This window comes from Micromonospora humidisoli, assembly GCF_016900955.1.
In the GTDB taxonomy this organism is placed as follows: domain Bacteria; phylum Actinomycetota; class Actinomycetes; order Mycobacteriales; family Micromonosporaceae; genus Micromonospora; species Micromonospora wenchangensis.
Window position 1 is genome coordinate 1 of record NZ_JAFEUO010000005.1, and the last position, 228,762, is coordinate 228,762.

A 228,762-nucleotide genomic window follows, 5' to 3' on the forward strand; every position below is an offset into this window, starting at 1 on the left:
ACCCGGAAGCTAAGCCCTCCAGCGCCGATGGTACTGCACTCGGGAGGGTGTGGGAGAGTAGGACACCGCCGGACAATCTTTCGGTCGAGGCCGGCCCCGTCACGGGGCCGGCCTCGACTGCTGCCTGCGCCCATTACCCGGGACCTGTCGGACGTCCGGCAGGTCCCGATTCACCCCTGTCGTCGGCTGATGCATTTCGGCCATTTTCCCGCCGTCCGGAAACGGGTCGTCATTCCGACAGTCACGCCTGGTTCGGGCTGCATTTGGGAAAATATGACGGATGGACGAACTGACGAACGGGAAACAGTCATCGTCGGGTCCGGGCCGGGCGGCAGAAAGCGATGAACCGACGATCCGTGTCGTGGTGGTGGGGCCTCCGGGACTATTGCGTACCGCCCTCGCGGCGATCCTGGCCGCCGCCCCCGGGTTCGAATTGGCCGGGGAGAGCGATCCCGACCACCACCTGACGGACGGAGTCGTCACCCGACGTCCCAACGTCGTCCTGGTCGACCTCGACGCGATCGAGGATCCGGCCGTACTCGCCGGACGGTGGCATGCCCGGCTGCCGGAATGCGCGGTGGTGGTGCTGACCTCCCGGCGGACCGCCCGGGCGCTGCGCCGTGCCCTCGGGGCGCGGGCCCGGGGGATCATCGCCAAGGACGTCCCGCCCCAGGAACTCCTGGACCAGCTTCGGCTCATCGCCGAGGGACAGCGGATGATCGACCCGGTGACCGCCCTGGCCGCGTTGGACGCCGCCGTCAACCCCCTCAACGACCGGGAACGTGAGGTGACGGCCGCTGCCGCCCGGGGCATGTCGACCAAGGAGATCGCCGGTCATCTGCACCTGGCGCCGGGCACCGTCCGCAACCACCTGTCCACCGTGCTCCGCAAGACCGGGGCCCGCAACCGGTGGGAAGCGGTCCAGCGGGCCCAGGACGCCGGCTGGATCTGACCACCCGTGAGAAGGGGTGTCGGACCAGTTACGGATTGAATAAGATTCCGAACCGTGCGTCATCGGACGCATGCATTTTGTCAACACGGGTGTGATCTCGGGAGTCGCTTATGGTTCGCACACTGCTCGCCCTCCAGGGCGGACTGCTCCGGGGCGCCCTCGCCCAACTGCTCGCCGCCGAACACGACATCGAGATCGTGGGCGAGGTGGACAGCCCGCACCAGCTGCGGGCGGCGGTCCGGGCCGAACGCCCCGACGTGGCAGTGGTCGAATTCGACATGTTGACCGTGACGGAACTGGTCCGGCTGGCCACCCTGGGCGTCCCGGAATCCGTCGTCGGCGACACCCCGGCCGCCGGCGACGAGTCCACCGCCACCGTCCCGGGTCCCCGCCCGCCGACGGAACCGATCACCGTACCCGTGGGTGCCCTGCTGGTCCTCGTCGAACAGCGCCGGGCCGGCCGACTCGGGCCGGTGCTCGCCGAGCACGGCCACCGGATCGGCTTCCTCAGCCGCGACGTGCCACCCGGCCGGATCGTCGACGGGGTGCGTCAGCTCGCCGAGGGACGGGTCGTGCTCGACCCCGACCTGGTGGTCGCGGCCCTTGAGGTCGCCGACAGCCCGTTGACCAACCGGGAACGGGAAGTGCTCGACGTGGTCGCCGAGGGGCATCCCGTCCAGGAGATCGCCGAACGGCTGGTGCTGTCGGCCGGCACGGTACGCAACCACCTGTCGCGGATCATGGCGAAGACCGGCGCGCGGACCCGCTGGGAGGCGGTGCGGATCGCCCGCGACTCCGGCTGGCTGTGACCGGCACCGGCCCCGACACCATGCCCGGCACCGGCACCCGGCCGGTGACACCTACGTCCGGGCCGCCGCCGACGTCCCGTCCGATGCCGTCCAGCAGGTGGCGGTGTCCGACGGTTCGGTCTCGCCGTAGCCGACCAGGGCACGGTAGGCCGGTGAACGCTCCAACAGCCCCTGGTGGGTGTCCAGCAGTGCGGTCCGCCCGTCGAGCAGCAGGACCCGCCGCGCCCGCAGCGCCGAACTGACCCGGTGGGCGATCACCACCAGCGTGCCGGGCCGGGCGGCGAAAGCCGTCTCCAGCCGGGCCTCGGTGGCCGGATCCAGGTGACAGGTCGCCTCGTCGAGGATGGTCAACGGGGCGGGGGAGAGCCAGGCCCGCAGCAACGCCACCTGCTGCCGTTCCCCGGCCGACAGGTCCGCCGGGCGCAGCGTCGCGTCGTACCCGCCGAGCCGGGTCAGCAGCCCGGTGAGCCCCAGCCGGGCCGCCGCCCGGTCCAGCTCGTCGTCCGGCACGCCGGGGGCCAGGTAGCCGAGGTTGTCGCGGAGCGTGCCGGTGAAGACGTACGCCTCCTGGGGGATCAGCACCCGCCGCTCGGCCAGTGCGCCGGGCGTCGCCCCGGTCACCGGCGACCCGCCGACGTGGACGGTGCCCGACTGGGGGTGCAGCACCCCGGCGATCAACCCCGCCAGGGTCGACTTGCCGATCCCGCTGGCCCCGACGATCACCAGGTGGTCCCCGACGGGCACCTCGAGGTCGAGCCCGTCGAGCACCGGGTCGGCGTGCGGGCCGTACCGGAAGGTCACCCCACGCAGCGACAACGCTGCCCCGGTGTGCTGCGGCGTGGGACGGGGCAGCAGCGACCCGGCCGGGCCGGCATCGGCCGGCGCGGCGGTACGCAGCAGCCGGTCCAGGGTGACGGCGAACCGGAGACCACCGGCGGCGACCCCCTGCACCAGGCTGTGCAGGGCCGGCTGCACCCCCCGCGTGACGTAGACGAGCGCGCCCAGCAGCGCGCCCGGCCCCAGCCCCTGACGGACCAGCCACGGCGCGGCCAGCAGCAGCACCGGCACCGGCAGCCAGCCACCCAGCGCGAGGCTCAGGCTGCGGGTCGCCGCCATGGTGGCCAGCCGGCGCTCCACCCGGGCCTGCGCGTCGACGGCCCCGCCGACCCAGCCGGTGACCTGGTCGCGGGCCCCGCTGGCGGTGACGTCGCGGTGGCCGCTCACCGCGGTCACCACGGCCCGGCCAAGCTGCTCGTCGGCCAGCACGTACTCCCGCTGCCGGGCCACCATCACCGGCAGCGCCACGGCGAACAGGCCGAGACCGGCCAGCACCGGCACCGCGACCAGCAGCGCCACCGGGGCTGCCAGCGAGAACAGGCCGAGCACGGCGGCGCCGAGGGCGAACAGGAAGCCCCGCACCACCATCAGCAGCCCGGCGTAGGTGTCCCGGACCAGTTCCACCTGGTGGGTGAGCCGGGCCACCGCCGCGTCGTCGGCCCGTCCGCCGGCCGCGCCGGCCACCGCGCCGCGCACCACCCGGCGCAGCAGGTCGTCGCGGAACGGCTCCACCACCGCCCCGAGCAGCGCGTACGACCGGTTGGTGCCGGCCGCGCCGACCAGCACGGCCAACCCCAGCAGGGCCAGCCAGGCCAGTCCGACGCCGGGCCGACCGGCGAGGAAGCCGCTGTCCACGGCCCGCGCGGTGAACAGCCCGGACAGGGCGGCCGGCAGCACCTCGGCGGCCGACCAGCCGGCCAACCGCCACAGCTGCGTCCGCCGGTCCCGCAGCGCGGCCCGGGTCACGCCGACGACAGTGGTCACGACCGGAACACCTCCCGGTAGTCGGGGTCGGCCCACAACGCCCGGTGCGGGCCGACGGCACGTATCCGCCCGTCGGCCACCCACGCGACCAGGTCCGCCCGGGCGGCTATGCCGAGCCGGTGGCTGACCACCATCCGGGTACGCCGGTCACCCGGCCCGGTCAGCGCCCGGGTCACCTGGTACTCGGTGGCGGTGTCCAGGCTGGACGTGGCGTCGTCGAGGATCAGCAGCCGTTCGGCGCGCAACGCGCGGGCCAGCCCGAGCCGTTGCCGTTCGCCACCGGACATGGCGACCTCGGCCAGCGGGGTGCGGTACCGGTCGGGCAGCCGTTCGACGAAGTCGTGGATGGCGGCGGCGCGGGCCAGCGGCACCGGGTCCGCACCGGCCCCGACGGCGGCACCGACCGTGTCGCCGACCAGCACCGGACGTTCGAACCCGTAGCCGATCGCGGCGTGCAGGGCGGCCGGGGTCAGCTCCGGAAGCGGCACACCGTCCAGGAGCACCACCCCGTCGTCCGGGTCGCGCAGCCGCCCGGCGACGGCGGCGAGCAGTGACTTGCCCGCACCGGAGGCACCGACGACGGCCAGCAGCGTGCCGCCGGGCACCCGAAGGTCCACCCGGTCGAGCAGGGCCCGGCCGTCGGCGTCGCGGACGGTGACGCCGCGCAGTTCCAGGGTGCCCGGCCCGGACGCCAGGGGCCGGTCGCCGTACGGGCGGGCGGGTTCGGTGAGCACGTCGGCGGCCCGGCGGCAGCCGGCGCGTACCCGCACGGCGGTGTTGAGGGCGGCGACCACGGTGCCGAGACCCGCGCCGAGGGCGGCGTACTGGATGGCGGCCAGTAGCTCCCCGGGGGTCAACCGACCGGCGGTCAGCGACACCCCACCGACGGCGACGATCGCGACCTGGAGCAGCGGGTTGAGCACCGCGCCCCGGGTCGCCGCGCCGGCGAGCACCGTCCAGGTCCGCGCCCCGTGCCGGTGCAGCGCGGGCAGGGGGGTCAGCACCCGGTCGACCTCCCGTTCGCCGGTGCCGGCGGCGGCGATGGTGCGCGCCCCGGCCAGGGCCTCCACCAGTCGCCCGGCGAGGTCGCCCTGGGCCTGCTGGTAGCCGGCGACGGCGGCGGAGGCGTCGGCGACGAAGCCGCGCAGCAGCAGGCCGAGCAGGAGCAGCCCGGTGACGAAGGTGACGCCGAGCCACGGGTCGATCAGGGTGAGCGCCACCAGGCTGCCCACCGGCGGCAGCGCCACGGTGGCGGCCGTGACCAGCGTCGGGGCGGCCTGACCGGCGTCGGCGACCTGCCCCACCACGCGGCCGGCGAGGTCACCCACCGGCCGGCGGGCGGCGGTCTGCGGGGCGAGGGCGAACAGGTGCCGGACCAGGGTGTGCCGCAGGTGGGCCACCGACCGGGCAGTGGCCGCGCCGGTGCCGTAGTCCCGCACGACGCCGACGACGACCAGCAGGGCGATCAGCCCGACGACGGCGGCCAGCCAGCGGTCGGGGGAGTCCTTCGGCGCGGTGCCGACGGCGGCGTCGACGGCCCGGCCCAGCACGGCCGGCAGGGCCAGTTCGGCGACCGTGCCGGCCACGGTGACCACGGCCAGCGTCGGGGTCCACCAGCCGGCCGCGCGGACGGCCCGCAGCAGGAGCCGGTCGGTCGGTGTCATCGCGTCCCCTCCCACGCCGCGCGGCCCCGGACCGGCGGGTGCCGGTCCGGGGCCATGCGATACCGGTCGATCAGTTGCAGGTGGTGACGCTCAGCGAGCTGTCGCCGCAGAGCAGGAGGCTGGCCTGGCTGCCGCCGCCGGTGCGCTCGGTGGCCGGCAGTTCCATCGCCTGGAGGTCGAGCAGAGCCATGGTCTTACCTCTTTCTGTCGGTGTTCGGTGCGGATGTGCCTGGTGTGAATCCGGTGGGGTCGTCGGGTCGACGACCGTCGGTTCAGTTGCAGGTGGTGACGCTCAGCGAGCTGTCGCCGCAGAGCAGCAGACTCGCCCGGCTGCCACCGCCGGTACGCTCGGCGGCCGGCAGCTCCATCCCCTGAAGGTCGAGCAGGGCCATGTCTTTCCTCCTTTCCACAGTCGTCGGGTCGGGTTGCCCCGGGGTGACCCCCGGGGAGCGGGTGGGCCGTCAGTCGGCCGGGGTGGGGTCGCCGGTCGACGCCAGCAGCGGTAGCCGGACCGGATCGGTGGGTCGGCTGGCGGCCACGGCGGCCAGCACGCCGGCGGTGCCGGTGGCCAGGTCCATGGAGAGCCGCAGCAGCTGGTCGCCGGGGAAGGCGGTGCCCCCGGCGTACGGCAGGGCGTGCCAACCCAGCAGGCGGGCCTGGGTACGGGCCACGTCGTACTCGCCCCGGCCGGCCAGGTAGGCCACGATGCCGGCGCGTCCGGCGAACAGCCCGGACTGGGCATAGAACGGGAAGTCGGCGCAGCGGCGGATCGCGTCGGCCTGCTCGCGCAGTGCCTCGTCGGGCCGGTGGCGCAGGTACCTGTCGAGCACCAGCCCCACCCCGACGCTGCCCTCCGCGAGGTACGGCATGGTCCGCCAGCCCTCGTTGACCTCCAGGTGCCCGTCGTCGCGGCGTACGCACCGGCGCAGGTCCTGCCGCAGCGCGATGGCGGCGTGGTCGAGCAGCCGCTCGTCGGGTTCCCGTTCGTGCCGGTCCAGCAGCATCAGGGCCGCGCCGGCCCCGCCGCGCAGCAGCCCGGCGTACGGGTGCCGGCCGCCGCTGACCTCGGCCACCGAGTCGACGTCGCCGAGCCGGTCGACGACCAGGTCGACGGCCCGTCGGGCGGCGGCCTCGTAGCGGTCCTCGCCGGTCAGCGTGGCGAAGTGGGTCAGGTTCAACGCGATGCCGGGCAGGCCGCCCACCAGGTCGTTGCCGAGTTCCGTCCACGGTTCGTCGAGGCAGCGGTCGAGCAGCCGGCGGGCCTCGTCGCGGTGGCCGAGCAGGTCCAGTACGTACGCCACCCCGTGCAGCCCGTCGAAGAAGCCGAGGCGGCTGCCGGAGGCGGGTTGCCGGACCCGGTCGATCAGCCAGCGGACGTGGTCGGGGTCGACGGGGACGCCGGTGGCGTGCAGCGCCCAGAGCACCCCGGCCGCGCCGTGGGCGAGGTTCAGCCCGCCGTCGTTGCCGCTGAACTGCCTGATGTCGCCGGGGAAGAGCCGGTCGTCGCGGTGCGGCGTGGCGCTGGCGGTGATCGCCCGGACCAGCCGGTCACGCAGGCCGGGCCAGTCGTCCGGGTCGACCCGCACCAGGTCCGGGTCCGGCCGGTGTGCGGTCGGGGTCGCCGTGCCGGGCGGGTCGGCGGCCGGTGGGCCGCCGACGATGACCGCGACGGTCTCGTCGAGCACCGCCCGGTCGACCGGGAAGTGCTCGGCCACCACGTCGGCCAGGTGCGCCGCCTTCTGCGGGGCCAACCGCAGCATCGCGGTCAGCGGCAGGAACAGGGCGAGTCGCAGGCAGGCCAGGGCGTACCGGTCGACGTCGGGGCCGACCCGGTCGCGGGGCGCGGCGAACGCCTGGTTGCGCAGCGCCGGGCGGCCGGCCTCGGCGGCCGGCGCGGCGACCTCGAAGTCGATCAGGGTGACCGTGCCGTCGTCGCCGACCATGATGTTGAACATGTGCAGGTCGCCGTAGACGATGCCGTGCGCGTGGATGGCCTCGACCGCCTCGGCGACCTGCCGGTGCACGTCCAGCGCCCAGCGGGTGTAGTCGGCGCGGTCGGCGTCCGGGTGCACCAGCGGGTAGCGCTGCACGACCACCTGGTTGAGCGGGCGGCCGTCGACGAACTCCAGCGCCAGGAACTCGTGCCCGCCGAAGCTGAACTCGTCGTGCACCCGCACCAGGTGCGGGACGTCGGCGAGTTGGCGCAGCACGCTGGCCTCCCGGTGCAGCCGGGTCACCGCGTCCGCACCGGTGGCGTCCAGGCCGGCGTACGGGCGGGCCTCCTTCAGCACCACCCGGGTGTCGGTCCGGGTGTCCCGGGCCTCGTACAGGCCGCCGCCGTTGGAGAAGTGGATGACCTTCTCGATCCGGTAGGGCAGTTCGGTGGTGCTGGCGGCGTTGCGGGCGGCCAGGTGCGGGGCGAGGAAGTCGGGCAGGGTCACCCAGTCGGGCAGGTGGAACACCGGGTCGCGGCGGTCGGGCACCAGGGTCCCGGTGGCATCGGCGATGGCCGGCACCACCTGACCCTCGGGCGACAGGCAGTAGCGGGCGGCGAAACCGCCGTAGCGCAGGTAGACCGGGCCGTCGCCGTAGCGCAGGTCGCTGAGGATGTAGGGGCCCTGCTCGCCGTCGAGCAGCGCCGCCAACTCCTTGGCGGTCAGTTCCAGTTCGGCGTCGTCACGGGGGTAGACGGTGACGAACTTGCCGCTGCCGCCCCGGCGGGCGTACTTGCTGTTGCGCATCAGCAGCATCCGGGGGCCGCGCAGGTGCTTGAACGGGATGCCGCGCGGCTGGCAGTAGTCCATCACCTGGGTGAGCACCCGTTCGGCGTTGTCCAGTCGGGCCGAGACGTGGATCTTCCAGCCCTGGGCGGGCAGCGTGCCGCCGACCGGGGCGTGGATCAGCCAGTCGTCCTTGACCTCGCACTCCCAGCCGGCGGGCTGCGGGCGGTCGGTGGCGTAGCCGATGCCGGTGGCGGTGGCGCTCGCGCTGGACAACGAGTCGTAGAAGAGCGGGTCGACCGCGCAGTACGCGTCGTATCGGTCGTCCATCTCGGCTGCCTCCCATCCCCTGATCGGTTGATGTCAATCCTGCGATCGGCGGGCCGTCGCGCACAGTGCGATGCGTCATCGACCGACGGTGAGATTCCGGCCGGAAACTCGTGACAATGGCGGAGTTTGAAATCGCGAATACGGCATCACCTGCGGATCGGCCCGGACGTCGGCCCCGGCCCGCGCGACCGCCGGGCCACCTGTGGGAAGCCATGACAGAACCGCCGGTCGGCCGGGTCCGTGGTGGACCCGGCCGACCGGCGGAACGGGAAACGCGACCTACCGGCGGTCGGTGTACGGGTGCCGGGCCAGGCCGGCGTGCACCATCGTGGTCAGGGTGACGATGTCGTAGACCGGCACCCCGAGCCGGGCCTGGATCAGGTGCGCGAACGGCACCAGGTCGGTGCACTCGATGACCACCGCCCCCAGGTCCGGGCCGGCCAGGGCGTCCGCCCGGGCCACCACCTCGGCGGCCAACCGGTCGACGTCGAGGGCGTCGCGCCGGCCCTCCAGCATCACCTCACGGAACTCCGGCGCGTCGGCCATCCCGGCCACCCGGATCGGCACGTCCTGCGCGCCGACCGCGGCCAGGTGCCGCCGGGTCAGCGCCGCCGCGTCGGCGGTCAACACCCCGACCGTCCGGCCCGGACCGAGCATCCGGTGCACCATCGGCAGCTGGAGCAGGCTCGACGAGTGCAACGGCACGTCCACGGCGGCGGCCAGCTCCGCCTGGAACAGCACCAGGAAACCGCACGCCCCGGTGATCGCGGCGACCCCGGCGCCCTGCAGGTCCCGGGCGGCCGTGACGAACGGCGTGAGCAGGGTCGGATCGGCCTCGCGGACCAGCCGTTGCGGGGTGGCCCCCTCGACGACCCGGTACACCACCGGGAAGTCGAACGTCGCCGGGTTGCGGATGTGGCCGGGGATCTTGTCGAAGCTGGTCTGCAGGCAGAGCACCCCGATCGCCGGGGCGCTCACCGGTGCCCCCGCCGGTGCCGGTCCACCGCGAACGTCGCCAGGGGCACGTCCGGCGTCGCCCCCGTGACGAGCTGGGCGAGCAGCCGCCCGCCGGCCGGGGCGAGCCCCATCCCGATGTGCCCGTGCCCGGTCGCGACGCTGACGTTGCGGTACGACCCGAGCCGGCCGATCAACGGCAGGCTGTCCGGGGTGCACGGCCGCAGCCCGCTCCACACCTGCACCCGGCCCCCGGTGTCGCACCCCGGCAGGTACGACCGCACGGTGCGCCGGATGCCGTCCACCCGACGCGGGGACACGCTGGTGTCCAGGCCGGTCAGCTCCAGCGTCCCGGCCAGCCGTATCCGGTCGCCCAACGGCATGACGGCCACCTTCCCCTCACTGAGCAGAACCGGCAGGGTCGGGGTGGCCGGGCCCGCGTCGACGGTCACCGCGTACCCCTTGGCGGGTTGCAGCAGCAGGCCGACGCCCAACTGCCTGGCGCACGCCACCGACCACACCCCGGCGGCGAGCACCACCTCACCTGGGCGCAGGTCGCCCCGGCTGGTGCGCACGGCGCGGACCCGGCGGTCGACGGTGTCGAAGCCGCGTACCTCGGTGTCGGTGAGGATCTCCACCCCGGCGGCCCGCAACAGCCGGGCGAACGCGACCAGGAACGCCGGGATGCGCAGCGCGGCACCCTCCTCGTTGAGCAGCGCCCCGGCGACGGCGAACTCGACGCCCGGTTGCAGCCGGGCCAGCTCCGCCCGGTCCACGGTGCGCAGCGGCACCCCCCGGGCCACCGCCGCCGGCAGCGACGCCCGCGCCTGCGCGTACCCCTGCGGCGTACGGCAGGCCAGCAGCATGCCGCGGGCGGTGAGGGTGCCGGCCAGCTCGTCGTGTGCGCAGACCTCCCGCAGGATGGCCAGGCTGCGCTGCTTGAGGTCGAGCAGCACCTCGAAGCCGGCGCGGGCCTGCCGCTGCGTGCAGTTGCGGCGGAAGTGCCACAACCAGGTCAGCAGCTCCCGGTCGAGCCGGGGCCGGACGTGGAACGGGCTGTCCGGGTGCAGCAGCCAGCGCAGCCCCTTCGCCGGCACCCCCGGCTCGGCCAGCGGGGCGGCCCCCTGGGTGCCGACGAAACCGGTGTTGCCCGACGAACAGGCGGCCGGGTCGCCGACCTCACCCCGGTCCACCACGGTCACGCTCAGCCCGGCCCGGCGCAGGAACCAGGCGCAGAACAGCCCGGCCACGCCCGCGCCGACGACCAGGACGTCGGGATCGGACCGTGCGGGTACGTCGTGCGGCGCGGGCGTCGTCGCCATCCCGGCCCCCGCTACAGGGTGACGACGAAGAAGCAGGTGGGCAGGTTGACCACGACCCGTTCCCAGATCTCGGCGCACAGCGCCCGCCCCGGTTCGGCGAAGGTGCCCGGCGGCGGCTCGGCGAACCGGATGGTCGACCGGCCGGCGTCGAACAGCACCGCGCCGTGGCCGAAGTCGCCGACGATCGCGGTGCCCGGGTCGACCAGCCGGGTCCGGACGATGAAGACGCCGTTGTCCTCCACGTCGCGCAGCAGGTGTCCCTCGCCGAGCAGCCGGTAGTAGTCGGCCGGGTTGATGATCAGGCCGTCGGCGGTGCTGCCCATCTGCTCCACCTCGTTGCAGGCGGCCAGGATGGTCGACGCGAACGGCGCGGGGTCGGTGAGCCGGCCGAGCTGCGGCATGTTCAGCAACCCGCCCTCGCCGCGCAGGATGGTGTGGTTCTCGGCGGTGGCCAGCCGCACCACCAGGCGGTAGTCGATGAACTGGGCGAAACCCACCGGGTCGGCCCACAGTTCGTCGGGCACCTGCACCCAGGCCCGGGTGGTCAGCAGTTCCGGGATGGGGGAGCGGTGGAAGTGGTTGGCGGCCTCCCGGCGCAGGTCCGCACCGTCCACCACCGGGTCGCCGGGGCGCGGTGGGCTCTCGTGCCAGTAGAACTCCTGCGGCTCCCGGGACAGGTCGACCACCTTGAGCATGTTCCGCGACGGGTAGCGGGGCTTGCGCCGGGAGCTGGTCAGCGAGTCGGTGATGGTGACGTCGTAGTCGACGCCGGTGTCGAAACCGTCCTTGGCGAACGCTTCGACGAACAACCCGCCTGGCGACATCTGGGTCCTGCGTTCGGCGACGACCTCGGCGATCGTCCGCTTGACGGCGTCGGTGCGCTGCATGACTGCCCTCCTGGTCTGAAGCTGGTACGCGGGTCGGTCAGGCCGGCTTGCGGGCGACGAACATGCCCCAGCCGAACTCGCCCCGGTCGATCGCCGCCTGGATCTCGTCGCAGGAGGCGGCGAAGCCGAGGATCCATTGCCGGGCCGCCTCGTCGTCGCTCCCGGCGGCCCGCTGCCGGGCGGTCTCCCCGAGCACCCGGTACGTCTGCCGGATGTGGCTGTCGAGGCTGCGGGCGACGGTCACCTCGAACCCGGCCGCCGTCAACGCCTCCCGGTAGCCGTCGAGGGAGTAGCCGCTGCTCCACCGCACCCGGTCGTAGACGTGCCGGCGGGCCGCCTCGCCGACCTCGGCGACGGGTTGCAGGAAGTCGGTGACGGCCAACGTTCCGCCGGGGGTGAGCACCCGGAACATCTCCGCGTGGCTGCGCGCCTTGTCCGGCACCAGGAACAGCGCGTCCTGGCTGACCACGTGGGTGAAGCTGCCGTCGGCGTACGGCATGGCGGTGGCCGAGCCGTGCCGGAAGGCGACCGGCAGGCCACCCCCGCGTTCGGTCAGTTTGGTCTGGGCGAAGCGGACCCGTTCGATGCTCAGGTCCAGCCCCTCACCCCGGCAGCCGGTGCGCCCGGCCAGCCGCAGCAGGAAGTTGCCGCAGCCGCAGCCGACGTCCAGCACCGTCGAGGACGCGTCGATGCCGGCCTCGGCGGCGAGGATGTCCGACGTCCGGTCGGCCGCCGCCGGGTAGTCGGTGTCGTCGGCGTCGGCGAAGTAGCCGGTGTGCAGCACCCCCTCGCTGTCCCAGAAGCTGAGGTACGTCTGGGTGGTCTGGTCGAAGAACTCGGAGACGTCCCGTTCGGTGAACTGGCTGGTCGTGGACATGCGGGCACTCCTTCGTGCGCGGGTCGGGGCGTCGGGCCGGCCGGAGCCGGGCAGGCGGTGGTCGGGGAGGGCGGTGGTCAGGCGTAGGTGTTCCGGCCGACGCCGGTCAGGTGGGGCAGCTCCGGGCCGGTCGCGGCGGCCCCGCCGTCGATCAGGTGCACCCCGGCGGTGACGAAGGAGGCCCGCTCGCTGGCCAGGAAGGCGGCCACCGCGGCCACCTCGTCCGGCCGGGCCAGCCGGCCCACCGCGCTGTGGTGGCCCATCGCCGCCAGCCGGGCCTCCACGTCACCGTCGGTGGCGAGCCGGGCGGCGGCCCGTTCCATCGGCGGGGTCCGCACCCCGCCCGGGGCGAGCACGTTGACGGTGATGCCGTCGCGGCCCACGTCGACGGCGAGGCCCTGGGCGAAGCGGACCAGCGCCGCCCGGGTCACCCCGGAGAGCACCAGCGGCCCGATCGGCACACAGGCGGTCTCGGAGGCGACGAACAGCAGCCGTCCCCAGCCGGCGGCCCGCAGGTGCGGCAGCGCGGCGGTGGCCAGCGCCACCGCCGGCAGCAGCACCCGGTCCACGGCGGCCCGGTAGTCGTCGACGGCGAAACCGCTGGCGGTGCCGACCGGCGGGCTGCCACCGCCGGCCACCAGCACGTGCACCCCGCCCAGGTCGGCGGCGACCGCGTCGACCCAGTCGCGGGCCGCGTCGGGGTCGGTGAGGTCGACGCTGGTGGCGCTGACCCGACCGGTCGCCACCTGCGCCACCTCCCGTTGCGCGGCAGCCAGCCGGTGCGGGTCGCGTCCGCAGATCGCCACCTGGGCGCCCTCGGCGGCGAACTCCTTCGCGCAGGCCAACCCGATGCCGCTGGTGCCACCCGCGACCAGGGCCACCCGCCCCTTCAGCCCGAGATCCACGCCCGTTACCTCCCGTTGTCCGATGTGCTGCCGACCGTCGCCGGGGCGGGGCCGGGGGAGCGGTAGCCGTACCGGCCGAACAGCGGCCAGGCCAGCGCCGTCGCGGCCCACCGCCGGCCGGGGGACAGGGTGCGCCGCCAGCCGTCGTCGGAGTCCCGGATGAGCGTCGGCCCGGTGCGGAACCGGTCCGGGTTGCCGGTGACCGTGTGGTTGGTGTGCAGGTGCACGGTGCGGCCCTGCACCGGGTTGCCGGCCGGGTCGGCGGCACAGCACCGCAGCAACGCGTCAACGGTGCCGGCCGGGTCGGCGGTGAACTGCTCGTAGCGCAGAAACATCGACCGGTCCGGGTACCGGCGGGTGATCGCGGCGGCGGCCCGGTTGAAGCCGTGCCAGTAGCCGGTGCTGCGGGCGGCGGACATCGCATAGACGTACTGTTTCGGCTCCCGCCACGAGTGCGCCACCGCCCGGGGGTCGCGGACCAGGTGCACGTAGTACGGCCGGACGCCGGGCAGGTGTGCCAGCAGCGCGGCCTCGCCGGGGATCTTCGTGGTGTCCACGATCACCCGTGCCCCGGTCCGCTCGGCGATGCCGTGGTAGACCCGGCCCATCAGGTCGGCGTGCGCGCGGATCTCGTCGTCGTACAGGCCGCGGCGCAGCACCCGCCAGGTGTGCCGGGTACGCACCCGGGACCACTGCCGCCGGATCACCGTCGCGGCGTGCGCGTCCGGGGACGTCCCGGCGGGGCGGCCGATCGGCAGCACCGTCGACCAGATCGGGCAGCCGGTCAACGCCTCGCCGCAGCCGCACCGGTCGTTGACCCCCCGGCCGGTGGCGTTCTTCCACAGGAAGTGCAGCTCACCGACGTGGAAGAACCCGGGCACCTCGTTGAGGACGTTGCCGATGATGGTGCTGCCGTTGCGGCACCAGCCGGTGATGCACAGGACGGTCAACGGCTCGCTCATCCGGCGGGTACCTCCGTGGGTGTGGTGGGGCGGCCGATGCGTACCGCCAGGGCCGCCGCGACCAGCGCGCAGGCCGCGCCGACGGTGAAGACCGCCGGGTAGCCGAAGCCGGCGGCGACCAGGCCGGTGACCGGCCCCCACACCGCGAGCCCCAGATCCCAGAACGAGGTGTACGCGCCGATCGCCGTGCCCTGCCGGGCCGGGTCGGTCCGGTTCATCACCATCAGCGCCAGCGACGGGTGCAGCAGCGAGAAGCCGACCCCCATGACCACGCTGCCGGCCACCGCGACCGGCAGGTTCGGGGCGACCGCGACGACGGCCAGCCCGACCGCCTCACCGACCCCGCACCAGGCCGCCACCCGGCGTGGGCCGAGCCGGTCGGGCAGGTGCCCGATGACCAGCCGGGTGCCGGCGTAGACGGCGCTGAAACAGCTCAGCACCACCACCCCGTGCCCGATGTCGCGGGCGTCGAGGTGCAGCACCACGAACGCGGCGAGCCCGGCGTAACCGGCGGCCCCGAAGGTCAGCGCGATCCCGGGCAGCAGCGCCGGGCGCAGCAGCAGGCCGCCGCCACCGCCCGTCGGGGCGGTCCGGGGTGGCGTCGGCACCACGGCGACCAGTCCGGCGGCGAGCAGCGGCGCGGCGGCGCTGAGCACCCACACCGCGGTGAAGGAGACCTGTTGCAGGGTCGCCCCGAGGAACGTGCCGGCGGAGATGCCGCCCCACATGCTTACCCCGTACAGGCCGATGAGCTGGCCGCGTCGGTGGTGGGGGGCGAGCGCGACCGTCCACACCGCACCGGCGGTGAACAGGGCGGCCTCACCGGCACCGAGCAGCAGCCGTACGGCGACCAGCGCGGGCACGCCCAACGGCAGCAGGTAGAGCAGGCCCCCGGCGGCGACGACCAGCGCCCCGGTCAGCATCACCGTGCGGTGGCCGTACCGGTCGGCCAGCGCGCCGGCGACCGGGCGGACCAGCAGCGCGGTCACCGCCGTCACGGTGACCACCAGGCCGACGGTGAAGTCCCCGGCGTCGTGCCGGTCGCGCAGGAACGCCGGGAGCACCGGGATGACCGCGGTGAGCCCCAGGTAGCCGGCGAAGAGACCACCGAAGATGCCCACCATCGCCAGCCGGGGGACGGTGGTGTCCCGGGTCGGGGCGGTGGTCATGCCCGCACCGACTCCACCCCGACCGCCGCCGGTGCTGCGGCGGCCACCTTGCGGACCGCGCGGATCAACTGGTCGCAGTCGTCGGGGGTCAGGCTGGACGACAGTGGCACGTCGACCGTCTCGGCGAGTAGCCGGGCGGTTCGTGGCAGGGTGGCCCGGATCCGTGCCGGGTCGCGGTCGTCGTACATGAACCGCCAGTTCCAGAAGGCGCGCACGTTGAGGTCGTCGTCCGCGCCGATGTTGCGGGCGTCGATGCCCTCGGCGCGCAGGGCGCGGGCGAACCAGCCGGCGTCCCCGCCGGGCACCCGGAACACGAACGCCTCACCGAGGTACGCCCCGGGCGCGACCGGGTTGCGGACCGCGATCCCCGGCAGGTCGGCCAGTGCGCCGCTGACCTGGGCGTAGTTGCGGTGGAACAGGGCCAGTCGCTGCGGCAGCCGGGTCAGCTCGGCGCGCAGCAGGGCGGCCCGGATCTCGTCCATCCGCAGGCTGAGCAGGGGCAGGTCCAACCCGTCGACGGGTGGCTCGGTGCCGGGGAAGTGCCGCCGCAGCCGCCCCTCGTACGCCCCGGACAGCGCCACCGCCCGGCCGAACAGGGTGCTGTCGTCGGTGACCAGGAAGCCGCCCTCACCGCAGTTGAGCGCCTTGTCGGACTGGGTGCTGAACGCCCCGGCCACGCCGAACGTGCCGAGCTTGCGGCCGTGCAGTTCGGCGCCGAGCGCGGGCACCGCGTCCTCGATCAGCGGTACGCCCATCTCGGCGGCGAAGGCGGCCAGCGCGGCGACGTCGGCGGCGAAACCGCGCATGTGCACCACGAGGATCGCCTTGATCTCCGGTCGCCAGCGGCGGCGCAGGTCGTCGAGGTCCATCCGCAGGTCGTCGTCCACCTCGACCAGGAATGGTCGGCACCCGGCCAGCACGATGGCGCTCGGGGTGGCGACGAAAGTGAATCCCGGGCAGGCCACCAATGAGCCGGGCGGAACGGCGGCACCCATGATCGCCAGGGCGAGCGCGGCGGTGCCACTGGATACGGCGAGGGCGTGCCGGGTACCGAAATAGCGGCACAGTTCCGCCTCGAACTGCCCGCACTCTGTTTCCGACTCGTTGCGGTGGTCGTAGCGGAAATAGAGGTGGCTGCGGATAGCGCGCATCGCCGCTTCCTCGTCGTCGGAGCAGACGTGCACAGCGCCTTTGTCGTAGGTGGGCCAGGGGGTGCGGCGGATCGGTGCGCCACCGTGCAGGGCAAGCCGTTCATGCAGCTCAGCGCCGTTCGACGCCGGCCGGGGCCGGGTCGGCGCGGGATCTTCGTCGTTCCCGTTCACCGGTGTGCTCCTGACTGCCTGCGGCAGTTTTCCCGACTGGTTCGACAGGGAATTGCGCACGGGGCATCCGCCTCGCGGGCAACCGCGTCGAAAAGCCGGAACAACTACCAGATCCGACATTTTTGCGGGCCGGGAATCCGGTGAACAACATGATTGCCCTCGGGGTGCGGGCCGTCAACCATGTGCCGGGAATGAGCGTCGACTTAACACCCGTTGAGGTCAGTCGGCGATGACCGTGGTGGCACACAGTGACCACTGCGAATGGCGAATGTCGGGCATTCCGCCGGGTCGGATCGTCCCGGCCTGCCGTTATGCGCTGCCGGCCGGGGCGCGGCCTCCTACCGTGCGTGTGGGCGGCGCGGCTCGGAGCCGTGACTGCGCCGGACGGGTGCCCCGCCCCGAGCCGGAGGACGGGTCGGCTCCTGCGGCCGGGGCCCGGCCGTCGCGCCCGGACCCCGTCTCCCGCTAACTCCGGGGTGCGAGAACCTGGACCGGGGTGGGACTGGGCTCGGTACCGCCGTCCCCGAGTTGGCCCTGGCCGTTGGCACCCCCGGCGACCACCGTGTAGTCAGGCTGCAGCGCCAGGCTGTGGTAGTCGCCGGCGGCGATGTCCCGGATCCCGTACAGGAACCGCTCGCAGGGGGCGGTCTGGCCCACCGCGCACACCTGCCCCGGGACGGGTCGGCCGGTGAACGTGCCGTCGCCGAGCTGACCTGTGAAGTTGTCGCCCCAGGCCAGGACGCCACCGCTACTCAGCTGCGCCATGCTGTGGGCCGGGCCGGCGACGATGTCGCGGATTCCGTACAGGAACCGTTGGCAGGGGGCGGTCTGGCCCACCGCGCACACCCGCACCGGGACGGGTCGGCCGGTGAACGTGCCGTCGCCGAGCTGACCTGTGAAGTTGTCGCCCCAGGTGACGGGGCCGCCGTCACCCAACAGCGCCATGCTGTCGGCGACGTTGGCAGCCACCGATCTCGCCGCGTACAGGAAGCGGGTGCAGGGTGCGACCTGTCCCACCGCGCACACCCGCACCGGAGTGGCGCGGAGGACTGTGGTGCCGTCACCCAGCTGCCCGAGCTGGTTCCAGCCCCAGGCGAGGGCCAGCGCGTTGTCGGCCACCGCCACCGTGTGGACCCAGCCGCCGGCGATGGACCTGACTCCGCTGAGGAACTTCGTGCACGGTGCGACCTGCCCCACCGCGCAGACCCGTACGGGAGTGAGGCGGGTGTAGATGGTGCCGTCGCCGAGCTCGCCGAAGGAGTTGTAGCCCCAGGCGACGGCGGAGGTGTCGTCCAGCACCGCCAGACTGTGGGACGCGCCGGCGGCGATGGACCTGACCCCGGTCAGGAACCTGGTGCAGGGTGCGACCTGCCTCACCGCGCACACCCGTACCGGGGTGGGGTGGTTGTTATGGGTGCCGTCACCGAGATCCCCCCAGTTCTCGCCCCAGGCGACGACGGTGCGGTCCCTGAGCAGGGCGAGGTTGTGATTGCTGCCGGCGGCGATGGCGATCACGCCGGTGAGGAAACTGGTGCAGGGAGCGCCCTGTCCCACCGCGCACACCCGCACCGGGGTGGTGCGGTCGACGGTGGTGCCGTCGCCCAGCTGCCCGGACTGGTTCCCGCCCCAGGCGACGACGGTGCCGTCCGAGCGCAGCGCGAGGCTGTGGCTCTCACCGGCACCGATGGCGGTCACGGCACCGAGTTTCGCCGGTGACCGCCCCGTTCCGGCGTAGGCCGGCACCGTGGCGGTGACGGCACGTTCGCCGGGTGCGCCGTCGGCGTGTGCGGCGGACGCGTCACCGATCGCCGCCACCATCGCGAGTAATGCGACCCCGACGGCGAGGGCCGATCGTCGGCAGTGGACCGTCGTCATGGCGACGGTGGGGTGTGACGACCCCTCGGATGGCCGGCCGCTCATTCTTCTCTCCCTCCGAGGGTCGCATGGACTTGCGCCGACCTGATCAGGAGGGGCCGTCAGGTGGGGGCGGGGCTTCGCCGTTTACGGGAACTGAATGACCCTCGGGGAAAGCGTCGTCGGGGTGCGGGAACGTGATCGCCGTTCACCTTGTCGTCGGTAGATTTCCGGGCGGGTTCAGCGGAAATATATACCGCTGCCGAATGATCAGAAAATAGGCGTATCGAATGAGTAATCTGCTCACCATTCTTCGGTGTCGCCGTCGGGGTGGCAGCCCAGGGCACGAATGGGCGTACTGCCGCGGTGCCCGGCGGGGCGGGCCGGTGGCTGCGCCGCCGGGTGGCTCGGCCTGTCCGGCCGGTGGCAGCCACCGGCCGCCGCGCGTGCGGGGTGATCGGCCGGGGCGTTCGGAAACAGGTGACCGTCAGACGGTGTAGAGGACCTTCACGCCGCTGATGGTGGTCGCCGAGACGGCGGTGCCGCGGACATTGGAGTTCAGGTTGCGCCACCCGTTGTTGCTGGCCGCCTCGTGCACCATTCCGCCGATCACGGTGTAGATGATCTTTACGCCGTTGTGGTTGATGGCGGCCAGGGCGTCGGGGCTGACCCCGGAGATGCCGGAGTTGAGGTTGCGCCAGCCGTTGATGCTGTTCGCCTCGTGCACCCAGCCGCCCACGACCGTGTAGATGTACTTGACGCCGTCCATGCTGATCACGGCGAGGGCGTTGTTGCTGACGCCGGAGATGCCGGTCCACAGGTTGCGCCAGCCGTTGTTGCTGGCCGCCTCGTGCACCAGGCCCCCGACCACGGTGTAGATGATCTTCACGCCGTTGTGGTTGATGGCGGCCAGGGCGTCGGGGCTGACCCCGGAGATGCCGGTGTTCAGGTTCTTCCAGCCGTTGGCGCTGGACGCCTCGTGCACCCAGCCGCCGACCACGGTGTAGATGTACTTGACGCCGTCCACGTTGATCACGGCGAGGGCGTTGTTGCTGACGCCGGAGATGCCGGTCCACAGGTTGCGCCAGCCGGTGTCGCTGGAGGCCTCGTACACCAGGCCGTTGTTGACCGTGTAGAGCAGCTTGTTGCCGCCCATGACCATGGACGCGGTGGCCGATCCGGTGATGCTGTTGACCGGCAGCATCTGCCAGCCGCTGTGGCTGCCCGACTCGTACACCTGACGGTTGGCGGCCTGGCCGCAGTTCTGGCTGGTCATGTTCCGGGCCGGCGAGGTGGGCCCGGAGACGTAGAGCGGGCCGGTCGACGGGCTGCCGTCGGAGGTGATGCCGGAGGGCACCCCGTTGAAGTACGCCTCGGTCTTGACGCCGTCGCGTACCTGCTCGTAGTGCAGGTGCGGGCCGGTGGAGTTGCCGGTGCTGCCGACCCGGCCGAGCTGCTGGCCGGTCGACACCCACTGTCCGGCGGCGACCATCGGGGTCTCGATCATGTGCAGGTAGAGCGTCCGCCACCCGCCACCGTGCTCGATGACCACGTACCAGCCGCCACCGCTGCCCCAGCCGGCGAACGAGACGGTGCCGCTGTAGGAGGCGAGGACCGGCCGGCCGTTGCTGGCCCCGCCGGTGAAGGTCAGGTCGATGTCGTAGTCGTCGTGACCGTAGTAGGTGGCCATCCGCCAGGTCTCGCCGCAGGGCACCGGCATCTGGAAGTTCGGCCGGGGGCCGGCGGCCCGGGCCGGGGTGGCCACGACGGCGGCGGCACCCGCGAGCGCGAGCACCATGACGCCGGCGGTCGCGAGCGTCAGCCGGGCGGAGGCGAGGAGTCGGGTGAGTGGACCCGTCATGCGCGGTTTCCTCCAAAGTGGAGCAAAGGGTTGAAGGATGTCGATCCTACGGTTCCGCACCCGGCCAGAGGGCCCGCGCCGCTCAGCCGGTGGCGACCGAGACGGCGACCGCCACCATGATCACGGCGATCGTCGCGTCGACGGCCCGCCACGCCGCCGGGCGGGCGAGCAGCGGCCCCAACCGGCGCGCGCCGAGGCCCAACCCGGTGAACCAGGCCAGGCTCGCCGTCACCGCGCCGGCACCGAACGCCCACCGGTTCGGGTCCTGGTGGGCGACCGTGCCGAGCAGCACCACCGTGTCGAGGTAGACGTGCGGGTTGAGGAACGTGAACGCCAGGCAGGCCAGCAGCGTCGCCCGCAACGTGGCCGGGGGACGGTCGACCGGGCTGAGGGCGGTGGGGCGCAGGGCGCGGCGGGCGGCCAGCAGCGCGTACCCGAGCAGGAACGCGACGCCGCCCCAGCGGACGGCGACCAGGACGGCCGGCGTCGCGGTCAGCGCCGCCCCCAGGCCGGCGATGCCGGCGGTCATCAGGGTGGCGTCGGCGGCCACGCAGACCGCCACCACCGGCAGTACGTGCTCCCGGCGCAAACCCTGGCGCAGCACGAAGGCGTTCTGCGCCCCGATGGCGACGATCAACGCGAGGGAGAAGCCGAAACCGGCGAGCACGGAACCCATGACGGCCACGCTAGGACGGCGGCCTCCTGCACTCCAGCTAAAGATTCTGCACGACCGTTAGAATCGCTTATGCCACTCGACCCGGTCCAGTTGGCGACGTTCCAGGCCGTCGTCACCCACGGCAGCTTCGACGCCGCCGCGCGGGCGATGAACGTCACCCCGTCGGCGGTCAGCCAACGCATCAAGGCCCTCGAACAGGCCGTCGGGCAGGTGCTCGTCCGCCGGACCCGGCCGTGTGTGCCGACCGCCGCCGGCACCCCGCTGGTCCGCCTCGGCGGGCAGGTGGCGCTGTTGGAACAGGAGGCCCTCGACGCCGCGCGCGGCACGCTGGGCGACGGCACCCGCACCCGGGTCGCCGTCGTGGTCAACGCCGACTCCCTCGCCGGCTGGTTCCTGCCGGCCCTGACCGCCGTGCCCGACGTCCTGGTCGACCTGCACACCGACGACGAGGGGCACACCGCCCGGCTGCTGCGCGACGGCACCGTGATGGCGGCGGTCACCACCGAACGCGTCGCCGTGCAGGGCTGCCGGGTGCTGCGCCTCGGCGCGATGCGCTACCTCGCCGTCGCCACCCCCGCCCTGCACGCCGCGAGCTTCGCCGACCGCGCCCCGGCCGCCGCGTTCCCGACCGCGACCATGATCCGCTTCGACCGCAAGGACACCCTGCAACACCGCTTCGCCCGTACGCTCACCCGCCGCGACGTCGACCCGCCGACACACTTCGTGCCCGGGACGGCCGCCTTCACCGAGGCGATCCGGCTCGGCCTCGGCTGGGGCCTGCTCCCTGAGGCCGTCGCCCGCCCCGAACTGGCCACCGGACGCCTCGTCGAACTGGCCGCCGGCCGGCACCTCGACGTGCCGCTGTACTGGCAGTACTGGCGACTGGAGTCGACGGCGCTGGCGGCCTTGACGGTGGCGGTCCGGGCCGCCGCCGGCACCGCGCTGCGCTGACCCGTGCCACCCCACGGCGTGCCCAGCTCGACCCGACCGGGGGCGCGGCGGTTCGCCCGCTCAGCCGGGCACCGACCCGGCGACGAAAGTCCTGCGGTACACCTGCGGTGACACTCCACTGAGCCGCTTGAACTGCACCCGGAAGTGCGCCGGTGAGGCGAAACCGACCAGGTGGGCGATCCGGTCGACCCCGTGGTCGGTGCGTTCCAGCAGCTCCTGAGCCCGGCGGATACGCACGGTCGCGACCCACTGCATCGGGGTGAGGCCGGTCTCCTGGTGGAAACGGCGGTTGAGCGTCCGCACGCTGAGCCCGGCCCGGGCGGCCACGTCGGCCAGGGTCAGCCGCTCGTTCGCGTGCGACTCCCACCATTGCAGCACCGGGCCGAGGCCCGCCCCGCCGGGGTCCGCGCCCGGGTGCACGATGAACTGCGCCTGCCCGCCGTCGCGGTGCAGCGGGGCCACGGCCTGCCGGGACGCGTCGGCGGCGACCGCAGCCCCGTGGTCACGGCGGACCAGGTGCAGGCACATGTCCACGCCCGCCGTCGCTCCGGCGGAGGTGACGAACTGGCCGGCGTCGACGTACAGCACCGCCGGGTCCACCCGGACGGCCGGGAACATCGCCTGGAACAGTTCGGCGGCGGCCCAGTGCGTGGTGGCCCGTCGACCGTCGAGCAACCCGGCGGCGGCCAGGGTGAACGCGCCCACGCAGATCGAGGCGATCCGGACGCCGGCGGCAGCAGCCGCCCGCAGCGCGTCCAGCACCGCGCCGGGCACCGGCGCGGCCGGGTCGTAGCGGCCCGGCACGATGACGGTGTCGGCGTCGGTGAGCGCGTCGAGGCCGTGGTCGACGGCCAGCCGCAGCGGGCCGGCGTCGACCACCGGCTCGCCGCCGCAGACCAGCACCCGGTAGCCGGCCCGGCCGCCCGGCAACCGCACCCGGCCCAGCACCTCGATCGGGGTGGCCAGGTCGAACGCGATGGTGCCCGGCAGCGCGAGGACCAGCACGGTGTGCACGACGGCACCTCCCCGGGATCGTCGGCGGACGGCAAGAAACAGTCGGACGATGGCAATCGTGCCACTGGCCGGTTCAGGCGGTGCGGTCGAGGATCGGTGGCATGTTGGTACAGATCGTGTTGTTCGACGGATTCGACCCGCTCGACGTCATCGCGCCCTTCGAGGTCCTCGCCGCCGGCGGCGACACCGTCGGCGACGCCCTGGCGGTGGAACTCGTCTCGGCGCAGGGCCCGAGGGAGGTGGTCAGCGGCACCCGTGGCCTGACGCTGCGGGCGACCGCGCCGCTGGACCCGACCCGGCCGGGCTACGTCGTGGTGCCCGGTGCCAGCGGGCCCACCACCGGCGACCCCGACGAGGGCGTGGCGACCATCCCCGTGCTGCTGGCCCGGTTCGCCGACTCGGCGGCCGTACCGCTGCTGCGCGCCGCCCTCGACAACCCCGACGTGACGGTGGCGGCCGTCTGCGGCGGGTCGCTCGCCCTGGCCATGGCCGGCCTGATCGAGGGCCGCCACGCGGTGACCCACCACCTCGGCATGGACGTGCTCGACGCCACCGGCGTACACGCGGTGCCGGCCCGGGTCGTCGACGACGGCGACCTCGTCACCGCGGGCGGCGTCACCTCCGGCCTGGACCTCGGGCTGCACATCCTGGAACGGGAGTTCGGCCCCCGGGTCGCGCACGCCGTGGAGACCCTCTTCGAGTACGAGCGACGCGGCACCGTGTGGCGTGCCGCCGGCCACCTTCCCGTGACGGTCTGAGGAGAAACGGTGGCACATCCCGTCATCGGCACCTGGGACGTCAGCCTGAAGACCCCCATCGGCACGCTGCGCGCCACCTACGTCTTCCACGACACCGGCGGGGTGCCCGCCGGCACCGCGTCGACGGCGGCGGAGACCGTGACGCTGACGGCGGTGACCTGCGCCGGCCCCAGGGTGACCTGGCGACAGTCGGTGACCCGGCCGATGCGCCTGCACCTCGACTTCGACGTGGTGGTGGACGGCGACACCCTGGCCGGTCACTCCCGCGCGGGGCGGCTGCCCCGCACGGTGGTCACCGGCACCCGCCGTCCATCCGGCCAGGTCACCCGACCCGCCGGGTAGTCGTCCGCACCGGGTGCTCGGTGCGGATGTGCGAGACGTACGTCGGGACGCTCGCCTGGCTGATCACCGGCGGCGCGACGATCGTCGCCCGCCCGCATCCTCTCAGGACCGTCGAGTATCTGACAGCATCACCTCGCCCTTCAGGGCCAAGGTACGTTTCGGACCTTGGTGGCTGGCAGCTTGATCGTCCACCATGTACGGTCATGCGTCCGCCACTCGTGGGGTCGATCCGACAGTCATCGAGCCTGGTAGATGGCATGGTGGTGAGGGGGCAGGATGGTGCGGGAGAGGATCGGCGGCTACGAGATCGTCGCGCCCCTCGGATCGGGCGGCATGGGCGACGTGTTCTTCGCGGTGTCGCCTACTGCGGAGCGGGTCGCGGTAAAGGTCATCAAACAGCACCTCATCGAGGCACCAACGGTCCGGGAACGGTTCGCCGCCGAGGTGGACAGCCTGAAGCTGGTCTACGGTTCCCGGGTCGCCCGGCTGGAGGGTGCCGACCCGTACGCTCAGCCGGCCTGGCTGGCCGTCGAGTACGTCCCGGGTGCCACGCTGCGTCAGCACGTCGACGCGCGGGGGCCGTTGCCGTTGCCGCTGGCCGCCCTGGCCGGCGCGATGCTCGCCGAGGGCCTCGACAAGGTGCACCAGGTCAAGCTGCTGCACCGCGATCTCAAACCGCAGAACATCATTCTGGGGCCGGACGGGCCGAAGCTGATCGACTTCGGTCTGGCGATCCTGATCGAACGCCATGCCTATCTGACCGAGCCGGGCGCCCTGGCCGGCACCCCCGCCTACATGTCACCCGAGCAGGTCAAGGGCGAGCGGGAGCTCACCGAGGCGGTGGACATCTACGGGCTGGCCGCGACGCTGGTCTTCGCGCTCACCGGCCACGGGCTCTATCCCTCGGCCAACTCGTGGAACCTGCTGCTGCGAATCAGCGAGCCGGATGACCTACCCGATCTGTCCGGTGTGCCGGGCGAGCTGGCCCAGCTGTTCGGCACGATGCTCGCCTTCGACCCCACCGCCCGTCCCGGGCTGCACGACGTCCGCACCCGGCTGTTGGCGGTCGCCACCGCCACGAGCGGCCGGAGCATCCACGCCCTGCGGCGGGAGCTGGCCGCGCTCACCTACGACGGGGAAACCGAGCTGCTCGTCCCACCGGACCTGGACGACCCGAAGCAGGACCCGGAGGGTAGCCCGCTCGTCGAAGGCGACACCGGCACCACGCCGGAATCGACCCTGACCACAGCCGACCCCGACCGACCCGCCGGTCGATCGGACGTCACCTGGCTGGTCGACAAGATCCGCCGTCAGTACGCCCGCCGGGCGACCCTGTAGGAAGGCTCCACCCCGATGACCACCCCCCAGGCCACCACCTTCGCCCCGGGTTCCCGCATCGTCGTGCGGGACGAGGAGTGGCTGGTCCGCAGCGTCAGGACCGGCACCGCGGACGGCACGATGGTGAAGGCCGTCGGCGTGTCCGAGTTCGTGCAGGACATCGAGGCGACCTTCTTCACCGCGCTCGAAGACATCACCCCGTTGGTGCCCGAGGACACGGTGCTCGTCCAGGACGCCTCGTCGCGGTTCCGGCAGAGCCGGCTCTTCCTGGAGGCGGTGCTACGGCGTACGCCGTTGCCGCGTACCGAGCGGGGGTTGGCGCTGGCCGACCGGTTCCTGTTGGACCCGCTGCCCTACCAGCAACGGCCCGTCGAGCTGGCGTTGTCCGGGCTGCGGCCCCGGATCCTGCTCGCTGACGTGGTGGGGTTGGGCAAGACGCTGGAGATCGGGCTGATCCTCGCCGAGTTGATCCGCCGGGGCCGGGGCGACCGCATCCTGGTGGTGTCACCGCAGCAGGTTCTGGAACAGTTCCAGCGGGAACTGTGGACCCGGTTCGCGATCCCGTTGGTCCGGCTCGACTCGACAGGCATCCAGCGGATCCAGCAGGAGATCCCCGCCGGGCGCAATCCGTTCACCTACTTCAAGCGGGCCATCATCTCGGTGGACACCCTCAAGGACGCCGGCCAGTTCGGGCACCACCTGGAGGCCACCACCTGGGACGCCGTGGTCATCGACGAATCGCACAACCTGATCAACAAGGGCACCCAGCGCAACGAGCTGGCCCGTCGGCTGGCCGCCAAGACCGACGCGTTGCTGCTGGCCAGCGCCACTCCGCACAACGGCGACAAGGAGTCCTTCGCCCGGTTGATCTCGTTGCTCGACCCGGCGGCGATCGCCAACGAGAAGGACTACCAGGCCAGCGACATCGCGCACCTCTACCTGCGCCGCACCAAGATCAGCCCGGAGGTGCGCGACCAGATCGGCGACAAGTGGGCCGACCGGGGACCGTCGCAGGCCCTGCACTGCCCGGCGAGCCCGATCGAGGAGCGGATCTTCGACGAGCTGACCGACGTGTGGTTGGCCGGCAGGTGGACCGACAAGGCGATCACCGGTCAGGACCGGCTCTTTCCGTACACGCTGTTGAAGTCGTTCCTGTCGTCGCACCGGGCGCTGCACGAGACGGTGACCAACCGGCGGAAGAAGGCCACCGGCACCGAGCGGGCGGCGCTGGACCGGCTCGCGGAGCTGACCACGGCGATGACCGACCAGGACTCCAGCAAGCTGCGCCGGCTGGTCGACGCGCTGCGGGAGATCGGGGTCGGCCGGGGCAGTGACACCCGGGCGGTGGTCTTCTCCGAACGGGTACCGACCATCACATGGCTCGCCGACGTCGTCCCCGGGATGCTCGGCCTCAAGCCGACCGCCATCCGGGTGCTGCACGGCGGGGTGGCCGACAAGGACGAGCAGCGGATCCTGCAGGAGTTCGAGCTCGCCGGCAGCGAGGTCCGGCTGCTGCTCACCGGGGACGTCGCCTCCGAGGGAGTCAACCTGCACCGGCAGTGCCACCACCTGTTCCACTACGACATCCCGTGGAGTCTGATCCGCATCGAGCAGCGCAACGGTCGGGTCGACCGCTACGGGCAGCAGCACCAGCCGCAGTTCCGGGCGCTGATCCTCACCTCCGCCCGCCCGGACGCCAAGGACGACCGGACGGTCGCCGAGAAGCTGCTGCGGCGGGAGGAGACCGCCCACCGCAGCCTCGGCAGCGTGGAGGCGGTCACCGGCCGGTACGACCCCAAGGCCGAGGAGGACCGCCTGGTCCGGGACCTGCTCGCCGGAAAGACGGTGGACGAGTCCTACGACGCCGCACACGCCGAGATCGACGTGATGGCCGACCTGTTCGGCGAGGTAGGCACGGCCCCCGAGGCGGCGGACATCCCCCGCGCCCGGGTGCCGAAGCTGTTCGACTCGACCCGGGACTTCGTCGACGCGGCTCTCGCCGAGATCTACGACGACCGCCCCGAGGACCACCTCGACCTGCGCCGCGAGGACGAACTGTTCACCTTCCTCGCCCCCGACGACCTGGTGCACCGGCTCACCGACCTGCCCCGCTCCTACCTGCGTGCCCACCGCGAGGGCGAGGACCTGCGGTTGAAGGTCACCTTCGACCGCCCGCTGGCCCAACGCAAGCTCGACCAGGCCCGGCAGAGCAGGACCCCGACCTGGCCGGAGATCGCCTTCCTCAGCGACGTGCACCCGATGGTCGACTGGCTGGTCGACAAGGTGCTGATCCGGTTGGGCCGCCAGCAGGCCCCGGTGCTCACCGCCGACGTCGCCGCACCGACGTTCCTGATCCAGGGCGTCTACGCCAACCGCCTCGGCCAACCCACCGTCGTGCAGTGGATGGCGGTGACCGACCTGCCCGCGTCGCCGACGATCCGACCGATGGACGAGGTGTTGCGCGAGGCCAACGTCGGCCCGACGATGGTCAACCGCGCCGAGGCCATCGCGGTCGACCCGTTGCAGGCGCTGCTGCCGGCGGCCGTCCGCGCCGCCCGGCAGCACCTCGAGGGCAAGCGCGCCGACTGGGCCGAGGCGAACGCCGAACCGCTGCGCCGGCACCGTCGGCAGTTGGAGACCTTCGAGCAGACCAGCCTGCTCGACGAGTTGCCCGGCGTGCACCGGGAGAAACGTCGCCGCCGTATCGACACCACCGTCAAGGAGCAGCACGACCTGCTTGACCGGCTGGAAACCACCGGCGATCCGCTGCTGCGGGTGCTCGCCGTCCTCGTACCGTCGCAGGGGAGTGCCGCATGAGTTTCGAGTCGCTGACCAACCGCGGCGAGTACCTCTCCGCGCACTACCTCGCCGAGATCCTGCCCAGCACCCTCAAGGGCGGGCTGCTCAAGAAGTGGGCCGAGGACGAGAAGTCCGGGCGGGTCACCCCGCGCGCCGGGCTGCGCGGCATCCGCCGGCAGTTCTTCGACGCCAAGACCGAGCTGACCGACGTCGACCTGTTCGACCCGGAGCGGCTGCGTAAACACCACCACGAGGTGCTCAAGGCCCTCGGGTTCGACCCGCAGCCGCAGACCATCACCGTCGAACGCTCCGGCCAGGAGCACGAGGTGGTGGTGGCGCACGCCGAGTTGACCACTGCGCACGGCATCGTCGCGCTGGACTGCGGGTGGGCGGTCGACACCGAGGCCGCGCAGGACCCGGACGACGCCGGCCGGCTGCTCGACCCGCTCACCCTGTCGGGCACCGAGACCATTGCCACGGGTGCGAAGCTCGCGTCGCTGCTGTTCGCCGCCGACAGCCCGAAGCCCCGGTACGTGCTGATCCTCAGCGGTGGTGTGCTCACCCTCGCCGACCGTACCGCCTGGGGTGAGGGCCGTTACCTGGCGGTCAGCCTCGACACCGCGTACGCCCGCAACGACGAGCGGGAGCTCGACGTCGTCGCCGCGTTGTTCGGCGCGGATTCGCTGCGCCCGCCCGCCGAGGGCGGCACCGAACCCCTCGCCGAGCTGGTCGCCGGCTCCCGGCAGCACGCCGTCGGGGTGTCCAGCGAACTCCGCGAGGGCCTGAAGGTCTCCGTCGAACTCATCGCCAACGAGGTGCTGGACCAGATCCGCCGGGCCGGCTTCCCGCCGCAGGACGTGATGGACCTCGACGAGCTGGCCAGGGAACTCGGCCGGGAGGCGCTGCGGTACCTCTACCGGATCCTGTTCCTGCTCTATGCCGAGGCCCGGCCGGAGCTGGGGGTGCTGCCGGTCAACGATCCGCAGTACGTCGAGGGGTACAGCCTGGCCCGCCTCGGTGACCTGGTGTCCCGCCGGTTGGCCCCCTCCGGCGAGGGCGGCTACCACCTCTACGAGTCGCTGGACCTGCTGTTCCGCATGGTCAACGACGGGCACCGGCCGCGCGGCGGTGTGGTGGTCGACGACCAGGCCAGCGAGGGGGAGGGGCTGCGGTTCGAGCCGATGAAGTCGGACCTGTTCCTGCCGGAGCGGACCAGGCTCATCGGCCGGCTGATCCCCGAGCCGGGCAGTGACCCCGACGACGACCACGGCCCGAAGATCGACACCCGGCTGCGCAACAAGGTCCTCTACGAGGTGCTGCGCCGGCTGATGCTCACCCGGGGCGGCAAGCGGCGGCGCGGCGGTTTCATCTCGTACGCGCAGCTCGGCATCAACCAGCTCGGCGCGGTCTACGAGGGGCTGATGTCGTACTCCGGGTTCGTCGCCACCGAGCAGCTCTACGAGGTCGCCAAGAACGGCGACCCGAAGGACGGCTCGTGGATGATCCCGGCATCCAAGCATGACGACTACGACGACGACGTCTTCGTCTACAAGGAGGACCCGTACACGGGGGTGCGGAGCCAGGTCCGCTACCAGCCCGGCCAGTTCGTCTACCGGCTCGCCGGCCGGGACCGGCAGACCAGCGCCTCCTACTACACGCCGCAGTCGTTGACCGAGGTCACCGTCCAGCTCGCCCTGAAATACCGGCTCGACCAGGACGGCACCGTCACCCCGGCCCGGGAGCTGCTGGACTGGACGATCTGTGAGCCGGCGCTCGGCTCCGGTGCGTTCCTCAACGAGGCGATCAACCAGGTCGCCGCCGAATACCTGCGCCGCCGCGCCCGCGAGTTGCAGGTCGACCTGGAACCAGAGCAATACCACCTCGAACTCCAGCGGGTGAAGGCCTACATCGCGCTGCACAACAGCTATGGCGTCGACCTCAACCGCACCGCCGTCGAGCTGGCCGACGTGTCGCTCTGGCTCAACGTCATGCACGCCGGCCTGCAAGCGCCATGGTTCGGCCTGCACCTGCAACGCGGCAACTCGCTCATCGGCTGCGGGCGCAAGACCTACACCCCGGCGCAGCTCGCCGACAAGTCGTGGCTGACCACCGCACCGGCCGAGAAACCCTTCCGGGACGGCCCGATCGACCCCGACACCATCCACCACTTCCTGCTCCCCGCCGACGGCTGGGGCGCGGTCGCGGGCGAGAAGGAGGCCCGCGAGTTGGCGCCGGCCGAAACCGCCAAACTCAAAGCCTGGCGGACGGCGATGAAGCGCATGCCGTCCGCCAAGGGCAAGAACTCGCAGGTCAAGCGTTTGCAGGGGCTGGCCCGGCGGGTGGAGTTCCTGTGGGGACTGGTGCAGCAGCGCCTCGACATCTCCGAGCGGGAGATCCGCCGGCACATCCCGGTGTGGGGGGCCGACGACCTGCCGCCGGTCACCGAGGCGGTGCCCCGGGACGAGATCCTGGCCGACCTGACCGCGCCCGGCACGCCGTACTGGCGGCTCAAGACGCTGATGGACGTCTGGTGCGCGCTCTGGTTCTGGCCGCTGGACAAGGTCGGCCTCCTCGACGGCACCGACCCCGCCTACCCGTCCGCGCCCGTCCAGGTCACCCACGTCAAGGACGAGCCGTCGTACGACGACCAGGTGGTCTATGAGACGGCGGACTTCTTCGGCAACGTACAGCCGCAGCAGACGATGCTGCCGACTAAGGCAACCGGCACCCGGCGGATGACGGTGGCCGAACACCTCCGCCAACAGGTCCCACTAACCAACCTGGACGAGTGGCTGACGTTCGCCGAAGCGCTGATCGGCCGCAAGGACGCCGACGCCGCTACCGCAGCCTTCTACGGCCGCAGCCTCACCAGCCTCGCCGAGATAAGCGACCTCGAACAGAAACTAGACGGCGTCATCGGCGTCGACTCCCCCTGGAAGCTCTCCGATCGCTTTCCCTGGCTCCTCATTACCGAATGCGTTGCCGAGGAGCAGGGCTTCTTTCACTGGGAACTTACCTTCGTCCAAGCGTTCACAAGAGGCGGTTTCGACCTGCAAGTAGGTAATCCGCCCTGGGTTAGACCAGATTGGAAAGAAGATGAAGTTCTAGCAGAGAATGACCCATGGTTCCGACTTGCAGAACGGGCTCCTATGGAGGAGTGGCGAAGTCGAAAGAAGGAATCACTCGAATCGGATTTCGTTAAGCTAGGTTTTTTGGGAGAGTTGACTGGCAACTCTGCTACAGCAGATTTTCTAGCGCATGGGACGGTTTATCCGTTAATTTCAGGTACTCGCCCTAATCTTTATCGCGCAATGATGTGCCAGGTTTGGGCGCACCTCGGGGTGATTGGAATTGCTGGGCTGGTCCACCCTGACACCCATTTCGCAGGTGCGAAGGAAGCGGCTCTGCGAGAAACTTCTTACCATCATCTTCGGGTTCACGCCGGGTTTGTTAATGGCGCAAACTGGGCATTTGCCGATGCGAACAGAAATATCGAGTTCGGTTTGCATATCTACGGTCGGCGAAAGTCGATTGGGTTCAGTCACCTAAGTCGTCTATACGCTGCCTCGGTCTTGATCGAGTCACTTAACCATTCCGGCGAAGGTCCGATCCCTAGCCAGCGCTACGGTGGGTCGTGGGACAATCGGCCGCACAAGGCTAGAGTTCTATACGTAGATGAGGGGGTCTTGCAGGTTTGGCAGCGTCTCCGAGGTGCTGGTGACGACGAGCCGCCCTGCCGATCGCCATTACTCCAACCTATCACCGTGGCGGAGGAAAGGGCTATCGCCGCGTTGTCTCTGGTAGAACGTCGGATGGGATCTGAGAGCTATTTCGTTAGCCGTGGATACGATGAGGCGAATGCCAAGAAGGAGGGTATGATCAGCTGGGAACCAGGAGCATCGCTCGGCCTCGACGGGATTGTTTTTCAGGGTCCGCACTTTGGTATCGCAACTCCTTTCGCTAAGGAGCCGAAGGTTCCTTACAGGAATAACCACGACTGGGTTTTGGTCAATTTATCTGCTATGTCGTCCCACTTCGTCCCAGCCGCTAACTATGTGCTCTCTGCTGATGAGCTAGAAAGTCGCAAAGGTCAGGATGTGTGGAGCGGCAGCCGCTACTCCGACTACTATCGATTGGCCTGGCGGCGAATGATTGCCTTCAACATGGAGAGATCGCTATTCGCATCGCTCCTTCCACCTGGACCGACGCACGTCCATGCGGTACAAAGCCTTGCATTTCCTACTAACAAGTCTACCTCTTTAGCTGCTGGTTTCTTCGCAGCTCTACCGCTTGACTACCTGCTTCGGATTACTGGCCGGTCGGATCTGACAGCGTTGGACTGTCGCACAATGCCTCTGGCGCGAGAAGATCATCCTCTGGCTGCTAGTCTTCTACTAAGGACACTTAGGCTCAACTGTCTGACCGCTGCCTTTGAAGCCTTGTGGGGCGAGTTGTACGATCCGCTCTGGATGGAAGAGCAATGGGTGAGTGGCCCGCTGGAGAAACAAGCTCTCGGCCGAGTCAAGCCAGAATGGCATCCTGGGACGCCTCTTAGAACAGAGTGTGAGCGGCGGCTGGCGCTAGTGGAAATCGACGCTCTTGTAGCGGTCTGGCTCGGAATTGGAATTGAAGAACTATTGGCAATGCTGCGCTCTCGATATTTCACGCTAGTTGAGCGAGAAGAGCAGATGTGGTTCGACCGATCTGGACGCAAGTTGGCGGCGGACTCCTATACGTTCGGGTTCGGGCAGGAGCGGCAGCATTATGAGCAACTGATGGCACATATTGAGACCCCTGATAAAAATCCGGTGCCGGTGGGGTATATGGGCCCCTTCTATAAGGCGGATCGTGAAAGTGAGTATCGGCTAGCGCATTCTGTTTTCAGCGAACGGCTCCGGGTAGCGGTTGATGCGGGGTGGTGGGAGGGGTAAGGCGTTGATCTATGGCGCGCGCCCCGATTCTGACATGAGTCGTCGACAAGAGAGCTCGACGCGGTTAATTCGTTTGGATCCCTGATCGTTACTATCTGAGCCACTGTGGCGATTTCTCTCTGTTGTGGCGAGCATTGGAGCTGCTGTTGCCGCCTCCTTCGTTGACGACAGAAGGAGATTTGTGATAGTTGCTAGACGATCGATATGGAAGATCCAGACTATCTCTAGCGTATCCAGTGGCAGTTTAGGTCGAATTTCCGAACCGTGATAGCGGACGTCTGCCTATCGATTTTGCGGGAATTTGCTCATTCTGGTGCTGATACTCTCATGCCTCTCTGCCTCAAGAGTGCGCGCTTGCTTTAGTTCTTCATCTATGCGTTGATTCCTGCAGACCTAAGCTGACTGAATCCCGATAGTCGGGCAGCTGAGATAGTCGCGGTTGGTCTTGGGGAGCCTATGCTTCCGCATCGTGAAGGTCCGGCCGGTGGTCTTTGATCCACCGCTCGACGTCTTCTGCCCGCCAGATGCGTCCGACCGACAGGACGGCCGCCGGATCGGGAAACGACTTCGAGTTGGTGATCTGGTAGGCGCGTGTGCGGGAGACGCCAAGCATCTCCTGCACCTCTTGGCTCGCTACCAGCCGGAGCTTTCCCACAGGATCAACGCTAGGAGCACCCGAACTGAACATGTGCTTCCTGAGCGATAGCACTGTGCAGATGCTTATAAGCGTGTAAGCTGTGCACCTGTTCACTCACTGGGTGGTCCGAGACAGGGGAGGGGTCATGAGTCGGCGGTGGAAGTGGTTCTTGCGGGTGGGGCGGGCAGGCGTTGACCTGGTGGGGAGGGCCGTATCGGAGAGGGGTGGGTCGGGGCGTTCGCTGCCTCCGGGCGGGCTGGTGGGCGTACCCGATGAGCCTGGGGCCTCGCGGGGTGGCGGTGTGGTGCGGTCCGGGCGGGGCGTTCGGCGGGTGGGGGTGGCGCGGAACCAGCGGGCGGGCCGTTAAGCGCTGCTGCCGTCGGGTGGGTGCCACGGGCGGCGGGGGAGCGGGCCGGGTGAAGGGCGGCGGGCCGTTGGTTGACGATGGGTCGTCGGTGCCGCGTCGGCACCTCGGGCGGGTGTTGGGACAGTTGCGGGCCGAGGCGGGGATGACGGTGGACGGCGCGGCGGAGGTGTTGCAGTTCAGCCGGCGCAAGCTGTGGCAGATCGAGGCGGGTCGGTCCGCCGTGAGCCGTAGCGACGTGCGGGTCATGTGCGAGCGTTACGCTGCGCGGCCCGAGCTGACCGCCGCGCTGGTCACCCTCGCCGGGCAGACGCAGGCGAAGGGCTGGTGGCATGCGTACGGCGATCCGCTGCCCCGCTGGTGCGAGCCGTACGTCAGCCTGGCCGCCGAGGCCCGCCGCCTCCGCGAGTACGCCGACGGGATGATCCCCGTGCTGCTACAGACCCGGGAGTACGCGACGGCCGTCTGCCGGCAACGGGCCGATCTCACCGAGGCGGACCGGGACCGCCTGATCGAGGTACGCCTGCGGCGGCAGCGCGTGCTGCGGCGGCTGCCGGCGGCACCGCGGTTGGAGGTGGTGCTGGCCGAGGCGGTGCTGCTGCGTGCCGTCGGGGATCCGGGGGTGATGGTCGCGCAGTTGCGGCACCTGGTGGAGGCGAGTCACCTACCGCAGGTGTCGCTGCGGGTGGTGCCACTCGCCGTGGGGAGCTACCGGGCCGCCCTGGCTGGCCCGTTCATGCTGCTCGACTTCCCGCCGGTGAGCCGGGTGGAGCCCGACCCGCCGGTGGTCTACCGCGAGTTCTTGACCGGGGCGCTCTATCTTGACCGGGAGTCGGAGGCGGCCGAGTACGAGCAGGCGTGGGCGGGTCTGGACGCGGTGGCCCTGGGCCACGACGAGTCCCGCCGGCTGATCGAGACGATCAGCGCCGAGGTCCACCAGGGCGGAGCCGCGTCAGGGGTCAGACGATGCTGAACCGGGGGTTCGACTGATCCGGGCGAGCATAGTCTGAAGTGGACAGCCCGCGACGGGTCATGTTGGTCCACGGTCGGGCCGGCAATCGTGTCCGGTCGGACCAACCACCCGTACCGCTCTCGCATCTAGGGTTGTCGACACTACCCGTTGGGATCTGCGTCAGGTGGGCGCAGCGATGCGGCCTCTGCCACGGCGCGGGGCCGCCGCCGGAACCGCGGGCGACGGGGGTCGGATGGCGATCGGTATGGAGCGCAAGGTCATCAAGGTCGTGCAACAGGCGTTGTCGCAGGGGCCGATGCCGCAGGAGGATCTGCTGACGGCGCTGCGGCAGGCGGGGCTGCGTACCGACAGCACGGGTCTCTTCATCGTGTGCGCCACACACGGACTCGCTGACCTCCAGGACGACGTCTGGGTGCCGCGTGGGTGGGCCTCCCCGGTGACCGGAAGGGCGGAGGCAACTCCCCGCCGACGCCCGCCGCGCCCGCCGGCCGCCCAGCGGGCAGCCGCCGAGGTGCGTCAACTCGCGTCCTCCATCGGCATTTCGATGGACGAGCCGACCCCGCCGGCCGGGCCGGTGCCCGCCGACTGGCCACAGATCGCCGCGCAGGCCGGGCGGGCATTACAGGAGGAACTCCGCGCCGTCACCGACCGGCGGACCCTGCAGGACGTGCCGGTCAGCGGTGGCTCCGTGGTCGCGGAGTCAGCTGCCCAGCGCCTCATGCGGTTCGAGGCTGAGGGTGACCTCGGAGTGTCCGAGGGAACCCAGGCGACACTGGTAGTCGAGGGTACGCCGATCGACGTCGAAGTGGTGTCGGTCTTCGGTAACGTGGTGACCCTGTCGGTGCCGCCCGGCGCGATCCTGCCGGAGGAGGCCGTGCTGCGCTGCGACCTTTCCTGGCTGCTTTCTTTCCAGAGCAAGCGCCTTCGTGAGTTGGCCAACGGCGGGCCGGGCTTCCACGCCGAGGCCGCCGCCGCGCTGTTGACGGCCGGCCGGGCCGCCGCGCCGGACGACCTGCCGGCCGTTGCTGTCGACCACCTCAATGCCGGCCAGCGGTACGCCGTGCAACTCGCCCTCACCCCCGGTGTCACCTGGCTCTGGGGACCACCGGGCACGGGAAAGACCACCACCATCGGCACCCTCGTGGCGGAACTCTGCATACGTGGGCTGCGGGTCCTGCTCACCGCCCCCACCAACGCCGCCGTCGACGTCGCGGTTCAGGCGGTCCTCAAACAGATTCCCGAGCTCGCCGGTGGTGGCCTGGTCCGGCTGGGCCAGCCCTCCGACACCTCCCTCATCGGTCGCGCTGACGGGCATGTCCTGATCGATGAGATCGCCGCGAAGCGCGGTGAGGTTCTGGCCCGGATGCGGGTCCGCGAGGGGCAGCGGACCCGCGACCTGCGGCAGCGACTCAACGCCCTGCAACGGCGGCACGCGAGCCTCACCGAAGAGGAACAGGACGAGCGGCTGACCTTGGAGTGGGACCTGGCCGAGGCGACCGCGACGGTACGGGAACTCGACGAGTCCCTGCACCACGTACGGCGGCAGGTCTGCCGGGAGGCGGAGGTGGTGGCCGCCACCTCGCACCAGGTGGTGCTGAAGACGCTGCGCGAGCTGACCTTCGACGTGGTGATCCTCGACGAGGCGAGCATGACGACGACGGCGCTGGCGATGCTGGTCGCGGGCGCGGGCAGCGGCCACACCGTCGTCGCGGGCGACTTCCGGCAACTGCCGCCGGTCGTCGTCGCCGACACCCCCGCCGCGCAGGACTGGCTGCGGAAGAGCCCGTTCGAGAAGGCCGGCGTGGACGTCGTGGTGGGCGAAGGACCGTCCCGCTGTCGACTCGCGGCGCTTACCGAGCAGTACCGCATGCGGCAGGACATCAACCATGTGGTGAGCGAGGCGTTCTACCCCGAGAGCCCGCTCGTCACCGCGCCGACGGTGCCCGCCAGGCCACGACGGAGCAGGGCGGAGTGGGCCGCCGGTGAGCTCGTCCTGCTCGACACCTCACGGCTCGGCGCGCGGACAGCGCGCAAACAGGGCATGTTCTCCCGGTACAACCTGATGCACGCGCAACTCGTCGCCGGGCTCGTTGCCGTTCCGGACGCCGACGTGTCCAGCCTCGGTGTCATCTCGCCCTTCGCGGCGCAGGCCAGCCTCCTGCAGTCGCTGCTGCCCGAATCCGAGCGGGGAGACTGGGCCGCCTCGACGGTGCACCGGTTCCAGGGCGGTGAGCGGGACGTCGTCGTCTACGACAGCGTCGACACCGGCTTCGGCGTACGCCCGCTGCACCGATGGTTCACCGAGGGTGAGCCCGGCGGCGACGGCGCCCGGCTGCTGAACGTGGCGGCCAGCCGTGCTCGCGACCATCTGGTGGTCGTTGCCGCGCTGGACCAGTTGCACCGGCACCGCACCACCCGGGACGCGGTCTGGCGGTTCTTCACCAAGCTGCTGGAGCGCGGGCGGATCGTCACCCCGGACGCGGCGCTACACCACGGGTCGGTCACCCGACGGATCACCGGAGACGTCACCGGCCCACTGGGCGACGACCTAGCGAAGGCCACCTCGGTCGAGATGTGGCTGCCCCGGGCACCACTGGTCCGGTTGCACCCGCTGATCCCGGCCCTGAAGATGATCGCCGAGCAGGACGTCGACACCGAACCGGTGACGGTCTGGGTCGAACCGGACCCGGACGGGTACCTGTCGGCGGAGGCGATGGAAGCCCGACGTGGCGGCGTGAACATTCGCCCGTGCACGCCGATCCTGGAATCCGGCGCTGTCATCGACGACGTGGTCTGGACCTCGACCGGATCCCTGCTCGGTCCCGAGCCCGGTGTGGTGCTGCGCACCCGGCACGCGGCCTTCGCCGACGCGGTACGACGGGCGCAGCGGCGACGCCCTGGCGTCGCACCCGGCAGCGGGCAACTCGGCGACGACTGCGGTCGCTGTGCCCGTACCCTGGTCCGGTTCGAGGTGGGCCGACGTGGTCTGCCGACCGTCGGTTACCGCTGTCCGCGCTGCGACAGCTCGTCCCGGTCCGGGCATCGCCCGCGACCCGGCCTCCGTGACGGTCTCGACCTCGCCCTGGACCGGCATCGATAGGTGTCGCTCATCCGGCTCCGTCGAGGACCCGGACGACGAGGACGGTCCCGTCGGTGCCGTACGAGTAGACCCCACCGTCGGCCGGCGCTGCCGGGGGTCTCTGGAGGAAGGTCGGGGCGTCCCGCAGGTAGGCGCTGACCCGGCCGTCGGTCAGCTCGCGGTAGAGGTGGCTCTCCACACCACGGAACACCTCAAGCACCCGGCCCCGGCTCAGGGGCGCGTGGTGCCGGGTCCCCTCCGCCGAGATCCCGTTCGGCAGGGCAAGCGTCGCCGCGCTGCTCGTCGCCCATGCCGGGTCCAGGTCGAACAGGCCCGGCTGGGATGTGGCCTCCTCCGTTCCGCGCTGCCGTGGGGTGGCGTACTCACTGGCAGCGGAGCTGTTCCCCGCGAAGAGCAGCGCGGTGGCCGCCACGGCGCGGGTCAGGATCTGGGTGAACCAGCCACGCTCCGGCTCAGGTATGTCGAAGACCTGGGGTGCGCCGGGCGGCAAGTCGTCGGCCGCGTCGGTTCCGGTGCCGGTCGCCCCGGCCGGCGACGGGGGGAGGGTTGGGGATCTGCGCTGCCTGGGTGTCATCCGGGGTGGCCGTGCGCGGTCGCCAGGACCTGTCCTCGGGGCGGGTGCTCAACAGGCCGTCCAGCTCCGCGTCGTCGCCGGACCACAGCTCGTCGTCCCCGGGCGGATCGAGCACGTACGCGGTGATCCCGGCCTGGGTGAGGTGCGAGGCGACCATGAGGGACGGCGGATGCCTGCCACCCACCGACAGCGCCTCCACCTGGACGGCGGCGCGGGCGAGCTGGCCGTGGATGAAACTCGGCTGCTGGTGGGTGCCCTTGCACTCCAGGATTACGATCTTCATCCGCCGGCGGGTCTTGGTGGCGTGGTGCCCGAGCAGAATGTAATCCGGTCGCTTCTTGGTCGGCGAGACGGACTCCACCGCACCGCCCCCCTCCACGAAACCGGCCTTCAACGCCACCTCCGCGTCGACCGCGTGGAACGTCCACCCCCGGAACTGGCGGCGGAGCACGTGCTTGGCGACGACGAGGGCCAAGCCGATGCCCAACTGCTCGGACTGGGTCACCTTGTGGTGGTAGACGACCTCGTTGGCGTCGGGTGTCAGGGCGAGAAGCCCCCGGTTGGTCCTGGTCAGCGTGGCGCAGTAGCGCACGGCGGCCCAGTGCCGGGCCACCTGCGACAGCGGCGACGTGGTCAGCAGGGTGGTGGCCACGCCCAACTCGTGCAGCACCCGCGCCGGGCTGGTCCGCAGCCCGCCGCTGCCGACGTCCACCGGGAGCAACTGCTTGTGATACCAGTACGCCTCGCGGTTCTTGGCGTGGGTCTGGGCATACCGCAGCACGTCGGTGACGAGCTGCTCGGAGGACTCCAGCGCCAGCAGGGACTGGTGGCTCAGCGCCCGTACGAGGGAATCGATCTCCACACCCACCCCCGGTACCGGCGCACCGCACGCCAAGCACCCAGAGTGATCGAACTATGCCCCTGCGTCAATAGCGTGAGGCTTGGTTCCGCACGTTCGCTGTCGCGTCGCCTCCGTAGTCGAGTGGGAGACGGTGTGCTGTCAACCGCGGTACCGACGAATCAGGTCGAGGAAGTTCCGCAGCTTGCGCACGTCCGTGGGTTTGACCGGATCGGGATTGAAGTGCATCACGTTGTTACGAACCCGACGCAGCCGGTCGAGACGCTGGATAAAGATCGTCCGGTCGAGCGGCCACCCGAGCTGCTTCCAGCAGTCCGGATCGTTGAGCACCGCCTGGTATTGACCCACGGACATCGAGTCGAACGACTTGAACGACATGCCGGCCGACCGGCATGCCTGCTTGACGGTCTCATCGTCGAACGTGTTCTGCAGGAGTTGCCGCAACTCTTGGTCGATCTCGCCGATCAGGAAGAAGGGGGTCGCGGTCTCGTCGTACTTCCGCACCACGTCGGCGGCGGTGATGATTCCGGTGATCTCTTCCTGGTCGTCTCTGACGAAGATGAAACCATCCCGCTGGAGGGTGCCAAGCACGTCGAGAAGCCGGACGTGGTAGTCGAAGACCCGGGTGGCTGCACGACGATCGATCGCGTCGCTGAAGGTGGCGTTCGCGTCACGGTGCTTGGCAGCGGCGATCGACTCCCAACTGACCGCACCGTGGAGTGTGTGCGGGTCGGCCAGCACCGCGATCTGGGAGAAGTCGTCCACCTGCATTGCCGTGATCGCCTCTTCGAACGAGGCGGTAGGGGGAACCCAGGTCAATGACATCTCGTCGGGCAGTAGGTTGCCCAGCGTCAGCCCGACGTCGATGCTCTCCTCGTCACTGGCGGACGGCACCAACTCGCTGCTGTCGACCCCGGGCTCGACCACGGTGGCTGCGTCGTCTCCCTCGGGCAGCCCCACGATCCGGATCGTCCTGTCCAGGCCCACGGTGCGGAAGTCGGGAACGGTGGTCAGGCCGTGGTTGGCCAGGTCCGCGTCGATCTGCACACTTGCCGTCCGGTCGCGGTCCTCGACGCCCCAGTGCTTGATGAACTCGCGGACAGTCAAGGTGCGAGGCCGACCCGCCTCGGCGTCTGCTCGCGCCTCCTCCAGCAGGGTGAAGCGGTGTCGTGCCGCCTGAGTCTCCTCATGTGGACCGGCGTGGTCCGCTTCCACCTCTTCGGCGACGTCCTTGAGGAGCTTTACCCGCAGTTGGTGCAGTGTCTGTCCGTTCGGCTGGACCCGCCATACCGCCCACCCGGGCACCGCGACGAGACCGGAAGCCTCCACAGCCGCCCGGGACGGGGTGCCGAACTCCCGTCCGTCCGGAAGGCGGAGCTGGCCCCGGGGAGTGACGGTCGCGCTGTACGCGGGTTCGCCGATTTTCTGCTGGTACCGCAGCTCGGTGCCAGGAGTGAGTAGCCCGGCGTCGAGCAGGTCGGATATCCGGACGCGGCGTCCGTTGATGAGGAGCTCTCGACGGCGCTGTCGGGACGGGTCGTTCGTCATGCTGTCGCCTTCATCGGATGAGGTGGGTTCGTGCGGGACGACGGGGGAGTCATGATCCTCGACCTCGTCGCTGTCATCGGACCTGTGTGTGTCGGGTACCAGGATCGGCTCTACGCGCAGGGAACTGCTTGCGGCCGTGAGGGCACGTTCGCCCGCCGATGTCTTGGTGAGCTCACCGGCGCCCATCTTCCAGCCGAGGATGGAGAGCTCATTGGCTCCACGACCGACTGCGGTGTCCTCATAGCTGTCGACTATCCGTACTGTCACCCGGTCTGCGTACTCGTGCACCCGGGGTGCCAGCAGCATCAGCTTGGCCTTCCGGCCGGATGGGCGATCATAGCGGTCATAGCCGGGTGGTGCGGCGGTGAGATCGCCCCGACGCCAAGCGTTGATCATGTCGGCGATGGCCGGATAGTCGGTTACGACGGTCACCCGATACCTCGGCATGAGCCGGCGCAGAGCCCAGAAGAGTGCCCTTGTCTCCGCCGCCAACTCCCCATCGCCGTCGAAACGGCGATGGGTCGTGGTCGCCCCGAAGCCGAAGTGGCCGTCGTCGGCGAGGTAACCCCAACCCCGAGGGTGTTCATTGCTGCTCGGGTGCAACTGGTACCAGCCCACGACGGCCACTTCGACCGCACTGTCGGTGGGAACGACGCCTTGTCGTAGCTGCGCTTCCTGTATCCAGCGATCGCGGCGGATCGATTGCATCGCACCGCGCTTCGCCTCCTGCGGCGTGGCCAATCGCAAGGAGTCGGGGTGATCGCAGATCCGCCGTGCCTTCAAGGTGCGCCAAGGCTCGGGATGTATCCACTCACCGTCGCGTGAGACGCAGATGACGCCGCAGTGGCGGCAGATGTGCTCGCCGGTGGCTTCTGGTTCTGCCACGGAGGATTCGCCCCGTCCCTCGGTTTCAGGTCGTCGCAGCCTAGGCGATGATCGACATCGGGCAGTGTCGCGAACCCGACTCTAAATCCACAAAGGAGACGACGGTAGCCAGCCACTGTGGATGCTGACGTAGCATGCCTCGGGTGATCCGCTCATGAGGCCGACCATCGCCGCCGATACCCTGCGTCGGACCCTCACCCAGTACCTCACCACCACCTTCGGCCTCACCGAGGATGGCGTACGCCAAGGTTTGGACGGATTTTTCTCCCACTCCGAGCAGGGCATCTTCCGGGGGCCGTACCTGCGGATCCGCACCCCCTTCCGCCCGGCGGTGGGGGAGTGGAAAGCATGCCTGGACTGGGCGCCGGCCGACTTCACCCCCTACCTGCACCAGGCGAACGCGTTCGCCCGGCTGTCGACGAAAAACCGGACGGCCGAGCCGACCCTGATCACCACCGGCACCGGCTCCGGCAAGACGGAGTCGTTCCTGATCCCGGTGCTCGACCACTGCCGGCGGCAGAAGCAGCAGGGCCGGGCCGGGATCAAGGCGATCCTGCTCTACCCGATGAACGCCCTCGCGACCGACCAGACCCAGCGGATCAACGAGCTACTCACCGATCCGGCGCTCAACGGGGTCACCGCCGGCCTCTACATCGGCGACGTCGCGGCCATCGAATACGCGCACGTGTTCACCAAACGCTCCGAGATGCGGCGCACCCCGCCGGACATCCTGATCACCAACTACAAGATGCTGGACCTGCTGCTGCAACGCCACGACGACCTGCCGCTGTGGGAGGCCGCCGAGCCGGCGTACGTGGTGCTGGACGAGTTCCACACCTACGACGGCGCGCAGGGCACCGACGTGGCGATGCTGCTGCGCCGGCTCGCCGCCGCGCTCGGCCTCGCCGAGCCGGATCGGCCGCTCGGACCCATCTGCCCGGTCGCCACCTCCGCCACCCTCGGCGAGGGTGGCGGCCAGGACGGCCGAACCGCGATCCGGGAGGTCGCCGAGCAGGTCTTCGGCGTCGCCTTCGACGCCGGATCGCTGGTGGGGGAGGACCGCTACGAGGCGGGCGAGTTCGTCGCCCGGCAGGACTTCAGCCTGCCGCTGCCCACCCCCGAGCAGCTGGCGGCGATCGACGACCGCGACCCCCCGCGGATGCTGGCCGAGGTCGCCGAGCTGATCGTCGGGGAGCGCTGCCTGGACGACCCGCCGCGCCTCGGCGCACTGCTGCGGCAGCATCCGCTGACCAAGGCGGTGCTCGACTCCCTCCAGGCCCGCCCGTGCACCCTCGACGAGATCATCGACGTGCTGCCCCGGAAGAACGCCACCGGCTGGGGCAGCGTGATGAAGACCCGGCCCGAGATCACCGCGAAGGCCCTCGCTCGGTTCGTCGGCCTGCTCTCCGTCGCACAGAACCCGCAAGCGCCCGGCCGACCCCTGCTCAACATCGAAACCCACCTGTGGGTACGCGCCGTCTCCCGGCTGCTGCGCGGCACCTCCCACCGGGCCACCTTCGGCTGGTACGGCGAAGCGCCACGCGAGTTGGACCCGTACGCCGCCGACGCCGACCTGGTCGTGGCCGACAACCGGTACCCCCGGCTGCCGGCGGTCTACTGCCGGCACTGCGGCAGATCCGGCTGGATGGCGCTGTCGCCGGAGAAGGATCCCCAGGAACTGGAGACCGACCCGGACAAGATCTACCGGGCCAGCGTCGGTCGGGACAAGCGCCGGATCCGCGCCCTGATCGCCGCCACCGACGACGAGGTACGCCAGCGCGTCCGGGGCCTGCTGGTCCTGGAATACGGCCGATGGGTGCGCCCCTTCGACGAGCACCGGGACCGGGAGATCAGCGACGACGAGATCGCCGTGCTGGGCGACATCGTCGACACCGACGGTGCCGAGAAGGACCGCTGCCCGTCCTGTGAACTCGACCACGGCATCCGCTTCCTCGGTGCCGGTCTGGCCACCCTCGCCTCGGTGGCGATCACCCAGCTCTTCACCGGTGGTGAGCTCGACGAGGCCGAGAAGAAGACCCTGCTCTTCAACGACTCGGTGCAGGACGCCGCCCACCGGGCCGGTTTCGTCGCCAACCGGTCCTACTCGTTCTCGCTGCGCTCGCTGCTCGCCAGCCGACTCGTCGCCGGAGAGTCGATCGGGCTCGACGACCTCGTCGCCCGGATGATCGAGGCCGCGGCGCAGCCGGAGATCCTCTGCACCGTCGTACCGCCGGACCTGCAGGACCAGCCGGGGGTCGACAGCCTGCTCGCCGGCGAGCACAACGGCAGCCGGGACACCTGGGAGCTGATCAGCGAACGGCTCGTCTTCGCCACCGTGATGGAGACCGGTCTGCGTTCCCGTCAGGGCCGCACCCTGGAGCTGACCCGCAGCGTCGCCGTCGAGGTGGCCCTCGACGATCCGGCCCGCGCCGCCGCGATCTGCCGGGACGTGCACCTGACAGTCCCGGCCGGCATCCTCGGCACACCGCCCGACGACGCCCGTTACCTCGCCTTCCTGCGCGGTCTACTGGAACGGCTGCGTACCCGGGGTGCGATCTACCACGAGTGGCTGGTGCCGTACCTCAAGCGGGGCGGCACCCGGTGGCAGGTCTGGGGCGGCCGGCCGGCGGGGATGCCCGCCTTCCCGAAGGGCCTCTCCGCGCCCGCGTTCCTGCTCGCGACGCCGAAGTCCCGCTCCGAGTTCGACGTGGTCACCGCGCGCGGCAACTGGTACCAGGACTGGACGTCCCGCTGCCTCGGCCTGGACCTCGGCGACGCCGCCGGGTTCCTCGCCAGGCTGCTGCCGGCCCTCGCCGCCGCCGACATCGTCGCCGTGGGCGACACCGACGACGGCAACACGGTGTACGGCCTGATGCCCGGCCACCTGCGGGTCACCCGACTCGACGACGCCTCCGCCACGTCGGCCGGGGTCGGCTGCGACACCTGCCACTGGCAGCAGACCGAGCACCCCGACCGGGTCGCCGACTGGCTCGACCAGCCGTGCCGCCAGTACCGCTGTCGCGGTCGACTCCGGGCCGCTCCCGACGACACCGCCCCCGACGACTACTACCGCCGCCTCTACCTGGACAGCCCGGTGTTCCGGGTGGTCACCGGAGAACACACCGGCATGCTCACCCGGGCCCAGCGGGAGACGGTGGAGAGGCAGTTCCGCGACGGCGAGCGCTACACCGACCCGAACGTGCTGTCCTGCACGCCCACCCTGGAGATGGGCATCGACATCGGCGCCCTCTCGGCGGTGGTGTTGGCGTCCCTGCCACACGGCCCGGCCAACTACGTCCAGCGGGCCGGTCGCGCCGGCCGTAAGAGTGGTAACGCGTTGGTGCTGACCCTGGTCGGACGATCCGAGCGGGACCGCTACTACCTCACCGATCCGCGCGACATGATCGCCGGGCAGATCGTCCCGCCCGGCTGCTTCCTGTCCGCCGTGGAGATCCTGCGCCGCCAGTACCTCGCCCACCTGATCGACCTGGCCGCCCGGGGTCGGCTGGCCGGTGTGCTGCCGATGCCCCGCCGGGCGCACGTGCTGTTCGGGCCGACCGGTTGGCTGACCGCCCTCGCCGAAGCGGGTCGCCGCGACGGTGGCCGGCTGGTGGGCGAGTTCCTGAGACTCTTCGGTGACAAAGTCCTGCCGGCCGCTGTCGACCAGCTGCGCGAGTTCGCGGTGGACGGCATCGTCCACCGGGTCAAGGAAGCCGACGAGGTGTGGGAGTCCCGGCTGGACGACCTGCGACGCCGGTTGCGGGAACTCGCCGCCGCCCGGGGGACGCTGGTGTCCAGCGACCCCGACCACGCCCGCGAGATCAAGATGCTGAAGGCGGAAGAGAACGCGGTCCGTCGCCGGTTGCGTGATGTCAGCGCCGCAGCGGCCCACGGCACCCTGGTCGAGTTCGGGCTGTTGCCGAACTATGCGCTCGTGGACACCCGCACCGACCTGGAAGCCACCCTGACCTGGGAGGACAAGTCCAACGGCGACCGTCGGTTCCACAGCGAACTGCGCGAGTACGCCCGCCCCGCCCGGCAGGCGCTGGTCGAGATCGCCCCCGGCAACAGCTACTACGTCCGGGGCTACCAGCACGAGGTCTCGGGGCTCGACGTCGGCCCGGCCGACCGGCCCGCGTACGAGCAGTGGCGGGTCTGCGCCCAGTGCGGCTATGTCCGGACCCACCTGGCCAAGGAGGACACCAGCGCCTGCCCGCGCTGCACCGACCCGGGCATCGCCGACCACGGGCGGCTCTTCCAGGTCCTCCAGCCGACCCGGGTGCTCAGTCGCGACCGGCGCGACGACGCGCGCATCCGCGACGACAGCGACGACCGGGCGCGGCGCTTCTACGCCACCGCCGTCGCCGTCGACATCGACCCAGCCAGGGTCGACTCCTCCTGGCGGCATGCCCGGGACACCTTCGGTGTCGACTACAGTCGGCACGCGGTGATCCGCCACTTCAACCTCGGCGCGCAGCGCTACGACCGGACCGCCGAATTCTTCGCCGGTGACGAGGTGCGGATCAACCGGTTCCACACCTGCACCTCCTGCGGCGGTACCACGGTCGACGGCGCACCGGCGGTGGGGCAGCAACTCGCCGCGCAGGCATCCGGATCGACAGTGGTGCAGGGTGCCGAGCACCACCGGCCGTGGTGCCCGTACCGACGCTCGCCAGCCGGGCCGGACACCCACGTGGATTTGATCCTGGCGCACCAGTTGGAGACCGAGGCGCTACGCATCCTGATCCCGGCGGCGACGGCCGTGGTGGCGGAACGCGTCGTTTCCTTCGCCGCCGCCGTGCGCCTCGGCATCGCCGCCCAGTACGGCGGCGACCCGGCACACCTGCAGGTCGTGTCGTCCACCATGCCTGACGGGCAGAGCGACGGCACCCGCAACTTCGTTGTCGTCTACGACACCCAGCCGCAGGGCACCGGATACCTGCATCGGCTCGCCCGGTCCGAGGAGTTCCGCCGCATCCTCGAACTGGCCCGCACCCGGATCGCCGACTGCGTCTGCCGGCACGAGGGCCGGGACGTCTGCCACCGCTGTCTGCTGCGGTACGCCCGCAACGAGGAATTCGCGCTGATGAGCCGCGACGAGGCGTTGGGCATGCTGGACCGGCTCCTCGACACGTGGACCGTCAAGGAGGGCACCCGCACCGACGAGATCTCGCTCATCCACCAGGTGGAGAGCGAGCTGGAAATGCGATTCCTCACCAAACTCCTGGCCCTCGGCGACGCGCCGGGGTCGGGTCTGCGCATCGAGCGGCGCACCGACCACGACGGTGCCCGCATCGCCGATCTGCGGTTCGTCAGCGCCGACGGGCACAACGTCACGCACTGGCAGATGAAGTTGCAGAACACCGTCAAGGGGACCCGGCCCGACGTGCACTTCAAGCGCCTGGACGGCTCGTCGCCCGAGGTGGCCGTCTATCTCGACGGCTTCAAGTACCACGCCACCGCCCAGCACAACCGGCTCGCCGACGACGCCGAGAAACGGGCCCGGCTGCGCGCCCACGGATATCTCGTCTTCGCCGCCACCTGGGACGACGTCAAGACCTGGGGCAACCTGGACGGGCCGGGACGCTGGACCCCGTACGGCGGCGTCTGCAAGCAGGCGGCCAGGGAGAACTACCGTAAGTTCCTCCCCGGCGCCGACCCGGACGAGCTTGAGGGGACCGTCTGGGTCAACCCTGTCGAACAGCTGATGCGGTTCCTCGCCGAACCGGATCTCATCCGCTGGCAGCGCCGGGCCGAAGCCGCCGCGTCGGGTCTCCTCAAACAAGCCCGGGAGAACACCGCCACCGACTCCGGCGGGGTGCCGCAGCGGGTGCTGGCCGCCCTGCGCGGGGAGCCCCTGCCGGGACCGAACGCCCGACACATCATGATCGCGCGGGCCCGGGACAACGCCGACTGCCCGGTGACCCTCGTCATCGACGGTCGCGGCAAGCCGCTGCCCACCTGGACCGCCCTGACCCTCGTCGACGACCGTCCCGGCGCGATCGCCGACCCGGTACACAAGGAACGCTGGGCCGGCTGGCTCACCTGGGGCAACGTGATCCAGTTCCTGACCAACGGCGGCGGGGACGCCGGCCAGCTCGCCGTGTCCGCCCTCGACGCCTTCGAGCCGGCCTCGCTGGCGGTCACCGAAGGCACCGGTCTCACCCTGGCCCGACGCGCGCTGCCGCTCGACGAGGAGACAGCGACGTGGCTCGGCGTCACCACTGAGCCGCCCGCCGACATGGCGACGCTCGACGAGGAATCACCGTGGCGCGACGTCCTGCGCCTCCTGGACCCGGACGAGAACACCCTCGACCAGCTGGTGCGGCAGCTCGCCCAACAGGACCTGCCCGCGCCGGTCGTCGGCTACGAGCTGGGCGACCAGGGGTGGCCCGCCGAGCTCGCATGGCCCGACCAGCGCATCGCCGTGGTGCTCACCGGGCGGGATGACGACCCGGAGACCGAGGGCCGCGACCGGGCGTACGCCGAGGCGGGCTGGCATGCCCGCACCGCGCGGGAGTGGGCAGTGGACGAGCTGACGGCACAGATCAGGGCGACGGGCGGGGGAGAACATCGATGAACAACGGGGCAACCCTGCGCATGCTGGACCGCGCCGACAAGGAGGTCATGAAGCTCACCCGAGCCGATATCGGCGCGGTCTACGAGTTCATGCACAAGTTCCGCCACAACCCGGAGAATCCCGGACTGAACCTGAAGGCGCTCAACGGCGACTCCCGGCTGATGTCCGCCCGGGTCAACAAGGACTACCGTGCGCTGCTGCTGCACATCGTCGAACGGGACTACCTGCTCGTCGCTGTCAAGCACCGGGGCGAGGTGTACGACGATCTCAGCCGGTACGCGTACCGGATCAACCGGATCACCGGCGGCATCGAGGTCGTCGACCTGGGACCGGTGGGTGACAGCATCATCGGGCGGGTCGTACCACCCGAGACGGAGACCGCGCCGCAGCCGCTCTTCGCTGCGTACACCGACCGGCAACTGCTGGAGCTCGGCGTCTCCGAGCCGCTGTTGCCGCAGATCCGCGACCTCACCGCCGAGGCGGAACTGCTGGAGTTGCTCGACCGGGCCCCCCAGCTCACCACCGACGTGCTCTTCGCACTCTTCGACGGCACCCCCTATGACGAGGTCCTCCGGCAGGTCACCGATCCGGTACGCGCCGACGACCGGATCGACCCGGACGACTTCGAGACGGCGGTGGAACGCCCGGCCACGCAGGTGACCTCCGACGACGAGGCGTTGCAGGCAATGCTGGGTGAGGCGTTCGAGCGGTGGCAGATCTTCCTGCACCCCACCCAGCGGAAACTGGTGGAGCGTCCGTACCGGGGGCCGGCCAGGGTCGGCGGCGGGCCGGGCACGGGGAAGACCATCGTCGCCCTGCACCGGGTCGCCCACCTGGCCCGGCAGCTGCCCCCCGGCGCGGACAAGCCGATCCTGCTCACCACCTTCAACCGCAACCTCGCCGCTGACCTGCGTACCCGGCTGATGGCGCTGGGTGGCCAGGAGCTGGTGTCCCGGGTGGACATCATCAACATCGACCGGCTCGCCAGCCGGGTCGTCGCCGAGGCTAAATCCGGCGGCGGCCGTCGGGTGGTCGACGACAACCAGGTGCCCGACCTGTGGGCCGACTTCCTCGTCGAGACCGGCGAAACCGGATGGGACGCGGAGTTCCTCGCCGCCGAGTGGACGCAGGTCATCCTGGGCCAGGTGCTCACCTCCCGTACCGACTACTTCAAGGCCCGCCGGCCCCAACGTGGTCGCAGCCTCACCCGGGTCGAGCGGGACCAGGTCTGGCAGCTGACCGAACGCTTCACCAACTGGTTGGAGAGCCGGGGGGTGTGGACCTGGCGTCAGGTCGCGCAGCGGGCGGCCCGTCTGGAGATGGACCGGACCGCGGCTCACCCCGGCAGCCTCTCCAGCGAATCCTCCGGGGGGTTCTACCGGCCCCGTTACCGTCACGTCGTAGTCGACGAGGCACAGGATCTCAGCGCCGCACACTGGAAGATGCTGCGGGCGATGGTCGCGCCCGGCCCGGACGACATGTTCCTGACCGGCGACACCCACCAGCGCATCTATGACAACCACGTCACCCTGGGCAGCCTCGGCGTCCACATCCGGGGCCGTTCGTCCCGGCTCACCCTGAGCTACCGCACCACCCGGCAGATCCTGGCGGACGCTCTGGAGATCATGACCGGGGAGGTGTACGACGATCTCGACGGCGGCGAGGAGGACCTGGCGGGATACCGGTCGCTGCTCCGAGGCAGCCGGCCGACATTCCGTGGTGCGACGACCTGGGCACAGGAACGGGACCTCGTCGTCGAGCAGCTGCGCGACTGGGGACGCCCGACCGACGGCTCTGTGGCCGTCTGCGTACCCACCCGGGAGATGGCGACGGAGGTGATCGCGAGCCTGGAGGCCGACGGGCTGCCGGTGGTGGAGATCGGCCCGGACGGCCCGAAGGAGCCCGACGGCGTCCACGTCGGCACGATGCACCGGTTCAAGGGCCTGGAGTATCAGCGAATGATCATCGCCGGTGTGGCGGATGGCCTCGTGCCCCGCCAGATGATCAACCGGTTCCGGGACACCGACCCCAAGCGTTACCAGCGTGAGCGCCAACGCGACAGATCGTTGCTCTTCGTCGCCGCCACCCGCCCGCGCGACGAACTGGCGGTGTTCTGGCATGGCACGCCCAGCCCCTTCCTCACCAGTCGTCTCGTGCAACGCCACCAACCGTGAGCACCGGCGGGCCATCCGGAGCAGTCAACTGCCCCATGGCAGTGTCCCGCCCGACGTCGACCGTGCCTCCACCCAACCCTCTGGGATCTGCAGCTTCAGGAAGGATGACGGCATGAGGACCTTCCTGACCCCGGAGCAGATCGCCCACCGGACCCGGCGTGCGGTCGACGCGGCCGTCCACGCCGGACGCGCCCGTGGGCTCGACGTGACCGACGCCCGCGTGCTCTACGAAGCCTTCTCCGTGGTCGTGCACCTCGCGCCGTCGCCGGTCGTGGCCCGGGTGCCCACCGTCCTGCCCGCTTATGCGGACCTCGACAGTGTGGCCGGTCGGCAGCGGGCGGAATTGGACGTGACGGCATGGCTCACCGAGCGGGGCGTCCCGGTCATCCCGCCCAGCCCTCTCGTGCCCCGCGAACCCGTCCGACACGACGGGTTCTCGATGACGTTCTGGCAGCTGATCGAGCTGGCCCCGGCCGGGGAACCCGACTACGTGGCGAACTGTGGCCTCGTACCCGAACTGCACGCCGCGCTGCGCGACTACCCTGGTGAACTGTCGTTCCTGTCCGCCGCCGAACCGCAGTTCGTCGAGGACGGTCTCGTCGCGCTCGACGGTCAGCCCGACCTGATCGACCCGGCCGACCTGGACCGCGCCCGCCGGGAATGGCAGGTGCTGGCGCCACTCGTACGCTCCCGCGAGCTGTTCGAGAAGACGTTCCCCGGGGTCGACCTGCAACCGGTCCACGGCGACTCCCCGGTCGTCAACATGGTCGCCGGGGTCGACGGGTACCGCTACGCCGACTTCGAGATGGTGACGCTGGGGCCCGTCGAGTGGGACGTCGTCGGCGTCGGCCCGGAGGGGGAAGCCGCCTACCGGAGTGCGGCGCAGCTCCGAAACATGCGGGACCTCGACGAGGGGGTGCTGCGGTTCGTCACGGCGGTGGGGATGCTGCGGGGCGTCGCCTGTCTCGCCCTGGCCCCCCAATTGCCGATGCTGGCGGACGCCCTCGGCGGCATGCTCGACCAGTGGCGGTCGACACCGTTCGCCGGAGGGCTCGGCTAGCGGGGGCGACGAGCCCAGCGCAATCGTGCTGCTCGCCGCCTTGTTCGTGGCCTGGTCGGAACCTCAGCCGCCTACGCTGCGACTCGCGGTAACGGCTGCGCGACCGCGCCTGGGCCGACGCCCGCCATAGCCCGAGGACAGGAACTTCGCAGCGCCGTACCCGTGGTATCTGGTACGGCGCTGCTGACGGCCGACGGTGCGGGCGTCGCTGTCAGCCGAGATCGTGTTCCGCCGGATCGGTGTTGAGGACCCAGGCGAGCGGCATGGTGGCTCGGAGGGTGTATTGGTCGCCGTCCAGACGGTGCATCGTCACCGTCTGCGCCTGGTCCTGATCGACCATCCAGTACTGGGGAATTCGTGCGGCGGCGTACTCGCTGCGCTTCGTCACGGTGTCCACCCCCTCGGAACCTGGTGAGACGATCTCGATGACGAGCAGTACGTCGGCCACCGGAAGCCAGACCCCGTCGGCCTGTTCCTTGCTCCACACCACCAGGTCCGGAATACGTCCACCGACGCCGCCGTGCCGTCCCGGAATGCGCAACCCGACCGCTTGGGCGACCCGGTCCGCCGGTACGCCGCCCTGAGCGAGCCACAGCATCAGCCGGGTTGCGATGATGGCATGGGCGTATCCCGGCGGCGGCATGATCGAGAGGACTCCCTCGGGACTGATCTCGTACCGGTGGTGTTCGTCCGCAGCCATCATCGCGGTGAGATCGTCGAGCGTCACGACAGGGGGCATATGTCTGCCGACCGCCTCCGAACTCATGGCACACATCGTACCGGTCAGTGAGCCGGGCACCCGGCAGGCCGCGCCTCATCGTCGGAGGTCATGCGACGTGTGGGGGCGACGGCCGGTGGTAGCCGAGGAGCCGCATCGCCTCCTTGCCTGCCGCGCGAAGATCCTCGATCGGCAGTTCAGGAACGAGATAGTTGTTTCTACGTATGGTGGCGAGGAATGCCTCGGGAAGGCGTACGTGGTAGGTCGTCACGTAGAACCGCAGGTCGTCGCGCCAGAGCCACTCGCCGTCCGTCATGACGGAGGCGCCGCCCACCAGGTGCCGGTCACTACCGAGGACGTCTACCTCCGCGCCCATCACGTCGATCAGGCCATGACCGTCGCGGAGATACCGCACCACACCCTCGACATCGGGCAGCGGGCCTGGGGCCAGGTGGGTGCGGATGCTCTCGGCATAGACCTCGGCTGGGTCCGGACCGAGTTCACGGAAGAAGCCCACTGTCTTCATCGACGGCCTTCCGGTCGCGGGTCGAAGGTTCTCCAGACTCCACCGGCCTCGATGACAGGTGGCTCCGGTTCCGCCGCCCATCGTTCCGTGCCCACTCTCCTTGTCGGCGCGATCACGGTCACGCCAAGCTCGTCAGCGACCTGCTGCCCGAGCGGGACGCCGCTTGTCACACTGGAATCAATCGTGCCCGAGTAACAGGACACCAGGCGTACGGGGCCCCCGTCATAGGCCGGATTCTCTCTGATTGCCGTAGCGATCTGTACCGCGCTGGTCGGGTTCCCGTCCATGTCCGCCCCCTCGGCCGAGACCTTACCGGGGAGGAAGTAGCCCTTGTCCGTGCCGTGGACGACCACATCGTGGTGCCCGTCGAGAGGCAGAACCTTTTCGCTGTTCCGCATCGTGCGTGCGTCGTACCCGACGGTCGTGGAGTGGTTGGTGTGGTAGACCGGATCACCGGCGGGGAGATGGGAAGCTGGCTGTTCCTCCGGGGGTCTCGGCCGGGAGCGTGGGTCAGCCCAGTCACGGCGTGAGCCCATCCGATCAGTCGGTCCGATCCGAGCGAGTCGGTTGAGGGTCTGCTTGAGTTTCTCGATGAGGCCGCCGAGGCGGCGTAGTTCCGGCAGCAACCGCCGCAGGCTCGCCAGCAGCCCGCGCAGCAGCCGGGCGATCCGGGCCGCCCACGATCCCACCAGCGTGGTCACCTGCTCCACCACCCACGGCGTGGCGAGCCCGCCGGTGGCGAGCAGTTCGCCCGCGTACACGATGAGGCGGGAGACGCAGGCGGCGATGGCGTCGCGGACGAGGAGCCGGACGGCGGCGACGAGGCCGGCGGCACCCTCGGTGGCGGCGGCGAGGGTGTCGGCGCCCTCGGCGAGGCCGGTGATCGCCCGGTGCTGCTCGGCGGCCCAGGCCCGGTAGGCGGTGGCGGCGCTGCCGGCCCAGTCGGCTACCTCGGTACGCGCCGCGTGGGTCAGTTCGGCGGCGTCCTGCCGGAGGGCTGCGGCGACGCTGCGCCAGGTCTGGGCGTGGGCGGTGATCTGTGCGGGGTCGCCGGCCAGCCAGTCCAGGGCTTCGCTGAGCGGCCTGACGTGTTCGATGAGCCAGGCGATGCCGTACTGGAGCAGGGCGCCGACCGGGTCGGAGACCAGGGCGAGGGCGTCCAGGCCGGCGCTGACCACGCCGAGGCTGCCGTCGATCCAGCTGCCGGCGCGGACGCCCTGGGCGATGAGTTCGATGTCCTCGCAGATCCAGATCCCGGCCCACGCGCTGGGGCCGGCGTCCGAGGCGGTGGCGACCAGCGGGTTGCCGGTCACCGGCCGTCCCGTATCCGGTCGAGGTGTCGGGCGGCCCGGCTGTCCGTGGCCCGGTAGCCCACGGCGCTGGACCGCAGCTTGGCGGCGGTGTCCCGGACCGATCCGGCAGCGGTGCCGACGCCGTCGACCAGGGTCTGCTGGAGGCCGTCGAGCAGCGCCGGCATGATCGCGCAGAGCTGCCCGTACGCGTCGGCGTCGAGCCGGACGTGCCGGCCGGCCCCTTGGGCGGTGTCGAGGCTGTCGGCGCAGCGGTCGAGGTGGGCGGCGTGCCGGTTCAGGTCGTCCGGGTCGACCCGGATGTGGTCACCGCCGGGCATCCGGCGTGCCGGCCCCGGTGTCGAGTCGCCGCCGGTGGGACTCGATGATCGCCCGGGTGGCCGGGTCGTCGACGCCGAGGGCCCGGGTGGTGGCCTCGGTGAGCTGCCGCAGCAGGTCGGTGCGGGCGGCCCGGGTGGTCGCCATGATCTGCCGGGCGGTGTGGGCGGCGGAGCGCTGCCGGGTCTGTTCGTCGAGCCGCAGGTCGACCAGCAGGCCGGTGGAGTCGACGGTGACCTCGATGGTGCGGTCGGAGCTGCGGGCGGTGCCGGTCAACGCCTGTGCGCTGACCGACAGGGCCCGTGCCCGCTCCGCCTGCCCGACGAGCGAGGACTCCCACTCGTCGAGCCGGCGTGCGGCAGCGTCCAGTGCCGACTCGTCCGCCCACATCCGACCCTCCCCAGGGGACAGTGGCCCCGACGCCACCTCGCCCGGTGGCGTCGGCCCGCCGTGGTCGACCGACCCGACGTCACCGACACGGTATCAACCGGTTACGCGCGGCAGTGTCCCGTCGGTGGGAGCCTGGCGTCCGGCGGTGCCGCTGTCCGCCCCTGATTGCTCCGATCAGGGCCGGGGGTTGCCGGGCGGCCCCCGAGCGTCCATTATGCTCACAGCGCGTACTGGCAACGATGCCCTCGGTAGTCGCGCACCCTGTGAGTGAAGGGAATCCCGCGTGAACTGGATCGCCCGGACGGGCCTGCCGCTGCGGCGGCGGGGCCCGGGAACGACCACCCCCCTGCGCGCCGTCCTGGCCGCCCTCGCCGTCCTGCTCGCGGGGGTGGCCGCCACGGTCACCGTCGCCACGCCGGCCAGCGCCGCGACCACGACGATCTGCAAGAGTTCCCCGATCCCCGCCGGCTACGTGATCGTGGCGGAGGGGTCGTCCGCGTCCTGCCCGTACAGCTTCCCCAACACGTGGACCATCACCACGCCGTCGACCACCTCGACCACCGTCGTGTGCAAGGTCTCCACCATCCCGCCCGGCTACGTGATCCTGGCGGAGGGGTCGTCGGCGTCCTGTCCCTACAGCTTCCCCAACACGTGGACCATCAAGATCCCGCCGACCGGCTCGGCGAGCGTGATGTGCAAGGCGTCCACCCTGCCGTCCGGTTTCGTGATCGTCGCGCAGGGCTCGTCGGCGTCCTGTCCCTACAGCTTCCCCAACACCTGGACCATCACCACCCCGTCCACCACGGGCATCACCACCATCTGCTCGGCCTCGCCGATCCCCGCCGGTTATGTCGTGGTCGGCACCGGCTCGTCGGCGTCCTGCCCGTACAGCTTCCCGAACACCAAGAACATCAGGCTGCCCTGACGGGCGGGCTCGGGCCGTGGCTCCGGATGGGGCCGTGGCCCAGCTCACCGCCGCCGCCGTGCCCGGACGTCGCGTCGGCCCGGCCCGGGTGCGTAGAGTTCCCGGGTCGGGCCGGCGGTCGGCCCCGGACGCGAGGGCGGGACGATAGCGGACATGACGGTGGACAACGTCGGACAACCGGTCCCCGACGCCGGCGCCCCCGGTGTCGACCAGGGCGACCTCGCGGCCGCGCTGCGGGTCTTCGCGGCGCTGGAGTCGCTGCCCAGTGACCACCCGGACGTGGTACGGGTGCAGCGGGCCACCGCCCGGCTGTTCAAGATGGTGAAGCAGCGGCGACGCGAGGAGCGGCGGGACGCCGTCCTGGCGCACGACCGGGCGGTGACGGCCGCCACCGCCACCGGCGCCCCGGGGCGGATCGACGACGAGACCAAGGGCATCCCGCTGGCCTCGCCCACCGCCGGGGACACCGCCGGGACGCTGATCAACCCGCGCGGCTGCTACATCTGCAAGACCCGGTACCGCCAGGTGGACGCGTTCTACCACCAGCTCTGCCCCGACTGCGCCACCCTCAACCGGGAACGCCGCGACGCCCGGTGCGACCTGACCGGGCGGCGGGCGCTGCTCACCGGGGGCCGCGCCAAGATCGGCATGTACATCGCGCTGCGCCTGCTGCGCGACGGCGCGCACACCACGATCACCACCCGGTTCCCGCACGACGCGGTCCGCCGGTTCACCGCCATGCCGGACAGCGCCGACTGGCTGCACCGGCTGCGCGTGGTCGGCATCGACCTGCGCGATCCCGCCCAGGTGGTGGCGCTGGCCGACTCGGTCGCCGCGCAGGGTCCGCTGGACATCCTGATCAACAACGCCGCGCAGACCGTACGCCGTACCCCAGGCGCGTACGCCCACCTGGTCGCCGCCGAGTCGGCGGCGCTGCCCGAGGGGCCGCTGCCGGAACTGCTCACCTTCACCGGCGGCCGGGGCGTCACCCTGGCGCTGCCCGAGGGCACCCTGCCGACGCCCACCATCGCCCCGCACGCCCTCACCGCGCTGGCGTTGACCGGCCGGTCCGCGACGCCGGAGCGGATCGCCGCCGCCACCGCCGTCGACGCCGGTGGGCTCGCCCCCGACCTCGGGGACACCAACAGTTGGGTGCAGCGGGTGCACGAGGTCGACCCGGTCGAGCTGCTCGAGGTGCAGCTGTGCAACGTGACTGCCCCGTTCGTGCTGGTCAGCCGGCTGCGGCCGGCGTTGGCCGCCGCACCGACCGGGCGGGCGTACGTGGTGAACGTGTCAGCGATGGAGGGGCAGTTCGCCCGGGGCTACAAGGGTGCGGGGCACCCGCACACCAACATGGCCAAGGCGGCGCTGAACATGCTCACCCGCACCAGCGCCGAGGACATGCGCGCCGACGGCATCCTGATGACCAGCGTCGACACCGGGTGGATCACCGACGAGCGCCCGCACCCGACGAAGATGCGCTTGGCCGACGAGGGGTTCCACGCCCCGTTGGACCTGGTCGACGGAGCCGCCCGGGTGTACGACCCGATCGTGCGTGGCGAACGGGGCGAGGAACTGTACGGCTGCTTCCTCAAGGACTACGCGCCCTGCGCCTGGTGAACGGCGCGGTGCGGCCGGTGCGGTCAGGCCACCCGGGGGACCGGCAGCACGCCCCGGTGGGCGGTGCCCGAGATGTCGCCGGTCTGGTCGACGGCCGGTGACCGGGGCGCGACCCGGGCGGTGGCCGGCCCGGTGGCGGGCGGCCCGGCCGCGGGCGGTACGGACGGCAGCACCGTGGTCGGGGTGAGCGACGACTCCACCTCGGCGAGCACGGCACGCAGCCGGGACACGTCGTCGACGGCCATCCGGAACGACCCCCGGCAGGTGGTGCCGCTCCACAGGGACAGCACCACCGCGCCCCGCTCCGGGTGGTAGCTGACCCGCATCGTCCGTTCGTCGCCCCGCACGTCGGTGAACAGGTCACCGAAGCTGGGCATCGGCAGTACCTCTCCCATCGACCCAGCATGCCCGAGCCGACGGCGACCGGGAAGCCCCGACGGATCAGTCGGGCAATCGGGGCATCTCCAGGCCGGGGCGACGGCCGAGCAAGGTGGCCCGGGTCAGCGCCGCCGCGCCGAACCGGTCCCGGACGGCGTCGACGGCGGTGTCCAGCCCGATCTTCCGGTCGGGGGTGAACGGCAGTTCGGGCTGCACCGGGGCGTCGTCGAGGTTGCCCACCGCCACCCCGAGCAGCGTGATCCCCCGTTGGGCCAGCTCGGGCTGGGCGGCCCGCAGCAGCGACCGGGCGACGCTCAGCAGCGACGCCGTACGGTCGGTGGCCCGGCGCAGGGTCCGCGACCGGGTGGCCGCGGTGTAGTCGGCGAACCGCAGCCGCAGGGTCACCGTCCGGCCGGCCCGGCCGGCGGCCCGCATCCGGCGGGCCACCCGGTCGACCAGCCCGGCCAGCGTCGCGTCGACGTCGGCGGGGGAGTGCGGCCCGGACCCCAGGGCGTGCTGCGCGCCCATCGACGATCGGCGGCGGCCCACCTGTACCGGCCGTGGGTCGCGGTTGTGGGCCAGCGCGTGCAGGTGCCGGCCCGCACCCGCGCCGAGCAGCGAATCCAGGGCCGGGACGTCGAGGTGGGCCACCTGCCCGACGGTGTGCAGACCCCGGGCGCGCAGCTTCGCCGCGGTGACCGGGCCGACCCCCCAGAGCCGCTCCACCGGCAGCGGGTGCAGGAACGCCAGCTCACCGTCGGGTGTCACCTCCAGCAGCCCGTCCGGTTTGGCGACCCCGCTGGCGACCTTGGCGAGGAACTTGGTCCGGGCCACCCCGACGGTGATCGGCAGCCCGACCTGTTCGCGGACCGTCCGGCGCAGCCGGGCGGCGATCTGCACGGGTGGCCCGCTGAGCCGGCGCAGCCCGCCCACGTCGAGGAACGCCTCGTCGACGGAGAGCCCCTCCACCCAGGGAGTGGTGTCCCGGAAGATGGCGAACACGGCCCGGCTCGCCGCCGTGTACGCGGCCATCCTCGGCGGCACCACGACCGCCGTGGGGCACAGCCGCCGGGCCTGCCGGGCACCCATCGCGCTCTGCACCCCGCAGGCCTTCGCCTCGTAGCTTGCCGCCAGCACCACCCCGCCGCCGACGATCACCGGTCGGCCGCGCAGGCAGGGGTCGTCGCGCTGCTCGACCGAGGCGTAGAAGGCGTCCAGGTCGGCGTGCAGGATGCTGGCTCCGGTCGACACCCGGACCATGCTCGCACACATGTTCGAAAAATTGTGCTGAGCTGCCTGAACCGGGGTCAGCGCCGGGCGGTGGCGGAGGGCGGGGCGCTGCCGCCCCGGGGCGCCTCCCCGGCCATCAGCCGGGTGATCTCCGCCCGGTCGGCCGCCGACGGCAACCCCCACTGCGGCTGGTAGCCGTAGACCTCCCGCAGCGGCCGGGCCGAGGTCCGGCCGTCGAGGATCTCGACCGCGTCGGTGTCGATCAGCCCCGGGTGCTCGACCCCGCACGCCTCGGCCACCTTGACCAGGTCCCGGCGCAGGGTGCCGATGTAGTTGGCCGCCCGTACCGACTTGCGCGCCGGGTCCAGGCCCCGGGCCAGCCAGGCGTTCTGGGTGGCCACGCCGGTGGGACAGGTGTCGGTGTGGCACTTCTGCGCCTGGATGCAGCCGATCGCCAGCATCGCCTCCCGGCCCACGTTGACCAGGTCGCAGCCGAGCGCGAACGCCACCACGGCATTGTCCGGCAGGCCCAGTTTGCCCGCGCCGACGAACACGGTCTGCTCGTGCAGCCCCCGCTCGGCGAAGGTGCGGTAGACCCGGGCAAAGCCCTGCTGGAACGGCAGCGACACCGAGTCGGTGAAGATCAGCGGGGCGGCGCCGGTGCCGCCTTCGCCGCCGTCGACGGTGACGAAGTCGACGCCCCGGCCGGTGTCGCGCATCAGCGTGGTCAGCTCCTCCCAGAACCCCAGGTCGCCGACGGCGGACTTGATGCCGACCGGCAGCCCGGTCTCGGCGGCCAGCAACTCCACCCAGTCCAGCAGGCTGTCGCAGTCGGAGAACTCGGCGTGCCGCGACGGGCTCACGCAGTCCTGCCCGGGGGTGATGCCCCGGGTGGCGGCGATCTCGGCGGACACCTTCGCCCCGGGCAGCAGCCCGCCCAGGCTGGGTTTCGCGCCCTGGCTGAGCTTGATCTCCAGGGCGCGCACCGGTGCCCCGGCGACCAGGTCGCGCAGCCGGGCGAGGTCGAACCGGCCCCGGGCGTCGCGGCAGCCGAAGTACGCCGTGCCGAGCTGGAAGACCAGCTCGCCGCCGTGGCGGTGGTACGGCGACAGCCCGCCCTCGCCGGTGTTCTGCAGGCAGCCGGCCAGCGCCGCCCCCTGGTTGAGGGCGGACACCGCGTTGCCGGACAGCGAGCCGAAGCTCATCCCGGAGATGTTGACCACCGACCCGGGACGGAACGCCTTCGCCCGTCCGCGTGGCCCACCGAGCACCTTGGCCGCCGGCAGCCGTACGTCGTGCCCGGCGGTCGGAACCGACGACGGTACGGTCCGGGCGAACGTGCGGTGTTTGATGATCGGGTAGCCGGGGCTGCGTTCGATGTCGTTGTCGGTGCCGAACCCGAAGTAGTTGTTCTCCTGCTTGGCCGAGGCGTAGATCCACCGCCGTTGGTCCCGGGTGAACGGCCGTTCCTCGTCGTTGCCGGCGACGATGTACTGGCGCAGCTCCGGCCCGATCGCCTCCAGCAGGTACCGGGCCCGCCCGACCAGCGGGAAGTTGCGCAGCAGCGCATGGTCACGTTGCAGGACGTCGCGGGCGGCGAGGCCGGCGACGGCGGCGGCGATCACGGGTGCGGTGCGGCGGGCCCACGTCATGCCGGCCACATTCTCCGCTGCCGCCGCCGCCCAAACGCCCCTGGCCGCGTGGCGGGTGGTCAGCGCCGCAGCGACTGCCGCACGATGCCGCCGACCAGCGCGCACCAGGTGTCGGTGGAGACCCGGCCGGTGCGGGGCAGGCCGTGCAGCGCCTGGAGGTCCTGCACGGCGCGGCGGGTGGCCCGGTCGTAGCTGCCGGTGACGGTGACCTCGGCGTAGCCCTTCCAGTTCAGGATGAACTGCACCGCCTGCACCGGCAGGCCGGTGGCGTCGCGGTCCAGTTCCGGCGCGAGGGTCTCCCAGGTGGGGGCGGTCAGGGTGGCGTCGACGTCGACCGGGATGCCGTTGCGGGCCTGCCAGTCGCCGACCGCGGCGACGGTGGCGGCGTCGAACGTGCCGCTCGGGGTGACCGGATAGCCCCGGTGGGCGAGCAGGTACTGGGCGACCTGGACGCCGGGGGCGTTGACGAAGCGCCACAGGTCGGGCCAGCGGCGGGCCGGCACGTCGGTCAGCCGGGTGCCGAGCCGGCGGAAGACCTCCCGGCGCACTGCCGGAAAGAGGCGGTAGAACTGCGCGCCGGGGCACTGGGTGACGCGGAAGTCCCAGTGGCCGAAGATGTCGTGGGCGTGCAGGCCGTACTGCCGGCAGATGGTGGTGCAGAGCCGGACCAGGGAGTCGAGCAGCGCCTGCGGCGGGGTGTCGGTGACGTAGGTGCCCTCGTTCTCGATGCCGATGGCCCGGCCGTTCTCGCCGGGGCAGTGCGCCGAGACCATCTGCCGGTCGCCGGCCCGCAGCCGTTCCAGGCTGCCGTGCCGTCCCTCCAGGACGTACCCGCCCCGGCTGATGGTGAAGTGCTGGCCGGTGTCGGACCAGCCGTTGCCGTCCATGTGCAGGTCCTGGCAGTCGTGGGCCAGGGTGACCGCCTGCTCGCGGGAGTAGTCGGTGACGTTCGGGAAGGCCATGTGGTGCACGATGATCTTGTTGGTGGGGATGGTGCTGACCGACAGTGGGTCGGCCGGCGGGCGGGCGTCCCACCCGTCGCAGCCGATGATCCAGTCCAGGTCCGCGCCGGGGGCGGCGGCCCGGGCGGCGTCGGGCAGGGCCAGGTCGGACCCGACGACCGCGACGGTGGCCGCGCCGAGGCCGGCCCGCAGCAGCGTACGACGGTCGAGAGCGGGGCGTACGACGGACATGGCATCTCCTCGGCGGCCGGCGACGGCGCTGGCGCGGACGTGAAAACTAGCTCCAGCGATTTCGCGTGAGATGGAGGATATTGCCACCTCGGCGGTCGGCGCTAGAGGGCGTCATCGATCGATTCTGCCCATCGTGGCGGTGTGCCGGGCAGAACTGTCCGAATTTCCTGCCGTCGGGGGCGGTCCCGGGTCGGCCGCTCAGTCGGCGGCGGCGAAGCCGTCCAGGGCGGCCAGCAGGTGCCGCCGGGTCTGCGCCGTGCCGAAGTGCCCCGCCCCCTCGACCACGTGCAGGCGCGAATCCGGCCAGGCCCGGTGCAGCTCCCAGGCGGTGGCCAGCGGGCTGCCCAGGTCGACCCGGCCGTGGATCAGCACCCCCGGGATGCCGGCGAGCCGGTCGGCCCGCCGGATCAGCTCACCCTCGGCCAGCCAGGCCCCCTGCGAGAAGTAGTGCGCGCAGATCCGCACCATCGCGGTCCGCTCGGCCGACGGGCGGTCGCCGTACGGGTTGCCCACCCCCTCGGCGGAGACCACCGCGTCCTCCCAGGCACACCAGTCCAGCACGGCACGCTCGCGCACCGCCGGGTCCGGGTCCGCCAGCAGCCGGGCGTACGCGCCGACCACGTCGTCGTCCGGGCCGACGCCGCCGCCGGCGAGGAAGCGTTCCCACTCGCGCGGGAAGTACCGCCCGACGCCCCGGTAGAGCCAGTCGATCTCCGACCGGCGGGTGGTGGTGACCGCCGCGATCACGATCGCCGACACCCGTCGGGGGTGCCGCTGCGCGTACGCCAGCAGCAGCGTCGAGCCCCACGACCCGCCGTGGAGCAGCCACCTGTCGACGCCCAGGTGCGCACGCAGCCGCTCCATGTCGGCGACCAGGTGCGCGGTGGTGTTGTGCCGCAGGTCGGTGGCCGGGTCGGCGGCGTGCGGGGTGCTGCGCCCGCAGTTGCGCTGGTCGAACAGGACCACCCGGTAACGGGCCGGGTCGAAGTACCGCCGGGCCAACGGGCCGCAGCCCGAGCCCGGTCCACCGTGGACGACCAGCGCGGGCCGGCCGGCCGGGTTGCCGCAGACCTCCCAGTAGACCTTGTTGCCGTCGCCGACGTCGAGCATGCCCTGGTCGTACGGCTCGATCGGCGGGTAACGCTCGTCCATCGGTGGGCCTCCCCGGGCGATATACAACAGCACTGTTACATTACGGCATGCCCGACGACGCGTCCGACCCCGCACTGCTCGGCACCCGGCTGCGGCACCTGCTGGAACTGCTCGACGGCGACGTCGCCGCCTGCTACGCCGACCTCGGGCTGCCCGGCTTCCGGCCCCGCTACACCCCGGTGCTGATGGCGCTGGACCGCCTCGGCCCGGCGTCGATCCGTACCCTGGCCCAGGCGACCGGGGTGACCCACTCCGCGGCCAGCCAGACCGTCGCCCGGATGGCGGCCGACGGGCTGGTCACCCTCGCCCCCGGTGTCGATGCCCGGCACCGCGTCGTCACCCCCACCGACCGGGCCCGGGACCTGCTTCCCGTCCTGCATGCCGAGTACGCCGTCACCGCTGCCGCCGCCCGCCGGTTCGAGGCGGAACTGCCCTACCCGCTGAGCCGCCTCGTCGACGAGGCCCTGGCCGCGCTGCGGCGACGGTCGATGCGGCAACGCGTCGCCGACGTCGCCCCGCAGTTCGCCGGCCCGACCGGCCACGACCCGGGGTCACCGGCCGGCGGCCCCGACCGGTGACCGGAACCAATCTCCGGAGCCGGACGTCCGGCCGCGCGGAAACAACCGTTGCGCCGATGGACCGCAGCTCGACCCGGGTAAGAATGATCAGTGTGGCCCTGACCTGTGACCAGTCCCGGCGGACCGGAGAGGCCGGCGGGTGACCGGCGACTGGCGGTTGTCCGGCTACACCCCGGTACGGCAGCTCGGCACCGGCGCGTCCGGGCGGGTGCTGCTCGCCACCCACGACGCCACCGGCACCCCGGTCGCCATCCGCTACCTCACCCCGTCCCTCGGCGACGACCCCGCCTTCCGGCTGGCCTTCCGGGAACAGGCGCGGCTGCTGGTCGACGTGGACGACCCGCACGTCTGCCGGCTCTTCGAGTACGCCGAGTCGCACTCCGCCGCCGCGATCGTCGCCGAGCTGGTCAACGGGGTGACACTGCGCCACCTGCTGCGCGCGCACGGCCCGGTCCCGCCGGAGGCCGCGCTCTGCGTCCTCAAGGGCTCGCTCGCCGGCCTCGCCGCCGCGCACGCCCGGGGCGTGGTGCACGGCGACCACCGGCCGGAGAACGTCCTGGTCACCCCGGACGGGCGGTGCAAGCTCACCGACCTCGCCATCGTCCTGCCCACCGCCATCGGCCGCCGGCTGGCCCCCGAACAGTGGACCGGGGCCCCGGCCGAGCCGGCCGGCGACATCTACGCCGCGACCGCCACGTTCGTCGAGTGCCTCACCGGGCGACCCCCCTACGACGGGCGGGACCAGGCCACCCTGCGCGCCCAGCACAGCGCCGCGCCGATCCCGGACGTCCCGACCCCGGCACCCGTGCACGACCTGCTGCGGCACGGGCTGGCCTGGTGCCCCGCCGACCGTACCCAGCCCGCCGAGATCTTCCTCGCCGAGCTGGAACACACCGCCGCCCGCTCGTACGGCGGGGAGTGGGAGGAGCGTGGCCGGCGTCAGCTCGCCCAGCGGGTCGCGCTGCTCGCCGCGTCCCTCCCGCTACCCGACGGGGGCCCCGGAGCCGGTGACCCGGTCGACGCCCCCGACGCGGGGCCGGACCCGACCCGGCGCGGCGGCCCGCGTAGCGTCCTGGTCGGGGTGGGCCTGACCGCCACCCTGCTGGTCGGTGTCGTCGCGCTGGGCGTCGCCGCCGGCCGGTCCGGTCCGCTCACCCTCGCCGACGGCACCGCCGGGCCGGGAGCGACCGCCGCCGCCACCCGCAGCCCCGCGCCGCTGGCCGCCGCGCCGGCGATCACCGTCGTGCCCGCCGAGCCGAGACCCACCCCCACCCCGGCGGCGAGCACCACCGGCGCGTCGCCCAGCACCGCCCCGACCCGGTCCGCCGCCGCGACCACCACCCGGGTACGCACCCCGAGCCCTGCGCCGCCGACGACGCCGAACGTCCCGCTCCTGCCGCCGGACGTGTCGCCGCCGACGGTGTCCACACCCGACGTCAGCCCGATCACCGTGGCGCCGCAGGGCTGCCCCGACGCGGTCACCGCGACCACGGTCACCGCGACGGTGGTCGACGACCGGGCCGCCGGCGACCTGCTGCGGGTGGTCTTCCGGTACACCCTCGACGGTGTCACCCGGACCGTCGGCATGGACCAGACCGCGCCTGACGTCTTCCAGGGTGCCCTCGGTGACCTGCCGACGCCCCCGGCGCTGACCCGGATCCCGGTCCAGGTCGTCGCCGTCGACGACGCCGGCAACGCCTCGGCGCCCACCGGCGCGGTGGTGGTGTCGCTGTTGCCCGCCTGCACGTCGAGCTGACCGGGACGGCCCCGCGCCGGGATGCCCGGCCGGACCGCCGGGTTTCCGTCGACCGGGTCGGGGGTAGCTTCGGGGGCCGACCGAGCTGACGGTGGAGGACCACGGATGACAGACAAGTTCAGCGATGCGGTGGGCGACGCCCTGCGGGCGGTGATGCTCTTCCTGCCCAAGGCGGTCGCCTTCGTGGCGATCCTGGTGGCCGGCTGGCTGATGGCCAAGGCCGTCCGCAGGATCGTCGACAAGGTGCTGGAGCGGGTGCACTTCGACCGGGCCGTCGAACGGGGCGGGATCAAGACGGCGCTGGCCCGTTCCCGCTACGACGCCAGCGACATCGTCGCCAAGCTCGCCTACTACGGGGTGCTGCTGGTGACGCTCCAACTCGCCTTCGGTATCTGGGGTCCCAACCCGATCTCCGACCTCATCGCCGGGGTGATCGCCTGGCTGCCCCGGGCGTTCGTCGCGATCGTCATCGTGGTCGTCGCCGCCGCGATCGCCAACGCGGTCAAGGACATCATCAGCAGCGCGCTCGGCGGGCTGTCCTACGGCCGGGTGCTGGCCAACATCGCCTCGGTGTTCATCCTCGGCCTGGGCGTGATCGCCGCACTCAACCAGATCGGCGTGGCCACCGCGGTCACCACGCCGGTGCTGGTCGCCGTGCTCGCCACCGTCGGCGGCATCCTCGTCGTCGGGGTCGGCGGTGGACTGATCCGCCCGATGCAGGCCCGCTGGGAGTCCTGGCTGACCCGTGCCGAGCAGGAGTCGCGCACCATCGCCAGCCACGCCCGCGCCTACCAGGCCGGCCGGCGTGACGTCGAGGCCCGGCTGGACCCGTACGCGGAGGCCGAACGCACCCAGCCGGTCCCCACCGCCACGCCCACCCCGCCCGCGCCGGTTTCCACCACGCCGCCTGCGGCGGTGGACGACGACGCCGAGCGTACCCAGGTGGTGACCCGCCCCGACGACGTCGAGGCGACCCAGGTCGTGCCACGCCAGGCCGGACCGGCCGACGGTCCCGCCACCGACAGCGAGGCCACCATGGTCATCCCGCCGGTGGACCCGGAGATCCCCCGCCGCTGACCGTGCCGCGCGACGGGGCGGACGCCGGAGCAGGCTCCGCCCCCGTCGGCAGGCGGACCCCGCGCCGGGGCCGCGCCACCGGCCGCAGCCGGCTAGCATCGGGCGCATGACCTGGCGATGGTGATCCGGCACTGAGGGCCGAAACCGTGGACCGCCACGGACGCCGTACCTTCCGCGTCCGTCACGTCCCGGGAAAGGCCCTGATGAACCCCCTCTCCGTGCGGGTGCCCGACACCCGTGTCCGCAGGCTGTCCGCCACGCTCTACGGCTACCTGTTCCTCAGCGATCTCGTCCTGCTCTACCCGGTGTACGTCCTGCTGTTCAGCGACACCGGGCTCACCGTCGGGCAGATCTCCGCGCTCTTCGTGATCTGGTCGGTGACCGCGATCGTGCTGGAGGTCCCCTCCGGGGCCTGGGCCGACGCGGTCTCCCGACGTCTGCTGCTCTGCCTCGCGCCGCTGCTCACCGGGGGCTGCTTCGCCCTGTGGGTGCTGGCCGGGTCGTGGTGGGCGTTCGCGCTCGGTTTCGTCCTCTGGGGAGCCGGCGGCGTGCTCGGCTCCGGTGCCCTGGAGGCGTTGGTCTACACCGAACTCGACAGGCTCGGCGCGGCAGCCCGCTACGCCCGCACGATGGGTCGGGGCCGGACCGCCGGCATGCTCGGGGTGCTCGCCTCGCTGGGCCTGGCCGGCCCGGTCCTCACCGCCGGCGGGTACCGGGCCGTCGGTGCGGCGAGCGTGCTGTCCGCCGTCCTCGCCGCGGCCGTCGCCACCCGCTTCCCGCGACACCGACCCGCCCCGCCACCGTCCGCCGTGTCGTGCGACGAGGTCGGGCCGGGCTGGTGGGCGAGCCTGCGCGCCGGCCTCGTCGAGACCCGCGCCGATCGACGGGTACGGGCGGCCGTGCTACTCGTCCCGGTGGTGACGGCGGTCGGAGGCACCCTCGACGAGTACACCCCGCTGCTGGCCCGCGACACCGGCGTCGCGGCGTCCACGGTGCCGCTGCTGCTCCTGCCGGTCTGGATCGGGATGACCGTCGGCGGCCTGCTCGCCCCGGCGGCCCAACGCCTGACCGACCGCGGCTACGCGGCGCTGCTCGCGCTGGCCGCCGTCGCCCTGGCCGCCGGGGCCGCCGTCCGGCATCCGGGGGGCTTCCTGCTGCTCGGGGTGGCGTTCTGCGCGCTGCAACTCGCCACCGTGCTCGCCGACGCCCGCCTCCAGCACCGGATCACCGGTCCGGGACGGGCCACCGTCACCTCGGTTGCGGGCATGGGCACCGACCTGGCCATGGTCGTGGTCTACGCCGGGTACGCGCTGGTCGCCGCGAGCGGCGGGCACCCGGTGGCGTTCGTCGCGGCGGCCGTGCCGTACCTGCTGGTGGCCGGGGGTTTGGCGGTGTCGGGCCGGGCCGGGGAGCGGCCGACGACGCCGGTGACGCGGTGAACCGCCCCCGGCCGGGAGCGGGCGCCGGCGGCGGTGCCGCGATCAGTCCGGTAGCGCGTCCAGGTAGACCCAGGTGCCGTCCTCGCGGACGAACCGGCTGTGCTCCGCCATCGTGCCCGGCTGCCCTGCCTCGCGGTAGTGGGCGCGGAACGTCACCGTGCCCGTGGTGTCCAGCAGGCCGCCGCGCGTGCTGTCGACGATCTCCAGCCGGGTCCACCGGGTGCCCGGATCGAGGTGCAGCCGGCGTGGCCGGGTCGTGGAGTGCCAGCTGCGCAGCAGGTAGTCGGCATCACCGACGACGAAGGCGCTGAACCGGGAGCGCATCAACGCCTGCGCCGTGGGGGCCGTGCCCTCGCCGGCGTGCAGCGGCCCGCAGCACTCGTCGTACGGCAGGCCGGTGCCGCAGGGGCAGGGCCGTTGCGATGCGTGTTTCGCCACCCGCCCATCCTGCCGTAACCGTCGCACGGGCCGACCCGGGGTCGGCCCGTGCGGGTACGGCGGTCAGGAGGCGTAGCCGCGGCTGGCGATCCAGTCGCCGAGGTCGTCGACGTCGATGCGGTAGGAGGCGGTGTCCGGGTTGGCGGAGTCGGCGATGGTGACGGTCCGCCCGCCGTCGTGGTAGCCGGTGACGCTGATGTAGTGGCCGCCCTCGAAGGAGTGGGTGTTGCCGTCGGTGTCGGTGGCGGTGCCGGCGATGTTGGCGACCACGGCGCGGCCGTCGTCGACGGCGCGGACGATGTCGGCGCGCAGCCTGTCGGTCTGCTTGTCGTCGGCCTTGCTGCTGCGGATCTCGGTGCTGCGGTACGCGTCGCGGCCGGTCTCCCGGTTGAGCACCGGGGTGATGTCGTTGATGCTGTCGGTGCCATCCTCGGTGGTGCCCATGTGCTTGGCCATGGTGTCCACGTCGATGTTCTTGCCCTGGACGCTCAGCGCGTTACGGGCGGCGGCCGGGCCGCAGTAGTAGAAGTTCGGCTGCGCCTCGTAGTCGACCTTCAGCTCGCGCTCGCCGGCCGGCCGGCGGTCGGCCTGGAGGGCGGCGGGACGGTCGGTCCCGGCGACGTGGGCGGCGATCGCGGGGCCGGCGACGCCACCGGCGGTGGCGGCCAGGCCGGCGACGGTCAGGGCGGTCTTGCGCAGGATGTCGGTACGCATGGGGATGCTCCTCTGCGTCGGGGGTGCGGTGGACGCGCTCGGGGGAGAGCGCGTCGCGGAAGTCAGAAGGGAAGCGCGCGGCGGTCGGGGGGACCTGCTCGGGCGTCCGGGGGAGGTGTAACCAACCCGGTGGCGACCGCATTCCGTGGTCGGTGTTCCGGGGCCTGCTCCCCACGGGGAGCGGCGGTGGTATGCCAGGTACAACGCCCCGGCCCTGGCGACGATTCCGCCGTGGGGGTGGCCCCGGCCACGCGACACCGGTCCCGGAGGCGACATGTCGGCGGCGACCGGGCGCCCGGCCGGCCCGCCCACCGGACACCGACGGCGACGTCGCCCCGTACCGGGCGGCGGGCCGCGCCGGCGGACGGTGGCGACCGGCGCGAACCCGACATTCCGCGCGCACGGTGAGTGCCCGGGACGAACGTCCGTCCTCGCCCCGTAGGCGGCGGCGGTCCATCGCTAGCCTGGGCGGTCATGAACGTCGCACAGCGGGACAGCCGGCGGCACCGGTGAGCCCCACCCAGCGCCTCCTCGACCCCGACCAGGTCCGTCGGTACGTCGCGGCCTCCCTCGGGCCCGCCGTCCGGGTCACCGGCTGCGGTCCGCTCAGCGGCGGCGGGTTCGCCGCCGTCTGGTGGGTCCGGCTCGACGACGGGCGTGCCGTGGTGCTCAAGGTGGGGCCGCCCCCGTCGGTGCCGCTGCTGCGCTACGAACGCGACCTGATCGCCGCCGAGGCACGCTACCTGCGGCTGGTGGCGGCGCACGCGCCGGCCGTGCCCGTGCCACCGCTGCTGCACCACGGCAGTGACCCGACCCTCGGGGACTGGCTGCTCACCGGCCACCTCCCCGGGCGGATGCTGTACACCCTCGTCGCCGACGGCGTGCCGGTCGACGAAGTCTGGACGGGGTTGGGCACGGCGTTCGCCGCCCTGCACCGGGTGACCGGCGACCGGTACGGCTACGACGGCGGTCGGGCCGCCGGCCCGACCTGGCGGTCGGCGTACACCGCGATGGTGGACGACCTGCTCGCCGACGCGGCGGACTGGGCGGTGCCGCTGCCGCTGCCGGCCGACCGGCTGCGGGCCCTGGTCGCCAGGCACGCCGGGGTGCTGGACGTGGTGCGCCGTCCGGCGCTGCTGCACTTCGACGGCTGGGCGGGCAACGTCCTCGCCGTGCCGGACCCGGACGGCGGGCACCGGCTCGGCGGGCTGGTCGACGGTGAGCGTTTCCTGTATGGCGACCCGCTGCTGGACCTGGTGTCGCCGCTGCTGTTCCGCCGCGCCGAGGACACCCCCGACGACCCGTTCCTGCGCGGCTACCGCACGGCCGGGGCGCGGGTGGCGCTGGCCGAGCCGGGGGTACGCCGCCGGCTCGGCCTCTACCGGCTCTACCTCTACCTGCTGATGACGGTGGAGGCGCCCAGCCGGGAGATCACCGTGGACACCGAACCCGACCGGTTCCGGATCCTGGCGCGGCTGCTCGACGAGGAACTGTCCGCCCTGGACGGGCCCTGACCGGACGGCGGGTCAGAGCCAGCCGGAGCGGCGGAACAGCCGGTGCAGGGTGAACGCCGCCGTCGCCATCAGCGCCAGCGCGGCCGGGTAGCCGTACCGCCAGGACAGTTCGGGCATCCGGGCGAAGTTCATCCCGTAGACCCCGGCGACCGCGGTCTGGGTGGCGGCGATCGCCGCCCACGCCGCGATCTTGCGCATGTCGTTGTTCTGGTCGACGGCGAGTTGGGCCAGCCGGGACTGCAGGAGCGAGTTGAGCAGCTCGTCGTAGGTGGTGATCCGGTCGACCGCCCGGGTGAGCCGGCCCTCCACGTCGACGTACCACCGGCGCAGCCCCGCCGGTAGGCCGCCGTCGGGCCCGGTGACCAGGGCACGCAGCGGCTCCTGGAGCGGCAGGACCGCCCGCTTGAACTCGACCAGTTCCCGTTTGAGCTGGTAGATCTGCTGGATGTCGGCGGCGTGGTCGGGGGCGAAGACGGTCTCCTCGACGCGTTCCAGGTCCCGTTCGAGGTGGGCGGCGACCTCCAGGTAGAGGTCGACCATCCGGGCGGTCACCGCGTACGCCACCGCCCACGGGCCCTCGGCGAGCAGCGACGGGCGGCCCTCGATCGCGCGGCGGACCGGCGCGAGGGCACCTGACGCGCCATGCCGGACGGTGACCACGAACCGGTCGCCCAGCAGCACCATCACGTCGCCGGTGTCCACCACGTCGGAGGTCGCGGTCAGCTCACCCTGGGCGACGTAGGCGGCGGTGCGCAGCACCAGCAGGGTGACCGGGCCGTGCCGCTGCACGGTGGGGCGGTGCCCGTCGGCCAGCGCCTGCGCCACGGTCAGCTCGTCGAGGCCGAAGACCTGCCCGACGGCGGCGAGCACCGCCGCGCCCGGGTCGTGCAGGCCCAGCCAGACGAAGGCGTTGCGGCCGCGCCGGGTGCGGGCGTACGCGTCGGCGTAGTGCGGCCGGCCGGCCTCCCGGCGGCCGTTGACGTAGACCGCGCAGTCGACCACGGCGTCCGGGTTGGACCGGCGGGCCGGCCTGCCGGGGGTGTCCCCGGGGCGTCGGCGCAGCCGGCCGACCAGGGTGCCGAGCCGGGGCCCGAGCAGGGTCGTCAGCGCTCGCCGCTCCACCGGACACCTCCGCCTCGCCGCCCGTCCGCCGGCCCACCGTAGTGGGTCGGCGCGACACCGGGCGGGGCGGGTCAGCCGACGGCGGTGGCCCGCACGACGACGTTGTCGGAGTAGTCGCGGGACCGTTCGTCGAACCGCCCGCCGCAGGTGACCAGGCGCAGCGTCGGTCCCGGTCCGCCCGGCCCGTAGACCAGCGCGGTGGGGAAGTTCCGCTTCGGGTACGCCCCGACGCCGTCGACCGCGAACCGCACCACCCGCCCGTCGGCGCGGGTGATCCGGACGGTGTCCCCGGGGCGCAGCCGTCCCAGGTCGAAGAAGACCGCCGGCCCGTCGCGGGTGTCGACGTGCCCGACGACGACGGCGTTGCCCGCCTCGCCGGGGCTGGCCCCGGGCCGGTACCAGCCGGCGACGGTGGGCCGGTCCAGCGGCGGCACCTCGAGGGTGCCGTTCGGGTCGCCGGCCACCGGCACCAGGTCGGCGTGTACGCCGATGGCGGGGATGTCGATGCGGACCGGGGTGGAGCGGGGCAGGGCCGGGACCGGGGAGCGGCTGGTGTTGCCGCCGCTGACGTCGATGCTCGGCTGGGGTGGTCCGACCGGTCCGAGGGTCAGCCCGGCGGCGATCAGGGCGATCCCGGCGGTGCCGCTGAGGGTGACCGCGGTGACGGCGGCGCGGGTCCGGCCCGCCCACTCGCGTACGCCCATCGCCCGTCCTCCCCGACGTCCGATGTGGTCGGGGTGCCCGTACCGGTTCGGTGCGGGCACCCGTCCCCAGGGATGGTGTGGCGCGTCGTCGACCGACGCCTGTGGTGTGGTCAGGCGGCGGTGCCCGCCGCCGCCCGGCGTCGGCGGCGCAGCAGCACGGTGGTGCCGAGCGCGGCGGCCCCGGCGAGGGCTCCTCCGGCGGCCAGCAGGCCGGTGTTGCCGGTGCCGCCGCCGGCCCCGGCGGGTGCCGCGCCGATCGGCGTGACGGTGAAGGTGGCGCTGCCGGCGGAGCTGCCGTCGCCGCAGGTGGCGGCCACGGTGTAGGTGCCGAGGGTGAACCCGGCGGTGAAGAGTTCGGCGCTCAGCCCACCGCCGGCTGCGGCGGTGGTGGAGCGGACGTTCTGGTCCCGGTCCGGGCCGGTGACGTGGAAGATCACGTCACCGGACTTCGGGTTACAGGTCGCCGCGGTGAGCACGACCGTCCCGCCGACCGGCGTGGTGGCCGGCGACACCGTGGTGTCCGCGAGTGCGGCGGTCGGGAGCAGGAGCGTGCCGAGGCCCACGCCGAGCGCCGTGGATACGAGAACCTTCTGTGCCTTCATACGCGTCTTCCCTCACTTTTCGTCCGCTGTCTGCGTGGGACGTCGTTCGGGTGGCCAACTCCGTAACTAGCACCGGTGTGCCCAACACTAGGAGGGATGGGCCCTCCTACCGGGGTAAATGAGAAATCTTCGTTGCCGTCACGTGTTTTCCCGTCCGCCGGAGAGCGGCGGAATTGCCGGGACACCGCGGACAGCCGCGCCCACCTCACAACCCAGCCTCCTAGGATGCTCTAGGGGTAGTGACCAGCACGCCACGCGCACAGTCGACGAACCCGCCGACCTGTGCGCAGGGGTCAGCGGCGGCGGGCCTGGAGGGTGTAGGTCTGGGGGAGCCGCCACGGGCGTTCGGTCAGCCGCCACTCGCCGTGCTCGTCGCGGGTCTGCCGCCCCGGCAGCGCGTCCCAGGGGGCGCTGTCGTGCTCGTGCAGCATGGTCAGCTCCAACCCGGCGTCGAGCAGGGCGGTGACCACCTCGCCGAGCCCGTGGTTCCACTCATGGGTGGTGTTGTGGGTGAAGGTGGCCTCGGTGCTCACGTAGGTGCCGCCCTCGTCCCACACCAGCGGTTCGGCGCGCTCGAAGTACGGGTGCTCGACCGCCAGCACGCCGTCCGGGCGGGTCTCGTCCAGGGCCCACAGCATCGGGTGCCCCTCGCGCAGGAACAGCCGCCCGCCCGGACGCAGCAGGGCGGCGACCACGCCCGCCCAGCGGCGGATGTCCGGCAGCCAGCACAACGCGCCGACCCCGGTGTAGACCAGGTCGAAGCCGCCGACGCCGAGCACGTCGGGCGCGTCGTACACGTCGGCCTGGACGAAGTCGACGGCCGCGCCGGTGCGCCCGGCCAGCGACCGGGCCTCAGCCAGCGACGCGCCGGAGAAGTCCAGGCCGGTCATCCGTGCGCCGAGCCGGTGCAGCGACACGGTGTCGGTGCCGATGTGGCACTGCAGGTGCACGCCGCGCAGCCCGGCCACGTCACCGAGGCGGGGCAGGTCGAACCGGACCACCTCGCTGAGGTGGGCCGGGTCGGCGGCGAACCGCTCCACGGCGTAGTCCGGGGAGGCGGCGTGGGCGGCGGCGCGGTCGTCCCAGCTGGCCCGGTTGAGGGTGCGGTAGTCGGTGCCGGGCGTCTGCCGGCCCGGCTCGTCGTCGTCGGTCACCGGCTGACGGTGGCAGATGCGGCAGGTCGGCTCAACGGCAATTCGGGGGCCGGTCTCGTCCGGGCCCGGTGGACGGCGGTGGGTGTCAGCGCTGCCTGGTAGGTTGCCGGCCCGTGACGGGGGAGGGACTGGACGCCCGGTTCGGCAGGCTCTGGGCGGCGACCACGCTGTCGGCGCTGGGCAGCGGTATGGCCACGGTGGCGGCCCCGCTGTACGCGGCGGCCCGCAGTGACGATCCGCTGGTGGTCGCCGCCGCTGCGGGCGCGGCCTGGCTGCCCTGGCTGCTGTTCGCCCTGCCCGGCGGGGTCCTGGCCGACCGGCTGGACCGGCGGCGGTTGATGGTCGTCATCGACTGGGTGCGGGTGGTCGCCCTGCTGGCGCTGGGCGTGGCGATGCTGGCCGGACGGGCCGGGATTCCACTGCTGTACGCCGTGCTGTTCGTGGCGAACACCGGTGAGATCGTGTTCCGGTCGGCCAGCCAGGCGATGCTGCCGACGATCGTGCCCACGGCCCGGCTGGAACGGGCCAACGGCTGGCTCGGCGGCGGCACCACGGTGGCCCAGAGAATGCTGGCGGGCCCGCTCGGCGGGTTCCTGTTCGTCCTCGCCGAGAGCCTCCCGTTCCTCGCCAACGCCGGCACGTACGCGCTCAGCGCGGTGCTCATCGCCCTGATCGGCGGGTCGTTCCGGGGCGGCGGGGACGCCGTCCCGACGGGGACCCGGTCGGTGCGGGCGGAGATCGGCGCGGGCTTCCGGTTCCTGATCGGCCAGCGGCTGCTGCGGGTGATGGCCGTGCTGATCGGCCTGCTCAACCTCACCCTGACGGCCGCGATGGCGGTCCTGGTGCTGGTGGCGACCGAACGTCTCGGCCTGGACTCCGTCGGCTACGGGCTGCTGTTCACCAGCCTGTCGGCCGGCGGGCTGCTCGGCGCGGTGGTCGGTGACCGGCTCATCGCCCGGGTCGGTGCCACCTGGACGGTACGGGTCGGGTTGCTGGTCGAGGCGGGGCTGCACCTGGCGTTGGCCGCCTCGACCAGTGCCTGGCTCGTCGGGTCCGCGCTGTTCGCGTTCGGGGTGCACGGGGCGCTGTGGGGGATCGTGTTCCACTCGCTGCGGCAGCGGCTGACCCCGTCCGAGCTGCGTGGCCGGGTCGGTGCGACGACGCTGTTCGTCGCGGCCGGCGGCAACTGCGCGGGCGCGCTGCTCGGCGGGGTGGTGGCCGGCAGGTTCGGGCTGACCGCGCCCTACTGGACGGGGTTCGTGGTGGCCCTCGTCGTCGCGGTGGCGACCTGGCGGGTGTTCGACCGTGCCGCCGTGGCCGCCGCCTACGCCGGTACGCCGTCCCGGTCGGCCGCCGCACCCGGTGCGGTCACCGGGTGAGTCGGGCGGGGAGCCCATCCGCACGCCGTCAGGCGGGGACGGGCAGCACGGTCCGCTCGGCGGCGCTGCGGTGCGCCAGCTCGATCAGTTCCACCGTGCGTACCGCGTCCCGGGGGTCCACCGGTAGTGGTCCGTCGCCGCGTAACGCAGCCTCGACCTGGGCGTAGAAGTCCTGGTAGCGGCCCGGTTCGGTGGGTGTCGGGCGGAGGTCGTCGCCCGCACCGAGCAGGCCGTACCGGTCGGGGGTGACCTCGCCCCAGCCGGGTGCGTCGGGCCGGCCGCCGTGGCGCAGCGCGTCCTCCTGCCCGTCGAGGCCGTGGCAGGTGTATCCGGCTCGGTCGCCGAGTACCCGCAGCCGGGGGCCGAGTTGGGCGGTGACCGCGCTCATCCACAGGTGGGAGCGGACTCCGCCGACGTGGGTGAGCGCCACGAACGCGTCGTCGTCGACCTGCGCGCCGGGGCGACGCCGGTCCACCTCGGCGTAGACGGTGTCGACCGGGCCGAACAACTGCACGGCCTGGTCGACGAGGTGCGCGCCGAGGTCGTAGAGGACCCCACCGGCGTCGGCGGGGCTGCCGCCCTCCCGCCAGCCGGCCCGGATCTGCGGCCGCCAGCGTTCGAACCGGGACTCGAACCGGGTCACCCGACCCAGCGCGCCGTCCTCGACCAGCCGTCGTACGGTGCGGAAGTCGCCGTCCCACCGGCGGTTCTGGAACACGGTCAGCGGCACGCCCCGGCGGTCCGCCTCGTCGACCAGGGCGCGGGCGTCGGCGGCGGTGGCGGCGAGTGGCTTGTCCACCACGATGGGCAGCCCGGCGGCGAGCGCCGCCCGGGTGTGGGTGACGTGGGAGCTGTTCGGGGTGGCCACCACCACCAGGTCGAGGGTGTCCGGGTCGGCCCACAACGCCCCGGCGTCGTCGACGACCCGGGCGTCGGGGTGCTCGTCGGCGACCTGCTGCCGGCGCTGCGGGTCGGCGGTGACGACGGCGGCCAGCCGCAGCCCGCCGGTGGCGGCGATCAGCGGGGCGTGGAACACCCGGCCGGCGACGCCGTAGCCGAGCAGCCCGACCCGCAGGGGGTGCCGCGTGCGGTCCGTCATGTTGGTTCCCCGATCGTCGCCGCCGGTCGTCCGGTCCCACCGAACCTACGCGCCGGTGGGTGCGGGGCCGGTGTCAGGCCGGCGTCGGGTCGGTCACCCAGCCGGCGACCAGCACCAGGCCGGTGGGGCGGTGCACGGCGAGGAAGCCGAACGGCCGGTCGACGTCGAGGCGTACCCGTCGCCGTCGGACGGTGGCGCGGGGGGCCGCGCCGCCGGCCCGCATGGCCAGAGCGGTGACGGCGGCGGCCCGTAGGCCGGTGGCGGTGAACTCGGCGTGGGTGCTCTGCCGGGCGGCGGAGACCGACAGTCGGGGGCTGATGTCGGGGAAGTGGTCGCCGTCGCGGGCGGCGGTGGCGAGGCCGAACAGGTCGGCGTGGTCGAGCAGGTCGTGTTCGCCGGTCACGGTGAATCCGACGGTACGTACCAGCAGCTCCGGCCGGTCGTCGTACCCGTCGACGGTGTCCTCGGTGACGCCGGGTCCGGCCGGTGCGGGCAGGGTCGCCGGGTGGTCGAGCGCCCCGATCGCGGCCGGGAGGACCCGGGCGGCGGGTTGCCCGTCCGGGCCGAGGGCGAGCAGCACGTCGACGTCGGCATCCCCGGGGACGGTGAGCAGGCTGACCGGGCCGGCGGCGGTGTCGGCGACCCGCAGTGTGGCCGGGTCGCCGCCGCCCCGGTGCAGTCCGGCCAGGGTGCGGCCCTGCCACGGCCCGGTCGTCGGCCGGTAGGGGGCGGGGTGGAACGGGGTGGCCCAGTCGACCAGCACGCTCAGCGCGGTGGCCAGCACCAGCGCGGTGCCGGGCCCCACCGGGACGGGCATCCGGGTGATCAGGCCGTTGGTGTGGTCGTGTGCCCACCGGTCGAGTCGCGGCTGGTCGACGGTCGGGTCGCCGGTCAGCTCGCCCCGGGTCGCGGCGTCCATCTCGGTCAGCCAGCGGCGGCCCAGGGGCAGCCCGGCGCGGGACCAGAAGCCGGCCGCGAGGCGGGTGGTGGGGGAGTCGACCGGGGTGACCGGGGTGGGGGCGACGGCGTGCAGTTCGTCGCGGGCCGGGCCGGTGGCGAACCGGGCGAGCTGGGCGAGCAGCGGGTACACCCCGACGCCGGACAGGACGGTCTGGCGGTCGTCCAGTCGGGACGCCCAGCGGGCGGTGAGGGTGTTGGCGGACGGGGTCATGGGGCGGGACGCTACCCGGCCGCCGCTCCGGCGCCACGGTGCACGGTCGGCGGCACGGTGGGGCGGTCGCGGGCCGGGATGCGGGTGGCGCGTGGTGGGAGGGGTCCGTGCCTGCGGCCCGGCCGGGGTGTGACAGCGTGACCTGGTGGGTGTGCGGGAGGTCGACCTGGCCGTCGTCGGTGGTGGCGGGGCCGGTTCGCTGGTGCTCGCCGCGCTGGCCCGGCACGAGCTGCCGGGGCTGCGGGTCGCCGTGGTGGACCCGGTACGCAAGCGCGGCCAGGACCGCACCTGGGCGTTCTGGGGCATCCCCGGCGGTGATCTGGAGCCGATGCTCAGCGCCAGCTGGTCGCGGGTGGAGGTGACCACCGCGGCGGCGACCCGGGTGCTGGAGCTGACCCCGCTGCGGTACGCGATGCTGCGGTCCGCGCCGCTCTACGAGCGGGCTGCCGAGGCGGAACGGCGGCTCGGCGCGACCCGCCACGACGTGGCGGTGGGGGCGCTCGACGACGACGGCACGGCGGTGACGGTGCGCGACACCGACGGGCGGGCGGTGCTGCGGGCCGGTTGGGTGCTCGACTCGCGTCCGCGTCCGCCCCGCCGGCCCGGCCGGACGGCCTGGTTGCAGCACTTCCGGGGCTGGTGGTTGGAGTCGTCGACGCCGGTGTTCGATCCGGGGCGGGCGGTGCTGATGGACTTCCGCACCCCGCAGCCGGCCCGGGGGGTGTCGTTCGGTTACGTGCTGCCGGTCAGTGACCGGTACGCCCTCGTCGAGTACACCGAGTTCTCCCCGGCGGTGCTCACCGACGCCGGCTACGACGCGGGCCTGCGCGGCTATGCCGGCCTGCTCGGGCTGGACCTGGCGGCGCTGACGGTGCGGGAGGTGGAGGACGGGGTGATCCCGATGACCGACGCGCCGTTCGACGGCCGCCCGTCGCCCCGGGTGGTGCGCCTGGGCACCGCTGGTGGGGCGACCCGCCCGTCGACCGGGTTCACCTTCTCGGCGATGCACCGGCAGGCGGGGCAGGTCGCCGCGGCACTCGCCGCCGGCCGTGCGCCGGTGCCCCGGCCGGCGTACCCGGGGCGGCACCGGTGGATGGACGCGGTGGCGTTGCGGGCGTGGGACTCCGGGGCGGTGGGCGGGCCGGAGTTCTTCGACCGGCTCTTCGACCGGAACCCGGCGTCGCGGGTGCTGCGGTTCCTCGACGGGGCGACGAGCCCGGCGGAGGACGTGGCCCTGATGCGGTCGAGTCCGCTGCTGCCGATGACCTCGGCGGTGGTCGGTGACGCGGTGGGCCGGCTGCGCGCCCGGCTGAGCCGGCGCTGAGCCGGGGCGGCGGTCAGCCGGCGGCCCGGACCGCGTCGCGGATCAGCGTCCGTAGGCCCTCCATCGGGTCGCCGTCGTTCGCGCCGAGCCGGTTGCGGGTCGCCGCCACCGACAGGCCCAGCTGCGGGTACGCGTAGGCGAGGCTGCCGCCGCTGCCGGAGGTGCCGAACGAGCCGTCGTCGTCGACGGCGTAGCCGAGGCCGAACGCCATCTCCTGCCCGAACACCCACTCGACGCCCCGGACGGCGACGGCGCTGACCTGGCGCAGCCGGTCGGCGGAGATCAGGCGTACTCCGTCGACGTCGCCGATGAGTGCGGCGTAGAGCCGGGCGGCGGCGCGGGCGGTGAGGGTGCCCACGGCGGGCACGTCGGCGCGCAGCACGTCGGGTCGGCTGCCGATGGTGGCGTCGGGGCGGACTGCCGGTGGGGCGACGGCGTCGAAGTGCGGCAGGTGGGCGGAGGCGAACGCCATCAGGTCGGCCAGGCCGTTGTCCTCCAGGACGGCCAGCCGGGGCAGGTCGGCGTCGGGCACCCCGAAGAACAGTTCCCCGGTGACGCCCAACGGGGCGGCGACGTCCTCGGCGAGGACAGCGGAGACCGTCCGGTCGGTGGCCCGGCGGACCACCTCGCCGACCAGCCAGCCGTACGTCCACGCGTGGTAGGCGATCCGTTCGCCGGGTGCCCAGCGGGGCTCCGCGTCGGCGACGAGGGCGCACATCCGGTCCCAGTCGGTGAAGTCGGCGGGGGTGACGTCGGCGGGGAGGGCGGGGACCCCGGCGGTGTGGGTGAGCACGTGTCGCAGGGTGACGGTGTGTTTGCCGTGCCTGGCGAACTGCGGCCAGACGTCGGCGACGCGCAGGTCGTAGTCGAGCCGGCCCGCTTCGGCGAGGACGTGCACGACGCTGCTGGTCAGGCCCTTGCCGGTGGAGACGCTGAAGATCGGGGTGTCGGCGGTCAGCGGCCGGCCGGTGGCGGTGTCGGCGGTCCCGGCGGTCTCGTCGATGATCAGCCGCCCGTGCCGGTAGGCCGCCACCTGCACGCCCGCCTCCCGGCCGGAGTCGACGAGCGTGTGCAGGGTCCGGCGTACCTCGGCCCGGAGGGCGTCTTCGTCGATGGTCACGGTCGCCGACTCTGCCAGAGCCGGTCCGGGGTCGCCGCCGCATTTCCGGTCGGTGCCGGCGACGTCGGGTCGCCGGGGTCCGTGTCCCTGCGGCGGTGTCCGGGTGGGGTGCCGGTAGGTTCGGCGGCATGGTGGACGGGGTGGTGGAGATCTGGACCGACGGGGCGTGCAGTGGCAACCCGGGGCCGGGGGGTTGGGGTGTGCTGCTGCGCTATGGCGGGCACGAGCGGGAGCTGTGCGGTGGCGAGGCCACCCCGACCACCAACAACCGGATGGAGCTGACCGCGGCGATCGAGGCGTTGGAGGCGTTGACCCGGCCGGCCACGGTACGGCTGCACACCGACAGCACGTACGTGCGCAACGGCATCACCAGTTGGCTGGCGTCGTGGAAGCGTAACGGGTGGCGTACCGCGGCGAAGCAGCCGGTGAAGAACGCCGACCTGTGGCAGCGGCTGGAGGCGGCCTGTGCCCGGCACGAGGTGAGCTGGCACTGGGTGAAGGGGCACAACGGTCATCCGGAGAACGAGCGTGCCGACGCGCTGGCCAACCGGGGGATGACGCAGGCGCGGGCGGGGGTGGGCGTCGCCCGCTGAGCCCCGGGCCGCCGTGCGCCGACGCCCACCGTGTGGCCGCGACCGCGCCGGGGCCGGTGGCGGCGTGCTACTCGGTGGGCGGGTGGGCGGCCTCCTCCTCGGCGGGGTCGCCCGCACCGGAGACCGCGGCCACGTCGTAGCCGGCGCGGCTGGTCTCCCGGGCCGACAGGTGTTCCTCGGCGGGCAGGTCGGCGAAGTCGTCGCCGGTGTCCCCGCCGTCGCCCAGCGACTCGCCCGGCGGGCGCAGCGACGCCTCGTACGCCGGCACGCCGTCCGGCTCGTCGGTGTCGGCCCGGTCGGTGCGTGGTTGTTCCGTCATGCCGACCTACCTGCCCGCCCTACCGCCCGGCAAACCCACCCACCGGGGGCCGCCGTCAGCGGCGGGGGCGGCGCGGCCGGCGGGCCGGGGTGAGCGGCACCACCGTGGTCCAGTGCGCGGGGCGGCGTAGCCGTGTCGGCAGGGCGGTGTGCCGGTCACCCCGGGCCGCCTCAAGCTGGGACTGGTGCAGGAACAGGGTGTCGGACAGGTCGGCCCCGCGCAGGTCGGTGCCGCGCAGGTCGGCGCCGGTGACGTCGGCTCGGCGCAGGTCTGCTCGGCGCAGGTCCGCGCCGAGCAGCCGGGCCCCGCGCAGGTTCGCCCCGACCAGGTCCGCGCCGCGCAGGTCCGCGCCGAGCAGCAGCGCGCCCCGTCGGTCGGCCCCGCCGGTGCCGGCACGGGCGGCTTCGCTGGCCGCCGCGAGCAGCGGGTTCACCAGGTCGCGGTGGGCGTCCACGTCGACCGTGGCCAGTTCCTGCCCGGTGCCGCCGGCCAGCGTGTCGGTGGCGTCGCGGGCGGCGCGCAGCTCGTCGTGCAGCGGGCCGGCGGGGGTGAGGGTGAGTGCCTCGGTGAGATACCAGAGCAGTTCGTGCAGGGGCCGGGTGACGGTGAACGCGGCGAACATGCCGGCGGCGGTGGCCGGGTCGGTGCGCCAGTCCCGGCCGGCGAAGGTGACCTGGCTGACCCGCTGGCCGGCGCCGAAGCAGTCGAACACGACGCAGCCGGGGTAGCCGCGTTCGCGCAGCTCGTCGTGGATGCCGCAGCGGGAGTCGGCGCGCAGGTGGTGGCAGGCGCGGCCGGCGGGTTTGTCCCGGGCGAAGTCGGCGGAGGCGGCGAACGCCGGGGCGACGCAGCACAATCCGACGCAGCGGGCGCAGTCCGCCCGCAGCCCGGTGGTGTCGGCCATGCTGTCCGTCGTCTCCCTCGTACGGTGGTGGTTGCCGGCACTGTCCGGGCCGGTCCGCCCCGGCCATTGTCCGCCGGGCTCCGGACCGCCGATCGGGAGGGTCCGCCCGCCGATCGGGGCGACGGGTACGGCCGGGCGGTCCGGGTGGACGGGAGGGTCAGCGGCACCCGCCGCCCCGGGAGGGTGGGATAGGGTCCGGTCACCGCCTCGGACCCGGGAGTTGCGATGTCCACCGACCACGTCGACGTGCTCATCGTCGGCGCGGGGCTGTCCGGTGTCGGTGCCGCCTGCCACCTGCGACGCACCTGCCCCGACACGACGTACGCGGTCATCGAGGCGCGGGACGCGGTCGGCGGCACCTGGGACCTGTTCCGCTATCCGGGCGTACGCTCCGACTCGGACATGTTCACCCTCGGCTACGCGTTCCGCCCGTGGGCCGCACCGCAGGCCATCGCCGACGGCGACACCATCCTGCGCTACGTGCGCCAAACCGCCAGGGAGTACGGCCTCGAGGAGCACATCCGGTTCCGGCACCGGGTGCGTCGCGCCGAGTGGGACAGCAGCACCGCCCGCTGGACGGTCCACGTGCACCGCGACGACACCGCCGAGGACATCGTCCTGACCTGCGGATTCCTCTTCTCCTGCACCGGCTACTACCGGTACGACGCCGGTTACACCCCCGACTTCCCGGACGTCGGGCGGTACACGGGCCGGCTGGTGCACCCGCAGCACTGGCCCGACGACCTCGACCACACCGGCCGGCGGGTGGTGGTGATCGGCAGCGGGGCCACCGCGGTGACCCTGGTGCCGGCGCTGGCGCGGCGCGCCGGGCACGTCACCATGCTGCAGCGTTCCCCCACGTACGTGATCGCGTTGCCGGCCCGGGACCGGCTGGCCGACGTGCTGCGCCGCCGGCTGCCCGCCCGCGCCGCCCACCGGCTGGTACGCGCCAAGAACGTGCTGTTCGGCACCGTCAACTACCAGCTCGCCCGACGTGCGCCCCGGATGGTGCGGGCGTTCCTGCGGCGGGCCGCGAAGGGTCGGCTGCCCGCCGGGTACGACGTGGACAGGCACTTCTCGCCCCGCTACGACCCGTGGGACCAGCGGCTGTGCGTGGCACCCGACGGTGACCTGTTCGAGGCCCTGTCCGCCGGCCGCGCCTCGGTGGTCACCGACACCGTCGAGGCGTTCACCCCCGGCGGTGTCCGGCTCGGCTCCGGCGTCGAGCTGCCCGCCGACATCGTGGTCACCGCCACCGGCCTGCAACTGCTCGCCTTGGGTGGGATGACCCTCAGCGTCGACGGTGTCGACGTCGATCTCGGCGCGACGGTGGCGTACAAGGGGATGATGCTCTCCGGGGTGCCGAACTTCGCGTTGACCATCGGCTACACCAACGCCTCGTGGACGTTGAAGGCCGACCTGGTCGCCACCTACGTGTGCCGGTTGCTGCGTCACCTGGACGCCACCGGCCAGCAGGTCGTCACCCCGGTCGAGCCCCCTGACGGCGACCTGTCGCCGCTGATCGACTTGCGGTCCGGGTACGTGCTGCGCAGTGTGGACACGCTGCCCCGGCAGGGTGCCCGCGCGCCGTGGCGGCTGTACCAGAACTACCTCCGCGACGTCGTGCTGATGAAACACGGTCGGCTCGTCGACGAGGGGGTGCGTTTCTCCCGGGCGACCGCCGACACCCCGGTCGGCTGAGCCCGTCACCCCGTCCTATCGTCTCTTTCCCGCAGCAAGGAGGCCGCGTGCGTAACTTCGACTTCACGGCCGGGACCGCCGTGGTCACCGGTGCCGCCAGCGGAATCGGCGAGGCCCTCGCCCACGGGTTGGCCCGGCGTGGCAGCGACCTGGTCCTGCTCGACCGCGACGGCGACCGGCTCGACGCGGTGGCCGCCGCGGTCCGGGCCGCGCATCCCGGGCGTCAGGTCGACACCCACCTGGTCGACCTGGCCGACCTGTGCACCACCGCCCGGGTCGCCGAGGAGGTCATGGCCCGGCATCCCCGGGTCCGGTTGCTGGTCAACAACGCCGGGGTGGCCCTCGGTGGCCGTTTCGACCAGGTCACCATGGACGAGTTCCACTGGGTCGTCGACATCAACTTCCGGGCGCCGGTGCAGCTCACCCACGCCCTGCTGCCGGCGTTGCGGGCCGAACCCGGCGCGCACCTGGTCAACGTGTCCAGCCTGTTCGGGTTGATCGCCCCGGCCGGGCAGACCGCCTACGCGGCCAGCAAGTTCGCCCTGCGGGGCTTCACCGAGGCGCTGCGGCACGAGTTGGCCGACGACGGCATCGGGGTGACGTCGGTGCACCCCGGCGGCATCGCCACCCGGATCGCCCGCAACGCCCGGGTCGGCGTCGGGGTGCCCCGCGAGGAGTTCGACGCGGCGCGGCGGCAGTTCGAGAAGCTGCTGTCCATCCCTGCCGAACAGGCCGCCGAGGTGATCCTGCGCGGTGTCGAACGTCGACGCGGCCGGGTGCTGATCGGCTGGTCGGCGAAGCTGCCCGACCTGCTGGCCCGGGTCGCGCCCGGCTCGTACGGCCGGCTGGTCGCCGCTGGGGTCCGGCTCGCCGGTGGTCCGGGCCCACGGTCGGTGTCGACCGCCCGGGTGGCGGCCCCGGTGCCGGCGGAACTGCCCGCCGGTGAGGTCGCCTGACCACCGGCCGGGGCACGACGCCCCCGACGGCCGGGACGGTGGCCGCGGGAGGACGGCCGGTCAGGGCGGGTTGCCGCCCCGCTTCTCCTCCTGCGCCAGCACCGCCTCCCGGCGTTCCGGGTCGTCGCGGGCGGCCAGTTCCGCGGCCAGCCGCGGGTCGCCGACCAGCCGTTCCCGGTTGTGGTGCAGGAACGCCGCGAACCCGCCGGTGTACGGGCAGGCGAGGTCGCCGAGTTCCCGGTCCGGCTGGTAGCGGCAACCGGTGCAGTAGTCGCTGATCTCGTCGATGTACCGCCCATCCACGGCGTACGGGCGGGTGTCCACCCGGGCCAGGTCGGCGTACTGGCTCATGCCGAGCACCGTCGTGTTCATCACCCACTCGGCGCCGTCGACGAAGCTGCGCTGGAACCAGTCGACCAGTTCGGTGGGCCGCCAGCCGCGCTGCAACGCGTGGTTGCCGAGCACCAGCAGCCGCTGGGCGTGGTGCGCCCAGGCCCGGTCCCGCACCCCGGCGAGCACGTCGGCCAGGCAGCGTGCCTCCACCGCGTCGGCGTCGAGGTCCTCGAACCACTGCGGCAGCGGTTCGGTGGCGGCGAGCCAACCGGTGCCCCGGTAGGGCGGGTCGACGTACCAGTAGAGCTGCCAGAGGAACTCCCGCCAGCCGAGCACCCCCCGGACGAACGCCTCCACCGAGGCCAGCGGGGCGTCGCCCGACCGCCACGCCGCCTCCGCCCGGGACACCGCCGCCGCCGGGTCGAGCAGCCCGAGGTTGAACGCGGCGGAGAGCATCCCGTGCGCCAGCACCGGGTCCTCGGCGCTCATCACGTCGCCGTAGCGGCCGAACGCGGGCAGCCGGTGCCGCAGGAAGTGGGTCAGCCGGTCTTCGGCCTCGCTGGCGGTGGCCGGATGCGAGCGGGGGGCGTCCCGGCCGACGAACCGCACCCCGTCGCGTTCCCACCGGTCCAGGTCGGCCCGCACCTCGGCGTCGATGTCGTCCTCGACGATCGGTGGTGGCGGCGGCACGTCCAGGGTGCGCCCGGGCGGGGCGGTGCGGCCACGGTCGGCCGGACCGGGGCTGGTGAGCACACCGTGGCGGCGCTTGGCGTAGCGGTAGAAGTCGACCATCCGCAGGGGGCCCCGCCGGGGCCGGTCCGCCCAGTCGGTGAAGTCGGCCCGGTCGGTGATGAAACCTCGGGGCGGCAGCACCGTCAGCCCCGGCACGGACCTGACGAAGTCCCGGGTCGCCCTGGTGCTCGGGTGGCAGACCTCGACCGGGCCGTCGACGGCCGCCAGGGCCTCCCGGAACGTCGCGGTGCGCAGCAGCACCGCCCGGTCGCCGAGTTCGGCGGCGCGGTGGCGCAGCGCGCTGAGGATCAGGTGCGCCTTCTGCCGGTGCAGCCGCCGACGCCGGAACAGGTCGGCGACCTCGACCAGCAGCACCGGTTGCTGGTCGTCGTCCAGGAAGTGCGGCCCGAGTTGATCGGCGAGCAGCCACCGGCGGGGAGACATGCGTCGATTGTGCCCAGCCGTCCGGTCACCCCACGTGCCGGGGTCGATCGGTCGCGGTGATCGCCCCTGCCAGCCCGCCCGGCGACGCGCCGTCGGGCCGGGTGCGTCGGGCAGTGGCGCGGGCCACCGTCGGCGCACCCGCCGCCGCCCGCCGCCCCGACGCCGACGCACCATGGTGGTATGACGGATCGTCGTACGCGGATGTCTTGCTGCCGCAGCACGCCGCCGACCAGCCGGTCCCCGGCCCGCTACGGCGACCACGCCGGCCGGGCCGGCGCGGCGGGCGTCGGCCCGGCACGCCGGTGAGCGTGGCCCCCGCACCCACCGTCCGGCGGGCCACCGTGGTCTGGTCGGTGGCCGTCACCGCCTACCTGGCGGCGGTGTTCCACCGCAGCTCCCTCGGGGTGACCGGGGTGGAGGCCACTGACCGGTTCGCCATCAACGCCTCCGCCCTCGCCGTGTTCTCGGTCGCCCAGCTCGCCGTGTACGCGGCCATGCAGATCCCGGTCGGCATGCTGCTGGACCGGTACGGCTCCCGCCGGCTGCTGCTGGCCGGCGGGACGCTGATGGTCGCGGGGCAGCTCTGCTTCGCCGTCGCCACCGACGTCCGGCTCGCCGTCGCCGCCCGGGTGCTGGTGGGCCTCGGCGACGCGATGACCTTCATCAGCGTGCTGCGGATCGTCGCATTCTGGTTCCCGGGCCGCCGCAACCCGCTGCTGGTGCAGCTCACCGGCATGGTCGGTCAGCTCGGTGCGATCCTCGCGGCGGTGCCGCTGGTGGCGCTGTTGCACCGGGCCGGTTGGACCCCGGCGTTCCTGGTCGCCGCCGGGCTGGGGGCGACGGCGGTGCTGCTGGTGCTCGTCGCCGTCCGGGACGCCCCGCACGTCGGGCCGGGGGTGGCGGTCACCCCCGCCCTGTCCGCCGTGCGGCGGGAACTCGCCGCGGCCTGGGCCCAGCCGGGTACCCGGCTGGGCCTGTGGACGCATTTCGTCGCCCAGTTCTCCGGGGCCGTGTTCGCGCTGCTGTGGGGTTACCCGTTCCTGGTGCAGGGGCAGGGGTTGACGCCGACGGCCGCCGCGTCGCTGCTCAGTCTGATGACGGTCGGGACGCTGGTCGCCGGGCCGGTGGTCGCCCACCTGTGCGCCCGGCACCCGTTCCACCGTTCGGCGCTGGTCCTCGTGGTCACCGCGGCCAGCGCCGCGGTCTGGGCGGTGGTGCTGGCCTGGCCGGGCCGTTCGCCGTACTGGCTGTTGGTGGTGCTGGTGCTGGTGCTCGCCCTGGGCGGCCCCGGCGCGGTGATCGGTTTCGACTACGCCCGCACGTTCAACCCGGTGCACCGCATCGGCAGCGCCATCGGCATCGTCAACGTCGGCGGGTTCGTCGCCTCGATCGTGCTGGTGCTGGCGATCGGGGTGGTGCTGGACCTGACCACCCCGGCCGGCGCGTCCGATCCGCCGCTGTCGGCGTTCCGGTGGGCGTTCGCGGTGCAGTACCTGCTCTGGGCGTTGGGCGCGGTCCAGGTGCTGCGCTACCGCAACGCCGCCCGCAGGTGGGTGCGGGCCACCGACCCCGGCCCGTCGGTGACGGCGGTGTGCGTACCGCCGGGGGAGCGGCCCGACGGCGGCGGTGAGCGGCCGGCGGGTGGCGGGTCCGGCGGACCGATGGGTCGGGCGGCATGATCGCGGTAGGTTCGGCGGTGAGCGGGACCCATCCGGCCGTCGGGCCGGCAGGCAGGGAGGACACAGCGTGAGCCAGGAAGTCCGGGGCGTCATTTCACGGAGCAAGGGCGCTCCGGTCGAGGTCACCACGATCGTGGTGCCCGACCCGGGGCCCGGCGAGGCGGTGGTGCGGGTGCAGTCCTGCGGGGTCTGCCACACGGACCTGCACTACCGGGAGGGCGGCATCAACGACGACTACCCGTTCCTGCTCGGCCACGAGGCGGCCGGGGTGGTGGAGCAGGTGGGCGAGGGCGTCACCGACGTCGCGCCCGGCGACTTCGTGGTGCTCAACTGGCGTGCGGTCTGCGGGCAGTGCCGGGCCTGCCGCCGGGGCCGGCCGTGGTACTGCTTCGACACCCACAACGCCGCCCGGAAGATGACGCTCACCGACGGCACCGAGCTGACCCCCGCCCTGGGCATCGGCGCGTTCGCCGAGAAGACCCTGGTCCACGCCGGCCAGTGCACCAAGGTCGACCCGGCGGCCCGGCCCGCCGCCGTCGGGCTGCTCGGCTGCGGCGTGATGGCCGGCCTCGGTGCGGCGATGAACACCGGGCAGGTCACCCGGGGTGACTCGGTGGCCGTCATCGGCTGCGGCGGGGTCGGCGACGCGGCGGTCGCCGGAGCCGTCCTGGCCGGCGCGACCACGATCGTCGCGGTGGACACCGACGCCCGCAAGCTGGACTGGGCGCGCAGGTTCGGCGCCACCCACACCGTCGACGCCTCCGCCGAGGACGCCGTGGAGGCGATCCGGGCCGCCACCGGCGGGTTCGGCGCGGACGTGGTGATCGACGCGGTGGGCCGACCGGAGACCTGGAAGCAGGCGTTCTACGCCCGGGACCTCGCCGGCACCGTGGTGCTGGTCGGGGTGCCCACCCCGCAGATGACCGTCGACCTGCCGCTGCTGGACGTGTTCGGCCGGGGCGGCGCGCTGAAGTCGAGCTGGTACGGCGACTGCCTGCCCAGCCGGGACTTCCCGCTGCTCACCCAGCTCTACCTGCAGGGTCGCCTCGACCTGGACGCCTTCGTCACCGAGGAGATCGCCCTGGACCAGGTGGAGGCGGCGTTCCACCGGATGCACGACGGGGACGTGCTGCGGTCGGTGGTGGTGTTCCCGTGATCCGGGTCGACCACGCCGTCACCTCCGGCACGTTCTCCCTCGACGGGCAGACCTTCGACGTCGACAACAACGTCTGGGTCGTCGGCGACGACACCGAGTGCGTGGTGCTGGACGCCCCGCACGACGTGGCCGCGATCCGTCGGGTCGTCGGCGACCGGCGGGTGGTGGCGATCCTCGCCACCCACGCCCACGACGACCACGTCCGGGTCGCCCCGGAACTGGCGAAGGTCACCGACGCGCCGATCCTGCTGCATCCCGCCGACCGGGTGCTGTGGGATCTGGTGCACCCCGGGCTGGCCCCGGACGGGGAGCTGACCGACGGGCAGGAGATCACGGTCGGGGACACCGTGCTGCGGGTGCTGCACACCCCCGGGCACAGTCCCGGCGCGTGCAGTTTCCACGCTCCGGCGCTGGGGGCGGTGTTCACCGGGGACACCCTGTTCGCCGGTGGTCCGGGGGCCACCGGCCGGTCGTACAGCGACTTCGCCACGATCGTGGAGTCGATCCGGACCCGGCTGCTCACCCTGCCGGCGGACACGGTGGTGCACACCGGGCACGGCGACGACACCACCGTCGGCGCGGAGGCCCCCCACCTGCAGGAGTGGTTGGCCCGCGGCCACTGAACCGCGGTGGCCGGGCGGCGGGTGCCGCCCGGCCCCACCGGCCTAGGATCGGCCGGGTGACCGACGACGACCGCCCTCCGGGCGTACGACAGCTGCGCCTGGTGGTGGAGGCCGAGGACTACGACGCGGCGGTGGCATTCTTCCGGGACGCCCTGGGCCTGCCTGAGCAGGCCGCGTACTCCGGTGCGGGGGAGGCCCGGGTGGTGATCCTGGAGGCGGGCCGGGCGACCCTGGAGATCGCCAATCCGGCGCAGAAGCGGATGATCGACGACGTCGAGGTGGGCCGTCAGGTGGCCCCGAGGCTACGGCTGGCGGTCGAGGTGGACGACGCCGCCTCCGTGACCGGCCGGCTGGTCGCCGCCGGGGCCACCGAGGTCGCCCCGCCCACCGTCACCCCGTGGCACTCGCTGAACTCCCGCCTCGACGTGCCCGCCGGCCTTCAGCTCACCGTGTTCCAGGAGTTGCAGGATCTCGACGAGCGGTCCACCGCCGACGGCTTCGGCATCGACGGCTGACGTCGGCGCGGAGGCGTCCGCCCGGGACCTGCCGCCGCCCGGTTCCGCCGTCCTGACCCGGTCCACGCCCGCTGGGCGTTGTCGCGCCGCATGGGCGGCTTGTCCGGTATGAGGCCCCGGGGTGTGGGTTGCCGGTGACCCGGGCCACAGCCCGACGTGGCGTGCGCATTTCCGGAATGACGGACAGGGGCGGTGGGTTGTGTTCCCCGTACGCCGGTCAGCACACCTCCGGCCGGCGGGGCAGATCCCCCGAGGCCCGCTCACCCCGGAGCGCGTCGCCACGATCGAAAGGGCAACCATCGTGAAGCCTGACTTCACTCGATGGCTCCCGGCCATCGCGAAGGACCGCAGGACCGCACTGAGCATCGCCGGCGTCGCCGCCCTCGGCGGCCTGGCGTTCGGGCCGGCCGCCGTGGCCGCCCCCGTCACCAGCGGCCCCCACGAGGGCGCCCGCGCCGCGATCGACCTGGCCACCGGCAAGGGCCGGCAGGGCGTCACCGTCGAGTCCGGCCTGACCACCGGCACCCCCACCACCGAGGTGCCGGCCGGCAAGCCGAGCACCGACGACCTCATCCCGCGCGGCGTCGAGGGCGCCCAGTCCCGCGTCCCGCTCGACGACGCGCAACTCGCCAACGCCAGGGAGATCGTCGCCGAGGCCAAGCGCAGCGGCGTGGGCGAGCGCGGTGCGGTGATCGGCGTGGCCACCTCGTTGCAGGAGTCCAAGCTGTACAACCTGGGGCACCTCGGCGCGTACAACGACCACGACTCGCAGGGCCTGTTCCAGCAGCGCCCGTCGTCGGGGTGGGGCACGCCCGAGCAGGTCACCGATCCGCGGTACGCCTCCCGGGCGTTCTTCGGCGCGTTGAAGAACGTGCCCGGCTGGGAGGACCTGCCGCTGACCGCCGCCGCCCAGACCGTGCAGGTCTCGGCGTACCCGTACGCGTACGCCCAGTGGGAGCAGCAGGCGGCGGACATCGTCCAGCAGCTCTGGTGACCCGGGCCCGACCGGCCGGTCCCCGCGACGGGGCCGGCCGGTCGGCGTCTGTCCGGGTCAGGCCGGCGCGTCCTCCCGGCGCAGCCTCGCCGACCCGGCACCGACGGAGAACCCGGCGGCCCAGCGGCTCGCGCTGTCGGGGCTGGTCCGGTCGACCAGGTGGTACCAGTCCATCCGGCAGCGCTGCGGGGTCACCTCCAGCACGCCGTAGCCGTGCCCGTCCAGCTCCGTCCACTTCACGTGCGGGTTCGTCGAACGCAGCAGGGTCGCGCCGAGCAGGCTCAGCCCGTTGCCGGCCGGCAGCCCCAGGACGTCGTCGAGGTTGTCGCTGGTCACCGACGGCACCACGAACTCGGCGGCGGCCGGGTTGGTCAACCCCGTCGAGCGGGTGGTCACCTCGCTGGCCCACGAGGTGTGGATGTCGCCGGTGAGGAACACCACGTCCCGGGTGTCGGTGGCCCGCAGGTGGTCGACCAGCCGGTTGCGGTCGGCGTTGTAGCCGTCCCACTGGTCGGGGTTGAGCACCGCGCCGTTCTGCGGGATGCCGAGCAGCTTGGCCAGCGGGCCGAGCAGCCACGCCGGCAGCGAACCCAGGTCGACCCGGGCCATCATCACCGGATTGCCGACCAGTTTCCACTGTGCCGTCGAGCCGGACAGCCCGTCTTCGAGCCACCGTAGCTGGGCCGTGCCGGCGATGGTGCGGGTCGGGTCGTCCACCGCCGTGCCGCCGGCCTGCTGCGACCGGTACGACCGCAGGTCCAGCATGGACAGCTCGGCGAGCCGGCCGAAACGCAACCGCCGGTAGATCGCCCCGTCCGCGCCGATGCGCACCGGCATCCACTCCTGGTACGCCTGCCGGGCGGCGGCGACCCGGTCGGACCACGCGCCCTCGGAGCCCGGGGTGTGGTTCTCCGCCCCGCCCGACCACGCGTCGTTGGCGACCTCGTGGTCGTCCCAGGTGATCACCCAGGGCACGGCGGCGTGCAGCGCCTGCAGGGCCGGGTCGGTCTTGTAGAGCCCGTGCCGGACCCGGTAGTCGGCCAGGGTCAGCGTCTCGTGCTCGGGCACCACCGGGCGGACCACGGTGCCGCCGGCGTCGAATTCGCCGGTGCCGTACTCGTAGAGGTAGTCGCCGAGGTGCACGACCAGGTTGAGGTCGCCCCGGTCGGCCAGCCGCCGGTAGGCCGCGAAGTGCCCGGCCTCCCAGTTCGCGCAGGACACCACGCCCAGCCGCAGCCGGTCGATGGCCGCGTCGGCCGCCGGGGCGGTCATCGTCCGGCCGGTGGGCGACCAGGTGTCGCCGTGGCCGAACCGGTACCAGTACGTGGTGGCCGGGGCCAGCCCGGTCACCGCCACCTTGACGGTGTGGTCGCGGGCGGGGCCGGTCGGTGCCACGCCCTGCGCGGTGACCGTGGCGAAGTCGGGGTCGGCGGCGACCTGCCAGCGCACGTCGACGTCCGGGCCGAGGCCGGAACCGGGCAGCGCCTCGGGGACGGGGGTGACCCGGGTCCACAGCAGAATGCCGTCCGGCAGTGGATCGCCGGAGGCGACCCCGTGCCGGAACGCGCCGGCCGCCGCGTGGGCGGGACCGCTCGCGGCGAGGGTGGCGCCGGCGAGGACGGCGGTGCCGGCGGAGGCGCCGGCAAGGCGCAGCAGGGTACGACGGTCGAGGGTGTTCGTCATGGTCTATGTGTCTACCGGCTGTCGCGGTGCGTCCGCAGCCCCGTGCGGTCAGTGTTCGCCGACGGTTCCCCGGGGGTTGGTGTCGTCCGTGGACGGCGGCTCAGCGACGGTGCGCGGCGCGGTGGTTGAGCACGATGTCGGTGGCGGCGGCGACCAGGGCCAACGCGACGATGCCCATGGCCAGCAGCAGGGAGTGCCGGAACGCGGCGGACCACTGGCCGTCGGTGCTGGCCAGCGACGAGAAGAACAGTGCGCCGACGGCGGCGATGCCGGCGGCGGAGCCGATCCGCTGGCCGGTCTGCAACATGCCGGCCGCGCTGCCCGCCTGCGGTACCGGCACCTCGGACAGGGTCAACGTCTGGTTGGGGGTGATCACCAGGCCGCTGCCCAGCCCGGCGAGCAGCAGCGGCAGCGCGGTGAGCAGCGGGATGGAGCCGTGCGGGTCGCCGCGTAGCACGAACACCACCCCGCCGAGCCCGACCAGCACCATGACCAGCCCGATCCCGACCAGCGGACGGCCGAACCGGGTGACCAGCCGGCCGCCGAGGGCGGCGGCCAGCGCCGACCCGAGGGCGAACGGGGTGATCGCCAGGCCGGCGGTCAACGCCCGGTAGCCGAGCCCGTTCTGCAGGTAGAGGGTGAAGATGAAGAAGATCGCGGTGAAGCCGCCGAAGTAGATGAGCGCGATCACCGCCCCGATCGTGTACGACCGCAGCCGGAACAGCCCCAGGTCGAACAGGGGGGTGCGGGTGCGCCCGTAGCGGTGTTCCCACCATCCGAAGGCGGCCAGGACCACCAGCCCGGCCGGGATCAGCCCCCACTTCCACGGGCTGGGCCACTGTTCCCGCTGCACCAGCGGCAGCAGCAGCAGCGTCACGCCGACGCCGAGCAGCAGCACCCCGACCGGGTCGAGTCGGTGCCGGTCGAGCCGGCCGGCGGCCCGGGTGGGCAGCAGCCGCCAGCCGAGCAGCACCGCCAGCACCCCGACGGGGACGTTGACGAAGAACACCCACCGCCAGCCGTGGTCCTCCCCGCCGAGCTGGATGAGCAACCCGCCCAGCAGGGGGCCGACGGCGGTGGAGATGCCGATGGTCGCGCCGAGCAGGCCGAACGCGCGACCCCGCTCCGCACCCCGGAACAGTTGCTGGATCAGGCCGGTGACCTGCGGGTTGACCACCCCGGCGGCGACGCCCTGCAGCAGCCGGGCGGCGACCAGCCAGGTCGGGGACTGGGCCAGCCCGGCCAGCGCGCTGGTGACGGTGAACAGGGCGACCCCGACGACGAAGGCGTTGCGGCGGCCCCGGGCGTCGCCGAACCGTCCGGCCGGCACCAGGACCAGCCCGAAGGTCAGCGCGTAGCCGGACAGCACCCACTGCAGGTCGCTCGGGCTGGCCTGCAACGCCCGGTCCATCGACGGGACGGCGACGTTGACGATGCTGACGTCCAGCAGGGTCATGAACGCCGCGACGAGGCCGACGCCGAGGGCCTGCCAGCGGCGGCGGTCGTCGGGGTGGCCGGTCACGGGACCGTCGGTGTCGGGGCGGTCGGGCGCGACGGACTGGTGATCGGGCATGCCGCAGCGCTACCCGGGGGCCGGTGCGGCAAACCGGGGGGTCGGCGCGGCGCTGCGGCGCTCACGCCGGCTGGCGGGCGCACCAGCGGGGGCCGAAGTCCAGTCCGGCCAGCGGCGAGTCCTCCCGGTGCAGCAGGCCCTTCTCGGTGAGCTGGTGCAGGGGCGCGTGGACGTCCTGCTCGGCCAGCCCCGCCTCCGCGGCGATCAGGTCGGGGTACGGCACCTGGCCGCGTGTCTCCAGCACGCTGACGGCCTCGTAGACGCGCACCTCGACCTCCGACAGACGTACCTGCTGCATGGTGCCCTCCTTGCCGTGACCCCGGCCGGCCGGTCGGGCGGTCCGGGTGGCGCGGCTTACCCGCTGGCCGCCCGACAATGCCTGCCCGACGGCCGGTCGTGCGCGCCCCCGGGCGGGCCGGTGCCCTACCCTGGACGGCATGATCATCTGGGATCTCGTCGTGGTCGGTGCCGGGCCGGCCGGGCTCAGCGCCGCCCGGGAGGCCGCCGCGGCCGGCGTGCGGACGTTGGTGCTGGACCGGGCCGTGCACCCCCGCTACAAGACCTGCGGGGGTGGCCTGATCGGCACCTCGCTGTCGATGGTGGCCGGCCGGATCGAGGTGCCGGCGCACGACCGGGTCGACCGGGTCACCTTCACCCACGACGGCCGGTGGGGCTTCACCCGCCGGCACGGCACCCCGCTGGTGACCATGGTGCGCCGTGACGAGTTCGACGACCGGCTGCGCGCGGCGGCGGTGTCCGCCGGGGCCGAGGTCCGCGAGGGCGTCGCGGTACGCGCCCTCGACCAGGACCCCGACACGGTACGCGTCCGCCTGGCCGACGGCTCCGAGGTGACCGCCCGGACGGTGATCGGCGCCGACGGTTCCGCCGGGGTGACCGCCCGGCACGTGGGCGTCAGGTACGGCCAGGTGGATCTGGGCCTGGAACGGGAACTGCCGGTGTCACCCGCGCAGGCGGCCCGCTGGCGGGGACGGCTGCTGCTGGACTGGGGCCCGTTCCCCGGCGCGTACGGCTGGGTGTTCCCCAAGGGGGACCTGCTCACCGTCGGTGTGATCGGGGCCCGGGGCGAGGGCGAGCGCACCCGCGCCTACCTGCACGACTTCCTCGACCGGCTGGGCCTGGCGCAGGTGCCCGCCGCGCACGACTCCGGGCACCTGACCCGGTGCCGGGCCGACGACTCGCCGCTTGCCCACGGCCGGGTGCTGGTGGCCGGGGACGCGGCCGGCCTGCTGGAGCCGTGGACCCGGGAGGGGATCAGCTACGCCTTGCGTTCCGGGACGCTGGCCGGCGCGGCGGTCGCCGCCGGTGACCTGGACCGCTACCCCCGCGACGTGCAGGAGCGCCTGGTGCCGTCGATGCGCGCCGGGCGGCGGATGTTGACCCTGTTCGCCCGCCGCCCGGAGCTGTGCCACGCGTTCGTGGCGACCCCGGCCGGCTGGTCGATGTTCGTCCGGTTCTGCCAGGGCCGGCTGAGTTTCGACCGGACCATGGACCGGATGCCGGTGCGGGCCGTGGCGGCCCTGCTGGACCGGCTGCCCGCCCGGGGCCCGCAGCCGGCCGGGTCGCCCGTTCGCTGACCCGCCGGCCGGCGGGCGGGGTCAGGGCACGATCACCGCGCGGCCGTGGATGTCGCCGGCCCGCAGCAGGTCGTACGCCTCGGGCGCGCGCTCCAGCGGGAAGGTCTGCACGTCGGCGGCGAGCAGCCCGGCCCGGCCCAGGGCGATCACCTCCTGGAGTTCGGCCCGGGTGCCCCAGAACGGGACCGTGACGCTGGTCCCGAACGGCACGGTGGGCGGCTCGTCGGCGACCGGCCGCACCGGCAGGGTGCCGCCGCCCAACCCGACCAGCAGCAGCCGGCCGCCGGTGGCGACGACGCCGCGGGCGGTGGTGAGGGTGGCGTCCACCCCGACGCAGTCGATGACCACGTCCGCGCCGTCGGGTGCCGGCCCGACCAGTTCCCGGATCCGGTCGACCGTGTCGGGGCCGGCCGGCACCACGTGGTGCGCGCCGACCCGGGTGGCCAGGTCGAGGGCGGCGACGTTGCTGTCCACCGCGATGATCCGCACGGCGGTGGTGGCGGCGAGGATCTGCACCGCCATGTGCCCCAGGCCGCCGATGCCGATCACCACGACCGACGTCCCCGGCCGCAGGGCCGGCCGGGCCAGCTCGATCGCGTGGTACGGGGTCAGCCCGGCGTCGGTCAGCGGCGCCGCCTGGGTCACCTCCAGGTCACCGACGGGTAGCAGCCGGGAGGCGGGCACCACCACGTGCTCGGCCAGCCCGCCGTCGCGGCTGAGCCCGATCCCGCCGACGGGCACGGTGCGGCACTCGTTCTCCCGGCCCCGCAGGCAGCCCCGGCAGGTGCCGCAGCCGATGATCCCGTAGACGGCGACCCGCTCCCCGGCGGACCAGCCGGTGACGCCGTCGCCGAGGGTGTCCACGGTGCCGGCGATCTCGTGGCCGAGGGTGATCGGGGTGGGGTAGAGGCCCGGCGGGGAATCGAGGATGTGCAGGTCGGAGTGACAGGCACCGACCGCGCCGACGCGTACCAGCACCTCGCCGGGGCCGGGCGTCGGGGTGGGCACCTCCACCTGTTCGAGCACCCCGGGGGCGGTCATCCGTACCGCGCGCATGGTTTCGTCCTCTCGTCGCCGACCGGTTCCCGCGCGCTTACCCCTCCCGCCGGCCTTGATGCCGGGCGCACACTACGGGTCATGAGCGAATCGTTGACCGACGAGCAGCACGCTTTCCTGCGGCACGTCCGCTTCGGGGAGTTGCCGCCGCCGGTCCGCCCCGAGGACCGGACGGCGTCGACCGAGACCGACCCGCCCCGCTACCAGCCCGACCCGACCCCCGGCCGGTACGAGCAGGACCTGCGTTCGGGCGGCTGAGCATGCCGACGGGCCCCGGGGTGCCACCCCGGGGTCCGGCGGCCGGCCGGCGTCGAAGCGACGGCCGGGCGGCTCAGAAGACCGGTGCGCCCGCGCGGACCAGCCGCCAGTTCGGCACGAAGAAGTCGGCCGGGTCGATGGTGCCCTTGGCCTGTGCCCAGTCGATGAGCAGCTGGCGGATCTCCTGCTGCGCGTTGTAGACCTGGGTCTTCACGATGCCGGGGAAGTTCCCGCCGCCGCTGCGCCGGTAGTTGTTCACCGCGACCACGAACTGCGCGTCGGCGGCGACCGGGGTGTCGGTGCCGGGCAGCACCAGCCGGGTGATCCGCTGCCCGACCGGCCGGGAGACGTCGACGTCGTAGTCCAGCCCGGAGATCACGTCGTAGTTGTAGTCGGGCACGGCCGGGTCGCTGATCGTCGCCGGGTCGACGGGTGCGCCGACGGGCAGCGTGGTGAAGTACTTCGCCGAGTACTCCAGGTACGCCTTCACCTCGGCGCCGGTGAGCACCACCGCCTCCAGGGTGTTGTCGTAGACGTACAGCCCGGCGACGTCGCGGATGCGCACGTCGCCCTGCGGGAAGACGGCGGTGCGGCTGAACGGCGCGGCGATCGACAGCACCGGCAGCGCCGCGTACGGGCCGCCGGTGAGCGCGGCGGTGACCACCTCGGTCTGCACGTGGTTGATGAAGTCGAGGATCGGGGTGTCCCGGTAACGCGACTCGGCGGCCGACAGTTCCTGCGTGGACCGGGCGACCACCGTGTTGACGTACCCGACGGTCTTGTCGTGCTGGCCCCGCACGGCGGCGAGCACCGTCGGGTCCTCGACCACGGTGTTGGTGTTGAGCATGGTGGCGCCCTTGGCGACGACCTTCCAGCGGCCCCGCTCCCGGGTCAGGGTGAAGTCCATCCGGGTCAGCCGTTGCCCCCACTTGGACGGTTCGGCGGTGAGCACCTGCGCGCCGGTGGCGGTGTTGGTGACGAACTTCTCGACCACCTCGTTGTGGGCGTGGCCGAACAGGATCGCGTCGATGCCGGGGACCTGTTGGGCGATCAACGCCACCGGGTTCTCGTTGGGCAGCTCCGGGCCGTAGCTGGAGGTGCCGCTGTCGCCACCGTGGGCGGAGATGATGACCAGGTCCGCGCCCCGCTGCCGCATGACCGGCACCCACTTCGCGGCGGTCTCCACCATGTCGGGGAAGACCAGCTTGCCCTCGACGTTGCCCTTGTCCCAGATGGCCACCCCGGGGTTGGTCAGGCCGAGGATGCCCACGGTCAGGGTCGGCGAGCCGGGGCCGCCGGGCCGCACCCGCTTGAGCACGTACGGCTGGAACGCCGGCCTACCGGTCCTCGCGTTCACCGCGTTCGCGGCCAGCGCCGGGAAGCCCAACTGGCCGATCCAGGTCGCCAGCAGCGGCAGCCCGTAGTTGAACTCGTGGTTGCCCAGCGTCACGGCGTCGTACCGCAGGATGTTCATCGCGCGGGCCATCGGGTGCGTCGCGCCGGTGACGGTGATCGGCTCCTGCTTGGCGTAGTACGTGGCCAGCGGGGTGCCCTGGATGGTGTCGCCGGCGTCGAGGACCAGGGTGGCCCGGCCCCGGCGCTCGGCGCGGATCTGGTTGACCAGGGTGGCGAGCTTGGCGATGCCGACGTCGTTGTGCTTGCTGTCGTCGAACTCGGCGTCGCGGTAGTAGTCCCAGTTGTAGACGTTGCCGTGGGTGTCCGAGGTGCCCAGGACGGTCAGGTCCCAGGTCTTCGGACCCTTCGGGCCCTGCCGCCCGGCCGCCTGGGCCGGCGCGCCGGCGATCAGCGGGGCGGTGGCCGCGGCGGCGGCGACGGCCAGCACCTGACGGCGCGAAGCGCCGGAGGAGGAGGTCATGGGGGTGCCCTTCGACGGGGATGGACGCGCCTCGTAAGCGCCGTTGCGCACCATAACGAGCAGCGGTCACTCCTGCCACAGTGGCCCGCACTGTTCGGCCACCGCGCCGTCGGCGGCCACCTGCCGGTCACACCGCCGTCGTCGGGTGCCCGGCGCGGGTTGTTTCCGGCCGGTCCGCGGGGGTAGGTGACCAGGTGACCCAGAAGGGACCAAACCAGGCAGGGAGCCGCACGGTGAGCCAGGACCAGTACACCCCGCAGGACCCGAACGCCCAGTACGGCCACCAGGAGGGTCAACCGGCGCAGCAGCAGTCGACGCCCGGCCGGACCGACCGGATGGGGCCGGAGCCCGACCACGGCGAGTCGTCGTACCGGGGCAGTGACCGGTTGGCGGGCAAGCGGGCCCTGATCACCGGCGGTGACTCGGGCATCGGCCGGGCGGTGGCGATCGCGTTCGCCCGGGAGGGCGCCGACGTGGTGGTGTCCTACCTCGACGAGGACGAGGACGCCGACGCCCGGGAGACGGTCCGGCTGGTCGAGCAGGCCGGCCGGCGTGGGGTCGCGGTGCGCACCGACCTGACCGACGAGCAGCACTGCCGTGACCTGGTCGACCGGACGGTGACCGAACTCGGCGGCCTGGACATCCTGGTGAACAACGCGGCCTACCAGATGGCCCAGGACGACGGCATCGAGGCGATCAGCACCGACCAGTTCGACCGGGTGATGAAGACCAACCTGTACGCGATGTTCTGGCTGTGCCGCAGCGCCCTGCCGCACCTGAAGGAGGGCGCGACGATCATCAACACCACCTCCATCCAGGCGTACGACCCGTCGCCGCCGCTGCTGGACTACGCCACCACCAAGGCGGGCATCGCCAACTTCACCAAGGGGCTCGCCGCGCAGCTCGCCGACCGGGGCATCCGGGTCAACGCGGTCGCGCCCGGCCCGATCTGGACGCCGCTGATCCCGGCGACCATGCCGCCTGAGAAGGTGGAGAAGTTCGGCACCGACACCCCGCTGGGCCGGCCCGGGCAGCCCGCCGAACTGGCACCCGCGTACGTCTTCTTCGCCTCGCAGGAGTCCAGCTACGTCACCGGGGAGATCCTGGGCGTGACCGGCGGCCGGTTCACCAGGTGATCCACCCGTCCGCCGGGCCGGGACGCCGGCCCCGGCCCGGCGGTCAGCGGGGCCAGTCGGCCAGCCGGCGGCGGACCTGCGCGATCCGCGCCGGGTCCAGGCCGTAGCGGGCGAGCCGCCGGTCCGGCAGCCGGTCCAGGTAGCGGCCGGCGGCCCGGACGTCCTCGTCGGCCAGCGCCGGGTCCACCTGCCGGGCCAGCCTCAGCAGCTCGGCGACCGGGTACTGCGCCAGCGCGGCGGCGACGTCGATGTAGTCGCGGGCCTCCCGCCGGTTGACCAGGGCGGCGGTCTTGTTGGCGATCAGGTCGCGGACGTCCATCACCGGGCCGAGGTCCATCACCACCGGCGAGCGGTACCGGTCGAGGCGGGCCAGGCTGAGCCGGATCTGCCGGTCGTCCCGGCCGACCACGAAGTCCCGGATGTCCCGGTCGAAGCCCTCGAACAGGTCACCGAGGTCGCTGTCCGGGTCGGCCGCCGCGACGGTGTACCCGGCACGTTCCAGCGCGGCGCACACCTCCGCCGCCGCGGCCTCGGCGGCCCCCTCCACGTCGGCGAACAGGTCGACGTCCTCGGTGGGGCGGGTGACCAGGCCGTGCGCCGCCCACGCCACCCCGCCGCCGAGGACGAACCGGTGCGGCCCGGCCGCGGTGAGGGCGACCCGGGCGACCTCCCGGTAGAAGTCGTGCAGGTGGGTCACGCGGTCCGCAGACCCCGGTGCCGGCTCTCCCAGGCCGACCGGACCCCCCGGGGCAGGTTGAGCCGTCGCCACACCCGGCACAGGGTGCGTCCGTCGATCAACGCCCGCAGGTCGTCGGCGCGGGTGGTCTCGCGCAGCACGTTCTCGTACAGCCAGAGCAGGTCGTCCGGGTCGGCCAGGTCGAACGTGCGCTCGCTGCTCCACATCAGCCGCACCGGCAGCTCCACCGTCCCGCCCGTGGGGCCGGTCAGCTCCGCCAGGGTGCGCGCCACCACCACCGGCCGACCCGGCCGGGCCAGCGGGGTGGCGGTCGCCAGGGTGGCCTGCATGCTGTCAGGGTAACGCCGCCGCGACCTGCTCCGGCACGCGGCTTTCCGCAGGACGTCGTCGGCCGGGCCCGTCGCGACCCGGCGGGCACGGCCGACGCGGGGTATCCTGGTGGGCAGGAGCGTCGGTGTGTCCAGTGTCCCCGGGCCTCACCTGAATTGCCGTCGCGGAGTTCCGTTCGGCTGGAGCCGCGTTGCGCCACGCGCCGAGAGGCGACATGCACACCGGCGCTCCGCCACCGTGATCGCTGCCCCCGACCGGACCGGTCGGGGGCAGCGCCGTGTCGGTGGGCAAAGATCCTCGCATCCTCCGCCCCGCTGGCCTATGTTCAGAGGGTCGGATCAGGCGGGGAGGGAGGGGCGCGGTGGGTCTGCGTACCTTCATCGCGGGCTGGCCGGTCTACCGGCAGCTCACCGGCACCGACCCGCTCGGCCGGGGCGCGGCGGCGCAGTCGGACCGGTCCGCCGGGTTGACCGCCCGCACCGAGACCGCCGACCGGGTGGTCCGCTCGGTCTGCCCGTACTGCGCGGTCGGCTGCGGGCAGCGGGTGTACGTCTCCGACGGGCAGGTCACCCAGATCGAGGGCGACCCGGACAGCCCGATCTCCCGGGGGCGGCTCTGCCCGAAGGGCTCGGCCAGCCGGAGCCTGGTGACCAGCCCGCTGCGGCAGACCACGGTCCGCTACCGCCGGCCGTATTCCACCGACTGGGAGGACCTGGACCTCGACACCGCGCTGGACATGATCGCCGATCGGGTCCTCGCCGCCCGCGAGCAGACCTGGGAGGACGTCGACGGCGACGGCCGGCCACTGCACCGCACGCTGGGCATCTCCAGCCTCGGCGGGGCGACGCTGGACAACGAGGAGAACTACCTCATCAAGAAGCTGTTCACCGCGATGGGGGCACTCCAGATCGAGAACCAGGCCCGCATTTGACACTCCGCCACCGTCCCCGGTCTGGGGGCCAGCTTCGGTCGCGGTGGCGCGACGGACTTCCAACAGGACCTCGCCAACGCTGACGTCATCGTCATCCAGGGGTCGAACATGGCCGAGGCCCATCCGGTGGGCTTCCAGTGGGTCATGGAGGCCAAGCGGCGCGGCGCGAAGGTCTTCCACGTCGATCCCCGGTTCACCCGCACCAGCGCGGTGGCCGACTCGTACCTGCCGATCCGGGCGGGCACCGACATCGCCCTGCTCGGTGGGGTGGTGCGCTACATCCTGGACAACGAGCTGGACTTCCGGGAGTACGTGCTGGCGTACACCAACGCGGCGACGATCGTCAGCGAGCAGTTCGCCGACACCGAGGACGGCGACGGCCTGTTCTCCGGCTACGACCCGAACACCGACAGCTACGTGCAGACCAGCTGGCAGTACGCCGGGCACGAGGGGGACTCCGGCAGCGGGCACACCGCCAAGGAACGCGACAGCGCGGCCGGCCTGCGGCACGAGTCGCACGGCGCGCAGGTGCACGGGCAGACCGAGCGGGACGAGACGCTCCAGCATCCGCGCTGCGTCTACCAGATCCTGCGCCGGCACTTCGCCCGGTACACCCCGGAGATGGTGGAGCGGGTCTGCGGCATCCCCCGGGAAAAATTCCTGGAGCTGGCGCGGGCCTGGACGGAGAACTCCGGCCGGGACCGCACCGGCGCCCTGGTCTACTCGGTGGGCTGGACCCAGCACAGCGTCGGCGTGCAGTACATCCGCACCGGGGCGATCATCCAGTTGCTGCTGGGCAACATGGGTCGTCCGGGTGGTGGCATCCTGGCGTTGCGCGGGCACGCCAGCATCCAGGGCTCCACCGACATCCCGACGCTGTTCAACCTGCTGCCCGGCTATCTGCCGATGCCGCACCACGCCGACCACCCGACGTTCGACGACTGGGTGGACAGCATCCGCCACCCCGGGCAGAAGGGTTTCTGGGGCAACGCGCGGGCGTACGCGGCGAGCCTGCTCACGGCGTACTGGGGGGACGCGGCGACGCCGGAGAACGACTTCTGTTACGACCACCTGCCCCGGATGACCGGCGACCACGGCACCTACCAGCAGGTGCTGAACATGATCGACGGCAAGATCAAGGGGTACTTCCTGCTCGGCCAGAACCCGGCGGTCGGCTCGGCGCACGGGCGGGCGCAGCGGCTCGGCATGGCCAACCTGGACTGGCTGGTGGTCCGCGACCTGTTCATGATCGAGAGCGCCACCTTCTGGAAGAACGGCCCGGAGGTGGCCACCGGCGAGATCGTCCCGACCGAGTGCCGCACCGAGGTGTTCTTCCTGCCGGCCGCGTCGCACGTGGAGAAGGAGGGCACCTTCACCCAGACCCAGCGGCTGTTGCAGTGGCGGGACAAGGCCGTCGAGCCGCCTGGCGACGCCCGCTCCGAGCTGTGGTTCTTCTACCACCTGGGGCGGCGGCTGCGGGAGAAGCTGGCCGGCTCCCCCCACCGGCGCGACCGCGCCCTGCTCGACCTGGCCTGGGACTACCCCCTGCACGGCCCGCACGCCGAGCCGAGCGCCGAGGCGGTGCTGCGCGAGATCAACGGCTACGACGTGGCCACCGGTCGCCCGCTGTCCTCGTTCACCGAGGCCAGGGACGACGGCTCCACCGCTGTGGGCTGCTGGATCTACTCCGGCGTCTACGCCGACGGCGTCAACCAGGCCGCCCGGCGGAAGTCCCGGCACGAGCAGGACTGGGTGGCCGCGCAGTGGGGTTGGGCGTGGCCGGCGAACCGGCGCATCCTCTACAACCGGGCGTCGGCCGACCCGCAGGGCCGCCCGTGGAGCGACCGCAAGAAGTACGTCTGGTGGGACCCGCAGGCCGGCGAGTGGACCGGCTACGACGTGCCGGACTTCGAGAAGACGAAACCGCCGACGTACCGCCCGCCGCAGGGGGCGTCGGGCCCGGCGGCGCTGGCCGGCGACGACCCGTTCGTCATGCAGGCCGACGGCAAGGGCTGGCTGTACGCGCCGAGCGGGGTGCTCGACGGTCCGCTGCCGACGCACTACGAGCCGGCGGAGTCGCCGATGCGCAACCCGCTCTACGGCCAGCAGGCCAACCCCACCCGCAAGGTCTACGCCCATCCGGTGAACTCGGTGAATCCGAGCCCGCCGCAGCAGCACAGCCAGGTCTTCCCGTACGTGTTCACGGTCAGCCGGCTCACCGAGCACCACACCGCCGGGGCGATGAGCCGGACGGTGCGCCCGCTGGCCGAGCTGCAACCGGAGATGTTCGTGGAGGTGTCCCCGGAGTTGGCCGCCGAGGCGGGGCTTACCCATCTCGGCTGGGCGCACCTGATCAGCGCCCGCGCCGTGATCGAGGCGAAGGTGCTGGTCACCGACCGGCTCACCCCGTTGCGGGTGGACGGTCGGGTGATCCACCAGCTCTGGCTGCCGTACCACTTCGGGTACGAGGGCCTGGTCACCGGCGACTCGGCCAACGACCTGTTCGGCATCACCCTGGACCCGAACGTGCTCATCCAGGAGAGCAAGGTCGGCACCTGTGACATCCGGCCGGGCCGGCGACCGACCGGCCCGCCGTTGCGGGACCTGGTGGAGGACTACCGTCGACGGGCCGGCATCGTGCCCGGTGAACGTCCGCCGACGGTGACGACCCGGGTCCGCCGGCCGGCGGGTCGCAGCGACGACGGGCCACGGGAGAAGGGCGCCGACCATGCCTGACGGCAACAGCCTGTACGGCCCGCTCGATCCGGCCCCGGACGCGGGCTGGACGTCCGCCGGCCCCCGGATGGGGTTCTTCACCGACACCAGCGTCTGTATCGGCTGCAAGGCCTGCGAGGTGGCCTGCAAGGAGTGGAACGCCGTCCCCGAGTCCGGCTTCGACCTGCTCGGCATGTCGTACGACAACACCGGCGCGTTGACCGCGAACTCCTGGCGGCACGTGGCCTTCGTCGAACAGCCGGTCCCGGCCGGGCACCGCAGCGCGGCGTTCGCCGGGAACCCGACAGGCGGTTCGGCGGCCGCGACGTCGGCGGCGGTCGCCGCCGGCACCGGCAGCACCGGCGGTACCACCCCGGGCGTACCCCCGGGTGACCCCGACGCCGCCGCCCGGATGGCCAGCCCGACCACCGCCACCCCGGACGCCACGGCGGCCGGGTCGGCCACCCGCTTCCTCGGGATGCCCGGTGCCGCGCCACCCGGCCGGGGCACCGGTGCCGAGTCCCGCACCGACTTCCGCTGGCTGATGATGTCGGACGTCTGCAAGCACTGCACCCACGCCGCCTGCCTGGACGTCTGCCCCACCGGGTCGCTGTTCCGCACCGAGTTCGGCACCGTCGTGGTGCAGGAGGACATCTGCAACGGCTGCGGCTACTGCATCTCCGCCTGCCCGTACGGGGTGATCGATCAGCGCAAGGGCGACGGCCGGGCGTGGAAGTGCACGTTGTGCTACGACCGCCTCGGCGCGGGGATGACCCCGGCCTGCGCCCAGGCGTGCCCGACCGAGTCCATCCAGTACGGTCCCCTCGACGAGCTGCGCGGGCGGGCCGCGCAGCGGGTCGCCACGCTGCACGAGCGGGGCGTGCCGGAAGCCCGGCTCTACGGCCACGACCCGACCGACGGTGTCGGCGGCGACGGCGCGTTCTTCCTCCTCCTCGACGAGCCCGAGGTGTACGGCCTGCCCCCGGACCCGGTGGTCACCACCCGGGACCTGCCCCGGATGTGGCGGCGGGCCGGGCTGGCGGCGCTGGCCATGACGGCGGCGGCCGTCGCCGCGTTCGTCGGAGGATCGTCGTGAGCGCGGGCCGGATCCCGGTGGGGGAGCGGTTCCGGGGCTTCCGTGCCCGGCTCGCGGCCGACGGCGTGCGCTCCTCCACCCGGCTCGGCCACGGCCCGAAGGTCGGTGCCGGCCCGGCCGGAGCCCTCGGCCCGGCCGACGCTGCCGACGCGCCGGTCGTCGTACCGCCCCGGGACGTGCCGCCGGTGGCGCGGCGGCGGGGCGGGCGCGGCGGCGAGGAACTGCGCGTGCCGGAGGCGGAGTTCACCTCCTACTACGGCCGGCCGATCCTCAAGGCCCCGGTGTGGCGGTGGGACATCGCCGCGTACCTGTTCACCGGCGGGTTGGCCGCCGGGTCGTCGCTGCTGGCCGCCGGGGGGCAGCTCACCGGCCGGCCGGCGCTGCGCCGGGCCGGTCGGGTCACCGCGTTGGGCGCGGTCACCGCCAGCGCCTACTTCCTCATCAACGACCTGGGTCGGCCGGCCCGGTTCCACCACATGCTGCGGGTGGCGAAACCGACCTCACCGATGTCGGTGGGCACCTGGATCCTCACCGCCTACGGCCCGGCCGCCGGGTTGGCCGCCGTCGCCGAGGGTGCACCGCTGCTGCCGGCACGCGGCGTGTTCTCCCCGGTGCGTCGGCTGCTGCCGCCGGCCGGGCAGGCCGCCGGGTTGGCCGCCGCCGTCGTCGCGCCCGCGCTGGCCACGTACACCGGGGTGCTGCTGGCCGGCACGGCGGTGCCGTCCTGGCACGAGGCGTACCCGGAGCTGCCGACCATCTTCGCGGGCAGCGCCCTGGCCAGCGGTGCCGGTGTGGGGCTGCTCGCCGCGCCCTGCGCCCAGGCCGGGCCGGCCCGTCGGATGGCGGTGGCCGGGGCGGCGCTGGAGCTGTGGGGCGCGCACTCGGTGGAGACCCGGCTGGGCCTGCTCAGTGAGCCCTACCGGCTCGGTACGGCGGGTCGGCTGCTGCGCGCCGGTCGGCTGCTCACCGCCGCCGGGGTGGTCGGTGCGCTGGCCGGGCGGCGCAGCCGGGTGCTGTCCGCGCTGTCCGGCACGGCGCTGCTGGCCGCGTCGGTGGCCACCCGGTTCGGCATCTTCCACGGTGGGGTGGCCTCGGCGCGGGATCCGAAGTACACGGTGCTGCCGCAGCGCGAACGCCTCCGCCGCCGGCAGTCCGGGCTGGTCTGACACCCGCCGCACTACCGGGGCGGGCCTGTGGTTGACTCGGGGGCGGAGGCGTTCAGGCGGCTGGTGCCCCTCCCAGCCTTCAAAGCTGGTGTGGTCCGGGATCCGGGCCAGGCGGGTTCGATTCCCGTCCGTCTCCGCCAACCACCGGGGGGATGACACGCATGGGTGAGGCGGCGGCCGATCCGCGTCGGCGGGTGCCCCGCACCGACACGCTGCTGGCCGATCCGGCGTTGGCCGCGGCGGTGGCGACCCTCGGCCGGGCCCGGGTCAAGGCGGCCGTCGGCCGTGCCCAGCAGCGGGCCCGGCACGGCGAGATCACCCCCGGCGAGGTCCGCGACGCGGCCATCGCCGCGCTGCCCGCCCCGACCCCCCGGGCGGTGCTCAACGCCACCGGGGTGGTGCTGCACACCAACCTCGGCCGGGCCGTGCTCTCCCCGGCCGCCGTCGACGCGCTGGTCGCCGCCGCTGGCAGCACCGACGTGGAACTGGACCTGGTCACCGGCCGCCGGGCCCGGCGGGGCCGCGACGCGCTGGCCGCGCTGGCCGCCGCGGTGCCCGACGCCGCAGCCGTGCACGTGGTCAACAACGGGGCGGCGGCCCTGGTGCTCGCCGCGACCGCGCTGGCCGCCGGCCGGGAGATCGTGGTCAGCCGGGGCGAACTGGTGGAGATCGGCGACGGGTTCCGCCTGCCCGACCTGCTGGCCAGCACCGGTGCCCGGCTGCACGAGGTCGGCACCACCAACCGCACCACCCGCGACGACTACGCCCGGGCGGTCGGCCCGGACACCGGGTTCGTGCTGAAGGTGCACCCGTCCAACTTCGTCGTCACCGGCTTCACCTCGGCCGTCGGGGTCGACGAGCTGGCCACCCTCGGCGTGCCGGTGGTCGTCGACATCGGTTCGGGTCTGCTCACCGCCGATCCGCTGCTGCCCGCCGAGCCGGACGCGGCGGGCACCCTGCGGGCCGGGGCGCACCTGGTCACCGCCAGCGGCGACAAGCTTCTCGGCGGCCCGCAGGCCGGGCTGCTGCTCGGCGACGCCGACCTGGTCGATTTGGTGCGTCGGCACCCGCTGGCGCGGGCGCTGCGGGTCGACAAGCTGACCCTCGCCGCGTTGGCGGCCACCCTGCACGGGCCGACCACCCCGACCCGCGACGCCCTGCACGCCGACCCGGCCGTGCTGCGGGACCGCTGCGAACGGCTGCGCGACGCCCTCGGCGCGGCGGGCCGCAAGGCCGAGGTGGTGCCCAGCGTCGCCGTGGTCGGCGGGGGCGGCGCACCCGGCGTCGAGCTGGACTCGTGGGCGTTGAGCCTGCCCGAACGGTACGCCGCCGCGCTGCGGCTGGGTGATCCACCGGTGCTCGGCCGGGTGGTCCGGGGACGACTGCTGCTGGATCTGCGCTGCGTCCCCGCCGACGCCGACGACACGCTGCGCGACGTGGTGTTGCGGACGGCCGAGTAGAGATGCACGTCCTCGCCACCGCCGGGCACGTCGACCACGGCAAGTCCACCCTGGTCCGGGCGTTGACCGGGATGGAACCGGACCGCTGGGCGGAGGAACGCCGCCGGGGCATGACCATCGACCTCGGTTTCGCCTGGACCACCCTGCCCGGCGGCGACCCGGTCGCCTTCGTCGACGTGCCGGGGCACGAACGGTTCGTGCCGAACATGCTGGCCGGAGTGGGGCCGGTGCCGGCCGCGCTGGTGGTGGTCGCCGCCGACGAGGGGTGGATGCCGCAGTCGGCCGAACATCTGGCCGCCCTGCACGCCCTCGGCGTGTCCCATGGGCTGCTGGTGGTGACCCGGGCCGACCTGGCCGATCCGGGGCCGGCGACGGCGCAGGCCCGCGCCCGGCTCGCGGCGACCTCGCTCGGCGCGGTGGAGGCGGTGGCGGTCAGCGCCGTCACCGGCGTGGGCCTGCCGCAGCTGCGCGCCGCCCTGGACCGGCTGGTCGCCCGGCTGCCTGCGCCGGACACCGCCCGGCCGGTGCGGCTGTGGATCGACAGGGCGTTCACCATCCGGGGCAGCGGCACCGTGGTCACCGGCACCCTCGGCGGCGGCGAGCTGCGCGTCGGCGACCGGTTGACGCTCGCCACCACCGGTGAACCGGTCCGGGTGCGGGGCCTGCACCGGCTGGGGACGCCCGCGCAGCGGGTCGCCGCGGTGGCCCGGGTCGCGGTCAACCTGCGCGGGGTGCCCCGGGAACGGCTCGGGCGCGGCGACGCGCTGCTCACCCCCGACCGGTTCCACCGCACCGACCTGGTCGACGTGCGGCTGGCCGGTGATCCGGCAGGTGACCTGCCGGCCACGCTGACCCTGCACGTCGGGTCGGCGGCCGTTCCCGTCCGGGTCCGGCCGCTGGGCGGCGACACCGTACGGCTGCGGCTGGACCGTCCGCTGCCGCTGCTGACCGGGGACCGGGCGTTGCTGCGTGACCCGGGCCGGCACCACGTCTGCGGTGGGGTGACGGTGCTGGACGTGGCCCCGCCGCCGCTGTCGCGTCGGGGCGCCGCCGCCGTCCGCGCCGCCGTCCTGGCCGACCTGGACGGGCGTCCCGACCTGGCCGGTGAGCTGCGCCGCCGGCGGCTCGTGCGGGCCGCCGAGCTGACCCGGATGGGTGTCCCCGGCGACGCCACCCCGGTCGTCGGGGACTGGTTGGCCGATCCGGGGCACTGGCGGTGGCTGGGGGTGCGGCTGGTCGAGGAGGTGACCGCCTGGGCGGCGGCGCACCCGCTGGAGCCGGACGCCCCGACTGAGGCGTTACGCCAACGCCTCGGCCTGCCCGACCGGGCTCTGGTGGAGGCGCTGGTCCGGCCGCCGTTGACGCTGCGGGCCGGCCGGATCGGCGTCGGCGTGCCCGGGCTGCCCGAGCCGGTGGCCCGCGCCCTCGACCGGGTCCGGGGCGAGTTCGCCGCCCACCCGTTCCGCGCCCCGGAGGCCGACCGGCTCACCGCGCTGGGCCTGGGCCCCCGGGAGGTGGGCGCCGCCGTGCGGGCCGGTGCGCTGCTGCGGCTGGCCGACAACGTGGTGCTGCTGCCCGACGCCGCCGACGCCGCGGTGCGGGTGCTCGCCCGGCTGCCGCAGCCGTTCACGCTCAGCGCCGCCCGGCAGGCCCTGGACACCACCCGCCGGGTGGCGGTGCCCCTGCTGGAGCTGCTCGACCGGCGCGGGGTGACCCGACGGCTGCCCGACGACGCCCGGCTGGTCGTCGGCTCCGGTTGACCGGCAGGTGTCTGCGTGACGTGGTGGCGGCGAACCGCCTCCGGCCCGGCGCGGGGTCGCCTACCGTGACGCCATGGACCCTTCGGCGGTCTGGCGGGACCGGAACCATCGCTGGCGGATCGAGGCGTACCGGGCGCCGGACCTGCGGTTCGCCATCTTCGCCACCAACGGCACCACCGAGTCGGCCCCGCTGTGGTTGTTCGGCATGGCGGCGCTGGCCCGCTGGTTGATGAGCCACGCCATCTCCCTGGACGACCTGGAGACGGTCTGACCGGGGGTGTCGCCCGGACGGGGGAATCCGCTCGGACTGTCCGCCTGCGCGCCGGGGGCGCGCTTACGGTGCGGGGCGTGAAGGACCGAGGAATACGGACATTTCTGGCGGTGCTCGCCGGCCTCGCGGTGATCTACTTCGGGGTGACCGGGCACCGCTCCACCGAGGACGGCGGCGGGGTCTCCGGCGGTGTGGTGCTGTTGGCCCTGCTGGCCGCCCTGCTGGTGTGGTACCTGACCAAGCCGGCGGGCAACAAGCCGGTCGACTGACCGGCCGCGCCTCAGCGGGCGGCGGCGGTGCGGGTCACCTCGCCCGCCGACTCCTCGCCGAGGGCCACCCGGACCAGCGCCGACGCGAGCCGGCCGAAGTCCGGCGCGGCGACCAGCCCGGCCAACCCGTGCGGATCGGCCGGGAGGCCGAGGCGTCTCGCCCCCGCCAGGGTGCGCCGGTCGGCGTACGGGCGGACGTCCGGCCAGACCGTCTGCGCCTCCCGCAGGAAGATGTCCGCCCCGGTGGGGCCGATCCCGGGGAACTCGGTCAGCCGTCGCCGCAGCGCCGCCGGTTCACCTCCGGTCTCCCGGTGCATCCGCCGCAGGTCGCCGTGCCAGCGGTCCAGGCACAGCCGGGCGCCGGTGCCCAGCATGGTCGCGGTCCGCTCGTCGTAGCGGCGGTAGTGGCCGCGGCCCAGCGCGTCGACCCGGTCCTGCCAGCCCGACGCCTCCATCGCCTGCGGGGTCCGCCAGCCGGCGGCGAACAACTCGCGGGCGGCGGCCACCGCCACCTGGGCCCGGATCCGGGTGCTCAGCAACGTGGTGAGCACCAGCAGTTGGTAGAGCGGGCCGGGCCGGTCGGCCAGCGTGATGCCGGCGTCCTCGGCGTAGGTGCTGCCGTGGCGGGCCAGCAGCGTCCGGGCCACCCGTCGGTCGTCTCCCATCACCCGGTACTACCCGCCCTGACGCCGCTCAGCCCTGCTCCGGCGTGGCGGTCGGCATGCGCACCGTGCTGGCGGGTAACCCGGCGGTGGGCGCGGAGCATCCGCGCCCGTCCACCCGGAAGGAGACACCCGTGACGAACGTGCAGCAGCCCGAGATGCGCCGCGACGGGAAGAACCCGACCGTGCAGGACAGCAAGGTGCCGGGCACGTCCGGTCACCCGGCCAACCGGGGCAGCTCGGCGGGGGACCGGGGCCGCCCGATGCCCCGTGGCCAGGCGTCCCCGTACGGTCCGGGCGGGTCGACCGCCGACGACGACAGCGACCGCCGCTGACCGCGTCGCCGCCCGACCGGGCGGCGACGCACGGACGGCCGGGCCGCCGCCCCGGTTCGCAAGCGGCGGCCCGGCCGCGCCGTCTCACTTCGGGTCGCCGGGTCCGCGTTCGCCCTTGGGCCCGTAGGCCCGGTCACCCCGGACCATGCCGCGCTGGCCCCGGTCCTCCTGGAGGATCCGGTTGGCCACCTGGTTGGCCTCCTGGTCGGACGCGCGTCCCGACTGTTCGATCAGGTCACGCAGCCGCGCCCGTTCCTTGTCGTACGCGTTGCTTCCCGGCCGTGGTCCTGGCATGTCGCCTCCTCGGTGGTCCGCCTGCGGTACCCGCGCCGACTACCCGTCCCCGGCGCGGTCAACCACCGTCGACCGCGCGGTGGCTCACCGGCCTGTCGACGGTGTGCGGTCGGGGGTGCGTACCACCGCCACCGGGCAGGCGCTGCGGTGCAGCACCCCGTGGCCGACCGAGCCGAGCAGCAGCCCGGCCAGTTCACCGTGGCCCCGACCGCCGACGACCACCAGTTGGGCCCGGTGGGACGCCTCGGTGAGGGCGGCGACCGGGCGGGCGTGCACGGGTTCCCGGTCGATCGGCAGGCCGGGGTGCCGTTCGGCGAGCCCGGCGAGGCTTGCGGTGAGCACGTCGTCCTCCTCGTCGCGCAGCCGGGCCTCGTCGTACACCAGGGGTTGGAAGTCCCCGGGGCCGGCGGAGGCCGGATGGGTGTACGCGTGCACGGCCCGCAGCCGGACCCCGCGTGCGGCGGCCTGCGTGGCGGCGAAGTCCACCGCGGCGCGGGAGGCCGTCGACCCGTCGACCCCGACCACCACCGGTCCGTCGTCGGCCGGGGTGCCCCGGGCGACCAGCACCGGGCAGTCGGCGTGGGTGCTGACCTGGATCGCCACCGAGCCGACGACCAGCGCGCCGAACCCGCCGAGGCCCCGGTCGCCGAGCACGATCAGCGCCGCGGAGGGGGAGGTGCCCAGCAGCACCGCCGACGCCTCGCCGTCGATGATCTCCCCGGTCACCCGGAGGCCGGGGTCGACCGTCCGGGCCTGTGTCACCGCCGTCTCGACGAGGTCCTGGGCGGTGCGGCGCAGGCCGCCGCCGGGTGGGTCGCCGGCGACCGGGTCGACGGGTGTGTGCAGCAGTGGCCAGATGAAGCCGTGTACCACCCGCAGCGGCCGGCGCAGGCGGGCCGCCTCGGCCGCGGCCAGCCGGACGGCGCGCAGCGCCGGTTCCGAGCCGTCCACGCCCACCACGATCGCCGCGCCGTCCGTCGGGTCCACCGTGCGCACCTCCCGCCCGGTTCAGTATCGCGGCTGGCGGGGGCCGGGCGGGCCGATACCGGCACCGTGGCCCGCCCGGTGCGGTGCCCCGGGCGGGCCGCTTCGTATGATGCTTGCTCTGTAGCAAGAATTTCGGAGGACAACCATGCCGGACGCGCTCGCAGCGATGTCGCGTGCGCTACGTGAGGCCCCACCCGACCAGGTGGTGGAGGCCGTCGATCGGGCCCTCCGGTCGGAGCTGGCCGCGGTACGGGTCGACGCGTTCCTGGCCGACTACCGGATCAGCGGGCTGTGGTCGGTGCTCGACCCGGAGGTGTCCGCCGGCTCGCTCACCGGTCAGAGCGCCGCGCAACGCTGTTTCAGCGGCCAGCACCCGGTGCGCGACCCGTCCGACGGCGGGCGCTGCCGGGTCTGGGCGCCGCTGACCACCCGGGGGGAGCGGCTGGGGGTGTTCCTGGTCGAGCTGGTGGGCAGCCCGGACCACCCGACGGTGGAGCTGATCGCCGACCTGGCCGTCGACCTGGCCACCACGTTGCGGGCGGCCGACCGGGAGACCGACCGGTACCGGCGGACGCGGCGTCGGGAGCGGCTGAGCATGGCCGCGGAGATGCAGTGGGAACTGCTGCCGGGGCGCAGCGTCACGCACGAGGCGTTCCTGCTGGCCGGGCAGCTCGAACCGGCGTACTCGGTGGGCGGTGACCACTTCGACTGGTCGGTCGACCCGGGGCGGCTCACCCTCACCGTCCTCAACGGTGCCGGCACCGGCCTGGCCGCGGCGATGCTGACCGCGCTCACCGTCAACGCCATCCGCAACGCCCGCCGCTCGGGCGGCGGGTTGGTGGAGCAGGCGGAGCTGGCCTCGGACACGCTGTTCTACCAGCACCGGGGACAGCGGCACGTGGCGACGCTGTTGTTGTCGGTGGACACCGCCACCGGCCGGGCGCGGGCGGTGGACGCCGGTTCGCCGCGGGTGCTGCGGCTGCGGGGGACCACTGTCGAGCGGATCGCCCTGGAGCAGCAGCTGCCGTTGGGCATGTTCGCCGAGACCCGCTACACGGTGCAGGAGTTCGACGTACTGCCCGGCGACCGGCTCTTCGTGGTCAGCGACGGCGTGTACGACGCGCGACCGGGGGGTCAGGAGGCCTACGGTGAGCGGGCGATGGCCCGGTCGATGCGGTCGACTCGGCTGCAACCGGCGACGGAGGCGGTTGGTACGGTGATGCGCGAGCTGTTCGCCTATCATGCCGACACTGATCTACGTGACGACGCCGTCGTCGTGTGCCTGGACTGGTGCGGGCCGGGCGGGCGGCGCGCACGGTGATCGGCCGTCAGCGACTTACGACAGCGGACAATCGCAGGGGACAGCGGGTGGAGCGACCTCCGGATCTTGCTGCGGCGATCGATGCCGCGGCCGAGGCGTTCGTGGGTGTGCTCGATTCGGCCACCTCCCGGCACCAGGTGGCGGTCCCGCCGACCCAGCTGCGGGTGCTCGCGTTGATCCGGGACCGGCCGGAGACGAACGTCAACGGGTTGGCCGAGTTGCTCGACGTGGTGCCCTCCTCGGCCAGCCGGCTCTGTGACCGGCTGGAGGCGACCGGGTTGCTACGCCGCACCCCGGACCCCCGGGACCGGCGGGAGGTGCGGCTGGTGCTCACCGCCGCGGCGGTGACCCTGCTGACCGAGCTGCGGGAACGCCGGCACCGGGCGGTGCAGGCGGTGCTGGACCGGATGCCGCCCCGGGCCCAGCACGAGCTGCTGCTGGCCCTGCTGGCGTTCGGCCAGGCGGCGGCCGCGGGCACGCCCACCGCGCAGCCCGACACCCCGGCCCGCACCGCGTGAGTCGTTCCGACGACCTCCCCTATTGTCCTAGGATGCCTTAGCGGTGGTGACACACCACACACACCGCCGGACCGCCCCGACAAAAGCGCGCCCCACCCGCCCCGCCAGGAGCGCCCGATATAGTGGCTGCCGGCCCGGGGTGTCGAGCGCCCCGGACCGCACCAGGGGGAGGTCCCGGCCCGGGATCACCGAGACACCGGCACCCGCCGGTCCGGTAAGCGCACGGCTGACCGTGGCGCCCACGAGGGCGCCCGGATCGTGCTGCGGGGGGAGGTTCGGTGTCACGTCGGCCGGCTCGGGCAGAGCATCCGCGCGGACCGGGCGGTGACGCCACGGCCGACCGGGTGCTGACGTTGCCGAACCTGATCAGCTTCGTCCGGCTGCTCGGCGTACCCCTGTTCCTCTGGCTGTTCCTGGTCGTGGAGGCGGACGTGGCGGCGATCGTGGTGCTCGCCATCGGCGGCACCTCCGACTGGGTGGACGGCTGGATCGCCCGCCGGCTCGGGCAGGTCAGCCGCCTGGGCGAGCTGCTCGACCCGCTGGCCGACCGGCTCTACATCCTCGCCACGCTGCTCGCCTTCACCGCCCGGGAGGTGGTGCCGTGGCCGTTCACGGCGGCGCTGCTGGCCCGGGAGGCGCTGCTGCTCGGTTCGTTGGCGGTGCTGCGCCGGCACGGCTACGGGCCGCCGCCGGTGCACTACGTCGGCAAGACCGCCACCTTCCTGCTTTTGGCCGCGTTCCCGGTGCTGCTGCTGGCGGCGGCGACCACGTCGGTGACGGCGACGACCGCCGCGGCCATCGGCTGGGGGCTGGCCTGGTGGGGTCTGGTGCTGTACTGGGTGGCCGGCGCGATGTACGTGGTGCAGGCGGCCCGGCTGGTCCGCGCGGCCCGGCGGGGGGCCGCCGCGTGAGCGCGCCGGGGGACGGGTCGAAGCGGCCGGCGCGGTTGTTCACCCCGGACTTCCTCACCGAGTTGTTCCAGAACCCGCTGGACCCGGGTTACGCCGACGCGGCGGCCCGGCGGCGGCAGGACCCGGCGTCGACCGCCGGGTGGCGGGGCGCGTCCGCGCGGGCGGTGGCGGTCGTGGTGGTGGCCGTGGTGGGGTTCCTGTTCGCGGTGGCGTACCGGGAGACGATGGCCGACGAGCCGAGCCGTAGTCAGGCGCGGGCGGCGTTGATCGCGCAGATCAAGCAGCGGGAGGCGGAGACCGACGCGATGACCGCGCGGGCCGCGCGGCTGCGCGAGGAAGTGGGTCGGCAGCGGGACGCGGCGTTGAGTGGTTCGCAGGCGGCCCGGTTGCGCAACCTGGAGGCGGGCACGGGGCTGGGGCGGGTGCGTGGTGACGGGGTGGTGGTGACGTTGGCCGACGCGGCGGCGCAGGACGACGGCGCGGTCAACGGTGACTCGGCGGCGGGTCCGTCGCGGGTGATCTACTCGGATCTGCAGAAGGTCGCCAACGACCTGTGGGCCTCGGGTGCGGAGGCGATCGCGATCAACGGGCAGCGGTTGACGGCGACGTCGACGATCCGGTCGGCGGGGGCGGCGATCCTGGTGGACTTCCGTCCGGTGACCAGCCCGTACGAGGTGTCGGCGATCGGGCCGCGGTCGTTGCGGGACCGGTTCGACGACAGCCGGTCGGCGTATCTGATGCGTCGGGTGGCCCGGGACACCGGGTTGTCGTTCGAGGTGCGTCGGGCCGGGGACCTCACGTTGCCCGCCGCGCCGGAGCCACGGCTACGCTACGCCCAGCCGTCGGTCAGTCCGAGTCCGTCGCCGGCGGGTTCGGGCGCTGTCGGTTCGTCCGGTGCCGGGTCGTCCGGTCCGGGTTCGTCTTCCCGCCCCTCCGGAGGTGTCCGATGATCGCGGTGCTGGCGTTGCTCGCCGGTGTGGTGCTGGGGGTCTATCTCGACCCGACGGTGCCGGCGGCGTTGCAGCCGTACCTGCCGATCGCGGTGGTGGCCGCGTTGGACGCCGTGTTCGGTGGGGTGCGGGCGAAGTTGGACCGGATCTTCGACGACAAGCAGTTCGTGGTGTCGTTCATCTCGAACGTGCTGGTGGCGGGTCTGATCGTGTATCTGGGTGACCAGTTGGGGGTGGGTGGGCAGTTGTCCACTGGTGTGGTGGTCGTGTTGGGGGTGCGGATCTTCGGGAATGTGGCGGCGATCCGTCGGCACCTGTTCCGGGCGTAGGTTGGTGTCGTGAGCGACGAGCATCGGGAGACGGGTACCGGGTGGCCGCAGCCGGTGGAGCCGGTGCGTCCGGTGGGGCCGGCGGGTGAGCCGGATCCGCGGCCGGACGCGCCGGATGCGGACGAGTTGAGTCCGTTGGTGCCGGGGGAACCGTCGCGGGAGCAGCCGTCGGAGTCGGGTGACGACGACGGGGCGACGGTGAACCTGGCGGAGGTGGCGTCGGCTGAGGCCGGGTCCTCGGCGCAGCTGTCGGACAGCCCGTCGGCAGGTCCGGTGGGGCGGAAGGTGTCTCCGGCGGGGGTGATGATCGCGGCGTTGCTGGCGTTGTTGGGGTTCACGTTGGTGGTGCAGTTGAAGACGACCTCGACGGATCCGACGTTGGCGGCGACCCGGCAGGAGGATCTGGTGCGGATCTTCTCGGATCTGGATTCGCGGGAGAAGCGTCTGCAGCAGGACATCGAGGGCCTGGAGGACAGCCAGCGGCAGTTGCGTTCGGGTGAGCAGGGTCGGCAGGCGGCGTTGGAGGAGGCGACGAAGCGGGCCGACGAGTTGGGCATCCTGGCGGGTACGTTGCCGGCGCGGGGGCCGGGGTTGGCGGTGCGGTTCGAGCCGGGTGGCAAGCCGATCCGGGCGGACCGGGTGTTGGACGCGGTGCAGGAGTTGCGGGGTGCGGGTGCGGAGGCGATGCAGATCTCGGGTGGGGATCGGGCGTCGGCGCGGATCATCGCGTCGACGTACTTCCTGGACGGGGCGGGGGACGTGTTGGTGGTGGACGGGCGGCCGTTGACGGGTCCGTACACGATCACGGTGATCGGTGATCCGGAGACGATGCGTACCGCGTTGAACATTCCGGGCGGGGTGGCCGCATCGGTTCGCGGTGACGGCGGTAACGTGAGCGTCGAGGATCGTGAGGTTGCCGAGGTTTCGGCGCTGCACGCGCCGTTGAAGCTGGAACACGCCCGTCCGGTCTCCTGACCGGCGCGGCCGCGCCGGGTGGTCCGGTGCACCGATGGATGAGGGACGCGCTGGTGATTCCTGAGGATCTGCGTTACACCGCCGAGCACGAGTGGGTGGTGGGTGCCGAGGGCGGTAACGTCCGGGTGGGTATCACCCAGTTCGCGCAGGATGCGCTGGGTGACATCGTGTTCGTCCAGTTGCCGGACTCCGGTGTGGTGGTGGAGGCCGGTGAGTCGTTGGGTGAGATCGAGTCGACCAAGAGTGTGTCGGAGATCTACGCGCCGGTGAGCGGGACGGTGGCGGCGCGCAACGAGGCGTTGGCCGACACTCCTGAGGTGATCAATTCTGATCCGTACGGTGCGGGTTGGTTGGTGGAGATCGTGCCGGCGGATCCGGCGGCGGTGGACGGGTTGTTGACCGCTGACGCGTACCGTGAGCTCACTGAGAGCTGAGTGGTGTCGTGCCGGGCGTGGGTGATTCTGCCGCGCGTCCGGTTGCCCTGCATTTCGGCGCTGGCTAGGCTCGCCCAGTCGACCGAGAACCCCAAATTGGTGCAGTGTTGGGTAATTGCCTTCGTTGGGCAGGGGGAGCCAGTCGTCGGGTGATCTTCCCGGGGGCCGTACCCGCCGTTATCCTGTGCTGACCGAAACTGATCCGTGAGGTGGTCCCATGACGCGCCCAGGCGACGAGTTCCCCCCGCTCGACGTCACTTCGACGCTCAATCTCGGTTCGTTGGACGAAGTGCTGGAGGGTCCGGACACCGATGTGGTGCCGAGTCGGATGTCCGGCTCGTTGCCGCCGGGTATGGCGCTGCTGGTGGTTCGTCGGGGCCCGAATGCGGGTGCCCGGTTCCTGTTGGACCATGATGTGACGACGAGTGGCCGGCATCCGGACAGTGACATCTTCCTGGACGATGTGACGGTGTCGCGGCGGCATGCTGAGTTCCATCGGGATGCGGGGACGTTCACGGTGCGGGACGTGGGGAGTCTGAACGGCACCTACGTGAACCGGGAGCGGGTGGAGGCTGCCACGTTGAGCAATGGTGACGAGGTGCAGATCGGTAAGTTCCGGGTGGTGTTCATTGCCGGTCCTCGCCCGGAGGAGGAGGCCGGCCGGGGGTGAACGAGCCTGCGGCCTCCATGCCGTCCGGGTCGGCCCGGTCGCACCCGCTGATGAGTATCGGTGAGGTGTTGGGTCAGCTGCGGGTGGAGTTTCCGGACGTCACGATTTCGAAGTTGCGGTTCCTTGAGGCCGAGGGTCTGGTGGAGCCGCAGCGCACGGCGGCGGGGTACCGGAAGTACAGCTGGGATGATGTGGCCCGGTTGCGGTTCGTGTTGACTGCGCAGCGTGATCAGTATCTGCCGTTGCGGGTGATTCGTGAGCAGTTGGCGCAGTGGGACGGTGGTGAGGAGTCGCCGGGTCGGCAGCGGCCGACGTTGGTGGCGGTGGGTCCCGGTGGTGAGGTGCCGGGCCGGTCGGTGGAGGAGCCTGAGTCGCAGGTGCGGCTCGGGCGGGCCGATCTGGTGGCGCGTAGTGGGATCGCCGAGTCGACGTTGGGTGAGTTGGAGCGGCTCGGGGTGTTGGTGCCGGATCCGCCGGGGTGGTATGACGCTGATGCGTTGATCATCGCGCGGGCGGTGGCGGGTTTGGCGGCGTACGGGTTGGAGCCTCGTCATCTGCGGGGTTACCGGTCGTCGGCGGATCGTGAGGTGGGTTTGTTCGCGCAGTTGGTGGCGCCGTTGGCGCGGCAGTCTGATCCGGCGGCGCGGGCGCGGGCGGCGGAGACGGCGCGGGAGTTGGTGGCGTTGTCGCAGCAGTTGCATGCGGCGTTGGTGCGGGTGGGGTTGCGGTCGACGTTGGGTCGGTGAGGGTCGGGTTGGTGTGTGCGGAAGGTTCTGCCCCGGGAAGCGTGCCGTAGGCTTGCCGGGGTAATCCTTTTCCGGCGTGGTGCGCGGGGCTGGTGCGGTGGGGACGGCCGTGTCGCGGTCCGTGTACCGTGCAGGGACGGGGCGCGGTGCGGTGTAGGTGACAACGACACGGAGGCGGCGGTGCGCGAGCTGAGCGTGGTCGGGGTTCGGGTGGAGCTGCCGAGCAACCAGCCGATCGTCCTGCTCAGGGAGGTCGAGGGCGACCGCTATCTGCCGATCTGGATCGGTGCGGTCGAGGCCACGGCTATTGCTTATGAGCAGCAGGGGGTCAAACCGGCCCGGCCGTTGACGCATGATTTGTTGCGCGACGTGCTGGCGGCGTTGCAGGCGCCGTTGCGGGCGGTGGAGATCACCGAGTTGAAGGAGAACGTCTTCTACGCTGATCTGTTGCTGGGTGACGGGGTGCGGGTGTCGGCCCGGCCGAGTGATTCGATCGCGTTGGCGTTGCGGGTGGGTGCGCCTATTCGTTGTGCGGAGCAGGTCCTCAGTGAGGCGGGGATCGTGATTCCCGACGAGCAGGAGGATGAGGTGGAGAAGTTCCGGGAGTTCCTGGAGCAGGTGCGGCCGGAGGATTTCGCGGGCTGATCGCTGGCGTGGTGGTGGGTGCCGTGGTGGCGGTGCCGGTGGTGTGGTGTGTCGTCGCGCGGCGTGTCGCGGCTGTTTCTCCGTGGTAACCCCTTGGTGCGGCGTTAGGGTTGCCGTGTCGAGGGGTGTGCGTCGGTGGAACCGGCGTGTTGCCGCACTGACGGGGAGGTTGTCGGGATGCACGAGCCGCGGGAGCCTGAGCCAGGTGTGGAGCGGGGCGAGTCGGGGGCGGTGTCGTCGTCGGTGCCGGTGGACGGTGACGGTGCGGTCGGGTACCGGGGTGTGACGGCCTGTCATGCGGCGGGGATCAGTTACCGCCAGTTGGATTACTGGGCGCGGACGACGTTGGTGGTGCCGAGTGTCCGGGACGCGTCGGGTTCGGGGACGTCCCGGTTGTATTCGTTCCGCGATCTGGTGGTGTTGAAGGTCGTGAAGCGGTTGCTGGACGCCGGGGTGTCGTTGCAGAACATCCGTAAGGCGATCGAGGCGTTGCGGTCGCGTGGGGTGGAGGACCTGGCGGGGATCACGCTGATCTCGGATGGGACGACGGTGTACGAGTGCCGGTCTCCGGAGGAGGTGGTGGATCTGTTGCAGGGTGGTCAGGGGGTGTTCGGGATCGCGATCGGTGGGGCGTTCAAGGAGATCCAGGGTTCGTTGTCGCATCTGCCGGCGGAGCCGGCGGTGCCGGGTGGTGGTGAGGTGGTTCCGGCGGTGCAGGAGGGTGTGTCGTCGGGGGTGGTGGGTGACGAGTTGGCGGCGCGGCGGGCGCGGCGTCGGGCGGGTTGATTCAGGTGGTGTGGACGCCGCGGCCGGGTTCCGGTCGCGGCGTCGTCGTGTCCGGGTGGGGTTGGTTGTCGTCTCGATGTGGGGTGTGACCTGGGGTGGTGGCTGTCCTTGGTGGACGTTCCCGGGTGGAGGGCTGTTGTTGACAGGTGTGGTCCGGCGAGGAATCCTGTCCAGGGCGATCACCAGAGACGCCGGCTGGGTCACGGTGAGTGACGGTTGGTGGTGGCGTCGAGCTGATGCGTGGAGCATGGTGCGGGGGTCGCATCCGTGGTCCCGCCGAGGACGGGAAACGAACCGAAGTGCATATCGATCACTACGGCCCGGGTTCCGCGCGGGCCGGCGGTGCTGTCGCCGATCATGCTGCCGGGTTGCGTTGCCCGGTCACCGCCGCGTCGTCTGCCGGGCCGGTGGGCTCCGATGGGGACGTGTTGGCCGAGGCGACGCAGTTCCTGGAGGCGTTGCACGCCGAGCGGCAGTTGCCGGGGTTGGCGGCGCGGTTGGCGGAGGTGCGTGAGGAGGTCGCGTTGACCGGCTCGTACCGGCACACCCGGGAGGAGTTGGTGTACGGGGCGAAGGTGGCGTGGCGGCAGTCGGCGCGGTGTGTGGGGCGGGTGCGGTGGGCGGGGTTGCGGGTGCGGGACCGTCGGCATGTGACGACGGCGGCGGGGATCGCGCAGGAGTTGTCGGCGCATCTGGCGGCGGGGGACAACGGGGGTCGGATCCAGTCGGTGATCACGGTGTTCGCGCCGGACCGGCCGGGGGTGGGGCCGCGGGCGCGGATCTGGAACGACCAGTTGATCAGGTACTGCGGTCATGTGTGTGCCGATGGTGGGGTGTTGGGTGATCCGGCGCAGGTGGCGATGGTGCGGGCGGCCCGCCGGTTGGGGTGGCGGCCGCCGCCGGTGCCGGGTCGGTTCGATCTGTTGCCGTGGGTGATCGAGACGGCGCACGAGTCGCCGTCGGTGTGGGAGGTGCCGCGGGAGTTGGTGCGGGAGGTGGCGTTGAGTCATCCGGACCATGAGTGGTTCGCGGATCTGATGTTGCGTTGGCATGCGCTGCCGGTGATCAGTAACATGCGTCTGCGTATCGGCGGGGTCGACTACAGTTGCGCGCCGTTCAACGGTCACTATCTGGGTGACGAGATCGGGACCCGCAACATGGGCGACCGGGAGCGGTACGACCAGTTGCCGGTGGTGGCGGCGGGGCTGGGGTTGGACACGTCGCGGGAGGACACCCTGTGGCGGGAGCATGCGGCGTTGGTGTTGAACCAGGCGGTGCTGCACTCGTTCCGGGTGGCGGGGGTGCGGGTGTCCGATCCGCACACCGAGTCGGAGTTGTTCATGAAGTTCTGTGCGCAGGAGGAGCGGGCGGGTCGGCCGGTGCACGGTGACTGGTCGTGGTTGAACGGGAGTGTGGGGTGGGCGGCGTTGCATGCGGTGCATCACCGGTACTACGACACCCGCGTCCCGAATCCGAATCTCTGGCAGACTGACCGCGTTTACGATCCGGATGGTGTGGTGGCGATGACGTTGCGTGAGCGTCACGACGTGGCTCGCGCGCAGGAGGACTGACGATGGACAGCGCGGCGTTGCGCCAGAGTTGGAGCCAGTTCTCCGCTGCCGGGCCGGAGGCGGCGAAGTATTTCTATGCCACGTTGTTCGTGGTGGCGCCGGAGGCACGGTCGATGTTCCCGACGAACATGCAGTACCAGGAGGACAAGCTCCTGGCCGCGTTGGGGCACATCATCACCAGTTTGGATGATCCGCAGGCGTTGGCGGTGTTCGCGCAGCGGTTGGGTGCGGATCACCGGCGGTTCCACGGCCACGACCAGCGGGGTAATCCGGTGGTGTTGGGGGAGCGGCACTACATCTGGGTGGGTCAGGCGTTGCTGGCCACGTTGGAGCGTTTCCTCGGCCCGTACTTCACGCCGGCGTTGCGGGCGCAGTGGGCGGCGGCGTACGAGTTGGTGGCGAAGATGATGCTCGACGGGGCGGCTGAGGCGGAGCGGTCGTCGCCGCCGCACTGGGAGGCGGAGGTGGTGACGGCGGAGCGTCGTCGCGCCGACATCATGGTGTTCACGGTGCGGCCGAACTATCTGTGCAACTACCGGCCGGGGCAGTCGTTGCCGGTGCAGGTGCCGCAGTTGCGGACGTGGCGGTACCTGTCGCCGGCGAACGCGCCGCGGGCGGACGGGACGATCGAGTTCCATGTGCGGGCGGCGGGCCGGTTCTCCACGCATCTGGTGCGTCGGTTGCGGGCGGGTGAGCGGTTGTTGTTGGGGCATCCGACGGGGGCGGCGTTGTCGTCGTACGACAGGTCGCCGCACCTGCCGTTGTTGTTGATCGCCGGGGGGACGGGGTTGGCGCCGTTGCGGGCGGTGGTGGAGGCGGTGCAGCAGGGTGCGGGGCGGCGTACGACGTTGGTGGTGGGTGGTCGTACCCCGGATGACCTGTATGACGAGGCGGCGTTGTCGCGGTTGGCGGCGATGCCGCCGGCGGCGGGTTGGCAGCATGCGGGTACGGGCTGGTTGCGGTATGTGCCGACGGTGGAGACGGGGTGGGGTTGGCAGGGGGCGATCGGTCGGGCGGGTGACACGGCGGTGCGGTTGGGGCCGTGGGCGGACACGGAGGTCCTGGTGTGTGGGAGTCCGGAGATGACCCGGGACACGGTGGCGCTTCTGGTGCGTTCGGGTGTGGCGCCGGAGCAGATCCTGACGGAGAGCTATGATCATTCTCTCTATCCGCCGCTCGCCGAGGCCGGTGCTGTGGGCCTGCGCGACTTCAGTGGGACAGGTGCCCGATGAGCGTCGACCACTCCGACCGGGTCGGGGCCGAACAGGGTGAGGTCGCCCGCCAGTTGTCGGTGTTGGAGGAACGGCGGTTCCGGGGCAGCCACTGGTTGTCCGCCGACGAGGTCGAGGCGGTGGTGCGGGCGGCTGACGACCGGATCGGGTTGTTGACGGCGGAGTTGGAGCGGCAGCGGCGGGAGAACCAGGGGCTGCTGAGTCAGGTGGAGATGCTGCGGCACGGGACGTTGCCGAGCACCGCACCGCAGGGGCCGGATCCGATGACTGTCGAGTTGGCGATGCGGGCGCAGGACGAGGCGAACCGGACGATCGGTGAGGCCAGCGCGGAGGGCGCGGAGATCATCGCTGATGCGCGGCGGCAGGCGGAGGAGATCCTCGCCGAGGCGCACCGGCGGGCCGGTGAGGTGGGTGCGTCGGTGTCGTCGGTTGCGGGTCCGTCGCCGGAGTTGGCGGGGAAGTTGCAGGCGTTGGAGGAGCGGCATGCGGCGGCGTTGGCGGCGGTCGCTGCGGCGCAGCAGCAACTCAACCGGTGGCAGTCGTATCTGTCGGCGCAGTCGGAGCAGTTGCGGGCGGACGCGGCGGCGGCCGGTGGGGCCAGCGCGCAGTTGCGGGCGGTGCTGGGCGGCTGATCCGCGCCGGTCGGGACGTGTGTGCGTGCGGGTCGCCGCCGGTGGGGTCGCTGAGGCAGCATGGGACGGGTGACGGAGACGATCGACGCGGTGGCTGCCCTGGTGGCGGCCGGTGGGGTCGTGGTGGTGAGTGGCGCGGGTCTGTCCACCGAGTCGGGTATCCCCGACTACCGGGGGCCGACGGGTGTGGCCCGCCGGCACACGCCGATGACGTATCAGGCGTTCGTCGGGGATGCGGCGGCGCGGCGACGGTACTGGGCGCGTAGCCATCTGGGGTGGCGCACGATCGTGGGGGCGCGGCCGAACGCCGGGCACCGGGCGGTGGCCCGGTTGCAGGACGCCGGCCTGGTCGACGGGGTGATCACCCAGAACGTCGACGGTCTGCACACGGCGGCGGGCAGCGGGCAGGTGGTGGAGTTGCACGGTCGCCTGGACACGGTGGTGTGTCTGGGTTGCGGTGACCGTACGTCCCGGGGGGAGCTGGACCGGCGGCTGGTGGCGGCGAATCCGGGTTTCGACGCGGCGTTTGCGGTGGTGAACCCCGATGGTGACGTGGATCTCGACGACGACCGGGTGGCCGGGTTCCGGATGGTCGACTGCGGGTGTTGTGGCGCGGGGATGCTGAAACCGGACGTGGTGTTCTTCGGGGAGACGGTGCCCGCGGCGCGGGTGGCGCGGTGTTTCGCGATGGTCGATGCGGCGCGGGCGGTGCTGGTGCTGGGGTCGTCGTTGACGGTGTTGTCGGGGCGGCGGTTCGTGCTACGGGCGGCGAAGTCGGGCATTCCGGTGGTGATCGCCAACCAGGGTGTGACCCGTGGTGACGGGTATGCGGCGCTGCGGGTGGACGCCCCGTTGGGGCGGTTCCTGCCGGTGCTCGCCGACCGGGTGGCGGCGGTCGTGCCACCCGGGTCGGGTCTGCTGGCGGCGGGTTGATCTCGCACCGGTGGGGGTACGACATCCGCCGGTAACAGGGGCGCTGGTAGCGTTGACCATGCCGACACCACCCGCGCGGGAGAGATCGCCCAGCAGTATCCGGGCGACGCCGAAGGGGCAGATTCTCCCCGGAACCTCTCAGGCAGAAGGACCGCGACGGGCAGGCACTGTGGAGCGCCCGTGGCGTGACTCAGGGGGAGGCCGATCCGTCGACCTCGCCGCCTGAGTCAGGAGCGTCACGCATGACCGTAGAGCAGTTCGCCGACCGGCACATCGGTCCCGGTCCGCACGACGAGCGCCGCATGTTGGAGGCCGTCGGCTACGGGTCGATCGACGAGCTGATGGACGCGGCGATTCCCGAGGTGATCCGCTGGCACGGGGCGTTGGATCTGCCGGCGCCGGCCACCGAGCGGGAGGCGCTCGCGGAGTTGCGGGCGTTGGCGTCGCGGAACACGGTGGCGGTGTCGATGATCGGCTTGGGCTACCACGGCACCCACACCCCGGCGGTGATCCGCCGTAACGTGCTGGAGAACCCGGCCTGGTACACGGCGTACACGCCGTACCAGCCGGAGATCAGTCAGGGCCGGTTGGAGGCGCTGCTGAACTTCCAGACGATGGTGACGGACCTGACCGGCCTGGCGACGGCGAACGCGTCGATGCTCGACGAGGCGACCGCGGCGGCGGAGGCGATGACGTTGGCGCGGCGGGCGTCGAAGAGCCGTAGCGCGGTGTACGTGGTCGACGCGGACGCGTTGCCGCAGACCGTGGCGGTGCTGTGCGGGCGGGCCGAGCCGTTGGGTATCGAGGTGCGGGTGGTGGACCTGGACACGCAGGAGTTGCCGGCGGAGTTCTTCGGGCTGCACCTGCAGTATCCGGGGGCGTCGGGGCTGGTGCGGGACCATGCGCCGCTGGTCGACGCCGCGCACGCGGTGGGCGCGGTGGTGGCGGTGGCGGCGGACCTGTTGGCGTTGACGCTGCTGCGGGCGCCGGGGCGGATCGGGGTGGACATCGCGGCGGGCACCACGCAACGGTTCGGGGTGCCGATGGGCTTCGGTGGGCCGCACGCCGGTTACCTGGCGGTGCGGGCCGGGTTGGAGCGGATGCTGCCGGGGCGGCTGGTCGGGGTGTCGCGGGACGCGGCCGGTGCCCCGGCGTACCGGTTGGCGTTGCAGACGCGGGAGCAGCACATCCGGCGGGAGAAGGCGACCAGCAACATCTGCACGGCGCAGGTGCTGTTGGCGGTGATGGCCGGCATGTACGCGGTGTACCACGGGCCGGACGGGTTGCGGCGGATCGCCGACCGTACCCGGTCGATGGCGCTGCGGTTGGCGGCGGGGTTGCGTGCCGGTGGCGTCGAGGTCGTCGACGGGGTGTTCTTCGACACGGTGACGGCGGTGGTGCCGGGTCGCGCGGGGCAGGTGGTGGCGGCGGCGCGGGAGCGGGGGGTGAACCTGCGGTTGGTCGACGCCGACCGGGTGGGGGTGTCGTGTGACGAGACGACCACCGGGGGGCACCTGGCGGTGGTGTGGGAGGCGTTCGGGGTGGACCCGGTCGTCGGGGACGTGGCGGAGGCGGTGCCGGCCGGGTTGGCGCGGGACACCGACTTCCTCACCCATCCGGTGTTCCGCAGCCACCATTCGGAGACGGCGATGCTGCGGTACCTGCGCCGGCTGGCGGATTTCGACTACGCCCTGGACCGGGGCATGATCCCGTTGGGGTCGTGCACGATGAAACTGAACGCGACCACCGAGATGGAGCCGGTGACCTGGCCGGAGTTCGCGCACCTGCACCCGTTCGCCCCGGACGAGCAGACCGCCGGTTACCGGGAGCTGATCGGGCAGTTGGAGGGGTGGCTGGCGGAGGTGACCGGCTACGACGCGGTCAGTGTGCAGCCCAACGCCGGGTCGCAGGGGGAGTTGGCCGGGTTGTTGGCGATCCGCGCGTACCACCGGGACCGGGGTGACGGGCACCGGGACGTGTGTCTGATCCCGTCGTCGGCGCACGGCACGAACGCCGCGTCGGCGGTGATGGCCGGGATGCGGGTGGTGGTGGTCGGGTGTGACGCCGACGGCAACGTCGACCTGGTCGACCTCGACGCGAAGATCGACAAGCATCGGGACGCTCTCGCGGCGATCATGGTGACGTACCCGTCGACGCACGGGGTGTACGAGACGGGCATCGCCTCGCTGTGCGCGAAGGTCCACGACGCCGGCGGTCAGGTGTACGTCGACGGGGCGAACCTCAACGCGTTGGTCGGGTTCGCCAAGCCGGGCCGGTTCGGGGCGGACGTGTCGCACCTGAACCTGCACAAGACGTTCTGCATTCCGCACGGCGGCGGCGGGCCGGGGGTGGGTCCGGTGGCGGTGCGGGAGCACCTGGCGGCGTACCTGCCGGGTGACCCGGGCGGTGAGCGGACGGCCGGGTCGGCGGCGATCTCGGCGGCCCGGTACGGGTCGGCGGGCATCCTGCCGATCCCGTGGGCGTACCTGCGGATGATGGGTGCGGCGGGGCTGGCCCGGGCGACGGGGGTGGCGGTGCTGGCCGCGAACTATGTGGCGGTGCGGCTGCGGGAGCACTTCCCGGTGCTGTACGCGGGCAACAAGGGCCTGGTGGCGCACGAGTGCATCCTGGATCTGCGGCCGTTGACGAAGGCGACCGGGGTCAGTGTCGACGACGTCGCGAAGCGGCTGATCGACTACGGGTTCCACGCGCCGACGATGTCGTTCCCGGTGGCGGGGACGCTGATGGTGGAACCGACCGAGAGTGAGGACCTGGCCGAGCTGGACCGGTTCTGCGACGCGATGATCGCCATCCGGGCGGAGATCGACAGGGTGGCGTCGGGTGAGTGGCCGGCGGGGGACAACCCGCTGAGCAACGCCCCGCACACCGCGGTGATGGTGTCCGGGGACGAGTGGCCGCACCCGTACCCGCGGTCGGTGGGCGGGTACCCGGCCGGGATGGATCCGGTGGGGAAGTACTGGCCGCCGGTGCGGCGCGTCGACGGCGCGTACGGCGACCGGAACCTGATGTGTTCGTGCCCGGCGCCGGAGGCGTTCCAGGACTGAGGCGCGGTGCCGGGGCGGCGGTCGTGCCGCCCCGGTGCGGCGACCGGGGGAGGGCGGCCCCCACGTGGGGGCTAGCCTGGTGCGACGGGTCGGCGTGGCCGACGCGTCGTGACCGGGTCAGGCGACGAGGGCGTGCCGGGCCGGACCGCGGTGCGGGGCGATGGTGCTGCCGTCAGGGAGGAGTTCGCCGGTGTCCTCGAAGACGATGACACCGTTGCAGAGCAGGCTCCAGCCCTGCTCAGGGAAGCAGGCGATGACGCGGGCGGCGTCCCGGTCGGTCGCTTCGGCGGAGGGACAGGGGATCTGGTGCTGGCACATCGGGTTCTCCGGACTGTGGGGGCACTGTGTCATGGTTCACATGACCAGTGACGCACAGTACCAAGGGACCGCGCGCCGGATCGAGCAGGCTTCCGCCATGTTGCCCGGAAATCCGCTGAACGGATGAGGAAGAATCAGCCACCCGGCGTGGAAACGCTCCCAACGGCCCCCGTCGACGTACCCGCCGTACCGGAGCGCTGCCGCAGCGTGCTCGTGGAACGGGACCGCTACCTGTGGCACGTCACCGACGGTGGCGACCCGGCCGCCCAGATCGCCGCCTTCCTCACCGCCCACGGCCTCCCCGTCGACGACCTGACCCGCCCGGCGACCCACCGCACCGACGGCCCGTGCGGCGCCGCCCTGTTCGTCTCCGCCGCCGCCGGCGCCCGGATGGCCGGCGCACCCACCGGCCCCGCCAGCCCCACACCCGCCCTGCCCGACGTCGCCGTCGTCGTCTACGACCACGGCCCCCGCCGTCCGCCCCCCACCGCACCGGCACCCGACCGGCTGCGGCTCGGACCGTGGCGGGACAGTTGGACCCCCACCGGGCACGCCGACGCCGTGCGCGCCGTCCGCGCCGCCATCGGCCGCGGCGACGTCTACCAGGTCAACGTGGTCGGCCACGCCGCCGCCACCTACACCGGCGACCCGCGTCCCGCCCTGGCCCGCCTCGCCGGCCTGCCCGGCGCCCGCTACGGCGGCACCCTGCACGGCGACGGCTGGAGCATCGGCTGCGCCTCACCGGAAACCCTCGTCGCCGTGCACGCCGGCCGGGTCGTCACCCGCCCCATCAAGGGCACCCGCCCCGCCACCCCGGCCGGCCGCCGCGACCTGCTCACCTCCGCCAAGGAACGCGCCGAACACATCATGATCGTCGATCTGGAACGCAACGACCTCGCCCGCATCGCCCGCACCGGCTCGGTGACCGTCGACGACCTGTTCACCGTCCGCCGCTGGTGCGACCTGTGGCAGGCCGAGTCGACCGTGTCGGCGACCCTCGCCGACGGCACCGGCCTGACCGACCTGCTGCGCGCCACCTGCCCCGGCGGCTCGGTCACCGGCGCACCCAAACACGCCGCGCTGGCGCTGATCGCCGCCCTCGAACCCGTCGGCCGGGGTGCCGGCATGGGCGCGTTCGGCTGGATCGGCCCCGGCCACCTCGACCTGGGCCTGACCATCCGCACCGCCGCCGCCGACCACGACCGGCTGCACCTGTGGGCCGGCGGCGGCATCACCTGGGACAGCGACCCCACCGCCGAGGTCGCCGAAGCCGCCGCCAAGGCCGCCCCGGTACGGGCCCTGCTCGCCGCCGGCTGACCACCCCCGGGCCGTTAGGGTGACGGGCATGCACGTCGAGTACAGCGGCACCGGCGACCCCGCCCGCAGCCTCGCCCTGCTGTGGCGCACCCGCGAGCGGGCCAGCCGCAGCGGCGACCTCGGCGTCGACCAGATCGTCCGGGCCGCCATCGACGTCGCCGACGCCGAGGGCCTCGCCGCGCTGTCCATGCGCCGGGTCGCCGAACGCCTCGGCGTCGGCACCATGTCCCTCTACACCCACGTGCCCGGCAAGGGGGAACTGCTCGACGTCATGCTCGACACCGTGCACGGCGAAACCCCCCGCCCCACCGACGTTCCCGGCGGCTGGCGCGGCCGCCTGGAACGCATCGCCCGCGACAACTGGGCGCTGTACCTGCGCCACCCGTGGCTGCTGCAGGTCGCCACCACCCGCCCCCCGCTGGGCCCCCAGGTCACCGCCCGCTACGACTACGAGCTACGCGCCGTCGAGGGCGTCGGCCTCACCGATCTGGAGATGGACGCCGTGGTCACCCTCGTCGACTCCTACGTCCACGGCGCGGTGCGCGGCGCGGTGGAGGCCGCCCAGGCCACCGGCCGCACCGGCCTCACCGACGAACAGTGGTGGCACGCCCACGCCCCCTACCTGGAGAAGGTCATGGACCCGGCGCGGTTCCCCACCGCCGCCCGGGTCGGGGCCGCCGCCGGGCAGGAGTACCAGGCCGCCACCGACCCGACCCGCGCCTTCGAGTTCGGCCTGGCCCGCGTCCTGGACGGCATCGCCGCCCTGATCGCCGACCGGTGCGCCGGATCACCGCCGCCGGCGACCCCCCGATAACCTTCCCGGCATGACCGTACGCCCGATCCGGATCATCGGTGACCCCGTCCTGCGCACCGCCTGCACCCCGGTGACCCGCTTCGACACCGCCCTGCAACACCTCGTCGACGACCTGATGGACACCCTCACCGGCGAACCCGGCCGGGCCGGTGTCGCCGCCCCGCAGATCGGCGTCGACGCCCAGGTGTTCGTCTACGACGCCGACGGCCACCGCGGACACCTGATCAACCCCACCATCGAGCTGTCCGACGACACCGAGGACGACGACGAGGGCTGCCTGTCCATTCCCGGCCTGTACTTCCCGACCCGCCGCGCCCTGCACGCCACCGTGCACGGCGTCGACCGGCACGGCGACCCGCTCACCATCTCCGGCAGCGGCTTCCTCGCCCGCGCCCTGCAACACGAGACCGACCACCTCGCCGGTCGGCTCTACGTCGACACGCTGCGCGGTGACGTCCGCCGCAAGGCCCTGCGGGAGATCCGCGCCGGCCGGTTCGACTCACCCCGCCGACACCGCTGAGCCCGCCCCGACGGCCAACGCGTACTCACCGAACCCGGTCACCCGGGTGAACCCCAACCGTTCGTAGAGGCGCACCGCCACCGTGTTGTCGGCCCGCACGTTCAACGTCACATGGTCGACGCTGCCGGCCAGCCGGGCACACAACGCGGCCACCACCGCCGCGCCCAGCCCCCGCCCCCGCGCCGCCGGACGGGTGGTCACGTTCCCCACCGCGGCCACCCGGTACGTCGGCGACCACACGTGCACCCCGGCCACCGCCACCAGGGCGTCACCGTCGCGCACCCCCAGGTAGTGGCCGGTGTCGAGCATCCGCGCGTCGAACCAGTTCCCCGGGTACGCCACCGCGTACAGCTCCCGCAGCGCCGGCAGGTCCGCCGGGCCGAGCACCTCACCCGCGGCGGCGACGCCGGCGAGCCGCCCCGGGTCGGTCAACGCCATCCGCAGGTGCGCCCCCGCCGGGGTGAGCACGTACCGGCCGGCGAGGACCCGCTCCAGGCCGGGGGACAGGTGCGCGTACAGCCGGGCCGGCAGCACCGGGGCCACCTCGTCGAGCAGCGCCGCCATGGCCGCGCCGTCGCGTTGCGCGGCGAACGCCAGCAGCACCGGCTCGGCCGCCCCGTGGTAGAGCAGCACCACCTGGTCGCCGCGCCGGAACCACGACGTGTACGGCCAGAAAAAGTCGTCCAGGTCACCCAACTGGTAGGCGTGCAGCACCGGATCGCGGCGCAGCAGGGCGGCCAGCACGGCACGGTCGTGTTCGGCGCGCACCGGCACCGCTCAGCAACGACCCGTGGGAAGGTTCTCGTCGGCCCACCGGGCCAGCTCGTCCAGCGCCGGCAGCAGCGCCGCGCCCCGCCCGGTCAACTGGTAGCTGACCCCCAGCGGGGGACCCTCGCGCACCGTGCGGCTGACCAGGTCCACCCGGGCCAGCTCACCGAGCCGGTCGGACAGCACCGACTCGCTGATGCCGGGCAGCGCCCGGGTCAGTTCGGCGAAACCGGCCGGCCCCTGGGCGAGGGTGCCCAGGATCATGCCGTTCCACCGCTTGCCGAGGAACGCGAACGCCCGGGACAGCCCCCCGGGGCAGGCGCGGGGCCCGCCGTCGGTCGGGGAGCACGTCGTCATCGTCCCAGCATACGTGGTCCGCAACTCACCCTAGCCACTTCGAAAAAACTAGCTGCTACTGTGGTCGCAGCAAACGTCGAACCGACCGGAGGACACCATGACCGACGTAGTGCCCGACCACCTCATCACCCTCGACCCCCAGGCCCAGGCCCAACTGTTCACCGAAGCCCGCACCGCCAACACCTTCACCGACACCCCCGTCAGCGACGAACAACTCCGCGCCATCTACGACCTCGCCAAGTACCCACCCACCGCCATGAACGTCCAACCCCTACGCGTCCTGTTCGTCCGCCCCGGCGACGGCCGCGACCGCCTCCTCACCCACGTCGCCGAGGGAAACCGCGCCAAAACCGCCACCGCACCCGTCGTCGCCGTCCTCGCCGCCGACACCGACTTCCACGAACACCTCGACACCGTCTTCCCCATCCGCCCCGGCATGCGCGAACACTTCGCCGCCGACCCCGCCACCCGCGACGGCATGGCCCGCTTCAACGCCGGCCTCCAGGTCGGCTACTTCCTGCTCGCCGTCCGCGCCGCCGGCCTCGCCGCCGGACCCATGGGCGGATTCGACGCCACCGGCGTCGACAACGAATTCTTCACCGACACCGGCTGGAAGTCCCTGCTCCTGGTCAACATCGGCCACCCCGGCCCCGACGCCTGGCACCCCCGGCTGCCCCGACTCGACTACGACACCGTCGTCCGGCACGCCTGAACCACCAGCCGAACACACCAGTGGCTGGCCCGCCGAGCACCCCCGCTCAGCCGGCCAGCCACTGGTCGTAACCCAACCGCGCCACCAACGCCAACACCACCACCAGCAACACCACCCGCACAAACCCCGCACCCCGACGCAACGCCATCCGCGCCCCCACCACCGCCCCCGCCACATTGCACACCGCCATCGCCGCACCCAACGCCCACCACACGTGCCCGGTCAACCCGAACACCACGAGCGCACCCAGATTCGTGCCCGCGTTCACCACCTTCGCCATCGCCGACGCATGCACGAAATCCGACCCCAGGACCGCCGTGAACGCCAACACCAAAAACGTGCCCGTACCCGGCCCGATCAACCCGTCATACAGCGCGATACCCAGACCCGCCACCCCCACCGCCACCACCACCCGCACCGGCGTCCGCCGCTGCGGCGCCGCCACCACACCCAGCGACGGCCGCGCCAGCACGAACACCGCCACCGCCACCAGCACCACCAGCACCACCGGCCGGTACACGCCACCCGGCACCGCACCCGCCAACGCCGCACCCAACCCCGCCGTCAACACCGCCAACCCGGCCGCCGGACCCGCCACCGCCCAGTCCACCCGCGTCCGCCGCGCATACGTCACCGCCGCCGTCGACGTACCGAAGATCGCCGCCACCTTGTTCGTCCCCAACGCCGTCGCCACCGGCACCCCCGGCACCGCCACCAACAACGCCGGCAACAACAACAACCCACCCCCACCCACCACCGCATCCACCCACCCCGCCAGGGCAGCAGCAGTCAGCAGAGTCGACAACGACACAGGATCCACGGCCGGCCATTCTGCCCACCCCACCCGACCACCCACCCACCCGAGTGGCCCACCTCACCGCCCACGCCGCCTGCGCAACCACACCCCCACCACACCCACCGCCACGAACACCAGCACCGAACAACACAACAACTTGATCATCCAGTAACTGTCCCACGCCACGTAGGGTGCACACGTGCGCCTGGCCACCTTCAACCTGCTCCACGGCCGCTCCCTGACCGACGGACTCGTCGACCCCGACCGGCTCACCGCCGCCGTCCACGCCCTCGACGCCGACATCCTCGCCCTCCAGGAAGTCGACCGCGACCAGTCCCGCAGCGGCCACCACGACCTCACCACCATCGCCGCCCACGCCCTCGACGCCCCCGAACACCGCTTCGCCGCCGCCGTCGTCGGCACCCCCGGCGAACACTTCCGCCCCCTACGCCACGACGACGACGGCCACGGCGAACCCTGCTACGGCATCGGCCTGATCAGCCGCCACCCCGTCCGCAGCTGGCACGTCACCCGCCTCAACCCCGCACCCGTCCGCTCACCCATCTACGCCCCCGGCCCCGGCGGCGGCCTCATCCTCCTACGCGACGAACCCCGCGTCGTCCTCGCCGCCGTCCTCGACACCCCCCACGGACCCCTCACCGCCGCCGCCACCCACCTGTCCTTCGTCCCCGGCTGGAACGCCCACCAACTCCGACGCGTCGTCCGCGCCCTACGCGCCCTACCCGCCCCCCGCATCCTCCTCGGCGACCTCAACCTCCCCGCCGGCCCCGCCCGCCTGCTCACCGGCTGGCAACCCCTCGCCCGCCACCCCACCTACCCCGCCACCGCACCCCGCGTCCAACTCGACCACATCCTCGCCGACCCCCACGACCGGCACCGACTACCCCCGGTCACCGCCACCGCCACCCCCCGCTCCACCATCTCCGACCACCGCCCCCTCATCGTCGACCTCGGCTGACCCCACACCCGCCACCCGCTGCGCCGCCCGCAACGCGTTACGGAACAACATCGCCACCGTCGTCGGACCCACCCCACCCACCCGCGGCGTGATCGCCCCCGCCACCCGCGCACACGACTCATCCACATCCGGCAACAACCGACGACCCTCGTACCGCACCCCACCACCCACCACCACCGCACCCGGACGCACATGCTCCGGCCGCACGATCCCCGGCACCCCCGCCGCCGCCACCAGGATCTCCGCCCGCCGCGTGTACCGCGGCCAGTCCGCCACCCCCGTGTGCACCACCGTCACCGCCGCATTCGCCGTCGGCCGCTTCTGCGCCAACAACATCGCCAACGGACGCCCCAACGTCGCACCACGACCCAACACCACCACCTCCCGCCCCGCCACCGGCACCCCGTGGAACGCCAACAACGCCTCGATCCCCGCCGGCGTACACGGCACCGGACCCGGCAACCCCGACGCCAACCGGCCCATGTTCACCGGATGCATCCCGTCCACGTCGGAATCCGGATCCAACACCTCCAACGCCCGGTCATAGTCCAGATGCCCCGGAACCGGATGCTGCACCAACACCGCATGCACCCCGGGATCGTCGTTGAAATCCCGCAACACCCGGTGCAGATCCGCCTGCGACGCCGACCCCGACAACCGCACGTGCGGCGACGCGAAACCCAACTCCGCCGCCTGACGCTGCTTTATCCGGATGTACCCGGCACTCGCGTCATCGTCACCCACCAGCACCGTCGCCAACGCCGGCACCACCCCGGCCGCCCGCAACGCCGCCACCCCCGCGGCGACCTCGACGAGAATCCGCTCCGCCACCGGCCCACCCGGCAACAACCGGGCCGTACCAGACGTGGGGGAGAGCGAAGAAGAAACAGACATGGCTCACCTCGACCACGGAGGCCCAGGCGGTCGACCCCCGCGACGAGCTCCCCGATGGTTGACCCATCCCCGTGCCGCCAGTCGCGTCCACCCACACCATGCCACAACCACCCACCCCGTACGCCCACGCCACACCGGCCGTTCCCAGGCCCCGCCGCCGACAAGCTGATCCGGCCCGGGAACGGACACGCTGGTGCCGAGCAGGTCGGCGAGCTCGGCCGGGTAGCCGGGGCGCTCGCGCAACGCGAGCAGCAGCCGGGCCCGGACCACCCCACCCTCAACCCGGACGCCCCTCCGACACCAACCCCGCCAACACCCGGTTCGTCCGGTTCGACCGCACCGCCGCCCGCTGCTGACCCGCCGTCACCTCGATGTACGTCTGCGACGACGCCAACGACGCATGCCCCAACAACCGCATGATCTCCGCCGCCCCCGCCCCGTCCTCGGCCAACCGGGTCGCGAACGTGTGCCGCAAAGCATGCAACCGCGCCCCCGCCGGCACCCGATCGGTGATCCCCGCCCGCCGGTAACAGGAATCCACCAGGTACTGCAACCCGCCCCGACGCAGAGGATCACCCCGCCGGTCCACCAGCAACACCCCGTCCGGGCGTACGCTGCGCGCCCCGAACCGCCGCCGCCGACTGTCCAGGTACGCCGACACCACCTCGTCCAACTCCGGCTCCACCGGCACCACCCTCGGCCGACCACCCTTACCGGCAACCGCCACCCGCCGCTCACCGGCCCGCCCGGACAACGACGACACCCGCAACGCCAACAGCTCCGCCAGGCGCAACCCCGCGCACAACGCCAACGCCAGCACCGCCACGTCCCGCTCCGGCCACGGATCACGCTGCCGCGCGTCCTCCCGCGACACCGACGCCAACAGCACCTCCGGGGTGTCCTCACCCCGCAACGGCTTCGGCTGGGGCAGTGGCGTGCGGGGACGTCCCACCGCCGGCATCGGATTGCCCGCCACCACCTGCTCGGCCACCAGGAACGAGAAGAAACCGTTCCAGCTCGACCAGGCCCGGTGTACCGACGCCGCCGCGCGGGGCGCGGCGAACCGGGCGAACGCCGCCCGCATCACCCGGGGGGAGAGGGCGGAGATCGTCAGCTCGTCGGGGGGCAGGGGAGGGGTGCACTGCGTGCCGGCCAGCGCCGCGACGGCCCGCAGATCCCGCCGGTACGCCTCCTGGGTGTGCGGGGAGGGCTTCCGGGTGGCCCGTGCGGTCAGGAACTCCTCGATGAGTCGTCCAACCGATTCATCCTGTTTGTCATGCATAATGGATATTATGCAGCTTTCTCGGGTTGTCGACCACCCAGGGGGAGGGGAGCGGCGGTAGGCTGCTCCGTCGAGCGCTCAGCTCACACGCCATGGGTGCCGCCAGCGCGCCCCCGGCGGAGGATGCTGCGGCCGGACGCAACCCAGCGCACCTGGTGGGGCGTGACGCGGACATCGCAGCGAGCCGGCGAAATCCCGGACCGACAGCTGCCGCCGGCGGCCCACCCGTACGACGTCGCTGCGGCGGAAGGCGCCGCCCGTCGCGTGTCGCTGAGCCACCGGACCCGTCTGGTCGCGGTCCGACCCGCAGCGGCTTCCCGGTCGCAGGGGACCCCCCTTCCGGGCGACTTTACATAATGTGCATTATCGAATCAGAGCCGGGGCTGGTCGGGTCGCCATGCGGGACCGCCGATGTGGCCCGGAGGCCACCACGACGGTCCGCAGGAACTCCCTGGTCGCCTACCTCCCACGGTGGTCATCGTCGGGTCGAGGTGAACGGGTGAGGGCAACGTCCGTCCCGGCGTGTTTCGCGGTGGCCGGGTCCGGCGTCGGCGCGAGCCGACCATCGCCACCGGGCGGCTGCGGCTGCCGTACGTCGGCCACGTCTCCCCCGTCCCCATGTTGATCAATTGATGGCCGACCCGGTTCCGGCCGCCGGACCGGCGGTCATGGGGGCGCTGGCGGCCTCTCCCCTGTCGACCCGGTCGACGACCGCGCTGGTGTGCTGTTCGTCGGGAGTGGCCGGACGGCACGCCGGTCAGAGGCCGCCGGCGACGCGCAGCACCGCGCCGGTGGTGTAGGTGGCGTCGGGTCCGAGCAGCCAGGCGACGGCGCCGGCGACCTCGTCGGGTTCACCGGCGCGGCCGAGGGGGATGCGCCCGGCGGCGGTGTCGGCGCGGTCGGGTACGCCGGAGTCGGCGTGGATGTCGGTGCGGATGATGCCGGGGGCGACGGCGTTGACCCGGATGCCGCGGGGGGCGAGTTCCTTGGCCAGGCCGATGGTGAGGGTGTCCGTGGCGGCTTTGACGGCGGCGTAGTGGACGTATTCGCCGGGGCTGCCGAGGGTGGCGGCGGCGGAGGAGATGTTGACGATGGCGCCACCGTGGGTGAGCCGGCGGGCGGCCTGTTGGGCGCAGAGGACGTAGCCGATGAGGTTGACGTCGACGACCCGACGTAGGTCGTCGGGGTGCAGGTCGGTGAAGGGGCCGATGGGGCTGGTGACGCCGGCGTTGTTGACCAGTGCGGTGAGGGGGCCGAGGTCGGCGGCGGCGGTGAAGAGGCGGTCGACGTGGGTGGGGTCGGTGGTGTCGGCGGGGACGGCGGCGGCGTGGCCGCCGAGGCGGTGGACGTCGGCGACGACGGTGGCCGCGGCGGCGTGGTCGTGGCGGTAGCCGATGACGAGGTGGTGGCCTTCGGCGGCGAGTCGGCGGGCGACGGCGGCGCCGATGCCCCGGCTGCCGCCGGTGATGACGGTGACCGCGGTCATTTCCTGCGCTCCCCTGCCGGTCCGGTGTGGTGGTGTGACGGTACCTGCGTGTCGGCGTGGTGGGCAGGGTGTGGGTGCTCACGTGGCGCGGTGGCGCGGCGGTGGGTGGGGTGATCGCTTACGCTCACCGCGTTTCGGACGGATCGGATCGGTGGAGGTGCGTGGTGGGTGTGAGTGTCGGCGATCTGGTGGAGGATTTCGAGCTGCCGGACCAGACGGGTACGCCGCGGCGGTTGTCGGAGTTGTTGGCGTCGGGGCCGGTGGTGTTGTTCTTCTATCCGGCGGCGATGACCCGTGGCTGTACGGCGGAGAGTTGTCATTTCCGGGATCTGGCGGCGGAGTTCGCGGCGGTGGGGGCGCAGCGGGTGGGCATCAGTCGGGATCCGGTGGAGAGGCAGGCGGAGTTCTCCCGGATGCACGGGTTCGACTATCCGTTGTTGTCGGATGTCGACGGTGTGGTGGCGCAGGCGTTCGGGGTGCGGCGGCGGTTGCCGTTGGGGCCGTTGAGCACGCGGCGGATGACGTTCGTGATCGGTCGGGACCGGCGGGTGCTGGCGGTGGTGCACAGTGAGTTGGGGATGAACGAGCATGCGGACGAGGCGTTGCGGGTGCTGGGGGGCTGATCTTCCGGTTGTCGTGGTGGGCTGGTATCAAGGCAGGATCAGACACGTGTACGAAAGAGGGCTGTGATGGCGGGCCAGGGTTTGTCCGATGACGAGGTACGCGGTATCCGGGAGGCGTTGACGGCGGGGCGGAAGCCGAGGGTGGTGTTCACCGCGTCGGCGGGGCAGATCGCCGGTCAGGTGGGTCAGGTGGTGGAGTTGACCGATCCGGCGGTGTCCGACGAGTTCGTGGTGGTGCGGTTCGGGCGCGACGAGTTGCCCTTCTCCCCCGCCGATCTGGCGGTGGCGCCGCGGGGTGCGGGTCGTCGGGTGGTGGAGGCGAAGTCGGAGCCGGTGGTGGAGCAGGTGGAGCCGACGGCGAAGGTGGAGCCGGAGTTCGTGTTGGACACGCCCCGGGTGCCGGTGCAGAGGCGGGAGGAGCCGAGGGTGGAGTCGGAGCCGGTGGCGGAGAAGCCGGCGGTGCGTCGGCCGGCGAAGGTGGCGAAGCCGAAGGGGCCGGCGGGGTTGACGGTGACGTTGGCGTACGCCGATGGCGAGTGGACGGTGGCGGCGCAGCAGGGGGCGAAGGCGTTGGCGAAGCCGTACGTGGTGAAGCCGGCGGAGGCGTTGCGGATGGTGGCGTTGGTGGATGTGCCGGGGGTGCAGGAGGCGGTGGAGCAGATCCTGTCGGCGGAGCGGTCGGAGGCGGAGCAGCAGGCGGAGAAGTTGCGGGCGGAGTTGGCGGAGATCGAGGCGCGGTTGGCGGAGTTGCGCGAGGCCCGTTGAGGTTGGTTCGTGGTGGGCGGCCCGGCGGCTGTTGCGGCGGTCGGGGCGTCACCGCGGCGCAGGTGGGTGGGTGTGCCGGGCTGGTGTAGCGGCCGGGGTGGTGGGGTGCGTGGTGGCCGGAATCTGCGGGGTGTCAGAAGTAGTCGCCGAGTTGGGCGGGGCCGGGGGCGGCGAGCAGGTCGAGGGGGGTGGGGTCGGTGCCGGCCGGGTGGTGCAGCAGGCCGGCCTGGGCGATGGTGCGGGCGGTGGCGGTGCCGGTGTAGAGCAGGGCGAAGCCGCGGACGGTGAGGTGCAGGTCGGCGGGGGCGGTGGTGCGGCGTAGGTCGGCGTGGCCGTCGGTGACCTCCAGCTGCCAGGTGCCGGTGTTCCAGTCGGCGAGCGGGTCGTCGAGGGTGAAGGTGGCGGTGCCGTGCAGGTGGGTGGGCCAGCCCCGGTCGCGGACGGCGCGGGTGACGTCGACGGGGCGGTGCATCCAGGTGTCCTGGTGGTGTTCGCGGGCCTTCTCCACGGGCAGGTGGGGGGTGAGGGGGTCGCCGGGGAGCAGGGTGAGGCGCAGGGTGGGGGCGACGCTGTGCCAGCTGGCGAGGATGCCGACTAGTTCGCGGGCGGCGTCGGCGGTGGTGGCGGCGAGGTCTTCGACGGTGATGGTGCCGTCGTCGCCGTAGTGGTTGCGGCGGTTCCAGCCGGCGTAGCCGACGAGGTGGCCGTGGTGTTCGACGAGGGTGAGGCCGTCGTAGGGCAGGGTGTTGTCGGTGGTGTGGCGGGTGCGGTGGTGTTCGTGCAGGGGTCCGTTGCGGGCGAGTAGGCCGCGGCGGTGGCGGATGGTGTGGGTGTGCAGTTCGTCGACGGTGGTGAGGTCGGTGGGGGTGCCGGGGCGGACGGTGAGGTGTGGGCTGGGGTGGTGGCGGGTGAGTAGGGCGGTGGGGAGGTTGACGGTGCGCAGGGTGCCGGCGGTTTCCCAGCCGCAGGCGCGGTAGGGGGCGGCGACGGTGGGGAACAGCGCGCTGATGGCGGCGCCCCGGTCGTGTGCGCCGCGCAGCAGGGCGGTGAGCAGGGCGCGGGCGGTGCCGCGGCCGCGGGCTTCGGGGGTGACGGCGACGCCGGCGATGTCGGCGGCGGCGATGGTGCGGCCGTCCCACCACTGGTGGTGGTGCAGGTCGATGGCTTTGCCGATGAGGCGGCCGGTGTGGTCGAACGCGCCGTAGCGGGTGATGCCGGGGGTGGTGGGGGGTGGTGGTGCGGGTTGCGGGTCGGAGCCGAAGGCGGTGCGGCCGAGGTGCCAGGCGGCGGCGTGGTCGTCGGCGGTGAGTTCGCGGATGTGGGGGTCGTGCGGCATGCGGCGACGATAGCGGTGGGTGGGTGGGGTGGCGACGGGTTTGTGGTGGACGCGTTGCGGGGCCGGTGCGACCCCCTCGCTCCGGCCCCGCGTCCCCGCGCCCCTCGCGCGTCTCTCAGTGTTGCGGGATGTTCTGTACCCCGATTCGCTTGCGGAACACCCAGTAGGTCCAACTTTGGTAGGCGAGGACGATCGGGGTGAAGACGACGGCGACCCAGGTCATGATTTTGAGGGTGTAGGGGGTGGAGGCGGCGTTGGTGGCGGTGAGGGTGCCGGTGGGGTCGCCGGTGGAGGGCATGACGTTGGGGAACAGGGCGGTGAAGAGGGTGGCGACGGCGAGGGCGATGGCCAGGGCGGTGCCGGTGAAGGCCCAGCCTTCGCGGCGTACGCGGGCGGCGGCGAGTGCGCCGAGCAGGGCGAGGGCGGCGCCGGCGGCGAGGGTGATGGCGGCGGGGTTGGCGCGGATGGTGAGGGTCCAGGTGAGGAAGGCGACGGCGGCGACGGCGGTGCCGGCGCCGAGTCGGACGGCGAGGGTGCCGGCGCGGTGGCGGATGTCGCCGGTGGTCTTGAGGGCGAGGAAGACTGCGCCGTGGGTGAGGAAGAGGCCGAGGGTGGTCAGGCCGCCGAGCAGGGCGTAGGGGTTGAGCAGGTCGACCAGGCCGCCGACGTATTCGTGGTCGGCGTCCAGTGGTACGCCGCGGAAGATGTTGGCGAAGGCGACGCCCCAGAGTAGGGCGGGGATGGCGGAGCCCCAGAAGATGGCGTGGTCCCAGCGGCGTTTCCAGGTGGCTTCGGGGCGCTTGTGGCGGTATTCGAAGGCGACGCCGCGGGCGATGAGGGCGAGCAGGATGAGCAGTAGGGGCAGGTAGAAGCCGGAGAAGAGGGTGGCGTACCACTCGGGGAAGGCGGCGAACATGGCGCCGCCGGCGGTGATGAGCCAGACCTCGTTGCCGTCCCAGACGGGGCCGATGGTGTTGATGAGGACGCGGCGTTGCCGGTCGTCGCGGCCGAGGACGGGTAGGAGCATGCCGACGCCGAAGTCGAAGCCTTCGAGGATGAAGTAGCCGGTGAAGAGCACGGCGACGAGGAGAAACCAGATGGTGGTGAGTTCCACGGTGGGGCTCCGGGTCAGTAGGCGAAGGCGAGCGGGCGCTCGGCGTCGTCGGTGTCGTCGGGGGTGGGGGTGACGTCGGGTACGCCGGCGCGGGCGTAGCGCAGGAGGAGTTTGAATTCGATGACGGCGAGGACGGCGTAGATGAGGGTGAAGGCGGTGAAGGAGGTGAGGACTTCGGTGAGGGAGACGGTGCGGGAGACGCCGTCGCGGGTGAGCATCTCGCCGAAGACGATCCAGGGTTGGCGGCCCATCTCGGTGAAGATCCAGCCGAAGGAGTTGGCGAGCAGTGGGAGCGCGGGCATGATCAGGCCGGCGCGGAGCAGCCACCTGTTGGTGGGGGTGCGGCCTTTGCGTTGGGTCCAGAGGATGAGCAGGGCGATGGCGGCGGCGGCGAGTCCGAAGCCGATCATGAAGCGGAAGCTCCAGTAGGTGACCGGGATGATCGGGGTGTAGCTGCCGGGGCCGTACTGGCTGGCGTACTGGGCCTGGAGGTCGTCGATGCCGTGGACGGTGCCGTTGGGGTCGCCGGTGCCGAGGTAGGACAGCAGATAGGGGATTTTGAGGGCGAAGATTTCGCGGCTGCCGTCGAGGCTGCCGACGGTGAGTACGGAGAACGAGGCGGGGCTTTCGGTGGTGTAGAGGCCCTCGGCGGCGGCCATTTTCATGGGCTGCACCTGGGTCATGATCTTGCCTTGGATGTCGCCGGTGAGGACGACGAGGGTGGCGGAGATGAGGACGACCCAGGCGCCGAAGCGGGTGGCGTGGCGGTAGGCGTCGGTGTCGGGGTTGTCGCGGCGGCGCATGAGGTGCCAGAGGCCGACGGTGGTGACGAGGGAGCCGGCGACGAGGAAGGCGCCGGCGAGGGTGTGCGGGAAGGTGATCAGGGCGACCTTGTTGGTGAGGACGGCGACGAAGTCGGTGAGTTCGGCGCGTCCGGTGTCGGGGTTGAGGCGGTAGCCGACGGGGTTCTGCATGAACGAGTTGGCGGCGAGGATGAAGTAGGCGGAGAGGTTGGTGCCGATGGCGGCGGCCCAGATGCTGGCCAGGTGCAGGCGTTTGGGGAGCCGGTCCCAGCCGAAGATCCACAGGCCGATGAAGGTGGATTCGAGGAAGAAGGCGACGAGGGCCTCGATGGCCAGGGGTGCGCCGAAGATGTCGCCGACGAAGCGGGAGTAGTCCGACCAGTTCATGCCGAACTGGAATTCCTGCACGATGCCGGTGACGACGCCCATGGCGAAGTTGATCAGGAAGAGTTTGCCGTAGAACTTGGTGAGTTTGAGGTATTTCTCGTCGCCGGTGCGGTGCCAGCGGGTCTGGAGGATGGCGACCAGGACGGACAGCCCGATGGTCAGTGGTACGAAGAGAAAGTGGTAGACGGTGGTGACACCGAACTGCCAGCGGGCGACGTCCAACGCGTCCACCGGGATCCCCCTGCCGTTGATACTACGAGACGTAGTAGATACTACTGCGTGTCGTAGGTTGTCGGGCAGGGCCGGGGGGCCCGACCCGGCCCGGGACCAATGACCCTGATCACCACGGGCCGCACGACCCGGGTCCGGTCCTCCCCCACCCCCGTGCGACCATCGGCGACTGATGGACACCCCGCGCCCCGGCTGGCAGCCACCACTGTTCTGGCGTGCCGCCCAACTGCTCGCCCGGCTGGTCGTCGCCCTGTTCGCCCGGCTGGAGGTCAGCGGGGACGTCCCGGCGCACCTGCGCCGGGGGCCGCTGATCCTGGCCGCCAACCACATCAGCCCCTTCGACCCGATCGTGCTGGGCGCGGCCTGCCGGGCCCGGGGCGTGTCGCCGCGCTTCATGGCCACCGGCGGGCTGTTCCGCACCCCGGGGCTCGGCGCGCTGATGCGCCACGCCGGGCACCTGCGCGTCGACCGGGGCAGCACCGCCGTCCGGCAGGCCCTCGACGACGCCGCCGTGGCGGTCGCCGCCGGGTCGGTGGTGCTGGTCTACCCGGAGGGACGCATCGGGCTGGACCCCGGTATGTGGCCCGAACGCGGCAAGACCGGCACCGCCCGCCTCGCGATGGCCTGCGACGCCCCGGTGGTGCCCGTGGCCCAGTGGGGGTCGCACGAGGTGCTGCCCTACCGGGCGCCCCGGGGCATGCTGCGCGCGTTGGCCCGGGCGCTGGTGCGCCGCCCGGTGATCCGGGTCCGCTTCGGCGCGCCGCTGCACCTGCACGACCTCTCCCCCGCCGCGCCCGGCGCGGCCCGCCGGGGCACCGACCGGATCATCGACGAGATCACCGACACCCTGGTGCCGCTGCGGCCCGACGAACCGGACCGGCCCCGGCACGTCGACCCGGGACGCCCCGTCGACACCAGCCGGGTGCACCGCCGGCCCACGTCGGCCTGACCGCCGCCGGTCGGCCACCCGGCGGCCACCGGCGGCGGGCATACTGCGCTGCGTGTCGACCCGACCCGGTTACCTGGACGCCCCCACCCCGCTGGCCTTCGCGCACCGCGGCGGCGCCGCCGACGGCGACGAGAACACCGTCGCCGCGTTCACCCGGGCCGTCGAGCTGGGCTACCGGTACGTGGAGACCGACGTGCACGCCACCGCCGACGGGGTGTGCGTGGTCTTCCACGACGCCACCCTGCGCCGGGTCACCGGGCAGCGGGGCCGCATCGCCGACCTGCGCTGGGCCGACCTGGCGACGGTGCGGGTCGGCGGCGCGGCGGTCGTGCCCCGGCTCGACGAGGTGCTGGCCGCGTGGCCGCAGGTCCGGTTCAACATCGACGTGAAGGCCGACGGTGGTGTCACCCCGGCGGTGACGGCGGTGACCCGGGCCGGCGCGGCCGACCGGGTGCTGCTGGCGTCGTTCAGCGACGCCCGGTTGGCCCGGCTGCGCGCGGCCACCGGCGGGCGGGTCGCCACCGGCCTGGGCATGCGCGGGGTGGCCCGGTTGTGGCTGGCGTCGCGGCATGGCCGGCCGGTGCGGTTGCCGCCGTCGGTGGTGGCCGCGCAGGTGCCGCCGCGGTACGCGGGGGTGCCGGTGGTCGACCGCCGGTTCCTGGCCTACTGCCACCGGTTGGGGGTGCAGGTGCACGTCTGGACGATCGACGAACCTACCCGGATGCACGACTTACTGGATCGTGGTGTGGATGGCATCATGACCGATCACGTCGGCCTGCTGCGCGACGTCTACCGCAGCCGCGGCCTCTGGGCCGCCTGAGCCCCGAGGACCCCGATGGCCGACCCGGTCGCCACCACCCCCGCCCCCGTCGACACCCCGGCGGGACTGCGCCGGGAACGGCGTGGCTGGTACCTGTACGACTGGGCCAACTCGGCCTTCCAGACCACCGTCATCACGGTGTTCCTCGGCCCGTTCCTCACCACCGTCACCGAACTGGCCGCCGGCTGCGAGCTGGGCGCGGACAGCTGCGACGGGTACGTGCACCCGCTGGGCGTCCGGGTCGCCGCCGGCTCGTACTACCCGTACCTGATCTCGTTGTCGGTGCTGTTGACCGTGTTCGTGCTGCCGGTGGTCGGGGCGATCGCCGACCGGACGGTGCACAAGAAGCGGCTGCTGGCCGGGGCGGCGTTCACCGGCGCCGGGGCGACCATCGCGATGGCGTTGGTCACCGGCGAGCGGTACCTGCTCGGTGGGGCGCTGTTCCTGGTCGCCAACATCGCCTTCGGCGCGGCGGTGGTGGTGTACAACTCGTTCCTGCCGCAGCTGGCCGGCCCGGACGAACGCGACGCGGTGTCCAGTCGCGGCTGGGCCATCGGCTACCTCGGCGGTGGTCTGCTGCTGGCGTTGAACCTGGTGGCGGTGACCCTGCTCAGCGAGGACGACAACCCGCAGCGCACCCTGGACCTGGCCCGCTGGTCGATCGTGTCGGCCGGGGTGTGGTGGGCGGCGTTCACGTTGGTGCCGCTGCGGTGGCTGCGGGAGCACCCCACCGCCGAGGCGCTGCGCGGGGCGGGCCGCAACGTGGTCACCGACGGGTTCCGGCAGTTGGGGCGGACCCTGCGGGAGATCAAGGCGTACCCGTTGACGCTGTTCTTCCTGCTGGCGTTCCTGGTCTACAACGACGGCATCCAGACGGTGATCACGCTGGCCAGCCAGTACGGCACCGAGGAGTTGCGGCTCGGGCAGAGCACGCTGATCGTGACGATCCTGCTGGTGCAGTTCCTCGCGTTCGGCGGGGCGTTGGCGTTGGGGGCGTTGGCCCGGCGCATCGGCGCGTGGAAGACGGTGCTGCTGTCGCTGGTGCTGTGGACCGGGGTGATCATCGGGGCGTTCCGGTTGCCCGCCGAGGCCCCGCTGCCGTTCATGATCCTCGGTGGGGCGATCGGGTTGGTCCTCGGCGGCAGCCAGGCGTTGAGCCGGTCGCTGTTCAGCCAGCTCATCCCCGCCGGCAAGGAGGGCGAATACTACGGGTTCTACGAGATCAGCGACAAGGGCACCAGTTGGCTCGGCCCGCTGGCGTTCGGGTTGGTCTTCCAGCTCACCTCCTCCTACCGGGTGGGTCTGGTCTCCCTGCTGATCTTCTTCGTGGTGGGGTTCGCACTGCTGGCCGCGGTGCCGATCCGCCGGGCCATCGTCGCCGCCGGCAACACCCCGCCCCGGGTGCTGTGACCATCGGCCCGATCCACCCGCGCCGATGGGCTAGGCTGCCCCGACGTGACCGACGACGCCGCTGCCACCCCCACCTGCCTGGCCCGTCCCCTGCCCGGCCCGGATGACGGCGGGGCCGGCTGCGCCGCCGCGCGGGGCGTCGACGGCCGCCCGTTGCACGCCGCCGCGTTGAAGTTCTTCTGGGGTCCGATGGACTGCGGCAAGTCGACGATGGCGTTGCAGATGAACTACAACCATGCCCGGCAGGGTCGGCGGGGGCTGGTCACCACCCGCATCGACAGGTCGTTGGGGCCGCAGGTCACCACCCGTATCGGGTTGGCCCACACGGCCGTGGAGGTGACCGACGAGCTGGACCTGCGGGCCCTGGTCCGCGACACCTGGGCCGAAGGGGTCCGCATCGACTACCTGATCTGCGACGAGGCGTCGTTCTACGACGTGGCGCACGTCGAGCAGATGGCCGAACTGGTCGACGGCTACGACGTCGACGTGTACGCCTTCGGCCTGGCCACCGACTTCCGGTCCTGCCTGTTCCCGGCCGCCCGGCGGCTGTTCGAGCTGGCCGACGAGGTGGCCCGCATCCAGGTGGAGGTGCTGTGCTGGTGCGGGCGGGAAGGGCTGCTCAACGCCCGCGTCGTCGACGGGCGGGTGGTCCGCGAGGGCGCGCAGGTCGTCATCGGGGACACCGTCGACACCGCCGACGTGCGCTACCAGGTGCTGTGCCGGCGGCACTACCGCTCCGGGGACCTGGGCCCGCGCGCCTGACCGGGCCGGCGGGTCAGTACGGGTCGCCGCAGACCCGCCACCCGTCGTCCTCCTTCACCACCGGCAGCCGGCGCTGCTCGGCGGCCCCGCCGTCGCGGGTGACCCGCACCGCCACCTCCCCGGCGGGCCGGCCCCCCTTGGTGCGGACCGACACGTCGAGGATCTCGTAGCCGGTGACCACGGGTGGGGTGCGCACCCAGCCGGCGAACCCGACCTCGCTCCACCGGCTGCGGGTCGGCGCGCACAGCCGCCGGTAGGCCCGGTCCACCTGTCCGGTGGACAGCTCCCGGAAGAACCCGTCAGCGGTCTCCCGCACCGGGCCGGTGGCGCCCGCCACGACCTGCACGTTCCACAGGCCCAGCCCGGCCACCCCGACCAGGCACAGGCCGACGGCCAGACCCCCCAGGAACAGACCGGTGCGTACCGGGCGACGCCGCCGCGCCGGTCGGGTCCACGCCTGCTGCACACTCATCACCTCGACGGTAGGCGGACGGGCCGGGGCCGCGCAGGCGGTTCGTCCCCTGTCGCGCCGGCGGGGCGATCGTCTACCGTCGGCGCACACCCCTGGTCAAGGAGCGACGGATGAGCCGCTACGTGCAGCCGGTCCCGGACATCGACGACCCGTAGGCCGGGGACGGGTTGCTGCGGTCGTGGCTGACCCGGCAGCTCGGCGCGGCCGGGCACGCCGCCGCCCGGGACCGGCTGACCGCATTGGCCGCCGACGTGGTCGGGCCGTTGCGCGCCGACGCCGAGGCCCATCCGCCGACGTTGGTCCGCTACGACCCGTGGGGTGCCCGCGTCGACCGGATCGACACCAGCGCCGGCTGGCAGGCGCAGCGGGCCGTTCGCCCTGGCCGGGCACGCGTTCACGTTGCTCGGCCGGGTGGAGGTCGGTGGCGATCCGCAGGCCGCCGCCGAGCTGCGGGTGGTCGCGCCGTTGGCGAAACTGGCCACCGGTCGGCTGGCGGTGGCCAGCGCCGCCGAGTACGGGGAGGCGTTCGGCGGGGCCGGTTACGTCGAGGACACCGGTGTGCCGAGGTTGCTGCGTGACGCGCAGGTGCTGCCGATCTGGGAGGGCACCACGAACGTGTTGGCGGTGGACGTGCTGCGCGCGGTCACCCGGGAGGACGCCGGCACGCCGCTGCTGGCGCGGCTCGCCGGGGCGGTGGAGCTGGCCCGGCCGTTGTCCCCGGTGTTGGCCGACACCCTCGCCACGGCGGTCGGGGAGCTGCGGGTCACCCTGGGTGAGGTCACCGCCGACCCGGGTGCGGTCGCGGTGCTGGCCGGTGCCCGCGGTATCGCCCTGCGGATGGCGTACGCGCTGGCGGCGGCGTTGCTGGTCGAACACGCCGCCTGGGGTGACGGGCAGGCCGAGGTGGCCGCCCGGTTGTCGGCCCGGCGGTGGCTGCGGCACGGGGACATCGCCGCCGACGCCCACCACCATCTCGACCTGCTCGGCTGAGCCCGCCGGGGGGTCTGCCGTGCCGGCCCCGACGGGGTCAGTGGTCGGTGAGCGTGCCGTGCAGGAACAGGTCGACCAGGACTGTCGTCGACGGCGCTGCGGTGGCCAACGGTCCGGGTGGGGACAGCAGACCGAGGAAGAGGTCGGCGAGCTGGTCGGCGGGTAGCCGCAGCCGGTCGGCGTCGGGGGTGAACAGCGTGGCCACCGCTGCGCGGACCGCCGCACCGGTGGGCGGTGGGATGTGCCGGGACCGGCCGGCCGCGTGCAGGGCACCCAGCACCGCACCCAGCCGGGCCAGGTGGGTGCGGATGACGGTGGCGGCCTCGGTGAGCCGGTCGGCGAGGGGCCGGGTCCGCTCGACCCGCGCCAACCGCTCCAGCAGCGGGTCGGGACGCAGGACCTCGGCGACGCAGGCGTCGAGCAGCGCCTGTTTGTCGGCGAAGGCACGGAACACCGTGGCCTCGCCGATCCCGGCGGCGCGGGCCACCTCGGCGGTGGTCAGGGCGGTGCCCCGGCGGGTCAGCAGCGGCAGGGCGGTCTGCACGATCATGGCGCGACGTCGGTCGGCGCTCATGGCCGGCGCGCGCCGCCGACGTCCCCCGGATGCCGTCATGGCACCAGGCTCGGGAGTGAGCGCTTACTCCGTCAATCGGTTTTTTTCAGCTGCGCCGCCGCGCCCGGGCCGCCCAGATGACGTACGCCGGATCCCGGTCGAGGTTGTGCCGGTCGCGGTCGTAGCGGCGGGTGGTCCGCGGGTCGGCGTGGCCCATCGCGTCCTGGACGTCCTCCAGCGGCACCCCCTCCTCGCGGGCGGTGGTGGCGAAGGCGTGCCGCAGCGAGTGCGGGGACAGCTTCGCCGCCGCCGCGATGCCCGCGGCTTCGGCCAGCCGGCGCACCAGCCGGAACACCGAGTGCCGGTCGAGGCGGCCGCCGGTGGCGGTGGCCAGCAGCGGGCCGGTCAACGCGTCCACGCTCACCCCCGCTGCCGCCGCCCGGTCGGCCAGGTAGGCGTCCACCGCGTGGGCGGTGCCGGGGGTGAGCGCCCGGCGGCGGGCCTTGCCGCCCTTGCCGACGAAGCGGACGCTGCGGTGCCCGCGTTCGGCGCCGAGATCGGCCAGGTCGAGCGAGACCAGCTCACCGACGCGCAGGCCGAGGTCGGCCAGCAGGGCGACGGCGGCCCGGTTGCGGGCGGCGGTCGGGCCGGTGTCGGTGTCGGCGGCGGCGAGCAGCGCGTCGACCTCCTGCGGGGTGAGCCCGACGGTTGCCGAGTGGTCCCGGTCGATGCGGGGCCGGTCGGCGCCGGCGACCGGGTTGGCCTCGACGGCCCGCAGCTTGACCAGGAACTCGTACCAGCTGGACAGGGCGGAGAGCTTCCGGGCGACGGTGGCCGGGGTCAACGGTCGGCCGCTGCGCGCCGACGGGGTGGCCTCCAGTTGCCGGGCGTAGGCGTTGACGGTGAGGAAGTTGGCCCGCAGCGGGTCGAGGTCAGCGGCGGCGCACCAGGTGAGCCAGCCGGCGATGTCGCGCCGGTACGCGTCGCGGGTGTGTGCCGACAACCGCCGGTTACGCAGCCACGCCTCTGTGAAGTCGACGGGTGTGCCGGTGAGCGCCGGGTGGGTCGAGGCGTGGGGCAGGACGGGGACGTCGGGACGCGGCATGCGAGAAAGACTCTCAGCCCTGCTGGGTAATCACGGTGAGGCGCGCCCGAGCGGATTGCCCGACGCCCGGGCGCGACGGTGTTTGGCCCGGTGGGGGCCGTGTCGACCCCCACCGTGGGCGTGCCGGTCAGGCGGTGATCTGCCGGCGGCCGTTACCGGCGGTGACCGGGACCCGACGCGGCTTGGCCCGCTCGGCGATCGGGATGCGCAGCGTCAGCACCCCGTGCTCGTAGCTGGCCTCCAGCCGGTCGGTGTCGAGGGTGTCGCCGAGGAACAGCTGCCGGGAGAAGGTGCCCATCGGGCGTTCGGCGGCGACGAGTTCGACGGTGTCGGTGGTGGGACGGCGGCGCTGCGCGCGGACGGTCAGCACGTTGCGCTCCACCGTGCAGTCGATGCTGTCGGGGTCCACCCCGGGCAGGTCGAACGCGGCGTGGAAGTGGTCGCCGTCGCGCCAGGCGTCCAGGTGCATCACCGCGGGGCGGCTGGTGGTGCCGAAGAGCTGCTCGGCGAGCCGGTCGATCTCACGGAAGGGGTCGGTACGCATCAGCATGGTCGTGCCTCCTCGGTTTCCTCGGGCCGAAGGTCCTTTGAGTTGAGTCGGGTCGGCTCAACTCGTACTTCAGTATTTACCTCGTGGCGGCGCGTCCGTCAACCCGGCCGCGCCGCCGCCGTTCACGGCCCGATGCGTCGGCGGCGGGGCCGTCGGGTGGCGCTCAGGAGGGCTGGACCTCGTCGAACAGGGCGAGGGCCGCGGCCGGGTCCGGACCGACCAGACGGTCCAGACCGGCAGCGGTGATCGCCGCCCACCTGGCGGCCCTGGCCCACATCCGTTCCTCCCAGGCCCGCACCACCGTGTCCAGGTCGCCTCCGTCGGCGGCCACGGACTCCGCCAGTTCGGCGCCGTCGAGCATCGCGAGGTTCGCGCCCGCCCCCAACGGCGGCATCAGGTGCGCGGCGTCACCCAGCAGTGTGACCCCCTGCACGTGCGCCCACGTGTGGGACACGGGAAGCACGTGCAGGGGGCGGTGGACGAACGCGGCGCCCCGGCCGAGCAGGTCGCGCACCGGTTGCGCCCACCCGTCGAACAGGGCCAGCAGGACCCGTCGGGTCGCCTCGACGTCGGTCAGGTCCAGCCCGGCGTGCCAGTCCAGTGGCGCGCGGAACTGGGCGTACACCTTGACGTGGCCGCCGCTGGTGCGTTGGGCGACGATCGCGCGGTTCACCCCGTACACCCCGGCCGCGCCGTCGCCGATCAGCCCGGCGAGGTCGCGGTGGTGGGCGTCGACGTCGTCGAGGGAGGTCTCGACCGCGGTGACGCCGGTGTAGCGCGGTGTCGCCGGCGACACCGCCGGCCGCACCCGCGACCACGCGCCGTCCGCGCCCACCACGAGATCGAACGTCTCCTGTCGCCCGTCGGCGAAACGCACCGCCGCGCCGTCCCCCGGCGTCACGCCGGTAACCTGCTGCCCCCACCGCACGTCGAGCGGGCCGAGCAGCAGGTCACGCAGTTGTCCACGGTCGATCTCCGGATTGGCCCGCTCGTCCGGGTGGGGCCGCCAGTCCCGCAGCACGGTCCCCGCCGGGTCGAGGATGCGCAGGGCCTGCCCCTCGGGACGCGACACCGCCCGGAACCGGGCCAGCAGCCCCGCCTTGTCCAGCGCCAGCTGACCCAGCCCTTCGTGCAGGTCCAGCGTGCCGCCCGGGGGGCGGGCGTCGGGCCCCCGATCGCGTTCCAGGACGACGACGGGATGGCCGAGGCGGTGCAGGACCCGGGCGAAGGTGAGGCCACCGGGGCCGGCACCCACCACGGCGATACGCTGTCTCATGGCGATACACTGTATTGACTGCGCCCGTCTCGCCGCCACCAGCCGGAGGTGATCCGTGACCGTGTGGGACCGGCCGACGCCGCCACCTCCCCCGGTGCCGCTCGACCGGGAACAGATCGTCGCCGCCGCCGTCGCGCTGGCCGACGAGGGTGGCCTCGCGGCGGTGTCGCTGCGCAAGGTCGCCGCCCGCCTGAACGCCGGCCCGATGCGGCTGTACGGCTATATCGCCACCAAGGACGAGCTGCTCGACCTGATGGTCGACGCCGTGTACGCCGAGATCCTCCCCGCCGGACAGCCCGCCGGCTGGCGCGCGACACTGCGGGTCGTCGCCCACGGCACCAGGCGGACCGTGCTGCGCCACGAGTGGCTGGCCGACCTGCTCGGCGGCCGACCCTCCCTGGGGCCGAACGGCCTCGCCGTGGCCGAGGCCCAACTGGCCGCCCTCGACGGTCGCGCCGACACCGACACGGTCCTGCGCGCCGTGGAAACCGTCGCCGCCTACGTCATCGGCGCGCTCCGACGGGAGATCGCCAACCTGCGGGCCGAACGCGCCACGGGCCTGTCCGAACGCGACTGGCAGCGCGCCCACGGCCCGCAGGTGACGAGGATCCTGGCCACCGGCCGCTATCCGGCGCTGGCCCGGGCCGTGCACGACGGCACCGAGGTGGACGCCGCGACCTCCTTCGCCACCGGCCTGGACTGGGTCCTCGACGCCGTGGCCGCCCGACTGTCCGGGTGACCCGGGAAATCCGGCTGTCGGCGACGACGTCGCTGGCGAGGGTGTGCCCATGCCCACCGAATTGTTCGCCGTCGCGACGGCCACCGGAGCCCTCGGCCGTCGCGCCCGTCACCCAGTTGCGGTAGCGGGGCGGGATACAACAGAACAGTCATTATGGTGCTGCACCGTTATGCCCTTTTTGCCGGCTCTAATTATCGTATTGCAGTTATCGGTAATACGATAATTAGAGCCGGATGATCGGCTGGCTGTCGAAGCGGTCCCCGCGCCCCGCGGCGGGCCGGCACGCCGCCGCTGGGCGAGGATCAGGTCGTGTGGCGGATGACGGAGCCGGCGATCCGCTCGGTGAGCCCGGGTGCGAAGAACGGGTGGTGGCCCATCCCGGGCACGATCTCCAGCCGCGCCGTGGGGATCTGCGCCGCGAGCGCCTCACCATGGGCCTGCGGGAACAGCGGGTCGTCGCTGCCGTGCAGGACCAACGTCGCGGCCGTGATGCCGGACAGCGACGCCCGCCGGTCGTCGTCCCAGCGCCGACCGGCCAGATCGTGGTTCGCGGCGGCGGCGAGGTTGTCGGCCCGGTCGTGACAGTGTTCGACGAACCGTCGTGCGGCCGGCTCGTCGAAGGGCAACACGTCGCCGTTGAGCACCCGCCAGGTCTGCACGTCGGCGTCCACCCGCTGCCGGGCCGTCGCCCGGGGTGCCTTCGCCGCGTCCATGAGGTGGGCGAGGAACCGCGCCGTCGGAGGGGGAAGCGCATCCGGTGCCGCCGGTTGAACGGCCAGCGCCCGCGCCCACGCCGGACCGGGGTTGTTCCCCATCGGAGACGAAGCCATCGCCGTCAGGGTGCGGACCCGGGCCGCCCGGTGCACGGCGAGCCACTGCCCGATCGCCGCCCCCAGCGAGGTCCCCACGACGTGCGCGGCGGCGACACCGTACCCGTCCAGGACGCCGACCGCGTCCGTGGCCAGGTCAGCCAGCGCATAGGGGCGCGCCGCGAAATCGACGGAGTCGGAACGGCCGGTGTCCCGGTGATCGAACCGGATCACCTGCCGGCCGCTGTCCACCAGGGCTTGCACCAGTTCGTCGGGCCAGCCGATGCCCTGGGTGGACGTGCCCATGACCAACAGGACGGTGGGGTCGTCGGGGTGACCGAAACGCTCGGTCCACAACCGCACCTGCCCGCACCGAACGAACTTCTCCTCGCCAGTAAGCATGCCGGCACCGTAGCGGTCACCGGTCGGCACGTGAGCCGCTACCTGTTGTAGCGATAGAAGGCGCTCGTGGGATAATTAGGAGGGCAGGACGAAGCCTGCGGCGAGCCGGACTGGGGCCGCACGCCGGCCGGCCGGAGAATTGACGGGTGACGACGGCCTTCGGGGCGCGGCAGATGGCCGGACCCTCCACCGTCTGCACTACTACCTGGTCCACGATGGTGCCGGCGGGCCGGAGGGGCTGCTTGTCGAGGAGTTCCTCCTCGCGGTGGACCACTCCTGCGTCGGGCTGGTGAGTGCCGGCTGGCACCGCGCGCAGGGCCGGTGGTCCGACGCGTCGGCCACCAGCCGGCGGGTGCGCGTCGAGCCCACGCTGTGGGCCCGGGTGACGCCTGCCGGTCGGGCCGGGGCGGCGACGCTGTACCGGAGCCTCTGCGGTGCCGACCTGCCGGGCGAGACCACGCTGCGGGCGTGTTTCGGCGTGCCCTGCGTACCGCCGTCGCCGCCCCTGCTGCTGCACCGGCCCGAGGCGACACCGGGGTTCCGCGAGACGCGCGTCTACCGGATCCTGTTCGTCGGCGCGCTGCCCCCCGGTGGCCTGGCGGCGCTGGGCGAGGAGTGGCGGATGCCGGTCACCGGCGATCTCGGGGAGCCCGGGGTACGGGTCCTGGGCACGGTGCGCCGTCGGGTCGGCCGTGACGCCTTCCGCTGGGAGCTGCGCCGGGTCGCCGCGGGCGCCGCCTGGGGACTGGATGTGACCTGCGATCTGGCGGGCGGGCGTGACGAGGCGGTCGGTGTGCTCCTGCGCGACCTGACCACGCAGGTGCGGCAGCAGGGGCTGATCCCTGTCACCGTCGACCGGTTCCGCTGACCGTCACGGCTACTGCGGTGGGTGGCTCAGCCGGGCCAGGGACCGGGTGAGCCATTCGGTCAACAGCGTGCGTTCGGCGTCGGTGAGGCCGGGCAGGTCCGGCGTCACCGCTGCGAGGGTCACCGCGGCCGTGCGCAGGGTCGGGTCGGGGGGCGCCGGGGTGGTGGTGAGGATGCCGCCGAGCACGGCGTCGAGCACGGCGTCGCCCAGTCCGGGGTCGCGCTGCGGTGCGGGGGTGCCCAGCAGGGTGAGGATGACGCCGGTGCCGGCGGCGTGGACCATCATGGTGGCCCGCTGCTCGTCGACCCGTAGCAGGCCGGCGGCGGCGAGCCGACGTACCCGGGAGCGCAGCACCGCGAGGCCGGCCACCGACGCCGGGGACGGGTCGCCGGGCCCGCGCGTGCCGAGCAGCCGGAACAGCTCGGGGTTGGCCAGGCCGAACTCCAGGTGTGTGTGCCATCCGGCGCGCAGGTCGGCCACCGGGTCCCCCGACACGTCGTCGGCCGTCTTGGTGGCGACGTAGGTGGCCATCACGTGTTCGGCGACGGCGTCGACGAGGCCGTTCTTGTCACCGAACAGCCGGTAGATGGTGGGTGCCTGCACGCCTGCGGCCTGGGCGACGGCGCGGGTGGTCACCGCGGACGCACCGTGCTCGCGCAGCAGGCGGGCGGCGGCGACGACGACGTCGGTCCGGACGTCGTCGCGGGGCGGGGGGTCTGGCGTCACTGTCACGGATCAACGATAACAGCACCTTGTTAGCGGTGAAATATCAGTGTTAACGTCTCTGGCGTAACGCCGATTCGTCGAAGGGTCGTCATCGTGTTCGTCATCACCGGCGCCACCGGGCAGCTCGGCTCCCGGATCGTCGACCAACTGCTGGCCCGGGTGTCCGCCGCCACCGTGGGGGTGAGCGTGCGCGACGTCGACAAGGCTGCCCACCTGGCCGAACGCGGCGTGCGGGTCCGCCGGGGGGACTTCACCGACCCCGCCACGCTGGAGCAGGCCTTCGCCGGGGCCGACCAGGTGCTGATCGTGTCCGCCGCGATCCGCGGCGGCGACGCGGTGGGAGCGAACCGGGCCGCCATCGACGCCGCCCGCGCCGCCGGAGCCACCCGCATCCTCTACACCAGCCACCAGGCCGCCTCCCGCGACTCACTCTTCCCCGCCCAGGTCACCCACGCCGTGACCGAGGAGCACCTGGCCGCGACCGGGGTGCCGTTCACCGCGCTGCGCAACGGCTTCTACGCGAGCACCCTCGGGTTCGTCATCGGCGACGCCGTGACCACCGGCCGCCTGGTGGCACCGGCCGACGGGCCGGTGTCCTGGACCGCGCACGACGACCTGGCCGAGGCCGCCGCCATCGCGCTGGCCGGTCGGGGCGGGCTCGACGGCGTCACCCCCGCGTTGACCGCCGGGGAGGCCCTCGACCTGGCGGCGGTGGCCGACATTCTCACCGACCTCACCGGCCGCACCGTCACCCGGGTCGTCCTCGACGACGACGAGTGGCGGTCCACCGCCGTCGCCCGGGGCATGCCCGAGGCCGCTGCCGACTTCACCCTCGGCATGTACCGGGCGGCCCGGCGGGGCGAGTTCGCGGTCACCGACCCGGCCCTTCAGACTCTGCTGGGCCGGCGTCCGACACCGGCCCGGTCGGTGGTCGAAACTCTCGTCGCCGCCGGCCCGCAGCCCGTACGGCCGGTCTGAGCCGCGCCGCGCGACCCGGCACGCGGGCCACTGTGGTGCGAGGATCGGCCGTATGCCCACCGACGAACGGCTGACCGGTCGCGGGGTACGCGACGCGGTCGACGAGGCGACCCGCACACTGGGCCCGTACACCGGACGGGACTGGACCGGCCCCGCCGGGGGCCTGGACTGGTCGTGCCGGACGACCGCCGCGCACATCGCCCACGACCTGCTCGGCTACGCCACCCAGCTCACCGGCCGGCCCGACACCGGCTACCTCCCGCTCGACCTGCGGGTCCACCCCGACGCCACCCCGGCGCAGGTGCTGGTGGTGGTGACCGCCTGCGGGGGGCTGCTCGCCGCCGCGCTCGACACCGTCCCCGCGCACACCCGCGCCTGGCACTGGGGGCCCTGCGACCCGCCCGGCTTCGCCGCCATGGGCATCGCCGAGACGCTGCTGCACACGTACGACATCACCCGGGGGCTGGGGGTGACGTGGCGGCCGCCGGCGGCGTCCAGCGCGGCGGTGCTGGGGCGGCTGTTCCCCGACGCGCCCACCGGTGACCCGGCCGACGTGCTGCTCTGGATGACCGGTCGGGCGACCCTGGGTGAGCGGCCCCGGCGCGTCTCGTGGACCTGGCGGGCCGCCGTCGACTGATCCGGCGGCTACCCCGGCGGTCGCCGCCACGGCCAGCGGAACCGGGGGCGTCGTGCCGGGGGCGTGGGCGTCGGAGCGGACGGAGCGGGGACGGCGCGGGTGGCGCGGTGGGCCCGCCACCCGCGCAGCACCGCCTCGGTGTCGACCGGGCGGACCGCCACCCGGGGCCCTGCGGGATACCGCAGCCACGCCACGATCTCCTGGTTGAGCAGCCCGACGAACTCCCGGACCGACTCCTCGGTGGGCAGGTCGCGAACCTCGTCGGGCACCTGCTCGACCCGGCGGCGCAACTGCAGCGGGGTGGGCAGCAGCAGATCGGTGGGCAGCGCCTCCCGCTCCAGGAAACTCGTGATCCACCAGGACTCGTCATAGGGCAGGTCACGGCCGGGGATCGGCTTGCCCGCGCCGGGCAGATTGTCGAACTCGCCTCGTTCCTGGGCGCTGCGGATCTGCGCCTCGACCGAAGCCTCCCACGCGTCCACCATCCTGCGGACACCTCCCCCGTCACCGTATCCAACCGGCCGTCACCGGTGCAGCGCCTGCACGGCGGGAGACATTCCCGGCGTTCAGCGGTGGTGACGCACGTGGCGGTGCCCGTCGAGGGGGAACGGCGGCCGGGCCGGCAGCACCTCGACGAACGGGAAGCCGCTCTTCTGCGCCACCCGGCAGGACGCCGGATTGTCCAGTTGGTGCAGCAGTTCCAGCCGGGCCAGCCCGGTCGCGGCGAACCGGGTGAACGCCCACCGGCTCACCGCGTCCACCGCCCGGGACGCCACCTGACGGCCGCGCGCCGGCCCGGCCGTCCAGTAGCCGATCTCCGCGTCGGCGCGGCCCGGCGCGACGTCTTTGAGCAGGACGCAACCGACCACCAGGTCGCCGTCGGGCGCGGGTTCGCAGACGGCGAAGCTGAACCGGCGGCCCGCCGCCCAGCCCTGCCGGTTACCGTCGACCCAGCGTCTGGCCTGCGCCGGGGTGGTCAGCGGGTTACGCGTGCGGGCCCGCAGCTCTGGATCCCGGTACGCTTCGACCAACGCGTCGACGTCGTCGTCGCGCCAGCAGCGCAGGACCAGGGCGGGCGCGGTGACGGTGGGGGCGGCCCGCAGGGTCACAGACATCTGAGCAGTGTGGCCGTTGCCGTGCGGTGTCCGGAACCCCTGCCGGGTCAGGCACGGGACGTCGCGCGACGACGACGCGGCGTAGGGTGCGGGGTGGGAACGACGGACGGGGGCGCGATGGTCACGGTCGGTGCGGTGGCGGGAATCGCCCTGGTGGCGCTCGGTCTGGTGCTCACGCCGGGGCCGAACATGGTCTACCTGGTCTCCCGGTCGGTCAGCCAGGGCCGTCGGGCCGGGCTGGTCTCCCTGCTCGGGGTGGCCGCCGGCTTCGGCGTCTACCTGGCCGCCGCGGTCGCCGGCATCGCCACGGTCTTCGTGCTGGTGCCGCCGCTGTACACGGCGGTGAAGCTGGCCGGGGCGGCGTACCTGCTGTGGTTGGCCTGGCGGACGCTGCGCCCGGGTGGGCGCTCGGCGTTCACGCCGCAGGCGCTGCCGGTGGACCGGCCGCGTCGGCTGTTCGCCATGGGGCTGCTCACCAACCTGCTCAACCCCAAGATCGCCATCTTGTACGTGTCGTTGCTGCCGCAGTTCGTCGACCCCGCCCGAGGCGACGTGGCGGTGCAGAGCCTGCTGCTCGGCGGCACCCAGATCACCGTCGCGTTGGCGGTGAACACGCTGATCGTGCTGACCGCCGGGTCGGTGTCGACGTTCCTGGTGCGCCGGCCGGGCTGGGCGCGGGTCCAGCGGTGGGTGACCGGCAGCATGCTCGCGGCGATGGCGGTACGCATCGCGGCGGACCGGTCCCGGGCCGCGGTGGCGGCCGGCTGACCCCGCTCAGACCGCCGCCGGCCGGGGCGTCGCCGTCGGTAGTTGCCGGTTCACCGGGCCGTCGACGGCGGCCACGGCCAGCCCGATCGCATAGAACATCACCGACAGGTTCATGTCGGTGAAGCCGTAGAACGGGGCCAGGGCGAGGGCGACCACCGGCACCACGCTCAGCCACCGGCCGGCGGCGGACACGGCGACGGCGGTGCTGCGGACCAGCACCACGAGCAGGGCCAGCAGCATCAGCAGGGCGGGCACGCCGTGGCTGTACATGGTCAGCCAGACCTGACCCTGGGTGCCGAGGGGTTCCGCGCCGGTGGTGGTGTCGGCGGTGCGGGGGGCGCCGTAGCCGAGCAGCGGCGAGTGCAGGACCGCGTCCAGGGTCTGCCGGTAGAGGTCGGCGCGGTCCCGGGTCGAGTCGGTGTTCTCCACCCGATTCATGATCATGTCGCCGACCGGGACGACCAGGGTGACCACCCAGGCCACGGCCACCGCGGCGGTGATCGTGCCGATGAGCCGGACGTCGCCGCGCAGCAGGGCGCGCAGTCCCAGGTAGGCCAGGCCCACCCCGAGGCCGATGAACATGCCCCGGTTGAGGGTGAGGAACGCCGGCACCATGGCCAGCGGCAGGGACACCAGCAGCACCCGGCGCAGCGGCCCGGTGCGCACCGCCGACAGGTACGCCAGCACGCACGGCACCAGCAACGCGAATCCCGTACCCCAGTTGTTGGTGTACGGGTACGGGGCGGCCGTGCGGTAGTACGGGTTGCGGCCGGTGGGGTTGAACTCGGTGGAGTGCACGTGGGTGACCGCCCGGATCATCCGCTGCCCGGCCAGCCCGTCGGGCAGCAGCACCTCCACCGGGGTGGTCAACGCCAGCCGGGGAGCCAGCACGCCGAGCCAGCCGAGCGCCACCATCCCCAGCCAGAAGAACAGCACCGGTTGGAACAGCCGGTCCCAGCGGGCCCCCTGCCGGGCGGCGGTGTAGACGTACAGGTAGACCACGAGGGCGGTGACGACGAAGCCCAGCCGCAGGCCGTAGACGAGCAGGCTGCTGGCCTTCTCCAGCCGGGTGGCGCTGACCATGATGAGGCCGACGAGGACGAACCACAGCGCCGAGCCGGGTGGCCAGGACACCCGGCCGTGGGTGAGCAGGACCACCGCCAGCAGCATCCCGAACAGCGCCCAGCCGAGGTAGAGCCCGCCGAGCAGCCACCACAGCGGCATCGCCGCGAACATCAGGTACAGCGGCCAGAGTGGCAGTGCGCGCGGCGGCACCGCGTTCCTCGTCCTCACCGGGGCAAGGTTAGGCGGGTGGGGTCCGGTCGGTCATCGGCGGAGTGGCTGGGACCGACGCCATCGGGGCCGGTTGCTCGCGGATCACCGCCAGGCCGCCGGCCGGCAGGACCACCGTGCCGTCGGCGGCGATGCCGGTGAGCAGGTCGACCCCGATGGCCGGCACCCGCTGCGGCCGGTCGGTGTGGTTGAGCAGGAACAGCCAGCTCGCCTGCGGGTGGGCGCGGCGTACCGCCTCCACGCCGGGCGGGGCGTCCGGGCAGACCGGGACGACCCCGGCGGCCTGGGCCACCTGGGTGACCAGCTGCCGGTAGGTGCGGTCGTCGGGTCGGGTCGACAGGTACCAGGCGGTGCCGTCGCCGACCCGGTGCCGGGTCACCGCCGGTCGGCCGTCGAGCACCCCGCCGACGTACGTGCCGACGGGTTCGGCGCCGTCCAGGTGCACGGTCTCCGACCAGATCCGGCCGGTGCCGCCGCCGGAGAGCAGCACCTGTTCGTCGGCGGCGAGCGGATGGAACTCCTCGACGCGCAGGCCGAGCAGCTCGCGGTACGCGCCGGGGTAGCCGCCGAGGTGTACCCGGCCGTGCGGGTCGGCGACGCCGCTGAGGTAGCCGACCAGCAGGTGCCCGCCCGCCTCGACGTGGTCGCGGACCCAACCGGCGGTGGCGTCGTCGGCGAGATAGACGGCGGGCAGGACGAGCAGCCGGTACCGGTCGAGCGGGTCGCCGGGGACGAGCACGTCGCAGCCGTAGCCGGCCCGCCACAGCGCCCGGTGCGCGGCGGCCAGTTCGGCGTGCCCGTCGAGCAGGGTCGAGGGCATGCCGGGGTGGCGCAGCGCCCAGCTGCTGGCGGCGTCGAAGGCCAGCGCGACCGACGCGGTCACCTCGCCGGTGGTGACCTCGGCGAGCCGGTCGAGGTGTTCGCCGAGGCGGACCGTCTCGTGGAAGACCCGACTGTCGGGGCCGGTGTGCGGCACCAGCGCGGAGTGGAAGCGTTCCGCGCCGCCGGCCGGGGCCCGCCACTGGAAGAACATCGCCCCCCGGGAGCCCCGGGCGACGTGGGACAGGCTGTGCCGGGCCATCCGGCCGGGTTCCTTGGTGTGCGAGCGTCCGGTGGTGTGGATCTGGCTGGCGGCGCTCTCCATCAGCAGCCAGCTGGCGGGCCCGTCGACGGGGGTCGCGCCGGGTCGGGTGGTGGCCCGGCGGCGGCCGTGTCGCGCCCAGCCGCGGGCCAGGTCGGCGGCGAGGGCGGTCTGTTCCTCGGCGCCGCCGTCGACCGCCGTCGGGTAGTGGTCGACGGCGACCAGGTCCACCTCGGCGGCCCAGCGGGCGTGGTCGACCGGCACCCAGTCGCCCAGGACGTAGTTGGTGGTGACCGGCAGCGCAGGGTTGGCCGCCTTCAGCAGGTCACGTTGTTCGACGTACGCGGCGAGCAGGGTGTCGGACCAGAACCGCCGGAAGTCCAGCAGCTGGCCGGGGTTGCCGAGGTACTGGGTGGCCCGGGGGGTGCTCACGTACGCCCAGTCGGTGTAGTGCTGACTCCAGAAGCTGGTGGCCCAGGCGGCGTTGAGGGTGGCCAGGTCGCCGTGGCGTTCGACGAGCCAGCGCCGGAACGCGGCCTCGGCGTGCGGGCAGTGGCAGGTGGTGCCGTACTCGTTGTGCACGCGCCACAGGGCCACGGCCGGGTGGTGGGCGTAGCAGGCGGCGAGGGTGGCGGCGATGCCCCGGGCGGCGGCCCGGTAGGCGGGGGCGGCGGCGCAGTAGGTGTCGCGGCTGCCGTGGTGCAGCCGGACGCCGTCGGCGGTGACCGGCAGCGCGTCGGGGTGGGCCAGGGAGAACCAGGGTGGTGGGGAGGCGGTGGGGGTGGCCAGGGCGACCCGGATGCCGCCGTCGTGCAGCAGGTCCAGCACCTCGTCGAGCCAACCGAGGTCGTAGCGGCCGGGGGCGGGTTCGAGCCGGGACCAGGCGAACACGCCGACGGTGACCAGGTTGACCCGGGCCCGGCGCATCAGGGCGATGTCCTCGCGCCAGGTGGCGGCGGGCCACTGCTCGGGGTTGTAGTCACCGCCGTGGCAGAGCCGCCCGTCGTCCCACATACCCACCATCCCGTCGACTTTGTTTGATAGGCGTCCAAACTATGGAGGTGATTTACCCATGTCAATCGGGTTGATCGCAGGTCAATCGAAGTCCCTCGTTGACAGTTCGTTGGGAAGGCAAAGAAACTGTCGGTACCGCCGGAAAAGCCCCGAGGAGACGCCGATGCCGTACCGACCGCCGCTGGTCCCGTACGAGACGTTCGTGGCCGACCCGCCCGACCTGCCCGTACGGGAACCGGGCGAGGACGGGGTCGCCACCGTCGGCCGGGCCGAGGTCGTCGCCACCGACGGGCACGGGGTCACCGTCAAGGCCACCCTCTCCGACGGCGGCAGCCTGGTGGTCCGCCTCGACGCCGCCGGCCACGGCGTGATCCGGGTCCGCCTCACCGAGGACCCGCAGGCCCGCAGCCGCTCGGCCCGCGCGGTGCCCCTGGTCCACCCCCGGCCCCACCCCGCCGCGATCACCGTGGACGACACCCACGTGCTCATCGACGCCGGCGCGGTCGTCGCCGAGATCCGCCTCGACCCGTGGCACCTGCGGTTCCTCACCCCCGACGGGCGGGTGCTGCTCGACCAGGACCCGGGCACCCGTGACATCAGCGGCCGACGCCGCACCCTGCCGTTCGGCCGCAGCAGCGTCGACGGCGCGCCCGTCGCCTGGCACGAGAGCTTCGTGGCGTTCGGCGACGAACGGTTCGTCGGCTTCGGGGAGAAGTTCACCCCGCTGGACAAACGCGGCCAACGGGCCCTGATGTGGAACTACGACGCCTTCGGCGGGGAGTCCGAGCGGTCCCACAAGAACGTGCCGTTCTACCTGTCCGACCGGGGCTACGGGGTGCTCGTCGACAGCGGCATGCCCGTCGAGTTCGACATGTGCCAGTCCACCCACAGCGCCGTGCAGATCCTCGTCCCCGACGACCTGCTCGACTACTACGTGCTCGCCGGCCCCACCCCCGTCGAGGTGCTGGACCGGTTCGACGAACTGACCAGCCGGCCGTACCTGCCGCCGAAGTGGGCCTTCGGAGCGTGGATCTCCTCCGGGTTCTACCCTGACAGCCAGCAGCGGGTGCTGGAGCGGGCCCGCCGCATCCGGGACCGCGACATCCCCTGCGACGTGCTGCACCTGGACTGCTACTGGCAGGTCGCCGGCCGCTGGTCGGAACTGCGCTGGGACGACGAGGCGTTCCCCGACCCGGCCGGGATGCTGGCCACCCTCACCGGGCAGGGCTTCCGGGTGTGCCTGTGGATGAACCCGTACCTGATGACCGACAGCCCGCTGTACGCCGACGCGGCCCGCGCCGGCTACTTCCTGCGCCGCGCCGACGGCGGCACGTACGTGGCGGACGTGTGGCACGGCAGCTACCCGGCCAGCGCCATCGTCGACTTCACCAACCCCGACGCCGTCGACTGGTTCCGGGGGCTGCTGCGGCCCCTGCTGGAACAGGGGGCGGCCGTGTTCAAGACCGACTTCGCCGAGGGCGTGCCGGCCGACGCGGTGGCGCACAACGGCATGACCGGCGTCGAACTGCACAACGTCTACACCCTGCTGTTCAACGACGTCGTCGCCGACCTCACCGGGGAGGTCGCCGGGCACCGTACGGTGTGGGCCCGCTCGTCGTACCTGGGCGGGCAACGGCACAGCGCGCAGTGGAGCGGCGACGTCAACGCCACCTGGCCCGGCCTGGCCAGCACCCTGCGCGGCGGGCTGTCGCACGGGCTGTCCGGGGTGCCGTTCTGGAGCCACGACACCGGCGGTTTCCACGGCACCCCCGAGGCGGACCTGTACGTGCGGTGGACCCAGTTCGGGGCGCTGTCGCCGCTGGTCCGGCTGCACGGCACCACCAGCCGGCTGCCCTGGGACTTCCCCGCCGACACCGAACGTGACGCGGTCGCCGCGCTGCGGCTGCGGTACCGGCTGATGCCGTACCTGTGGTCGGCTGCCGTGGAGGCGGCACGCACCGGCGCGCCGATGATGCGGGCGCTGCTCGTCGACACGCCCGACGACCCGACCGCGTGGACCACCGACCTGCAGTACCGGCTCGGCACCGACCTGCTCGTCGCCCCGGTCATCGACCCGTCCGGGCGGCGGGCCGTCTACCTGCCCACCGGCGACGACTGGATCGACGCCGGCACCGGCGAACGGCACGGCGGCGGGCGGCACCTGCGGGTGGCCGTGCCGCTGCACCGGCTGCCGCTGTTCGTCAGGTACGGCGCGCTGGTGCCGCTCGTCCCGGCCGCCGGCACCGTCGGCGACGGCCCGTTCGACGACGTCACCCTGGTCAGCTGGGGCGGCGTGGACGCCAGCACGGTGCTGCACGACGTCGACGGCGACACCGTGGTGCGGGCGCTGCGTGACGGTGACACCCTACGGGTACGCACCGACGGGCCGCTGCGGGTGCGCCGGGTGAGCGTGGTGGGCGACGACGCCCCCCGCCGGCTGCTGCTCAACGGCGAACCGGTCGCCCCGACGCCGTTCGTGCCGTGGTTCCCGCCGGACTGACCCCACCGGGCCGGGTGGCTGTCCGGGCTCCGGACGTGCCGCTAGAGTTAGTTGAGTTTCCAGCCGAACAGACGTTCCGACGGTGCACCGGCCCGCCGACGGCGTCGCCCACCGGCCGACCCGGCGTGCCCGTGCGGGGTCGACGGTGGGCGATGATGCACCGGCACGGCACCACCCACCGTCGGGCGCAGGGAGCGGACAGACCGTGATCAGCATCCACAACGAACCGCAGGCGACCGACCTGGGCGACGTCCGGGTGGCCAACCGGGCCGTGGTCCTGCGGCACGTCCGCCTGCACGCGCCCTGCTCCCGGGCCGACATAGCCGCCGCCACCGGGCTCAACAAGGCCACCGTGTCCAGCCTGGTGGGCGAACTGCTCGACAGACGACTGGTCCGCGAGACCGGGCTGACCGGCAACCGGGTCGGCCGCCCCGCCACCATGCTCGTCCTCGACGGCGCGCAGTACGCGGCGCTGGGCCTGCAGATCGGCGCGGACGATCTGGTGGTGGTCGCCGTGGACCTGGGCGGCAACCGGCTGCTCACCTGGCGACGGGCGTTCCCCACCTCGACCGCCTCCCCCGCCGACACCGTCCGGGCGCTGGCCACCCTCGCCCGACGCGCGATCGGCCGGGTCACCGGGCAGGGCCGCACCGTGCTCGGCCTCGCCGTCGGGGTGCCCGGCCTGGTCGACACCACCGGCGGGGTGCCCCTGGCCAGCGGCCTCGGCTGGCGTGACGTGCCGCTCGCCGCCGACCTGCGGGCCGCGCTGCGCGAAACCGGGTTCACCGTCACGGTGGACACCGACGCCAACCTCGCCGTGCTGGCCGAGCAGCGGCACGGCGCGTACGCCGGCGCCACCGACCTGGTCCACGTCACCGGCGGGGTCTCCGTCGGCGCGGGGGTCCTCGCCGGTGGCCGGCTGCTGCGCGGTGGCCGGGGCCACGCCGGTGAACTCGGCCACCTCAGCCTCGACCCGGCCGGGCCCCCGTGCCCCTGCGGCCGACGCGGCTGCCTGGCCGCGTGGACCGCGCTGCCGGCCGTGGTGGCCCGCCTGCTGCCCGACACCACCCGGGACGGCCCGGTCACCGACTACCTGCCCGAACTCGACCGGATCGTGGCGTCGGCCCGGCAGGAGGAACCGGCGGTGCTGGCCGGGCTCGCCGAGATCGGCAGGCGCCTCGGGCACGGGGCGTCGATCCTGGCGAACCTGCTCAACCCCGAGGCGATCGTGGTCGGCGGGCACTTCGCCACCCTGGCGCCGTGGCTGCTGCCGGCCGCCCGCGCGGAACTGGTCACCCGGACCCTCGCCCCGCAGGCCGGGGGCTGCCGTCTCGACGCCTCCACGCTGGACTCGGCCGCCACCGCGCTCGGCGGCGCCACCGCCGCGTTGGCCGCCATCGAGGCCGGTCGACTCCCCGTCGACTGATCCGGGTGCCGGTCACCCCTTGACCGGCCGACGCGCAGGTGCCAACCTCGAACCGCCGCCCCGTCGTTCGGGCACCCGGGGCGGCATGTTTTCCGCAGTCGTCGAAGCGCTTCGCCGCTCCGGGCCGACGACCGCCACCACCCTCACCGCGCGATGCCGCACGTCACCACGGCCGTCGAAACGCTTCGACCGCCGGCCGGACGCCTCACCGCGATCCACCGGAAGGTAACCGCAGATGAACGACCCCACCGGACCGTCCCCCGAAGCGCACGCCGACGACCTGCTGACCCGGCTCACCCTGCCGGAGAAGATCGGCCTGCTGCACCAGTGGCAGGCCCCCGTGCCCCGGCTCGGCCTGCCCGGCTTCCGCACCGGCACCGAGGCGCTGCACGGGGTCGCCTGGCTCGGCCCGGCCACCGTCTTCCCGCAGGCCATCGGCCTGGCCAGCAGCTGGAACCCCGACCTGATCCGGGCCGTCGGCGACGCCGTCGGCACCGAGGTACGCATCAAACACCAGGCCGACCCCGCAGGCGTCGGGCTCAACGTGTGGGCACCGGTGGTCAACCCGCTGCGCGACCCCCGCTGGGGCCGCAACGAGGAAGGCTGGTCGGAGGACCCGTGGCTCACCGGCCGGCTCGCCACCGCCTACGCCCACGGGCTGCGCGGCGACCACCCCCACCGGCTGCGCACCGCCCCGACGGTCAAACACTTCCTCGGCTACAACAACGAGACCGACCGGGCCACCACCTCCAGCGACCTGCCACCCCGGGTCCTGCACGAATACGAACTCCCCGCGTTCCGCGCCCCCCTCGCCGCCGGTGCGGCGGTCGCCGTGATGGCCTCCTACAACCTGGTCGACGGGGTGCCCGCCCACCTGAGCCCGCTACTGAACGGCGAGCTGCGCCGGTGGACCAGCGACGAGGTGATGGTCGTCGGCGACGCCGGGGCCGTCACCAACCTCGCCGGCGTACAGCGCCACCTACCCGACCACGTCACCGGCTTCGCCGCCGCCCTGCGCGCCGGCATCGACAACTTCACCGAGGACGACACCGACAGCGCACCCACCGTCCAACGCCTGACCGAAGCCCTGCGCCGGGGACTCGTCGACGAATCCGACGTGGACCGGGCCGTCCGGCGCATCCTCACCATCCGTATCCGCCTCGGCGACCTGGACCCACCCGGGCAGGACCCGTTCGCCGGGGTCTCCCCCGACCTGCTCGACAGCCCCGCCCACCGGGACCTGGCCCGCGAGGCCGCCCGCCAGTCGATCGTGCTGCTCGACAACGACGGGCTGCTGCCACTGCCCACCCGCACCCCACCGCGGGTCGCGGTCCTCGGCCCGCTCGCCGACACCGTCCACGAGGACTGGTACAGCGGCACCCTGCCGTACGCGGTCACCGTCCGGGAGGCACTGGCCCGGGAACTACCCACCGTCACCCACCATTGTGGCGCCGACCGGATCGCGTTGCGTGTCGGCGACCGGTACGTCCGCTGCCCCCGCTCCTCCGAGGGCGGGCCGCTGACCGCCGACGACGGCCGCGACGGCACCTGGTTCGACGTGTTCGACTGGGGGCAGGACGTGGTGGCGCTGCGCGCCGTCGCCAACGGCCGGCACGTCGGCGCCGCCGACGACGGGGCACTGGCCAACGACCGCCCCGGACCGGGCGGCTGGATCGTGCGGGAAACCTTCCGCTTCCGGCACCGCCCCGACGGCACCGCCCTGCTGCACCACCTCGCCACCGGCGCGTACGTGCGGGTCGACGAGGGTGGGCGGCTGCGCGCCGACGCCACCGACCCGGACACCGCCACCGCGTTCACCGTCGAACTCGTCGCCGACGGCGCGGCCGAGGCCGCCGCGCTGGCCGACGCCGCCGACGTGGCCGTCGTCGTCCTCGGCAACCACCCGATGGTCAACGGCCGGGAGACCGAGGACCGGGTCGACCTGGCCCTGCCCGCCGGGCAGGAACGGCTGCTGCGCGCCGTGCACGCGGCGAACCCGCAGACCGTGCTGGTGCTCACCAGCAGCTACCCGTACGCGGTGGGCTGGGCGCACGAGCACCTGCCGGCGGTGCTGTGGTCGGCGCACGGCGGTCAGGAGCACGGCACTGCCCTGACGCAGGTGCTGCTCGGTGCCGCCGACCCCGGCGGCCGGCTCACCCAGACCTGGTACCCCGATGCCGCCGACCTGCCCGACCTGCTCGACTACGACGTGATCGGCGCCGACAGCACCTACCTCTACTACCGGGGAGAGCCGCTGTACCCGTTCGGGCACGGCCTCAGCTACGCCCGGTTCGACTACGCTGACCTGCGGGTCGACACGCCGACGGTCAGCGCCGGCGACGAGGTCGAGGTGAGCGTCGAGGTCACCAACACCGGCGACCGGGAGGGCGAGGAGATCGTGCAGCTCTACACCCGGCAGCGACGCTCCCGGGTCAAGCAGCCGCTGCGGCAGCTGCGTGACTTCACCCGGGTCACCCTCACCCCCGGCCAGCGGCGCACGGTCACCCTGCGGCTGCGCGTCGACGACCTGACCTGGTGGGACGAGCAACGCGGCGGCCCGGTGCTGGAGGACGCCACCCACACCCTGCTGGTGGGCCGCTCCGCCCGCGACATCCGCGCCGTCGGCGCGGTGACCGTGCACACCCGCGCCGCCGCGCCGCGGCCCCGCCCGGCGGTCGCCGCCGGCGGTACCCGGTGACCGGCGCACCCGGGCGCAGCCGCAAATCGCCCGACCAGGTCACCATCGTCGACGTCGCCCGGCACGCCGGGGTGGCGGTCAGCACCGTGTCGTACGTGCTCAGCGGCAAACGGGCCATCTCCGAGGTGACCCGCACCCGGGTGCTGGCCAGCATCCGGGAACTGGGCTACCACCCCAACGCCGGGGCGCGGGCGCTGGCCAGCCGCCGCGCCAACACCATCGCCCTGGTCCTGCCGCTGCGCGCCGGCATGCAGGTGCCGGTGGTGATGCAGTTCGCCATCGCGGTGGTCACCACGGCCCGCCGCTTCGACCACGACGTCCTGCTCGTCACCTCCGACGAGGGGCCGTCGGGGCTGCGCCGCATCGCCGGCAGCGCCATGGTCGACGGGATGCTGGTGATGGACGTCGAGTTGGACGACTCGCGGGTGCCGCTGCTGCGGGACCTGACCCGACCCAGCGTCCTGATCGGCGTCCCCGCCGACCCGACCGGCCTGACCTGTGTGGACCTGGACTTCCACCGCGCCGGTCAGGTGTGCGTGGAACACCTGGCCCGGCTCGGGCACCACCGGGTGGCGCTGCTCGGCGCACCCGCCGCCGTCTACGACCGGGGCACCGGCTTCGCCCACCGCACCCGCGCCGGGGTGGCCGCCGCCGCCGACCGGCACGGCGTCACCGTCGTCACCCAACCCTTCGAGGAGGGGCCCGCCGCGATCCGTCAGGAACTGGCCGACCTGCTCGACCGGCACCCCGACCTGTCGGCGCTGGTGGTGCAGAACGAGGCGGCCGTCGGGCCGGTGCTGGCCTGCCTGCCCACCCTCGGCCGGCGGGTGCCGCAGGACATGTCGGTGGTGGCGATCTGCCCCGACCAGTTCGCCGAACAGGCCGCACCCCGGATCACCTCGGTGCCGGTGCCCGCCGAGGAGATCGGCCGGCAGGCGGTGGCGTTGCTGATGCGCAAACTGCACGACGAGGCGGTGCCGGAGGTGACGCTGCTGCCGCCCCGGCTGACCATCCGGGACAGCACCGCCGCACCGACGGCCCGGACCCCCCGGTGACCGGCGGGCCACCCCCGTCGGCACACCAGGTCTGGGACGACGCACCGGCCGTCGACTGGACCGACGCCTTCCTCACCGGAAACGGCGAGTACGGGCTGATGGTCCCCGGCGACCCGCACGCCGAACGGCTGGTGGTCAACCACCACCGGTTCGTGCTGCCCAACGGCACCCACGACGCGCGGGCCCCGCACCTGGCCGCACTGCTGCCCCGGATCCGGGAACTGGTCCTCACCGGCCGCCGCGCCGAGGCCGGTGAACTGCTCACCGGCGGCCGGGACCTGGCCTGGACCCAGTCGTACCATCCCGGGTTCGCGCTGACCGTCGACGCCCCCGCGACGCCGGTGCGGGACTACCGGCGGCACACCGACTTCACCACCGGCGAGGTGGTGGTGCGGTGGTCCGGGCGGCGGCGACGCAGTTTCGTCTCCCGCGCCGACCGGCTGGTCGTCACCCACCTCGACCAGGGCGACTGTGTCGTCGGGGCGACAGGTGACCTGCCCGGCCGCCCCGACACGGTGCACTACGACACCACCGCCCACCGCCACGACGGGCTGGTGTTCCTGCGGGTGCGGGGCCGCTACCCCGACGTCGGCGGCGCGTACGGCTTCGAGGCGGTGACCCTGGTCCGGGGCGACGCCGAACCCGCCGGTGACCGGGTGCTGGTACGCGGGCCGGCGCTGCTGACCACCGCTGTGGAACGCACCGCCACCGCGGCGTGGCCCACCGCCGCGCAGCAGCGGCGACTCGCCGACGGCCCGGCCGACTACCCGACGCTGCTGGCCCGGCACGTCACCCGGCACACCGGCCCCTACCGGCGGGTCGACCTGGACCTGGCGGTGTCGGCGGCGGACCGGGACCTGCCCGTGGGCGCGCTGCTCGCCCGGCAGACCACCGCCGGTGACCGGTTGGACCCGGCGCTGCTGGAACGGCTCTTCCACGCCGGCCGGTACCTGCTGTTCAGCGCCAGCGGGGTGCTGCCGCCCCGACTGACCGGCATCTGGACGGGTTCCTGGGACGCGGCCTGGGCGGGGGACTTCACCACCGACGCGAACCTCAACCTGCAACTGGCCGGCGCGAACGTCGGCGCGTTGCCGGAGGTGACCGCCGCGCACGCCCGGCTGGTCCGCGCCCAGGTCGGGCACTGGCGGGACAACGCCCACGCCGTCTACGGGGCACGGGGCCTGCTGGCACCCAGCCGCACCGACGGTGAACACGGGCACCTGTTCCACGTCCACCCGCACTGGCCGTTCACCGCGTGGCTGGCCGGTGCGCACTGGCTGCTGCACCCGCTGTACGAACACCACCAGGTGACCGGGGAACCGCTGGGGGAGGTGGCCGGGTGGCTGGCCGAGGTGGCGGACTTCTTCACCGACGTGCTCACCGACGTCGACGGGCAGCCGGCGCTGGTGCCGTCGTACTCGCCGGAGACCGGTCCCCTCGACGACGCCGGCCGGCCGGTGCCGGTCGCCGTGAACGCCACCATGGACGTCGCCGCCGCCCGGCACGCGATGGCCGTCGCCGCCGAGGTGACCGGGTCGCAGCGGTGGGCGGCGGTCCGGGACCGGCTGCCCGGCTACCGGGTCGACGCGCGGGGCGCGCTGGCCGAGTGGGCGTGGCCCGGCTACCGCCCCGACGACGACCACCGGCACGTCAGCCACCTCTACCCGGTGTGGCCGACCGGGGAGATCGACCCCGACGACACCCCGGAGTTGGCGGCGGCGGCGCACCGGGCGTTGACCGTCCGCGGCGACGAGGACGGCTCCGCCCACGGCACCCTGCACCGGGCCCTGGTGGCCGCCCGCCTCGGCGACGGGCCGCTGGTCGGGACGTACCTGAGGCGGATCGTCGCGGCGGACATGTTCTTCCGGTCGTTGATGAGCGCCCACAACCCGGGCCGGGTGACCTACAACGCCGACGCGGCGCACACCCTGCCGGCGGTGCTGATCGAGGCGCTGGTGCAGGCCCGGCCGGGCCTGCTGCGGCTGCTGCCGGCGCTGCCGCCGGGCCTGCCCCGGGGGACGCTGCGCGGAGTGACCTGCCGGGGCCGGCTCACCGTCGACGAGCTGAGCTGGGACGACGGTCGGGTCACCGCCCGGCTGGTCGCCGCGACCGGCCAACGGATCCGGGTCCGCAGCCCCTACGGCGACACCGGCTGTGACCTGCCGGCAGGCACCCCGGTGCGGGTGACCCACCGCCGGTGACCCGCCGGGTCACAGCGCGTCGGGCCGGCACAGGGCGGGATGCCGCTGGCCGGGACGCGCCCACCAGGGGGCGGCGTCGGGGGCGGCGGCGGTGTCCAGCCGCAGCCGCGCCCACTCGTCCAGTTCCGGCAACGCGTCGGGGGCGAACCAGCCGACCTCGGTGGACTCGTCACCGTCGGCGCGGGGCCGCCCACCGACCGGCCGGCACCGGAACCACACGTTGAGGTACTCGCAGACGTCACCGTTGGGGTACACCACCGGGTGGGTGGCGACCCCGGCGATCCGCTCGACGACGACCCGCACCCCGGTCTCCTCCCACACCTCCCGCACGACCGCGTCGGCGGGCTGCTCACCCGGGTCGACCACACCCGCCGGCAGCGACCAGCGGCCGTTGTCGGCGCGGCGGGCCAGCAGCACCCGCCCGGCGTCGTCGTGGACCACCCCGGTCACCCCGGGTAGCAACAGCAGGTCGTGCCCCACGTGGGCGCGCAACTTCATGATGTACGGGGAGACGGCCACCGGCCCACGGTAACGGTCCCGGCCGGCCGGGACCTACCGGTGGTGGGGGCGCGCCCGGGCAGCCTCTAGACTTCCCCGTCGATGGACCCGCAGCCCACCACCCCCGACGACCTGCGTCCCTGCGCGCACTGTGGACGTGACGTGCCGCAACGCGCCGGCGCGGGACGTCCCTTCCGGTACTGCCGGGACAACGACGGCGCCTGCCAGCGGGCGTCGCGCAACTCGCGGATGCGCCACCGCAACGCCCCCGGCCTGCCCGGTCAGGTGGCCCGCACCTGGGAGGTCGTCGACCGGCTCGACCAGGTGGTGCAGACCCTCACCGAGGCGTTGCACGCCGAGTTGTCCCCGGCCGGGGTGCAGCGGCAGCTCGCCCAGGCCCGCGCCGACGCCGCCGCCGAGATCGCCGCCGCGCACACCGCCCGCGACGAGGCCCGTGAGGCCGCCGAGACGGCCGCCGCCGAGGCCGCCCGCGCCCGGCAGGAGACCCGGTCCGCGCTCGCCGCCGCCGATGCGGCCCGCGACCGCGCGGAGCAGGCCGACGCCCACGCCGCCGCCGCCCAGGAACAGACCGAACAGGCAGTCGCCGCCGCCGACACGGCCCGCCGGGACACCGCCGCCGCCCAGGCGCTGCGGGTGCAGGCCGAACGGGACCGCGACGCCGCCCGCCACGAGCTGCGGGCGCTGCGCGCCGACCGGGACGCCGCCCGGCAACTCGCCGCGGACCTGACCGTCGACCGGGACGCCGCCCGCGCCGACGCCGCCCGGCACGCCACCGACGCGCAGCGGGCCGCCGCCGACGCCACCGCCGCCCGCCAGGAGACCCGGCAGGCGCACGCCGCCGAGGCGGCGGCCCGCGCCGACGCCACCGCCGCCGCCGACCAGGCCCGGCAGGCCGAGGCCGCGGCGCAGGCGGCCCGCCGTGACGCCGACGCCGCGCGCACCGACGCCACCGCCGCCCGGGAGGAGGCCGCCGCGCGGACCGCCCACGCCGCCGAGGAACTGGCCGCCGTGCTGGCCCGGGTGGACGCCCTGACCGCCGAGCTGACCGAGGCCCACGCCGAGTTGCAGCGGGCGCACCGGGCATCGGCCGCCGACCGGGCCCGACTGGCCGACCTGGACCGGGCGTTGGCCGACGCCGACGCCGCCCAACGCCGCGCCGGTCAACTCGCCAACCAGGTCAGTGACCTGGCCACCGCGTTGGCGCGGCTCAGCGGTCAGTCGGGCTGAGCCACGTCGGCCGGGGCGGCTGCCACCTCGACCCGGGTGTCGTGGAACGTCGGCCCACCACCGAGGTCGGTGTCGCGGACCCCGGTGACCGCGTTGACGGTGCTGCCGCCGGGGCTCAGCCGCGCCCAGTACGCCTTGTAGGTGAACGCCAACCCGGGGCGGGTGGCGTCGTCCACGGCGACGGTGGCCAGGAACTCCCCCCGGTCGTTGTGCACCCGCGCCGGGTCGCCGTCGGCCAGACCCCGGGCGGCGGCGTCGACGGGGTGCAGGTGGATACGCGGCGGGCCGGTACGACCGAGATGCCACGGCAGCGACGCGAACGTCGAGTTGAGGAAGAACCGGCCCGCCGGGGAGATCAACGCCAGGGGGAACCGGCGGGCCAGCACCGCGTCACCCACCTCCACCGGCGGGGTGTACCCGACGAGGGGGTCGACGCCCTGCGCGGTCAGCCGCGGATCGTGGAACCGGGCCCGCCCGTCGAGGCTGGGGAACCCGCCCGCCGCGTACGGGGCCGACCCCACCGCCACACCCGTGGCCCGCACGTACGTACGGCGGCTCAACTCGTCGTAGTCGATGCCGGTGCCGTCGAGCAGCTGCCGCACCAGGTCCTCGTCGCTGTCGCGCAGCCGCGGATGGTCCAACCCGAGGGCCGCGGCGATCCGCCGGAAGATCTCCGTGTTGGGCAGCGCCTGACCCGGCGGGTCGAGCACCGGCCGGTTCAGGGTGGCGTAGTGGTGGCCGTAGGAGGTGTGCAGGTCGAGGTGTTCCGGCTGCATGGTGGCCGGCAGCACCACGTCGGCGAAGTCGCAGGTGTCGGTCCAGCGTTGCTCCAGCACCACGGTGAACAGGTCGGCGCGGGTCAGGCCACGCCGCAACCGGTTCTGGTCGGGCACGGTCGCCACCGGGTTGGTGTCGAAGACCACCAGCGCGGTGACCGGCGGATCGGCCTCGTCGGTGAGCGCCGCGGCGAGCCGACTCATGTTGATCGACCGGGCCGGCGGCGCGGGCATCCCGGCGGGCCGGGCGACCCGGTCGGCGTCGATGCGGTGGTGCCCGCTGGTGGTGGCCAACGCCCCACCACCGGGATACCGGAAATCCCCGGTGAGCAGGGGAATCGCCGCGATGGCACGGACCGCCTGCCCGGCACCGGCGTGCCGTTGCAGACCCAACCCGACCCGGATGGCGGTGGGACGGGTGGTGGCGATCCGCTCGCCGAGGTCCCGCACCACGTCGACGTCGAGACCACACTCGGCGGCGGCCCGCTGCACCGGCCACTGGTCGAGGCGGGCCTCCATCCGCTCCCAGCCGACGGTGTGCGCGGCCACCCACGACCGGTCGACCGCGCCGACGTCCCGCACGTGCCGCATCAACCCCAGCGCCAACGCGGCGTCGGTGCCGGGCAGTGGCGCCACGTGCTCGTCGCTGCGGGCGGCGGTGTCGGTGCGCAGCGGGTCGATGGTGACCACGTGGGCGCCCCGCTGCTGGGCCTGCCGCACGAACGGCCAGTGGTGCAGATTGGTGGCGAGCAGGTTCGCCCCCCACAGGATGACCAGTTTCGCCTCGACCACCGACTCCGGTTCGAAACCGACCGACCCGCCGTACACCGACCCGAGGGCGGCCCGGGACGCGGCCGTGCAGATGGTGGTCCGCAGCCGCGACGCCCCCAGGTGCGCGAACAGCCGCGGACCCATCGACCAGCCCTGCACCAGCCCCATCGTGCCGGCGAAGTAGTACGGCAGGACCGACTCCGGGCCGTGCACGTCGATGCTGGCGCGTAACCCGTCGGCGACCCGCCGGACCGCCTCCTCCCAACTCGCCGGCCGGTACGACACCGGCCCGACACCCTTCGGGCCGACCCGCACCAGGGGGGTGGTCAGCCGGTCGGGGCCGGTGACCGCGTCGAGGTAACGGTTCACCTTGCCGCACAACGCGCCCCGGGTGAACGGATGCTCCGGATCGCCACGCAACCCCACCGGACGCCCGTCGGTGACGGTGAGCTGCCAGACGCAGGTGTCGGGGCAGTCCAGGGGACACGCGCCGGGATGCACGGTGGTGGCCATGCCGCGGATGCTATCGCCACCGGCGGCCCCGCACGGCCCGTCCCGGCTGCCCCGGCGGCCCACGGCGGCTACCATCGCGGTGCACACACCGATGTCGACCCGGCCGGGGCGAACCCGCCGGGTCGGTGTGGTGGCCGGCTACCCTTGCGGGGGTCGTCCCATCCGCCGGGCGGGAATGCCCCGGCGGTGACCGGCCGTTACACCGGAAGACCAGCACCACGAGCGAGGGGAAGTCGAACATGGGCGAGCGCATGCTGCGCGGTAGCCGGCTGGGCGCGGTCAGCTACGAATCCGACCGCAACACGGAGCTCGCGCCGCGCCAGACCCGCGAGTACCTCTGCGCCAAGGGCCACCAGTTCGAGGTGCCGTTCGCCGTCGACGCCGAGGTCCCCACCACCTGGGAATGCAAGTTCGACGGCAGCGTCGCCCGGCTCGTCGACGGCACCGAACCGGAACAGAAGAAGGCCAAGCCGCCGCGTACCCACTGGGACATGCTGCTGGAGCGGCGGTCCATCGCCGAGCTGGAGGACATCCTCGCCGAACGGCTCCAAGAGGTCCGCACCCGCCGCGGCCGCGCCTGACCCACATCACCACGACGCCCCCGGAACACGTCCGGGGGCGTCGTGGTGTGTCAGGTGTTCAGGGCCGGCGGGGCTCCACGATCTCCCCCTCGATGGCCCGCCCCCCGTCGACCACCTGCGGAGCCACCACATCCTCCGGCGGCGGCGCGGCCGGCTCCCCCCGCCGCACCCGCACCGTACGCGGACCGAACAGGTCACCGGCGACCATCGACGACACCCGCCGCTCGGTGGCCCGTTGCACCCCGGCCCGCGCCAACCGGCGCACCGGCGGCACCAGCAGCAACACCCCCACCAGCCCACTGAGCAGGCCGGGGATCGCCAGCAGCAACGCACCGGCCAAACCGACCAGCCCATCGGTCACCTGCCGGCCCGGCGGCTGCCGGGACTCCACCGACGTGCGGAACCCCCGCCAGGCGCGCATCCCCTCCCGGCGCAGCAACACCAACCCCAGCAGGGACGCGGCGAACACCAGCAGCACCGCCGCACCGAACCCGACGGTCCGGCCCACCCCGATGAACACGGCCAACTCCGCCACCACCGCCAGCAGCAGGGCCGGTGGCACGAACCTCAGGTATCGGCGCATCTCACCTCATCCGCGTCGCGCGGCACCCGCTCACCGCCACCGGCCGGACAATGCCCGCGGGGCGACAGGCCCGCCCCTCCAGCATGCCACGCCCCCACTCACGGCCACCGGTCGTGACCACGACGCCACCGCACCGGCCGCCGGTCCCGCAACCCCCACGTGGTGATCCGCCACAACGCCTCGGCCACGATCAGCGGACTCATCTTGCTGGCCCCCCGCTCCCGCTCGACGAACGTGATCGGCACCTCCACGATCCGCACCCCCGCCCGGTGCGCCAACCGCGACAACTCCACCTGGAACGAATACCCCTGCGAACACACCGACTCCAGCCGCATCGCCCGCAACGCCGACAACCGGTACACCCGGAACCCGCCTGTCGCATCCGACACCGGCATCCCCAACGCCATCCGCGCGTACAGGTTCCCGCACCGCGACAGCAGCAGCCGCCGCCACGGCCAGTTCACCACCCGCGCCCCACCCACCCACCGCGACCCGATCACCACGTCGGCGTCCCGGGCCGCCACCAGCAACGCCGGCAGGTCCTCCGGGGCGTGCGACCCGTCGGCGTCCATCTCCACCACCGCGTCGTAGCCGTGCTGCCGCGCCCACCCGAACCCGGCCAGGTACGCCGCCCCCAACCCCTGCTTACCGGGCCGGTGCAGCACGTGCACCTGAGCGTCGGTGGCGGCCATCGCCTCGGCCAGCGTCCCCGTACCGTCGGGGCTGTTGTCGTCGGCGACCAGCACGTCCACCGCCGGCGCGGCCCGACGCACCCGGGCCACCACGTCGGCGACGTTGTCGGCCTCGTTGTAGGTGGGGATCACCACCAGCACCCGGCCCACCCCCGGCTGTCCCGCGGCTGCCTCACCCACGTCCGTCCCCCGTTCCTGCCGGCTCACCCGCCGGTGGTGACCTCCCGGCGACGCCGCACCGCCCCCGCGACGACCAGGGCCACGACCGCCAACCCGGCCAGCGCCACCTCCGGCCACCGACCGGCCCGGGTGGCCGGGGTACGCCCGTCGGCGAGCGTCACCTCCCGCACCACCACCGCCCGGGTGTTGAACCCGGTGGCGTCGCTTACCCGCCCGTCCGGGGCGACGAACCCGGACACCCCGACCGTCGAGGCCATCAACGCCGCACGACCGTGCTCCACCGCCCGCAACCGCACCATCGCCAACTGCTGCCGGGCCTCCGCCACGTCGAACGTGGCGTTGTTCGTCTGCACCACCAGCAACTGCGCCCCACCGTCGACGGTGTCCCGCACCAGCCCGTCGTAGGCCACCTCGAAACAGATCACGTCACCGAGCACCACCGGACCCGCGTCGACCACCCCCGGCGTCGACCCCGCGACGAAATCGGCCCGCACCCGGTCGACCTGCTTGGACACCGCACGCGCCAGCGACCGCATCGGCACGTACTCGGCGAACGGCACCGGATGCCGCTTCGTGTACACCTGGGCCAGATCCGGGCCGCTGCCCGGCCGCCACAGGATGCCCGCGTTGCGGACCTCCCCGTCACCCGGGCCGGAAAGGACCGCACCGACCAGGATCGGCGCACCGACCGCGTCGGCCGCCTGCGAGATCCGCGCCCCGGCCGCGGCGTTGCGCAACGGGTCGATGTCCGAGGAGTTCTCCGGCCACACCACCAGGTCGGGACGCCGCTCGGCACCGGAGGCGACCCGCTCCGCCAACGCCACCGTCGCGTCGACGTGGTTGTTCAGCACCGCCTGCCGCTGGGCGTTGAAGTCCAGACCCAACCGGGGCACGTTGCCCTGCACGATCGCCACCCGCACCGTGCGGCCACCCGAATCGACCCCCGACGGCACCAGCCACCCCACCGCCACCAGCAGCACCACCCCCGCCGCCGCCCCGGCCACCGGCTGCCACCGCACCCCCGGCCACCGCCGCCACACCGCCACCAACAGCAACCCGCCGGCCACCGCCACCACCCCGGTGACCAGCGGCGCACCCCCCAACCACGCCCACCCCAGCAGCGGCGACGAATCCTGACTGAACGCCAGCCGCCCCCACGGGAACCCCCCGAACGGGGTGCGGTCCCGCAGCGCCTCCTGCCCCACCCACAACACCCCGGTCACCGGCGGCCACGCCCACCGCCACCGGTCCACCACCGGCGACACCCACGCCGTCGCCGCCCCCAGCACCGCCAGGTAGCCGGCCTGCAACAACGACAGCAGCACCCACGGCAGCAGCCCGGTGTGCAGGTTCGTCCACGCCAGCAGCGGCGCGAACAACGCCACCCCGGTCAGGAAACCCAACCCGGCGCCCGCGCGCAGCCGCCGCCGGTGCGTCGCCGCCGCCAACCCGGCCACCCCGACCGCCGCCGACGGCCACCAGCCGTACGGCGGGAACGCCACCAGCAACGCCAGCCCGGCGGCCACCGCCACCGGCACCGCCACCCGCAACGGCACCGGCGACGCCACCGGCCGCACCACAGTCGGGGTACGCGTCTCATCCCGGTCGAGCGTCGTCACCGGCACCTCACCACGATCACGGGCCGAAGGCTACCCGCCCCAGCCCGGCACCCCGACGCCACCGAGCCCGAACCAGCCGACGTCGCCGTGCGAAGCGGTGGGCGGACACGAAATCGGGGCGCGGCCTAAGCCGCGCCCCGATGCTCCCAGGCCCTTCCCGGCCGGTGGGGCGAGAACGAGCGACGCCGACCTTCGGACCGACCCGACGGTGGACTGGCTGCCCCCGCCTGGCCGTTGTCTACTGGCCGTGCCCCTCACCCTGCCCGTACACCGGTAACCGCGGCCGGTTCGCGCCGCCCCGCCGACCCCCGCCCGCTGGACCTGGCCGCCGCGACGCGATACACCAACAATGTCGCTCGGCCAGCGGACGAAGGGACGAAGCGAACAACAGCCGCTTCCCGTAGTAGGACTCAAAGACGGTACGGCCTACACCCCCGCCGCTGTCAACCCACCCCCGGCCAGTCGCCCCCACCAACCCGGCGTGTCGCGTCGGCGCGGCTCAATCCCCACCCAGATGCCGCCGCAGCAACGCCCCCGCCGCCCCCGGATGCTCCCCGGCGAGCAACCCACCGGCAGCCAGCACATAATCCACGTCCACCACCGGCCGCGCCGCCCGCGGCAACGGCCACCCACCCGCATGGTCGGTCAACACCTGCGTCAACACCCCCACCGCCGCCCCCGCCTCGGCGTGACGCAGCACACCCCCGGAACCCACCAACAGCCGCACGTCCCGCAGATCCCGCCCGGCCCGCTCCCCCGTCGCCGCACCCCGGGCATGCCGCCGCAACGCCACCGTCGCCGCCAACGCCGCGAACCGCCCCTCCACCGCCCGGTCCCGACCGTCGACGGGCAGGAACCCCGGCTCGGCCGCCCGCGCCGCCGCCGCCACCCCCAACGCCTCCTGCCCCGCCGCATCCAACAACCGCTCCTCCACCGCCGCCCGCACCACCCCCGGCGCACTCCACCGCATCCCCAGGTCACCCTCCACCGTGCGGGCCCGCCACAACGACCCCGCCACCTCCCGACCCGGCCCGTCGGCCCGCTCGTCCGGCGTCAACACCGAATACACATCCGTCGTCGCCCCACCCACATCCACCACCACCAGATCGCCACCCACCACATCGGCGAGGACCTCCACCCCGGTCAACACCGCATCCGGGGTCGCCGCCCGCACCAACCGGCCGAACCGGGCCCCCCGCGACAACCGCTTCCCACCGATGACATGCCGCAGGAACACCTCCCGGATCGCCGCCCGCGCCGACGCCGGCGCCAACACCCCGATCCGGGGCAGCACATTGTCCGCCACCGTCACCGGCACCCCCGCCGCCGTCAACACCCCCCGCAGCGTCTCCCGCACCTCCACGTTGCCCGCCAGCACCACCGGCACCCGCCACCGGGCCCGCGCCAACCGCGTCGCGTTGTGCGTCACCGTATCGACGTCCCCACCGTCGGTGCCCCCCACCAGCAACACCACGTCCGGGCGGGCCGCCCGCACCGCCGCCAGCTCCGCCGCCCCCAACCGGCCCGCCGCCACGTGCACCACGTTCGCGCCCGCCGACAACCCCACCCGACGACCCGCCTGCGCGGTCACCAACGGCTCGTAACCCACCACCGCCAGCCGCAACCCACCACCCGCCGACGAACACACGAACCACGGCAACACCCCCGCCGCCCCCGCACCGGCCCCATCGGCCGCCGCACCCACCGCCGCATCCAACCCGTGCAGCACATCGGTCCCCACCGACGTAGGCGCCGACGCCGCCCCCACCAACCGGCCCGCGTCCAGATCCACCACCGCCGCCTTCGTCCAGGTCGACCCGACGTCAGCGCAGACCGCCAACCTCACGCCGCCGCCGCAACGACCACGGTGCCCGTCGCCGTCACCGCCACCACCGGCTCCGCCAACACCTCCGCCGCCGACGCACCCCGCTCCGGCCGCCCCCGACACACCACCCGCGCCACGAAATCGATCCCCCGGCTACGGGTACCCACCCGCACCACCGTCGCCGTCACCTCCACCACGTCACCCGCCCGCACCGACGACACGAACTGCACATCCGAATACGACGCGAACAACCCCTCGTCCCCATCGGTACGGATACACACCTCCGTCGCCACGTCCCCGAACAACCCCAACACGTACGCCCCATCCACCAGGTTCCCCGCATAGTGGGCATGCGCGTACGGCACATACCGCCGATGCGTCACCGTCAACCCCAACCGGGCACCACTCATCCCCGCGCCTCCCTGCTCGTCACCAACGCATGCACCAGATACGACGCCACCTCACCCGGCGTGGTGCCCCGACCGAAGATCCGGTCCACCCCCAGCTCCGCGGTCATCGTCTCGTCGAACCGCGGCCCACCCACGATCAGCAGCGGCCGCCTCCCCGCCGGCATCGCCTCCCGGAACGCCGCCGACATCTCCCGCGTGTTGTGCAGATGCGCATCACGCTGCGTCACCACCTGCGACACCAGCACCGCATCCGCCCGCTCCCGCCGCGCCGCCTCCACCAACTCCGGCACACTCACCTGCGCACCCAGATTCGACACCTTCAACTCCCGGTAGTACTCCAGACCCTTCTCCCCGGCGATACCCTTCACGTTGAGGATCGCGTCGATACCCACGGTGTGCGCATCCGTGCCGATACACGCCCCCACCACCGACAACTTGCGCCGCAACCGCCGCTTCACCACCGCGTTGACCTCCTTGGCCGACAGCAGCGGAAAGTCCCGCTCCACCACCTGCACCTGCGCCAGGTCCACCAGATGGTTCACCCGCCCGTACACCACGAAGAACGTGAACCCGTCACTCATCGGCTTCGCGTGCACCAGCATCGCCGGATCGATGCCCATCCTGTTCGCCAACTGCACCGCCGCACCCTCGGCCCGCTTGTCGTGCGACACCGGCAACGTGAACGACACCTGCACCATGCCGTCACCCGTCGTGTCCCCGTACGGCCGCACCACCGTCTTCTCACTCATGATGGTTGCCGCTCCAGGATCTCCGTGGCCGGGTTGTAGTAGTCCGCCTCGTGCCGCGCCACCCCGGACAGGCCCTTACCCCGGTCCGCCGGCCGCTTCATGATCCCGAACGTGCCCTCGGCGATCGCCGTCAACAACGACTGCTCCCCGATCCGCTCCAGCAACTCCACCGCCTCACCCAACACCCGGTGCGCCCGCTGCTGGATGAACCCACCCGACGCCGGCACGAAATCCTCGTGCAGCCCACCCGCAGCACCCAACACGTACCGCACGTTCTGCAGGGCGATGTCCCGGTCCGACAACCACGGCGTCACCACCGCCTCGGTCATCATCCCCACCAGCAGGATCCCCTGCCCCGTCATCGTCCCCACCAGATTGAAGAACCCGTCCAGCAGATTCCCCCGGAACACGTCACCCGTCATGTGCTTCGTCGGCGGCATCCACTTCAACGGCGCATCCGGAAACAACTCCCGCGCCAACAACGCATGCGCCAACTCCAACCGGAACGACTCCGGCACATCCGGATTGATCTCGAACGCGTGCCCCAACCCCAACTGCCCGTCAGTCAACCCCGCCTCATGCGCGAAGAACTCGTTGAGCAACTGCGACACCGTCACCGTGTGCGCCTCCTCGACCGCGTCGGCGGTCGTGAGGTAGTTGTCCTCACCGGTGTTGATGACGATCCCCGCCCGCGCGTGCACCTGCCGCGAAAACCGCTGATCCACGAACGTCCGGACCGGATTGATGTCCCGGAACAAAATCCCGTACATCGAGTCGTTGAGCATCATGTCCAGCCGCTCCAGACCCGCCAACGTGGCCATCTCCGGCATACACAGGCCCGACGCGTAGTTCGTCAACCGCACGTACCGACCCAACTCCCGCGACGACTCGTCCAACGCCGCCCGCATCAACCGGAAGTTCTCCTGCGTCGCATACGTGCCCGCGAACCCCTCCCGGGTCGCCCCCTCCGGCACATAGTCCAACAACGACTGACCCGTCGACCGGATCACCGCGATCACATCCGCACCCGCCCGCGCCGCCGCCTGCGCCTGCGGAATGTCCTCGTAGATGTCACCCGTCGCCACGATCAGATAGATCCACGGCCGCTGCTTCGGATCCCCGAACCGCCGCACGAGCCGATCCCGCTCGGCCCGCCGCCTGTCGATCCGCCGCACCCCCGCCCCCACCGCCCGCCGCGCCGCCCGCCGCGCCGCCGTGGCCGCCCTGCCCGTCGGCACCGCGAACCGCACCGACCCGGCAGCGGCCTTCTGCGCCAGCAGCGTCACGTCCCCGTGCTGCTCCCGCACCAGCGCATCGAACACCGGCAGCGCCACCCCGTGCCCCAGACCCACGTCCGCCACCACCGTGTCCACCAGCCGGTTCACCCACGGAATACCGTCCGGGTCCGCACCGGTCACCCCGGCCAGCCGCAACACCGCCCGCTCCACCGACACCGTGGTGTGGGTACGCGCCAACTCCACCACCGGCTGCCCGGCCCGACGCGCCAACTCCCGCGCCCGCGCCACCAGCGCCGGATCCAGGTCAAGCTTCGCCGTCACGACACGCCTTCCTCATAGATGACCTCACCACGCAGCACCGTCGCCCGACACACAGGCAACGGCGTCGGATCCCCCGGACCCCGCAACTCCGGATCCCCGGACTGCAACACCGGCAACCCCCGCTCCACCCCCGCCGGGGCCTCCCACACCGCGAACGTCGCCGGCGCCCCCTTGGCGATCACACCCTCGTTGTCCAGATGCACCGCCCGCCACCCACCCCGGGTGTGCGCCGCGAACGCCGCCCGCACACTCATCCGCTGCGCCGGATTGTGGTGCGCCGCCGCCGCCCGCACCGAACCCCACGGATCCAACGGCGTCACCGGCGAATCCGAACCGAGAGCCAACGCCACCCCCACCCCGTGCATCGCCCCCATCGGGTTCGACTCCCACGCCCGGTCCAACCCCAACCGCGACTCGTACATCCGGCCCGCACCACCCCACAACCGGTCGAACGCCGGCTGCACGCTCGCCACGATCCCGTACTCCACGAACCCGGCGATCAACCGCTTGCTCATGATCTCCGCGTGCTCCACCCGATGCCGCGCCCCCCGCACCCGGTCCGTGCCCAACACCGCAGCCGCCGCCGCGAACCCCGCCAACACCGTCCCGATCGCCGCATCACCGATCGCGTGGAAACCGCCCTGCACCCCGTGCGCCGCACAGTCCACCAGATGGTCACGCACCTGATCCGCGCTCAGATACCCGTGCCCACACCCCTCACCATCGCGGTACGGCCCCGACAGATGCGCCGTACGCGACCCCAACGCCCCGTCCGCGAACAGATCACCACCCGCCCCCACCGCCCCCAACTCCCGCGCCCGCGCCGCCCCCGACAACTCACCCCAGTACCCGTACACCTCCGGCAACCCCGCACCCGACAAACCCAACAAACCCGTGAAATCCTCCTCGTCGGAAATCTCCGGCCCACCACACTCGTGCACCGCCGCGATCCCCAACGACGCCGCCCGCGCCAACGCCACCCGCTGCGCCGCCACCCGCTGCGCCCGCGTCACCCCCGCCCGCGCCGCCGCCCGCACCACGTGATGCGCATCCCGCCGCAACCACCCCGACGCGTCGAAACCCGGCAAACCAGCCACCTGCGGACACGCCGCCAGCAACGCCTGCGACACCAACGCCGAATGGATCGACGCCTGCGACAGATACACCCGCCGGCCACCCGCCGCCCGATCCAACCGCGCCGCATCCGGCAACGCCGCATCCACCCAACCCGACTCGTCCCAGCCGTGCCCCAACACCACCGCATCCGACGGCAGACCCGCCGCGAACACCGCCACCGCATCCAGCAACCCGGCCGCCGACCGCACCGACGACAGATCCAGACCCGACAACACCAACCCGGTGTCCGTCGCATGCACGTGCGCGTCCACGAACGCCGGCGTCACCAACGCCCCGTCCAACTCCACCACCCGGTCGGCGGCCGGCACATCCGCCTCACCACCCAACCAGGCGATCCGCCCGTCCCGCACCAGCAGCGCCGTCGCGCTCGGCTCCGCCGGACAGTGCAGCACTCCACCGCGGTACAACGTCGAGGGGTTCGTCATGGCACTCAGTCTGCCGCCAACCGGGACGCGAAGAGACCACGTACCCCCGGCTCCGAACGCACCAACCCCAACGCCAACTCCGCATGCCCCGGCACGTAACCGTTGCCCACCAGCATCGTCACGTCCGCCGCCAACCCCTCCGCACCCAACGCCGCCGCCGCGAAACTCGTCGCCATCGAGAAGAAGATCACCGTGCCGCCGTCCGCCGTGGCCAACACCGCACCGTGCTCACACCCCGGCACGTCCACGCACACCACCGTCACGTCCGCCGGCCCACCCAACGCCGTCGTCACCGCCGACGACAACCCCACCGGATCCCGCGCGTCAGCCAACGCCACCACCGACGCCAGACCCGCCGCCACCAGCGCGTCCCGCTCCGCCGCCACCGGCACCACCCCCACCGTACGACCGGCACCCGCCCGCCGCGCCGCCGCCAACGACAACGACCCGCTCTTACCGCCCCCACCGATCACCGCCACCGACACCGGCGACCCGTCACCGGCCCGCTCCCGCCGCGCCACCTGCTCGGCGACCACCCGGGCCGTCAACGCCGGCGCACCACACACGTCCAGCACCGCCAACGCCAACTCCGGATGCAGATCCGCCGGCAGCACCGCCGCGATCGACCTGGCGAACAGGATCGCGTACCCGTCGCACGGCACCTGCTCGCTGCGCCCGTCCCAGCGGGCCAACCCGTCGAGGATCACCAGCGGGGTCAGCGTCAACGACACCAACGTCGCCACCCGGTCACCCACCGCCAGCCCCAACGGTGACCGCCGACCGACCTCCTCCACCGTGCCGATCAGCATCCCGCCCGACCCGGTCACCGGATTCTGCATCTTGCCCCGCGCCGACACGATCTCCAGCACCTCGGCCCGGACCTTCTCGCCGTCCCCACCGTGCTTCTGCGCCAACTGCCGGAAACTCGCCGCGTCCAGGTTCAACCGCTCCACCCGGATCCGCACCTCGTTCGGGGCGATCCGCGGCTCGGCGTCCAACCGCCAGGCCGCCTGCGGCAGCACCCCCGCCGGTTCCACGACGCGGTGCAGACCCACCGGTGACGTCACGCCGACCTCCCCTCTCCGCCGCCCGAAGCCCCGACCAGGACCCACATCGCGGGAAAACTTACGGCAGACTAATTTCTTCGCCGGATATTTTCCAGTAGCCTTCGGGATCTACCGATCATCGACCGCCGGTCACCCCGGCCGAACACAGCACGAGGAGGGGCCGTGACCCGGACCCAACCGATGGCGACCATCCCCGGGCCCCGCCCCGCCCCCGCCGCCACACCCACCGCCGGGCAGCCCTACGAGTACCGCCGCAGCCCCCTGGTCGAACCCGACTGGACCCGCTTCCCCGGCTGGCGTGACGTCACCCGCGAGCAGTGGGAGAGCGCCCAGTGGCAACGCGTCAACTGCGTCAAGAACATCAAGCAACTGCGCGCCGTCCTCGGCGACACCGTCGACGAGACCTTCTACGCCGACCTCGCCGCCGACCAGCAGGCCCTGGCCACCATGTCGATGCTGGTGCCACCCCAGATGATCAACACGATGGTGCCGTTCGCACCGATGACCACCGAGGCGTTCCGCGCCGACCCCGTCCGGCGCTACATGATCCCCGTCGCCGCCGACCGGCGCACCGACTGGCCGTCGCACCCCTACGCCAGCCGCGACTCACTACACGAACACGACATGTGGGTCGCCGAGGGCCTCACCCACCGCTACCCCACCAAGGTCCTCGCCGAACTGCTCTCCACCTGCCCGCAGTACTGCGGGCACTGCACCCGGATGGACCTGGTCGGCAACTCCACCCCCGCCGTCGACAAACTCAAGCTCACCCTCAAGCCCGTCGACCGCTACGACGCCCACATCAGCTACCTCAAGGCCCACCCCGGCGTCCGCGACGTGGTCGTCTCCGGCGGCGACGTGGCCAACGTCCCCTGGCGCAACCTTGAGTCGTACCTCATGCGGCTGCTCGAACTCGAAACCGTCCGCGACATCCGGCTCGCCACCAAGGCCCTGATGGGCCTGCCCCAACACTGGCTCCAGAACGACGTCGTCGAGGGCCTGGAACGGGTCGCCCGCACCGCCGCCCGCCGCGGCGTCAACCTGGCCATCCACACCCACGTCAACCACGCACAGTCGATCACCCCACTGGTCGCCAGGGCCACCCAGACCGCCCTCGACGTCGGCGTCCGCGACGTCCGCAACCAGGGCGTCCTCATGCGCGGCGTCAACGCCACCGCCCCCGACCTGCTCGACCTCTGCTTCGCCCTGCAGGGCGAAGCCGGCATCCTGCCCTACTACTTCTACATGTGCGACATGATCCCCAACGCCGAGCACTGGCGGGTCCCGGTCTGGTACGCCCAGCAGCTCCAGCACGACATCATGGGCTACCTGCCCGGCTACGCCACCCCCCGGATCGTCTGCGACGTGCCCTTCGTCGGCAAGCGCTGGGTGCACATGCTCACCGAGTACGACCGGGAACGCGGCATCTCCTACTGGACCAAGAACTACCGCACCTCCATCGAATCGGCCGACCTGGCGGCGCTCGACAAGCGCTACGCCTACTACGACCCGATCGACACCCTCCCCGAGGCCGGCCAGCAGTGGTGGACCGCGCACCGCGACGACTGACCCGCACCACCCCGCCGCCCCCGCGACCCGGACCGGTCACCGGCGCTGCGGCCGTCACGCCCCGCGAGGGGCGTACATGATCACGGCGACACCGAGCAGGCAGATCGCCGCGCCCGTCAGGTCCCACCGGTCCGGCCGGAAGCCGTCCACCACCACGCCCCACGCCAGCGACCCCGCGACGAACACCCCGCCGTACGCGGCCAGGATGCGGCCGAAGTTCGCATCAGGCTGAAACGTCGCCACGAAACCGTAGACGCCCAACGCGAGCACCCCGCCGGCGATCCACCACAACCCCCGGTGCTCCCGCCAGCCCTGCCAGATCAGCCACGCCCCACCGATCTCGGCGAGCGCGGCCAGCACGAACAACACCAACGAACGGGCGACCAGCATGCCCGCACGCTAACCCGGGTGGCCCCCGTACCGTGCCCAGGGGCCACCCGGCCGGCGCGGACCGTCAACGCATGGCGTCCCGTACGTCCCGACCGGCGTCCTTGACGTGCTCGCCGGCCTGCCGGGCCCGCGCCTCGCTCTGCTCGGTCGAGCCCTCGGCCCGCATCCGCTCGTTGTCGGTCATGTCGCCGAGCCGCTCCTTCGCGGCGCCGGTCAGCTCCTGGGCCTTGTTCTTCGCCTTGTCGGTGAAGCTCATGTCGCCTCCTGTCGCTGCGGCGGTCACGAGGCAGGAGCCCCGCACCGGTGGCGTCCCCGATCGGGCCGGGACGAAACAAAATCGCGCCGTAGGCGCTGGTCAGAAGGGGTGCGCCGGGGCGCACCACCCCTAAGGCATCCTAGGACAATAGGTGACCGGCCGGGACCGGCGGATGCTGGTTGACTGGGCGGATGAGCGAGATCATCCTGATCCGGCACGGCGAGACGACGTGGAGCGCCAGCCGACGGCACACCTCGTACACCGACCTGGAGCTGACCCCCGACGGTGAGCGGCAGGCCCGCGCGCTGGCCGGGGTGCTGACCGGGCAGCGCTTCGCCACCGTGCTCGCCAGCCCCCGACGCCGGGCGCTGCGCACCGCGCAACTCGCCGGCCTCACCGTCGACGGCACCGACGACGACCTCACCGAATGGAACTACGGCCGGTACGAGGGCCGCACCACCGCCGACATCCACACCGAACGCCCCGACTGGAACATCTGGACCGACGGCTGCCCCGACGGGGAGTCCCCCGACCAGGTCGGCAACCGGGTCGACCGGCTGCTGGCCCGGCTCACGCCGCTGCTGGCCCGGGGCGACGTGGCCCTGGTCGGGCACGCCCACCTGCTCCGGGTCGTCGGCGCCCGGTGGATCGGCCTGCCCGCCGAAGGCGGCGGCAAACTACGCCTGGACACCGCCACCGTCAGCGTGCTCGGCCACGAACACGGCCGACCGGTCATCCTGCGCTGGAACGGCCGCTGAACGGCCGCTGCGGCAGCTACGCCGGGGCCTCCGCGCCGCTGCGGCCACGGCCCCGCAGCTCGCCCACCTCCACCTTCGGCGGACGCCCCTCGTACGGGGTGGACAGCACCACAGTCGTGCGGGTGGTGACGTTGGCGGCGGTGCGAATCTCCTGGAGCACCCGTTCCAGGCCGGCCGGCCCGGCCACCCGCACCAGGAGCAGGTAGAAGTCCTCCCCCGCCACCGAGTAGCAGGAGTCGATCTCGGGCAGGTGGGCCAGCCGCTCCGGCGCGTCGTCCGGCTGCGACGGGTCGAACGGCCGGATCGCTACGAAGGCGGTCATCGGCAGGTCCAACGCCTCGAACGACACCCGGGCTGTGTACCCGTTGATCACGCCGCGCTGTTCCAGCCGGCGGACCCGCTGGTGCACGGCCGAGACCGACAGGCCGACCCTCTCCGCTAGATCCGTGTACGACAGGCGGCCGTCGGCGGTCAGCGCGGCGACGATGGCACGGTCGATCTCCTCCACCCGTGCAACCTACCCGGTGGAGCGCTCCCCTGGCGACGACGTCCCGCCCGATGTGACGCTCAGCGGGCCGCCCGGTCGCGCACCGCGTCGGCCGCGAAGTTGAGCACCTCGGCCAGATCCTCCTCGTCGAGGAAGGGCAGATCGGTGAGGATGTCCGTCACCGACATCCCCTCCGCCATCATCGCCAGCAGGGTCGCCACCGGGACACGGGACTGCCGCACACAGGGCGCGCCGCCCATCACCTCGGGGTCGATGGTGATCCGGGGAAACGTCACCGGCACAGGCTAGTCCCTCGCCAGCGCCCGCGAGATCACCAGCCGCTGGATCTGGTTGGTGCCCTCGACGATCTGGAGCACCTTCGCCTCCCGCATGTACCGCTCGACCGGGTGATCGGCCACGTAACCCGCCCCACCGAGCACCTGCACCGCGTCGGTGGTCACCCGCATCGCCACGTCGGTGGCGAACAGCTTCGCCTTGGCCGCCTCGATCGAGTACGGCCGGCCGGCGTCGCGCAACCGGGCCGCCGCCAGGGTCAACGCCCGCGCGGCGGAGATCTGGGTGGCCGCGTCGGCCAGCAGGAAACCCACCCCCTGGAAGTCGACGATGGCCCGACCGAACTGCTGCCGCTGCCGGGCGTAGCCGACGGCGTAGTCCAACGCCGCCTGGGCCAGACCGACCGCGCAGGCGGCGATGCCCAGCCGCCCCGAGTCCAGTGCGGACATCGCGATGGTGAAGCCCGCGCCCTCCCCGCCGATCAGCCGCTCGGCCGGCACCCGGGCGTCGTCGAAGGCGATCTGCGCCACCGGCGACGAGCGCAGCCCCATCGTCCGCTCGGCCGCCTGCGGCACGATGCCCGCCGTACCCCGGTCGGCCAGCAGGCAGGAGATGCCCTTCGGGCCCGGCCCTCCGGTGCGGCAGAACACGTTGTAGAAGTCCGCCACCTGCGCGTGCGTGATCCACGCCTTGACCCCGGTGACCCGGTAGTCGTCGCCGTCGCGGACCGCCCGGGTGGTCAACCCGGCGGCGTCCGAGCCGCCCTGCGGCTCCGACAGGCAGTACGCCCCGAGCAGTTCCCCACCCACCAGCTCCGGCAGGAGCTTACGTTGGGCGTCGGTGCCGAACGCGGCAAGCGGATAGCAGGACAGGGTGTGCACGCTGACCGCCTCGGCGACCGCCAACCACCGACCGGCGAGGACCTCCAGCACCTGCAGGTAGACCTCGTACGGCTGGGCCGCGCCGCCGTGCTCCTCGGCATACGGCAGGCCCAGCAGGCCGGCCCGGCCCAGGGTGCGCAGCACCTCCCGGGGGAACTCGGCCCGCTCCTCGAAACCGGCGGCCCGGGGCGCGAGTTCCCGGTCGGCCAGTTCGGTGGCGAGGTCGAGCAGGTCGTGGGCCTCGTCGGTGGGAAGGATGCGGTCGACAGTCATAGCGCGATGAGCTCCAGAGGTGGGTGAGCCGCCGCCCGCCGTCCGCCGGGCGTCACCCCGCCAGCTTAACGGTCGTTCGGGTCGGGGCCCAGTCCGGCGGGGGCCGCCGCCGCGGTGAACCGCGCCCGCCACGGCCACGTACCACCTGACGCCTTCCCCGGTCCCGACGAGCCCGACCGGAGTTCCCATGCACCGACGCGCAGCACTGACCTCGACGGGGGTGGCCCTCGCCGCGCTCGTCGCCGGCTGGGCGGCCCTGACCGTCCCCACCGCCAACGCCGACACCGACGCCGCGCCACCGGCCGCCACCAGCCCGACGCCCACCAGCCCCGCCGGCAGCGGGACGCCCGACCCGGCACCGGCCACCCGCGAACCCGCCGCCGGACAACCGGCCGCCGCGCCCGCCGGGTCACCTGTGGACCGGCACGGCCGGCTGCGGGTGTGCGGGGTGCACCTGTGCGACCAGGCCGGCGAGCCGGTCCAGTTACGCGGGATGAGCAGTCACGGCCTCCAGTTCTTCCCGGACTGCCTCAACCCCGACTCGCTAGCCGCGCTGCGCACCGACTGGCGTGCCGACTTCGTCCGGGTGGCGATGTACGTCCAGGAGGGCGGGTTCGAGACCGACCCGGCCGGCTTCACCAGCCGGGTCGACGAGGCGGTGGAGACCGCCAGCGCGCTCGGCCTCTACGTGGTGGTCGACTTCCACGTCCTGACCCCCGGCGACCCGCTGGTCAACCTGGACCGCGCCCGGTCGTTCTTCGCCGACGTCGCCACCCGGCACGCCGGCCGGACCAACGTGCTCTGGGAGATCGCCAACGAACCCAACGGGGTCGACTGGGCCACCATCAAGAGCTACGCCGAGCAGGTCATCCCGGTGATCCGGGCCGCCGACCCGGACAGCGTGGTGCTGGTCGGCACCCGGGGCTTCTCCTCCCTCGGCGTGTCCGAGGGCGCCGACGAGACCGAGGTGACCGACGACCCGGTCGACGCCGGGAACATCATGTACACCTTCCACTTCTATGCCGCGTCCCACCGGGACCTGCAACGGGACACGGTGGCCCGGGCCGCCCGGAGCCTGCCGCTGTTCGTCAGCGAGTTCGGCACCCAGACCTTCACCGGTGACGGCCCCAACGACCTGGACAGCGCCACCACCTGGCTGGACCTGCTGCAACGCCTGAAGATCAGCTACTCGATGTGGAGCTACTCCGACGGTCCGGAGAGCAACTCGGTGTTCCGGCGGGGCACCTGCGCCGGCACCGACTTCACCGGCACCGCCGTGCTGACCGAGTCCGGGCAGTTCATCCGCACCCGGCTGCGGGGCTGACCGACCGCCGGGTCCGTCAGCCGGTGACGGCGACGCCGACCCGGCGGACCCGCTCGGCGTGGGTCAGCACGTCCACGCTGTCGACGTACTGGTCCACCGCGCCGACCAGCGGCCGGTCCCGCAGCGCCGGGTCGACGATCGCGGCCCGCAGCGCGGTGGCCAGGCGCGGCGCGTCCAGCACCAGGAAGGGCCGCCCGTGGAAGGGCCGGGCCGCGACGTCGACCGGCCCGGCCAGCCCGGTGTCGTTGGTCCACCCGGCGACCGTCTCCAGCGCCCGCACCAGACCCGCCTGCCGGTGCGGCCAGTCACCCGGCCCGAGCGCGTCCGCCAACGCCGCCGCCACCGGGCCGGCGTCCGGCAGCGCGGCGAACACGCTGCCGAGCCACTTGTCGTACGGCGGCCAACGCCGACGGGCCAGCAGCCCCAGCCGCATCAGGTCCCGGGCCACCCGGGCGGCCACCAGCCGGCTGCCCAGCGCGTCACCCACCTCGGCGCACCTGCCGACCAGGTGCTCGGCCTGCCCCACCCGGGTCCATCCGGCGGCCAGCACGTGCCGCCACACGTCGTCCGGATACCAGGCCAGGGCGGCCCGGACCGCGCCGACCGCGCCGTCGGGCAGGCCGTCGTGGAACACCGCCCCGCCGGTCACCTCGGCCAGCCGCTGGGTCGGCAGGGTCAGCCAGTCGGCGGTGGTGACCGCGACTGCCGGGTCGAACCCCAACCGGTCCCGAAGCCAGTCCCGCCAGGGGAACACCTGCACCCCGCTGCGGTCCCCGGCGACATCCGGCACCCCCAGCCGGGCGGTCGGCCAGCTGAGGAACCGGGTCGGCCGGCCCAGGAAGCGCGACGGCAGGTCGGCCAGCGCCGCCCGCACCGACCCCACCTCGGCCGCGTCGGCCAGGAAGACCTGCGCGCGGGGCCCCCAGTCGTGGTCGGTGGAGCGCTCGGTGTCCCGACCCAGCAGCTCCGAACCGCCGTCGAGCAGCCCGGCGGAGTACCGCAGGCCCGGCAGACGCTGTGCCAGCAGCGGTCCGACGACCTCGTCGTGGAAACGTCGGCACAGCACCAGACCGGGCACGAAGTCCATGCCCGCAGTCTCACCCGGCGGGCACCGGGCCGTCACCCCGGTTTCCCGACGGCACGACCACCGGGTGGCCGCCGGACGGCAGCGGCACGGTCCCGGGCACCGCGCCGCTGCCGTGGCCGGTGCGGCCGGTGGGCGTCCCCCATCTCGTCGGTGGGGTGTGCCAGGCTGTCGGCGTGGCAGACCAACAGCCGATCCTGCTGATCGACGCCCCCAGCCTCTACTTCCGGGCCTACTTCGGGGTGCCCGAGTCGGCGGCACGGACCGACGACGGCCAGCCGGTCAACGCGGTGCGCGGGTTCCTCGACATGCTCGCCCAACTGGTCCGCACCCGCCGGCCCGACCGGATGGTCTGCGCGCTCGACCACGACTGGCGGCCCGCCTGGCGGGTGGAGCTGCTGCCGTCGTACAAGGCACACCGGGTCGCAGCCGAGGGCGGCGAGGAGGTGCCGGACACCCTCTCCCCGCAGGTGCCGGTGATCCTCGACGTGTTGGCCGCGATCGGCATCACCGCTGTCGGCGCGACCGGCTACGAGGCCGACGACGTGCTGGGCACCCTGTCGGTCACCCAGCCCGGCCCGGTCGAGGTGGTCTCCGGCGACCGGGACCTGTTCCAACTCGTCGACGACGACCGCCGGGTCCGGCTGCTCTACATCGGTCGCGGGGTGGCCAAGCTCGACGACTGCGACGACGCCGCCGTCCGGGCCCGCTACGGCGTCCCCGCCGACCGGTACGCCGACTTCGCCGCCCTGCGCGGTGACCCGAGCGACGGGCTGCCCGGGGTGCCCGGGGTGGGCGAGAAGACGGCCGCCCGGCTGATCGACCGCTACGGTGGCCTGCCCGGCATCCTCGCCGCGCTCGACGACCCCGGCTCCGGGTTCGCCCCGGGGCTGCGCGCCAAGCTCGACGGTGCCCGCGACTATCTGGCGGTCGCCCCGAAGGTGGTCCGGGTCGCCACCGACGTCCCGCTGCCGGCGCTGCCGACCGCGCTGCCGGCGGCCCCCGCCGACCCCGACCGGCTGTTGGAGCTGGCGAAGCGGTGGAACCTGGCCGGCTCGTGCCGGCGACTCGTCGACGCCCTCGCCGCGCGGCCCTGAGACCCCGGCACCCCGACCCCGGTCAGCGGGGCGGCGGGGCGTCCCGGCGGGACGGGAACGGGGTGCCCGGCCGGCCCAGGGTGGTCGACCGGGCGCGCAGGCCCACCGGGTCCGGGGCCGCCTGCGGTTCGACGACCGGCGCGCCTACCTGCCGGGCCTGCAGGTAGGCGGCGGCGGCCCGGTCGTCGTCGGTGGGCGCGGCCAGCAGCGCGTAGACCAACCCCACCACCACGAAGATCACCGCGAGGACGATCGGCACCAGCAGGGTGCTCACCCCCGCGCCGGTCACCTCGCCGCGCTGCCCGTGCAGGTGCACCGACAGCGCGCTCATCCCGGTGAAGTGCATACCGTTGACCGCCACCCCCATCACCAGGGCGGAACCGGCGATCGCCAGGCCCCGGCGGACGGTCATCGCCAGCCACAGCGCCACGGTGGCCGCGACGATGGCGATGGCCACCGACAGCCCGACCCGGGTGGCGTCGTAGTTCAGGTCACCGTTGAGCCGCATCGCGGCCATCCCGGTGTAGTGCATGGCCGCGACGCCGATCCCGGTGAACAGGCCACCGCCGAGGACCTTCGCCGCGCCGAGCCGGCCAGTACCGACGATGGCCAGGCCGATCCCGACGGCGGTGACGGCGATCACCGTGCTCGCGGCGGTCAGCGGCACGTCGTACCGGATGCGGGTGCCGGTGACCGCGAACCCGAGCATGGCCATGAAGTGCATCGCCCAGATCGCGGTGCCACCGATCGCCCAGGCGGCCAGCAGGCCCCACCAGAAGCGCTGACCGGAACCGGTGGCGGTACGGATCCGCCCGGCACACACCAGACCGAGGAACGAACCGAGCACCGACAGCGCGTAACTCAACGCCGGTGTTATCCACCCGTACTCAAAGTGATTGATCTCCGCCACGGCGGTCTTCCCCCCACTCGTTACCGGCGCGTAGGCGACCGCGCCGGAGCAATGATCGGGGAGGCTCCGAGCAGGCGCAACAGTGCCCCCTCGGCAATCCGGGGGGTGTCGTCACGGTGACCGTGTGATGCGTCGGTTCACCCCCCGGCGGTGACCGAAAGTGATGATCAGGCGGAGGTGTAATGGGCCAGTACGCCCCGGTTCACGGCGGCGATCGCCTGCCGGGCGGTCGCCCGCAGCTCCGTCGACGCCCCGCCGGAGTCGGATAGTTGACCGAGCAGGTCGGCGACCTGCCGGGCCCAGCGGACGAAATCCCCCGCCGGCATCTCGCCGTCGAACTGGTGGCCACTGGCGAGCACCTTGGCCAGGGTCTCCCCCCGCGCCCACCGGTAGATCGGCCAGGCGAACCCGAGATCCGGCTCCCGGGTCGCGGTCAGGCCCCGCTGCGCCTCGTCGGCCTCGATCTCGCCCCACAACGTGAGCGTCTCGTCGACCGCGTCGGCGACCGGCCCACGCGGCAGCGACGCCCGCTCGTCGACGTCCCGCCGGGCCTCGAACACCACCACCGACACGGCGGCGGCCAGCTCCGCCGGGGACAGGCCGTCCCAGACACCCCGCCGCAGACACTCGGCGACCAGCAGGTCGGCCTCCGTCCAGATCCGGCCGAGCATCCGACCGGCGTCGGTCACCCCACCGTCGGCCGACAGGTAACCCCGGGCCGTCAGCAGGGCGACGATCCGGTCGAAGGTCCGGGCCAACGAGCCCGTCCGCCCCGACACCCGCTGCCGCAACTCGTCGGTGTCCTTCTCCAACCGCCGTCGCCGCTCCGCCCACCGGGCGTGGTCCTCCCGCTCCGGGCAGGCGTGACAGGGATGCCGCCGCAACTCGGTGCGGAGCTGGCTGAGCCGGTGGTCCTCACCGACGGCCTGCCGGGACCGGCCACCCCGCCGGCCACCGTGCCGATCCAGCCCGGTGCCGCTGACCTCGGCGGCCAGATCCCGCCGGGCAGCAGGCGACCGGTGGTTGAAGTGCTTGGGCACCCGGATCCGGGCCAGCACCTCGGCCGGGGTGGTGAAGTCGCCGGGACTGACCCGACCCGCCCAGCGGTCCTGGGTCAGCACCAGCGGCCGGGGCTCACCGAACCCCCCGGTCGCCGGATCGAGGACGACCGCGAGCCCGGCCCGCCGCCCCGACGGCACCCGGATCACGTCACCGACCCGCAACCGCTCCAACGCCGCCACCGCGGCGGCCTTACGCTGGGTCTGCCCCTGCCTGGCGATCGCCCGCTCCCGGTCGGCGATGGCCACCCGCAGCGCGAAGTAATCGTCGAAATCACCCTGATGGCAGGCCGCCTCGGCGCCGTACGCGTCGATGGTCTCGGTGTTGCGCTGCACCTGACGGGCCAGCCCGACCACCGACCGGTCCGCCTGGAATTGGGCGAACGACGACTCCAGCAGCGCCCGCGCCGGCTCCGCCCCCACGCTGCCGACCAGGTTGACCGCCATGTTGTAGGACGGACGGAAGCTCGACCGCAACGGATAGGTACGGGTGGAGGCCAGGCCCGCCACGTGCCGAGGGTCGGTCTCGGGCGACCACACCACCACCGCGTGCCCCTCGACGTCGATACCCCGTCGACCGGCCCGCCCGGTCAGCTGCGTGTACTCCCCCGGGGTGAGATCGACGTGGGCCTCGCCGTTGAACTTGACCAGCCGCTCCAGCACCACGCACCGGGCCGGCATGTTGATCCCCAAGGCCAGGGTCTCGGTGGCGAAGACCGCCTTGACCAGCCCCCGGACGAACAACTCCTCGACGACCTCCTTGAACACCGGCAACATCCCGGCGTGGTGGGCGGCCAGGCCACGCTCCAACCCGTCGAGCCACTCCCAGTAACCCAGCACGCTGAGGTCCTCGCCGGGGATGGCGGTGACCCGGGACTCCACCACCCGACGGATCTCGGCGCGTTCCTCCACCGAGGTCAGCCGCAGACCGGCCGCCAGGCACTGCTGCACGGCGGCGGCGCAGCCGGCCCGGCTGAAGATGAACAGGATCGCCGGGAGCAGCCCCTCCCGGTCGAGCCGGTCGACGATGTCCGGACGCAACGGCCCCCGCCAGCGCGGCCCCCGCCGACCGCCGCCGGGGCCCGTGCTGCGCCCCTCCCCCAGCTCCAGCCGGCGGGTCTGCTCCCGGGTGTAGCGCAGCAGTTCCGGGTGCACGTCGTGCTTGCGGGCCGCGTCGGCGTCGTGGAACAGGTCGAACATCCGCCTGCCGACCAGCATGTGCTGCCACAGCGGCACCGGCCGGTGCTCGCTGACCACCACCGCCGTCTCACCGCGCACGGTGACCAGCCAGTCGGCGAACTCCTCGGCGTTGGAGACCGTCGCCGACAGCGACACCAGGGTCACCGAGGAGGGCAGGTGGATGATCACCTCTTCCCAGACCCCGCCCCGGAACCGGTCGGCCAGGTAGTGCACCTCGTCCATTACCACGTACGCCAGGCCGGTCAGGGCGCTCGACCCGGCGTAGAGCATGTTGCGCAGCACCTCGGTGGTCATCACCACCACCGGGGCGTCCCCGTTGATCGCGTTGTCACCGGTGAGCAACCCCACCTGCGCGGCGCCGTAACGCTGCACCAGGTCGTGGTATTTCTGGTTGGACAGCGCCTTGATCGGCGTGGTGTAGAAGCACTTGCGCCGGGCCGGCGGGGTCGACGACCCCTCGGCCGCCGCCGTGGGCGTGCCCCGCAGCGCCAGGTGCACCGCGAACTCGCCGACCACCGTCTTGCCCGCCCCGGTCGGGGCGCAGACCAGCACCCCGCTGCCCCGCTCCAGCGACTGGCACGCCTCGCGCTGGAAGTCGTCGAGATCGAACCCCAGGTCGAGGGCGAACTCTTCCAGGGCCGGGAACTGGGCGGCCTGGGCAGCCCGGCGACGTGCCTCGGCGTACCGCTCGGCGGGGCTCGACATGCCAGCAAGATTAATCGGTGCCACCGACACCCACCGCCAAGGCCGTCCGGCACGGGCGTCGGGCCGGGTCGGTAGGGTGCACGACGTGCCGGATCATGCCGAACCGTCCCCGACCCCGAACGGCGTCACGCACGCCACCCGGGCGGGCGCGTCCCGCCATCGTGTCCAGGCGGTGCTCGTCGACTTCCACGGCACCCTCGCCCAGGTCGAACCGGCCCACGACTGGGTGGTCGCCGCCGCCGCGACATGCGGGGTGGAGCTGGAACGGATGCGGGCCACCGCGCTTGCCGACCGGCTGCTCACCGCCGGCCGGGCCGGCGGCCCGCTGCCGGCCCGGGTACCGCCCCGGTTGGCCGAGCTCTGGGCCGACCGGGACCTCTACGAACATGCCCACCGGGCCGCCTACACCGGGCTGGCCGAGACGGTGGACGCCGGGATCGAGGGCTTCGCCGAGGCGCTCTACGAGCGGGTGCTGGCCCCGGAGGGCTGGGTACCCTACCCGGACACCGCGCCCGTGCTCACCGCGCTCCGCGACGCCGGGATCCCGGTGGCGGTGGTCAGCAACATCGGCTTCGACATCCGCCCGCACTTCGCCGCCTGGGGCCTGGCCGACCTGGTCGACGCGTACGCGCTGTCGTACGAGGTGGGGCGGTGCAAGCCGGACCCGGGCATCTTCCTGCGCGCCTGCGGGATGCTGCGGGTCGACCCGGAACGGACCCTGATGGTCGGTGACACCCCGGCCGACGCCGGGGCGGTCGCCGCCGGCTGCGGGGTGCTGGTGCTGCCGGCCGCCGGACCCGGCCGCCCCAGCGGCCTCGGCACCGTGCTCGACCTGGCCCTGCCCTCCCCGTGACCGGCACGTCCGGCCGGGCGACGGCGGTCGGGCTGGTGCTCGGCGGGGCGTTGTCGGTGCACTTCGGCTCCGCCGTCGCCGCGCTGCTCTTCCCCCGGGTCGGCGTCCCCGGCACGGTCACCCTGCGACTGGCCATCGGGGCGGTGCTGATGCTCCTGGTGTGCCGGCCCCGGCTGCGCGGACACGACCGGGCCGACTGGCTCGCCGTCGGCGCGTTCGGGCTCGCCCTGGCCGGCATGAACTCGGTCTTCTACCAGGCCATCGAACGGATCCCGCTCGGGCCGGCGGTGACCCTGGAGGTGCTCGGGCCGCTCACCCTGTCGGTGCTGACCGCCCGTCGCTGGACGGCCTGGTGCTGGGCGGGTCTCGCGCTGGCCGGGGTGGCGCTGCTCGGCCGCGGCGGCTTCGACCGGCTGGACCCCGTCGGCGTCGCCCTCGCGCTCGCGGCGGGCGCGCTGTGGGCCGCGTACATCGTCTGTTCGGCGTGGGTCGGCGGCCGGTTCCCCCGCGCCGACGGGCTGGCCCTGGCCCTGGCCCTGGCCGCCGTGGTCACCCTGCCGTTCGGGCTGGCCGACGCGGGGGCTCGGCTGTGGCACCCGGGGGTGCTGGCCCTCGGGGCCGGGCTGGCGCTGCTCGCCTCGGTGCTGCCGTACACCCTGGAGCTGCTGGCGCTGCGCCGGCTGGCCACCTCGACGTTCGCCGTGCTGATGAGCCTCGGTCCGGCGCTCGCCGCGCTCGCCGGCTGGCTGATCCTCGGTCAGGCCCTGCACCCGGTCGAGGTACTGGCGATCGGCCTGGTGGTCGTCGCCAGCATCGGTGCGGTCCGGGCCGCCGTCCCCCGCGCCGGTGGGGCGACGCCACGGCCGGGTACGCCGCTCAGCGCAACAGACGTACCGCCCGGGGCACCGCGCTGATCCGCACCGGCAGGTCGAGGGACCGTTCGCCGTCGGCGTACGTGGTGATGCCCTCGGCGGCCAGTTCCACCGTGCGGGCCCGGAAGCTGCTCGCCAGCGGATGCGTCACGTGGGTGCCGGCGTAGATGCGCGGTTTGACGCGGATCAGGGTGCGCCTGTCGAAGCGGCCACCGACCACCACGTCCAGCAGCCCGTCGGTGAGGTCGGCGGCGGGGCAGATCCGCATGCCGCCCCCGTACCGGGAGCCGTTGCCCACCGCCACCAGGACCGCGTCCACCTCGTGCCCGACGCCGTCGAGGCGCAACGTGTAACGGCGCGGACGCAACCGGGCCAACTCGACCAGGATCGCCAGGTCGTAGCGGCGGGGGCCGCGCGGCCAGCGCATCCGGTTGGCCCGCTCGTTGACGATCGCGTCGAAGCCGGCGGCGAGAACCGCCCCGTACCAGCGGTCGGTGCCGTCGCCGCCGGTCATCCGGGCCAGATCGACCGGGTGGGTACGGCCGGCCCGCAGCGCGGCGGCGATCACCGCGACGGCGGCGAGCGGATCGGTCGGGAAACCCGCGTCGGCGGCGAAGTCGTTGCCGGTGCCGACCGGCACCGGGGCGAACGGCACCGCCGTACCGGCGACGGCCTGCAGGGCACGGTGGACCGTGCCGTCGCCACCGACCGCGACCAGCGCGGACGCCCCGGCGGCGACCGCCGTGCGGCAGGCCTCCTCCGCCCCGGCGGGGTCGTGTGCGGTGAGCAGCTCCACCGGGCGGCCGGCGGCGGCGAGGCCGTCGAGAACCCGGGGCAGCAACGCCCGGTGCCGGCCCCGGCCGGCGACGGGGTTGGCGAGCACGGCGACCGGGCCGGCAGTGCGGAGATCGTCTGCGGTCACGGCGAGCACCGTACCGGCTCGAGGCTCCCCGTCGGCTGGCCCCGACCCCTCTCGACGGGTCGTGCGGACCGGGCCACTACCCCTAAGGCATCCTAGGCTGCTAGGTGGGGCGACCGGGGCAGGGGGAACGTGGTGGCTGTCATGTTCTCGGAGAGGATCCAGAGCTGGCGGGCACGTTCGGGGTCGCGGGCTGCCTTTGACGGGGTGGTGACCCTGGGTCGGCCCCGGGACTGGGTCACGCCGCGCGGTGAGATGTAGCTGTTGCCGGGCAGGTCGGCGGTGGCGGCGTGCACGGTGGTTCGGGCACCGCCGGCGTCGGACTGGGACAGCGGGCGTAGCAGGGCGTTCGTCCAGCGGACCGCCCGGCTGCCGCCGTGGCTGAGCAGGTTGGTGGCGGCCAGGCCGGGGTTGGCGGCGGTGGCGAGCACGGCCGAGCCGGACGCGGTGAGGCGACGCTGGAGTTCGGCGGTGAAGAGCAGGTTGGCGAGCTTGGACTGGGCATACGCCGAGAACGGCCGGTAGGGGCGGCTCCTCCAGTGCGGATCGTCCAGGTCCAGGGTGCCGGCCTGGTGCCCACCGGCGGACACGGTGACGACCCGGCCGGTGATCCGCGGCAGCAGGAGGTTGGTGAGGGCGAAGTGACCCAGGTGGTTGATGCCGAAGTGCGGTTCGAAGCCGTCGACCGTCAGACCCGGCGGTGGCATCATCACCCCCGCGTTGTTGATCAGCACGTCGACCGGTTCCGTCCAGGCCGCCGCGAACGCGCGGACCGAGGACAGGTCGGCCAGGTCGAGACGCCGCACCTCGGCCCGGCCGGGCAGGTCGGCGGCGGCGGCACGGCCCCGGCCCAGGTCGCGGACCGCGAGGACGACCCGGGCGCCCCGGGCGGCCAGGGTACGGGCGGTGGCGCGGCCGATGCCGCTGTTGGCTCCGGTGATCACGACGGTACGTCCGGCGAGAGATGGTGTCATACGTCGAGGGTCGTCCGGTGCCGGCCGGGTAGCCAGGGCCCGCCGCTACGGTAGGAACGGCGTTACCAGGCAACCCGCCGGGAGCCCGGCCATCATGGGGCCATGGCGAACGATCTCGGCAGTCTTCTGCGGGCGTGGCGGGACCGGTGTTCCCCCGCCGACGTGGGCCTGTCCGGGCACGGGCGACGCCGGGCGCAGGGGCTGCGCCGTGAGGAGCTGGCCGGTCTGGCCGGGGTGAGCGTCGACTATCTGGTCCGCCTGGAGCAGGGCCGGTCACGGCGGCCCAGTCAGCCGGTCGTGGCCGCGCTGGCCCGCGCGCTGCACCTCGACGAGGCAGAGAACGCCCTTCTGCACCAGGCCGCCGGGCTGCCGGTGCCGACCGGGCGGGTGGTGCCGGTGCACATTCCACCAGGGGTCCAGCGGCTGGTCACCCGGATGACCGACTACCCGGTGGCGGTCTACGCGGCGGACTGGAGCCTGATCACCTGGAACACCATGTGGAGCGCTCTGTACGGTGACCCGGCGGGCAGTCCACCCGCCGACCGCAACGTGATCCGGGCGACCTTCTGCGCTGCCCCGAACTGGGCGAACATCCACGGGCCGGACGAGGAGATCGACCGGGCGCTGGTCGCCGACCTGCGTCAGGCCGTCACCACCTATCCGCAGGACGAGGCGCTGCGTGCCCTCGTGGCCGAGGTCTGCGCGGCCAGCCCGCGCTTCCGGCGCCTGTGGCAATCGGGTGCGGCCGGACGGCATGTCAGTTCCCGCAAGACGGTGCGCCACCGGCTGGTCGGTGAGCTGGAGCTGGACTGTGACGTGCTGAGCGTCACCGGCTCCGACCTGCGGATTACCGTCTACACCGCGGCGGCCGGCAGCGCCGCCGCCGAGCGCCTGGATTTCCTGCGGGTCGGCGCGGTGCACACGGTCGGGCCGTGAGGCGGGTCCGGGCGATCGGCGTCAGCGACGTCACGCCGGACAGTCGGTCCGCCACCGCCCCGGCCACCTTGGCCGGGGCCCTCCGCACGTGCGTCGAACGACAGGAACGCCGAGATCATCCTCGGCGTCACCATTCGTTCCGCGATTCCTCACCGGCGGAACGTACGGGGCAAGGATGGTCGGTGCGCGTCCTTTCGATCTGACGACGTCAACGACTCAGTTCCGGTCCGCCGACGTCGTCCGGCACGGACGGCTGGGACGCCGGCGGTGGGTGGACGCGTTGCGGCGGGTGATGCGTCGACGTCATCAGCTCGAAAGGACGCGAACCACCCACCGGTCCCGCCCGCCGGTCCGGGCCCACCGTCTGCTCCCCGTCGCCGCAGGGGCCCCACACCGGCCGACCACCACGCCGGCCGACCACCACGCCGGCCGGAGCCGGCGGTGGCGCACGCCACCGCCGCGCCCGGTCCGGGTCGGACGGATCAGCCGTGGGCCTTCTGCTGGCAGGGGACGCAGAACCGGGCCTGCGGCAACACCTCCAGCCGTTCGGCGGGGATCGCCACCTGGCAGCGTTCGCAGCGGCCGTAGCTCCCCTCGGCGATCCTGCGCAGCGCGCCGGCCAGGTGGTCCAGGCTCTGCCGGGTGGCCGCGATCAGCGCGCCCCGGGTGTGCGCCTCGGCCGGGTCGCCGGTGTCCGCGGTCAACTCGGTCAACCGGGCGGTCTGCGACGCGAACTGGTCGGTGAGGCTCTGCCGGAGCATGGTCAGCCGGCGCTGGTCGGCCTGGTCGTGCAGATCGGTGCTCATGGACGGGTCCTTTCGGAAAAAGAAAAAGGGCCGAAGCCTGCTGGCTTCGCCCTGGTGGCCGTTGCGGAGGATGCGCGTTCTCCGGGTGGGCCACGCCCGGCGGGGATCGGGCTCGGCCGCCCCCGGCCGACCACGACCACCGCCACCGGGGAACCGGTGGCGGTCGGGCGGGGGCTGACGGCCGGGAACATGCGGCCCACCATAGGCCGTATCCGGGAGAAAACCAACGGATAACCACCGTCGGACCGCCCACTCCCGGGCCGCCGTCGGCGGCCCGGACGACCGGCCCGACGGCTGTGCTTACATGGGCACCATGGCACAGCCGGTGATCCTCACCATCGACGACGACCCCGCCGTCTCCCGGGCGGTCGCCCGTGACATCCGCCGCCGCTACGGCGACCGCTACCGGGTGGTCCGGGCCGACTCCGGCACCGGCGGGTTGGAGGCGCTGCGGGAGATCAAGCTGCGGGGCGAACGGGTGGCGGTGATGCTGGCCGACTACCGGATGCCCGAGATGAACGGCATCCAGTTCCTGGAGGCCGCGATGGACCTCTTCCCCGCCGCCCGCCGGGTGCTGCTGACCGCGTACGCCGACACCGAGGCGGCGATCGACGCGATCAACGTGGTCGACCTGGACCACTACCTGCTCAAGCCGTGGCACCCGCCGGAGGAGAAGCTCTACCCGGTGGTGGACACCCTGCTGGAGGCCTGGGCGGCCAGCCCCGACCAGGCCAGCGACGAGATCCGGGTGGTCGGGCACCGCTGGTCGGCCCCGTCGTTCGCGGTCCGCGACTTCCTCGCCCGCAATCTGGTGCCCTACCGCTGGCTGCTCACCGACGACCCGGAGGGTGGTCGGCTGCTCGCCGCCGCCGGGGCCGCCGCCACCGACGTACCGCTGGTGGTCACCCCGGACGGCAAGGCGCTGGTCGCCCCGACGGAGGCGGAACTGGCGGCGGTGGCCGGGCTCACCGTCGCCCCGTCCGCCGACTTCTACGACCTGGTGGTCGTCGGCGGCGGCCCGGCCGGGCTCGGCGCGGCCGTCTACGGGGCGTCGGAGGGGCTGCGCACCGTGCTGGTGGAGCGGCGGGCCACCGGCGGCCAGGCCGGGCAGAGCAGCCGGATCGAGAACTACCTCGGATTCCCCGACGGGGTCTCCGGCGCCCAGCTCACCGACCGGGCCCGCCGGCAGGCGCTGAAGTTCGGCGCGGAGCTGCTCAGCACCCGCGAGGTGGTGGGGCTGGAGAGCGCCGGGGCGGCCCGGCTGCTGCACTTCGGCGACGGCAGCACGATCGCCGCGCACACGGTGGTGCTGGCCACCGGGGTCTCCTACCGGGTGCTCGACGCGCCGGGCCTGGCCGACCTGACCGGGCGCGGGGTGTTCTACGGCGCGGCGTCGACCGAGGCACCCAGCTGCGTCGACCAGGACGTCTGGATCGTCGGCGGGGCCAACTCCGCCGGCCAGGCGGCGGTGCACTTCTCCCGGTACGCCAGCCGGGTGCACCTGCTGATCCGGGGCGCGGACCTCACCGCGTCGATGTCGTCTTACCTGATCCAGCAGTTGGACCGCAACGACCGGATCGTGGTGCACCCGCACACCGAGGTGGTCGGTGGCGAGGGCGACGACCACCTGGAACGGCTGCGACTGCGGGACACCCGCAGCGGCGACGTCCACGAGGTGGACGCCTCGTGGCTGTTCATCTTCATCGGCGCGGAGCCACGCACCGAATGGCTGGACGGGGTGCTGGTCCGCGACGGGCGGGGCTTCATCGTCGCCGGCCCCGACCTGACGGCGGGTGGCCGGAAACCACCAGGTTGGACCCTCGCCCGTGACCCGTACCACCTGGAGTCGAGCCTGCCGGGGGTGTTCGCCGCCGGTGACGTGCGGGCCTGCTCGGTCAAGCGGGTCGCCTCGGCGGTCGGTGAGGGTGCGATGGCCGTCTCGCTGGTACACCGTTATCTGGAGGCACAGTGAGCGACTCCGACGAACGACTCACCCCGGACCAGCTGCGCGAGCTGTTCCTGTTCGCCGCCCTCGACGCCGGCCAGCTCGACTGGCTGGCCGAACACGGCCGGGTCGAGCACCGGGCCGGCGGCACCGTCGTCTACGCCGAGGGCGAGCCGGCGACCTGCTTCTTCACCCTGCTGTCCGGCACCGTGTCGATGAGCCGACGGGTACACGGCGACGACCTGGAGGTCACCCGCACCGACCAGCGCGGCGTGTACGGCGGGGCCACCCAGGCGTACCTCGGCGGGCAGGTCGACCAAGTCTACCTGAACACGCTGCGGGCGGTCACCGACGCCGCGTTCCTGGTGCTGCCCGCCGAGACGTTCGCCCACGCGGTGCGTACCTGGTTCCCGATGGCCATGCACCTGCTGGAGGGGCTGTTCTTCGGCATGCGCGACACCCAGACCATCATCGGCGAGCGGGAACGGCTGCTCGCCCTGGGTTCGCTGTCGGCCGGGCTCACCCACGAGCTGAACAACCCGGCCGGCGCGGCGGTGCGGGCCACCTCGGCGCTGCGCGACCGGGTCGCCGGGATGCGGCACAAGCTGGCGATGATCGCCGACGGCCGGCTCGACGGCAGCCGGCTGCACACCCTGGTGGAGTTGCAGGAGGAGGCGGTGAAGCGGGCCGCCCGCGCGCCGCAGCTGTCCCCGATGGCGGCCAGCGACGCCGAGGACGCGTTGGCCGACTGGCTGGACGAACAGCGGGTCACCGCCGGCTGGGACCTGGCGCCGACGCTGGTCGCCGCCGGTCTGGACACCGCGTGGCTGGAGCAGGTCCGCGAGGTGGTCGGCCAGCAGGACCTGGAGTCGGCGGTGCGGTGGCTGTCGTACACGCTGGACACCGAGCAGTTGATGGCCGAGATCGACGACGCGGTCACCCGGATCTCCACCCTGGTCGGCGCGGCCAAGCAGTACTCGCAACTGGACCGTGCCCCGCACCAGGTGGTGGACGTGCACGACCTGCTCGACGCCACCCTGGTCATGTTCAAGGCCAAGGTCCCGCCGGGGGTCCGGGTCGTCCGGGAGTACGACCGGGACCTGCCACCCGTCCCGGCGTACGCGGCCGAACTGAACCAGGTGTGGACGAACCTGATCGACAACGCCCTGTCGGCGATGGGCCCTGCGGGCACCCTGACGCTGCGCACCGGTCGAGCCGGCGACCTGCTGGCCGTCGAGATCGTCGACACGGGACCGGGGATTCCCGAGGCGGTCCGGCCGCGTATCTTCGAACCGTTCTTCACCACCAAGGCCGTCGGTGAGGGCACCGGGCTGGGACTCGACATCTCGTACCGGATCGTGGTCAACAAGCACCACGGCGACATCCGGGTGGAGAGTGCGCCGGGGGCGACCGTGTTCCGGGTGCTGCTGCCGTTCACCGCGCCGGCCCGCGCCACCGACGCCCCGGGACGCTGACAGCGAACCGTTCCGTCCAGGGCCTGCGTGATCGCGCGGTCACGGAGGATAATGGTTGGTCGCCGGTGGGGGCAAGTAGTGGTTCCCCTTATGTCGCGCGGGAGAGGCCCGGCCATACGCTCGGCCCGGGGGGTCTGCCGTCCGCCGCAACCGGCCGGTAGGTCGCCGTACCCCGTCCCCGACGCAGGCGGAGGCCACCGTGACCATCGACCGGTTGACGACCGGGCCGGCGACCGCCGGTACCCCGGTCGGCTACACCGTGGAGGAACTCGCCCGCAAGGTGGGCATGTCGGCGCGGAACATCCGTGCCCACCAGGCCCGCCGACTGCTGGCACCCCCGGTACGCCGGGGTCGGGTAGCGCTCTACGACGACTCCCACGTCCGCCGGCTGGAGGCCATCCTGACCCTGCAACGGCAGGGCTTCAACCTGGTCTCCATCGAGGCGATGCTCGGTGTCCGGGCCGGGGACGACACCCCCGACGGGATGACCGCGATGCTGCAACGGCTGGCTGCCGAACGGCCCGCGTTGACCCACGCGCTGACCCGGCACGGGGTGATCGGGCGGGCGCCGGACGGGACGGTGCGCACGGTGCGGCCCCGGCCGTTGCGTGCCGCGTTGGACCTGCACCGGGTCCGGATGGGCACGGTGCCGGCGTTGCAGGCGCTCAGTGAGGTGCTCGACAGCGTCCAGCCCCTCGCCGACGAACTGGTCGCGGCGGTCACCGCCCGGATGTTGACCCTCGCCCCCGAACTGGGCGGCGGCGGGTCCCGGCCGTCGTGGTCCGACGGGGACCGGGAGACGATCCTGCTGACCCAGGGGGTGGTCAACGTGCTCACCGAGGCGTTCCGGCTGGCGGTGGAGCACCAGGCCGAGGCGCACATCGCGGGCCTGCTGGACAACAACGGCCCGCAGGCCGGGCCGGTCGGGAACGGCGCTCTGGTCGACAAGGGCTGACGCCGCCCGGACCGGGATGCGGGCCTCAGCGGTCGGTGTCGTCGAAACGGGACACCCAGGCGACCAGACCGGACCGGGACTCCACACCCGCCTTGCGGTAGATCCGGGTCAGGTGCGCCTCCACGGTACGGGGGCTGATGTGCAGCTGACGGCCGATCAGCCGGTTGGTGACGCCGGTGCTGGCCAGCCGGGCGATGTGCCACTCCCGGTCGGTCAGGGCGGTCTCGGCGAGCGCCCGCACCGGCCGGGCCAGACGCAGGCCGACCCGTTCGGTGCCGCACCGGGCGGCCAGTTCCTCTGCCCGGCGGCGGGCCCGCACGGCGGGGCCGTGCTGGTCCACCGCCTCGGAGGCGCGGGCGATGGCGACCAGGGCGAGGCTGTGCCGCAGCGTCATGCCGGCGGCCCGGAACCGGTCCGCCGCGGTGCGCAGGTACGGCAGCGCCGTCAGCACCTCGCCCCGGGCGAGCAGCACCTCCCCGTACGCCGATTCGGCGAAGGCGTGCTGGCCGGGCAGGCCGAGCAGGTCGGCGTCGGCCAACGCGGCGCGGGCCCGCCGGTACGCCTCCGGCAGGTCCCCGGCGGCCAGGGCGGCGGCGCAGAGCAGTTCGTGCCACATCGGTCGCAGGGAGGCCTGCAGGCGGGTGAGCCGGCTGTCGCCACCGGCGTCGGTGAGCATCTCCACACAGGTGGCGGGGTCCCCGGCGAGCAGCGTCGCGGTGGCCAGCGCGGTCGCCGCGGTCCGTCCCGACCAGCTGTCGAGGTCGTTGGCGAGGTCCACGGCGGTGCGGGCCAGGGCCACCGCCCGGTCGTCGTCGCGTGGGCCGCCCCGCCACGCGGTGGCCTGTGCCTCGAAGGCGAGGGCGAAGCTGAGCAGGGAACGGCTGCCGATCCGGCGGGCGATGCCGCCGGCCTCGGTGGTCAGCCCGATCACGGCGCCGAGCTGGCCCCGGTGGTAGGCAACCTGGCTGCGGCCGAGCAGCAGTTGGCACAGGCCGTCATCGCGGTGGGCGTCGCGGACCAGGGCGATCCCCCGGTCGAGGTGCCGGGTGGCATCGGCGGGGCGTTCCAGGAACAGCTCGGCCAGCCCGAACGCCAGCAGGCAGTCGGGACGCTCGCGCAGGTCCCGGTCGGGCAGCGCGTCGACGATCGGCGCGCCGGCGGCGAGCAGCTCCCGGGCGATCTGCACCTCGCCGTCGTGGGCGGCGGCGAGTCCGCGTACGGCGAGCAGGCCGGCCCGGTCGATGCCGCTGGCCGCACCGTCGGGTGCGCCGCCGGGCACCGGTGACGGGTGGCCGGACAGGATGCCGATCGCGCCGAGTTCGGTGGCGAGCTGGTACGCCCCGGCGGTCGGCGTGGGTGTGCCGACCAGTTCCCGGCGGCTGATCGCGGCGGCCTCGGCATAGTTGCCGAGCAGGCGTTCCACCCGTACCCACTGGGCGACGGCGGCGACCCGGCGGCCGGTCGGGTCGACGGGCAGCTCGGGCACGACCTCCCGCAGCAGGGTGCGGCTCTCGGCGAGGTTGCCCATCTCGCCGGTGATCCGGGCCAGCAGCAGGGTGACGTCGTGCCGGCAGTCCGGGGAGCCGGCCGGCGGGCGTACCGCGCGCAGTGCCGTCCGCAGCCAGCGGACGGCCAGTTCCGGGGCGTCGCCGCGGATCTGCTCGGCGGCCCGGCAGAGCACGTCGACGTAGGGTCCGACCGGCCGGCCGTGGGGCAGGCCGAGCAGGTGTTCGGCCTGCGCCACCCGCTCGGCCGGCGGGGCCTGCCGGGCGAGCAGCACGGTCAACGCCCGGTGGTGTGCCTCCGCCCGCCAGGCCGGGTCGGTGTCCTGCACGACCGCCACCCGTAGCACCGGGTGCCGGAAGGTGAACCGTGCGGTGGCCGGGACGACCCGCAGCAGGTCCCGGCGGACCAGTCGCCAGGCGGACTCGGTCACCTGCGGGGCCGGCAGGCCGGCGACCTCGGCGAGCAGGTCCACTGCGCAGGGTGTGCCGCACACGGCCGCGGCACGCAGGCAGGTCGCGTCGACGGGGGACAGGCCGGCCCACTCGGCGCGCAGGGTGGCCACGGCCCGGTCGGTGAGTCGGGGCCCGGTGGTTGACGGGGAGTCCTGGTCGCCGTCGGCCGACCCGACGCCGTCCAGCGCGGCGAGGTAGCCGGGGTTCCCGGCGGCCTGGTCGTGGCGGCGGCCCAGGTCGGTGGGGTCGTCGTGCGGGTACAGCTCGACGGTGTCGGCGAGGCTGAGCGGTCCCAGTTCGATCCGTTCCCGACGCCGGCCGCCGGGGACACCGTCGTCGGGCGGGCCGAACGGCATCGCGGTGTCGAGCTGGCGCGGCCGGTAGACCAGGATCAGCAGCAGCGGCGCGGGCACCGGGTAGCGCAGCAGGTGGGTGACGAGCCCGGTGGACGAGCTGTCGGCCCAGTGCAGGTCGTCCAGGACCAGGGCCAGCCCGTCCCGGGCGGCGAGGGTGAGCAGCCGGCGGGCCAGCTGGTAGGTGCGGAACTGGCGTCCGTCGAGCGGGCCGACGCCGGGCACGGTCGGCAGGCCGTCGGACACGTCGGTGGGGTGCTGCGGGTCGATGCTCACGGGGTGGGGGGCGCCGAAGGCGTGCCGGAAGACGTGGAACGGGATGTCCCGTTCGGCCTCCACGCAGGTGCCGACCGCCCGGGGCAGGGCCGGCACGCAGGCGTCCAGCGCGGCGTGGACGAGCCGGGTCTTGCCGATCCCCGGGTCGCCGACCACCTCGCACACCACCTGGGTGCCGGTGCGGACGCTGTCGGCGTGGGCGGCGCGGATGCGGGCGATCTCCGGCCGCCGTCCGACGAATGGTGAGCCGGACAGCGCATCCTCCAGCCCAGCTGCCGTCACGCAGATCACGGTTTTCCCTGCGACACTCCAATGGGGATTGCCGGGACTATACCGGTGGTCGGAAACACGAGGAACATCGATGTCGCGGGGGCGACCGAACGGTTCGGCCTGCTGACCGTACGGGTGGGGGAACCGGCCGTTCCGCCGTGGCGTCGGCGTCGCATCGCCGGTCGGTGCTCAGCCGGTGGGCGGGGCGACCCGCAGCGCGGCGATCAGTCGCAGCTGCGCGGTACGGGACTCGTCGATGCGCCGGGCCAGGTCGCGGACGGCCGGGGCGACCGCCACCGCCAGGTGCGCCCGGGCCAGCGCGGCGGCCTGCCGTTGCTGGGGCACCAGCACCGCCACCAGGGCGGCGTCGTAGCCGGCTTCCGGGGTGCCGCGCAGCAGCGCCACCGGGTCGCCGGTGCCGCCCGGGTCGGGGTGGTTGTGCCGGTGCTGGCCGGTGTCCGGGCCGGCGGTGGCGATCCACCGGCGGGCCTGGGCCACCTCGTCGGTCTCGGTGGCGTCGATCGCCGCGACGAGGGTGCGCAACCGGGGTTCCCGGATCCGCTGCGGCGCGGCCCGGACGATGGCCAGGGTCCGCTCCTGGTGGGCCGTCATGGCGTGCAGGAACACCAGGTCGAGGCCGTCGACCACGGTGGTCGTGCCCGACGGCGTCGGCGCGGGGGCGGCCGGGGACCCGGCGGGCGCGCATCCGGCGAGCAGCAGGGCCGTCACGGCGGCCACGGCACCCAGGCGTCGGCGGCCGGGCCCGCCGCCGGCTGATCGGGGGCCGGCGGCGGGTGGGGGCGCGACGCCCGGTCGACGCGGCGGCATGGTCGGCGGCCGGGTCAGATCCGGGTCCACAGGGCGGGCACGTACGGCGGCTCCCAGCCCGGCAGGGCGGTGTGCGCCTGCCGGCACCGGTAGCTCACCGCCTGGTAGGTGACCACGTCGCCGACCTGGTAGCTGCGGCCGGCCGTCCAACTGCCACCGGCGGTCGGCGGCGCGGTGGGGGTGGGGGTAGGCGTACGGGTCGGGGTCGGCGTGGGGCCCGGGGTGCGGGTCGGCGACGGGCCCGGGGTGGGGGTGGGGCCGGTCCCGCCGATCTGCACGTCCACGCAGGAGTAGAAGGCGTTGGCGGTGTCGGCGATGTTCCAGACCGCCAGGATCTTCTGCCGGCCGGTGAAGCCGCCGAGGTTGACGGTGTGCGAGACGGTGGCGTCGGGTTGCCGGCCGCCGCCGTCGACGACGCCGACCCGGGTGCCGCCGATGAAGTACTCCCAGTTGCTGGTGGCGTGCCGGGCGGTGTTCACCCAGGTGAAGGTCACGGTGCTGCCGACCGGGGTGGCCGGCCAGCCCCGGTTGTCGTCGTTCAGGACGTCGAACTGGGTGATCCCGGCGCTGCAACTGCGCAGCCCCTTGACGCCTTCGACGCTCTGCGGCTCGTAGCGGATCTGACCGCAGTCGGGCACCTTGCCCTGGGCGCAGAGGGCCTGGCGGCTGGGTGGGGCGGAGACGTAGCCGTGGGCCTGGGCGGGCGCGGCGAGGCCCAGGGAGGTGACGACGGCACCTGTCGCCACCAGGGGGACGGTGATCGTGCGGCGCATGGGGGACTCCTCGACGGGGCGGGCGGTCATCCGGCAGCGGGGACGGCGGGGGTTGCGACCCGTACGCGGATCGACCTGTGACGATTGCCTCCACCGTAAATTAAAGTTTGTTAACAGTAAAGACGTCTTCCTGTTTTCGGCACCGGGTACGGCCCGTCTTCCGGGACTGTCCCGGCCCGCGACGGGTATCCGCGCCCGCATGGAGTGCCGAGGGCGGGTCCTCGTGATCTCGGCGGACGTCGGTGCCGGCCACGACACCGCAGCCGGCGAGCTGACCCGCCGGCTGCGGGAACGCGGCTTCACGGTGGACCGGCTGAACCTGCTGGACGTGCTGCCGCGCCCGGTGCGCTGGATGTTGCGGGAGGCGTACCGCGACATGCTGCGCCGACTCCCCCGCGGCTACGACGCGCTGTTCACCCTGACCGCCCGGTCCCGGCTGTCCGTCGCGCTGATCCGCGGCCTGCTCCGACCGGTACGACGCCGGATGGGCCGGGCCGTACCACCGGACACCCTCGCCGTGGTAACCACCTACCCCTTCGCCAACCAACTCCTCGGACCGCTGCGCCGGCAGGGCCGGCTCACCGTCCCGGTGGTCAGCTACGTCACCGACTTCGCGCTCCACCCCACCTGGCTGAGCCCCGGCGTGGACCGGTACTACGCGCTGCGGCACGCCGAGGTGCCCCCGGTGGACGCCGACGCCACCCCGGTCACGACGGTGCGACCGTTGGTGTCACCCGCCTTCGGCGGCGCGCACCGCACCGACCGGCGACAGGCCCGCCGCCGGTTCGGGCTGCCCGAACGGGACCGGCTGGCGTTGATCGTCGCCGGGGCGTGGGGTGCCGGGGACGTCGAGACCACGGTGGCGGAGGTCGGCGCGACCGGCTGGGCCCGACCGGTGGTGGTGTGCGGGCGCAACACCCCGCTCTACGACCGGCTGCGCCGGGACTGGGAGCACGTGTTCGGCTGGGTGGACGACATGCCGACCCTGATGCGCGCGGTGGACGTCGTGGTGGAGAACGCGGGCGGCCTGACCTGCCAGGAGGCGCTCTCCGCCGGGGTGCCGGTGGTGACCTACCGGCCGCTGCCCGGCCACGGGCGGGCCAACGCCGGCATCCTCGCGCGGGCCGGCCTGACCCGACGCGCGTCGTCGGCGGAGCAGTTGCGGCCGGCGCTGATCGAGACCAGCGGCCGGCGGGACCGGCCCGCCCCGCTGTCCGCCGACCCGGCCGACGTGGAGGCACTGGTCACCGAGATGGCCGCCGTACCCGGCGACCGCCGGGCGTACCACCGGCCACGGCGGCACCTCGGCGACGCCGTGGCGGTGGTCGCGGCGCTGCTCGCCTCGTCGCGGGGCCGCCGGTGAGCCGGCGGACGGCGGGCCTGCTGGCGGCGGGGCTGGTCGCCGTCGGCCTGCACGGCGCGCCGGCGGTCACCGCGCTGCCGGCGCTGCGGGGACGGCTGCTGCACCGGCTCGACGGGGTGGGGCCGCCGGACCGGGTCGCGTTGACCTTCGACGACGGCCCCGACCCGCGGTCCACCCCGCACTTCCTGGAGGTACTGGCCGCCCACCGGGTACGGGCGACGTTCTTCCTGCTCGGCTCGATGCTGCGCCGGCACCCCGAGCTGGGACGGCGGCTGGTCGCCGCCGGGCACGAGGTGGCCCTGCACGGCGGGGAACACCGCAACCTGCTGCTGCGGGGGCCGCTGGCCACCGGCCGGGACCTCGCCGCCGCCCACGAACTGACAGTCGCCGTCACCGGGCAGACCCCCCGGTTCTACCGCCCGCCGTACGGGGTGTCGACCGGGCCGGCTCTGCTGGCCGCCCGCCGGCTGGGTCTGCGGCCGGTGCTCTGGACGTGCTGGGGACGGGACTGGACCCGTACCGCCGACGCCCGGTCGGTGCTGGCCGAACTCCGTCGCGGGCTGCGTGGCGGCGGCACCGTGCTGCTGCACGACTCCTCCTGCACGGCCGCGCCCGGCGCGTGGCGGGCCGCCCTCGACGCCCTCCCCCACCTGCTCGACGAGTGCCGGCAGCGGGGGTGGACGGTGGGCCCGCTCGGCGACCACCTGGACGGGACGTGACCCTCGCGGTGCTGGCCGCGCTGGTGGCGGCGTTCGCGTTCGCCCTGTCCACCACGCTGCACCAGCGGGCGGCCAAACAGCAGCAGCGGCGTCGGGCGCTGGACCTGCGGCTGCTGTCGCGGCTGCTGCGGACCCGGCTCTGGCAGCTCGGCTGGGTCCCCGACGTCGTCGGGGTGTGCGCCCACGCCGTGGCCCTGCGCTACGGCCCACTGACCCTGGTGCAGCCGCTGCTGGCCAGCGGGCTGTTCATGGCCATCCTGATCGAGGCCGGCTGGAACCGGCGGCCGGTGCACCGCCGCGACCTCACCGCCACCCTCGTCGGCACCACCGGGCTGGTCACCTTCCTGGCCGCCGCCGACCCCCGGGCCGGGGTCACCGAGCCGGGGGCGTCGGCCTGGTGGTGGGTGGCCGCCGGCACCGTCGCCACCGTCGCGGGCTGCCTGTCCGCCGCCCGCCGGGCCGGCGACGCGGCCCGGGGCACCCTGCTCGGCATCGCCGCCGGGATCCTCTACGGGGTGAGCGCCGCCCTGCTCAAGGCGGTGGCCGCCCGCTGGCACGGCGACCCGCTCGCGCTGGCCCTCGACCCGAGGTCGTGGGCGCTGGTGGTGGTCGCCCTGCTCGGCGTGCAGGTGAACCAGGCCGCGTTCCAGCACGGGCGGCTCGCTGCGCCACTTGTCGCGTTGGCCCTGACCGAACCGGTCACCGGGGTGCTCGTCGGGGCCACGGCGTTCCGGGAGACCCTGTCGCTGACCGGGGTCCGGCTACCGCTCGTCGTCGGCGCGACTGCCGCCCTCGTGGTGGGCGTCCGGCTCGGCGCGTCCCGGACCGCCCCGGACCCGGCACCCGCCCGACGTCCACGCCCCGCCCGCCGGTGACGACCGGTGTCGCGCGGAGGCGCCCCGGCTGGCGTCAGGTGGCGATGTCGGGGTAGGGCAGCGAGAAGTGGGCCAGCCGCAGGCCGTACTGCTTCTGGTAGGCCATCGGCTCGGGGTGGTCCCGTTCGAACATGGCGATGAACAGGGTCAGGGTGAGGAAGGGGTGCGCACCGAGGGCGAAGAGCCTCACGTGGTCGTGGCTGGCCAGCGCGTCGCGTTCCTCGTCGGTGAAGCGCAGCCAGGTGCTCGCCTCACCGGCGTGGCAGTTGAGGACGGCGTTGGCCCGTTCGGCCTCCCACCAGGTCACCGTCGCGTGCGGGTCGGTGCGGTAGCGCTCGACCAGCTCCGGGTCGCGGTCGACGGTGTAGAGGAACTTGTCGACCAGGTAGCGGCTCATGCCGGCGCTCCGTTCGGGTACCAGGTGAAGTACGCCTCCATGGTGTGGAACAGGTCCAGGGTGTCCACGTGGTCGGCCTTGGCGCCCGCGCCGGCCACCCCCATCATCAGCATGAAGTCCATGAAGCCGTGGGTGGCGTTGCCGGGGGCGTGCAGGCTGTCCAGGGTCACCTCGGACAGGCAGCCGTCGAGGTCGCCGTTGGCGATCCACTCCACCGCCCGGCGGTCGAACTCCGGGTCCGGGCCCTGCGGGCCGAACTGGCGCGGCCCGCCCAGCTCCAGCGACAGGTGGCCGGTGCCGATGACGGCCACCCGCAGGTGGCTGGGCCAGCTCTCGACGATCTCCCGGATGGCCGCGCCGAGCTGCACGAACCGTTTCGGCTGCGGCAGCGGCGGGGCGAAGATGTTGGTGTAGATCGGCACGATCGGCAGGTCCGCCTCGGGCCGCAGCGTGATGATCGGGCAGGTGATGCTGTGGTCGATCCGTAGCTCGTTGCTGAAGGCCAGGTCGAACCCGGCGTCCAGGCCGGCGCGCAGCACGTGGGCCGACAGGTCCTCCTGGCCGCGCAGCAGCATCTTGGGCAGCCCGAACTCGCGTTCCTCGTTGTACCAGTTGGCGTCGTAGAACGGGGCCTTGCCGACCAGGAACTGCGGCATGTTGTCCAGCCAGAGCTGGTGGAAGTGGTCGGAGCCGACCATCACCAGCACGTCCGGCCTGGCCCGGGTGAGGGTCTCCCGGAAGGCGAGGATCTTGCGGGCCCACTCATCGGCGAACGGGGGCCGGTCCTCGCCGGTGGCGGTGGTGGCGCGGTAGTAGAACGGGTGGTGGGTGGAGGCGATGACCGCGACGACCTGGGCCATGGCCGCTCCTCTCGCAGACGGTAAAGGTGGTGGGGGGATCAGTCGGCGTCGTCCGGCACGTACCGGGCGTTGCGGTCGACGGTGTGGTAGATGTCCATGCCGAGCGGGCGGCGGCGCTCCTCGGCGAGGTGGCCGAGCAGACCGGCGGTGCGGGCCAGCAGGGCGAAGCCGCGTAGCAGGTCGATCGGCAGGCCGAGGTCGGCCAGGGCCGCGCCGCACACCCCCGCGCCGTTGAGCGGCAGGGTGCGGCCGAGCACCTGCGGGTGGACCCGGCCGATCGCCTCGAACAGCCGCAGGTGCGGCCCGCGCAGCCCCTCCTGCTCAGCGATCGCGATCAGCACCGGGGTGCGCGGGTCGGTCTCCTTGTGCACCGGATGGCCGAGCCCCGGCACCAGACGCCTGGCGGCGCGGGCGGCGCGCACCGCGTCCAGGGCGACGGCGTCCCAGCCGGCGTCGTCGGTGGGCGGGTCGGTGAGACCGGCGAGGGTGTCGGCGAGGAACCTGCCGCAGTCCTCGGTGACGCCGAGGAAGCGGGAGCCGCCGCCGAGCAGGCCGGCGGCGATCGCGCCCTGCAACGCCTCCGGCGCGCTGAGGTACGTCAGCCGGGCGGCGATCGCGGTGGGGGTGAAGCCGTGGTCGGCCAGGGCCACCAGGACGGTCTCGAAGACGCGTACCTCGCCGGGGCCGGGGCGACGCCCGGCGACCAACCAGAAGGCCAGTTCACCGAAGCCCACCCGGCCCATCAGGTCGCCGGCCAGGTCCTGACCGAGCAGCCGGATGGTGGTCGGGTCGGAGGTGCCGATCGAGGTCGGGAAGTCTAGCTGCCGGTCAGCCACGCGCGGATCTCCTCGCCGTGTTCGTCGAGCGCGGGCGGCGGGGTGCCGTACCGCGCGGGGGTGTCCGAAAGGGTGATCGGGTGCCGGATGCCGGGCACCGCGGCGGCGCCCTCGCCGACGGTGACCACCGGGTCCAGCCCGAGGCGTTCGGCGAGGGCGACCCCGCCGTCGATGGTGTTGATCGGGGCGCAGGGCACCCCGGCGGCCATCAGGTCGGTGAACCACTCGTCGCGGGTGCGCCGGCGCAGCCGTTCGACCAGCAGCGGGCGCAGCTCCTCCCGGTTGGCGGTGCGGTCCTGGTTGCGGGTGAACCGGGGGTCGTCGACCAGCTCCGGCAGGTCGAGCACCTGGCAGAGCCGGCGGAACTGCCCGTCGTTGCCGGCGATGACGATCAGCTCGCCGTCGGCGACCGGCAGCGGCTCGTACGGGAAGAGGCTGGGGTGGGCGTTGCCCATCCGGAAGGGCACCACTCCGCCCGCGACGTAGCCGCTGCTGTGGTTGACCAGGCCGGACAGCGCCGAGGAGAGCAGGTTGACCTCGACGTGCTGGCCGCGCCCGGAGTCGTGCCGGTGGTGCAGGGCGGCGAGGATGCCGATCGACGCGTGCAGCCCGGCCATCACGTCGAACACGGAGATGCCGGCCCGGTAGGGCGGGCCGTCCGGGTCACCGGTGAGGCTCATCAGTCCGGAGATCGCCTGCACCATCAGGTCGTAACCCGGGTAGGCCGCGCCCGCGCCGGTGCCGAAGCCGCTGATCGAGGCGTAGACCACCCGCGGGTTGCCGGCGGCCACGGTGTCGTAGTCCAGGGCGAAGCGGCGCAGCCCGCCGGGCTTGAAGTTCTCGATCAGCACGTCGGCGCGGGCGGCCAGCTTGTGCGCCACGGCCAGGTCGTCGGGGTCCTTGAGGTCGAGCGCGATGGACCGTTTGTTGCGGTTGATGCCGAGGTAGTAGGTGGAGACGTCGTCGCGGACCGGGGGCATCCAGGTGCGGGTGTCGTCGCCGCCGGGCCCCTCCACCTTGATCACCTCGGCGCCGAGGTCGGCCAGCAGCATGGTGGCGTACGGCCCGGCGAGGATGCGGGAGAAGTCGGCCACCACGACGCCGTGCAGCGGACCGGTCCGGCCCGGTGTCTCCTCTGCCATACCCCACCCCTCACGTTGACCGCCAGGCGGACGAATGTCCGCTGAGCCAGTTTCCCGACGAGCCCGGGGGACGTCAACCACCCCGAAGGAATTCTCGGGAAACTCCCAGCTCTACGCCCTGGTAAACGACCAGACATGCGACGGTAACGTGCCCTTGACATGGCCGGTGACCGGTAACACACTGGCGAAACCTGAACTGACCGTACAGCGGACAAGCGTCCGCAAGCACCCCGAACGGAAGTGGCGGCGATGAGCGCGAACGAGGGGCGGACACCGGCGGCGGGCCAGCCGGTGGTGTTCCGCAACGGCCTGGTGCTGACCATGGACGACGCCCGCACGGTGCTCCCCCGCGCCGACGTGCTGGTGATCGACGACCGGATCGCCGCCGTCGGCCCGGAACTGGCCGTGCCCGAGGGCACCTGGGAGATCGACGCGGCCGGCGGCATCGTCATGCCCGGCATGATCGACACCCACCGGCACATGTGGCAGACCGCGATGCGCGGCTACGGCGCCGACTGGACACTGACCCAGTACTTCGTCTGGTACTACCTGGAATCCGGCAAGCTGTTCCGCCCCGAGGACGTCCACGCCGGCAACCTGCTCGCCGCCATCGAAGCGATCGACGCCGGGGTCACCACCACCGTGGACTGGTCACACGGCCTGCAGACCCCGCAGCACGCCGACGCCGCCGTCGACGCCCTGGAGGCGGTGCCGGGCCGGTTCGTGCTCGCCTACGGCAACCTGCAACAGGGGCCGTGGCAGTGGGCCACCACCCCCGAGTTCCGCGACTTCGTCACCCGCCGCATCCACGGCCGGGGCGACCGGCTCGGCTTCCAGATGGCCTTCGACGTCACCGGCGACCCGGCCTTCCCCGAGCGGGCCGCCTTCGAGGTCGCCCGGGACCTCGGCGTGCCGGTCACCACCCACGCCGGGGTATGGGGGGCCACCAACGACGACGGCATCCGGCTCATGCACGAGCACGGGTTCATGACCGAGTCGACCGTCTACGTGCACGCCGCCACCCTCAACCGCGACTCGTACCACCGGATCGCGGCCACCGGCGGCTCGGTCTCGGTGTCCACCGAGAGCGAGCAGAGCGCCGGCCAGGGCTACCCGCCCACCTGGCAGCTGCGCCACCACGACATCCCGGTCTCGCTGTCCATGGACACCAGCGTCTGGTGGAGCGGCGACCTGTTCTCCGCGATGCGCGCCACGCTCAGCGCCGACCGCTCCCGGGAACACCTCGAGGCGCACGGTCGACAGGAGACCGTCACCCACTGTCACCTGCGTGCCGAGCAGGTGGTGGAGTGGGCCACCCGGGGCGGTAGCCGGGCGCTCGGCCTCGACCACCTCGTCGGCGCCCTCACCCCGGGCCGCCGGGCGGACGTGGTGCTGATCAAGAACGACCGGTCGCCGGTGATGTTCCCGATCCTGCACCCGTACGGCCACGTGGTGTTCCAGGCCCAACGCGGCGACGTGCACACCGTGCTGGTCGACGGTCGGGTGGTCAAGCACGAGCACCGGCTGGTCGACGTCGACCTCGCCGCCGCCCGCGCCGCCGTGGAACGCACCGTCGAGCACCTCACCGACGCCATGGGCGTCGACGCCTGGGAGAAGGGGATGAACCCGGACGTCCCCGAGACGGCGGTGCTGGACAACCCCTACACCTACACCGAGTGGGACGCCGGCTCGGCACAGTGGAAACATTAGCCATCCGACGCACCCGGCGGGTGACCGCCCGCCGGGTGCGGGGCAGCCAGCGAAGGGACTCCATGGGGCGCGAGACCGGAACCGACTTCATCGAGGCGCTGGCGCGCGGCCTCGACGTGCTGCGCTGCTTCCGGCCGGGCCAGCCGACGATGACGCTCAGCGAGATCGCCGCGGTGACCGGGCTGGCCCGCCCCACCGTCCGCCGCATCCTGCTCACCCTGGAGGAACTGGGCTACGTGCGGGCCGCCGACCGGGGCTTCGCGCTCACCCCCCGGGTGCTGGAGCTGGGCGTGGCGTACGTCAACTCGCTGAGCATCTGGGACGTCGCCCGCCCGCACATGCGGCAGCTGGTGACCGAGACCGACGAGTCGACCTCACTGGCCCAGCTCGACGGCAGCGACATCGTCTACGTGTCCCGGGTGGCGGTGCCCAAGATCGTCACACTCGCGGTGACCATCGGCACCCGGTTCCCGGCCGTGGCCACCTCGATGGGCAAGGTGCTGCTGGCCGCCCTCACCCCGGCGGAACTCACCGCCGTGCTGGCCGTGCCGAGCCGCTCCGGCATCGCCGCCCGCTGGCAGCCCGACCGCGACGAGCTGGACCGGGAACTGCGTGAGGTGCGGGCGCGCGGCTGGGCCCTGGCCGACCAGGACCTGGCTGCCGGCATCCGGTCGGTCGCCACCGGGGTACGCGACGGCGACGGCCGGGTGGTGGCCGCGCTCAACGTCACCGTGCACGCCGCCGAGACCTCACTGGAGCGGCTCACCGACGACCACCTGCCCCGCCTGCTGCGCACCGCCGCCGCGATCAGTCAGGACTGGGCCCGGCTCGACACCGTGCCGATGGCGGTGCGACGACCCGAGCCGGTCCCGCCGGCCTGAGCCGCCCGCGCCGAGCCGACGATCGCCGGATAGACCTGCTCCACGATGGTCAGCAGGGTGGCGGTCAACAGCAGGTGCACCTGGTCACGGTCCAGCGCGCCCCGCTGGAGCCACTCCCTGGCGGTCGAGATGGCCAGCCCGCCGTACGCCCGGATCATGCCGCGCAGCTCGGCCCGGCAGGTCGTGGCGTCGGCCAGCCCCACCGCGACGAGCACGCTGTCCGCGGCGACCTCCTCGGCCTCGGTGAGCACCCGGGCGACGTCGGCGTCGTGGCCCATGTCGCCGGCGGTCACGGCGGCCAGCCAGGAGTCCCGGTGCCGGGAGACCACGTCGAGGAACCAGGTGACGCTGGCGTCGACCCGGGTGCGCAGGTCGCCGTCGGGCAGCCGTTCGACGGCGACCCCGGGCACCGTCACCATCACCCGGACGACCTCCAGGTAGAGCTGCTTCTTGGTGCCGAAGTAGTGGTTGATCAGGCCCCGGGCCACCCCGGCCTCGCGGGCGACGTCGGTGGTCGACACGTCCGCGTACGGGCGCGCGCCGAACAGCCGTACCGCGCAGGCGAGGATCTGTCCCCGCCTGGCGTCAGGCTCCAGCCGTCGTCGCCGGGGGTCGGTGTCAACGCTCATCCGCCGAACCCTATCGGCAGGTCGGCGCGGCGTGTCCCGGGTCGGCGGGCCGGGCCCGTCACCCGGGCGGCGACCGGCGGCGACCGGGCCGACGACGGACGATGATCAAGGATTGTTGACACGTCGCCAACAGGGCGTGAGGGTGGAACCATGCCGACGCCTGGACTCGACACCTACACCCCGCCGTGGCGCGCGCCCGAACACGACGACCTCGCCGACCTCGCCCGGGACTTCTTCACCCGGGAGGTGCTGCCGCACACCGAACGGCTGCTGGCGCAGGGCCACCCCGACCGTGACCACTACCGGCGCGCCGGCGAGCTGGGCCTGCTCGGCCTGTCCGTGCCCGAGGAGTACGGCGGGGGCGGCGGCGGCTTCACCCACGAGGCCGTCCTGCTGCACGAGCAGACGCACGTCGGGGAGAGCACCCTCGGGCTGGCCGTGCACAGCGGCATCGTCACCGGCTACCTGGTCGCCTACGGCAGCGCCGAGCAGAAACGGCGCTGGCTGCCCGGCCTGTGCCGGGGGGAACTCGTCGGGGCGATCGCGATGACCGAACCCGACGGCGGCTCCGATCTACAGGCGATGCGGACCCGGGCCGTGCGCGACGGCGACGACTACCTGGTCACCGGGGCCAAGACGTTCATCAGCAACGGCGGCCTCGCCGACCTGGTCATCCTGGCCGTCAAGACCGACCCGACGCAGGGCGCCGCCGGCATCTCCCTGCTGGTCTGCGAGGTCGACGCAGAGCCCGAGGGATTCCGGCGGGGCCGGCTGTTGTCCAAGATCGGGCTGCACGGCAACGACACCGCCGAGCTGTTCTTCGACGGGCTGCGGGTGCCGGCGGCGAACCTGCTCGGCGGGGCCGAAGGGCTCGGGTTCGGCCAGATGATGCGGCAGCTCCCCCAGGAACGCCTGGTCATCGGCATCGGCGCGGTGGCGGCGATGCAGCGGGCCGTCGAGCTGACCACCGCGTACGTCAAGGAACGCACCGCCTTCGGCAAACCGCTGATCGGCCACCAGAACACCCGGATGGTGCTCGCCGAGTGCGCCACCCGGACCCGGGTCAGCCGGGTGTTCCTCGACGACTGCATCGGCCGGCACGACCGTGGCGAGCTGGACGTGGCCACCGCGGCGATGGCGAAGGCCTGGCTCACCGAGGGACAGTGCGAGGTCGTCGACAGGTGTCTGCAACTGTTCGGCGGCTACGGCTACACCACCGAGTACCCGATCGCCCGGATGTACGCCGACGCCCGGGTGCAGAAGATCTACGGCGGCACCAACGAGATCATGAAGGAGCTGATCGCCCGTGCCCTGTGACCCCGACGCGCCCACCGGCGGACCGCTCGCCGGGGTACGGGTCGTGGAGCTGGCCAGCCTGGCCCCGGCCCCGTTCGGCTGCATGGTGCTGGCCGACCTCGGCGCGGACGTGGTGCGCGTCGACCGGCCGGGCGGCGTCGGCCCGGGACGGCTCAGTGTCCCGGCGACCGGCCCGCTGCACCGGGGGCGGCGGGTCACCACGCTGGACCTGAAGACCCCCGCCGGGGTGGCCGACCTGCTGCGCCTGGTCGACCGGGCCGACGTGCTGGTCGAGGCGTACCGGCCGGGGGTGGCCGAGCGGCTCGGTTTCGGGCCGCGGACCTGCCGGGACCGCAACCCCCGCCTGGTGTACGCCCGGATGACCGGCTGGGGGCAGGACGGCCCGCTGGCCGCCCGCGCCGGGCACGACATCGACTACATCGCGCTGGCCGGCGCGCTGGAGCCGCTGGGCCGCCCCGGCCACCGCCCGCACGCCCCGCTGAACCTGCTCGGCGACTTCGCCGGGGGTGGGATGCTGCTCGCGACCGGGGTGCTGGCCGCGCTGCTGGAACGGGAACGCTCCGGCCTCGGGCAGGTGGTCGACGCCGCGATGGTCGACGGGTCGGCGCTGCTCACCGCGTTCCTGCACGGGATGCTCGGCGCGGGCCGGTGGACCGCGCCCCGGGGCGGCAACCTGCTCGACGGCGGGGCACCGTTCTACGACACCTACCGCACCGCCGACGACCGGTTCGTGGCGGTGGGCGCGCTGGAACCGGCCTTCTACACCGCGCTGCTGACCGGGCTCGGCCTGGCCGACGACCCGACGCTGCCCGCCCAGTACGACCCGGCCGGCTGGCCGGAGCTGCGGCGGCGGTTCACCGCCCGGTTCGCCGAGCGCACCCGCGACGAGTGGACGGCTGTCTTCGCCGACCGCGACGCCTGTGTCGCGCCGGTGCTCGCCCCCACCGAGGCGCACCGCCATCCGCACAACGCCGCCCGGGGGACGTTCGTCGAGGTGGACGGCGCGGTGCAGCCGGCCCCTGCGCCCCGGTTCGCCCGGACCCCCGCGCCGCCGCCCCGACCCGCGCCGGACCCGGCCGAGCCGCTGGACGTCGCCACGGTCCTCGACACCTGGGCCGACCGACCGTGACCTGCCGACCCGGCCGGCCGGCGACCACCGGTCCGGCGCCCGACCGGGTGTGGCGGTGGGCGACCGGCGGGCAGTCGAGCCGGAGCGGCGACGGACCGGGCCGGTCAGCCCACCGGGACGGCGGGAGCCGGGCGGGCGGGGGTGGCGGCCGGTAGCTGGCGGTCGTGCCACCGGCTGAGCAGGGCCAGCGAGGTGACCGCCCCGACCAGCGCGAGGAACATGTCCCACTGGGTGTCCCAGACGTCGCCCTGGGTGCCGAGGAAGTCGTCGGCGGCGGCGCCACCGGCCACCGAGGACCACCACTCGATCATCTCGAAGAAGGCGCTGAAGGCCAGGCAGGCGCAGACCACCAGCGGGGCGAGCCACCGGCTGCCGCGCAGCGGGGACCGGCGGACGAGGATCTCGCGGACCAGGATCGCCGGGACGAAGCCCTGCACGAAGTGCCCGAGCCGGTCGTACGGGTTGCGGGAGAGGTCGAGCGCGTCGCGTACCCAGTCGCCCAGCGGGACCCGCGCGTACGTCCAGTGGCCGCCGACGACGAGGACCAGCGCGTGCGCCGCCAGCAGGCAGCACAGCAGGGTGGTCAGCGGGAACCGCCGCCACACCAGCAGCACCACCGGCACGCCGACGAGCACCCAGACCGTCTCCAGCAGCCAGGTCAGCCGGTCGTACGGCCGAATGCCGGACAGCACCAGCGCCGCGACGACGAGACCCAGCAGCACCGGCGGGACGAGGGTACGGGCCCGGGGCACGGCGACCACCTGTTCGATGCGTGGGGGCCGCCCAGTCGCCGCCCGGCCGCCGACGATAACAGCGCCCGCACCCGGTCGCGGTCGCCGGGCCGGATGCTCCCCGCCGGCCCTGACCCGTCCGCTGCTGACCCCCGGGCGGGGGCGTCAGCGGCGTGTCGGTGGCATGTCGGCGCGGTGTCAGCCGGCCGGCGCACGCTGCACGGCATGACAGCTGAACTGATGATCGAGGCCGAGGGCCTGGTCAAGTCCTTCGGCCGCACCCGGGCGTTGCAGGGGGTGGACCTCGCCGTGCCCCGGGGCACCGTGCTCGGGGTGCTCGGCCCCAACGGGGCCGGCAAGACCACCGCCGTGCGCATCCTGTCCACGCTGCTGACCCCGGACGCCGGCACCGCCCGGATCAACGGCCTCGACGTGGTACGCCAGGCCGAGCGGGTCCGGCAGTCCATCGGCCTCACCGGCCAGTACGCCTCGGTCGACGAGGACCTGACCGGGCGGCAGAACCTGGAACTGTTCGGGACGCTGCTGGAACTCGGCCGGGCCGGCGCGCGGCGGCGGGCCGCCGAACTGCTCGACTGGTTCGACCTGACCGCCGCCGCGAACCGGCCGGCCAAGACCTACTCCGGTGGGATGCGCCGCCGGCTGGACCTGGCCGCCAGCCTGGTCGGCTCACCGGAGGTGATCTTCCTGGACGAGCCGACGACCGGCCTCGACCCGGCCAAGCGCGAGGACATGTGGGACGTGGTCCGGTCGCTGGTGGCCAACGGGGCGACCGTGCTGCTCACCACGCAGTACCTGGAGGAGGCCGACGCGCTGGCCGACGCGATCACGGTGATCGACCACGGCCGGGTCATCGCCCACGACACCCCGGACGGGCTCAAGCGGGTCGTCGGCGGGCAGACCCTGGAGGTGCGCCCGACCGACCCGGCACAGCTGGCCCCGACGGCGGCGA

At 73.0% G+C, this 228,762-nt stretch carries 203 protein-coding genes, 1 tRNA gene, 1 rRNA gene, 2 pseudogenes and 2 riboswitches (1 of these 209 only partly in view); of the genes and pseudogenes, 101 read left to right on the forward strand and 106 right to left on the reverse strand.

All coding sequences use genetic code 11. The features are described from left to right. The 3 genes from rrf to JQN84_RS18750 form a co-directional block, all read left to right on the forward strand. Nucleotides 1-74 (forward strand): 5S ribosomal RNA (gene rrf / locus JQN84_RS32680); the annotation flags it as partial. A gap of 287 nt (nucleotides 75-361) precedes the next feature. After that, nucleotides 362-952, forward strand: a complete 591-nt coding sequence (locus tag JQN84_RS32315; protein ID WP_204959689.1) for a helix-turn-helix transcriptional regulator — start codon at nucleotides 362-364, stop codon at nucleotides 950-952. 110 nt (nucleotides 953-1,062) lie between these two features. Then, nucleotides 1,063-1,761 carry a response regulator transcription factor gene (locus tag JQN84_RS18750; RefSeq protein WP_204959690.1) on the forward strand — a complete coding sequence of 233 codons (699 nt, stop codon included), beginning with the start codon at nucleotides 1,063-1,065 and terminating at the stop codon, nucleotides 1,759-1,761. A 51-nt stretch (nucleotides 1,762-1,812) separates the two neighbouring features. Here JQN84_RS18750 and JQN84_RS18755 read toward each other — a convergent pair whose 3' ends face one another. From JQN84_RS18755 to JQN84_RS18830, 16 genes are all read right to left on the reverse strand, one after another. Further along, nucleotides 1,813-3,582 (reverse strand): ATP-binding cassette domain-containing protein, encoded by a 1,770-nt coding sequence (locus tag JQN84_RS18755; RefSeq protein WP_204959691.1) that lies wholly within the window; start codon nucleotides 3,580-3,582, stop codon nucleotides 1,813-1,815. Continuing rightward, nucleotides 3,579-5,246: an ABC transporter ATP-binding protein gene (locus JQN84_RS18760; RefSeq protein WP_204959692.1), complete on the reverse strand. Its 1,668-nt coding sequence runs from the start codon at nucleotides 5,244-5,246 to the stop codon at nucleotides 3,579-3,581. The genes JQN84_RS18755 and JQN84_RS18760 overlap by 4 nt, the downstream gene beginning before the upstream one ends. A 70-nt stretch (nucleotides 5,247-5,316) precedes the next feature. Beyond that, on the reverse strand, nucleotides 5,317-5,436 hold the full coding sequence (locus JQN84_RS18765; RefSeq protein WP_067312693.1) for a SapB/AmfS family lanthipeptide: 120 nt from the start codon (nucleotides 5,434-5,436) through the stop codon (nucleotides 5,317-5,319). Between the two features lie 82 nt (nucleotides 5,437-5,518). Continuing rightward, nucleotides 5,519-5,638 carry a SapB/AmfS family lanthipeptide gene (locus JQN84_RS18770; RefSeq protein ID WP_088647629.1) on the reverse strand — a complete coding sequence of 40 codons (120 nt, stop codon included), beginning with the start codon at nucleotides 5,636-5,638 and terminating at the stop codon, nucleotides 5,519-5,521. A 69-nt stretch (nucleotides 5,639-5,707) separates the two neighbouring features. Next, nucleotides 5,708-8,296, reverse strand: coding sequence for a class III lanthionine synthetase LanKC (gene lanKC, locus JQN84_RS18775; protein ID WP_204959693.1), 2,589 nt, complete (start codon nucleotides 8,294-8,296; stop codon nucleotides 5,708-5,710). A gap of 279 nt (nucleotides 8,297-8,575) precedes the next feature. Then, the gene (locus tag JQN84_RS18780) at nucleotides 8,576-9,274 is read right to left on the reverse strand and encodes an aspartate/glutamate racemase family protein (RefSeq protein ID WP_204959694.1); all 699 of its coding nucleotides are present in this window, start codon (nucleotides 9,272-9,274) and stop codon (nucleotides 8,576-8,578) included. After that, the gene (locus JQN84_RS18785) at nucleotides 9,271-10,572 is read right to left on the reverse strand and encodes an NAD(P)/FAD-dependent oxidoreductase (RefSeq protein ID WP_204959695.1); all 1,302 of its coding nucleotides are present in this window, start codon (nucleotides 10,570-10,572) and stop codon (nucleotides 9,271-9,273) included. Before JQN84_RS18785 ends, JQN84_RS18780 begins: the two co-directional genes overlap by 4 nt. An 11-nt stretch (nucleotides 10,573-10,583) precedes the next feature. Then, nucleotides 10,584-11,459, reverse strand: coding sequence for a family 3 encapsulin nanocompartment shell protein (locus JQN84_RS18790; RefSeq protein WP_204959696.1), 876 nt, complete (start codon nucleotides 11,457-11,459; stop codon nucleotides 10,584-10,586). Nucleotides 11,460-11,496: 37 nt separating this feature from the next. Beyond that, the gene (locus JQN84_RS18795) at nucleotides 11,497-12,336 is read right to left on the reverse strand and encodes a class I SAM-dependent methyltransferase (protein ID WP_204959697.1); all 840 of its coding nucleotides are present in this window, start codon (nucleotides 12,334-12,336) and stop codon (nucleotides 11,497-11,499) included. Nucleotides 12,337-12,413: 77 nt separating this feature from the next. Continuing rightward, complete coding sequence (locus JQN84_RS18800) at nucleotides 12,414-13,241, reverse strand: SDR family NAD(P)-dependent oxidoreductase (protein WP_088647635.1); 828 nt, start codon at nucleotides 13,239-13,241, stop codon at nucleotides 12,414-12,416. Nucleotides 13,242-13,246: 5 nt separating this feature from the next. Further along, nucleotides 13,247-14,203, reverse strand: coding sequence for a sulfotransferase (locus JQN84_RS18805; RefSeq protein WP_204959698.1), 957 nt, complete (start codon nucleotides 14,201-14,203; stop codon nucleotides 13,247-13,249). Beyond that, the gene (locus JQN84_RS18810) at nucleotides 14,200-15,372 is read right to left on the reverse strand and encodes an MFS transporter (protein ID WP_204959699.1); all 1,173 of its coding nucleotides are present in this window, start codon (nucleotides 15,370-15,372) and stop codon (nucleotides 14,200-14,202) included. Before JQN84_RS18810 ends, JQN84_RS18805 begins: the two co-directional genes overlap by 4 nt. Then, nucleotides 15,369-16,694 (reverse strand): DegT/DnrJ/EryC1/StrS family aminotransferase, encoded by a 1,326-nt coding sequence (locus JQN84_RS18815; RefSeq protein WP_204959700.1) that lies wholly within the window; start codon nucleotides 16,692-16,694, stop codon nucleotides 15,369-15,371. Before JQN84_RS18815 ends, JQN84_RS18810 begins: the two co-directional genes overlap by 4 nt. Nucleotides 16,695-17,159: 465 nt before the next feature. Beyond that, nucleotides 17,160-18,512, reverse strand: a complete 1,353-nt coding sequence (locus JQN84_RS18820; RefSeq protein ID WP_204959701.1) for an RCC1 domain-containing protein — start codon at nucleotides 18,510-18,512, stop codon at nucleotides 17,160-17,162. 523 nt (nucleotides 18,513-19,035) lie between these two features. After that, nucleotides 19,036-20,409, reverse strand: a complete 1,374-nt coding sequence (locus JQN84_RS18825; RefSeq protein WP_372446000.1) for a M23 family metallopeptidase — start codon at nucleotides 20,407-20,409, stop codon at nucleotides 19,036-19,038. An 82-nt stretch (nucleotides 20,410-20,491) separates the two neighbouring features. Then, nucleotides 20,492-21,085: a LysE/ArgO family amino acid transporter gene (locus tag JQN84_RS18830; protein ID WP_204959702.1), complete on the reverse strand. Its 594-nt coding sequence runs from the start codon at nucleotides 21,083-21,085 to the stop codon at nucleotides 20,492-20,494. A 69-nt stretch (nucleotides 21,086-21,154) separates the two neighbouring features. Between JQN84_RS18830 and JQN84_RS18835 the strand changes: the two genes are divergently transcribed. After that, complete coding sequence (locus JQN84_RS18835; RefSeq protein ID WP_204959703.1) at nucleotides 21,155-22,036, forward strand: LysR family transcriptional regulator ArgP; 882 nt, start codon at nucleotides 21,155-21,157, stop codon at nucleotides 22,034-22,036. 60 nt (nucleotides 22,037-22,096) lie between these two features. Here JQN84_RS18835 and JQN84_RS18840 read toward each other — a convergent pair whose 3' ends face one another. Next, nucleotides 22,097-23,050, reverse strand: coding sequence for a GlxA family transcriptional regulator (locus JQN84_RS18840; protein WP_204959704.1), 954 nt, complete (start codon nucleotides 23,048-23,050; stop codon nucleotides 22,097-22,099). A gap of 101 nt (nucleotides 23,051-23,151) precedes the next feature. Here JQN84_RS18840 and JQN84_RS18845 point away from each other — a divergent pair, with 101 nt between their 5' ends. From JQN84_RS18845 to JQN84_RS18865, 5 genes are all read left to right on the forward strand, one after another. Then, the gene (locus JQN84_RS18845) at nucleotides 23,152-23,808 is read left to right on the forward strand and encodes a DJ-1/PfpI family protein (RefSeq protein WP_204959705.1); all 657 of its coding nucleotides are present in this window, start codon (nucleotides 23,152-23,154) and stop codon (nucleotides 23,806-23,808) included. A 9-nt stretch (nucleotides 23,809-23,817) separates the two neighbouring features. After that, nucleotides 23,818-24,150, forward strand: a complete 333-nt coding sequence (locus JQN84_RS18850; protein WP_204959706.1) for a hypothetical protein — start codon at nucleotides 23,818-23,820, stop codon at nucleotides 24,148-24,150. A gap of 276 nt (nucleotides 24,151-24,426) precedes the next feature. Beyond that, nucleotides 24,427-25,488 (forward strand): serine/threonine protein kinase, encoded by a 1,062-nt coding sequence (locus JQN84_RS18855; protein WP_204959707.1) that lies wholly within the window; start codon nucleotides 24,427-24,429, stop codon nucleotides 25,486-25,488. 15 nt (nucleotides 25,489-25,503) lie between these two features. Further along, nucleotides 25,504-28,305 (forward strand): helicase-related protein, encoded by a 2,802-nt coding sequence (locus tag JQN84_RS18860; protein WP_204959708.1) that lies wholly within the window; start codon nucleotides 25,504-25,506, stop codon nucleotides 28,303-28,305. Further along, nucleotides 28,302-33,218: a DNA methyltransferase family protein gene (locus JQN84_RS18865; protein ID WP_204959709.1), complete on the forward strand. Its 4,917-nt coding sequence runs from the start codon at nucleotides 28,302-28,304 to the stop codon at nucleotides 33,216-33,218. Before JQN84_RS18860 ends, JQN84_RS18865 begins: the two co-directional genes overlap by 4 nt. Nucleotides 33,219-33,672: 454 nt before the next feature. Here JQN84_RS18865 and JQN84_RS18870 read toward each other — a convergent pair whose 3' ends face one another. Beyond that, the gene (locus tag JQN84_RS18870; RefSeq protein WP_307821316.1) at nucleotides 33,673-33,873 is read right to left on the reverse strand and encodes a helix-turn-helix transcriptional regulator; all 201 of its coding nucleotides are present in this window, start codon (nucleotides 33,871-33,873) and stop codon (nucleotides 33,673-33,675) included. Nucleotides 33,874-34,310: 437 nt separating this feature from the next. Between JQN84_RS18870 and JQN84_RS18875 the strand changes: the two genes are divergently transcribed. Then, entirely contained in the window at nucleotides 34,311-35,192 is an 882-nt protein-coding gene (locus tag JQN84_RS18875) for a helix-turn-helix domain-containing protein (RefSeq protein WP_307821317.1), read from the forward strand. A gap of 232 nt (nucleotides 35,193-35,424) precedes the next feature. Further along, nucleotides 35,425-38,292, forward strand: coding sequence for a DEAD/DEAH box helicase (locus JQN84_RS18880; RefSeq protein WP_204959712.1), 2,868 nt, complete (start codon nucleotides 35,425-35,427; stop codon nucleotides 38,290-38,292). Between the two features lie 7 nt (nucleotides 38,293-38,299). Here the strand turns inward: JQN84_RS18880 and JQN84_RS18885 are convergent, their stop codons facing one another. From JQN84_RS18885 to JQN84_RS32320, 3 genes are all read right to left on the reverse strand, one after another. Then, entirely contained in the window at nucleotides 38,300-38,782 is a 483-nt protein-coding gene (locus tag JQN84_RS18885; protein WP_204959713.1) for a hypothetical protein, read from the reverse strand. Continuing rightward, entirely contained in the window at nucleotides 38,745-39,728 is a 984-nt protein-coding gene (locus JQN84_RS18890) for a hypothetical protein (protein WP_204959714.1), read from the reverse strand. Before JQN84_RS18890 ends, JQN84_RS18885 begins: the two co-directional genes overlap by 38 nt. Nucleotides 39,729-39,866: 138 nt before the next feature. Beyond that, nucleotides 39,867-42,158 carry a restriction system modified-DNA reader domain-containing protein gene (locus tag JQN84_RS32320; RefSeq protein ID WP_204959715.1) on the reverse strand — a complete coding sequence of 764 codons (2,292 nt, stop codon included), beginning with the start codon at nucleotides 42,156-42,158 and terminating at the stop codon, nucleotides 39,867-39,869. Nucleotides 42,159-42,312: 154 nt separating this feature from the next. Between JQN84_RS32320 and JQN84_RS18900 the strand changes: the two genes are divergently transcribed. The 3 genes from JQN84_RS18900 to JQN84_RS18910 all read left to right on the forward strand — a co-directional run bounded on the left by JQN84_RS18900 (nucleotide 42,313) and on the right by JQN84_RS18910 (nucleotide 51,972). Next, complete coding sequence (locus tag JQN84_RS18900; RefSeq protein WP_204959716.1) at nucleotides 42,313-48,738, forward strand: DEAD/DEAH box helicase; 6,426 nt, start codon at nucleotides 42,313-42,315, stop codon at nucleotides 48,736-48,738. After that, entirely contained in the window at nucleotides 48,735-50,912 is a 2,178-nt protein-coding gene (locus tag JQN84_RS18905; RefSeq protein WP_204959717.1) for a UvrD-helicase domain-containing protein, read from the forward strand. The genes JQN84_RS18900 and JQN84_RS18905 overlap by 4 nt, the downstream gene beginning before the upstream one ends. 112 nt (nucleotides 50,913-51,024) lie before the next feature. Then, nucleotides 51,025-51,972, forward strand: coding sequence for a phosphotransferase (locus JQN84_RS18910; RefSeq protein ID WP_204959718.1), 948 nt, complete (start codon nucleotides 51,025-51,027; stop codon nucleotides 51,970-51,972). A gap of 211 nt (nucleotides 51,973-52,183) precedes the next feature. On the opposite strand, the gene JQN84_RS18915 is transcribed toward JQN84_RS18910, so the two are convergent. The 5 genes from JQN84_RS18915 to JQN84_RS18935 form a co-directional block, all read right to left on the reverse strand. Further along, nucleotides 52,184-52,738, reverse strand: coding sequence for a Uma2 family endonuclease (locus tag JQN84_RS18915; RefSeq protein ID WP_239485754.1), 555 nt, complete (start codon nucleotides 52,736-52,738; stop codon nucleotides 52,184-52,186). A 61-nt stretch (nucleotides 52,739-52,799) separates the two neighbouring features. Next, the gene (locus JQN84_RS18920; RefSeq protein ID WP_204959719.1) at nucleotides 52,800-53,216 is read right to left on the reverse strand and encodes a hypothetical protein; all 417 of its coding nucleotides are present in this window, start codon (nucleotides 53,214-53,216) and stop codon (nucleotides 52,800-52,802) included. After that, a complete protein-coding gene (locus tag JQN84_RS31485; RefSeq protein ID WP_307821319.1) occupies nucleotides 53,213-54,529 on the reverse strand; it encodes a WXG100 family type VII secretion target in 1,317 nt (438 codons plus the stop codon). Before JQN84_RS31485 ends, JQN84_RS18920 begins: the two co-directional genes overlap by 4 nt. Beyond that, the gene (locus JQN84_RS18930) at nucleotides 54,526-54,846 is read right to left on the reverse strand and encodes a type VII secretion target (RefSeq protein ID WP_204959720.1); all 321 of its coding nucleotides are present in this window, start codon (nucleotides 54,844-54,846) and stop codon (nucleotides 54,526-54,528) included. Before JQN84_RS18930 ends, JQN84_RS31485 begins: the two co-directional genes overlap by 4 nt. Next, entirely contained in the window at nucleotides 54,833-55,234 is a 402-nt protein-coding gene (locus JQN84_RS18935) for a YbaB/EbfC family DNA-binding protein (protein ID WP_204959721.1), read from the reverse strand. The genes JQN84_RS18930 and JQN84_RS18935 overlap by 14 nt, the downstream gene beginning before the upstream one ends. A 283-nt stretch (nucleotides 55,235-55,517) precedes the next feature. Between JQN84_RS18935 and JQN84_RS18940 the strand changes: the two genes are divergently transcribed. Beyond that, complete coding sequence (locus JQN84_RS18940; RefSeq protein WP_204959722.1) at nucleotides 55,518-56,159, forward strand: hypothetical protein; 642 nt, start codon at nucleotides 55,518-55,520, stop codon at nucleotides 56,157-56,159. A 153-nt stretch (nucleotides 56,160-56,312) separates the two neighbouring features. Next, nucleotides 56,313-57,779, forward strand: coding sequence for an SDR family NAD(P)-dependent oxidoreductase (locus JQN84_RS18945; RefSeq protein WP_204959723.1), 1,467 nt, complete (start codon nucleotides 56,313-56,315; stop codon nucleotides 57,777-57,779). 23 nt (nucleotides 57,780-57,802) lie between these two features. On the opposite strand, the gene JQN84_RS18950 is transcribed toward JQN84_RS18945, so the two are convergent. The 5 genes from JQN84_RS18950 to pip all read right to left on the reverse strand — a co-directional run bounded on the left by JQN84_RS18950 (nucleotide 57,803) and on the right by pip (nucleotide 63,384). Further along, a complete protein-coding gene (locus JQN84_RS18950) occupies nucleotides 57,803-58,174 on the reverse strand; it encodes a hypothetical protein (RefSeq protein WP_204959724.1) in 372 nt (123 codons plus the stop codon). A 46-nt stretch (nucleotides 58,175-58,220) separates the two neighbouring features. Then, on the reverse strand, nucleotides 58,221-59,408 hold the full coding sequence (gene dinB / locus JQN84_RS18955) for a DNA polymerase IV (RefSeq protein WP_204959725.1): 1,188 nt from the start codon (nucleotides 59,406-59,408) through the stop codon (nucleotides 58,221-58,223). A gap of 56 nt (nucleotides 59,409-59,464) precedes the next feature. After that, a complete protein-coding gene (locus JQN84_RS18960; RefSeq protein ID WP_204959726.1) occupies nucleotides 59,465-61,039 on the reverse strand; it encodes an FMN-binding glutamate synthase family protein in 1,575 nt (524 codons plus the stop codon). Nucleotides 61,040-61,098: 59 nt separating this feature from the next. Then, entirely contained in the window at nucleotides 61,099-62,232 is a 1,134-nt protein-coding gene (locus JQN84_RS18965) for a peptidoglycan recognition protein family protein (protein WP_204959727.1), read from the reverse strand. 198 nt (nucleotides 62,233-62,430) lie between these two features. Next, a complete protein-coding gene (pip, locus tag JQN84_RS18970) occupies nucleotides 62,431-63,384 on the reverse strand; it encodes a prolyl aminopeptidase (protein WP_204959728.1) in 954 nt (317 codons plus the stop codon). A 47-nt stretch (nucleotides 63,385-63,431) separates the two neighbouring features. Here pip and JQN84_RS18975 point away from each other — a divergent pair, with 47 nt between their 5' ends. The 4 genes from JQN84_RS18975 (at nucleotide 63,432) to JQN84_RS18990 (ending at nucleotide 68,234) form a co-directional block, all read left to right on the forward strand. Further along, nucleotides 63,432-63,962 carry a MarR family winged helix-turn-helix transcriptional regulator gene (locus tag JQN84_RS18975; RefSeq protein WP_204959729.1) on the forward strand — a complete coding sequence of 177 codons (531 nt, stop codon included), beginning with the start codon at nucleotides 63,432-63,434 and terminating at the stop codon, nucleotides 63,960-63,962. 139 nt (nucleotides 63,963-64,101) lie between these two features. Beyond that, the gene (locus JQN84_RS18980; RefSeq protein WP_204959730.1) at nucleotides 64,102-65,718 is read left to right on the forward strand and encodes a serine/threonine-protein kinase; all 1,617 of its coding nucleotides are present in this window, start codon (nucleotides 64,102-64,104) and stop codon (nucleotides 65,716-65,718) included. A gap of 105 nt (nucleotides 65,719-65,823) precedes the next feature. Further along, on the forward strand, nucleotides 65,824-66,795 hold the full coding sequence (locus tag JQN84_RS18985; protein ID WP_204959731.1) for a mechanosensitive ion channel family protein: 972 nt from the start codon (nucleotides 65,824-65,826) through the stop codon (nucleotides 66,793-66,795). 203 nt (nucleotides 66,796-66,998) lie between these two features. Then, nucleotides 66,999-68,234 carry an MFS transporter gene (locus JQN84_RS18990; RefSeq protein WP_204959732.1) on the forward strand — a complete coding sequence of 412 codons (1,236 nt, stop codon included), beginning with the start codon at nucleotides 66,999-67,001 and terminating at the stop codon, nucleotides 68,232-68,234. Nucleotides 68,235-68,276: 42 nt separating this feature from the next. On the opposite strand, the gene JQN84_RS18995 is transcribed toward JQN84_RS18990, so the two are convergent. Both JQN84_RS18995 and JQN84_RS19000 read right to left on the reverse strand, forming a co-directional pair. Then, entirely contained in the window at nucleotides 68,277-68,672 is a 396-nt protein-coding gene (locus JQN84_RS18995) for a YchJ family protein (RefSeq protein ID WP_204959733.1), read from the reverse strand. 63 nt (nucleotides 68,673-68,735) lie between these two features. After that, complete coding sequence (locus JQN84_RS19000) at nucleotides 68,736-69,386, reverse strand: C39 family peptidase (protein WP_204959734.1); 651 nt, start codon at nucleotides 69,384-69,386, stop codon at nucleotides 68,736-68,738. 509 nt (nucleotides 69,387-69,895) lie between these two features. Here JQN84_RS19000 and JQN84_RS19005 point away from each other — a divergent pair. After that, entirely contained in the window at nucleotides 69,896-70,900 is a 1,005-nt protein-coding gene (locus JQN84_RS19005; RefSeq protein WP_281897412.1) for a phosphotransferase family protein, read from the forward strand. Between the two features lie 12 nt (nucleotides 70,901-70,912). Here JQN84_RS19005 and JQN84_RS19010 read toward each other — a convergent pair whose 3' ends face one another. The 4 genes from JQN84_RS19010 to JQN84_RS19025 form a co-directional block, all read right to left on the reverse strand. After that, nucleotides 70,913-72,022, reverse strand: coding sequence for a magnesium and cobalt transport protein CorA (locus JQN84_RS19010; protein WP_307821321.1), 1,110 nt, complete (start codon nucleotides 72,020-72,022; stop codon nucleotides 70,913-70,915). 71 nt (nucleotides 72,023-72,093) lie between these two features. Continuing rightward, a complete protein-coding gene (locus tag JQN84_RS19015) occupies nucleotides 72,094-72,726 on the reverse strand; it encodes a class F sortase (protein WP_204959736.1) in 633 nt (210 codons plus the stop codon). 110 nt (nucleotides 72,727-72,836) lie between these two features. Further along, nucleotides 72,837-73,328 carry a hypothetical protein gene (locus JQN84_RS19020; RefSeq protein ID WP_204959737.1) on the reverse strand — a complete coding sequence of 164 codons (492 nt, stop codon included), beginning with the start codon at nucleotides 73,326-73,328 and terminating at the stop codon, nucleotides 72,837-72,839. 293 nt (nucleotides 73,329-73,621) lie between these two features. Next, nucleotides 73,622-74,482, reverse strand: a complete 861-nt coding sequence (locus JQN84_RS19025) for a class I SAM-dependent methyltransferase (protein WP_204959738.1) — start codon at nucleotides 74,480-74,482, stop codon at nucleotides 73,622-73,624. A 113-nt stretch (nucleotides 74,483-74,595) separates the two neighbouring features. On the opposite strand from JQN84_RS19025, the gene JQN84_RS19030 reads away from it, so the two are divergent. After that, nucleotides 74,596-75,861 (forward strand): MFS transporter, encoded by a 1,266-nt coding sequence (locus JQN84_RS19030; protein WP_204959739.1) that lies wholly within the window; start codon nucleotides 74,596-74,598, stop codon nucleotides 75,859-75,861. 28 nt (nucleotides 75,862-75,889) lie between these two features. On the opposite strand, the gene JQN84_RS19035 is transcribed toward JQN84_RS19030, so the two are convergent. Both JQN84_RS19035 and JQN84_RS19040 read right to left on the reverse strand, forming a co-directional pair. Next, nucleotides 75,890-76,960, reverse strand: a complete 1,071-nt coding sequence (locus tag JQN84_RS19035; protein WP_204959740.1) for a Gfo/Idh/MocA family oxidoreductase — start codon at nucleotides 76,958-76,960, stop codon at nucleotides 75,890-75,892. 73 nt (nucleotides 76,961-77,033) lie between these two features. Further along, complete coding sequence (locus tag JQN84_RS19040) at nucleotides 77,034-78,131, reverse strand: serpin family protein (RefSeq protein ID WP_204959741.1); 1,098 nt, start codon at nucleotides 78,129-78,131, stop codon at nucleotides 77,034-77,036. A 145-nt stretch (nucleotides 78,132-78,276) separates the two neighbouring features. Here JQN84_RS19040 and JQN84_RS19045 point away from each other — a divergent pair, with 145 nt between their 5' ends. Next, entirely contained in the window at nucleotides 78,277-79,455 is a 1,179-nt protein-coding gene (locus tag JQN84_RS19045) for a lycopene cyclase family protein (protein WP_204959742.1), read from the forward strand. Between the two features lie 13 nt (nucleotides 79,456-79,468). On the opposite strand, the gene JQN84_RS19050 is transcribed toward JQN84_RS19045, so the two are convergent. After that, complete coding sequence (locus JQN84_RS19050; RefSeq protein ID WP_204959743.1) at nucleotides 79,469-80,575, reverse strand: serine hydrolase domain-containing protein; 1,107 nt, start codon at nucleotides 80,573-80,575, stop codon at nucleotides 79,469-79,471. Nucleotides 80,576-80,703: 128 nt separating this feature from the next. Here JQN84_RS19050 and rnhA point away from each other — a divergent pair, with 128 nt between their 5' ends. Further along, nucleotides 80,704-81,168, forward strand: a complete 465-nt coding sequence (rnhA, locus tag JQN84_RS19055) for a ribonuclease HI (protein ID WP_204959744.1) — start codon at nucleotides 80,704-80,706, stop codon at nucleotides 81,166-81,168. A 67-nt stretch (nucleotides 81,169-81,235) separates the two neighbouring features. On the opposite strand, the gene JQN84_RS19060 is transcribed toward rnhA, so the two are convergent. Together JQN84_RS19060 and JQN84_RS19065 are read right to left on the reverse strand one after the other, a co-directional pair. After that, nucleotides 81,236-81,487 (reverse strand): hypothetical protein, encoded by a 252-nt coding sequence (locus JQN84_RS19060; RefSeq protein ID WP_204959745.1) that lies wholly within the window; start codon nucleotides 81,485-81,487, stop codon nucleotides 81,236-81,238. Between the two features lie 55 nt (nucleotides 81,488-81,542). Further along, nucleotides 81,543-82,391 carry a pentapeptide repeat-containing protein gene (locus tag JQN84_RS19065; protein ID WP_204959746.1) on the reverse strand — a complete coding sequence of 283 codons (849 nt, stop codon included), beginning with the start codon at nucleotides 82,389-82,391 and terminating at the stop codon, nucleotides 81,543-81,545. Nucleotides 82,392-82,616: 225 nt separating this feature from the next. On the opposite strand from JQN84_RS19065, the gene JQN84_RS19070 reads away from it, so the two are divergent. After that, a complete protein-coding gene (locus tag JQN84_RS19070) occupies nucleotides 82,617-84,092 on the forward strand; it encodes a flavin-containing monooxygenase (RefSeq protein WP_204959747.1) in 1,476 nt (491 codons plus the stop codon). Nucleotides 84,093-84,139: 47 nt separating this feature from the next. Further along, complete coding sequence (locus JQN84_RS19075; protein WP_204959748.1) at nucleotides 84,140-85,048, forward strand: SDR family NAD(P)-dependent oxidoreductase; 909 nt, start codon at nucleotides 84,140-84,142, stop codon at nucleotides 85,046-85,048. A gap of 60 nt (nucleotides 85,049-85,108) precedes the next feature. Here JQN84_RS19075 and JQN84_RS19080 read toward each other — a convergent pair whose 3' ends face one another. Continuing rightward, nucleotides 85,109-86,557, reverse strand: coding sequence for a cryptochrome/photolyase family protein (locus tag JQN84_RS19080; protein ID WP_204959749.1), 1,449 nt, complete (start codon nucleotides 86,555-86,557; stop codon nucleotides 85,109-85,111). Between the two features lie 56 nt (nucleotides 86,558-86,613). Here JQN84_RS19080 and JQN84_RS19085 point away from each other — a divergent pair, with 56 nt between their 5' ends. The 5 genes from JQN84_RS19085 to JQN84_RS19105 all read left to right on the forward strand — a co-directional run bounded on the left by JQN84_RS19085 (nucleotide 86,614) and on the right by JQN84_RS19105 (nucleotide 91,524). After that, nucleotides 86,614-88,236, forward strand: coding sequence for an MFS transporter (locus JQN84_RS19085; RefSeq protein ID WP_281897446.1), 1,623 nt, complete (start codon nucleotides 86,614-86,616; stop codon nucleotides 88,234-88,236). A gap of 67 nt (nucleotides 88,237-88,303) precedes the next feature. Further along, entirely contained in the window at nucleotides 88,304-89,392 is a 1,089-nt protein-coding gene (locus JQN84_RS19090) for an S-(hydroxymethyl)mycothiol dehydrogenase (RefSeq protein WP_204959750.1), read from the forward strand. Further along, complete coding sequence (locus tag JQN84_RS19095) at nucleotides 89,389-90,015, forward strand: MBL fold metallo-hydrolase (RefSeq protein ID WP_204959751.1); 627 nt, start codon at nucleotides 89,389-89,391, stop codon at nucleotides 90,013-90,015. Before JQN84_RS19090 ends, JQN84_RS19095 begins: the two co-directional genes overlap by 4 nt. 56 nt (nucleotides 90,016-90,071) lie before the next feature. Next, a complete protein-coding gene (locus tag JQN84_RS19100; RefSeq protein WP_307821323.1) occupies nucleotides 90,072-90,530 on the forward strand; it encodes a VOC family protein in 459 nt (152 codons plus the stop codon). A gap of 301 nt (nucleotides 90,531-90,831) precedes the next feature. Continuing rightward, on the forward strand, nucleotides 90,832-91,524 hold the full coding sequence (locus tag JQN84_RS19105; RefSeq protein ID WP_204959752.1) for a hypothetical protein: 693 nt from the start codon (nucleotides 90,832-90,834) through the stop codon (nucleotides 91,522-91,524). 57 nt (nucleotides 91,525-91,581) lie between these two features. On the opposite strand, the gene JQN84_RS19110 is transcribed toward JQN84_RS19105, so the two are convergent. The 3 genes from JQN84_RS19110 to JQN84_RS19120 form a co-directional block, all read right to left on the reverse strand. Further along, nucleotides 91,582-93,207 carry an alkaline phosphatase D family protein gene (locus JQN84_RS19110; RefSeq protein WP_204959753.1) on the reverse strand — a complete coding sequence of 542 codons (1,626 nt, stop codon included), beginning with the start codon at nucleotides 93,205-93,207 and terminating at the stop codon, nucleotides 91,582-91,584. Between the two features lie 100 nt (nucleotides 93,208-93,307). Next, entirely contained in the window at nucleotides 93,308-94,780 is a 1,473-nt protein-coding gene (locus tag JQN84_RS19115; protein WP_204959754.1) for an MFS transporter, read from the reverse strand. A 61-nt stretch (nucleotides 94,781-94,841) separates the two neighbouring features. Next, nucleotides 94,842-95,078 (reverse strand): hypothetical protein, encoded by a 237-nt coding sequence (locus JQN84_RS19120; protein ID WP_204959755.1) that lies wholly within the window; start codon nucleotides 95,076-95,078, stop codon nucleotides 94,842-94,844. Between the two features lie 139 nt (nucleotides 95,079-95,217). Between JQN84_RS19120 and JQN84_RS19125 the strand changes: the two genes are divergently transcribed. Next, nucleotides 95,218-96,375: a geranylgeranyl reductase family protein gene (locus JQN84_RS19125; RefSeq protein ID WP_204959756.1), complete on the forward strand. Its 1,158-nt coding sequence runs from the start codon at nucleotides 95,218-95,220 to the stop codon at nucleotides 96,373-96,375. A 21-nt stretch (nucleotides 96,376-96,396) separates the two neighbouring features. Here JQN84_RS19125 and JQN84_RS19130 read toward each other — a convergent pair whose 3' ends face one another. Next, nucleotides 96,397-97,431 (reverse strand): NAD(P)-dependent alcohol dehydrogenase, encoded by a 1,035-nt coding sequence (locus tag JQN84_RS19130; RefSeq protein ID WP_204959757.1) that lies wholly within the window; start codon nucleotides 97,429-97,431, stop codon nucleotides 96,397-96,399. An 81-nt stretch (nucleotides 97,432-97,512) separates the two neighbouring features. Here JQN84_RS19130 and JQN84_RS19135 point away from each other — a divergent pair, with 81 nt between their 5' ends. Continuing rightward, nucleotides 97,513-97,689 (forward strand): hypothetical protein, encoded by a 177-nt coding sequence (locus tag JQN84_RS19135; RefSeq protein ID WP_204959758.1) that lies wholly within the window; start codon nucleotides 97,513-97,515, stop codon nucleotides 97,687-97,689. Nucleotides 97,690-97,762: 73 nt separating this feature from the next. Here the strand turns inward: JQN84_RS19135 and JQN84_RS19140 are convergent, their stop codons facing one another. Then, the gene (locus JQN84_RS19140) at nucleotides 97,763-99,565 is read right to left on the reverse strand and encodes a bifunctional metallophosphatase/5'-nucleotidase (RefSeq protein WP_204959759.1); all 1,803 of its coding nucleotides are present in this window, start codon (nucleotides 99,563-99,565) and stop codon (nucleotides 97,763-97,765) included. Between the two features lie 233 nt (nucleotides 99,566-99,798). Here JQN84_RS19140 and JQN84_RS19145 point away from each other — a divergent pair, with 233 nt between their 5' ends. After that, a complete protein-coding gene (locus JQN84_RS19145; protein WP_307821325.1) occupies nucleotides 99,799-100,701 on the forward strand; it encodes an SDR family oxidoreductase in 903 nt (300 codons plus the stop codon). Between the two features lie 43 nt (nucleotides 100,702-100,744). Here JQN84_RS19145 and JQN84_RS19150 read toward each other — a convergent pair whose 3' ends face one another. Beyond that, nucleotides 100,745-101,398 (reverse strand): nucleotidyl transferase AbiEii/AbiGii toxin family protein, encoded by a 654-nt coding sequence (locus JQN84_RS19150; RefSeq protein WP_204959760.1) that lies wholly within the window; start codon nucleotides 101,396-101,398, stop codon nucleotides 100,745-100,747. Further along, on the reverse strand, nucleotides 101,395-101,727 hold the full coding sequence (locus JQN84_RS19155; protein ID WP_204959761.1) for a hypothetical protein: 333 nt from the start codon (nucleotides 101,725-101,727) through the stop codon (nucleotides 101,395-101,397). The genes JQN84_RS19150 and JQN84_RS19155 overlap by 4 nt, the downstream gene beginning before the upstream one ends. A gap of 362 nt (nucleotides 101,728-102,089) precedes the next feature. On the opposite strand from JQN84_RS19155, the pseudogene fdh reads away from it, so the two are divergent. The 8 genes and pseudogenes from fdh to JQN84_RS19200 all read left to right on the forward strand — a co-directional run. After that, nucleotides 102,090-105,329: pseudogene (fdh, locus tag JQN84_RS19165) on the forward strand (formate dehydrogenase); the annotation flags it as partial. Nucleotides 105,330-105,387: 58 nt separating this feature from the next. After that, complete coding sequence (locus JQN84_RS19170; protein WP_204959764.1) at nucleotides 105,388-106,470, forward strand: 4Fe-4S dicluster domain-containing protein; 1,083 nt, start codon at nucleotides 105,388-105,390, stop codon at nucleotides 106,468-106,470. Next, nucleotides 106,467-107,636, forward strand: coding sequence for an NrfD/PsrC family molybdoenzyme membrane anchor subunit (gene nrfD / locus JQN84_RS19175; RefSeq protein WP_204959765.1), 1,170 nt, complete (start codon nucleotides 106,467-106,469; stop codon nucleotides 107,634-107,636). Before JQN84_RS19170 ends, nrfD begins: the two co-directional genes overlap by 4 nt. Before the next feature lie 44 nt (nucleotides 107,637-107,680). Continuing rightward, nucleotides 107,681-107,776, forward strand: a tRNA-Sec gene (locus JQN84_RS19180). A gap of 21 nt (nucleotides 107,777-107,797) precedes the next feature. Next, a complete protein-coding gene (gene selA / locus JQN84_RS19185) occupies nucleotides 107,798-109,096 on the forward strand; it encodes an L-seryl-tRNA(Sec) selenium transferase (protein ID WP_204959766.1) in 1,299 nt (432 codons plus the stop codon). Between the two features lie 2 nt (nucleotides 109,097-109,098). Beyond that, on the forward strand, nucleotides 109,099-110,856 hold the full coding sequence (gene selB / locus JQN84_RS19190; protein ID WP_204959767.1) for a selenocysteine-specific translation elongation factor: 1,758 nt from the start codon (nucleotides 109,099-109,101) through the stop codon (nucleotides 110,854-110,856). A 73-nt stretch (nucleotides 110,857-110,929) separates the two neighbouring features. Beyond that, on the forward strand, nucleotides 110,930-111,127 hold the full coding sequence (locus JQN84_RS19195; protein WP_204959768.1) for a hypothetical protein: 198 nt from the start codon (nucleotides 110,930-110,932) through the stop codon (nucleotides 111,125-111,127). Between the two features lie 77 nt (nucleotides 111,128-111,204). Next, nucleotides 111,205-111,396: a hypothetical protein gene (locus JQN84_RS19200; protein WP_088645872.1), complete on the forward strand. Its 192-nt coding sequence runs from the start codon at nucleotides 111,205-111,207 to the stop codon at nucleotides 111,394-111,396. Between the two features lie 11 nt (nucleotides 111,397-111,407). On the opposite strand, the gene JQN84_RS19205 is transcribed toward JQN84_RS19200, so the two are convergent. Further along, nucleotides 111,408-112,061: a hypothetical protein gene (locus JQN84_RS19205; RefSeq protein ID WP_204959769.1), complete on the reverse strand. Its 654-nt coding sequence runs from the start codon at nucleotides 112,059-112,061 to the stop codon at nucleotides 111,408-111,410. Nucleotides 112,062-112,192: 131 nt separating this feature from the next. On the opposite strand from JQN84_RS19205, the gene JQN84_RS19210 reads away from it, so the two are divergent. Beyond that, nucleotides 112,193-112,393 carry a hypothetical protein gene (locus JQN84_RS19210; protein WP_204959770.1) on the forward strand — a complete coding sequence of 67 codons (201 nt, stop codon included), beginning with the start codon at nucleotides 112,193-112,195 and terminating at the stop codon, nucleotides 112,391-112,393. Between the two features lie 84 nt (nucleotides 112,394-112,477). Here the strand turns inward: JQN84_RS19210 and JQN84_RS19215 are convergent, their stop codons facing one another. Next, a complete protein-coding gene (locus tag JQN84_RS19215) occupies nucleotides 112,478-112,687 on the reverse strand; it encodes a phosphatidylethanolamine-binding protein (RefSeq protein WP_204959771.1) in 210 nt (69 codons plus the stop codon). An 84-nt stretch (nucleotides 112,688-112,771) separates the two neighbouring features. After that, nucleotides 112,772-113,674, reverse strand: coding sequence for a universal stress protein (locus tag JQN84_RS19220; protein WP_204959772.1), 903 nt, complete (start codon nucleotides 113,672-113,674; stop codon nucleotides 112,772-112,774). A 145-nt stretch (nucleotides 113,675-113,819) separates the two neighbouring features. Here JQN84_RS19220 and JQN84_RS19225 point away from each other — a divergent pair, with 145 nt between their 5' ends. From JQN84_RS19225 to gcvP, 16 genes are all read left to right on the forward strand, one after another. Next, complete coding sequence (locus tag JQN84_RS19225; protein ID WP_204959773.1) at nucleotides 113,820-114,995, forward strand: PP2C family protein-serine/threonine phosphatase; 1,176 nt, start codon at nucleotides 113,820-113,822, stop codon at nucleotides 114,993-114,995. A 47-nt stretch (nucleotides 114,996-115,042) separates the two neighbouring features. Continuing rightward, a complete protein-coding gene (locus JQN84_RS19230) occupies nucleotides 115,043-115,513 on the forward strand; it encodes a MarR family winged helix-turn-helix transcriptional regulator (RefSeq protein ID WP_204959774.1) in 471 nt (156 codons plus the stop codon). A 278-nt stretch (nucleotides 115,514-115,791) separates the two neighbouring features. After that, nucleotides 115,792-116,424 (forward strand): cardiolipin synthase ClsA, encoded by a 633-nt coding sequence (gene clsA, locus JQN84_RS19235; protein WP_204959775.1) that lies wholly within the window; start codon nucleotides 115,792-115,794, stop codon nucleotides 116,422-116,424. Further along, a complete protein-coding gene (locus JQN84_RS19240) occupies nucleotides 116,421-117,374 on the forward strand; it encodes a DUF881 domain-containing protein (protein WP_204959776.1) in 954 nt (317 codons plus the stop codon). Before clsA ends, JQN84_RS19240 begins: the two co-directional genes overlap by 4 nt. Continuing rightward, complete coding sequence (locus JQN84_RS19245; protein WP_007071104.1) at nucleotides 117,371-117,703, forward strand: small basic family protein; 333 nt, start codon at nucleotides 117,371-117,373, stop codon at nucleotides 117,701-117,703. Before JQN84_RS19240 ends, JQN84_RS19245 begins: the two co-directional genes overlap by 4 nt. Nucleotides 117,704-117,712: 9 nt before the next feature. Continuing rightward, entirely contained in the window at nucleotides 117,713-118,678 is a 966-nt protein-coding gene (locus JQN84_RS19250; protein ID WP_204959777.1) for a DUF881 domain-containing protein, read from the forward strand. A gap of 53 nt (nucleotides 118,679-118,731) precedes the next feature. Next, the gene (gcvH, locus tag JQN84_RS19255; RefSeq protein WP_204959778.1) at nucleotides 118,732-119,112 is read left to right on the forward strand and encodes a glycine cleavage system protein GcvH; all 381 of its coding nucleotides are present in this window, start codon (nucleotides 118,732-118,734) and stop codon (nucleotides 119,110-119,112) included. Nucleotides 119,113-119,329: 217 nt separating this feature from the next. Continuing rightward, entirely contained in the window at nucleotides 119,330-119,782 is a 453-nt protein-coding gene (gene odhI, locus JQN84_RS19260) for an oxoglutarate dehydrogenase inhibitor Odhl (RefSeq protein ID WP_145919984.1), read from the forward strand. A gap of 50 nt (nucleotides 119,783-119,832) precedes the next feature. Beyond that, entirely contained in the window at nucleotides 119,833-120,528 is a 696-nt protein-coding gene (ftsR, locus tag JQN84_RS19265; RefSeq protein WP_204960313.1) for a transcriptional regulator FtsR, read from the forward strand. A 180-nt stretch (nucleotides 120,529-120,708) separates the two neighbouring features. Continuing rightward, entirely contained in the window at nucleotides 120,709-121,173 is a 465-nt protein-coding gene (locus JQN84_RS19270) for a bifunctional nuclease family protein (RefSeq protein WP_088647333.1), read from the forward strand. A gap of 177 nt (nucleotides 121,174-121,350) precedes the next feature. Beyond that, nucleotides 121,351-121,959 (forward strand): MerR family transcriptional regulator, encoded by a 609-nt coding sequence (locus JQN84_RS19275; RefSeq protein ID WP_204959779.1) that lies wholly within the window; start codon nucleotides 121,351-121,353, stop codon nucleotides 121,957-121,959. 368 nt (nucleotides 121,960-122,327) lie between these two features. Beyond that, nucleotides 122,328-123,530, forward strand: coding sequence for a nitric oxide synthase oxygenase (locus JQN84_RS19280; protein ID WP_204960314.1), 1,203 nt, complete (start codon nucleotides 122,328-122,330; stop codon nucleotides 123,528-123,530). 2 nt (nucleotides 123,531-123,532) lie between these two features. Then, a complete protein-coding gene (locus JQN84_RS19285) occupies nucleotides 123,533-124,762 on the forward strand; it encodes a globin domain-containing protein (protein ID WP_204959780.1) in 1,230 nt (409 codons plus the stop codon). Further along, nucleotides 124,759-125,394 (forward strand): SPFH domain-containing protein, encoded by a 636-nt coding sequence (locus tag JQN84_RS19290; protein WP_204959781.1) that lies wholly within the window; start codon nucleotides 124,759-124,761, stop codon nucleotides 125,392-125,394. Before JQN84_RS19285 ends, JQN84_RS19290 begins: the two co-directional genes overlap by 4 nt. A gap of 60 nt (nucleotides 125,395-125,454) precedes the next feature. Continuing rightward, complete coding sequence (locus JQN84_RS19295) at nucleotides 125,455-126,327, forward strand: NAD-dependent protein deacetylase (RefSeq protein WP_204959782.1); 873 nt, start codon at nucleotides 125,455-125,457, stop codon at nucleotides 126,325-126,327. A gap of 66 nt (nucleotides 126,328-126,393) precedes the next feature. After that, nucleotides 126,394-126,491: riboswitch (glycine riboswitch) on the forward strand. A gap of 78 nt (nucleotides 126,492-126,569) precedes the next feature. Continuing rightward, nucleotides 126,570-129,392 (forward strand): aminomethyl-transferring glycine dehydrogenase, encoded by a 2,823-nt coding sequence (gcvP, locus tag JQN84_RS19300; RefSeq protein ID WP_204959783.1) that lies wholly within the window; start codon nucleotides 126,570-126,572, stop codon nucleotides 129,390-129,392. Between the two features lie 117 nt (nucleotides 129,393-129,509). Here the strand turns inward: gcvP and JQN84_RS19305 are convergent, their stop codons facing one another. Continuing rightward, nucleotides 129,510-129,710: a DUF5999 family protein gene (locus JQN84_RS19305; RefSeq protein ID WP_088647339.1), complete on the reverse strand. Its 201-nt coding sequence runs from the start codon at nucleotides 129,708-129,710 to the stop codon at nucleotides 129,510-129,512. 123 nt (nucleotides 129,711-129,833) lie between these two features. On the opposite strand from JQN84_RS19305, the gene JQN84_RS19310 reads away from it, so the two are divergent. The 3 genes from JQN84_RS19310 to def are packed head-to-tail and all read left to right on the forward strand — an operon-like array spanning nucleotide 129,834 to nucleotide 132,361. Further along, a complete protein-coding gene (locus JQN84_RS19310) occupies nucleotides 129,834-131,027 on the forward strand; it encodes a chorismate-binding protein (protein WP_204959784.1) in 1,194 nt (397 codons plus the stop codon). A gap of 28 nt (nucleotides 131,028-131,055) precedes the next feature. Further along, nucleotides 131,056-131,841 (forward strand): TetR/AcrR family transcriptional regulator, encoded by a 786-nt coding sequence (locus JQN84_RS19315; protein ID WP_204959785.1) that lies wholly within the window; start codon nucleotides 131,056-131,058, stop codon nucleotides 131,839-131,841. Nucleotides 131,842-131,851: 10 nt separating this feature from the next. Then, nucleotides 131,852-132,361: a peptide deformylase gene (gene def, locus JQN84_RS19320; protein WP_204959786.1), complete on the forward strand. Its 510-nt coding sequence runs from the start codon at nucleotides 131,852-131,854 to the stop codon at nucleotides 132,359-132,361. Here def and JQN84_RS19325 read toward each other — a convergent pair. Beyond that, the gene (locus tag JQN84_RS19325; RefSeq protein WP_307821331.1) at nucleotides 132,341-133,129 is read right to left on the reverse strand and encodes a GNAT family N-acetyltransferase; all 789 of its coding nucleotides are present in this window, start codon (nucleotides 133,127-133,129) and stop codon (nucleotides 132,341-132,343) included. The two genes, def and JQN84_RS19325, sit on opposite strands and share 21 nt — an antisense overlap. Nucleotides 133,130-133,138: 9 nt before the next feature. Continuing rightward, on the reverse strand, nucleotides 133,139-133,486 hold the full coding sequence (locus tag JQN84_RS19330) for a winged helix-turn-helix transcriptional regulator (protein WP_204928318.1): 348 nt from the start codon (nucleotides 133,484-133,486) through the stop codon (nucleotides 133,139-133,141). Nucleotides 133,487-133,583: 97 nt separating this feature from the next. Here JQN84_RS19330 and JQN84_RS19335 point away from each other — a divergent pair, with 97 nt between their 5' ends. Continuing rightward, nucleotides 133,584-134,198 (forward strand): malonic semialdehyde reductase, encoded by a 615-nt coding sequence (locus tag JQN84_RS19335; protein WP_204959788.1) that lies wholly within the window; start codon nucleotides 133,584-133,586, stop codon nucleotides 134,196-134,198. Between the two features lie 46 nt (nucleotides 134,199-134,244). On the opposite strand, the gene JQN84_RS19340 is transcribed toward JQN84_RS19335, so the two are convergent. Next, entirely contained in the window at nucleotides 134,245-135,003 is a 759-nt protein-coding gene (locus JQN84_RS19340; RefSeq protein WP_239485756.1) for a sulfite exporter TauE/SafE family protein, read from the reverse strand. Nucleotides 135,004-135,193: 190 nt separating this feature from the next. On the opposite strand from JQN84_RS19340, the gene JQN84_RS19345 reads away from it, so the two are divergent. Beyond that, the gene (locus tag JQN84_RS19345) at nucleotides 135,194-135,973 is read left to right on the forward strand and encodes an endonuclease/exonuclease/phosphatase family protein (RefSeq protein WP_204959790.1); all 780 of its coding nucleotides are present in this window, start codon (nucleotides 135,194-135,196) and stop codon (nucleotides 135,971-135,973) included. Here JQN84_RS19345 and JQN84_RS19350 read toward each other — a convergent pair. The 4 genes and pseudogenes from JQN84_RS19350 to JQN84_RS19360 form a co-directional block, all read right to left on the reverse strand. Further along, nucleotides 135,896-136,867: a bifunctional 5,10-methylenetetrahydrofolate dehydrogenase/5,10-methenyltetrahydrofolate cyclohydrolase gene (locus JQN84_RS19350; RefSeq protein WP_239485757.1), complete on the reverse strand. Its 972-nt coding sequence runs from the start codon at nucleotides 136,865-136,867 to the stop codon at nucleotides 135,896-135,898. The two genes, JQN84_RS19345 and JQN84_RS19350, sit on opposite strands and share 78 nt — an antisense overlap. Before the next feature lie 13 nt (nucleotides 136,868-136,880). Beyond that, a riboswitch (ZMP/ZTP riboswitch) is annotated at nucleotides 136,881-136,957 on the reverse strand. A 99-nt stretch (nucleotides 136,958-137,056) separates the two neighbouring features. Next, nucleotides 137,057-137,137 (reverse strand): annotated as a pseudogene (locus JQN84_RS31490) (transcriptional regulator); the annotation flags it as partial. A gap of 7 nt (nucleotides 137,138-137,144) precedes the next feature. Beyond that, complete coding sequence (locus JQN84_RS19355) at nucleotides 137,145-138,149, reverse strand: tyrosine-type recombinase/integrase (protein ID WP_204959791.1); 1,005 nt, start codon at nucleotides 138,147-138,149, stop codon at nucleotides 137,145-137,147. A gap of 757 nt (nucleotides 138,150-138,906) precedes the next feature. Further along, nucleotides 138,907-139,635 (reverse strand): SDR family oxidoreductase, encoded by a 729-nt coding sequence (locus JQN84_RS19360; RefSeq protein ID WP_204959792.1) that lies wholly within the window; start codon nucleotides 139,633-139,635, stop codon nucleotides 138,907-138,909. Between the two features lie 161 nt (nucleotides 139,636-139,796). On the opposite strand from JQN84_RS19360, the gene JQN84_RS19365 reads away from it, so the two are divergent. Beyond that, a complete protein-coding gene (locus JQN84_RS19365; RefSeq protein ID WP_443673891.1) occupies nucleotides 139,797-140,258 on the forward strand; it encodes a peroxiredoxin in 462 nt (153 codons plus the stop codon). Nucleotides 140,259-140,324: 66 nt separating this feature from the next. Next, entirely contained in the window at nucleotides 140,325-141,023 is a 699-nt protein-coding gene (locus tag JQN84_RS19370) for a hypothetical protein (protein WP_204959794.1), read from the forward strand. Nucleotides 141,024-141,156: 133 nt separating this feature from the next. Here the strand turns inward: JQN84_RS19370 and JQN84_RS19375 are convergent, their stop codons facing one another. From JQN84_RS19375 to JQN84_RS19385, 3 genes are all read right to left on the reverse strand, one after another. Then, complete coding sequence (locus tag JQN84_RS19375) at nucleotides 141,157-142,359, reverse strand: GNAT family N-acetyltransferase (RefSeq protein WP_204959795.1); 1,203 nt, start codon at nucleotides 142,357-142,359, stop codon at nucleotides 141,157-141,159. Nucleotides 142,360-142,474: 115 nt separating this feature from the next. Next, the gene (gene cydB / locus JQN84_RS19380) at nucleotides 142,475-143,473 is read right to left on the reverse strand and encodes a cytochrome d ubiquinol oxidase subunit II (protein ID WP_204959796.1); all 999 of its coding nucleotides are present in this window, start codon (nucleotides 143,471-143,473) and stop codon (nucleotides 142,475-142,477) included. Nucleotides 143,474-143,487: 14 nt separating this feature from the next. After that, a complete protein-coding gene (locus JQN84_RS19385) occupies nucleotides 143,488-144,894 on the reverse strand; it encodes a cytochrome ubiquinol oxidase subunit I (protein ID WP_204959797.1) in 1,407 nt (468 codons plus the stop codon). Between the two features lie 172 nt (nucleotides 144,895-145,066). Between JQN84_RS19385 and JQN84_RS19390 the strand changes: the two genes are divergently transcribed. Genes JQN84_RS19390 through JQN84_RS19405 form a run of 4 tightly spaced genes read left to right on the forward strand, consistent with a single transcriptional unit; the run spans nucleotide 145,067 to nucleotide 148,835 of the window. Beyond that, entirely contained in the window at nucleotides 145,067-145,843 is a 777-nt protein-coding gene (locus tag JQN84_RS19390; protein ID WP_204959798.1) for a lysophospholipid acyltransferase family protein, read from the forward strand. Between the two features lie 52 nt (nucleotides 145,844-145,895). Continuing rightward, nucleotides 145,896-146,663, forward strand: a complete 768-nt coding sequence (locus tag JQN84_RS19395; RefSeq protein WP_204959799.1) for a glycerophosphodiester phosphodiesterase family protein — start codon at nucleotides 145,896-145,898, stop codon at nucleotides 146,661-146,663. 15 nt (nucleotides 146,664-146,678) lie between these two features. Then, a complete protein-coding gene (locus tag JQN84_RS19400) occupies nucleotides 146,679-148,073 on the forward strand; it encodes an MFS transporter (RefSeq protein WP_204959800.1) in 1,395 nt (464 codons plus the stop codon). A gap of 45 nt (nucleotides 148,074-148,118) precedes the next feature. Further along, nucleotides 148,119-148,835 carry a thymidine kinase gene (locus tag JQN84_RS19405; protein ID WP_204959801.1) on the forward strand — a complete coding sequence of 239 codons (717 nt, stop codon included), beginning with the start codon at nucleotides 148,119-148,121 and terminating at the stop codon, nucleotides 148,833-148,835. Between the two features lie 13 nt (nucleotides 148,836-148,848). Here JQN84_RS19405 and JQN84_RS19410 read toward each other — a convergent pair whose 3' ends face one another. Beyond that, nucleotides 148,849-149,307, reverse strand: coding sequence for an Rv0361 family membrane protein (locus tag JQN84_RS19410; RefSeq protein WP_204959802.1), 459 nt, complete (start codon nucleotides 149,305-149,307; stop codon nucleotides 148,849-148,851). A gap of 318 nt (nucleotides 149,308-149,625) precedes the next feature. On the opposite strand from JQN84_RS19410, the gene JQN84_RS31495 reads away from it, so the two are divergent. Continuing rightward, nucleotides 149,626-150,297: an acyl-CoA dehydrogenase family protein gene (locus JQN84_RS31495; RefSeq protein WP_307821334.1), complete on the forward strand. Its 672-nt coding sequence runs from the start codon at nucleotides 149,626-149,628 to the stop codon at nucleotides 150,295-150,297. Nucleotides 150,298-150,334: 37 nt separating this feature from the next. Here JQN84_RS31495 and JQN84_RS19420 read toward each other — a convergent pair whose 3' ends face one another. The 4 genes from JQN84_RS19420 to JQN84_RS19435 all read right to left on the reverse strand — a co-directional run bounded on the left by JQN84_RS19420 (nucleotide 150,335) and on the right by JQN84_RS19435 (nucleotide 153,781). Then, nucleotides 150,335-150,871: a TetR/AcrR family transcriptional regulator gene (locus JQN84_RS19420; RefSeq protein ID WP_204959803.1), complete on the reverse strand. Its 537-nt coding sequence runs from the start codon at nucleotides 150,869-150,871 to the stop codon at nucleotides 150,335-150,337. A gap of 85 nt (nucleotides 150,872-150,956) precedes the next feature. Next, nucleotides 150,957-151,955, reverse strand: a complete 999-nt coding sequence (locus JQN84_RS19425) for a tyrosine-type recombinase/integrase (RefSeq protein ID WP_204959804.1) — start codon at nucleotides 151,953-151,955, stop codon at nucleotides 150,957-150,959. A 127-nt stretch (nucleotides 151,956-152,082) separates the two neighbouring features. Continuing rightward, on the reverse strand, nucleotides 152,083-152,505 hold the full coding sequence (locus JQN84_RS19430) for an Hsp20/alpha crystallin family protein (protein ID WP_204959805.1): 423 nt from the start codon (nucleotides 152,503-152,505) through the stop codon (nucleotides 152,083-152,085). 163 nt (nucleotides 152,506-152,668) lie between these two features. Continuing rightward, nucleotides 152,669-153,781, reverse strand: coding sequence for an FAD-dependent oxidoreductase (locus tag JQN84_RS19435; protein WP_204959806.1), 1,113 nt, complete (start codon nucleotides 153,779-153,781; stop codon nucleotides 152,669-152,671). 55 nt (nucleotides 153,782-153,836) lie between these two features. Here JQN84_RS19435 and JQN84_RS19440 point away from each other — a divergent pair, with 55 nt between their 5' ends. Beyond that, entirely contained in the window at nucleotides 153,837-154,520 is a 684-nt protein-coding gene (locus JQN84_RS19440; protein WP_204959807.1) for a TetR/AcrR family transcriptional regulator, read from the forward strand. Nucleotides 154,521-154,822: 302 nt separating this feature from the next. On the opposite strand, the gene JQN84_RS19445 is transcribed toward JQN84_RS19440, so the two are convergent. Next, the gene (locus JQN84_RS19445) at nucleotides 154,823-155,731 is read right to left on the reverse strand and encodes an alpha/beta fold hydrolase (protein WP_204959808.1); all 909 of its coding nucleotides are present in this window, start codon (nucleotides 155,729-155,731) and stop codon (nucleotides 154,823-154,825) included. A 139-nt stretch (nucleotides 155,732-155,870) separates the two neighbouring features. Between JQN84_RS19445 and JQN84_RS19450 the strand changes: the two genes are divergently transcribed. Then, the gene (locus JQN84_RS19450) at nucleotides 155,871-156,599 is read left to right on the forward strand and encodes a hypothetical protein (RefSeq protein WP_239485758.1); all 729 of its coding nucleotides are present in this window, start codon (nucleotides 155,871-155,873) and stop codon (nucleotides 156,597-156,599) included. Between the two features lie 9 nt (nucleotides 156,600-156,608). Here the strand turns inward: JQN84_RS19450 and JQN84_RS19455 are convergent, their stop codons facing one another. Next, the gene (locus JQN84_RS19455) at nucleotides 156,609-157,331 is read right to left on the reverse strand and encodes a TetR/AcrR family transcriptional regulator (protein ID WP_307821335.1); all 723 of its coding nucleotides are present in this window, start codon (nucleotides 157,329-157,331) and stop codon (nucleotides 156,609-156,611) included. An 87-nt stretch (nucleotides 157,332-157,418) separates the two neighbouring features. Here JQN84_RS19455 and JQN84_RS19460 point away from each other — a divergent pair, with 87 nt between their 5' ends. Both JQN84_RS19460 and JQN84_RS19465 read left to right on the forward strand, forming a co-directional pair. Continuing rightward, nucleotides 157,419-158,303, forward strand: coding sequence for an NmrA family NAD(P)-binding protein (locus JQN84_RS19460; RefSeq protein WP_204959809.1), 885 nt, complete (start codon nucleotides 157,419-157,421; stop codon nucleotides 158,301-158,303). 52 nt (nucleotides 158,304-158,355) lie between these two features. Further along, a complete protein-coding gene (locus JQN84_RS19465) occupies nucleotides 158,356-158,940 on the forward strand; it encodes a maleylpyruvate isomerase N-terminal domain-containing protein (RefSeq protein WP_204959810.1) in 585 nt (194 codons plus the stop codon). An 8-nt stretch (nucleotides 158,941-158,948) separates the two neighbouring features. Here JQN84_RS19465 and JQN84_RS19470 read toward each other — a convergent pair whose 3' ends face one another. Together JQN84_RS19470 and JQN84_RS19475 are read right to left on the reverse strand one after the other, a co-directional pair. Then, nucleotides 158,949-159,425 (reverse strand): DnaJ family domain-containing protein, encoded by a 477-nt coding sequence (locus tag JQN84_RS19470; protein WP_204959811.1) that lies wholly within the window; start codon nucleotides 159,423-159,425, stop codon nucleotides 158,949-158,951. A gap of 81 nt (nucleotides 159,426-159,506) precedes the next feature. Next, nucleotides 159,507-160,055 carry a GNAT family N-acetyltransferase gene (locus JQN84_RS19475; protein ID WP_204959812.1) on the reverse strand — a complete coding sequence of 183 codons (549 nt, stop codon included), beginning with the start codon at nucleotides 160,053-160,055 and terminating at the stop codon, nucleotides 159,507-159,509. Nucleotides 160,056-160,172: 117 nt separating this feature from the next. Here JQN84_RS19475 and JQN84_RS19480 point away from each other — a divergent pair, with 117 nt between their 5' ends. Further along, entirely contained in the window at nucleotides 160,173-160,823 is a 651-nt protein-coding gene (locus JQN84_RS19480) for a LysE family translocator (RefSeq protein ID WP_204960317.1), read from the forward strand. A gap of 6 nt (nucleotides 160,824-160,829) precedes the next feature. Here the strand turns inward: JQN84_RS19480 and JQN84_RS19485 are convergent, their stop codons facing one another. After that, entirely contained in the window at nucleotides 160,830-162,116 is a 1,287-nt protein-coding gene (locus JQN84_RS19485; protein ID WP_281897587.1) for an O-antigen ligase family protein, read from the reverse strand. A 10-nt stretch (nucleotides 162,117-162,126) separates the two neighbouring features. Continuing rightward, nucleotides 162,127-164,220 (reverse strand): beta-galactosidase, encoded by a 2,094-nt coding sequence (locus tag JQN84_RS19490; RefSeq protein ID WP_204959813.1) that lies wholly within the window; start codon nucleotides 164,218-164,220, stop codon nucleotides 162,127-162,129. 154 nt (nucleotides 164,221-164,374) lie between these two features. On the opposite strand from JQN84_RS19490, the gene JQN84_RS19495 reads away from it, so the two are divergent. From JQN84_RS19495 to JQN84_RS19515, 5 genes are all read left to right on the forward strand, one after another. Continuing rightward, nucleotides 164,375-166,711, forward strand: coding sequence for a TIM-barrel domain-containing protein (locus JQN84_RS19495; protein ID WP_204959814.1), 2,337 nt, complete (start codon nucleotides 164,375-164,377; stop codon nucleotides 166,709-166,711). Between the two features lie 205 nt (nucleotides 166,712-166,916). Then, nucleotides 166,917-168,137 carry an ROK family transcriptional regulator gene (locus JQN84_RS19500; protein WP_204959815.1) on the forward strand — a complete coding sequence of 407 codons (1,221 nt, stop codon included), beginning with the start codon at nucleotides 166,917-166,919 and terminating at the stop codon, nucleotides 168,135-168,137. A gap of 235 nt (nucleotides 168,138-168,372) precedes the next feature. Then, complete coding sequence (locus tag JQN84_RS19505; RefSeq protein WP_204959816.1) at nucleotides 168,373-170,835, forward strand: glycoside hydrolase family 3 C-terminal domain-containing protein; 2,463 nt, start codon at nucleotides 168,373-168,375, stop codon at nucleotides 170,833-170,835. After that, nucleotides 170,832-171,890 (forward strand): LacI family DNA-binding transcriptional regulator, encoded by a 1,059-nt coding sequence (locus JQN84_RS19510; RefSeq protein ID WP_204959817.1) that lies wholly within the window; start codon nucleotides 170,832-170,834, stop codon nucleotides 171,888-171,890. Before JQN84_RS19505 ends, JQN84_RS19510 begins: the two co-directional genes overlap by 4 nt. After that, nucleotides 171,887-174,091, forward strand: coding sequence for a glycosyl hydrolase family 95 catalytic domain-containing protein (locus JQN84_RS19515; protein WP_204959818.1), 2,205 nt, complete (start codon nucleotides 171,887-171,889; stop codon nucleotides 174,089-174,091). Before JQN84_RS19510 ends, JQN84_RS19515 begins: the two co-directional genes overlap by 4 nt. Before the next feature lie 9 nt (nucleotides 174,092-174,100). Here JQN84_RS19515 and JQN84_RS19520 read toward each other — a convergent pair whose 3' ends face one another. Continuing rightward, nucleotides 174,101-174,610 (reverse strand): NUDIX hydrolase, encoded by a 510-nt coding sequence (locus tag JQN84_RS19520; protein ID WP_204959819.1) that lies wholly within the window; start codon nucleotides 174,608-174,610, stop codon nucleotides 174,101-174,103. Between the two features lie 81 nt (nucleotides 174,611-174,691). Between JQN84_RS19520 and JQN84_RS19525 the strand changes: the two genes are divergently transcribed. After that, nucleotides 174,692-175,837, forward strand: coding sequence for a hypothetical protein (locus JQN84_RS19525; RefSeq protein WP_204959820.1), 1,146 nt, complete (start codon nucleotides 174,692-174,694; stop codon nucleotides 175,835-175,837). Here JQN84_RS19525 and JQN84_RS19530 read toward each other — a convergent pair. Next, a complete protein-coding gene (locus JQN84_RS19530) occupies nucleotides 175,825-177,897 on the reverse strand; it encodes a molybdopterin-containing oxidoreductase family protein (protein WP_204959821.1) in 2,073 nt (690 codons plus the stop codon). The two genes, JQN84_RS19525 and JQN84_RS19530, sit on opposite strands and share 13 nt — an antisense overlap. A 239-nt stretch (nucleotides 177,898-178,136) precedes the next feature. Here JQN84_RS19530 and JQN84_RS19535 point away from each other — a divergent pair, with 239 nt between their 5' ends. Next, nucleotides 178,137-178,478 carry an RNA polymerase-binding protein RbpA gene (locus JQN84_RS19535; RefSeq protein ID WP_007070998.1) on the forward strand — a complete coding sequence of 114 codons (342 nt, stop codon included), beginning with the start codon at nucleotides 178,137-178,139 and terminating at the stop codon, nucleotides 178,476-178,478. A 58-nt stretch (nucleotides 178,479-178,536) separates the two neighbouring features. Here JQN84_RS19535 and JQN84_RS19540 read toward each other — a convergent pair whose 3' ends face one another. The 9 genes from JQN84_RS19540 to kdd form a co-directional block, all read right to left on the reverse strand. After that, entirely contained in the window at nucleotides 178,537-179,061 is a 525-nt protein-coding gene (locus JQN84_RS19540; protein ID WP_204959822.1) for an FxsA family protein, read from the reverse strand. A 98-nt stretch (nucleotides 179,062-179,159) separates the two neighbouring features. Further along, on the reverse strand, nucleotides 179,160-179,933 hold the full coding sequence (locus JQN84_RS19545) for a polyprenol monophosphomannose synthase (RefSeq protein ID WP_204959823.1): 774 nt from the start codon (nucleotides 179,931-179,933) through the stop codon (nucleotides 179,160-179,162). 23 nt (nucleotides 179,934-179,956) lie between these two features. Further along, nucleotides 179,957-181,552, reverse strand: a complete 1,596-nt coding sequence (lnt, locus tag JQN84_RS19550) for an apolipoprotein N-acyltransferase (RefSeq protein ID WP_204959824.1) — start codon at nucleotides 181,550-181,552, stop codon at nucleotides 179,957-179,959. A gap of 499 nt (nucleotides 181,553-182,051) precedes the next feature. Next, nucleotides 182,052-183,398 (reverse strand): glutamate mutase L, encoded by a 1,347-nt coding sequence (locus JQN84_RS19555; protein WP_204959825.1) that lies wholly within the window; start codon nucleotides 183,396-183,398, stop codon nucleotides 182,052-182,054. Continuing rightward, a complete protein-coding gene (gene kal / locus JQN84_RS19560) occupies nucleotides 183,395-183,787 on the reverse strand; it encodes a 3-aminobutyryl-CoA ammonia lyase (RefSeq protein ID WP_204959826.1) in 393 nt (130 codons plus the stop codon). Before kal ends, JQN84_RS19555 begins: the two co-directional genes overlap by 4 nt. After that, nucleotides 183,784-184,536 carry a lysine 5,6-aminomutase subunit beta gene (gene kamE, locus JQN84_RS19565; RefSeq protein WP_204959827.1) on the reverse strand — a complete coding sequence of 251 codons (753 nt, stop codon included), beginning with the start codon at nucleotides 184,534-184,536 and terminating at the stop codon, nucleotides 183,784-183,786. Before kamE ends, kal begins: the two co-directional genes overlap by 4 nt. Beyond that, nucleotides 184,533-186,095, reverse strand: a complete 1,563-nt coding sequence (gene kamD / locus JQN84_RS19570) for a lysine 5,6-aminomutase subunit alpha (protein ID WP_204959828.1) — start codon at nucleotides 186,093-186,095, stop codon at nucleotides 184,533-184,535. Before kamD ends, kamE begins: the two co-directional genes overlap by 4 nt. After that, entirely contained in the window at nucleotides 186,092-187,657 is a 1,566-nt protein-coding gene (locus tag JQN84_RS19575) for an amidohydrolase (protein WP_204959829.1), read from the reverse strand. The genes kamD and JQN84_RS19575 overlap by 4 nt, the downstream gene beginning before the upstream one ends. Nucleotides 187,658-187,662: 5 nt before the next feature. Further along, on the reverse strand, nucleotides 187,663-188,724 hold the full coding sequence (gene kdd, locus JQN84_RS19580; RefSeq protein ID WP_449560102.1) for an L-erythro-3,5-diaminohexanoate dehydrogenase: 1,062 nt from the start codon (nucleotides 188,722-188,724) through the stop codon (nucleotides 187,663-187,665). A gap of 162 nt (nucleotides 188,725-188,886) precedes the next feature. Here kdd and JQN84_RS19585 point away from each other — a divergent pair, with 162 nt between their 5' ends. Further along, entirely contained in the window at nucleotides 188,887-190,293 is a 1,407-nt protein-coding gene (locus JQN84_RS19585; RefSeq protein WP_372446001.1) for a KamA family radical SAM protein, read from the forward strand. 54 nt (nucleotides 190,294-190,347) lie between these two features. Here JQN84_RS19585 and JQN84_RS19590 read toward each other — a convergent pair whose 3' ends face one another. Both JQN84_RS19590 and JQN84_RS19595 read right to left on the reverse strand, forming a co-directional pair. After that, nucleotides 190,348-190,683 carry a YnfA family protein gene (locus tag JQN84_RS19590; RefSeq protein ID WP_204959830.1) on the reverse strand — a complete coding sequence of 112 codons (336 nt, stop codon included), beginning with the start codon at nucleotides 190,681-190,683 and terminating at the stop codon, nucleotides 190,348-190,350. A gap of 64 nt (nucleotides 190,684-190,747) precedes the next feature. Continuing rightward, a complete protein-coding gene (locus tag JQN84_RS19595) occupies nucleotides 190,748-190,939 on the reverse strand; it encodes a CsbD family protein (protein ID WP_204959831.1) in 192 nt (63 codons plus the stop codon). Nucleotides 190,940-191,130: 191 nt separating this feature from the next. Here JQN84_RS19595 and JQN84_RS19600 point away from each other — a divergent pair, with 191 nt between their 5' ends. After that, nucleotides 191,131-191,697 carry a histidine phosphatase family protein gene (locus tag JQN84_RS19600; protein ID WP_204959832.1) on the forward strand — a complete coding sequence of 189 codons (567 nt, stop codon included), beginning with the start codon at nucleotides 191,131-191,133 and terminating at the stop codon, nucleotides 191,695-191,697. A 16-nt stretch (nucleotides 191,698-191,713) separates the two neighbouring features. Here JQN84_RS19600 and JQN84_RS19605 read toward each other — a convergent pair whose 3' ends face one another. Genes JQN84_RS19605 through JQN84_RS19615 form a run of 3 tightly spaced genes read right to left on the reverse strand, consistent with a single transcriptional unit; the run spans nucleotide 191,714 to nucleotide 193,632 of the window. Next, the gene (locus JQN84_RS19605; RefSeq protein WP_204959833.1) at nucleotides 191,714-192,205 is read right to left on the reverse strand and encodes an Lrp/AsnC family transcriptional regulator; all 492 of its coding nucleotides are present in this window, start codon (nucleotides 192,203-192,205) and stop codon (nucleotides 191,714-191,716) included. A gap of 59 nt (nucleotides 192,206-192,264) precedes the next feature. Then, nucleotides 192,265-192,480: a DUF433 domain-containing protein gene (locus JQN84_RS19610; protein WP_088647100.1), complete on the reverse strand. Its 216-nt coding sequence runs from the start codon at nucleotides 192,478-192,480 to the stop codon at nucleotides 192,265-192,267. 9 nt (nucleotides 192,481-192,489) lie between these two features. Then, nucleotides 192,490-193,632, reverse strand: coding sequence for an acyl-CoA dehydrogenase family protein (locus JQN84_RS19615; RefSeq protein WP_204959834.1), 1,143 nt, complete (start codon nucleotides 193,630-193,632; stop codon nucleotides 192,490-192,492). A 187-nt stretch (nucleotides 193,633-193,819) separates the two neighbouring features. On the opposite strand from JQN84_RS19615, the gene JQN84_RS19620 reads away from it, so the two are divergent. Beyond that, complete coding sequence (locus tag JQN84_RS19620) at nucleotides 193,820-194,956, forward strand: glycoside hydrolase family 5 protein (RefSeq protein WP_204959835.1); 1,137 nt, start codon at nucleotides 193,820-193,822, stop codon at nucleotides 194,954-194,956. A 16-nt stretch (nucleotides 194,957-194,972) separates the two neighbouring features. Here the strand turns inward: JQN84_RS19620 and JQN84_RS19625 are convergent, their stop codons facing one another. After that, a complete protein-coding gene (locus JQN84_RS19625; RefSeq protein WP_204959836.1) occupies nucleotides 194,973-196,043 on the reverse strand; it encodes a DUF4037 domain-containing protein in 1,071 nt (356 codons plus the stop codon). 173 nt (nucleotides 196,044-196,216) lie between these two features. On the opposite strand from JQN84_RS19625, the gene JQN84_RS19630 reads away from it, so the two are divergent. Then, nucleotides 196,217-197,137 carry a 5'-3' exonuclease gene (locus tag JQN84_RS19630; RefSeq protein WP_204959837.1) on the forward strand — a complete coding sequence of 307 codons (921 nt, stop codon included), beginning with the start codon at nucleotides 196,217-196,219 and terminating at the stop codon, nucleotides 197,135-197,137. A gap of 22 nt (nucleotides 197,138-197,159) precedes the next feature. Here the strand turns inward: JQN84_RS19630 and JQN84_RS19635 are convergent, their stop codons facing one another. Then, a complete protein-coding gene (locus JQN84_RS19635) occupies nucleotides 197,160-198,047 on the reverse strand; it encodes an MHYT domain-containing protein (RefSeq protein ID WP_204959838.1) in 888 nt (295 codons plus the stop codon). Nucleotides 198,048-198,214: 167 nt separating this feature from the next. Further along, nucleotides 198,215-201,010, reverse strand: coding sequence for a DEAD/DEAH box helicase (locus JQN84_RS19640; protein WP_204959839.1), 2,796 nt, complete (start codon nucleotides 201,008-201,010; stop codon nucleotides 198,215-198,217). An 85-nt stretch (nucleotides 201,011-201,095) separates the two neighbouring features. On the opposite strand from JQN84_RS19640, the gene JQN84_RS19645 reads away from it, so the two are divergent. After that, nucleotides 201,096-201,863 (forward strand): HAD family hydrolase, encoded by a 768-nt coding sequence (locus JQN84_RS19645; RefSeq protein ID WP_307821338.1) that lies wholly within the window; start codon nucleotides 201,096-201,098, stop codon nucleotides 201,861-201,863. Next, on the forward strand, nucleotides 201,860-202,777 hold the full coding sequence (locus JQN84_RS19650; protein ID WP_307821339.1) for an EamA family transporter: 918 nt from the start codon (nucleotides 201,860-201,862) through the stop codon (nucleotides 202,775-202,777). The genes JQN84_RS19645 and JQN84_RS19650 overlap by 4 nt, the downstream gene beginning before the upstream one ends. Here the strand turns inward: JQN84_RS19650 and JQN84_RS19655 are convergent. After that, nucleotides 202,740-203,666 carry a diacylglycerol kinase family protein gene (locus tag JQN84_RS19655; RefSeq protein ID WP_204959841.1) on the reverse strand — a complete coding sequence of 309 codons (927 nt, stop codon included), beginning with the start codon at nucleotides 203,664-203,666 and terminating at the stop codon, nucleotides 202,740-202,742. The genes JQN84_RS19650 and JQN84_RS19655 overlap by 38 nt on opposite strands. An 83-nt stretch (nucleotides 203,667-203,749) precedes the next feature. Beyond that, on the reverse strand, nucleotides 203,750-204,628 hold the full coding sequence (locus JQN84_RS19660) for an oxidoreductase (protein ID WP_204959842.1): 879 nt from the start codon (nucleotides 204,626-204,628) through the stop codon (nucleotides 203,750-203,752). Nucleotides 204,629-204,730: 102 nt separating this feature from the next. Here JQN84_RS19660 and JQN84_RS19665 point away from each other — a divergent pair, with 102 nt between their 5' ends. Continuing rightward, a complete protein-coding gene (locus JQN84_RS19665; protein ID WP_204959843.1) occupies nucleotides 204,731-205,564 on the forward strand; it encodes an MmyB family transcriptional regulator in 834 nt (277 codons plus the stop codon). Between the two features lie 482 nt (nucleotides 205,565-206,046). Here JQN84_RS19665 and JQN84_RS19670 read toward each other — a convergent pair whose 3' ends face one another. Beyond that, complete coding sequence (locus JQN84_RS19670) at nucleotides 206,047-206,370, reverse strand: TraR/DksA family transcriptional regulator (protein WP_204959844.1); 324 nt, start codon at nucleotides 206,368-206,370, stop codon at nucleotides 206,047-206,049. 313 nt (nucleotides 206,371-206,683) lie between these two features. Between JQN84_RS19670 and JQN84_RS19675 the strand changes: the two genes are divergently transcribed. From JQN84_RS19675 to JQN84_RS19685, 3 genes are all read left to right on the forward strand, one after another. Continuing rightward, nucleotides 206,684-208,342, forward strand: coding sequence for an NAD(P)/FAD-dependent oxidoreductase (locus JQN84_RS19675; RefSeq protein WP_204959845.1), 1,659 nt, complete (start codon nucleotides 206,684-206,686; stop codon nucleotides 208,340-208,342). Beyond that, complete coding sequence (locus JQN84_RS19680) at nucleotides 208,339-209,790, forward strand: ATP-binding protein (RefSeq protein WP_204959846.1); 1,452 nt, start codon at nucleotides 208,339-208,341, stop codon at nucleotides 209,788-209,790. The genes JQN84_RS19675 and JQN84_RS19680 overlap by 4 nt, the downstream gene beginning before the upstream one ends. A gap of 199 nt (nucleotides 209,791-209,989) precedes the next feature. After that, nucleotides 209,990-210,745 (forward strand): MerR family transcriptional regulator, encoded by a 756-nt coding sequence (locus tag JQN84_RS19685; protein WP_204959847.1) that lies wholly within the window; start codon nucleotides 209,990-209,992, stop codon nucleotides 210,743-210,745. 25 nt (nucleotides 210,746-210,770) lie between these two features. On the opposite strand, the gene JQN84_RS19690 is transcribed toward JQN84_RS19685, so the two are convergent. The 3 genes from JQN84_RS19690 to JQN84_RS19700 form a co-directional block, all read right to left on the reverse strand. After that, a complete protein-coding gene (locus tag JQN84_RS19690; protein ID WP_204959848.1) occupies nucleotides 210,771-213,614 on the reverse strand; it encodes an ATP-binding protein in 2,844 nt (947 codons plus the stop codon). A gap of 177 nt (nucleotides 213,615-213,791) precedes the next feature. Next, nucleotides 213,792-214,331, reverse strand: coding sequence for a DUF305 domain-containing protein (locus JQN84_RS19695; RefSeq protein ID WP_307821340.1), 540 nt, complete (start codon nucleotides 214,329-214,331; stop codon nucleotides 213,792-213,794). Between the two features lie 113 nt (nucleotides 214,332-214,444). After that, on the reverse strand, nucleotides 214,445-215,203 hold the full coding sequence (locus JQN84_RS19700; RefSeq protein WP_204959849.1) for a lytic polysaccharide monooxygenase: 759 nt from the start codon (nucleotides 215,201-215,203) through the stop codon (nucleotides 214,445-214,447). Between the two features lie 199 nt (nucleotides 215,204-215,402). Here JQN84_RS19700 and JQN84_RS19705 point away from each other — a divergent pair, with 199 nt between their 5' ends. The 3 genes from JQN84_RS19705 to JQN84_RS19715 are packed head-to-tail and all read left to right on the forward strand — an operon-like array spanning nucleotide 215,403 to nucleotide 218,160. Beyond that, entirely contained in the window at nucleotides 215,403-216,566 is a 1,164-nt protein-coding gene (locus tag JQN84_RS19705; protein WP_204959850.1) for an MGDG synthase family glycosyltransferase, read from the forward strand. Next, nucleotides 216,563-217,285, forward strand: coding sequence for a polysaccharide deacetylase family protein (locus JQN84_RS19710; protein ID WP_281897656.1), 723 nt, complete (start codon nucleotides 216,563-216,565; stop codon nucleotides 217,283-217,285). Before JQN84_RS19705 ends, JQN84_RS19710 begins: the two co-directional genes overlap by 4 nt. Next, the gene (locus JQN84_RS19715) at nucleotides 217,282-218,160 is read left to right on the forward strand and encodes a DMT family transporter (RefSeq protein WP_204959851.1); all 879 of its coding nucleotides are present in this window, start codon (nucleotides 217,282-217,284) and stop codon (nucleotides 218,158-218,160) included. The genes JQN84_RS19710 and JQN84_RS19715 overlap by 4 nt, the downstream gene beginning before the upstream one ends. A gap of 34 nt (nucleotides 218,161-218,194) precedes the next feature. On the opposite strand, the gene JQN84_RS19720 is transcribed toward JQN84_RS19715, so the two are convergent. Genes JQN84_RS19720 through JQN84_RS19735 form a run of 4 tightly spaced genes read right to left on the reverse strand, consistent with a single transcriptional unit; the run spans nucleotide 218,195 to nucleotide 221,395 of the window. Next, nucleotides 218,195-218,557 carry a hypothetical protein gene (locus JQN84_RS19720; protein ID WP_204959852.1) on the reverse strand — a complete coding sequence of 121 codons (363 nt, stop codon included), beginning with the start codon at nucleotides 218,555-218,557 and terminating at the stop codon, nucleotides 218,195-218,197. Further along, nucleotides 218,554-219,417 carry a DODA-type extradiol aromatic ring-opening family dioxygenase gene (locus tag JQN84_RS19725; RefSeq protein ID WP_204959853.1) on the reverse strand — a complete coding sequence of 288 codons (864 nt, stop codon included), beginning with the start codon at nucleotides 219,415-219,417 and terminating at the stop codon, nucleotides 218,554-218,556. The genes JQN84_RS19720 and JQN84_RS19725 overlap by 4 nt, the downstream gene beginning before the upstream one ends. A gap of 38 nt (nucleotides 219,418-219,455) precedes the next feature. After that, entirely contained in the window at nucleotides 219,456-220,253 is a 798-nt protein-coding gene (locus JQN84_RS19730; protein WP_204959854.1) for a citryl-CoA lyase, read from the reverse strand. After that, entirely contained in the window at nucleotides 220,235-221,395 is a 1,161-nt protein-coding gene (locus JQN84_RS19735) for a CaiB/BaiF CoA transferase family protein (RefSeq protein ID WP_204959855.1), read from the reverse strand. The genes JQN84_RS19730 and JQN84_RS19735 overlap by 19 nt, the downstream gene beginning before the upstream one ends. Nucleotides 221,396-221,644: 249 nt before the next feature. Between JQN84_RS19735 and JQN84_RS19740 the strand changes: the two genes are divergently transcribed. Beyond that, nucleotides 221,645-223,105 (forward strand): amidohydrolase family protein, encoded by a 1,461-nt coding sequence (locus JQN84_RS19740; protein WP_204959856.1) that lies wholly within the window; start codon nucleotides 221,645-221,647, stop codon nucleotides 223,103-223,105. A 62-nt stretch (nucleotides 223,106-223,167) separates the two neighbouring features. After that, nucleotides 223,168-223,986, forward strand: coding sequence for an IclR family transcriptional regulator domain-containing protein (locus JQN84_RS19745; RefSeq protein ID WP_204959857.1), 819 nt, complete (start codon nucleotides 223,168-223,170; stop codon nucleotides 223,984-223,986). Here JQN84_RS19745 and JQN84_RS19750 read toward each other — a convergent pair. After that, nucleotides 223,917-224,615 carry a TetR/AcrR family transcriptional regulator gene (locus JQN84_RS19750; protein ID WP_204959858.1) on the reverse strand — a complete coding sequence of 233 codons (699 nt, stop codon included), beginning with the start codon at nucleotides 224,613-224,615 and terminating at the stop codon, nucleotides 223,917-223,919. The two genes, JQN84_RS19745 and JQN84_RS19750, sit on opposite strands and share 70 nt — an antisense overlap. 150 nt (nucleotides 224,616-224,765) lie before the next feature. Between JQN84_RS19750 and JQN84_RS19755 the strand changes: the two genes are divergently transcribed. Beyond that, nucleotides 224,766-225,932: an acyl-CoA dehydrogenase family protein gene (locus JQN84_RS19755; RefSeq protein ID WP_204959859.1), complete on the forward strand. Its 1,167-nt coding sequence runs from the start codon at nucleotides 224,766-224,768 to the stop codon at nucleotides 225,930-225,932. Next, nucleotides 225,922-227,061 (forward strand): CaiB/BaiF CoA transferase family protein, encoded by a 1,140-nt coding sequence (locus JQN84_RS19760; RefSeq protein WP_204959860.1) that lies wholly within the window; start codon nucleotides 225,922-225,924, stop codon nucleotides 227,059-227,061. The genes JQN84_RS19755 and JQN84_RS19760 overlap by 11 nt, the downstream gene beginning before the upstream one ends. Before the next feature lie 104 nt (nucleotides 227,062-227,165). Here JQN84_RS19760 and JQN84_RS19765 read toward each other — a convergent pair whose 3' ends face one another. Then, entirely contained in the window at nucleotides 227,166-227,813 is a 648-nt protein-coding gene (locus JQN84_RS19765) for a DUF2238 domain-containing protein (protein ID WP_204959861.1), read from the reverse strand. A 204-nt stretch (nucleotides 227,814-228,017) separates the two neighbouring features. On the opposite strand from JQN84_RS19765, the gene JQN84_RS19770 reads away from it, so the two are divergent. Then, nucleotides 228,018-228,762 carry the 5' portion of an ATP-binding cassette domain-containing protein gene (locus tag JQN84_RS19770; protein ID WP_204959862.1) on the forward strand. Its footprint extends 233 nt past the window's final position, so the window shows 745 of its 978 coding nt (coding positions 1-745); it begins with the start codon at nucleotides 228,018-228,020; its stop codon lies off the right edge, out of view.

What these genes read in the sequence shown, in the direction of transcription:
- JQN84_RS18750 (WP_204959690.1), top strand. Translation starts at nt 1,063, where the DNA reads ATGGTTCGCACACTGCTCGCCCTCCAGGGCGGACTGCTCCGGGGCGCC.
- JQN84_RS18760 (WP_204959692.1), bottom strand. Translation starts at nt 5,246, where the DNA reads ATGACACCGACCGACCGGCTCCTGCTGCGGGCCGTCCGCGCGGCCGGC.
- JQN84_RS18765 (WP_067312693.1), bottom strand. Translation starts at nt 5,436, where the DNA reads ATGGCTCTGCTCGACCTCCAGGCGATGGAACTGCCGGCCACCGAGCGC.
- JQN84_RS18770 (WP_088647629.1), bottom strand. Translation starts at nt 5,638, where the DNA reads ATGGCCCTGCTCGACCTTCAGGGGATGGAGCTGCCGGCCGCCGAGCGT.
- lanKC (WP_204959693.1), bottom strand. Translation starts at nt 8,296, where the DNA reads ATGGACGACCGATACGACGCGTACTGCGCGGTCGACCCGCTCTTCTAC.
- JQN84_RS18785 (WP_204959695.1), bottom strand. Translation starts at nt 10,572, where the DNA reads ATGGCGACGACGCCCGCGCCGCACGACGTACCCGCACGGTCCGATCCC.
- JQN84_RS18790 (WP_204959696.1), bottom strand. Translation starts at nt 11,459, where the DNA reads ATGCAGCGCACCGACGCCGTCAAGCGGACGATCGCCGAGGTCGTCGCC.
- JQN84_RS18795 (WP_204959697.1), bottom strand. Translation starts at nt 12,336, where the DNA reads ATGTCCACGACCAGCCAGTTCACCGAACGGGACGTCTCCGAGTTCTTC.
- JQN84_RS18805 (WP_204959698.1), bottom strand. Translation starts at nt 14,203, where the DNA reads ATGAGCGAGCCGTTGACCGTCCTGTGCATCACCGGCTGGTGCCGCAAC.
- JQN84_RS18810 (WP_204959699.1), bottom strand. Translation starts at nt 15,372, where the DNA reads ATGACCACCGCCCCGACCCGGGACACCACCGTCCCCCGGCTGGCGATG.
- JQN84_RS18820 (WP_204959701.1), bottom strand. Translation starts at nt 18,512, where the DNA reads ATGGTGGCGGCGATCGGTGACGCGTCCGCCGCACACGCCGACGGCGCA.
- JQN84_RS18825 (WP_372446000.1), bottom strand. Translation starts at nt 20,409, where the DNA reads ATGACGGGTCCACTCACCCGACTCCTCGCCTCCGCCCGGCTGACGCTC.
- JQN84_RS18830 (WP_204959702.1), bottom strand. Translation starts at nt 21,085, where the DNA reads ATGGGTTCCGTGCTCGCCGGTTTCGGCTTCTCCCTCGCGTTGATCGTC.
- JQN84_RS18835 (WP_204959703.1), top strand. Translation starts at nt 21,155, where the DNA reads ATGCCACTCGACCCGGTCCAGTTGGCGACGTTCCAGGCCGTCGTCACC.
- JQN84_RS18845 (WP_204959705.1), top strand. Translation starts at nt 23,152, where the DNA reads ATGTTGGTACAGATCGTGTTGTTCGACGGATTCGACCCGCTCGACGTC.
- JQN84_RS18855 (WP_204959707.1), top strand. Translation starts at nt 24,427, where the DNA reads ATGGTGCGGGAGAGGATCGGCGGCTACGAGATCGTCGCGCCCCTCGGA.
- JQN84_RS18860 (WP_204959708.1), top strand. Translation starts at nt 25,504, where the DNA reads ATGACCACCCCCCAGGCCACCACCTTCGCCCCGGGTTCCCGCATCGTC.
- JQN84_RS18865 (WP_204959709.1), top strand. Translation starts at nt 28,302, where the DNA reads ATGAGTTTCGAGTCGCTGACCAACCGCGGCGAGTACCTCTCCGCGCAC.
- JQN84_RS18880 (WP_204959712.1), top strand. Translation starts at nt 35,425, where the DNA reads ATGGCGATCGGTATGGAGCGCAAGGTCATCAAGGTCGTGCAACAGGCG.
- JQN84_RS18900 (WP_204959716.1), top strand. Translation starts at nt 42,313, where the DNA reads ATGAGGCCGACCATCGCCGCCGATACCCTGCGTCGGACCCTCACCCAG.
- JQN84_RS18905 (WP_204959717.1), top strand. Translation starts at nt 48,735, where the DNA reads ATGAACAACGGGGCAACCCTGCGCATGCTGGACCGCGCCGACAAGGAG.
- JQN84_RS18910 (WP_204959718.1), top strand. Translation starts at nt 51,025, where the DNA reads ATGAGGACCTTCCTGACCCCGGAGCAGATCGCCCACCGGACCCGGCGT.
- JQN84_RS18915 (WP_239485754.1), bottom strand. Translation starts at nt 52,738, where the DNA reads ATGAGTTCGGAGGCGGTCGGCAGACATATGCCCCCTGTCGTGACGCTC.
- JQN84_RS18920 (WP_204959719.1), bottom strand. Translation starts at nt 53,216, where the DNA reads ATGAAGACAGTGGGCTTCTTCCGTGAACTCGGTCCGGACCCAGCCGAG.
- JQN84_RS18930 (WP_204959720.1), bottom strand. Translation starts at nt 54,846, where the DNA reads ATGCCCGGCGGTGACCACATCCGGGTCGACCCGGACGACCTGAACCGG.
- JQN84_RS18935 (WP_204959721.1), bottom strand. Translation starts at nt 55,234, where the DNA reads ATGTGGGCGGACGAGTCGGCACTGGACGCTGCCGCACGCCGGCTCGAC.
- JQN84_RS18945 (WP_204959723.1), top strand. Translation starts at nt 56,313, where the DNA reads ATGACGGTGGACAACGTCGGACAACCGGTCCCCGACGCCGGCGCCCCC.
- JQN84_RS18950 (WP_204959724.1), bottom strand. Translation starts at nt 58,174, where the DNA reads ATGGGAGAGGTACTGCCGATGCCCAGCTTCGGTGACCTGTTCACCGAC.
- JQN84_RS18960 (WP_204959726.1), bottom strand. Translation starts at nt 61,039, where the DNA reads ATGACGTGGGCCCGCCGCACCGCACCCGTGATCGCCGCCGCCGTCGCC.
- JQN84_RS18965 (WP_204959727.1), bottom strand. Translation starts at nt 62,232, where the DNA reads ATGTCCGTCGTACGCCCCGCTCTCGACCGTCGTACGCTGCTGCGGGCC.
- pip (WP_204959728.1), bottom strand. Translation starts at nt 63,384, where the DNA reads ATGGACGAGCGTTACCCGCCGATCGAGCCGTACGACCAGGGCATGCTC.
- JQN84_RS18975 (WP_204959729.1), top strand. Translation starts at nt 63,432, where the DNA reads ATGCCCGACGACGCGTCCGACCCCGCACTGCTCGGCACCCGGCTGCGG.
- JQN84_RS18985 (WP_204959731.1), top strand. Translation starts at nt 65,824, where the DNA reads ATGACAGACAAGTTCAGCGATGCGGTGGGCGACGCCCTGCGGGCGGTG.
- JQN84_RS18990 (WP_204959732.1), top strand. Translation starts at nt 66,999, where the DNA reads ATGAACCCCCTCTCCGTGCGGGTGCCCGACACCCGTGTCCGCAGGCTG.
- JQN84_RS19000 (WP_204959734.1), bottom strand. Translation starts at nt 69,386, where the DNA reads ATGCGTACCGACATCCTGCGCAAGACCGCCCTGACCGTCGCCGGCCTG.
- JQN84_RS19015 (WP_204959736.1), bottom strand. Translation starts at nt 72,726, where the DNA reads ATGGGCGTACGCGAGTGGGCGGGCCGGACCCGCGCCGCCGTCACCGCG.
- JQN84_RS19020 (WP_204959737.1), bottom strand. Translation starts at nt 73,328, where the DNA reads ATGAAGGCACAGAAGGTTCTCGTATCCACGGCGCTCGGCGTGGGCCTC.
- JQN84_RS19035 (WP_204959740.1), bottom strand. Translation starts at nt 76,960, where the DNA reads ATGACGGACCGCACGCGGCACCCCCTGCGGGTCGGGCTGCTCGGCTAC.
- JQN84_RS19040 (WP_204959741.1), bottom strand. Translation starts at nt 78,131, where the DNA reads ATGACCCCGTCCGCCAACACCCTCACCGCCCGCTGGGCGTCCCGACTG.
- rnhA (WP_204959744.1), top strand. Translation starts at nt 80,704, where the DNA reads ATGGTGGACGGGGTGGTGGAGATCTGGACCGACGGGGCGTGCAGTGGC.
- JQN84_RS19060 (WP_204959745.1), bottom strand. Translation starts at nt 81,487, where the DNA reads ATGACGGAACAACCACGCACCGACCGGGCCGACACCGACGAGCCGGAC.
- JQN84_RS19065 (WP_204959746.1), bottom strand. Translation starts at nt 82,391, where the DNA reads ATGGCCGACACCACCGGGCTGCGGGCGGACTGCGCCCGCTGCGTCGGA.
- JQN84_RS19070 (WP_204959747.1), top strand. Translation starts at nt 82,617, where the DNA reads ATGTCCACCGACCACGTCGACGTGCTCATCGTCGGCGCGGGGCTGTCC.
- JQN84_RS19080 (WP_204959749.1), bottom strand. Translation starts at nt 86,557, where the DNA reads ATGTCTCCCCGCCGGTGGCTGCTCGCCGATCAACTCGGGCCGCACTTC.
- JQN84_RS19110 (WP_204959753.1), bottom strand. Translation starts at nt 93,207, where the DNA reads ATGACGAACACCCTCGACCGTCGTACCCTGCTGCGCCTTGCCGGCGCC.
- JQN84_RS19115 (WP_204959754.1), bottom strand. Translation starts at nt 94,780, where the DNA reads ATGCCCGATCACCAGTCCGTCGCGCCCGACCGCCCCGACACCGACGGT.
- JQN84_RS19120 (WP_204959755.1), bottom strand. Translation starts at nt 95,078, where the DNA reads ATGCAGCAGGTACGTCTGTCGGAGGTCGAGGTGCGCGTCTACGAGGCC.
- JQN84_RS19125 (WP_204959756.1), top strand. Translation starts at nt 95,218, where the DNA reads ATGATCATCTGGGATCTCGTCGTGGTCGGTGCCGGGCCGGCCGGGCTC.
- JQN84_RS19130 (WP_204959757.1), bottom strand. Translation starts at nt 97,431, where the DNA reads ATGCGCGCGGTACGGATGACCGCCCCCGGGGTGCTCGAACAGGTGGAG.
- JQN84_RS19135 (WP_204959758.1), top strand. Translation starts at nt 97,513, where the DNA reads ATGAGCGAATCGTTGACCGACGAGCAGCACGCTTTCCTGCGGCACGTC.
- JQN84_RS19140 (WP_204959759.1), bottom strand. Translation starts at nt 99,565, where the DNA reads ATGACCTCCTCCTCCGGCGCTTCGCGCCGTCAGGTGCTGGCCGTCGCC.
- JQN84_RS19155 (WP_204959761.1), bottom strand. Translation starts at nt 101,727, where the DNA reads ATGCAGGCCACCCTGGCGACCGCCACCCCGCTGGCCCGGCCGGGTCGG.
- JQN84_RS19170 (WP_204959764.1), top strand. Translation starts at nt 105,388, where the DNA reads ATGCCTGACGGCAACAGCCTGTACGGCCCGCTCGATCCGGCCCCGGAC.
- selA (WP_204959766.1), top strand. Translation starts at nt 107,798, where the DNA reads ATGGGTGAGGCGGCGGCCGATCCGCGTCGGCGGGTGCCCCGCACCGAC.
- selB (WP_204959767.1), top strand. Translation starts at nt 109,099, where the DNA reads ATGCACGTCCTCGCCACCGCCGGGCACGTCGACCACGGCAAGTCCACC.
- JQN84_RS19195 (WP_204959768.1), top strand. Translation starts at nt 110,930, where the DNA reads ATGGACCCTTCGGCGGTCTGGCGGGACCGGAACCATCGCTGGCGGATC.
- JQN84_RS19205 (WP_204959769.1), bottom strand. Translation starts at nt 112,061, where the DNA reads ATGGGAGACGACCGACGGGTGGCCCGGACGCTGCTGGCCCGCCACGGC.
- JQN84_RS19215 (WP_204959771.1), bottom strand. Translation starts at nt 112,687, where the DNA reads ATGCCAGGACCACGGCCGGGAAGCAACGCGTACGACAAGGAACGGGCG.
- JQN84_RS19225 (WP_204959773.1), top strand. Translation starts at nt 113,820, where the DNA reads ATGCCGGACGCGCTCGCAGCGATGTCGCGTGCGCTACGTGAGGCCCCA.
- JQN84_RS19245 (WP_007071104.1), top strand. Translation starts at nt 117,371, where the DNA reads ATGATCGCGGTGCTGGCGTTGCTCGCCGGTGTGGTGCTGGGGGTCTAT.
- odhI (WP_145919984.1), top strand. Translation starts at nt 119,330, where the DNA reads ATGACGCGCCCAGGCGACGAGTTCCCCCCGCTCGACGTCACTTCGACG.
- ftsR (WP_204960313.1), top strand. Translation starts at nt 119,833, where the DNA reads ATGAGTATCGGTGAGGTGTTGGGTCAGCTGCGGGTGGAGTTTCCGGAC.
- JQN84_RS19275 (WP_204959779.1), top strand. Translation starts at nt 121,351, where the DNA reads ATGCACGAGCCGCGGGAGCCTGAGCCAGGTGTGGAGCGGGGCGAGTCG.
- JQN84_RS19285 (WP_204959780.1), top strand. Translation starts at nt 123,533, where the DNA reads ATGGACAGCGCGGCGTTGCGCCAGAGTTGGAGCCAGTTCTCCGCTGCC.
- JQN84_RS19290 (WP_204959781.1), top strand. Translation starts at nt 124,759, where the DNA reads ATGAGCGTCGACCACTCCGACCGGGTCGGGGCCGAACAGGGTGAGGTC.
- JQN84_RS19295 (WP_204959782.1), top strand. Translation starts at nt 125,455, where the DNA reads ATGGGACGGGTGACGGAGACGATCGACGCGGTGGCTGCCCTGGTGGCG.
- gcvP (WP_204959783.1), top strand. Translation starts at nt 126,570, where the DNA reads ATGACCGTAGAGCAGTTCGCCGACCGGCACATCGGTCCCGGTCCGCAC.
- JQN84_RS19305 (WP_088647339.1), bottom strand. Translation starts at nt 129,710, where the DNA reads ATGTGCCAGCACCAGATCCCCTGTCCCTCCGCCGAAGCGACCGACCGG.
- JQN84_RS19310 (WP_204959784.1), top strand. Translation starts at nt 129,834, where the DNA reads ATGAGGAAGAATCAGCCACCCGGCGTGGAAACGCTCCCAACGGCCCCC.
- JQN84_RS19315 (WP_204959785.1), top strand. Translation starts at nt 131,056, where the DNA reads ATGCACGTCGAGTACAGCGGCACCGGCGACCCCGCCCGCAGCCTCGCC.
- def (WP_204959786.1), top strand. Translation starts at nt 131,852, where the DNA reads ATGACCGTACGCCCGATCCGGATCATCGGTGACCCCGTCCTGCGCACC.
- JQN84_RS19330 (WP_204928318.1), bottom strand. Translation starts at nt 133,486, where the DNA reads ATGACGACGTGCTCCCCGACCGACGGCGGGCCCCGCGCCTGCCCCGGG.
- JQN84_RS19335 (WP_204959788.1), top strand. Translation starts at nt 133,584, where the DNA reads ATGACCGACGTAGTGCCCGACCACCTCATCACCCTCGACCCCCAGGCC.
- JQN84_RS19350 (WP_239485757.1), bottom strand. Translation starts at nt 136,867, where the DNA reads ATGTCTGTTTCTTCTTCGCTCTCCCCCACGTCTGGTACGGCCCGGTTG.
- JQN84_RS19355 (WP_204959791.1), bottom strand. Translation starts at nt 138,149, where the DNA reads ATGCATGACAAACAGGATGAATCGGTTGGACGACTCATCGAGGAGTTC.
- JQN84_RS19360 (WP_204959792.1), bottom strand. Translation starts at nt 139,635, where the DNA reads ATGACCGCGGTCACCGTCATCACCGGCGGCAGCCGGGGCATCGGCGCC.
- JQN84_RS19370 (WP_204959794.1), top strand. Translation starts at nt 140,325, where the DNA reads ATGGCGGGCCAGGGTTTGTCCGATGACGAGGTACGCGGTATCCGGGAG.
- JQN84_RS19375 (WP_204959795.1), bottom strand. Translation starts at nt 142,359, where the DNA reads ATGCCGCACGACCCCCACATCCGCGAACTCACCGCCGACGACCACGCC.
- JQN84_RS19390 (WP_204959798.1), top strand. Translation starts at nt 145,067, where the DNA reads ATGGACACCCCGCGCCCCGGCTGGCAGCCACCACTGTTCTGGCGTGCC.
- JQN84_RS19400 (WP_204959800.1), top strand. Translation starts at nt 146,679, where the DNA reads ATGGCCGACCCGGTCGCCACCACCCCCGCCCCCGTCGACACCCCGGCG.
- JQN84_RS19410 (WP_204959802.1), bottom strand. Translation starts at nt 149,307, where the DNA reads ATGAGTGTGCAGCAGGCGTGGACCCGACCGGCGCGGCGGCGTCGCCCG.
- JQN84_RS19420 (WP_204959803.1), bottom strand. Translation starts at nt 150,871, where the DNA reads ATGAGCGCCGACCGACGTCGCGCCATGATCGTGCAGACCGCCCTGCCG.
- JQN84_RS19425 (WP_204959804.1), bottom strand. Translation starts at nt 151,955, where the DNA reads ATGCCGCGTCCCGACGTCCCCGTCCTGCCCCACGCCTCGACCCACCCG.
- JQN84_RS19430 (WP_204959805.1), bottom strand. Translation starts at nt 152,505, where the DNA reads ATGCTGATGCGTACCGACCCCTTCCGTGAGATCGACCGGCTCGCCGAG.
- JQN84_RS19435 (WP_204959806.1), bottom strand. Translation starts at nt 153,781, where the DNA reads ATGAGACAGCGTATCGCCGTGGTGGGTGCCGGCCCCGGTGGCCTCACC.
- JQN84_RS19445 (WP_204959808.1), bottom strand. Translation starts at nt 155,731, where the DNA reads ATGCTTACTGGCGAGGAGAAGTTCGTTCGGTGCGGGCAGGTGCGGTTG.
- JQN84_RS19465 (WP_204959810.1), top strand. Translation starts at nt 158,356, where the DNA reads ATGCCCACCGACGAACGGCTGACCGGTCGCGGGGTACGCGACGCGGTC.
- JQN84_RS19470 (WP_204959811.1), bottom strand. Translation starts at nt 159,425, where the DNA reads ATGGTGGACGCGTGGGAGGCTTCGGTCGAGGCGCAGATCCGCAGCGCC.
- JQN84_RS19475 (WP_204959812.1), bottom strand. Translation starts at nt 160,055, where the DNA reads ATGTCTGTGACCCTGCGGGCCGCCCCCACCGTCACCGCGCCCGCCCTG.
- JQN84_RS19480 (WP_204960317.1), top strand. Translation starts at nt 160,173, where the DNA reads ATGGTCACGGTCGGTGCGGTGGCGGGAATCGCCCTGGTGGCGCTCGGT.
- JQN84_RS19490 (WP_204959813.1), bottom strand. Translation starts at nt 164,220, where the DNA reads ATGGTGGGTATGTGGGACGACGGGCGGCTCTGCCACGGCGGTGACTAC.
- JQN84_RS19495 (WP_204959814.1), top strand. Translation starts at nt 164,375, where the DNA reads ATGCCGTACCGACCGCCGCTGGTCCCGTACGAGACGTTCGTGGCCGAC.
- JQN84_RS19505 (WP_204959816.1), top strand. Translation starts at nt 168,373, where the DNA reads ATGAACGACCCCACCGGACCGTCCCCCGAAGCGCACGCCGACGACCTG.
- JQN84_RS19525 (WP_204959820.1), top strand. Translation starts at nt 174,692, where the DNA reads ATGGACCCGCAGCCCACCACCCCCGACGACCTGCGTCCCTGCGCGCAC.
- JQN84_RS19530 (WP_204959821.1), bottom strand. Translation starts at nt 177,897, where the DNA reads ATGGCCACCACCGTGCATCCCGGCGCGTGTCCCCTGGACTGCCCCGAC.
- JQN84_RS19535 (WP_007070998.1), top strand. Translation starts at nt 178,137, where the DNA reads ATGGGCGAGCGCATGCTGCGCGGTAGCCGGCTGGGCGCGGTCAGCTAC.
- JQN84_RS19540 (WP_204959822.1), bottom strand. Translation starts at nt 179,061, where the DNA reads ATGCGCCGATACCTGAGGTTCGTGCCACCGGCCCTGCTGCTGGCGGTG.
- kal (WP_204959826.1), bottom strand. Translation starts at nt 183,787, where the DNA reads ATGAGTGGTGCCCGGTTGGGGTTGACGGTGACGCATCGGCGGTATGTG.
- kamE (WP_204959827.1), bottom strand. Translation starts at nt 184,536, where the DNA reads ATGAGTGAGAAGACGGTGGTGCGGCCGTACGGGGACACGACGGGTGAC.
- JQN84_RS19575 (WP_204959829.1), bottom strand. Translation starts at nt 187,657, where the DNA reads ATGACGAACCCCTCGACGTTGTACCGCGGTGGAGTGCTGCACTGTCCG.
- JQN84_RS19590 (WP_204959830.1), bottom strand. Translation starts at nt 190,683, where the DNA reads ATGCTGGTCGCCCGTTCGTTGGTGTTGTTCGTGCTGGCCGCGCTCGCC.
- JQN84_RS19595 (WP_204959831.1), bottom strand. Translation starts at nt 190,939, where the DNA reads ATGAGCTTCACCGACAAGGCGAAGAACAAGGCCCAGGAGCTGACCGGC.
- JQN84_RS19600 (WP_204959832.1), top strand. Translation starts at nt 191,131, where the DNA reads ATGAGCGAGATCATCCTGATCCGGCACGGCGAGACGACGTGGAGCGCC.
- JQN84_RS19615 (WP_204959834.1), bottom strand. Translation starts at nt 193,632, where the DNA reads ATGACTGTCGACCGCATCCTTCCCACCGACGAGGCCCACGACCTGCTC.
- JQN84_RS19620 (WP_204959835.1), top strand. Translation starts at nt 193,820, where the DNA reads ATGCACCGACGCGCAGCACTGACCTCGACGGGGGTGGCCCTCGCCGCG.
- JQN84_RS19625 (WP_204959836.1), bottom strand. Translation starts at nt 196,043, where the DNA reads ATGGACTTCGTGCCCGGTCTGGTGCTGTGCCGACGTTTCCACGACGAG.
- JQN84_RS19640 (WP_204959839.1), bottom strand. Translation starts at nt 201,010, where the DNA reads ATGTCGAGCCCCGCCGAGCGGTACGCCGAGGCACGTCGCCGGGCTGCC.
- JQN84_RS19660 (WP_204959842.1), bottom strand. Translation starts at nt 204,628, where the DNA reads ATGACACCATCTCTCGCCGGACGTACCGTCGTGATCACCGGAGCCAAC.
- JQN84_RS19665 (WP_204959843.1), top strand. Translation starts at nt 204,731, where the DNA reads ATGGCGAACGATCTCGGCAGTCTTCTGCGGGCGTGGCGGGACCGGTGT.
- JQN84_RS19670 (WP_204959844.1), bottom strand. Translation starts at nt 206,370, where the DNA reads ATGAGCACCGATCTGCACGACCAGGCCGACCAGCGCCGGCTGACCATG.
- JQN84_RS19675 (WP_204959845.1), top strand. Translation starts at nt 206,684, where the DNA reads ATGGCACAGCCGGTGATCCTCACCATCGACGACGACCCCGCCGTCTCC.
- JQN84_RS19700 (WP_204959849.1), bottom strand. Translation starts at nt 215,203, where the DNA reads ATGCGCCGCACGATCACCGTCCCCCTGGTGGCGACAGGTGCCGTCGTC.
- JQN84_RS19705 (WP_204959850.1), top strand. Translation starts at nt 215,403, where the DNA reads ATGGAGTGCCGAGGGCGGGTCCTCGTGATCTCGGCGGACGTCGGTGCC.
- JQN84_RS19720 (WP_204959852.1), bottom strand. Translation starts at nt 218,557, where the DNA reads ATGAGCCGCTACCTGGTCGACAAGTTCCTCTACACCGTCGACCGCGAC.
- JQN84_RS19725 (WP_204959853.1), bottom strand. Translation starts at nt 219,417, where the DNA reads ATGGCCCAGGTCGTCGCGGTCATCGCCTCCACCCACCACCCGTTCTAC.
- JQN84_RS19735 (WP_204959855.1), bottom strand. Translation starts at nt 221,395, where the DNA reads ATGGCAGAGGAGACACCGGGCCGGACCGGTCCGCTGCACGGCGTCGTG.
- JQN84_RS19740 (WP_204959856.1), top strand. Translation starts at nt 221,645, where the DNA reads ATGAGCGCGAACGAGGGGCGGACACCGGCGGCGGGCCAGCCGGTGGTG.
- JQN84_RS19745 (WP_204959857.1), top strand. Translation starts at nt 223,168, where the DNA reads ATGGGGCGCGAGACCGGAACCGACTTCATCGAGGCGCTGGCGCGCGGC.
- JQN84_RS19750 (WP_204959858.1), bottom strand. Translation starts at nt 224,615, where the DNA reads ATGAGCGTTGACACCGACCCCCGGCGACGACGGCTGGAGCCTGACGCC.
- JQN84_RS19755 (WP_204959859.1), top strand. Translation starts at nt 224,766, where the DNA reads ATGCCGACGCCTGGACTCGACACCTACACCCCGCCGTGGCGCGCGCCC.